The organism is Sphingobacterium daejeonense (assembly GCF_901472535.1).
Taxonomy (GTDB): domain Bacteria; phylum Bacteroidota; class Bacteroidia; order Sphingobacteriales; family Sphingobacteriaceae; genus Sphingobacterium; species Sphingobacterium daejeonense.
Map to the genome: position 1 here is coordinate 1,783,992 of NZ_LR590470.1, position 230,686 is coordinate 2,014,677.

263 protein-coding genes, 1 tRNA gene, 8 pseudogenes and 1 riboswitch (1 of these 273 running past the window's edge) are annotated in these 230,686 nt (G+C 36.0%); of the genes and pseudogenes, 158 read left to right on the forward strand and 114 right to left on the reverse strand.

Features of this window, described 5'->3' with window-relative positions:
* The 15 genes and pseudogenes from FGL31_RS08555 to FGL31_RS08600 form a co-directional block, all read left to right on the forward strand.
* Positions 1–379, forward strand: the final stretch of a protein-coding gene (locus tag FGL31_RS08555; protein WP_138090571.1) for an amidohydrolase family protein. 452 nt of this gene lie to the left of the window's left edge; the window shows 379 of its 831 coding nt (coding positions 453–831); its start codon lies off the left edge, out of view; the stop codon is at positions 377–379.
* A 5-nt stretch (positions 380–384) separates the two neighbouring features.
* Positions 385–1,174: pseudogene (locus tag FGL31_RS08560) on the forward strand (L-fucose dehydrogenase).
* 416 nt (positions 1,175–1,590) lie between these two features.
* Positions 1,591–2,757 carry a glycoside hydrolase family 172 protein gene (locus FGL31_RS08565; RefSeq protein WP_138090573.1) on the forward strand — a complete coding sequence of 389 codons (1,167 nt, stop codon included), beginning with the start codon at positions 1,591–1,593 and terminating at the stop codon, positions 2,755–2,757.
* Positions 2,758–2,763: 6 nt separating this feature from the next.
* On the forward strand, positions 2,764–3,156 hold the full coding sequence (locus tag FGL31_RS23285; protein ID WP_197734145.1) for a DUF6786 family protein: 393 nt from the start codon (positions 2,764–2,766) through the stop codon (positions 3,154–3,156).
* A 13-nt stretch (positions 3,157–3,169) separates the two neighbouring features.
* Positions 3,170–4,009, forward strand: coding sequence for a DUF6786 family protein (locus tag FGL31_RS08570; RefSeq protein WP_197734146.1), 840 nt, complete (start codon positions 3,170–3,172; stop codon positions 4,007–4,009).
* Positions 4,010–4,022: 13 nt separating this feature from the next.
* Positions 4,023–5,786: an L-fucose isomerase gene (locus FGL31_RS08575; protein WP_138090575.1), complete on the forward strand. Its 1,764-nt coding sequence runs from the start codon at positions 4,023–4,025 to the stop codon at positions 5,784–5,786.
* Between the two features lie 6 nt (positions 5,787–5,792).
* Complete coding sequence (fucP, locus tag FGL31_RS08580; RefSeq protein ID WP_138090577.1) at positions 5,793–7,127, forward strand: L-fucose:H+ symporter permease; 1,335 nt, start codon at positions 5,793–5,795, stop codon at positions 7,125–7,127.
* Between the two features lie 11 nt (positions 7,128–7,138).
* Entirely contained in the window at positions 7,139–7,312 is a 174-nt protein-coding gene (locus FGL31_RS25055; RefSeq protein WP_232046427.1) for a hypothetical protein, read from the forward strand.
* Positions 7,313–7,358: 46 nt separating this feature from the next.
* Positions 7,359–7,658 (forward strand): hypothetical protein, encoded by a 300-nt coding sequence (locus FGL31_RS25060; RefSeq protein ID WP_232046429.1) that lies wholly within the window; start codon positions 7,359–7,361, stop codon positions 7,656–7,658.
* Between the two features lie 83 nt (positions 7,659–7,741).
* Positions 7,742–8,323 carry an FGGY-family carbohydrate kinase gene (locus tag FGL31_RS27670; RefSeq protein ID WP_262709066.1) on the forward strand — a complete coding sequence of 194 codons (582 nt, stop codon included), beginning with the start codon at positions 7,742–7,744 and terminating at the stop codon, positions 8,321–8,323.
* A complete protein-coding gene (locus tag FGL31_RS25065) occupies positions 8,283–8,807 on the forward strand; it encodes an FGGY-family carbohydrate kinase (protein ID WP_262709067.1) in 525 nt (174 codons plus the stop codon). Before FGL31_RS27670 ends, FGL31_RS25065 begins: the two co-directional genes overlap by 41 nt.
* A 7-nt stretch (positions 8,808–8,814) precedes the next feature.
* Positions 8,815–9,744, forward strand: coding sequence for a hypothetical protein (locus FGL31_RS23290; RefSeq protein WP_197734147.1), 930 nt, complete (start codon positions 8,815–8,817; stop codon positions 9,742–9,744).
* 80 nt (positions 9,745–9,824) lie between these two features.
* Positions 9,825–10,892, forward strand: a complete 1,068-nt coding sequence (locus FGL31_RS23295; protein WP_197734148.1) for a hypothetical protein — start codon at positions 9,825–9,827, stop codon at positions 10,890–10,892.
* 40 nt (positions 10,893–10,932) lie between these two features.
* The gene (locus tag FGL31_RS08595) at positions 10,933–11,922 is read left to right on the forward strand and encodes a LacI family DNA-binding transcriptional regulator (protein WP_138090579.1); all 990 of its coding nucleotides are present in this window, start codon (positions 10,933–10,935) and stop codon (positions 11,920–11,922) included.
* 131 nt (positions 11,923–12,053) lie between these two features.
* Entirely contained in the window at positions 12,054–12,947 is an 894-nt protein-coding gene (locus tag FGL31_RS08600; RefSeq protein WP_171017590.1) for an AraC family transcriptional regulator, read from the forward strand.
* A gap of 461 nt (positions 12,948–13,408) precedes the next feature.
* On the opposite strand, the gene FGL31_RS08605 is transcribed toward FGL31_RS08600, so the two are convergent.
* Positions 13,409–13,915, reverse strand: a complete 507-nt coding sequence (locus FGL31_RS08605; protein ID WP_138090583.1) for a DUF6702 family protein — start codon at positions 13,913–13,915, stop codon at positions 13,409–13,411.
* 112 nt (positions 13,916–14,027) lie between these two features.
* Between FGL31_RS08605 and FGL31_RS08610 the strand changes: the two genes are divergently transcribed.
* A complete protein-coding gene (locus FGL31_RS08610; RefSeq protein WP_138090585.1) occupies positions 14,028–14,603 on the forward strand; it encodes a HupE/UreJ family protein in 576 nt (191 codons plus the stop codon).
* Positions 14,604–14,631: 28 nt separating this feature from the next.
* Complete coding sequence (locus FGL31_RS08615; RefSeq protein ID WP_232046430.1) at positions 14,632–16,965, forward strand: M1 family metallopeptidase; 2,334 nt, start codon at positions 14,632–14,634, stop codon at positions 16,963–16,965.
* Between the two features lie 55 nt (positions 16,966–17,020).
* Here the strand turns inward: FGL31_RS08615 and FGL31_RS08620 are convergent, their stop codons facing one another.
* From FGL31_RS08620 to FGL31_RS08630, 3 genes are read right to left on the reverse strand one after another with little or no spacing between them, the layout of a single operon-like run.
* Positions 17,021–17,569, reverse strand: a complete 549-nt coding sequence (locus FGL31_RS08620) for a GNAT family N-acetyltransferase (RefSeq protein WP_138090589.1) — start codon at positions 17,567–17,569, stop codon at positions 17,021–17,023.
* Positions 17,566–18,219: a TetR/AcrR family transcriptional regulator gene (locus FGL31_RS08625; RefSeq protein WP_138090591.1), complete on the reverse strand. Its 654-nt coding sequence runs from the start codon at positions 18,217–18,219 to the stop codon at positions 17,566–17,568. Before FGL31_RS08625 ends, FGL31_RS08620 begins: the two co-directional genes overlap by 4 nt.
* A gap of 55 nt (positions 18,220–18,274) precedes the next feature.
* Complete coding sequence (locus FGL31_RS08630) at positions 18,275–19,342, reverse strand: helix-turn-helix transcriptional regulator (protein WP_138090593.1); 1,068 nt, start codon at positions 19,340–19,342, stop codon at positions 18,275–18,277.
* A gap of 800 nt (positions 19,343–20,142) precedes the next feature.
* On the opposite strand from FGL31_RS08630, the gene FGL31_RS08635 reads away from it, so the two are divergent.
* The 5 genes from FGL31_RS08635 (at position 20,143) to FGL31_RS08655 (ending at position 28,214) form a co-directional block, all read left to right on the forward strand.
* The gene (locus FGL31_RS08635) at positions 20,143–21,240 is read left to right on the forward strand and encodes a slipin family protein (protein ID WP_099371410.1); all 1,098 of its coding nucleotides are present in this window, start codon (positions 20,143–20,145) and stop codon (positions 21,238–21,240) included.
* Between the two features lie 386 nt (positions 21,241–21,626).
* Positions 21,627–22,730, forward strand: a complete 1,104-nt coding sequence (locus FGL31_RS08640) for an RtcB family protein (RefSeq protein WP_232046432.1) — start codon at positions 21,627–21,629, stop codon at positions 22,728–22,730.
* Between the two features lie 185 nt (positions 22,731–22,915).
* On the forward strand, positions 22,916–26,029 hold the full coding sequence (locus FGL31_RS08645; protein WP_138090595.1) for a SusC/RagA family TonB-linked outer membrane protein: 3,114 nt from the start codon (positions 22,916–22,918) through the stop codon (positions 26,027–26,029).
* Positions 26,030–26,040: 11 nt separating this feature from the next.
* Positions 26,041–27,789, forward strand: a complete 1,749-nt coding sequence (locus FGL31_RS08650; RefSeq protein WP_138090597.1) for a RagB/SusD family nutrient uptake outer membrane protein — start codon at positions 26,041–26,043, stop codon at positions 27,787–27,789.
* Between the two features lie 11 nt (positions 27,790–27,800).
* A complete protein-coding gene (locus FGL31_RS08655) occupies positions 27,801–28,214 on the forward strand; it encodes a DUF4945 domain-containing protein (RefSeq protein WP_138090599.1) in 414 nt (137 codons plus the stop codon).
* A 101-nt stretch (positions 28,215–28,315) separates the two neighbouring features.
* Here FGL31_RS08655 and FGL31_RS08660 read toward each other — a convergent pair whose 3' ends face one another.
* The 8 genes from FGL31_RS08660 to FGL31_RS08695 all read right to left on the reverse strand — a co-directional run bounded on the left by FGL31_RS08660 (position 28,316) and on the right by FGL31_RS08695 (position 35,156).
* On the reverse strand, positions 28,316–29,020 hold the full coding sequence (locus FGL31_RS08660) for a HesA/MoeB/ThiF family protein (protein ID WP_138090601.1): 705 nt from the start codon (positions 29,018–29,020) through the stop codon (positions 28,316–28,318).
* A gap of 7 nt (positions 29,021–29,027) precedes the next feature.
* On the reverse strand, positions 29,028–30,146 hold the full coding sequence (thiH, locus tag FGL31_RS08665) for a 2-iminoacetate synthase ThiH (protein WP_138090603.1): 1,119 nt from the start codon (positions 30,144–30,146) through the stop codon (positions 29,028–29,030).
* A 2-nt stretch (positions 30,147–30,148) separates the two neighbouring features.
* The gene (locus FGL31_RS08670; protein ID WP_138090605.1) at positions 30,149–30,922 is read right to left on the reverse strand and encodes a thiazole synthase; all 774 of its coding nucleotides are present in this window, start codon (positions 30,920–30,922) and stop codon (positions 30,149–30,151) included.
* A complete protein-coding gene (locus FGL31_RS08675; protein WP_232046435.1) occupies positions 30,894–31,553 on the reverse strand; it encodes a thiamine phosphate synthase in 660 nt (219 codons plus the stop codon). The genes FGL31_RS08670 and FGL31_RS08675 overlap by 29 nt, the downstream gene beginning before the upstream one ends.
* Entirely contained in the window at positions 31,528–32,142 is a 615-nt protein-coding gene (locus FGL31_RS08680) for a thiamine phosphate synthase (RefSeq protein ID WP_138090607.1), read from the reverse strand. Before FGL31_RS08680 ends, FGL31_RS08675 begins: the two co-directional genes overlap by 26 nt.
* The gene (gene thiC, locus FGL31_RS08685; protein ID WP_138090609.1) at positions 32,139–33,950 is read right to left on the reverse strand and encodes a phosphomethylpyrimidine synthase ThiC; all 1,812 of its coding nucleotides are present in this window, start codon (positions 33,948–33,950) and stop codon (positions 32,139–32,141) included. Before thiC ends, FGL31_RS08680 begins: the two co-directional genes overlap by 4 nt.
* A 17-nt stretch (positions 33,951–33,967) precedes the next feature.
* Positions 33,968–34,174, reverse strand: coding sequence for a sulfur carrier protein ThiS (thiS, locus tag FGL31_RS08690; protein WP_099371400.1), 207 nt, complete (start codon positions 34,172–34,174; stop codon positions 33,968–33,970).
* Between the two features lie 65 nt (positions 34,175–34,239).
* Positions 34,240–34,338, reverse strand: a riboswitch (TPP riboswitch).
* A gap of 77 nt (positions 34,339–34,415) precedes the next feature.
* Entirely contained in the window at positions 34,416–35,156 is a 741-nt protein-coding gene (locus tag FGL31_RS08695; protein WP_138090611.1) for a hypothetical protein, read from the reverse strand.
* A gap of 141 nt (positions 35,157–35,297) precedes the next feature.
* Between FGL31_RS08695 and FGL31_RS08700 the strand changes: the two genes are divergently transcribed.
* Positions 35,298–36,170 carry an EamA family transporter gene (locus FGL31_RS08700; protein WP_138090613.1) on the forward strand — a complete coding sequence of 291 codons (873 nt, stop codon included), beginning with the start codon at positions 35,298–35,300 and terminating at the stop codon, positions 36,168–36,170.
* A 54-nt stretch (positions 36,171–36,224) separates the two neighbouring features.
* Positions 36,225–36,419 (forward strand): DUF7218 family protein, encoded by a 195-nt coding sequence (locus FGL31_RS08705; RefSeq protein WP_232046446.1) that lies wholly within the window; start codon positions 36,225–36,227, stop codon positions 36,417–36,419.
* 69 nt (positions 36,420–36,488) lie between these two features.
* On the opposite strand, the gene FGL31_RS08710 is transcribed toward FGL31_RS08705, so the two are convergent.
* Positions 36,489–37,238, reverse strand: a complete 750-nt coding sequence (locus FGL31_RS08710; protein WP_138090615.1) for a DUF6882 domain-containing protein — start codon at positions 37,236–37,238, stop codon at positions 36,489–36,491.
* A gap of 480 nt (positions 37,239–37,718) precedes the next feature.
* Here FGL31_RS08710 and FGL31_RS08715 point away from each other — a divergent pair, with 480 nt between their 5' ends.
* Both FGL31_RS08715 and FGL31_RS08720 read left to right on the forward strand, forming a co-directional pair.
* Complete coding sequence (locus FGL31_RS08715) at positions 37,719–39,407, forward strand: sensor histidine kinase (protein ID WP_138090617.1); 1,689 nt, start codon at positions 37,719–37,721, stop codon at positions 39,405–39,407.
* Between the two features lie 6 nt (positions 39,408–39,413).
* Positions 39,414–40,001 (forward strand): response regulator, encoded by a 588-nt coding sequence (locus FGL31_RS08720; RefSeq protein ID WP_232046448.1) that lies wholly within the window; start codon positions 39,414–39,416, stop codon positions 39,999–40,001.
* 332 nt (positions 40,002–40,333) lie between these two features.
* Here the strand turns inward: FGL31_RS08720 and FGL31_RS29785 are convergent, their stop codons facing one another.
* From FGL31_RS29785 to FGL31_RS22600, 4 genes are all read right to left on the reverse strand, one after another.
* Positions 40,334–40,519 (reverse strand): response regulator transcription factor, encoded by a 186-nt coding sequence (locus FGL31_RS29785; RefSeq protein WP_138090619.1) that lies wholly within the window; start codon positions 40,517–40,519, stop codon positions 40,334–40,336.
* A 230-nt stretch (positions 40,520–40,749) separates the two neighbouring features.
* Complete coding sequence (locus tag FGL31_RS08730) at positions 40,750–41,028, reverse strand: hypothetical protein (protein WP_138090621.1); 279 nt, start codon at positions 41,026–41,028, stop codon at positions 40,750–40,752.
* Positions 41,029–41,139: 111 nt separating this feature from the next.
* Positions 41,140–41,550 (reverse strand): hypothetical protein, encoded by a 411-nt coding sequence (locus FGL31_RS08735; RefSeq protein ID WP_138090623.1) that lies wholly within the window; start codon positions 41,548–41,550, stop codon positions 41,140–41,142.
* A 163-nt stretch (positions 41,551–41,713) separates the two neighbouring features.
* Positions 41,714–41,884 (reverse strand): hypothetical protein, encoded by a 171-nt coding sequence (locus tag FGL31_RS22600; RefSeq protein WP_171017591.1) that lies wholly within the window; start codon positions 41,882–41,884, stop codon positions 41,714–41,716.
* Positions 41,885–42,421: 537 nt separating this feature from the next.
* On the opposite strand from FGL31_RS22600, the gene FGL31_RS08740 reads away from it, so the two are divergent.
* From FGL31_RS08740 to FGL31_RS08765, 6 genes are all read left to right on the forward strand, one after another.
* The gene (locus FGL31_RS08740) at positions 42,422–42,697 is read left to right on the forward strand and encodes a hypothetical protein (RefSeq protein WP_138090625.1); all 276 of its coding nucleotides are present in this window, start codon (positions 42,422–42,424) and stop codon (positions 42,695–42,697) included.
* Positions 42,698–42,760: 63 nt separating this feature from the next.
* On the forward strand, positions 42,761–42,967 hold the full coding sequence (locus FGL31_RS08745; RefSeq protein ID WP_138090627.1) for a hypothetical protein: 207 nt from the start codon (positions 42,761–42,763) through the stop codon (positions 42,965–42,967).
* 331 nt (positions 42,968–43,298) lie between these two features.
* A complete protein-coding gene (locus FGL31_RS08750) occupies positions 43,299–44,690 on the forward strand; it encodes an RtcB family protein (RefSeq protein ID WP_138090628.1) in 1,392 nt (463 codons plus the stop codon).
* A 6-nt stretch (positions 44,691–44,696) separates the two neighbouring features.
* Positions 44,697–45,320 carry a peptide chain release factor H gene (prfH, locus tag FGL31_RS08755; protein ID WP_138090630.1) on the forward strand — a complete coding sequence of 208 codons (624 nt, stop codon included), beginning with the start codon at positions 44,697–44,699 and terminating at the stop codon, positions 45,318–45,320.
* A gap of 135 nt (positions 45,321–45,455) precedes the next feature.
* Positions 45,456–46,205 carry an HpcH/HpaI aldolase family protein gene (locus FGL31_RS08760; RefSeq protein ID WP_138090632.1) on the forward strand — a complete coding sequence of 250 codons (750 nt, stop codon included), beginning with the start codon at positions 45,456–45,458 and terminating at the stop codon, positions 46,203–46,205.
* A gap of 134 nt (positions 46,206–46,339) precedes the next feature.
* Positions 46,340–46,768: a cold-shock protein gene (locus tag FGL31_RS08765; RefSeq protein WP_232046451.1), complete on the forward strand. Its 429-nt coding sequence runs from the start codon at positions 46,340–46,342 to the stop codon at positions 46,766–46,768.
* A gap of 53 nt (positions 46,769–46,821) precedes the next feature.
* Here FGL31_RS08765 and FGL31_RS27675 read toward each other — a convergent pair whose 3' ends face one another.
* The 3 genes from FGL31_RS27675 to FGL31_RS08775 form a co-directional block, all read right to left on the reverse strand.
* Positions 46,822–47,070, reverse strand: coding sequence for a fatty acid desaturase family protein (locus FGL31_RS27675; RefSeq protein WP_262709069.1), 249 nt, complete (start codon positions 47,068–47,070; stop codon positions 46,822–46,824).
* A 10-nt stretch (positions 47,071–47,080) separates the two neighbouring features.
* The gene (locus FGL31_RS08770) at positions 47,081–47,890 is read right to left on the reverse strand and encodes a fatty acid desaturase family protein (protein WP_262709070.1); all 810 of its coding nucleotides are present in this window, start codon (positions 47,888–47,890) and stop codon (positions 47,081–47,083) included.
* 125 nt (positions 47,891–48,015) lie between these two features.
* Positions 48,016–49,410, reverse strand: a complete 1,395-nt coding sequence (locus tag FGL31_RS08775; RefSeq protein WP_138090634.1) for an aminopeptidase P family protein — start codon at positions 49,408–49,410, stop codon at positions 48,016–48,018.
* A gap of 162 nt (positions 49,411–49,572) precedes the next feature.
* Here FGL31_RS08775 and FGL31_RS08780 point away from each other — a divergent pair, with 162 nt between their 5' ends.
* Entirely contained in the window at positions 49,573–49,917 is a 345-nt protein-coding gene (locus FGL31_RS08780; RefSeq protein ID WP_138090636.1) for a TFIIB-type zinc ribbon-containing protein, read from the forward strand.
* A 122-nt stretch (positions 49,918–50,039) separates the two neighbouring features.
* Here the strand turns inward: FGL31_RS08780 and FGL31_RS08785 are convergent, their stop codons facing one another.
* From FGL31_RS08785 to FGL31_RS08795, 3 genes are all read right to left on the reverse strand, one after another.
* A complete protein-coding gene (locus FGL31_RS08785) occupies positions 50,040–50,327 on the reverse strand; it encodes a hypothetical protein (protein ID WP_138090638.1) in 288 nt (95 codons plus the stop codon).
* A 156-nt stretch (positions 50,328–50,483) separates the two neighbouring features.
* The gene (locus tag FGL31_RS08790; protein WP_232046453.1) at positions 50,484–51,851 is read right to left on the reverse strand and encodes a hybrid sensor histidine kinase/response regulator transcription factor; all 1,368 of its coding nucleotides are present in this window, start codon (positions 51,849–51,851) and stop codon (positions 50,484–50,486) included.
* A complete protein-coding gene (locus FGL31_RS08795) occupies positions 51,796–54,483 on the reverse strand; it encodes a ligand-binding sensor domain-containing protein (RefSeq protein WP_138090642.1) in 2,688 nt (895 codons plus the stop codon). The genes FGL31_RS08790 and FGL31_RS08795 overlap by 56 nt, the downstream gene beginning before the upstream one ends.
* Before the next feature lie 293 nt (positions 54,484–54,776).
* Here FGL31_RS08795 and FGL31_RS08800 point away from each other — a divergent pair, with 293 nt between their 5' ends.
* From FGL31_RS08800 to FGL31_RS08825, 8 genes are all read left to right on the forward strand, one after another.
* Positions 54,777–57,767, forward strand: coding sequence for a SusC/RagA family TonB-linked outer membrane protein (locus tag FGL31_RS08800; protein WP_138090644.1), 2,991 nt, complete (start codon positions 54,777–54,779; stop codon positions 57,765–57,767).
* A gap of 17 nt (positions 57,768–57,784) precedes the next feature.
* Entirely contained in the window at positions 57,785–58,243 is a 459-nt protein-coding gene (locus FGL31_RS25070; RefSeq protein WP_232046464.1) for a hypothetical protein, read from the forward strand.
* Positions 58,158–59,351: a RagB/SusD family nutrient uptake outer membrane protein gene (locus tag FGL31_RS08805; protein ID WP_232046466.1), complete on the forward strand. Its 1,194-nt coding sequence runs from the start codon at positions 58,158–58,160 to the stop codon at positions 59,349–59,351. The genes FGL31_RS25070 and FGL31_RS08805 overlap by 86 nt, the downstream gene beginning before the upstream one ends.
* A 90-nt stretch (positions 59,352–59,441) precedes the next feature.
* Positions 59,442–60,356, forward strand: coding sequence for a glycoside hydrolase family 43 protein (locus FGL31_RS08810; protein ID WP_232046469.1), 915 nt, complete (start codon positions 59,442–59,444; stop codon positions 60,354–60,356).
* A 7-nt stretch (positions 60,357–60,363) separates the two neighbouring features.
* On the forward strand, positions 60,364–61,893 hold the full coding sequence (locus tag FGL31_RS08815) for a sialidase family protein (RefSeq protein ID WP_138090648.1): 1,530 nt from the start codon (positions 60,364–60,366) through the stop codon (positions 61,891–61,893).
* 12 nt (positions 61,894–61,905) lie between these two features.
* The gene (locus tag FGL31_RS23300; protein WP_197734149.1) at positions 61,906–62,106 is read left to right on the forward strand and encodes a hypothetical protein; all 201 of its coding nucleotides are present in this window, start codon (positions 61,906–61,908) and stop codon (positions 62,104–62,106) included.
* Positions 62,093–63,901 (forward strand): hypothetical protein, encoded by a 1,809-nt coding sequence (locus tag FGL31_RS08820; protein ID WP_197734150.1) that lies wholly within the window; start codon positions 62,093–62,095, stop codon positions 63,899–63,901. The genes FGL31_RS23300 and FGL31_RS08820 overlap by 14 nt, the downstream gene beginning before the upstream one ends.
* 77 nt (positions 63,902–63,978) lie before the next feature.
* A complete protein-coding gene (locus FGL31_RS08825; protein WP_138090650.1) occupies positions 63,979–65,994 on the forward strand; it encodes a BCCT family transporter in 2,016 nt (671 codons plus the stop codon).
* Between the two features lie 117 nt (positions 65,995–66,111).
* Here FGL31_RS08825 and FGL31_RS08830 read toward each other — a convergent pair whose 3' ends face one another.
* The 6 genes from FGL31_RS08830 to FGL31_RS08855 all read right to left on the reverse strand — a co-directional run bounded on the left by FGL31_RS08830 (position 66,112) and on the right by FGL31_RS08855 (position 74,519).
* Positions 66,112–67,017 (reverse strand): hypothetical protein, encoded by a 906-nt coding sequence (locus FGL31_RS08830; RefSeq protein ID WP_138090652.1) that lies wholly within the window; start codon positions 67,015–67,017, stop codon positions 66,112–66,114.
* Positions 67,018–67,162: 145 nt separating this feature from the next.
* The gene (locus FGL31_RS08835; protein WP_138090654.1) at positions 67,163–67,657 is read right to left on the reverse strand and encodes a DinB family protein; all 495 of its coding nucleotides are present in this window, start codon (positions 67,655–67,657) and stop codon (positions 67,163–67,165) included.
* Between the two features lie 69 nt (positions 67,658–67,726).
* Positions 67,727–69,745 (reverse strand): FUSC family protein, encoded by a 2,019-nt coding sequence (locus FGL31_RS08840; protein ID WP_138090656.1) that lies wholly within the window; start codon positions 69,743–69,745, stop codon positions 67,727–67,729.
* A gap of 142 nt (positions 69,746–69,887) precedes the next feature.
* Positions 69,888–72,578: a TonB-dependent receptor gene (locus tag FGL31_RS08845; RefSeq protein WP_138090658.1), complete on the reverse strand. Its 2,691-nt coding sequence runs from the start codon at positions 72,576–72,578 to the stop codon at positions 69,888–69,890.
* Between the two features lie 309 nt (positions 72,579–72,887).
* Positions 72,888–74,081 carry a formaldehyde dehydrogenase, glutathione-independent gene (gene fdhA / locus FGL31_RS08850; RefSeq protein WP_099371374.1) on the reverse strand — a complete coding sequence of 398 codons (1,194 nt, stop codon included), beginning with the start codon at positions 74,079–74,081 and terminating at the stop codon, positions 72,888–72,890.
* 36 nt (positions 74,082–74,117) lie between these two features.
* Entirely contained in the window at positions 74,118–74,519 is a 402-nt protein-coding gene (locus FGL31_RS08855) for a GlcG/HbpS family heme-binding protein (protein ID WP_099371373.1), read from the reverse strand.
* Positions 74,520–74,655: 136 nt separating this feature from the next.
* On the opposite strand from FGL31_RS08855, the gene FGL31_RS08860 reads away from it, so the two are divergent.
* Entirely contained in the window at positions 74,656–75,555 is a 900-nt protein-coding gene (locus FGL31_RS08860) for a helix-turn-helix domain-containing protein (protein WP_099371372.1), read from the forward strand.
* A 74-nt stretch (positions 75,556–75,629) separates the two neighbouring features.
* Here the strand turns inward: FGL31_RS08860 and FGL31_RS08865 are convergent, their stop codons facing one another.
* The gene (locus FGL31_RS08865; protein WP_197734151.1) at positions 75,630–76,496 is read right to left on the reverse strand and encodes a mechanosensitive ion channel family protein; all 867 of its coding nucleotides are present in this window, start codon (positions 76,494–76,496) and stop codon (positions 75,630–75,632) included.
* Between the two features lie 402 nt (positions 76,497–76,898).
* Here FGL31_RS08865 and FGL31_RS08870 point away from each other — a divergent pair, with 402 nt between their 5' ends.
* From FGL31_RS08870 to FGL31_RS08935, 16 genes and pseudogenes are all read left to right on the forward strand, one after another.
* On the forward strand, positions 76,899–78,221 hold the full coding sequence (locus FGL31_RS08870) for a MutS-related protein (RefSeq protein ID WP_138090660.1): 1,323 nt from the start codon (positions 76,899–76,901) through the stop codon (positions 78,219–78,221).
* A 132-nt stretch (positions 78,222–78,353) separates the two neighbouring features.
* Entirely contained in the window at positions 78,354–79,199 is an 846-nt protein-coding gene (locus FGL31_RS08875; protein WP_138090662.1) for a sugar phosphate isomerase/epimerase family protein, read from the forward strand.
* A gap of 8 nt (positions 79,200–79,207) precedes the next feature.
* Entirely contained in the window at positions 79,208–79,537 is a 330-nt protein-coding gene (locus FGL31_RS27680) for an SMP-30/gluconolactonase/LRE family protein (RefSeq protein ID WP_138090664.1), read from the forward strand.
* 35 nt (positions 79,538–79,572) lie between these two features.
* Positions 79,573–80,096 (forward strand): annotated as a pseudogene (locus FGL31_RS27685) (SMP-30/gluconolactonase/LRE family protein).
* 10 nt (positions 80,097–80,106) lie between these two features.
* Positions 80,107–81,321 (forward strand): dihydroxy-acid dehydratase, encoded by a 1,215-nt coding sequence (locus tag FGL31_RS08895; RefSeq protein ID WP_262709071.1) that lies wholly within the window; start codon positions 80,107–80,109, stop codon positions 81,319–81,321.
* Entirely contained in the window at positions 81,290–81,814 is a 525-nt protein-coding gene (locus FGL31_RS27690; protein ID WP_262709072.1) for an IlvD/Edd family dehydratase, read from the forward strand. Before FGL31_RS08895 ends, FGL31_RS27690 begins: the two co-directional genes overlap by 32 nt.
* A 13-nt stretch (positions 81,815–81,827) precedes the next feature.
* Positions 81,828–82,592, forward strand: coding sequence for an SDR family NAD(P)-dependent oxidoreductase (locus tag FGL31_RS08900; RefSeq protein WP_099371367.1), 765 nt, complete (start codon positions 81,828–81,830; stop codon positions 82,590–82,592).
* A 45-nt stretch (positions 82,593–82,637) separates the two neighbouring features.
* Positions 82,638–83,108 (forward strand): Gfo/Idh/MocA family protein, encoded by a 471-nt coding sequence (locus tag FGL31_RS25080; RefSeq protein ID WP_232046472.1) that lies wholly within the window; start codon positions 82,638–82,640, stop codon positions 83,106–83,108.
* 22 nt (positions 83,109–83,130) lie between these two features.
* On the forward strand, positions 83,131–83,397 hold the full coding sequence (locus FGL31_RS25085) for a Gfo/Idh/MocA family protein (RefSeq protein WP_232046475.1): 267 nt from the start codon (positions 83,131–83,133) through the stop codon (positions 83,395–83,397).
* A complete protein-coding gene (locus FGL31_RS29790; RefSeq protein WP_394366135.1) occupies positions 83,304–83,507 on the forward strand; it encodes a Gfo/Idh/MocA family protein in 204 nt (67 codons plus the stop codon). The genes FGL31_RS25085 and FGL31_RS29790 overlap by 94 nt, the downstream gene beginning before the upstream one ends.
* An 882-nt stretch (positions 83,508–84,389) precedes the next feature.
* Complete coding sequence (locus tag FGL31_RS08910; RefSeq protein WP_138090670.1) at positions 84,390–84,821, forward strand: hypothetical protein; 432 nt, start codon at positions 84,390–84,392, stop codon at positions 84,819–84,821.
* Positions 84,822–84,823: 2 nt separating this feature from the next.
* The gene (locus FGL31_RS08915) at positions 84,824–85,462 is read left to right on the forward strand and encodes a hypothetical protein (RefSeq protein ID WP_138090672.1); all 639 of its coding nucleotides are present in this window, start codon (positions 84,824–84,826) and stop codon (positions 85,460–85,462) included.
* 29 nt (positions 85,463–85,491) lie between these two features.
* Complete coding sequence (locus FGL31_RS08920; protein WP_171017592.1) at positions 85,492–86,211, forward strand: sensor histidine kinase; 720 nt, start codon at positions 85,492–85,494, stop codon at positions 86,209–86,211.
* Positions 86,204–86,872, forward strand: a complete 669-nt coding sequence (locus tag FGL31_RS08925; protein ID WP_197734152.1) for a response regulator transcription factor — start codon at positions 86,204–86,206, stop codon at positions 86,870–86,872. Before FGL31_RS08920 ends, FGL31_RS08925 begins: the two co-directional genes overlap by 8 nt.
* Positions 86,873–87,002: 130 nt before the next feature.
* The gene (locus FGL31_RS08930; RefSeq protein ID WP_099371361.1) at positions 87,003–87,329 is read left to right on the forward strand and encodes a hypothetical protein; all 327 of its coding nucleotides are present in this window, start codon (positions 87,003–87,005) and stop codon (positions 87,327–87,329) included.
* Between the two features lie 322 nt (positions 87,330–87,651).
* Positions 87,652–89,100: an IS1182 family transposase gene (locus FGL31_RS08935; protein WP_138090679.1), complete on the forward strand. Its 1,449-nt coding sequence runs from the start codon at positions 87,652–87,654 to the stop codon at positions 89,098–89,100.
* Between the two features lie 224 nt (positions 89,101–89,324).
* On the opposite strand, the gene FGL31_RS23305 is transcribed toward FGL31_RS08935, so the two are convergent.
* From FGL31_RS23305 to FGL31_RS08985, 14 genes and pseudogenes are all read right to left on the reverse strand, one after another.
* Positions 89,325–89,786: an NAD(P)H-dependent flavin oxidoreductase gene (locus FGL31_RS23305; RefSeq protein ID WP_197734393.1), complete on the reverse strand. Its 462-nt coding sequence runs from the start codon at positions 89,784–89,786 to the stop codon at positions 89,325–89,327.
* Between the two features lie 179 nt (positions 89,787–89,965).
* Positions 89,966–90,394 carry a nitronate monooxygenase gene (locus FGL31_RS23310; RefSeq protein ID WP_197734153.1) on the reverse strand — a complete coding sequence of 143 codons (429 nt, stop codon included), beginning with the start codon at positions 90,392–90,394 and terminating at the stop codon, positions 89,966–89,968.
* 227 nt (positions 90,395–90,621) lie between these two features.
* Positions 90,622–91,305, reverse strand: a complete 684-nt coding sequence (locus FGL31_RS08945; RefSeq protein ID WP_138090682.1) for a lycopene cyclase domain-containing protein — start codon at positions 91,303–91,305, stop codon at positions 90,622–90,624.
* Positions 91,302–91,769, reverse strand: coding sequence for a sterol desaturase family protein (locus FGL31_RS08950; protein ID WP_138090685.1), 468 nt, complete (start codon positions 91,767–91,769; stop codon positions 91,302–91,304). The genes FGL31_RS08945 and FGL31_RS08950 overlap by 4 nt, the downstream gene beginning before the upstream one ends.
* A 14-nt stretch (positions 91,770–91,783) precedes the next feature.
* A complete protein-coding gene (locus tag FGL31_RS08955; RefSeq protein ID WP_138090688.1) occupies positions 91,784–92,236 on the reverse strand; it encodes a hypothetical protein in 453 nt (150 codons plus the stop codon).
* Between the two features lie 234 nt (positions 92,237–92,470).
* The gene (locus FGL31_RS08960) at positions 92,471–93,073 is read right to left on the reverse strand and encodes a phytoene/squalene synthase family protein (RefSeq protein ID WP_317130979.1); all 603 of its coding nucleotides are present in this window, start codon (positions 93,071–93,073) and stop codon (positions 92,471–92,473) included.
* Positions 93,074–93,092: 19 nt separating this feature from the next.
* A complete protein-coding gene (locus FGL31_RS25090) occupies positions 93,093–93,371 on the reverse strand; it encodes a hypothetical protein (protein WP_232046477.1) in 279 nt (92 codons plus the stop codon).
* Positions 93,372–93,475: 104 nt separating this feature from the next.
* Positions 93,476–93,700: a hypothetical protein gene (locus FGL31_RS25095; RefSeq protein ID WP_232046479.1), complete on the reverse strand. Its 225-nt coding sequence runs from the start codon at positions 93,698–93,700 to the stop codon at positions 93,476–93,478.
* A 99-nt stretch (positions 93,701–93,799) separates the two neighbouring features.
* Positions 93,800–93,997 (reverse strand): hypothetical protein, encoded by a 198-nt coding sequence (locus tag FGL31_RS25100; protein WP_232046480.1) that lies wholly within the window; start codon positions 93,995–93,997, stop codon positions 93,800–93,802.
* Positions 93,998–94,151: 154 nt separating this feature from the next.
* Positions 94,152–94,568, reverse strand: coding sequence for a phytoene desaturase family protein (locus tag FGL31_RS25105; RefSeq protein ID WP_232046482.1), 417 nt, complete (start codon positions 94,566–94,568; stop codon positions 94,152–94,154).
* Positions 94,558–95,256 carry a MarR family winged helix-turn-helix transcriptional regulator gene (locus FGL31_RS08970; protein WP_138090690.1) on the reverse strand — a complete coding sequence of 233 codons (699 nt, stop codon included), beginning with the start codon at positions 95,254–95,256 and terminating at the stop codon, positions 94,558–94,560. Before FGL31_RS08970 ends, FGL31_RS25105 begins: the two co-directional genes overlap by 11 nt.
* Before the next feature lie 167 nt (positions 95,257–95,423).
* Positions 95,424–96,529: pseudogene (locus FGL31_RS25110) on the reverse strand (chloride channel protein).
* 283 nt (positions 96,530–96,812) lie between these two features.
* Entirely contained in the window at positions 96,813–97,412 is a 600-nt protein-coding gene (locus FGL31_RS08980; protein WP_138090693.1) for a tetratricopeptide repeat protein, read from the reverse strand.
* A 49-nt stretch (positions 97,413–97,461) separates the two neighbouring features.
* A complete protein-coding gene (locus tag FGL31_RS08985) occupies positions 97,462–97,818 on the reverse strand; it encodes a hypothetical protein (protein ID WP_138090696.1) in 357 nt (118 codons plus the stop codon).
* Positions 97,819–97,969: 151 nt separating this feature from the next.
* Between FGL31_RS08985 and FGL31_RS08990 the strand changes: the two genes are divergently transcribed.
* Together FGL31_RS08990 and FGL31_RS23315 are read left to right on the forward strand one after the other, a co-directional pair.
* The gene (locus FGL31_RS08990) at positions 97,970–98,491 is read left to right on the forward strand and encodes a hypothetical protein (RefSeq protein WP_197734154.1); all 522 of its coding nucleotides are present in this window, start codon (positions 97,970–97,972) and stop codon (positions 98,489–98,491) included.
* 126 nt (positions 98,492–98,617) lie between these two features.
* Positions 98,618–98,773 carry a hypothetical protein gene (locus FGL31_RS23315; protein ID WP_197734155.1) on the forward strand — a complete coding sequence of 52 codons (156 nt, stop codon included), beginning with the start codon at positions 98,618–98,620 and terminating at the stop codon, positions 98,771–98,773.
* 212 nt (positions 98,774–98,985) lie between these two features.
* On the opposite strand, the pseudogene FGL31_RS08995 reads toward FGL31_RS23315, so the two are convergent.
* From FGL31_RS08995 to FGL31_RS09005, 3 genes and pseudogenes are all read right to left on the reverse strand, one after another.
* A pseudogene (locus tag FGL31_RS08995) lies at positions 98,986–100,435 on the reverse strand (IS1182 family transposase).
* Between the two features lie 146 nt (positions 100,436–100,581).
* Positions 100,582–101,391: an NAD(P)/FAD-dependent oxidoreductase gene (locus FGL31_RS09000; RefSeq protein ID WP_317131134.1), complete on the reverse strand. Its 810-nt coding sequence runs from the start codon at positions 101,389–101,391 to the stop codon at positions 100,582–100,584.
* A gap of 229 nt (positions 101,392–101,620) precedes the next feature.
* On the reverse strand, positions 101,621–102,058 hold the full coding sequence (locus FGL31_RS09005) for a carboxymuconolactone decarboxylase family protein (RefSeq protein ID WP_138090699.1): 438 nt from the start codon (positions 102,056–102,058) through the stop codon (positions 101,621–101,623).
* Positions 102,059–102,918: 860 nt separating this feature from the next.
* On the opposite strand from FGL31_RS09005, the gene FGL31_RS09015 reads away from it, so the two are divergent.
* The gene (locus tag FGL31_RS09015) at positions 102,919–103,449 is read left to right on the forward strand and encodes a hypothetical protein (protein ID WP_138090702.1); all 531 of its coding nucleotides are present in this window, start codon (positions 102,919–102,921) and stop codon (positions 103,447–103,449) included.
* A gap of 71 nt (positions 103,450–103,520) precedes the next feature.
* On the opposite strand, the gene FGL31_RS30340 is transcribed toward FGL31_RS09015, so the two are convergent.
* Positions 103,521–104,171: an aldo/keto reductase gene (locus tag FGL31_RS30340; RefSeq protein ID WP_317130980.1), complete on the reverse strand. Its 651-nt coding sequence runs from the start codon at positions 104,169–104,171 to the stop codon at positions 103,521–103,523.
* 5 nt (positions 104,172–104,176) lie between these two features.
* Positions 104,177–104,548 (reverse strand): aldo/keto reductase, encoded by a 372-nt coding sequence (locus FGL31_RS30345; protein ID WP_317130981.1) that lies wholly within the window; start codon positions 104,546–104,548, stop codon positions 104,177–104,179.
* A 171-nt stretch (positions 104,549–104,719) separates the two neighbouring features.
* Between FGL31_RS30345 and FGL31_RS25120 the strand changes: the two genes are divergently transcribed.
* From FGL31_RS25120 to FGL31_RS09030, 3 genes are read left to right on the forward strand one after another with little or no spacing between them, the layout of a single operon-like run.
* Positions 104,720–104,905 (forward strand): hypothetical protein, encoded by a 186-nt coding sequence (locus FGL31_RS25120; protein ID WP_232046488.1) that lies wholly within the window; start codon positions 104,720–104,722, stop codon positions 104,903–104,905.
* Positions 104,906–105,322, forward strand: a complete 417-nt coding sequence (locus FGL31_RS09025; protein WP_232046491.1) for a DUF2306 domain-containing protein — start codon at positions 104,906–104,908, stop codon at positions 105,320–105,322.
* A 31-nt stretch (positions 105,323–105,353) separates the two neighbouring features.
* Positions 105,354–106,082, forward strand: a complete 729-nt coding sequence (locus tag FGL31_RS09030) for a hypothetical protein (protein ID WP_138090705.1) — start codon at positions 105,354–105,356, stop codon at positions 106,080–106,082.
* A gap of 160 nt (positions 106,083–106,242) precedes the next feature.
* Here the strand turns inward: FGL31_RS09030 and FGL31_RS09035 are convergent, their stop codons facing one another.
* Together FGL31_RS09035 and FGL31_RS09040 are read right to left on the reverse strand one after the other, a co-directional pair.
* Positions 106,243–107,817: a RagB/SusD family nutrient uptake outer membrane protein gene (locus tag FGL31_RS09035; protein ID WP_138090708.1), complete on the reverse strand. Its 1,575-nt coding sequence runs from the start codon at positions 107,815–107,817 to the stop codon at positions 106,243–106,245.
* 43 nt (positions 107,818–107,860) lie between these two features.
* A complete protein-coding gene (locus FGL31_RS09040) occupies positions 107,861–110,845 on the reverse strand; it encodes a SusC/RagA family TonB-linked outer membrane protein (RefSeq protein ID WP_138090711.1) in 2,985 nt (994 codons plus the stop codon).
* A 378-nt stretch (positions 110,846–111,223) separates the two neighbouring features.
* Here FGL31_RS09040 and FGL31_RS09045 point away from each other — a divergent pair, with 378 nt between their 5' ends.
* A complete protein-coding gene (locus tag FGL31_RS09045) occupies positions 111,224–112,066 on the forward strand; it encodes a response regulator transcription factor (protein ID WP_138090714.1) in 843 nt (280 codons plus the stop codon).
* Between the two features lie 14 nt (positions 112,067–112,080).
* Here FGL31_RS09045 and FGL31_RS09050 read toward each other — a convergent pair.
* The 23 genes and pseudogenes from FGL31_RS09050 to FGL31_RS09160 form a co-directional block, all read right to left on the reverse strand.
* Positions 112,081–112,441, reverse strand: a pseudogene (locus FGL31_RS09050) (DUF2200 domain-containing protein).
* Positions 112,442–112,562: 121 nt separating this feature from the next.
* On the reverse strand, positions 112,563–113,477 hold the full coding sequence (locus FGL31_RS09055) for an NADP-dependent oxidoreductase (RefSeq protein ID WP_138090717.1): 915 nt from the start codon (positions 113,475–113,477) through the stop codon (positions 112,563–112,565).
* Between the two features lie 76 nt (positions 113,478–113,553).
* On the reverse strand, positions 113,554–114,297 hold the full coding sequence (locus FGL31_RS09060) for a CPBP family intramembrane glutamic endopeptidase (RefSeq protein ID WP_171017593.1): 744 nt from the start codon (positions 114,295–114,297) through the stop codon (positions 113,554–113,556).
* Positions 114,298–114,469: 172 nt separating this feature from the next.
* Entirely contained in the window at positions 114,470–115,351 is an 882-nt protein-coding gene (locus FGL31_RS09065) for a macrolide 2'-phosphotransferase (RefSeq protein WP_138090723.1), read from the reverse strand.
* Positions 115,352–115,584: 233 nt separating this feature from the next.
* Complete coding sequence (locus FGL31_RS09070; RefSeq protein ID WP_138090725.1) at positions 115,585–116,436, reverse strand: alpha/beta hydrolase family protein; 852 nt, start codon at positions 116,434–116,436, stop codon at positions 115,585–115,587.
* A 269-nt stretch (positions 116,437–116,705) separates the two neighbouring features.
* The gene (locus tag FGL31_RS09075; RefSeq protein WP_138090728.1) at positions 116,706–117,536 is read right to left on the reverse strand and encodes an RteC domain-containing protein; all 831 of its coding nucleotides are present in this window, start codon (positions 117,534–117,536) and stop codon (positions 116,706–116,708) included.
* A gap of 205 nt (positions 117,537–117,741) precedes the next feature.
* Complete coding sequence (locus FGL31_RS09080; RefSeq protein ID WP_138090731.1) at positions 117,742–118,098, reverse strand: nuclear transport factor 2 family protein; 357 nt, start codon at positions 118,096–118,098, stop codon at positions 117,742–117,744.
* Positions 118,099–118,100: 2 nt separating this feature from the next.
* Positions 118,101–118,685: an FMN-dependent NADH-azoreductase gene (locus FGL31_RS09085; protein ID WP_138090734.1), complete on the reverse strand. Its 585-nt coding sequence runs from the start codon at positions 118,683–118,685 to the stop codon at positions 118,101–118,103.
* Between the two features lie 35 nt (positions 118,686–118,720).
* On the reverse strand, positions 118,721–119,569 hold the full coding sequence (locus tag FGL31_RS09090) for a sigma-70 family RNA polymerase sigma factor (protein ID WP_138090737.1): 849 nt from the start codon (positions 119,567–119,569) through the stop codon (positions 118,721–118,723).
* A 38-nt stretch (positions 119,570–119,607) separates the two neighbouring features.
* Complete coding sequence (locus FGL31_RS09095) at positions 119,608–120,630, reverse strand: alpha/beta fold hydrolase (RefSeq protein WP_171017594.1); 1,023 nt, start codon at positions 120,628–120,630, stop codon at positions 119,608–119,610.
* A 90-nt stretch (positions 120,631–120,720) separates the two neighbouring features.
* Positions 120,721–121,086, reverse strand: a complete 366-nt coding sequence (locus FGL31_RS09100) for a nuclear transport factor 2 family protein (RefSeq protein ID WP_138090743.1) — start codon at positions 121,084–121,086, stop codon at positions 120,721–120,723.
* A gap of 102 nt (positions 121,087–121,188) precedes the next feature.
* Entirely contained in the window at positions 121,189–121,626 is a 438-nt protein-coding gene (locus FGL31_RS09105) for an antibiotic biosynthesis monooxygenase family protein (RefSeq protein WP_138090746.1), read from the reverse strand.
* A gap of 11 nt (positions 121,627–121,637) precedes the next feature.
* A complete protein-coding gene (locus tag FGL31_RS09110) occupies positions 121,638–122,234 on the reverse strand; it encodes a hypothetical protein (protein ID WP_138090749.1) in 597 nt (198 codons plus the stop codon).
* A 32-nt stretch (positions 122,235–122,266) separates the two neighbouring features.
* The gene (locus FGL31_RS09115) at positions 122,267–122,704 is read right to left on the reverse strand and encodes a carboxymuconolactone decarboxylase family protein (RefSeq protein ID WP_138090752.1); all 438 of its coding nucleotides are present in this window, start codon (positions 122,702–122,704) and stop codon (positions 122,267–122,269) included.
* Positions 122,705–122,723: 19 nt separating this feature from the next.
* Positions 122,724–123,359, reverse strand: coding sequence for a LysE family translocator (locus tag FGL31_RS09120; protein WP_138090755.1), 636 nt, complete (start codon positions 123,357–123,359; stop codon positions 122,724–122,726).
* Positions 123,360–123,371: 12 nt separating this feature from the next.
* Positions 123,372–123,827: a DoxX family protein gene (locus FGL31_RS09125; protein WP_232046494.1), complete on the reverse strand. Its 456-nt coding sequence runs from the start codon at positions 123,825–123,827 to the stop codon at positions 123,372–123,374.
* 70 nt (positions 123,828–123,897) lie between these two features.
* Complete coding sequence (locus FGL31_RS09130; RefSeq protein ID WP_138090758.1) at positions 123,898–124,800, reverse strand: NAD(P)-dependent oxidoreductase; 903 nt, start codon at positions 124,798–124,800, stop codon at positions 123,898–123,900.
* 25 nt (positions 124,801–124,825) lie between these two features.
* A complete protein-coding gene (locus FGL31_RS09135) occupies positions 124,826–125,440 on the reverse strand; it encodes a hypothetical protein (protein ID WP_138090761.1) in 615 nt (204 codons plus the stop codon).
* A gap of 331 nt (positions 125,441–125,771) precedes the next feature.
* Positions 125,772–126,635 carry a helix-turn-helix domain-containing protein gene (locus tag FGL31_RS09140; protein WP_138090764.1) on the reverse strand — a complete coding sequence of 288 codons (864 nt, stop codon included), beginning with the start codon at positions 126,633–126,635 and terminating at the stop codon, positions 125,772–125,774.
* Between the two features lie 246 nt (positions 126,636–126,881).
* The gene (locus FGL31_RS09145) at positions 126,882–127,289 is read right to left on the reverse strand and encodes a RidA family protein (RefSeq protein ID WP_138090766.1); all 408 of its coding nucleotides are present in this window, start codon (positions 127,287–127,289) and stop codon (positions 126,882–126,884) included.
* A 117-nt stretch (positions 127,290–127,406) separates the two neighbouring features.
* Complete coding sequence (locus FGL31_RS09150) at positions 127,407–128,522, reverse strand: oxidoreductase (RefSeq protein WP_138090768.1); 1,116 nt, start codon at positions 128,520–128,522, stop codon at positions 127,407–127,409.
* 61 nt (positions 128,523–128,583) lie between these two features.
* Positions 128,584–129,168, reverse strand: coding sequence for a Crp/Fnr family transcriptional regulator (locus tag FGL31_RS09155; RefSeq protein ID WP_138090771.1), 585 nt, complete (start codon positions 129,166–129,168; stop codon positions 128,584–128,586).
* A 33-nt stretch (positions 129,169–129,201) separates the two neighbouring features.
* Positions 129,202–129,507 (reverse strand): DUF1348 family protein, encoded by a 306-nt coding sequence (locus FGL31_RS09160; RefSeq protein WP_232046497.1) that lies wholly within the window; start codon positions 129,505–129,507, stop codon positions 129,202–129,204.
* A 260-nt stretch (positions 129,508–129,767) separates the two neighbouring features.
* On the opposite strand from FGL31_RS09160, the gene FGL31_RS25125 reads away from it, so the two are divergent.
* The 6 genes from FGL31_RS25125 (at position 129,768) to FGL31_RS09175 (ending at position 133,204) form a co-directional block, all read left to right on the forward strand.
* A complete protein-coding gene (locus FGL31_RS25125) occupies positions 129,768–130,001 on the forward strand; it encodes a hypothetical protein (protein ID WP_232046499.1) in 234 nt (77 codons plus the stop codon).
* A 14-nt stretch (positions 130,002–130,015) separates the two neighbouring features.
* Positions 130,016–130,420 carry a recombinase family protein gene (locus FGL31_RS25130; protein WP_232046501.1) on the forward strand — a complete coding sequence of 135 codons (405 nt, stop codon included), beginning with the start codon at positions 130,016–130,018 and terminating at the stop codon, positions 130,418–130,420.
* Positions 130,377–130,748, forward strand: coding sequence for a hypothetical protein (locus tag FGL31_RS23325; protein WP_197734156.1), 372 nt, complete (start codon positions 130,377–130,379; stop codon positions 130,746–130,748). Before FGL31_RS25130 ends, FGL31_RS23325 begins: the two co-directional genes overlap by 44 nt.
* Positions 130,749–130,832: 84 nt before the next feature.
* Positions 130,833–131,087, forward strand: a complete 255-nt coding sequence (locus FGL31_RS23330) for a hypothetical protein (protein WP_197734157.1) — start codon at positions 130,833–130,835, stop codon at positions 131,085–131,087.
* A 185-nt stretch (positions 131,088–131,272) separates the two neighbouring features.
* Entirely contained in the window at positions 131,273–132,400 is a 1,128-nt protein-coding gene (locus FGL31_RS09170) for an IS4 family transposase (RefSeq protein WP_138090774.1), read from the forward strand.
* 483 nt (positions 132,401–132,883) lie between these two features.
* A complete protein-coding gene (locus tag FGL31_RS09175; protein WP_138090777.1) occupies positions 132,884–133,204 on the forward strand; it encodes a hypothetical protein in 321 nt (106 codons plus the stop codon).
* 1,161 nt (positions 133,205–134,365) lie between these two features.
* On the opposite strand, the gene FGL31_RS09180 is transcribed toward FGL31_RS09175, so the two are convergent.
* From FGL31_RS09180 to FGL31_RS23340, 3 genes are read right to left on the reverse strand one after another with little or no spacing between them, the layout of a single operon-like run.
* Positions 134,366–134,959, reverse strand: coding sequence for a TaqI-like C-terminal specificity domain-containing protein (locus FGL31_RS09180; RefSeq protein WP_171017596.1), 594 nt, complete (start codon positions 134,957–134,959; stop codon positions 134,366–134,368).
* Between the two features lie 7 nt (positions 134,960–134,966).
* Entirely contained in the window at positions 134,967–136,301 is a 1,335-nt protein-coding gene (locus tag FGL31_RS23335) for an Eco57I restriction-modification methylase domain-containing protein (protein ID WP_197734158.1), read from the reverse strand.
* A 47-nt stretch (positions 136,302–136,348) separates the two neighbouring features.
* The gene (locus FGL31_RS23340; RefSeq protein WP_197734159.1) at positions 136,349–137,974 is read right to left on the reverse strand and encodes a DUF7149 domain-containing protein; all 1,626 of its coding nucleotides are present in this window, start codon (positions 137,972–137,974) and stop codon (positions 136,349–136,351) included.
* A gap of 465 nt (positions 137,975–138,439) precedes the next feature.
* Here FGL31_RS23340 and drt3a point away from each other — a divergent pair, with 465 nt between their 5' ends.
* From drt3a to FGL31_RS09215, 6 genes are all read left to right on the forward strand, one after another.
* Positions 138,440–139,894 carry an antiviral reverse transcriptase Drt3a gene (drt3a, locus tag FGL31_RS09190; protein WP_138090783.1) on the forward strand — a complete coding sequence of 485 codons (1,455 nt, stop codon included), beginning with the start codon at positions 138,440–138,442 and terminating at the stop codon, positions 139,892–139,894.
* Complete coding sequence (locus FGL31_RS09195) at positions 139,894–140,805, forward strand: hypothetical protein (protein ID WP_138090786.1); 912 nt, start codon at positions 139,894–139,896, stop codon at positions 140,803–140,805. Before drt3a ends, FGL31_RS09195 begins: the two co-directional genes overlap by 1 nt.
* Positions 140,789–141,964, forward strand: a complete 1,176-nt coding sequence (drt3b, locus tag FGL31_RS09200; protein WP_138090787.1) for an antiviral reverse transcriptase Drt3b — start codon at positions 140,789–140,791, stop codon at positions 141,962–141,964. Before FGL31_RS09195 ends, drt3b begins: the two co-directional genes overlap by 17 nt.
* A gap of 31 nt (positions 141,965–141,995) precedes the next feature.
* Entirely contained in the window at positions 141,996–142,454 is a 459-nt protein-coding gene (locus FGL31_RS09205) for a hypothetical protein (protein ID WP_138090790.1), read from the forward strand.
* Positions 142,455–143,190: 736 nt separating this feature from the next.
* The gene (locus FGL31_RS09210; protein WP_138090793.1) at positions 143,191–143,610 is read left to right on the forward strand and encodes a hypothetical protein; all 420 of its coding nucleotides are present in this window, start codon (positions 143,191–143,193) and stop codon (positions 143,608–143,610) included.
* A 9-nt stretch (positions 143,611–143,619) separates the two neighbouring features.
* Positions 143,620–144,606 (forward strand): DUF5712 family protein, encoded by a 987-nt coding sequence (locus FGL31_RS09215; protein WP_138090796.1) that lies wholly within the window; start codon positions 143,620–143,622, stop codon positions 144,604–144,606.
* Positions 144,607–144,638: 32 nt separating this feature from the next.
* Here FGL31_RS09215 and FGL31_RS09220 read toward each other — a convergent pair whose 3' ends face one another.
* Positions 144,639–146,588, reverse strand: a complete 1,950-nt coding sequence (locus tag FGL31_RS09220; protein WP_138090799.1) for a HEPN domain-containing protein — start codon at positions 146,586–146,588, stop codon at positions 144,639–144,641.
* 272 nt (positions 146,589–146,860) lie between these two features.
* Between FGL31_RS09220 and relB the strand changes: the two genes are divergently transcribed.
* The 4 genes from relB (at position 146,861) to FGL31_RS09240 (ending at position 150,776) form a co-directional block, all read left to right on the forward strand.
* A complete protein-coding gene (gene relB, locus FGL31_RS09225) occupies positions 146,861–147,277 on the forward strand; it encodes a type II toxin-antitoxin system RelB family anti-toxin (protein ID WP_138090802.1) in 417 nt (138 codons plus the stop codon).
* A 119-nt stretch (positions 147,278–147,396) separates the two neighbouring features.
* Complete coding sequence (locus FGL31_RS09230) at positions 147,397–147,693, forward strand: helix-turn-helix domain-containing protein (protein WP_138090805.1); 297 nt, start codon at positions 147,397–147,399, stop codon at positions 147,691–147,693.
* Positions 147,687–147,893: a hypothetical protein gene (locus FGL31_RS09235; protein ID WP_138090808.1), complete on the forward strand. Its 207-nt coding sequence runs from the start codon at positions 147,687–147,689 to the stop codon at positions 147,891–147,893. Before FGL31_RS09230 ends, FGL31_RS09235 begins: the two co-directional genes overlap by 7 nt.
* Before the next feature lie 483 nt (positions 147,894–148,376).
* On the forward strand, positions 148,377–150,776 hold the full coding sequence (locus FGL31_RS09240) for an ABC transporter permease (RefSeq protein ID WP_138090810.1): 2,400 nt from the start codon (positions 148,377–148,379) through the stop codon (positions 150,774–150,776).
* 313 nt (positions 150,777–151,089) lie between these two features.
* Here the strand turns inward: FGL31_RS09240 and FGL31_RS09245 are convergent, their stop codons facing one another.
* The 3 genes from FGL31_RS09245 to prmC all read right to left on the reverse strand — a co-directional run bounded on the left by FGL31_RS09245 (position 151,090) and on the right by prmC (position 154,354).
* Positions 151,090–152,382, reverse strand: coding sequence for a site-specific integrase (locus tag FGL31_RS09245; protein ID WP_138090814.1), 1,293 nt, complete (start codon positions 152,380–152,382; stop codon positions 151,090–151,092).
* 222 nt (positions 152,383–152,604) lie between these two features.
* Positions 152,605–152,677: transfer RNA gene (locus FGL31_RS09250), tRNA-Lys, on the reverse strand.
* Positions 152,678–153,451: 774 nt separating this feature from the next.
* Positions 153,452–154,354 (reverse strand): peptide chain release factor N(5)-glutamine methyltransferase, encoded by a 903-nt coding sequence (gene prmC / locus FGL31_RS09255; RefSeq protein WP_232046503.1) that lies wholly within the window; start codon positions 154,352–154,354, stop codon positions 153,452–153,454.
* A gap of 56 nt (positions 154,355–154,410) precedes the next feature.
* Here prmC and ribD point away from each other — a divergent pair, with 56 nt between their 5' ends.
* Both ribD and FGL31_RS09265 read left to right on the forward strand, forming a co-directional pair.
* Positions 154,411–155,451, forward strand: a complete 1,041-nt coding sequence (gene ribD / locus FGL31_RS09260; protein WP_232046506.1) for a bifunctional diaminohydroxyphosphoribosylaminopyrimidine deaminase/5-amino-6-(5-phosphoribosylamino)uracil reductase RibD — start codon at positions 154,411–154,413, stop codon at positions 155,449–155,451.
* Positions 155,452–156,277: 826 nt separating this feature from the next.
* Positions 156,278–157,462, forward strand: coding sequence for a DUF2851 family protein (locus tag FGL31_RS09265; protein ID WP_138090820.1), 1,185 nt, complete (start codon positions 156,278–156,280; stop codon positions 157,460–157,462).
* A gap of 100 nt (positions 157,463–157,562) precedes the next feature.
* On the opposite strand, the gene FGL31_RS25135 is transcribed toward FGL31_RS09265, so the two are convergent.
* Positions 157,563–157,859: an ankyrin repeat domain-containing protein gene (locus FGL31_RS25135; RefSeq protein ID WP_394366186.1), complete on the reverse strand. Its 297-nt coding sequence runs from the start codon at positions 157,857–157,859 to the stop codon at positions 157,563–157,565.
* Between the two features lie 34 nt (positions 157,860–157,893).
* A pseudogene (locus tag FGL31_RS28880) lies at positions 157,894–158,214 on the reverse strand (ankyrin repeat domain-containing protein); the annotation flags it as partial.
* 353 nt (positions 158,215–158,567) lie between these two features.
* On the opposite strand from FGL31_RS28880, the gene FGL31_RS09275 reads away from it, so the two are divergent.
* The 10 genes from FGL31_RS09275 to FGL31_RS09315 all read left to right on the forward strand — a co-directional run bounded on the left by FGL31_RS09275 (position 158,568) and on the right by FGL31_RS09315 (position 165,324).
* A complete protein-coding gene (locus FGL31_RS09275; RefSeq protein WP_138090823.1) occupies positions 158,568–159,131 on the forward strand; it encodes a UbiX family flavin prenyltransferase in 564 nt (187 codons plus the stop codon).
* 286 nt (positions 159,132–159,417) lie between these two features.
* Complete coding sequence (locus FGL31_RS28885) at positions 159,418–159,753, forward strand: amidohydrolase family protein (RefSeq protein WP_317130983.1); 336 nt, start codon at positions 159,418–159,420, stop codon at positions 159,751–159,753.
* A gap of 19 nt (positions 159,754–159,772) precedes the next feature.
* On the forward strand, positions 159,773–159,982 hold the full coding sequence (locus tag FGL31_RS28890) for a hypothetical protein (protein WP_317130984.1): 210 nt from the start codon (positions 159,773–159,775) through the stop codon (positions 159,980–159,982).
* Complete coding sequence (locus FGL31_RS28895; RefSeq protein WP_317130985.1) at positions 159,957–160,610, forward strand: dihydroorotase; 654 nt, start codon at positions 159,957–159,959, stop codon at positions 160,608–160,610. Before FGL31_RS28890 ends, FGL31_RS28895 begins: the two co-directional genes overlap by 26 nt.
* Positions 160,611–160,616: 6 nt before the next feature.
* Positions 160,617–161,285 (forward strand): hypothetical protein, encoded by a 669-nt coding sequence (locus tag FGL31_RS09285; RefSeq protein ID WP_138090826.1) that lies wholly within the window; start codon positions 160,617–160,619, stop codon positions 161,283–161,285.
* Between the two features lie 3 nt (positions 161,286–161,288).
* Positions 161,289–161,870, forward strand: a complete 582-nt coding sequence (locus FGL31_RS09290) for a DUF4199 domain-containing protein (RefSeq protein ID WP_138090829.1) — start codon at positions 161,289–161,291, stop codon at positions 161,868–161,870.
* A 158-nt stretch (positions 161,871–162,028) separates the two neighbouring features.
* On the forward strand, positions 162,029–162,979 hold the full coding sequence (locus FGL31_RS09295; RefSeq protein ID WP_099371297.1) for a glycosyltransferase family 2 protein: 951 nt from the start codon (positions 162,029–162,031) through the stop codon (positions 162,977–162,979).
* 1 nt (position 162,980) lies between these two features.
* Positions 162,981–163,982 (forward strand): glycosyltransferase, encoded by a 1,002-nt coding sequence (locus FGL31_RS09300; protein ID WP_138090832.1) that lies wholly within the window; start codon positions 162,981–162,983, stop codon positions 163,980–163,982.
* A gap of 319 nt (positions 163,983–164,301) precedes the next feature.
* Positions 164,302–165,066: an MBL fold metallo-hydrolase gene (locus tag FGL31_RS09310; RefSeq protein WP_099371294.1), complete on the forward strand. Its 765-nt coding sequence runs from the start codon at positions 164,302–164,304 to the stop codon at positions 165,064–165,066.
* Between the two features lie 105 nt (positions 165,067–165,171).
* The gene (locus FGL31_RS09315) at positions 165,172–165,324 is read left to right on the forward strand and encodes a lmo0937 family membrane protein (RefSeq protein WP_138090834.1); all 153 of its coding nucleotides are present in this window, start codon (positions 165,172–165,174) and stop codon (positions 165,322–165,324) included.
* Here the strand turns inward: FGL31_RS09315 and FGL31_RS09320 are convergent.
* On the reverse strand, positions 165,308–166,012 hold the full coding sequence (locus tag FGL31_RS09320) for a 2-C-methyl-D-erythritol 4-phosphate cytidylyltransferase (RefSeq protein WP_138090836.1): 705 nt from the start codon (positions 166,010–166,012) through the stop codon (positions 165,308–165,310). The genes FGL31_RS09315 and FGL31_RS09320 overlap by 17 nt on opposite strands.
* A 94-nt stretch (positions 166,013–166,106) precedes the next feature.
* Positions 166,107–167,156: a tRNA preQ1(34) S-adenosylmethionine ribosyltransferase-isomerase QueA gene (gene queA / locus FGL31_RS09325; RefSeq protein WP_099371292.1), complete on the reverse strand. Its 1,050-nt coding sequence runs from the start codon at positions 167,154–167,156 to the stop codon at positions 166,107–166,109.
* Between the two features lie 270 nt (positions 167,157–167,426).
* On the opposite strand from queA, the gene FGL31_RS09330 reads away from it, so the two are divergent.
* The 5 genes from FGL31_RS09330 to FGL31_RS28905 are packed head-to-tail and all read left to right on the forward strand — an operon-like array spanning position 167,427 to position 174,512.
* A complete protein-coding gene (locus tag FGL31_RS09330; RefSeq protein WP_138090839.1) occupies positions 167,427–169,886 on the forward strand; it encodes a glycoside hydrolase family 31 protein in 2,460 nt (819 codons plus the stop codon).
* 21 nt (positions 169,887–169,907) lie between these two features.
* On the forward strand, positions 169,908–171,827 hold the full coding sequence (gene glgB / locus FGL31_RS09335) for a 1,4-alpha-glucan branching protein GlgB (protein WP_138090842.1): 1,920 nt from the start codon (positions 169,908–169,910) through the stop codon (positions 171,825–171,827).
* Positions 171,824–173,236 carry a glycogen synthase gene (locus FGL31_RS09340; protein WP_138090845.1) on the forward strand — a complete coding sequence of 471 codons (1,413 nt, stop codon included), beginning with the start codon at positions 171,824–171,826 and terminating at the stop codon, positions 173,234–173,236. The genes glgB and FGL31_RS09340 overlap by 4 nt, the downstream gene beginning before the upstream one ends.
* Positions 173,237–173,240: 4 nt before the next feature.
* Positions 173,241–174,029: a sugar phosphate nucleotidyltransferase gene (locus tag FGL31_RS28900; protein ID WP_317130986.1), complete on the forward strand. Its 789-nt coding sequence runs from the start codon at positions 173,241–173,243 to the stop codon at positions 174,027–174,029.
* 12 nt (positions 174,030–174,041) lie between these two features.
* A complete protein-coding gene (locus FGL31_RS28905; RefSeq protein WP_317130987.1) occupies positions 174,042–174,512 on the forward strand; it encodes a glucose-1-phosphate adenylyltransferase in 471 nt (156 codons plus the stop codon).
* A 91-nt stretch (positions 174,513–174,603) separates the two neighbouring features.
* On the opposite strand, the gene FGL31_RS09350 is transcribed toward FGL31_RS28905, so the two are convergent.
* The 7 genes from FGL31_RS09350 to FGL31_RS09375 form a co-directional block, all read right to left on the reverse strand.
* Positions 174,604–174,804 (reverse strand): hypothetical protein, encoded by a 201-nt coding sequence (locus FGL31_RS09350; RefSeq protein WP_099371287.1) that lies wholly within the window; start codon positions 174,802–174,804, stop codon positions 174,604–174,606.
* A gap of 109 nt (positions 174,805–174,913) precedes the next feature.
* On the reverse strand, positions 174,914–175,177 hold the full coding sequence (locus FGL31_RS25145) for a LuxR C-terminal-related transcriptional regulator (RefSeq protein WP_232046511.1): 264 nt from the start codon (positions 175,175–175,177) through the stop codon (positions 174,914–174,916).
* On the reverse strand, positions 175,156–175,512 hold the full coding sequence (locus FGL31_RS25150) for a response regulator (protein ID WP_232046512.1): 357 nt from the start codon (positions 175,510–175,512) through the stop codon (positions 175,156–175,158). The genes FGL31_RS25145 and FGL31_RS25150 overlap by 22 nt, the downstream gene beginning before the upstream one ends.
* On the reverse strand, positions 175,505–176,371 hold the full coding sequence (locus tag FGL31_RS09360; RefSeq protein ID WP_138090848.1) for a sensor histidine kinase: 867 nt from the start codon (positions 176,369–176,371) through the stop codon (positions 175,505–175,507). Before FGL31_RS09360 ends, FGL31_RS25150 begins: the two co-directional genes overlap by 8 nt.
* Positions 176,368–176,799 carry a hypothetical protein gene (locus FGL31_RS09365; protein ID WP_138090851.1) on the reverse strand — a complete coding sequence of 144 codons (432 nt, stop codon included), beginning with the start codon at positions 176,797–176,799 and terminating at the stop codon, positions 176,368–176,370. The genes FGL31_RS09360 and FGL31_RS09365 overlap by 4 nt, the downstream gene beginning before the upstream one ends.
* The gene (locus FGL31_RS09370; RefSeq protein WP_138090855.1) at positions 176,783–177,769 is read right to left on the reverse strand and encodes a hypothetical protein; all 987 of its coding nucleotides are present in this window, start codon (positions 177,767–177,769) and stop codon (positions 176,783–176,785) included. Before FGL31_RS09370 ends, FGL31_RS09365 begins: the two co-directional genes overlap by 17 nt.
* Before the next feature lie 89 nt (positions 177,770–177,858).
* Positions 177,859–179,163: a GLPGLI family protein gene (locus tag FGL31_RS09375; protein ID WP_138090858.1), complete on the reverse strand. Its 1,305-nt coding sequence runs from the start codon at positions 179,161–179,163 to the stop codon at positions 177,859–177,861.
* A gap of 512 nt (positions 179,164–179,675) precedes the next feature.
* Here FGL31_RS09375 and FGL31_RS27695 point away from each other — a divergent pair.
* From FGL31_RS27695 to FGL31_RS23350, 19 genes are all read left to right on the forward strand, one after another.
* A complete protein-coding gene (locus FGL31_RS27695; RefSeq protein ID WP_138090861.1) occupies positions 179,676–180,992 on the forward strand; it encodes a SusC/RagA family TonB-linked outer membrane protein in 1,317 nt (438 codons plus the stop codon).
* Positions 180,922–182,775 (forward strand): SusC/RagA family TonB-linked outer membrane protein, encoded by a 1,854-nt coding sequence (locus FGL31_RS27700; RefSeq protein WP_138090864.1) that lies wholly within the window; start codon positions 180,922–180,924, stop codon positions 182,773–182,775. The genes FGL31_RS27695 and FGL31_RS27700 overlap by 71 nt, the downstream gene beginning before the upstream one ends.
* 8 nt (positions 182,776–182,783) lie before the next feature.
* Positions 182,784–184,196 carry a RagB/SusD family nutrient uptake outer membrane protein gene (locus FGL31_RS09390; RefSeq protein ID WP_262709073.1) on the forward strand — a complete coding sequence of 471 codons (1,413 nt, stop codon included), beginning with the start codon at positions 182,784–182,786 and terminating at the stop codon, positions 184,194–184,196.
* On the forward strand, positions 184,168–184,461 hold the full coding sequence (locus FGL31_RS27705; RefSeq protein ID WP_262709074.1) for a RagB/SusD family nutrient uptake outer membrane protein: 294 nt from the start codon (positions 184,168–184,170) through the stop codon (positions 184,459–184,461). The genes FGL31_RS09390 and FGL31_RS27705 overlap by 29 nt, the downstream gene beginning before the upstream one ends.
* A gap of 632 nt (positions 184,462–185,093) precedes the next feature.
* Positions 185,094–185,246, forward strand: coding sequence for a hypothetical protein (locus FGL31_RS25160; RefSeq protein ID WP_232046514.1), 153 nt, complete (start codon positions 185,094–185,096; stop codon positions 185,244–185,246).
* 113 nt (positions 185,247–185,359) lie between these two features.
* Complete coding sequence (locus FGL31_RS25165) at positions 185,360–185,518, forward strand: TonB-dependent receptor plug domain-containing protein (protein ID WP_232046516.1); 159 nt, start codon at positions 185,360–185,362, stop codon at positions 185,516–185,518.
* The gene (locus tag FGL31_RS25170) at positions 185,487–185,696 is read left to right on the forward strand and encodes a hypothetical protein (RefSeq protein WP_232046519.1); all 210 of its coding nucleotides are present in this window, start codon (positions 185,487–185,489) and stop codon (positions 185,694–185,696) included. The genes FGL31_RS25165 and FGL31_RS25170 overlap by 32 nt, the downstream gene beginning before the upstream one ends.
* A gap of 105 nt (positions 185,697–185,801) precedes the next feature.
* The gene (locus FGL31_RS25175) at positions 185,802–186,083 is read left to right on the forward strand and encodes a hypothetical protein (protein WP_232046525.1); all 282 of its coding nucleotides are present in this window, start codon (positions 185,802–185,804) and stop codon (positions 186,081–186,083) included.
* Positions 186,038–188,077 (forward strand): SusC/RagA family TonB-linked outer membrane protein, encoded by a 2,040-nt coding sequence (locus FGL31_RS25180; RefSeq protein ID WP_317131135.1) that lies wholly within the window; start codon positions 186,038–186,040, stop codon positions 188,075–188,077. Before FGL31_RS25175 ends, FGL31_RS25180 begins: the two co-directional genes overlap by 46 nt.
* Positions 188,078–188,080: 3 nt before the next feature.
* Entirely contained in the window at positions 188,081–188,530 is a 450-nt protein-coding gene (locus FGL31_RS25185; protein WP_232046527.1) for a hypothetical protein, read from the forward strand.
* Complete coding sequence (locus FGL31_RS25190; RefSeq protein ID WP_232046529.1) at positions 188,472–189,191, forward strand: RagB/SusD family nutrient uptake outer membrane protein; 720 nt, start codon at positions 188,472–188,474, stop codon at positions 189,189–189,191. The genes FGL31_RS25185 and FGL31_RS25190 overlap by 59 nt, the downstream gene beginning before the upstream one ends.
* Positions 189,192–189,228: 37 nt before the next feature.
* The gene (locus FGL31_RS25195) at positions 189,229–189,882 is read left to right on the forward strand and encodes a RagB/SusD family nutrient uptake outer membrane protein (protein WP_512745611.1); all 654 of its coding nucleotides are present in this window, start codon (positions 189,229–189,231) and stop codon (positions 189,880–189,882) included.
* A gap of 121 nt (positions 189,883–190,003) precedes the next feature.
* On the forward strand, positions 190,004–190,234 hold the full coding sequence (locus FGL31_RS09405) for a WGR domain-containing protein (RefSeq protein WP_138090868.1): 231 nt from the start codon (positions 190,004–190,006) through the stop codon (positions 190,232–190,234).
* Positions 190,235–190,262: 28 nt separating this feature from the next.
* The gene (locus FGL31_RS09410; RefSeq protein ID WP_138090871.1) at positions 190,263–192,395 is read left to right on the forward strand and encodes a DUF6493 family protein; all 2,133 of its coding nucleotides are present in this window, start codon (positions 190,263–190,265) and stop codon (positions 192,393–192,395) included.
* Positions 192,346–192,846 (forward strand): DUF7825 domain-containing protein, encoded by a 501-nt coding sequence (locus FGL31_RS27710; RefSeq protein ID WP_138090875.1) that lies wholly within the window; start codon positions 192,346–192,348, stop codon positions 192,844–192,846. Before FGL31_RS09410 ends, FGL31_RS27710 begins: the two co-directional genes overlap by 50 nt.
* Position 192,847: 1 nt before the next feature.
* Complete coding sequence (locus FGL31_RS27715) at positions 192,848–193,000, forward strand: DUF7825 domain-containing protein (protein ID WP_171017597.1); 153 nt, start codon at positions 192,848–192,850, stop codon at positions 192,998–193,000.
* Positions 192,984–193,175: a DUF7825 domain-containing protein gene (locus FGL31_RS27720; RefSeq protein WP_138090878.1), complete on the forward strand. Its 192-nt coding sequence runs from the start codon at positions 192,984–192,986 to the stop codon at positions 193,173–193,175. Before FGL31_RS27715 ends, FGL31_RS27720 begins: the two co-directional genes overlap by 17 nt.
* Before the next feature lie 2 nt (positions 193,176–193,177).
* Positions 193,178–193,426 carry a hypothetical protein gene (locus FGL31_RS23345; protein WP_197734160.1) on the forward strand — a complete coding sequence of 83 codons (249 nt, stop codon included), beginning with the start codon at positions 193,178–193,180 and terminating at the stop codon, positions 193,424–193,426.
* A gap of 177 nt (positions 193,427–193,603) precedes the next feature.
* Positions 193,604–193,855 (forward strand): hypothetical protein, encoded by a 252-nt coding sequence (locus tag FGL31_RS23350; protein ID WP_197734161.1) that lies wholly within the window; start codon positions 193,604–193,606, stop codon positions 193,853–193,855.
* A gap of 24 nt (positions 193,856–193,879) precedes the next feature.
* Here FGL31_RS23350 and FGL31_RS23355 read toward each other — a convergent pair whose 3' ends face one another.
* On the reverse strand, positions 193,880–194,206 hold the full coding sequence (locus tag FGL31_RS23355) for a hypothetical protein (RefSeq protein WP_197734162.1): 327 nt from the start codon (positions 194,204–194,206) through the stop codon (positions 193,880–193,882).
* A gap of 62 nt (positions 194,207–194,268) precedes the next feature.
* Here FGL31_RS23355 and FGL31_RS23360 point away from each other — a divergent pair, with 62 nt between their 5' ends.
* Positions 194,269–194,535 carry an SWIM zinc finger family protein gene (locus FGL31_RS23360; protein WP_197734163.1) on the forward strand — a complete coding sequence of 89 codons (267 nt, stop codon included), beginning with the start codon at positions 194,269–194,271 and terminating at the stop codon, positions 194,533–194,535.
* Here FGL31_RS23360 and FGL31_RS25200 read toward each other — a convergent pair.
* The 4 genes from FGL31_RS25200 to FGL31_RS09440 all read right to left on the reverse strand — a co-directional run bounded on the left by FGL31_RS25200 (position 194,518) and on the right by FGL31_RS09440 (position 197,272).
* A complete protein-coding gene (locus FGL31_RS25200) occupies positions 194,518–194,631 on the reverse strand; it encodes an amino acid permease C-terminal domain-containing protein (RefSeq protein ID WP_317130988.1) in 114 nt (37 codons plus the stop codon). The genes FGL31_RS23360 and FGL31_RS25200 overlap by 18 nt on opposite strands.
* A 252-nt stretch (positions 194,632–194,883) precedes the next feature.
* The gene (locus tag FGL31_RS27725; RefSeq protein ID WP_317131136.1) at positions 194,884–195,411 is read right to left on the reverse strand and encodes an APC family permease; all 528 of its coding nucleotides are present in this window, start codon (positions 195,409–195,411) and stop codon (positions 194,884–194,886) included.
* Complete coding sequence (locus FGL31_RS27730) at positions 195,401–196,090, reverse strand: amino acid permease (protein ID WP_262709075.1); 690 nt, start codon at positions 196,088–196,090, stop codon at positions 195,401–195,403. Before FGL31_RS27730 ends, FGL31_RS27725 begins: the two co-directional genes overlap by 11 nt.
* A 243-nt stretch (positions 196,091–196,333) precedes the next feature.
* A complete protein-coding gene (locus FGL31_RS09440; protein ID WP_138090884.1) occupies positions 196,334–197,272 on the reverse strand; it encodes a Dyp-type peroxidase in 939 nt (312 codons plus the stop codon).
* 466 nt (positions 197,273–197,738) lie between these two features.
* On the opposite strand from FGL31_RS09440, the gene FGL31_RS27735 reads away from it, so the two are divergent.
* From FGL31_RS27735 to FGL31_RS09500, 14 genes are all read left to right on the forward strand, one after another.
* Entirely contained in the window at positions 197,739–197,861 is a 123-nt protein-coding gene (locus tag FGL31_RS27735; protein ID WP_262709076.1) for a hypothetical protein, read from the forward strand.
* A 58-nt stretch (positions 197,862–197,919) separates the two neighbouring features.
* Positions 197,920–198,204 carry a carboxypeptidase-like regulatory domain-containing protein gene (locus tag FGL31_RS09445; RefSeq protein WP_171017598.1) on the forward strand — a complete coding sequence of 95 codons (285 nt, stop codon included), beginning with the start codon at positions 197,920–197,922 and terminating at the stop codon, positions 198,202–198,204.
* A 19-nt stretch (positions 198,205–198,223) separates the two neighbouring features.
* Complete coding sequence (locus FGL31_RS09450; protein ID WP_138090890.1) at positions 198,224–198,766, forward strand: TonB-dependent receptor plug domain-containing protein; 543 nt, start codon at positions 198,224–198,226, stop codon at positions 198,764–198,766.
* On the forward strand, positions 198,750–198,947 hold the full coding sequence (locus FGL31_RS09455; RefSeq protein WP_138090893.1) for a hypothetical protein: 198 nt from the start codon (positions 198,750–198,752) through the stop codon (positions 198,945–198,947). The genes FGL31_RS09450 and FGL31_RS09455 overlap by 17 nt, the downstream gene beginning before the upstream one ends.
* A 287-nt stretch (positions 198,948–199,234) precedes the next feature.
* On the forward strand, positions 199,235–199,456 hold the full coding sequence (locus tag FGL31_RS09460; RefSeq protein WP_138090896.1) for a hypothetical protein: 222 nt from the start codon (positions 199,235–199,237) through the stop codon (positions 199,454–199,456).
* A 351-nt stretch (positions 199,457–199,807) separates the two neighbouring features.
* Positions 199,808–200,884: a SusC/RagA family TonB-linked outer membrane protein gene (locus FGL31_RS09465; protein ID WP_138090899.1), complete on the forward strand. Its 1,077-nt coding sequence runs from the start codon at positions 199,808–199,810 to the stop codon at positions 200,882–200,884.
* A gap of 52 nt (positions 200,885–200,936) precedes the next feature.
* Positions 200,937–201,239, forward strand: coding sequence for a hypothetical protein (locus tag FGL31_RS09470; RefSeq protein WP_138090902.1), 303 nt, complete (start codon positions 200,937–200,939; stop codon positions 201,237–201,239).
* A 44-nt stretch (positions 201,240–201,283) separates the two neighbouring features.
* Entirely contained in the window at positions 201,284–201,487 is a 204-nt protein-coding gene (locus tag FGL31_RS09475; protein ID WP_138090905.1) for a RagB/SusD family nutrient uptake outer membrane protein, read from the forward strand.
* On the forward strand, positions 201,447–201,905 hold the full coding sequence (locus FGL31_RS22610) for a RagB/SusD family nutrient uptake outer membrane protein (RefSeq protein WP_171017600.1): 459 nt from the start codon (positions 201,447–201,449) through the stop codon (positions 201,903–201,905). Before FGL31_RS09475 ends, FGL31_RS22610 begins: the two co-directional genes overlap by 41 nt.
* Positions 201,847–202,332: a RagB/SusD family nutrient uptake outer membrane protein gene (locus tag FGL31_RS27740; RefSeq protein WP_171017601.1), complete on the forward strand. Its 486-nt coding sequence runs from the start codon at positions 201,847–201,849 to the stop codon at positions 202,330–202,332. Before FGL31_RS22610 ends, FGL31_RS27740 begins: the two co-directional genes overlap by 59 nt.
* Positions 202,313–202,756 (forward strand): RagB/SusD family nutrient uptake outer membrane protein, encoded by a 444-nt coding sequence (locus FGL31_RS27745; protein WP_171017602.1) that lies wholly within the window; start codon positions 202,313–202,315, stop codon positions 202,754–202,756. The genes FGL31_RS27740 and FGL31_RS27745 overlap by 20 nt, the downstream gene beginning before the upstream one ends.
* A 13-nt stretch (positions 202,757–202,769) precedes the next feature.
* On the forward strand, positions 202,770–203,180 hold the full coding sequence (locus FGL31_RS09490) for a hypothetical protein (RefSeq protein ID WP_138090914.1): 411 nt from the start codon (positions 202,770–202,772) through the stop codon (positions 203,178–203,180).
* Positions 203,181–203,197: 17 nt separating this feature from the next.
* Positions 203,198–203,470 carry a discoidin/SUN/FTP domain-containing protein gene (locus FGL31_RS09495; protein WP_138090917.1) on the forward strand — a complete coding sequence of 91 codons (273 nt, stop codon included), beginning with the start codon at positions 203,198–203,200 and terminating at the stop codon, positions 203,468–203,470.
* Between the two features lie 27 nt (positions 203,471–203,497).
* Positions 203,498–203,740 (forward strand): discoidin domain-containing protein, encoded by a 243-nt coding sequence (locus FGL31_RS09500; protein WP_262709237.1) that lies wholly within the window; start codon positions 203,498–203,500, stop codon positions 203,738–203,740.
* Positions 203,741–203,988: 248 nt separating this feature from the next.
* Here the strand turns inward: FGL31_RS09500 and FGL31_RS23365 are convergent, their stop codons facing one another.
* The 3 genes from FGL31_RS23365 to FGL31_RS23375 all read right to left on the reverse strand — a co-directional run bounded on the left by FGL31_RS23365 (position 203,989) and on the right by FGL31_RS23375 (position 205,146).
* Positions 203,989–204,135 (reverse strand): hypothetical protein, encoded by a 147-nt coding sequence (locus FGL31_RS23365; protein ID WP_197734164.1) that lies wholly within the window; start codon positions 204,133–204,135, stop codon positions 203,989–203,991.
* Between the two features lie 271 nt (positions 204,136–204,406).
* Complete coding sequence (locus FGL31_RS23370; RefSeq protein ID WP_197734165.1) at positions 204,407–204,679, reverse strand: hypothetical protein; 273 nt, start codon at positions 204,677–204,679, stop codon at positions 204,407–204,409.
* Positions 204,676–205,146: a hypothetical protein gene (locus tag FGL31_RS23375; RefSeq protein ID WP_197734166.1), complete on the reverse strand. Its 471-nt coding sequence runs from the start codon at positions 205,144–205,146 to the stop codon at positions 204,676–204,678. Before FGL31_RS23375 ends, FGL31_RS23370 begins: the two co-directional genes overlap by 4 nt.
* A 531-nt stretch (positions 205,147–205,677) precedes the next feature.
* On the opposite strand from FGL31_RS23375, the gene FGL31_RS27750 reads away from it, so the two are divergent.
* From FGL31_RS27750 to FGL31_RS09555, 14 genes are all read left to right on the forward strand, one after another.
* Entirely contained in the window at positions 205,678–205,863 is a 186-nt protein-coding gene (locus FGL31_RS27750) for a DUF808 family protein (RefSeq protein ID WP_262709077.1), read from the forward strand.
* Entirely contained in the window at positions 205,799–205,987 is a 189-nt protein-coding gene (locus tag FGL31_RS27755) for a DUF808 family protein (protein WP_262709078.1), read from the forward strand. Before FGL31_RS27750 ends, FGL31_RS27755 begins: the two co-directional genes overlap by 65 nt.
* Positions 205,953–206,552: a DUF808 family protein gene (locus FGL31_RS09510; RefSeq protein ID WP_262709079.1), complete on the forward strand. Its 600-nt coding sequence runs from the start codon at positions 205,953–205,955 to the stop codon at positions 206,550–206,552. Before FGL31_RS27755 ends, FGL31_RS09510 begins: the two co-directional genes overlap by 35 nt.
* An 81-nt stretch (positions 206,553–206,633) precedes the next feature.
* A complete protein-coding gene (locus tag FGL31_RS09515) occupies positions 206,634–207,152 on the forward strand; it encodes a hypothetical protein (protein ID WP_138090922.1) in 519 nt (172 codons plus the stop codon).
* A gap of 117 nt (positions 207,153–207,269) precedes the next feature.
* Positions 207,270–207,695: a hypothetical protein gene (locus tag FGL31_RS09520; RefSeq protein WP_138090925.1), complete on the forward strand. Its 426-nt coding sequence runs from the start codon at positions 207,270–207,272 to the stop codon at positions 207,693–207,695.
* Positions 207,696–207,834: 139 nt separating this feature from the next.
* On the forward strand, positions 207,835–208,587 hold the full coding sequence (locus tag FGL31_RS09525) for a sulfite exporter TauE/SafE family protein (protein WP_099371274.1): 753 nt from the start codon (positions 207,835–207,837) through the stop codon (positions 208,585–208,587).
* 2 nt (positions 208,588–208,589) lie between these two features.
* A complete protein-coding gene (locus tag FGL31_RS09530) occupies positions 208,590–208,832 on the forward strand; it encodes a MoaD/ThiS family protein (protein WP_138090928.1) in 243 nt (80 codons plus the stop codon).
* A gap of 2 nt (positions 208,833–208,834) precedes the next feature.
* On the forward strand, positions 208,835–209,251 hold the full coding sequence (locus tag FGL31_RS09535; protein WP_138090931.1) for a molybdenum cofactor biosynthesis protein MoaE: 417 nt from the start codon (positions 208,835–208,837) through the stop codon (positions 209,249–209,251).
* 65 nt (positions 209,252–209,316) lie between these two features.
* Positions 209,317–210,186 (forward strand): formate dehydrogenase accessory sulfurtransferase FdhD, encoded by an 870-nt coding sequence (gene fdhD / locus FGL31_RS09540; RefSeq protein WP_171017603.1) that lies wholly within the window; start codon positions 209,317–209,319, stop codon positions 210,184–210,186.
* Positions 210,183–210,314 (forward strand): DUF7009 family protein, encoded by a 132-nt coding sequence (locus FGL31_RS29805; protein ID WP_394366137.1) that lies wholly within the window; start codon positions 210,183–210,185, stop codon positions 210,312–210,314. The genes fdhD and FGL31_RS29805 overlap by 4 nt, the downstream gene beginning before the upstream one ends.
* Positions 210,256–210,534, forward strand: coding sequence for a DUF7009 family protein (locus tag FGL31_RS09545; protein ID WP_197734167.1), 279 nt, complete (start codon positions 210,256–210,258; stop codon positions 210,532–210,534). Before FGL31_RS29805 ends, FGL31_RS09545 begins: the two co-directional genes overlap by 59 nt.
* 17 nt (positions 210,535–210,551) lie before the next feature.
* A complete protein-coding gene (locus FGL31_RS23380; RefSeq protein WP_197734168.1) occupies positions 210,552–210,920 on the forward strand; it encodes a hypothetical protein in 369 nt (122 codons plus the stop codon).
* A 5-nt stretch (positions 210,921–210,925) separates the two neighbouring features.
* Entirely contained in the window at positions 210,926–212,950 is a 2,025-nt protein-coding gene (locus FGL31_RS09550) for an FdhF/YdeP family oxidoreductase (protein WP_197734169.1), read from the forward strand.
* 116 nt (positions 212,951–213,066) lie between these two features.
* The gene (locus FGL31_RS09555; RefSeq protein WP_138090937.1) at positions 213,067–213,984 is read left to right on the forward strand and encodes a bestrophin family protein; all 918 of its coding nucleotides are present in this window, start codon (positions 213,067–213,069) and stop codon (positions 213,982–213,984) included.
* Positions 213,985–214,264: 280 nt separating this feature from the next.
* On the opposite strand, the gene FGL31_RS23385 is transcribed toward FGL31_RS09555, so the two are convergent.
* The 8 genes from FGL31_RS23385 to FGL31_RS09590 all read right to left on the reverse strand — a co-directional run bounded on the left by FGL31_RS23385 (position 214,265) and on the right by FGL31_RS09590 (position 219,575).
* Positions 214,265–214,615, reverse strand: coding sequence for an NTP transferase domain-containing protein (locus FGL31_RS23385; RefSeq protein ID WP_197734171.1), 351 nt, complete (start codon positions 214,613–214,615; stop codon positions 214,265–214,267).
* Complete coding sequence (moaC, locus tag FGL31_RS09565) at positions 214,596–215,117, reverse strand: cyclic pyranopterin monophosphate synthase MoaC (RefSeq protein ID WP_232046533.1); 522 nt, start codon at positions 215,115–215,117, stop codon at positions 214,596–214,598. The genes FGL31_RS23385 and moaC overlap by 20 nt, the downstream gene beginning before the upstream one ends.
* Positions 215,086–216,279 (reverse strand): molybdopterin molybdotransferase MoeA, encoded by a 1,194-nt coding sequence (locus tag FGL31_RS09570; protein WP_197734172.1) that lies wholly within the window; start codon positions 216,277–216,279, stop codon positions 215,086–215,088. Before FGL31_RS09570 ends, moaC begins: the two co-directional genes overlap by 32 nt.
* Before the next feature lie 2 nt (positions 216,280–216,281).
* Positions 216,282–216,788 (reverse strand): GTP 3',8-cyclase MoaA family protein, encoded by a 507-nt coding sequence (locus tag FGL31_RS23390; RefSeq protein WP_197734173.1) that lies wholly within the window; start codon positions 216,786–216,788, stop codon positions 216,282–216,284.
* A 76-nt stretch (positions 216,789–216,864) separates the two neighbouring features.
* Positions 216,865–217,272, reverse strand: a complete 408-nt coding sequence (locus FGL31_RS23395; RefSeq protein WP_197734174.1) for a radical SAM protein — start codon at positions 217,270–217,272, stop codon at positions 216,865–216,867.
* Between the two features lie 78 nt (positions 217,273–217,350).
* Positions 217,351–217,803, reverse strand: a complete 453-nt coding sequence (locus FGL31_RS09580) for a GNAT family N-acetyltransferase (RefSeq protein WP_138090943.1) — start codon at positions 217,801–217,803, stop codon at positions 217,351–217,353.
* 83 nt (positions 217,804–217,886) lie between these two features.
* A complete protein-coding gene (locus tag FGL31_RS09585; RefSeq protein WP_232046534.1) occupies positions 217,887–218,609 on the reverse strand; it encodes a metallophosphoesterase family protein in 723 nt (240 codons plus the stop codon).
* A gap of 18 nt (positions 218,610–218,627) precedes the next feature.
* The gene (locus FGL31_RS09590) at positions 218,628–219,575 is read right to left on the reverse strand and encodes an aldo/keto reductase (protein ID WP_138090949.1); all 948 of its coding nucleotides are present in this window, start codon (positions 219,573–219,575) and stop codon (positions 218,628–218,630) included.
* A 305-nt stretch (positions 219,576–219,880) separates the two neighbouring features.
* On the opposite strand from FGL31_RS09590, the gene FGL31_RS09595 reads away from it, so the two are divergent.
* Entirely contained in the window at positions 219,881–220,099 is a 219-nt protein-coding gene (locus FGL31_RS09595) for a hypothetical protein (protein ID WP_099371261.1), read from the forward strand.
* A 119-nt stretch (positions 220,100–220,218) separates the two neighbouring features.
* Here the strand turns inward: FGL31_RS09595 and FGL31_RS09600 are convergent, their stop codons facing one another.
* A complete protein-coding gene (locus FGL31_RS09600; RefSeq protein ID WP_138090952.1) occupies positions 220,219–220,713 on the reverse strand; it encodes an RNA polymerase sigma factor in 495 nt (164 codons plus the stop codon).
* Positions 220,714–221,409: 696 nt separating this feature from the next.
* On the opposite strand from FGL31_RS09600, the gene FGL31_RS09605 reads away from it, so the two are divergent.
* The 9 genes and pseudogenes from FGL31_RS09605 (at position 221,410) to ligD (FGL31_RS25240) (ending at position 225,434) form a co-directional block, all read left to right on the forward strand.
* Positions 221,410–222,255 carry a sensor histidine kinase gene (locus FGL31_RS09605; RefSeq protein ID WP_138090955.1) on the forward strand — a complete coding sequence of 282 codons (846 nt, stop codon included), beginning with the start codon at positions 221,410–221,412 and terminating at the stop codon, positions 222,253–222,255.
* Complete coding sequence (locus FGL31_RS25210; protein WP_232046536.1) at positions 222,255–222,458, forward strand: response regulator; 204 nt, start codon at positions 222,255–222,257, stop codon at positions 222,456–222,458. Before FGL31_RS09605 ends, FGL31_RS25210 begins: the two co-directional genes overlap by 1 nt.
* Before the next feature lie 51 nt (positions 222,459–222,509).
* Positions 222,510–222,932 (forward strand): LuxR C-terminal-related transcriptional regulator, encoded by a 423-nt coding sequence (locus FGL31_RS25215; RefSeq protein ID WP_232046538.1) that lies wholly within the window; start codon positions 222,510–222,512, stop codon positions 222,930–222,932.
* 177 nt (positions 222,933–223,109) lie between these two features.
* Complete coding sequence (locus FGL31_RS25220; protein ID WP_232047147.1) at positions 223,110–223,313, forward strand: DNA polymerase ligase N-terminal domain-containing protein; 204 nt, start codon at positions 223,110–223,112, stop codon at positions 223,311–223,313.
* Between the two features lie 7 nt (positions 223,314–223,320).
* Positions 223,321–223,560, forward strand: coding sequence for a hypothetical protein (locus tag FGL31_RS25225; protein WP_232046540.1), 240 nt, complete (start codon positions 223,321–223,323; stop codon positions 223,558–223,560).
* A 40-nt stretch (positions 223,561–223,600) separates the two neighbouring features.
* Positions 223,601–224,252: pseudogene (locus FGL31_RS25230) on the forward strand (ATP-dependent DNA ligase).
* Complete coding sequence (ligD, locus tag FGL31_RS25235) at positions 224,218–225,219, forward strand: non-homologous end-joining DNA ligase LigD (RefSeq protein WP_138090964.1); 1,002 nt, start codon at positions 224,218–224,220, stop codon at positions 225,217–225,219. The pseudogene FGL31_RS25230 and the gene ligD (FGL31_RS25235) overlap by 35 nt, the downstream one beginning before the upstream one ends.
* Positions 225,200–225,301: a hypothetical protein gene (locus FGL31_RS29810; protein ID WP_394366138.1), complete on the forward strand. Its 102-nt coding sequence runs from the start codon at positions 225,200–225,202 to the stop codon at positions 225,299–225,301. Before ligD (FGL31_RS25235) ends, FGL31_RS29810 begins: the two co-directional genes overlap by 20 nt.
* A complete protein-coding gene (gene ligD, locus FGL31_RS25240) occupies positions 225,267–225,434 on the forward strand; it encodes a non-homologous end-joining DNA ligase LigD (protein WP_171017604.1) in 168 nt (55 codons plus the stop codon). The genes FGL31_RS29810 and ligD (FGL31_RS25240) overlap by 35 nt, the downstream gene beginning before the upstream one ends.
* On the opposite strand, the pseudogene ku reads toward ligD (FGL31_RS25240), so the two are convergent.
* Positions 225,431–226,189 (reverse strand): annotated as a pseudogene (ku, locus tag FGL31_RS29815) (non-homologous end joining protein Ku). The gene ligD (FGL31_RS25240) and the pseudogene ku overlap by 4 nt on opposite strands.
* A 306-nt stretch (positions 226,190–226,495) precedes the next feature.
* Here ku and FGL31_RS09640 point away from each other — a divergent pair.
* The gene (locus tag FGL31_RS09640; protein WP_138090967.1) at positions 226,496–226,804 is read left to right on the forward strand and encodes a CinA family protein; all 309 of its coding nucleotides are present in this window, start codon (positions 226,496–226,498) and stop codon (positions 226,802–226,804) included.
* Here the strand turns inward: FGL31_RS09640 and FGL31_RS09645 are convergent.
* Positions 226,797–227,687, reverse strand: a complete 891-nt coding sequence (locus FGL31_RS09645; protein ID WP_138090970.1) for an SDR family oxidoreductase — start codon at positions 227,685–227,687, stop codon at positions 226,797–226,799. The two genes, FGL31_RS09640 and FGL31_RS09645, sit on opposite strands and share 8 nt — an antisense overlap.
* A gap of 140 nt (positions 227,688–227,827) precedes the next feature.
* Between FGL31_RS09645 and FGL31_RS09650 the strand changes: the two genes are divergently transcribed.
* Positions 227,828–228,460, forward strand: coding sequence for a DUF421 domain-containing protein (locus FGL31_RS09650; protein ID WP_232046542.1), 633 nt, complete (start codon positions 227,828–227,830; stop codon positions 228,458–228,460).
* Here the strand turns inward: FGL31_RS09650 and FGL31_RS09655 are convergent.
* The 3 genes from FGL31_RS09655 to FGL31_RS09665 form a co-directional block, all read right to left on the reverse strand.
* Entirely contained in the window at positions 228,438–229,028 is a 591-nt protein-coding gene (locus FGL31_RS09655) for a sensor histidine kinase (RefSeq protein ID WP_138090976.1), read from the reverse strand. The two genes, FGL31_RS09650 and FGL31_RS09655, sit on opposite strands and share 23 nt — an antisense overlap.
* A gap of 61 nt (positions 229,029–229,089) precedes the next feature.
* Positions 229,090–229,557 (reverse strand): PAS domain-containing protein, encoded by a 468-nt coding sequence (locus FGL31_RS09660; RefSeq protein ID WP_138090979.1) that lies wholly within the window; start codon positions 229,555–229,557, stop codon positions 229,090–229,092.
* A gap of 597 nt (positions 229,558–230,154) precedes the next feature.
* On the reverse strand, positions 230,155–230,364 hold the full coding sequence (locus FGL31_RS09665) for a ferritin family protein (RefSeq protein ID WP_138090982.1): 210 nt from the start codon (positions 230,362–230,364) through the stop codon (positions 230,155–230,157).
* Positions 230,365–230,686 lie beyond the last annotated feature (322 nt).

Consider the following 230,686-nt stretch of genomic DNA (forward strand, 5'->3'; position numbering starts at 1 on the left):
TGAAGCAAATCCAAACCAAGCTTTTGTTTTGGATCATATTGCGAAGCCACCAATTAAATCTCAGGAATTCGATGAATGGGCAGAATTTATTGTGGCATTATCTTCATTTTCAAATGTTCATTGTAAAATTTCGGGGCTGGCTACAGAAGCAGATTGGAAACATTGGAAGCTAGACCATTTTGCCGAATATTTAGACCATGTTATTGCAAGTTTTGGCAAGGGTAGAATCATGTTTGGTTCTGATTGGCCAGTTTGTTTGTTAGCTGGAGATTACGAAGATTCATTACATATCGTAGAGCATCGCTTAGATAAATTTACGGAAGAGGAATTAAAGGGATTTTGGGGTGATAATGCTGTGAAATTCTACGGTTTAAGTTAGTTTTTATGAATTTAAATTTAAAAGATAAGGTCTTTTTGGTGACCGGAGGTGCGAAAGGAATTGGGAAAGGTATTGTTGAGCTTTTAGCTTCAGAAGGTGCAATTCCTGTTATTATTGGAAGAAAACAAAAAGACAATGAGGAAGTAGCAAAAGAACTTGAGGATAAAGGATTTAAGTCTTTGCCTGTTCAAGCAGAGCTTACACTTCCTGAGGACTGTAAAAGAGCTGTGGAAGAGGTAGTTTCCAAATTGGGTCGAATTGACGGTTTAGTTAATAATGCGGGATTGAACGATGGTGTTAGTTTTGGAGAGCGGTGATTATGATTCCTTTGTTAAGTCTTTGCACAACAGTTTGGTTCATTATTTTCTAATGGCACATTATTGTTTGCCAGAGCTAAAAAAGAGCAAAGGCAATATTTTGAATATTTCCTCTAAAACTGCAGAAACTGGTCAAGGAGGAACTTCTGGATATGCTGCTTCCAATGGTGGTCGTAATGCATTAACCCGGGAATGGGCGGTTGAACTGTTGCCTTATCACATTCGTGTCAACGCGATCGTCGTTGCAGAATCGATGACTCCACAGTATGAAAGTTGGATTAAGACCATACCTAATCCTGAAGAAACATTAAATAAAATTACAAGTCGGATACCCCTAGAAAATAGGATGACGACTGTTGAAGAGATAGCCAATATGGCTGTATTCTTGTTGTCTGACCGATCAAGCCACACTACAGGCCAATTGGTTCATGTAGATGGTGGATATGTACATTTAGATCGATCATTGATCAATGACTAAAATACTTATAATCAACCTTTAGTAAAACTCAATTGAGCTGCTTTGAAAGAGCAGCTCTTTTTTTTGATTAAAAATTGTTACAAGTACGAAACTTTATGTTCTTGGCGTTGTTTCTATGAAGTGAAGCAACGATAGCCTGTATTTATTACCTGAATTTTCTCTTATCTTTAATGATTATCGAATAAAAAATTTTACAATTTATTTTGATATTAAACGATTAAGCATTAACATTGTGTAATTATAAACTGAAAATGCAATAGAACTTATTTTAATTTAATTGTACAGGAGCCAATGTTCAAAGCGCTGTGCTTAATCGTTAAACTAAAGTTTTCAATTCAATCTAGATTAATAAGGATAGCATTTTAAAAGATATGTATATCAATTAAATATTAGAATAATCAACTAATACGTAAATCATGAAAATAAAATTATTAATTGCATCTCTATTGCTATGTGGTACGACCTATGCCCAGCAACAACAACAATTTAACGGTATTGATATGAATATGGGGACCTTGTCGAAGCTTTCCAATGCCAAGACGAGGTCAATAAGTCCGGAGAACTTTACAGGCGAAAAGGGCAAGGGTGGAATGGCCGATCCAGCGAAGCAAAAAGGACAAAGAAATATTGCGAATGCACATCATGCTTCACGTGAGCTTGGTGTAGGTTGGAAGGTAAATCCTTATGTCACTATTGAGCCTGGAGAAACTTTTACAATGGCCGAGATTAACGAATCAGGAGTAATCCAACATATGTGGATGACGCCGACTGGAAACTGGAATCATACGATTTTCAGGATTTATTGGGACGGTGAATCTACTCCATCTGTTGAATCACCTGTTGGTCCATTTTTCGGGATGGCATGGCATAGATTTGCGCCATTGAATTCTATTGCAATGACCGTAAATCCAGGAAGTGCATTTAATTCTTATTGGAAGATGCCCTTTCGTAAGAGCTGTAAAATTACGATGGAAAACATTTCTGGCGAGCCGATGAATCTATATTATCAGATTGATTACGCTGTTACAGAGGTTCCTGAAGATGAGGCTTATTTCCATGCGCAATATCGCCGTTCAAATCCTACTCAAGGTTCTTTGCATACGATTATAGATGGTATTAAAGGAAAAGGTCAATATGTGGGTACCTATTTAGCTGTTGGAGTGAACAATATAGGATGGTGGGGCGAAGGTGAAATCAAGTTTTTTATGGATGGAGACAAGGATTATGCGACTATAGTTGGGACTGGTCTTGAGGATTATTTTTGCGGTTCTTATAATTTCGAAAATAAGTCCACAAGACAATATCAAGAATATTCTACCCCATATGCTGGTTTGCATCAGGTAATCAGGCCCGATGGTGTATATGAATCTCAGCAAAGATTTGGTATGTACCGTTGGCATGTAATGGATCCCGTTAGATTTGATGGAGACCTGAAAGTTACGATTCAAGATTTAGGTTGGCGTTCCGAGGGGAGATACCTTCCTCAAAAATCAGATATGATTTCAGTAGCCTATTGGTATCAAGCAGAGCCACACGGCAAATTTCCTAATTTACCTGCCAAAAATGATTTAGAAGTAAACTAATATTCTATGAAAAAACAACTTGCATATGCATTGATAGGTTTGTCGTCGGGTATTCTACTGACGGCTTGTCAACAAAATAAGAAAGGTGAAACTTCAAAACAAGATACAGTGAACACAACATACAAAGAAGGGCAGTTTGGATATGATCTAGAATTCCTTCAAAAATACGATAGTGTTTTGATTCTCAGTAATGAAAGTGGTCTAGGTCAAATTCTTGTATCGCCTAAATATCAGGGTAAAGTTTTTACATCGACTGCAGATGGGCCAGATGGGAAGAGTTTTGGCTGGGTTAACTATAAGGCATTTTCGGCGCCAGTTGACCCACATATGAATGCTTATGGCGGTGAGGATCGTTTATGGTTGGGTCCCAGAAGGAGGGCCATTTTCCTTGTATTTTGAAAATGGAAAGGAGATGGTCTACGAAAATTGGAAGACGCCAACATCCATTGACACTGAATCTTGGAAGTTAATATCTGCTGATGGCAGTTCTGCCAAGATGGAGAAGGATACGGAGCTCAAGAATTATGCTGGAACTGTATTAACAATGAAATTGAATCGTGATATCAAGATGTTGAGCAATTCTCAGATTGAGTCTGATTTAGGGATTCAATTAAGCGACAAGATAAAGTCAGTTGGTTTCAGTACACTGAACAGCATTACCAATACTGGCAAAGAAGCATGGACTAAAGAAACTGGTGCGCCATGTTTATGGAGTTTAGACATGTTTATGCCTACCGATAGTACTGTTATTTTGGTTCCTTATGAGGAAACTGCTCAGGGTAAGATTGCGACTACCGATTATTTTGGAGAAATTGATAAAGACCGTATTTCCTACAAGGATGGTGTTTTATATTTTAAGGCTGATGGTAAATCGAGGGGCAAACTTGGGTTATCTCCACAAAGGGCGAAGACCATTGCAGGGAGTTATGATTTAGCTAATGGTATTTTAACAGTTACTAAATTCACCATAGATTCAGGCAAGACCTACCTTAACCAAGAATGGACTACTAAGAAGGATCCTTTTATTGGCGATGCCGTCAATGCCTATAATGATGGGCCTTTGGAAGATGGTGGTCAAATGGGTCCATTTTATGAAATAGAGAGTGTATCTCCTGCTGCATTTCTAAAGCCTTCTGAAAAGTTAGACCACAGCCATAATGTTTATCATTTTATGGGTGATAAAGAGCAGGTTTCTATTTTGTTAACCAAGTTATTTAATATTTCAGTTCAAGACATTCAGTCTGCATTCTAAACCTAAAAAGAAAATGAGTACATATCCAAAAATTGGGATTAGACCTATTATTGATGGTCGCTGGGGCGGCATTAGGGAGTCCTTGGAAGATACAACAATGAACATGGCGAAAGCTGTGGCGAAATTATATGAGTCCGAATTAAAATATCCGGACGGAAGTCCTGTACAATGCGTTATTGCAGACAGTTGTATTGGTGGGGTGAAGGAAGCTGCGGATTGCCAGGAGAAGTTTGATTTGGACCATGTTGGTGTTTCGTTATCCGTAACTCCATGTTGGTGTTATGGTTCTGAGACGATGGATATGGATCCTATTCGTCCAAAAGCCATTTGGGGCTTCAATGGGACAGAGCGTCCTGGAGCTGTTTATTTGGCAGCTACAGTTGCAGCACACAACCAGAAAGGCTTGCCAGTATTCAGTATATACGGTCATGATGTTCAAGATATGGGTGACTCTGTTATTCCGGAGGATGTCAGAGGCAAATTATTGTCTTTTGCCAAATCGGGTCTTGCGGTTGCCTTATTGCGTGGAAAGAGTTACTTGGCAATTGGATCAGTTTCGATGGGTATTGTAGGTTCCATTGTAAATGCAGAGTTTTTCCAGGAATATTTAGGGATGCGCAATGAATATGTGGACTCCTCAGAGGTATTGAGAAGGGTACAATTAGGGATTTATGATGAGGAAGAATTTGGCCGAGCATTGGAATGGACCAAAAAACACTGTAAAGAAGGAGCAGATTATAATCAGAAGCATAAGGTCAAAAATCGAAAGGAAAAGGATGAGGATTGGGAATTTGTGGTAAAAATGACCTTGATCATTAGGGATCTCATGTTGGGTAATCCTAAGCTCAAAGAAATGGGTCATGCTGAAGAAGCCATGGGTCACAATGCATTTATTTCTGGATTTCAGGGGCAGCGTCAATGGACAGATTTTTTGCCGAATGGGGATTTCTCAGAGGCTATCCTCAACTCTTCATTTGATTGGAATGGTGTTAGAAATCCGTATATGGTAGCAACCGAGAACGACTCTTTGAATGGTGTTTCGATGGCTTTTAATTATCTATTGACAAATACGGCTCAGATTTTTGCTGATGTACGGACTTATTGGTCGCCAGAAGCTGTGAAGCGTGTGAGCGGATGGAAACCTACAGGTGATGCAAAGAATGGTTTTATTCATTTGATAAATTCTGGATCGGCAACATTAGATGGTACAGGGCAACAAAGTGAAGGTGGAAAGCCAGTTATGAAGCCATTTTGGGAGATTACAGACAAGGAGGTTAAATCTTGTCTGAAAGCTACAACTTGGTATCCTGCGAATCGTGATTATTTCAGAGGAGGAGGGTATTCTTCCAACTTCTTGACTAGAGGGGGGATGCCTGTCACTATGTGCAGGATTAATTTAATCAAAGGTATAGGTCCGGTAATGCAAATTGCTGAAGGACATACTATTGATATTCCAGAAAAAGTTCATAAAGTTCTGGATGAACGTACAGATAAAACATGGCCAACCACATGGTTTGTACCTGAATTAACTGGAGAAGGAGCATTTAAAGATGTATACTCAGTTATGGCAAATTGGGGGTCAAATCACGGTGCGATCAGTTATGGTCATATTGGTCATGATTTGATTACGATGGCATCGATGCTACGTATCCCTGTTTGTATGCATAATGTACCATCTGATCGTTTGTTCAGGCCAGCAACTTGGGCTGCGTTTGGCATGGATTCAGAAGGATCAGATTATAGAGCTTGTGAGGTTTTTGGAGCACTTTATAAATAAATGATTATGGCAAACCAAAAGAAATCATTGTTTCGGGATGATGAAGGGAATTATCTATTAGTTCCGTTTCTGTTTATCTGTAGTTTATTTTTGTTGTGGGGATTTGCCCATGGATTTTTGGATGTTTTAGACAAACATTTCCAGGATTTATTGCATGTTTCAAAGGCTCAGTCTGGTTTTGTACAATTTTCATTGTATATAGGATATTTAGCTATGGCCATTCCGGCAGGATTGTTCATTAAGAAGTATGGATATCAAAAAGGGATTATTTTCGGGTTGGTGTTGTTTGCTATAGGTGCTTTTATGTTTTATCCTGCGGCCAAATTAGCGGCCTTTATTCCATTTTTGACGGCTTTATTTGTAATTGCCTGTGGTTTGGCATTTCTAGAGACTGCTGCAAATCCCTATTCCATTGTATTAGGTTCTAAAGATGGGGCTGCCAGAAGGATTAATATTTCTCAATCATTCAATGGTTTGGGATGGATTCTAGGTCCTTTAATCGGTGGTCTTATGATTTTCGGTACAGAATCCGAAGGCGAACATGATAAATTTGACTCTTTGGTACAACCATATATCGGTATCGGTTGTGTCGTAGTACTAGTTGCCATTGTATTTCTGATAATCAAATTGCCTGAAATCAAAGAAAAGAAAGAGGCTGGAGAATATGAAGAAAATCCTCCAATGCGGAATTTATTGAAACATCCTGTTTTTATTTTTGCAGTGGTTGCACAATTTCTGTACGTAGCGGCACAAACAGGAACCAATTCATTTTTTATTAACTATGTCATAGATGCCATCCATGATCTTAAGACTCCAATTTCCGATATAATGAGTCATTTAGGGGCATTTGGTGATTTCTTTATGCCAAAGAATGATGAGCAGGCTGCTTCTTTGATTTTAGCAATTGGAGGTATGGGTGCTTTTTGGATTGGTCGATTAACGGGTTCATATTTAATGAAGTTTATTGCTCCGCATAAACTATTGGGATTTTATGCTATTATGAATGTCATCTTGAATATTCTGGTATTTATGAATTTGGGGTGGGTTTCAGTATTTGCGTTGTTTTTAAGTTATTTCTTTATGTCCATAATGTTTCCAACAATTTTTGCTTTAGGCATCAACAACCTTGGGACATTGACAAAGAAAGGTTCTTCCTTTTTAGTAATGGCAGTTGCAGGAGGGGCATTCTGTCCTCCGTTGATGGGTTTGATCGCTGATCATAGCACTATGGCAACAGGATTTATAATTCCTGTACTTTGCTATGTAGTCATTGCGATTTTTGCGATATGGGGAGTTGGAAAAGTTGAAGGAAAGCTGGATATGTCAAACCCAGTACATTAAAAAAGAGTTTCATGAAACAGACATATGTTATAGGGGTAGATTTTGGGACTGATTCGAGCAGGGCACTCTTAGTGGATACGTCCAATGGTGAGGTATTGGGGTCGGCAGTTTCACCGTTCAAAAGATGGAAAGAAGGAAAATACTGTGATCCTAAATTAAGTCCAGTTCAGACAACATCCTCTTGATTATATTGAAAGTATTGAAGAATGCCTAAAAAGTTGCTTAAGTCAAGTGAGTTTTGAGGTTAAATCTCAAGTAGTTGCTATTTCAATTGATGCTACCGGATCGACTCCTGTAGCAATAGATCAGAAAGGGCAGCCTTTAGCTTTATCCTCCAAGTTTTCAGAAAATCCTAACGCTATGTTTTTTCTTTGGAAAGACCATAGTTCTATTAAAGAAGTTGAAGAGATCAATAGCAAGGCTAAGGACTTTGATGTGAATTATCTAAGTTATTGTGGTGGGGCATATTCATCAGAGTGGTTTTGGTCGAAATTGTTGCATTTGGCAAGAACGGACCAAGAGGTTTTTTGATGCAACTTATTCATGGGTAGAACAGAGTGATTGGCTTCCATTTTTATTGACGGGGCATCAGGATGCGAATCTGATTAAGAGAAATGTTTGCGCTGCAGGTCATAAAGCATTATGGGCTGAGGAGCCTAGGAGGATATCCTCCAGAAGCGTTCTTTGAATATTTGGATCCGAAATTAAATCGGATTTATAAATCTATTGATCAGAAAGTATATACGGCTGATGAGGTTGTTGGGAATCTTTCCTCGGAATGGGCAGAGAAATTGGGTCTTAGCGAAGATGTTTTGATTACAGTAGGTGCGATTGATGCGCATGTGGGTGCAATTGGAGCTCAAATTGAGCCGGGTTTTATGTGTAAGGTGATGGGTACCTCTACCTGTGATATGATGGTAATTGAGAAAGAAGATTTAAAGGACAAGTTGGTTCAGGGGATCTGTGGTCAGGTTCAGGGATCTATTGTTCCACAATATATTGGATTGGAGGCTGGTCAGTCTGCATTTGGTGATGTTTACAATTGGCTCAAGAATTTGCTGTTGTGGCCAATGCGGAATAGTTTGAAGAGTAGTGCATCATCGGGTAGTCAGGCTGTTCTTGATTTTAAAGAAGAGCTAGAGCATAATTTACTAATTGAGCTTTCCGAATTGGCAAAAACAACAGCCTGTTACTGAGAATTCTGAATTGGCTTTAGACTGGTTTAACGGCCGTCGAACACCTAATGTTGACCCTTCCTTGACTGCTGCCATTGTGAATTTGGATTTAGGGAGTAGTCCAGTCAATATTTTTCAGGCTTTAGTTGAAGCAACTTGTTTTGGATCTCGGGCTATTGTGGAGCATGTAGAGCAGCAAGGTGTGCCAATCAAAGGGGTTATAGGCATCGGTGGTATTGCAAAGAAATCAGATTATGTTATGCAAACCTTGGCAGATGTTTTACAAAGACCTATTAAAGTTCATAAATCTGAGGAAACTTGTGCTTTAGGTGCCTGTATGCTTGCAGCAACTGCAGCTGGATTATATCCAACTTTATCAGATGCGATGAAAGGGATGGGTTCAGGTTTTGAAAAAGAATATTTTCCGAATCCTGAAATGAAAAACCTATACGATAAAAGGTATATGAAATATAATACTTTAGGATCGGCAATCAATAAATTATAGGAGAAATATGAAGTTATTTGGTCAATATATTTTAATTATTGTTTGTTGTTTTCTTCATCTAAATAGTAAAATATTACTGGGGAATGAGATGCCTCAGGAGTTAAAAAAATATATTTCTCATCTAGAATATTCTAAAATTGATGGTAAAGGTCCAAAATTAAATTTCAATAAAGTTGATTCTCATATTTATAAAGTTGATGTGAGTTGGGATTTACAAAATGATATTAATTTAAGCAATTTGTATTTGAATATTTATCCCAGTTTTAATCCAACATTTCATTGGGCACCTCATCTTACACCTACAGACAATCATATCATTGCACAACATGTATTTCGATCACCGGCAATGATTGTACAGGATAAGAGAAAGAGTATAAGTATTATTCCTGATGTAACTTTATTAGAAAAAAAACCTGTTGTACCATGGTATCTTGATTTAAATGCAAGAGAAAATGTAATGACAATAGGTCAAGCGAATTCCAAAATAACAGACCATGTACTTTATGAAAAAGAGGATAAAACTCATTTTTCCAAAGGGATTTATACGCTTTCTTTTTATGTTTTGGTTTCGTCGGATCAAAGGAACATAGAGAACCCATTTGCTAGTGTAAATTCTTTTATGTGGCAAAAATGGGGTTCGCCATTATATGCTAAAGGTGAGCCATTTTCAAAAAACAATTTGGATTCTTATGTTGATTATACTTATCAATGGGCTTTTGATCATTGGCGAGATGCGGTTTGGCAGGAATTTGACTTAAACGGTAGGAGAGTTGGTGCACCTACATTTATTGTGAATGTAACTCAAAGCCCAAATTACCCTGAAGAAATAAATGAAAGGGAATTCAGATCAATTTGGAACCAGGCCTGGTTCAACTCCTTAAGATCTGCTTCTGTCTTTTTAGGTATGCTAAAAGAAAAGGAGTCGATTCACTGCTAAGGTATGCCAATCAAACCAAAGAATTAGCCCTTTCATTTCCTCAAATTAATGGTTTTTTTCCCGGTTTAATTGGGACAGAAATGGTTGATGTTGATATAAATGGTAAAATACACAGGCGTTCTGCAGGTTGGGACACCCATTATTTTGGCAACTCAAATCGTAATCCATTTACGTGGGATCCTAAAACTTCACCTTATCACATTCTTGACATGAGTTATACTGCGATGTTAATGTTAGATTGGTATACTGAATTGGAAAAGGATGAGCGATTATTAAATTATTCTAAAAGTTATGCTGAGTCATTATTAAGGATTCAGCGGCCGGATGGATATTTTCCTTCCTGGTTAAGCTTAGGAGATCAAAAGGATATGGAGATTTTGAGCAAATCTCCTGAATCAGCAATGTCGGTTTCATTCCTTTTAAAGTTATATCAGGTTTTGCCTGATGAAAAGTATAAGAATGCGGCTTTAAAGGCATTGTCGGTGATTGAAGATGAAATTGTACCTATTGGGAAATGGGAGGATTTTGAGACCTATTGGTCCTGCAGTCGTTATGGTCATGATAGTTTGGTCGATAAAAAGTTTGTCCGGAATAATATGTTTAAACAAAATACCTTAAGTATCTATTACGTTGCTCATGCATTCATGGAAGCTTATCGTGTGACGAATGAACAAGCATATTTGATGAAAGGACAGCGGGTAATGGATGAGTTGTTGATGTGGCAAGCTGTATGGCAACCTTCATTTATTTATATCCATGCATTGGGTGGGTTTGGCGTTATGAATGCAGATGCTGAATGGAATGATTCGAGGCAAAGTTTATTTGCTGAATTGATAATGGAATATGGCAAAGAACTGGATCGCAAAGATTATATGGAACGTGGGATTTCTGCGCTGAAAGCGTCATTTGTAATGATGTATAGCCCTGAGAATATCGATACTAAGGAACAATGGCAGCGACGCTGGCCATTTTTTGGGGAGAAGGATTACGGTTTTATGATGGAAAATTACGGTCATGATGGGCGGACTGATGCAAATGGTATTGGTATCGGTGAATTTACCATTTATGATTGGGGGAATGGGGCTGCTGCTGAGGCTGTAAATCGCGTGATTGACCATTGGGGTCCTGACTTTATGGATAAGTGGTAAGCTAATCTTAATTATGAATTAATAATAATATATTTACAAAATGGTAAAAAAGGTTTCATTAAAGGATATAGCGCAGAAGATAGGTGTTTCAACGGCCTTGGTTTCTTATGTGCTGAGCGGTAATGAGGAAAAAGGGAGAGTTGGTAAAGAAACTGCCGAAAAAATAAGGCAAGCTGCGAAAGAATTGAACTACCAGCCGAACCATATTGCCAAAAGTTTAAAGACCGGAAAAACCAATACCATTGGACTTATCGTTGCCGATATATCGAATCCATTTTTTGCATCTATTGCAAGAGGTGTGGAAGATGAATCAGGACAGTTCGGTCTAACAACCATTATTGGCAGTTCAGATGAGAGTCCAGAAAAACTAAAGAATCTGGTGGATGTTTTCATCAAAAGACAGGTCGATGGTTTTATTATTTCGCCGCCAGACCACTCTGAGGAGACCATCGATTACATTATTTCTTTAGGTATCCCCATTTGCCTGATCGATAGGCACTTTGAACATGTCAATTCCAGTTATGTAGTTACTGACAATAAGGAGTCAATGGGAAAAGCGGTTAGTTACTTAATTGAATTAGGATATAAGAATTTAGCTTTCATAGGTTATGATAGCAGCCTACAACATATGAAAGATCGTGAACAGGGATTTTTGGACGCTACTGCCTCGATTGATTCGAAAGTTTATAAGATTAATTTCAACAAACAGCAGGCTGAACTCGGCAAGAACATTCAATATATCCTAAAAACCCAAAAAGCTGATGCCATTGTCTTTGCGACCAATACGTTGTCTATTGCTGGTTTGAAATACCTTACTCAACAAGGAGTTCAAATTCCAGATGACCTTAATGTCATGTGTTTTGACTCCAGTGAAGTATATGATTTCTTTTATCACCCTATAATTCATGTAAAACAACCGATAGAAAACCTTGCTAAAGAAAGTGTTACAATATTAACTAGTCAAATGAAAGAAAATACCATTCAAAAGAAGGTATTAAGTTCAGAATTAGTGGCTAAAACCAGGGTATAAAAAAATATTTTAATATAATTCCAAATCATAGGGCAGGATTACAAAAAAATGATATTTTTGTTGTAACTAAATTATGAATATCAAACCTTTGTTGCCGACAGCCAACGGTACCAAGGAAAAAAATGGATTGTATGGAAGCTATTAAGACAATGGAAGCGAGGTATCCTATTGAGTTTACTGTGCCTGCCTTTGGTGCCGGTTCGTTTTATGTCCAAGAGGACCTTAGAGATGATTTTTATAGCCACTACCACAGACATAGAGAAATACAGATTTCTTATATATTGAAGGGGAGAGGTTCGGTAGTGATAGGAAACTTGATACAACCATTCTTTGAAAATGAAATCTATATATTGAAAGCAAATGATCCTCATGTTTTTATTAAAGAAGGGTCAGATGACGAGCAGATCCATGTTGTTCACATCTTCGTTGCTTTTGATAAAATGCAAGCATTCTTCAATATGCAAGAACTTCATAGAATTCGAGACATTTTTAATTCACTAGACTCAAGCAAAAAGTTCCTGCCAAAGACCAGTATACCAGTTAGGTTAAAATTTCAATCCTTAATGCGTGAAGAAGGCTTGTCCAAATTAATGCGTGTTTTGGAAATCTTTGATTATTTGATTGCAAATGAAAAAGAGATGATTTCCCTTTATTCGGGATTGCCGGAATCCAATTTCAACGATAAAGTAGGTGTAAGGATCAATGAGGTATTGAGATTCTCCCTGGAAAATTATAATAAAGAGATCAGCATCGATGAAGTTGCCAAGCTTATCCATATGACGCCATCTGCCTTCTGTAAGTACTTTAAAAAGCATACAATGAAAACGTATGTGACCTTTTTGAATGAAATCAGAATTGAAAAAGCCTGTCAATTATTAATCAACAAATCCACAGAAAACATCTCTGAAGTTGCCTATCAATGTGGATTCAATACAGTGGTTCATTTTAACAGAGTATTCAAACACATCTTGCATAGCTCCCCCTCAGAATTTATTCATCGACATGCGGTGGATGTGAGGAATTAATGAGTAGATATGAGATGTGAGATGTGAGATATGAAATTAAGATTTGTAATCCCTAAATAGATTTGTTTATAAATTTTAGAGGATCTATTTTGCATGGAATCTGTTGCGTCATATTTGGCTCTCCTCCCATATCTCTCCTCTCATATCTCACATCTAATTTGTTTTTTGGCTCAAAATTTGTTATATTACCTGCATACCAAAAAGAAAGGTGATATATATGATTAAAAAAGAAAGAAGTAAAAAAGAAAAATTGATTCAGAACCCATTATCATTTTATGTAACGAATGTCGGGTTTATCGGAAACCAACCAAGACCAAAACAAAGAAGTGTTAACAAGAAAAGTTAACTCTTCTAAAAAACAAAACAAATTAAATTTAGATGTGCTTTTTGAGAAAAAAGCATTTTGTGTTTCTAAGGGGTGTGTCATTCCCAAATCCCCGTTTCCCTGTAAAATATTCTTATTAAAAACTAAATGATGCGGTCCTTTTAGGATTGTCTAGTTTGGTGCTTTTCTTCATATTATTCACTTTGAGGTGCATAATATTAGATTGGGATTTAAAATCTCGATATAAAAGTTGGTTGACAATTTCTATTTTGTTGACATCATTTATGTTTTGGACTTCCAAATAGCACCAAGCAACATCTTCTTCGATTTCATAACCAACAAATTTCAAGTTTTTGTTTTGATTGTTAATAGCTAATTTCAGATTGTGTTGTATATATCTTGAAATAGCAGAGTCGGCTACTGCTTTGTTCTTAGGATTTATGACATCAATTTTCTTTCCTGTTTGATTTTTCAGCGCGACTTCCAGATCATCGTAAAACAGCCTACAGGATACTTCAATTCTTTTATTTTTTGCATTGTAATCTATGGATGTGATGCTTACGTAAAACGGATGTGCAAATGCAATAAGAGCGGTACTCAAACCTACAATTGTTAATAATATTCTGTTTTTTAACGAATTCATTCCTTCTAGTTTTGCAACAATTATGTGCTAAATTATTTAAAAATTGCAAATGCATTTGTCAATATTAAAATAATATTAATTTTGTTATGTTTTTATTACAATAACCTAATTAATGAGTGATTTTTCCATTTATTTTCAACTCGGTTGGCAGCATATCCTAGACCTTACTGGATATGATCATATTTTATTTGTACTGGTTTTGTGTTGCAGCTATACTCTTAAAGATTGGAAACGATTACTTTGGTTGGTGACTGCATTCACGGTTGGTCATTCAATCACATTAGCTCTTGCAGCCTTTAAGATTGTTAAAGTTGATACAGGATGGGTTGAATTTTTAATTCCAGTTACCATTTTGATAACCGCTTTATATAATCTTCCCAAAAGAAGGAAACAGCGCAATCCTTATATTTTATATGCAATGACACTGTTTTTTGGTTTGATTCACGGACTGGGTTTTTCAAATTACCTTCAATCTTTATTGGGTCAAGAGGCGAATATTGTATTGCCCCTATTGTCATTCAATATTGGGTTAGAATTTGGACAGCTTATTATCGTATTTTTCGTTATTCTTTTATCTGAATTGATGTTAAAGATTTTCTCTGTGTCAAATAGGGATTGGAGTTTCTTTTTGTCTTCTGCGGTAATAGGGATTTCATTTATCATGGCACTTGAACGTATTCCACTATGAAATTAAATAATCAACTAATCAGAGGCTTTTGTTTGGCGTTGGTGGGGTATCAACATTTCAAACAGCATTCTCCCAAATGCAAAATAATCCAGGTTCCAACCATGGGAATAAATTTGAACAACTTGGCAGTTTGCTTTCTGACCCTAATATTTTCAGGACTGCCTCTGGAGCTCCTGGTTCGATGTATTGGCAACAGAAAGCTGATTATGTAATCGATGTAGAGGTTGATGAGGTAAATCAGCTGTTGAAAGGATCGGAAACAATTACTTATACCAATAATTCTCCGGATCCATTGAGTTATCTATGGCTACAATTGGATGAAAATGAGCATGCTGATAATGCTGAGAGCAAAAGATTTGACCAGAGCAGTTTGCGTGAAAGAATGTCTTTAGAGTCTTTGAAGTCTATCGTACCTGAACAAAAGGGTTATGGAGTTAATATTCGAAAATTGACAGATGCATCGGGCAAAGCTATGGATTATGTCATAAACTATACGATGATGCGTGTTGACCTTCCAACTCCATTGAAACCTGGTGCGAAGATTTCATTAAAAATAGATTGGGATTATAAAATTACTGACCGGATGGTCGAAAATGGTCGTGGAGGTTATGAACATTTTGCTAAAGATGACAATTACTTATATACGATAGCACAATGGTTTCCGCGGATGGCGGTTTACTCAGATTTCCAAGGATGGCAGAATAAGCAATTTACGGGACGTGGGGAATTTGCTTTGGTCTTTGGTGATTATAAAGTAAACATCACCGTTCCTTCTGACCATATTGTTGGAGCTACAGGTGAGTGTCAAAATTATGCACAAGTATTAAATTCTACACAACTAGCACGCTGGAAACAAGCACAGCAAACAAAGGAACCGGTAGAGATTGTTACCTTGGAGGATGCTAATAAGGCTATTCAACAAAAGTCTTCTGCTAAAAAGACTTGGGTTTATGAGGCTAAAAATGTTCGTGATTTTGCATTTGTTACTTCACGAAGGTTAATTTGGGATGCGATGAAGGTGAACGACGGTGTACCTGGCAACCAACCGATGGCTATGTCTTATTATGGTCCTGAAGCTTATCCACTTTACCGTAAATACTCTACTAAAGTAGTTGCGCATACCCTAAAGACCTATTCAAAATTTTCCATTCCTTATCCTTATCCAGTTGCCATTTCTGTTGAAGCAGTAAACGGTATGGAATATCCAATGATCTGTTTCAATTATGGTCGTGCTGATGAGGATGGGACTTACACAGAAGCTGTGAAGTATGGAATGATTGGTGTTATCATTCATGAGGTTGGTCATAATTTCTTTCCAATGATCGTAAATTCTGACGAGCGACAATGGACATGGATGGATGAAGGGTTAAATACATTCCTTCAATACCTTACCGAGCAGGAATGGGATAAAGATTTTCCTTCGCGTCGTGGCCCGGCTCACAAAATTGTAGACTACATGAAGTTGCCAAAAGATCAGCTGGAGCCTATCATGACCAATTCTGAGAACATAGTCCAATTTGGTCCAAATGCTTATGCAAAACCGGCAACTGCATTGAATATTCTTCGTGAAACCATCATGGGAAGGGAGTTATTCGACTATGCCTTTAAGGAATATGCGAAAAGATGGGAATTTAAACACCCGACTCCTGCGGATTTCTTCCGAACGATGGAAGATGCGTCAGCAGTAGATTTGGACTGGTTCTGGAGAGGTTGGTTCTTCACTACTGATCCAGTTGAAATATCCTTGGAAAATGTTACCCAATATAGAATGAGTGGGGGTGATCCAAAAATCACACAACAACAAAGAAAAGAAGCTTTCGAAAAGGACCTAAACAGTATTACCCGCCAACGGAATATGGAAGAGAATATGGCTTTTTTGGTAGATAAAGATACTTCCTTATTAGATTTCTACAATAAATGGGATCGATTTGCAGTGAAACCTTCTGATGAAGCTGCCTATCAAAAATTTTATGATAATTTGACCGATCAGGAGAAGGATATTTTCAATGGTAAAACCTCTTTTTATGAGTTGAATTTTAAAAATAATGGCGGATTGGTTATGCCCTTAATAATTGAGTGGACCTTTACTGATGGTTCCAAAGAAATCGATAATGTACCGGCATATATTTGGAGGATGGATGAAAATGAAGCTACTAAAGTTTTTGCGAAAACAAAGCAGGTTGCTTCTGTAAAATTAGATCCATTCCGTGAGACTGCAGACATAGATGAGTCAAATAATTCGTGGCCACGAACTTCCCAACCGTCAAGATTCGAGCTTTATCAACAAAATGGTAGGTCGGCGCGAGGTCAGTCAGCAGAATCAAACCCCATGAAAGAAGCGAAAAAAGAAAATAATAATTAGGTAATTGCCAAACCAAAAAATTAAGCCGGAGCGTAAACTGTTCCGGCTTTAATATTTATTGTTCTTCGTCGGATTTTAATTTTGAGAATACCAGTAAGTCCCTGAATTGATAATTTCCGATCCATTCTCCATTTCTTTTTGTTCCTTCGAGTTTAAACCCCAAACGCTTTGGAATATTTATACTTTTTTCATTACCTATGGCACAACAAATTTGAACGCGTTCAATATTTAAATCATCGAAAAGGGTTTTTATTAAGGCACTAACTGATTTTGTCATAATTCCCTGGTTTTGGAATTCTTCGGAGAGCCAATATCCAATTTCGGTATTTCTGTTGATCATGTCGGTTTCTTTTGTTCCGATTAATCCAATCATCCTGTCATTGAGACAAATCTTGTAAACATAATCTTTCTTCAATTTCCTGCTCAACATTGCCATTTCAACAAATCCTTTGCTGTCATCAACCTTTTTGGTGAACTGTACAAATGGGAGCCAATCTCCTAAATACTCTCGTTCCTTATTGATAATGTTAAACATACGGATGGCGTCACTTTCTACCAGAGCTTTTAAAGTAATATTAATATCTATGGGTATAGTTCTCTTCATGTAGGCGTTTTATTTAGTATCATTTTCAAAGCATTGATTATTCTTTCTCGATCTACATCCAAATTAAGGTCCAATCCGCAAAATGTGCTGCCATTAGTTTGAGCGTGCATCGCCAGATAATACAAACCTGCAGTCTGTAGGGCTAAAACAGCGCGGATATCTAAACTGCTTTCAATAAATGATTTTTCATATCTCTGAATCAATTGTTCCCCAATTTCTTCTCTACTGTTGGCAAGTTTTCTGAGAATATCCTTGTCTTCTGATAACTCCCATTGTAAAATACGTTGAAGGATTTCATCCTTCATCACGGTGTCAAATTGTCCAATTAATAAGTTTTGCATTTCATTTTGACTTATTACATCTTGGTTCAATAGTGTTGAAATGGTAGATTTTGCTTTAGTTTTCCAATAATCTCTTTTTTGAATGAAAGTTTCTACAAGGTTGTCCAGGTTTTCAAAATAAGTATAGATAAGTTTTCGGTCAACTTTTGCTTCAGTTGCAATATTGGCAATCGATAGACCAGGATAGCCGTGTTTTTTCAATACTTTTCCAACAGCATTCACGATTTTATTCATCGTTCTTGCTTTTTCACGAACGGGACCAGATGTTACTTTTCTCGTCTTTTGATCCGTCTTTGGAATTTTTTTCATGAATATTATTTTAATATAACCTTAAATGTACATATAAAACATATCTCTTTGCGAATTATCCATTTTCTGAGGTATTCAATTTATCTTGTATTGGTTTCTCCGGTGGAGTTAATTCATATCTTCTATATGCCCGATTCAATCTATATTTAATTCTTTTTTCCAATGATTTAGGTGCTAAAACTTTTATACACTCTCCAAAACCTAGAATCTCACGTTCTAATTCCAAATTTAAAACCACATCAATTCTGATTATAATCGATCCATCTTCCGATCTATTAATTATTTGTTGAGAAGAATGAATGGGTTTAGTTTCGATATACGGGGCATTTGATTTGTCTATTTGTAACAATACTTTTTGGCCTCGATCTTTTTCCGATTTAGTTACTCCAATCACATCACTATAATATCTGTCAAAATTTACGCCTTCATAGTGTTTGAATCCTGCTTTTGCCATCTCATCTAAATCGACGATTCGGTCTAATGCTAATGTGATTATGTTATCGATGTTTTTTTGCTTGCAGATCAAAAACCAACGATTTCTGAATTCTTTTAATAAATAGGGATAATATATCTTTTCAATAGGCTGTTGTGATCGGAATGACTTGTATTTTATCAGTAAAGGAATTTCTTCTTTAATAGCTTTATATAGCGGTGTTATCCATTTGATTCCCTTTAATAGGGGATTTCCTTCCATTTGCACAATGGATTTCCCATCCGTATTATTAGAGTATATATGACTTTCCAATCGGACAATCATGTCGCTCATTTCTTCAAAAAAATTAAATCCATTCAAATGTTTGAGAAGGTCAACAGCTTCTTTCATTTTCTCCATATCAACAGATGAAAGGGGCGAATTGCTGATACTATAATTCGGATCTTCATAACTATAGTATTTGCGGTCTTTGACAATTATTGGGGCATTGTACCCTAGTTTGTTGCTTCGCATTAATTGTAAATCACTTTGTATTGTCCGTTTACTAACGCCATTATTAATACCTTCTAATTCGTATAGAGCATCAGACACTTTCTCTATTAGATCCTCAAGGGTCCATTTCCTATGTTTTTGTTGTAAACATTGGTCAATGATTTTATAACGGATTAATGCTAGTTTGTTTGTTGACATCTTATTTTTCTTTTCAAAGCAATGATTTAATTTAAGTAAAAAGTTTTGTCTACGCAATGTATTTGCGTAGTATTCTTTTTAAAAAGGAATCTAGATGTTTTGTATAAAAATTATATTACTGAATATTAATATCTTACAGATATTTTCATCTTTTTATAATCATAAATTTTTATTGCGCATAAAGGCTGCGCACTGGTGTTAGCATCTTTGTAATGTCAGGTATGACATTGTTCTTTGATCAAACAAGCGGTAAGCTTTTTTTAACGATATATATCCGTTTGGATATATGTTCTGTAATCTCAAATTGAGATCCTAGTCATCTGTTTCTGTATAGCAGATTAGTGCTTAGCCAATAGGTTAAAGTATACTGGTCGATAGGAGAGGTTATAGTTCATACTTTGTGTGTTGCAGGTTCGACTCCTGCACCTGATTCGTCAGGTTAATTCAATTGGTAGAATAACAAACCCCGGCGAATGCCACATTGACATCTTTGATGTCCTTTTAACGCTTTTTGCGTTCCTGAGAGTTATGGTTTTCTCACGAAAAAGACCTAAAGCTCATCGTTTATTTTTCGGCCAAAACATAATTGTTATTGGCAATTAGTAAGAGTCTTAGCAATTTTTTGCTAGTCTTAAAACAAAAGATTTATAAGTTGATAGAATCCTGATCCATCGGGAATATAAAGATCTATAATTCGTTAAGTTTTAAAACTACCTCTAGATTCCGGCTTGAACTGATGAAAGATGAACGATGGCTTTATTAAAATGATTAATAGAGTATAAATAATAAATTATAATGCAATGAAAAGGATAGTAATTAACAAAAATGAAGTAGGTATGGTTATCAAAAATAATGCTGTAAAACGCATATTAACTGAAGGAACCTATTGGTTAGGGTTTGGTGAATCAGTTGATCGATACAATATGGCAGATTATTTCCATGTAAATCATAATACGGATGTGCTTTTGACTGTACCTGGATTTGCAGAATTGGTTGAAATCGTAGATGTACTTGACAATGAGATCTGTTTAGTTTTTATCAACAATTTATTTACAAATGTGTTGGGTCCTGGTCGATATTTCTTTTGGAAGGGTTTGTTAACCTATAATTTTCAAATAGAAAATATGAACCATTGGGAAGTTCCTGATTCAATAAATAGAGCATATATGGAATCTCCAGCTTTGATGTATTATATCAATAGATATATTGTTAGAGATTATGAAGGAGCGATTTTAATGGTCAATGGTAAATTCGAAAGAGAACTTATTCCAGGGGAATATAACTATTGGAAAAGCTTTAATAGAATTGAAGTTCTCAAAGTGGATTTCAGGACAGTTCAGATGGATATTCATGGACAAGAAATATTGACCAAGGACAAAGTTCAAATCAGACTGAATCTCAACATTCAATATCAAGTGAGTGATATGAAAGTTGCCTTGTTGGAAAACCATTCCTATATCGATCAATTATATAATTTGATGCAGATGGAGGTGAGATTGATGGTTGGAAATCAAAATTTGGATCAGCTTTTAGAAAACAAGGAAGTTATTGCCGAGACAATCTTGATGAAGAATGTTGTAGGAGTGAATAGGCTAGGATTAAAATTGATTTCGGCGGGTATTAAGGACATCATTCTTCCTGGGGAAGTTCGAGATATTATGAACCAGGTATTGGTTGCCGAGAAAAAAGCACAGGCCAATATCATCACTAGGAGAGAAGAAACAGCATCTACAAGAAGCCTGCTGAATACGGCAAAATTGCTTGAAGAAAATGCCATGCTCTTCAGATTGAAAGAAATGGAATACGTTGAGAAAATTGCTGATAAAATCAATTCGATTTCAGTTTCTGGCAATGGACAAATCGTGGATCAATTGAAACAATTGTTCTTAAATAAATAGGAAGCCCAGCAGGACAATTTGGTCCTGCTGTTTAAAAACAGTATTAAAATTGATAAATTAAGATATTATGGAAAATATGAGAATAAATGGCAATGATTTAATTGCTTTAGGATATAAAGAAAATGAAGCATTGGGCGTAGCCTTAAAAATAAACCGATTACGTTTAGGTTATAAGCGAGATGAGATGTTGGAGAAATTCAAAGAAGTTTTGGATAATCCGGAGGCATTTTTAGGGGATCAAGTTTTTGCTCCACTCTCGAACATGCTATTGAATGTGGATAAACTTGAAAAAGAATATATTAAGTTGAAATCTGAGGTTGATTCTTATGAGGTTTATGGTGGGGATCAAATTGAGGCAGGAGCGAAAAAAACAGATGAACACTGCCATGAAATTACCGATTACAGTTGCTGGTGCATTGATGCCAGATGCTCATCAAGGTTATGGTTTGCCAATAGGAGGTGTTTTGGCGGCAAACAATGCCGTTATTCCTTATGGAGTCGGAGTGGATATCGGATGCCGAATGGCCTTGTCCATATTTGATTTGCCAGCAACATATCTAGAAAGCCATCATGATGATCTTAAGAAAATCTTGATGAAAACCACAAGATTTGGTGCAGGAAATGGATTTCTAAAACATGAGCGATTGGATCATGAAGTATTGGAGAATGAATTGTTCAATGAAAACCCTTTTATTCAGAATCTGAAGGACAAGGCTTGGACCCAATTAGGGTCATCTGGTGGAGGAAACCATTTTGTGGAATTTGGAATTATGGAATTTCAGGCAGAAGATAAGGAGCTTGGAATTCATGAAGGCACCTACTTGGCTTTACTAACTCATTCCGGATCAAGAGGTTTAGGGGCTATGATTGCCAACCATTATACGAAGTTGGCCATGGAATTATGCAAGCTTCCCTATGAAGCCAAGCATTTGGCTTACTTTGACTTAGAATCTGCTGAAGGGCAAGAATATTGGATGGCGATGAATTTAGCTGGTGATTATGCTTCAGCCTGTCATGAAGTGATTCATGAAAAAGTATTGTCAGAACTAGGGGCAGAAAGGTTGGCGAAAATTGAAAACCACCACAATTTTGCATGGAAAGAGAAATGGAAAGGAGAGGATGTCATTGTACACCGCAAAGGTGCTACACCAGCTGGAGAAGGGGTGATGGGAATTATACCTGGATCCATGGCAGCGCCAGGATTCTTGGTTCGTGGAAAAGGTGAAGAACAATCCATCAACTCTGCTTCGCATGGCGCAGGTCGATTAATGAGCAGAACCCAAGCCATCAAAACTTTATCTAGGTCTGAAGTTTCCAAAAAACTAGAGGATTTAGGTATAACTTTGATTGGGGCAGACTTGGATGAGGCTCCAATGGCCTATAAAAATATACATGAAGTCATGGCAGCACAGACAGATTTAGTAAATGTTGTTGCAAGCTTTCACCCGAAAGTTGTAAGAATGGCTGATGATGGTTCAAAAGAAGACTGATTTAAGGCATATTAAGCTAGTTCCAAATTAATTGTAAGATAAAAATTATAATTTAATTTGGAACTTAATCGGTTAAGCATTAAACTTGTATTAATTATAAACTGAATTACTAATTAAATTTTCGTTCCGATAAGTAGCATTTGTGCTATTGTTGTCGAAATGCTTAATCGATTAACTTAACAATTATGTCTAATTTACCTATGAAGAATTACCGATTTTCAGGACTCATTGTTCTGTTTATTTGGTTCCAATTAATGGGCATGAACAGTGTTTTAGCTCAGCAAGGGGCGGTCACTGGGAAAGTAGTGGATAAAGAAGGAGCTGCGGTGGTTGGAGCCACAGTTGCTGCACTTCCGAATGGCAAGAAAACCGCTACAGGTGAAAACGGGGAATTTACCTTAGAGTCTGGCAGCAGTACTCAAATTAGGGTAACAGCCTTAGGTTATAAACGTATTGATATTCCGATTGCACAGGCATCCAATATTGTATTGGAGAAGGATGAATTAGGTGTTGAGGAGGTATTGGTCACTGGTTATATGACTCAGCGTAAGGCGGATTTGACGGGTGCTGTTTCTGTTGTTAAACGGGAAGATTTTGTAAATAACCCAAGTGCAAATGTTATGCGTTCATTGCAGGGTAAGGTCCCTGGTGTCCGTGTTACAACTGATGGTAACCCAGCTGAAAATGTGGGCATCCAGTTTCGTGGAATTACCTCTTTTAATTCGTCGCCTCCATTAATTGTTTTGGATGGTCAACCTGTTTCCATTAACCTTCGAGATATCAATCCAAATGACATTGAAAATATTCAGTTCCTAAAGGATGCGTCTTCGGCATCAATTTATGGTTCTAGGGCAGCTGGGGGTGTTATTTTAGTGACCACCCGTAAAGGTGTAAAAGGAAAAGCTCGGGTCACTTATGAAGGTTATGTAGCTGCAAATAATCCTGGGAATGTACCACAAATGCTAAATGCCGAAGAATATGGGAGGGCGTTATGGCAAGCTACTGTCAATGATGGAGACGATCCAAAAGGTATCAGGTATTATGAATACGATTGGGATTTGAATGCTCAAGGAATACCCGTTCTTAATAGCGTTAAGCCTCTTGAATGGTTAAATGAGGCTAAGACTATGCCTTCAGCGAATACAAATTGGTTTAATGAAGGTATGAGAACTGGAATCCAACAAAACCATCAAGTTTCCATTACCTCAGGTACAGAAAATTCCACGAGTTTTTTCTCAGTGAATTATTATAACAATGAAGGTACCCAGATTACATCATTTTTTAGGCGTTTGGCCGCAAGGATGAATAATGAATATGAACTGTTGGATGGGAGGATCAAGATAGGGGAGAATTTGACTTTAACGAATTTGAGAATGCGTGATATCAATAAGACTTATGATCTTCTAGTAATGCCTCCGAATATTCCTGTTTATGCCAATGACGGTGAATGGGGTGGAGTTGCCATGCCATTGGGCATGGATGATTTTGCGAATCCTATCCGTGACATGAAATTGAACCAAGACAATACGGGCAACTTTATGAAAGTTTTGGGTTCAGCTTACTTGACGGCAGAAATCATCAACAATTTAACTTTCAGGTCACAATATGGTGTGGATTATAGTATGTGGTACGACCGAAAGATAGATAAAAAGTGGAATGAAGCAGGAGGGAAGGCTGGTACGATCAATGGTGTGAGTCAAAATAATTGGCATGATTTGGGTCAAACCTGGACGAATACTTTGTTATATAATCTTTCGACGGGACAGCATCAACTCGATTTCATGGTTGGTATGGAAGCCTATAAATTTTTGAATGAGACCTTAAATGGATATCGATCTGATATCTTACTTGAAGAACGTGACTATGCATATTTATCAACTGCTACTGGTGAGCAACGTACATTCAACGGGGGTGGAAATGAAAGAACTATGCTTTCTTACTTTGCGAAAGCCAATTATGTATTTGCTGATAAATATCTTGCTTCGGCTACATTTCGTCGTGATGGTTCTTCTTCATTTGGTAAGAACAATAGGTACGGAAATTTTCCTTCCTTTTCTGTTGGATGGAGAATCAAGAACGAGGAATTTATGAAAGAGGTGGATTGGATTGATGATTTGAAATTTAGGGCGAGTTGGGGTCAGAATGGAAATGCCTCACCTTTGAACTCAGGCAAACTGGTAAATATTTATGTTACAGATGTTAATGGAACCTCATATGCAATTGGGGGTAATGAAAGTGGAAGTATACCAACAGGTTTTAGGCGTGCAAGCTTAGGTAATCCTGATTTAAAATGGGAGACCACCACACAATTCAATATTGGTGCTGATTTCACTTTGTTACAGAACAGATTATATGGTTCATTGGACTGGTTCAATAAGAAAACGACTGATATGTTGTTTGAGCCGCCATACATAGCCGCACTCGGTGAGGGGGGCTATCGTTGGGTCAATGCTGCTAACATGACCAACAAAGGGATAGAGGCACAGTTGACCTGGGCGGTTGCCAAGGAAGATTTCAGGTATTCCATTTCAGGGAATATATCAACGTACAAGCATCAAGTAAATTCATTGCCAGAGAATGTAAGGTTTGGATATGGTGGAAATGGACTTTTGGATGATATTATTGGTCGTCCGTTGAATTCATTATATGGTTTGGTTGCTGATGGTATTTATAGAACTCAAGAGGAGGTTGATAATGGGCCAAACCAACCAGGTAAAGGAATTGGCCGTATAAGATATAAAGATTTGGATGGTGATGGAGTAATCAATGAGATATTCGATCGTACTTGGATTGGCGTTACGGATCCCAAATTGGCAGCGGGGTTGAATTTCGAAGGAGCCTATAAAAACTTTGATTTCACTCTTTTTATGCAAGGGATATTTGGGAATTCTGTACGTAATACCTGGAAGGAGCTAAGTGATTTTTGGAACATAGGTGTTCAAAATGACCGTAACCACCCTAGTAGGATCTTAGATGCATGGTCTCCTTTGAATCCTGACTCTGATATTCCGGCACTATCCAGACGAGACGCCAATGCTGAAAAAAGATTCTCTACATATTTCGTAGAGGACGGTTCCTATGTCAAATTAAGGAATGTGACGATTGGATATTCACTTCCACTTTCCACCATTGAAAGAATTAAACTGAGCAAACTACGAGTTTATGTAACTGGTCAAAATATTTTTGCTCTGAAGAAATCTTGGGGCGAGGACAAGTTTACTGGAATGGATCCAGAAAATCCAGGAACTGGTTATCCAATGCCATTCTCATTTTATTTCGGTGTGAATGTTTCATTTTAATCTTAGCTATCATGAAAAATTTAAAATCTATAATATATATCTTCTTATCATTTTCATTGATTGGATGTTCCAAATTTTTAGATGTAAATCCAAAAGGAGTATTGTCGGAGGAGCAGGTTTCCAAGCCTGAATTAATTGACAATTTTGTTGTGGCTGCTTATGCGGCTATGCCTGGTTTAGGTTTTGGTACCACTCATGCACCATGGATTCAGAGTGTAAGATCTGATGATGCCTATAAAGGTGGTGGAGGTCTCAGTGACCAAACTCCTTGGTATGAGATGGAAATTTATACGGCCGTAACCCCCAATATTGGCAACAATGATGGCCCTTGGTATTTAGGGTATGTAGGAATCAGTCGGTGCAACACGGCTATCCGTCTATTGAATGAGATGGATGCGGCAGAATATGAACTTAAGGAAGAGCGGATTGCTGAGATGAAATTTCTCCGCAGTTGGATCTATTTGGGGATGAAATTGCGATGGAAATATATTCCATTTATCGATGATACGGTTCCTAATGATGCAGTGATTGTTGAAGGGATTTCCAATAGACCTGATGATATGAAAAATGATTTGCCAATATGGGATAGAATCATCCAGGATTTTGAAGATGCAGCTAAAGTTTTGCCAGATATTCAGACAGAGAAAGGTAGACCTACAAAATATGCTGCGCATGCATTTGCTGCAAAAGCTTTGCTTTTCAGGGCATACGAGCAAAATGACCAACATAAAGTAGTCAATATCAATAAAGAGACTTTGCAAAAATCATTGGTGCATATCAATGAAATTATGACTAAGGACAAAAGTCAATTTGACTTAGAAGAAGATTTTGCAAACAATTTCCTGCCTGAATTTGACAACAAGACGAAGGAATCACTATGGGAAATTCAATATTCCATTGATGATGGAACGACAGATGGGCGTATAAATCGTGGGGATGAGTTAAATGCGCCATGGTGGACTCCTTTTTTCAGTTGCTGTGATTTCCATAAGGTTTCTTACACAATGATTAATGCCTTTAAAACAGATAATACTGGTTTGCCTGATTTTGAAAACTATAATAACACAGAATTTATGGGTGACAAGTATAAAGAATATTTCAAATCTCATTCTTTTGACCCTCGTTTAGGGCATACTGCTGCAATCCCAGGTTATCCTTGGAAATATAATAATGCAATTATCTATCAGGAATCAGGCTCGAGAGCACCTTTTCAATATGGTTATTTCAATTCTATGAAAGAACAAGTTGATCCAAATTGTAATTGTTTATTCAAGCCATTCTACATCTATAATTCCATGAATAAAAAGGAAATTAGGTATTCTGAAGTTTTACTTTGGAAGGCTGAGATTTTGATGGAGCAGGGACAGTTGCAGGAGTCGTTGAACTTGGTGAATAGGGTGAGGAGCAGAGCAGCTACAAGCTTGGCACATTTGAAAAAAGCTGATGGTACGCTATGGATGAATTATAAAATTGAACTATACAAGCCAGGGGTGAATTTTACTTTGAACAAAGAGAATTTAAAGAAAGCAATAATCTGGGAGAACAGGTTAGAGTTTGCTAATGAGGGAAGGCGATATTTTGATTTATTGAGATGGGGGCTTCTTTCAGAAACCATGAATGAATATTTGAACAAAGAAAAAAGAAGGTTTGATTGGTACAATCAAGGAAGGTTTGTAGCTGGGCGAGATGAGTATTTGCCCATTCCACAACCACAAATGAATTGGTCTAAGGGATCATACAAACAAAATCCGGGATATTAAAAAGATATATTATGAAAAGATATATAATAGCGTTGATTGTTATGGTAATAATTTCTGCGTGTCGTAAAGATGAGTTTGATGTAAAAGAAGGAGTCAGTTTGCCAACTGTTGAGAATTTGAAATCTGAGGCTGTGGGAACAAGTCAAGTTAAATTGAGTTGGCAAATTCCGCAACAAATTCCTTCAGAAATTGAAAGGCCACTGAAGGTATTTTTAGAGGTGAATAAAATTATTGGTCCAACTAAGCATATTTCAGTATTCAGTCATACAATTGAGGAAGAGGCGACCTCCTTTCTTTTTGATATCCCTACGGATCCTGGAGAATATCATGTGGTTGTAAAGTTAAATGGTACCACGGTCAAAAAAGATAAAAACTATTCGCAGAATATTTTTTCATTAGGTCAAACCATTGTTTTAAAGAAATAGTTATTGGTGTTTTATATTAGATTTATTAGTTTGTTACAGGATTGGCAGGGATTACCCTGCCATCCTGGTTTTTAAGAATTAGGGTCACACTAATTACTATCTTAATATTTTATTTGCCTAAAGGACCAGTTATAACAATCGACTAGAGTTAGCTGGTTTGGTTGAATTGGCAATCCAATGATTATTTTCAATGTTAGCATGGCCATCATACTTCCAATTATCCCTGGCAGTGCACCTAGTACTCCAAATTGGTCACAATTCTGAATATCTTCAGCATTTGGAGGAGTAGGGAATAAGTCTCTCATCTGCTTGCTGCCTTGGTAATTGAAGACTGCAACTTGACCTTCAAAAGAGAATATGCTTCCATAAACGAGAGGTTTGTCCAATTTGATACAATAGTCGTTTACTAAATATCGAGTTTCAAAATTATCAGATCCGTCAACCACTATGTCAAAATCTGCCAAGATGGAGATAATATTATCTTCAGACAGCATTGAGTTTATGGGAATAAATTCTATACTTGAATTGAATTGTTTGACAAATGATTCAGCGCTTTCAACTTTGGGTTTTCCGATAAATTTTTCCTGATGTATCACTTGTCTGTTAAGGTTGTGGATTTCCAGAATGTCAAAATCAACTACGGCGAGTTTTCCAACACCTGCGGCAGATAGATATTGAATTACAGGAGAGCCCAACCCGCCTGCACCGACTACTAATACTTTGGAATTCTTCAATTTCCGTTGTCCTTCGACCGAGACTTCTTCCATAAAAATCTGTCTACTATATCGACTGAATTCTTGATCCATAGTTTACCTAATTGATTGCAGAGAAGCAGTTGTCCCAATCCTTCATGATTGGATCATAACCGACTTCTTTTATTTTATTTTTTATCTCCTGCATGCTTCTTTCATCGGAGATTTCAAATTGTTCTAATGATTGCGGATCTACCGTATATCCTCCTGGATTCGTCTTTGAAGCTGCACTCATTGTTGTAGCGCCTAATTTAATAATATGATCTCTGAATTTTTCACTTTCCCGAGTAGAAATGGAAATCTCCAAATCTGGATTCCATAATCGATAAGCACAGATTAGTTGGAGCAGATGTTTGTCTTCCATAATAAAATTAGGTTCTACAAAACCTTCGGCTGGTCTGAGTCTGGGAAATGATACGGAACACTTGGTTTGCCAGTATTTTTTTTGAAGGTATTCCAAATGCATAGCATTATAAAAGCTATCAATTCTCCAATCTTCAAGACCCAAAAGCACACCCAATCCAATTTTATGGATTCCAGCTGAACCTATACGGTCTGGTGTATCGATACGATAATTGAAGTTAGACTTTTTTCCCTTTGGGTGATAAGTTTTATAAACTTCTTCATGATAGGTTTCTTGATATACCAAGACAGAGTGAACTCCAGCTTGATGAAGTCTTTCATATTCGGATTGAGATAGAGGTTGGACCTCGATTGAAATATTTGAAAAGTAGGGTTTTAAAAGACGGATTGCATTCAGAAAATATTCTATTTCAACAATTTTATTGGATTCACCAGAAACTAATAAGACATGGTTTACGCCCATGTCCTTCAGGGCAAGTGCTTCTAGAACAATTTCTGTATTGCTCAGTGTCTTTCTTTTAATTTTGTTGTCCATACTGAAACCGCAATAGGTACAAATATTTTGACATTCGTTGCTCAAATACATAGGAGCATATAGCTGAATTGTTTTACCAAATCTTTGTTGGGTAATCTGATTGCTCATGATTGCCATTTTTTCCAATAGTGGTTCTGCTGCCGGACTGATCAGGTTGAGGAAATCCAAAATGTTTTTTTTTGGTCGATTTAAAGATGCTTGAGCTTCAATTTCAGTACATCTCATTATTCTATTTCCAACGTCAGACCAACTGAATTGATTTAAATAATCTTTTATTTCCATTATTAGTCCATTAAAAAAGAGGTGAGTGGGGAGGATGCATTAGCTTTATTATTCTCTGATGCGAGACCTGATTCGTAAGCTATTCTTCCAGCTATGATTGCCAATTTAAATGCTTCGGCCATTTTGACCGGGTTTGATGCGGTTGCAATTGCTGTATTTACTAAAACTGCATCTGCACCAATTTCCATAGCTTTGGCTGCATCGGAGGGTGTCCCAATTCCTGCGTCAACAACAACTGGTACTTGACTTTGTTCAATAATTATTTCAAGAAAATCAACAGTTTTTAGTCCTTTGTTACTACCTATTGGAGCGCCCAAAGGCATGACGACTGCGGTTCCAGCGTATTCCAGTTTTTTACATAGTACGGGGTCTGCATGGATATATGGCATGACTATAAAGCCCAATTTTGCCAGTTCTTCTGTAGCTTTCAACGTTTCTATAGGGTCAGGCATTAAATAGCGAGGGTCAGGGTGTATTTCAAGCTTTACCCAATTTGTCTGCAATGCTTCCCGAGCCAACTGAGCAGCCAACACAGCTTCTTTGGCATTTCTTGCTCCGGAGGTATTAGGTAGTAAACTAACTTGTGGCAGGACTAAAGATTCCAACAGGTTATTTTCTTGGGATTTGGAATCAATTCGTTTTAATGCTAATGTAACTAATTCTGTCTGTGATGCTAACACAGATTCCGACATCTGTGTTAAATCGCCAAATTTACCCGTGCCAAGGAACAGTCTGGAATTAAATACTTTATCTGCAATTATTAATTTGTTCTTCATAGTTTGTTTTCAATTTTGTAATCAATTCAGGATTTCTTTTTATCAAACTGGATACTGCTATTCCATATATACCGATGTGGATGAGCTTTTGGATATCATTTTCTTCTAAACCTCCAATAGCAAAAATTGGAGGAGTAACAATTTTTCCAGCTTTAATTTTATTACAGATGTTTTTATAACCTTCCAATCCTAGGATAGGGCTTAACTTCTTTTTTGTAGGCGTGAACCTCATTGGTCCTAAGCCAATGTAATCGCAGCCTTCCCTTTGACGTCGAATAACATCTTCATAAGTATTTGCGGTTCCACCAAATATTTTAGATTCTCCTAATATGTTCTTTGCTGAGTCAATTGACTCATCGTTTAATCCCAAGTGGATGCCATCAGCATCCATCTCCTTCGCAAGAGATACATGGTCGTTGATTATATAGGTTGCTTTATATTCTTGACATAGTTTTTTGATATTGTAGGCAAGGTTGTGAAGCTCATTAGTTGCAGGGTAAGTTTTCCACCTTAACTGAACCCATTGTATTCCGTTGTCTAAAGCATTTTTGACGTTTTCAATTTGATCGTTATAATCAAATCCATCAGATATATACTGGATTCTTTCAAGATTGTTCATTTTCAATTTCATTCCAAATCCTTTCTTTTTGTATGCATGCTTTTATATATGCTGCTGGTTTATTTTGATTCCATATTGATCCCATTAGCGCTATTCCATCTGCTCCATTTTGTAAGACTTGGTCCATGTTCTGATAATTTATGCCTCCTAAACCAATTAGTTTCATTTCTTGGTTATTTCTGAATTTAATGTCTTTCAATACTGTCTTTAGCTTACCATAACCGGGTTTGGAGATACTTTTAAAAGTTGGACTTAAAAAAGCATAAGTCCATGTTTGATTTAAAGCATTGAATTCATCAATTGAATGAGTAGATGTGGATAGTTGTTGCCCAATAGCTATTAAATCTGGGTGTAAACTAATTCTATCCTCTGTATTAAAATGCAAGCGATTAATTCCAAGTTCGTGTGATAGGTGTTTATGCGAATGAAGCACTATTTTCATCCTATCAATAGGATTTACTTTATTCAAATATTCCAATACTGTTTCATCTTGTAAACCATATTTCCTGAAATGGAAAAGATCCATTCCATTTTCAAACATCTCATTTACATGATTTATTTCATTGGATATGATGCTCAATGGAGAAATTACAATGATCATAGATATATTTCCTTACCCTTTTCGATAAATTCTTGGGATTTCGCGAGCAAACCTTCTTCGGTTGCTTCCCTGATTTCTTGAGTGATTTTCATTGAACAAAATTTTGGGCCGCACATTGAGCAGAAATGAGCAACTTTTGCTGCATCTGCTGGCAGTGTTTCATCATGAAATTCTCTAGCAGTATCAGGGTCTAAGGATAAGTTGAACTGGTCTTCCCATCTAAATTCAAATCTCGCTTTGCTGAGGGCATTGTCTCTATATTGTGCTCCTGGATGGCCTTTTGCTAAATCAGCTGCATGTGCAGCAAGTTTATAGGTGATAACTCCATCCTTTACATCTTTTTTGTTTGGCAGGCCTAAGTGTTCCTTTGGAGTGACATAACACAACATGGCACAGCCATACCATCCAATCATTGCAGCTCCAATTGCAGAGGTGATATGGTCATATCCTGGAGCTATATCTGTCGTCAATGGTCCTAAAGTGTAAAATGGTGCTTCATCGCATTCTTTTAACTGTTTTTCCATGTTTTCCTTTATCATATGCATTGGGACATGACCGGGACCTTCAATCATTACTTGAACATCGTGTTTCCAAGCTATTTTCGTTAGTTCTCCCAACGTTTCCAATTCGGCAAATTGTGCAGCATCATTGGCATCAGCAATAGATCCTGGTCTCAGGCCATCTCCTAAAGAAAAAGCAACATCATATTGCTTCATAATCTTACATATCTCTTCAAAGTGGGTATATAAAAAATTCTCTTTGTGGTGAAATAGGCACCATTTTGCCATAATGGAACCTCCTCTAGAAACAATTCCAGTTACCCTTTTGGCGGTAAGATGAATATATCGCAATAATACACCAGCATGAATGGTAAAATAGGAAACTCCCTGTTCAGCTTGTTCGATCAATGTATCTTTAAAAATTTCCCATGTAAGGTCCTCAGGTACTCCTTTTACTTTTTCCAATGCTTGATAGATTGGTACTGTTCCAATTGGAACTGGAGAGTTTCGAATTATCCATTCTCTAGTTTCATGAATGTTCTTTCCTGTTGAAAGGTCCATTATGGTATCAGCGCCCCATCGACAGGCCCATACAGCCTTTTCAACTTCTTCTTCGATGCTCGAACTGACTGCACTATTACCTATATTGGCATTGATTTTCACTAAGAAATTCCTGCCGATGATCATTGGTTCACTTTCGGGGTGATTAATATTGTTTGGAATGATAGCTCTACCTGCAGCAATCTCATCTCTTACAAATTCAGCTGTAATGTAAGTTGGTGTTTTTGCTCCGAAATTTTGACCAGGATGTTGTTCTGCCATTCCTTTTGTAGCAGCTTCCAGTTGTTCTATCTTTTGATTCTCTCTTATAGCAACATATTCCATTTCTGGTGTAATGATTCCTTTTCTAGCATAATGTAGCTGAGTTACATTTGCCCCCTCGATTGCCCTTTTCGGTTTGTGGTTATATGAAAATCTCAGCTCATCCAATGTGGAGTCGTTCAATCTTAGGATGCCATATTCAGAACTTATATTGTCCAGGACTTCTACATCATTACGATTTAATATCCACTCTTCTCGGAGTCTATTTATTCCTTTTCGGATATCAATTGTGACGTTTTCATCTGTATAAGGACCGGAGGTGTCATAAATAGTTATTGGAGGATTAATTTCCACGGAGCCATTGGAAAGTTTTGTTGGAGTTAGCGATATTTCTCTCATCGCAACCTGTATGGGATGGATCTTTCCAGGGATAAATACTTTTTTCGAATTTGAAAATGGGTTCGTTGTTATTTCTTGTTCTTTCATGATTTTTTGTTTTAGGATTATCCACCTTGGGTTGCGGTAATGATTAGAATTGAATCGTTGTCTGCCAATGGAGTAACAGACCAGGAGTTTCTTGGAATAACTTGATTGTTAAGAGCTATAGCTACGCCATTTGTCTTGCCTTTGAGTTCCAAATGCATTAATTCTTCCAAATTGTTAATTGGAAAAGCAAAGTTTGTTAATTGATGATTGATGATTAATACCATTCCCTTAAAGTTTATAAGCAATAAATATGCTTTAGGAATGGCTACATTGGATACAGGCGACCCATGAAAGACATTTTACTTTTCCCTCCGCTAGTATGATCTAGATCAGGTTGTAAGGGTAAAATCTCAGCCTGCAACAAGTGCAGACACCCCTAAAGCTTGGGCAAGTTAACTAAATGAATTAACTAAAAGAAATAATTTGTTATTTAAACTACACGTAAAAGCCTGTATATAGTGCTGTTTACTTTAGGTTTATATGGTTTTGCGAATTCTTTTCTTTAAATTCTTTGTAGGAATTTTTTACATATACATGTAAGTCATAAGTCGTCCAATATTGAGCAGTTTCAAGGTCTGGTCTATATTCTACCATAAATTTTTCGAGTTCATCATTCTCCATTGGAATAATTTCATAAATGGAAACCTTATTGAATATTTGGTCGACCTCCATATTTTCGATTTCTTGATTCATGAACTTTTCAAATCTTCGAGCATTTTTCCCTGCAGCACTGAATTTTTCATAAAAGAAAGTTATGGGTGAGCCTCCAATAGGAGAAAGGAGGTACCATGGTGGTTTGCCTGAATAATGTAATCCGCCCTTAACATTGTAATCATGTTTCATGGCATGCAATTCCTTAAATCTTGCAGCTTTTGTATTTCCCATTACGACTATTTCCTCGAGTACAATAGGTTTCTTCTGCAGGTATACTAACTCTGGCAAATCGTAAGCTTCTATAGTGAGTGTGTTCCAATGAGGATGGACAAACATGATACTGTCATATGGATTCGCGTCAATGTGAAATGATCCGTCAGCACCAGAATATAAGGTTTGTTTTGTTCTATTATTTATTACTTTGATGTTTTTTAATAAAAGAGTACTATCACTAGAGAAGATAGTTCCCGGATAGCTGTACTGAATCTGAGCATATAGACCTGATGTGAATAGGAAATTAAATATGATGAAAATAATTAGTTTGAATTTCATGATATGATTTTTGGTTCCTAAAACTTAGTCTAATTTAAGATTTATCGTTCAAAGATAATTGTGTGATAACTTAATTTAACAAATCCTGCGGAGAAATTATATAGTTGCCTTATATTTACGGCAATAACCTAGGTGAAATACATGATCCGAAACACAAAATTTGCCGTTACTGCTGCCATTTTATCTATGATCTGTGTACAGGGCGGGGCTTCCTTTGCGAAGCAATTATTTCCGGCTATAGGTCCAATTGCCACCACAGCATTGCGGATTGGACTTTCGGCAATAATTTTATATCTCATTACTAGGCCGAAACTCCATACTTTTACGAAGCAACAATGGTTGTATTGTTCTGCTTATGGGCTTGGGATTGCTGTTATGAATTTGATTTTTTATATGGCTATCCAAAGAATTCCCTTGGGCTTGGGTGTTACTATTGAGTTTGTAGGGCCATTGTTTTTGGCATTTGCTCTTTCTAGGAAATTGCTGGATGTTGTTTGGGCTGCTTTAGCTTGCGCGGGGATTCTGTTGATTGTTCCATGGCAAAGTAATGGTGTTGATCCTTTAGGTTTGTTATTTGCTTTGCTGGCAGGTACATTTTGGGCTGTATATATTATGATGGGGAGCAAAGTTTCAAGGATTATGGAAGGAAGACAAGCTGTTTCCGCAGGAATGATCATAGCAACCCTTTTTATTTTGCCTTTTGCATTATGGGACGGAGCAATTTTGCATTTAAACCTGAGTCTATTTGGAAAAGGTCTTTTGGTTGCCATTTTATCGTCAGCTTTGCCCTTTTCCTTAGATATGATGGCATTAGGTAAATTGCCTACCAAAACATTCAGTATTCTGACTAGTTTGCAACCAGCTTTTGCAGCACTTTCGGGGCTTGTATTTTTACATGAGGTTTTGACCGTTACACAATGGTTATCTGTAGCCTGTGTAGTTTTGGCGAGTATAGGTACAACTGTTTTCTCCAAGCGAGATGGCCAAACTCCAAAAAATCAAGAAGTTCAATAAGATTCAACTATTATTAATTCTGGTTGTTCTATAGGTATATTAAAATTTAAAGTTATGCCTAGAGATAAAGCTCCACAAATCAAAAAGCCTGATACCTATGATGCATTGGTAGATAAAGGTATGAGCAAAGAAAAAGCTGCACGAATTTCCAATGCCCAAGCTGCTGGTACCATCGATCACAGATCTAAAAAATTAGACGAAAGGACCAAAGTAGACCTCTTGGCAGAGGCCAAAAGAAATTGGAATTAAAAATAGGCATAATATGACGAAAGATGAATTAATAAAAGCAATCAGAGGTCATTAAGGTCTTTGAAAATATTATCCTTCCAGGTTAGTGATTCTATGCGATTGATCAAGTATTGCTACACATCTATCGGAACCTTTAGTTCCTATTATTTGATTTTCTTTTTCTTCTATTTGATATCCTTTTGCTTTTAGATAGGCTATGAAAGCATTTTTGTGGTCTAGATTGAAGTTTGAAATGACTTGCGGGAATGTTGTAAATATCCTATAGTGTCCGATTTTCCTGTTTTTTCTAATTACCGCAGACGTTACTGTCATGAGCATTATTCCACTTCCATAGTCAGCGAAATAATATCCATCAGCATTAAACATTCCGACAGCTATTAATCCTAATCTATGTAAGTCATCTTGTTTAATAGAATATTCTGGTGTTCTCAGTTGGTCAATTTTATGTTGGACGCCGTATGCCTTTAATTTCTTTGCGTCTACCATTAAATTTTCAGGTAGGTTAGACTGGCTATTTGCCCACGCCCATAACCAGGTGTTCACAGAATAGGAAAAACTTCCTATAATTTGAATTGGAAACTCCATGTCTTCTCCAAAAGTAATGGTGCCGCGAGTTAAATCCGCATCCCAGCTTCTCCCTTCAATTAGTTCCGAAAAATCTATCTGTTTTTCAAATCCCATGGCAACATATCTTTCTAATAATTCTAATTCTGTTTTTATAGGCTCGAATGTAGGAGTATTTTCTGTGGTTTGTTTTTCTGGTTTTTCGGTTTCTTTTTTCGATGAAGATTTTCCAAATAATCTATTTAAAAATCCCATAATGTATGTATTTGCTGTTGTTTGTTGAGTTTTGCTGTTGAAGTTAATAAAGGCAAGTGAATTTATGGTATAACATATGCGTAATCACAAAGGAAATTCTTTTTTCGTAGTGTTATATCTACTGTTTATAAGCGAAAAACATTCTCGATTAAAATCGATGAATATTAATTACGCATAAATTATCTGGTATTTTTATTGTGAAACGGGATGTTAGTGTCATTCTCGTTAAACTGTCAAATTAAATTTTTCAAAAATCATCCTTTGTAACTTTAGTTATATTAAAGTTTTTGTTACTGGTTTAATTTTTGTAAATATTTGATTTTTAGTTTACTATATGTGGTTGTTGTAATTATTATTCAAAGTATTTCTAATGAACTTGGCTTTCTTTCAGTGAAAAATTGTTTCATATCTGTAATTATTAGTGTGGGGGGATTAAACATAATGCATAAATTATTATTTTAGTGCTTTAACAATTTACCATTGAAACCATTATTAGCGATTGCAGGGATATTACTGTTTGTATCCTGCAATAAAAAAGTGAATCCGGACCAAGCTCATGAAAAAAATCATTTCTATGAGCAGGCTTATGAATTTTTGGATAAGAATGAATCTGATAGTGCTTTTGTATATTTTGAAAAAGCTAGGCTACTTTATTTGGAAAACAAAGACAGCCTAGGGGTTGCGAGCAGTTTGGTAAACATGGCAATAAATCAAGCAGAATTGGGTGATTACTATGGTTCTCAAGAAACGTCAATTCAAGCCCTGACTTATTTAGATTCCAATGACAGTAGTGAGTTTAATGTGCTTAGTAGTATTTATGGCAATTTGAGTAATGTTGCAGAATATTTAAAAGAGCCTGAAAAGTCGAACGAATATATTGAATTAGCCATTAAATATTCTTTAGATTCAACAAGTCGTAAGGTTTTTAGAAACAATATGGCAACGAATTATATGCATATAAAGGATTACAAAAAAGCTATTGATATTTTTCAAGAAATCATTCCTAAAACAGATTCTAATTCTACAGATTATGCACGATTTATTACGAATTATTCAAGAGCTAAATTTTTATTAGATTCATCCAATAATCCAATCCCAGAAATGCTGACGGCATTACAAATAAGAGCTAATCGGAATGATTTATGGGGTCTGAATTCTAGTTATTCCAACTTAGCAAATTATTATCTTGATAGAAACCAGGATTCTGCACTTTATTATACTCAAAAACAAATAGAAATTGCCAATAAAATTAAAAATTCAGATGCTAGATTAGCTTCCATGAAAAGATATTTATTATTGACAATGGATGAATTTGATAAATCAAATTTTGAAAAATACCAGGAAATAGTAGATAGCGTAGAGTTGGCTCGTCTTACTGCGAAAAATCAATTTGCTCTGGTACGATATGAAGTTGAAAAGAGTAAAGCTCATAACCTTAAACTCCAGCATGAAATCGATAAAAAACAATATAGGATAAATTTGCAATCAGCAATTTTTTGTATGGTTTTAATCATTATTGGTTTGACAAGTTATTATATCTGGACATTATACAAACGAAGAAAAGTTACCTTAGAGCTTGCAGCCGAAAACCGGATTAAAGAAAGTCAGCTGAAAACTTCGAGGAAAGTACACGACGTGGTTGCGAATGGAATATATAGGGTTATGGCTGAACTAGAAAACAAAGATAAAATTGATAGGGAAGAGTTATTGGATCGCCTGGAAATCATGTATGATAAATCGAGAGATATATCTTATGAGGTTGAGGATGAGGCAGAACAAGAAATAGCTTTCCATCTGGTTGTTTCAGATCTCCTAAAGTCATTTTCAAATGAATATAGAACAGTGTTAATTGCTGGTAATGATCAAGCCGTTTGGGATTTGTGCAGTTCAAATCTAAAAATCAACATTGAAGAAATTTTACAGGAATTAATGGTAAACATGCAAAAGCATAGTAGGGCGGATGAGGTGATCATTCGATTTGATTATGATGGTTCCAATCTATTGATTTTTTACAAAGATAATGGGATAGGAATGCCTGAGGATAAAAAATTCGGAAATGGTTTGAGTAATACGGAAAACCGTATAAATAATTTAAAAGGTAAAATTACTTTTGAGAAACAATTTGAAAATGGATTAGGGATTAATATTGAAATCCCTATTAATAAATAGGCATTTATGTTTAAAAAAGTACTGATTGCGGAAGATCATGAAGTTGCAAACTTATCTGTTCACCGTACTGTTCAAGAATATGGTGTTGCTGAAACAAAGTATGTTTACTATTGCGATGATGCACTAACCTGGATCAGAAATGCGATCCGCGAAGGCGAACCTTATGATTTATTGATTACAGATCTTGTTTTTGAGGATGATATTGTACCTCAAAAAATTACACATGGAAAAGATTTAATCAAAGCAGCAAAAGAATTACAGCCAGAGCTCAAAGTTATTGTATTTTCTTCCATAGAAAGAATCAGTTTAATTGAGGACTTGTTCAGAAATTATCAGATTGATGGTTATGTAAGAAAAGCTAGGCATGATGGCCAACATTTTAAGGATGCCCTTAAAGCAGTCGATAGCAATAAAATCTACCAATCACCTGATATAAGGTTGGCATTGCGTTCAAAAAATTCACATGAATTTACGGCCATGGATATACAGATCATTTCCTCATTGTCCAATGGAATTCTTCAAAAAAATATTCCACAGATCCTCCAAGATAAAAACATCAAACCTTCGGGATTGAGTAGTATCGAAAGAGGTTGAATCTGATGAAGGAAGTTTTGGGATTCACAAAAAATGAGCAGTTGGTAGTATATTGCAAGGATAGAGGATTGATTTAGAAATTTTACCAAACTATATTAACCAAATTAATGAGTAAGGCCTTTGGGATTCCCAGAGGCCATTTGTTTTGTATAATAGTTTTATATCCTTGTTAAAAAATGTTAACTATACATGTATAAAATACTTTAGGCATAGGCTTTGCGTTTATTATTGTACAAACAGAGTAAAAGAGTAATGAGTAAATAATTTCATAATTTAGGTTAATAATTGGTTAGTTAAAAAAAACCTGAGCTTCCCCGGCTCAGGTTTTTTATTTATGTCAAATCAAATGTGACTGCGAATTTCAATAATTCTGCAAATGATCTACTTTCAATCTTTTTACAGATATTTTTCCGATGAGTTGCTACCGTATGAGAGGAAATAAAAAGTTGATCTGATATTTCAGGGGTTGACAGGCCATTAGAAAGCAATCGGATAATCTCTTTTTCTCGATTTGTCAATTGTGCAAATTTCTTATAATTTGCCCTTAGATATTCATCGAGGGTCTAATGTTTTGTTGACTCTTTTGATTAAATAATCCATTCCATCAATTGGAGTCGACAATACAACTAAATTATTGGTTGATTCAATTTCCAGGATTTTGCATGTGGTAAAACACCATATCATTGATTGAGAGGAATAATGTTTTACTCTTTGGAAAAAATTATAGGTTTTATCAAATTCAGCATTTTTAAATATACTGTTGTAACCCTCCAAAGAAAGAATGTATTTCTTCTTTTATAAAGAATTTCTCATAATACAAAGGTCCAAGTTCAACAATTTCTTCAGGACATACTCCTAAAAAATTGGTGCCCCAATTGTTCATGTAGCTACATTCTACAGGTTCATTGTTTGAGGTTTCTTGCATCATTAAGGCCGCAGGAACAATCTGACCCAAATCCGGAACATTCAATTCTCCAAATTTGACTCCCTTGGAAATCTCGTATAAATGCGCGTCAAGAGCATTCATAATAATTAATAATTAGTTCGGTGGTTCAATAATTAACCCTAATTTAAATAAAAATGTTCAAACATGGAAATTTAATTGAATAAATATTAATTCAATAAACAATAATTTAACCTAATTGTAGTCGATTATGGATTTTGATTCTTCCTGAAAAAGAAGATTTCCATTGTTTGGATTCAGGATCACAGTTTTCTTATAAACCCCAATTGGTCTTGATCTATTATCTTTTTCAACTGTGTAGGTAGATGCATCATTCCAATCCAAATTTGGATCCGAATTATTATCTTGGACTAAAATTGCGATATCTTTTTCTGGTAAATGCTCAGGAATTACTTCATAAATTGTAATAGGGTTAAAGCCTATTTGATCGTAAATATTTTTAAGATAATGTTTTGTATTTCCATTCTTGTAGAAAACTTTAATATCAATATACATTAAGTGATAAGGATTCAGGAGGGGAATATTAATGTCCTCCATCAAGCATTCTGAAATATCATCACCCTGATATTTATAAGCGATACTCATAAATTTTGAAAACTTAGAGTCTGAAAAGGAAAGACGATCACGATAATAAATTCTTGATGGTTTTTTTCTGTTGAATTGGTATTCAAATTTAGCTATTAACAGGCTGTTGCTGATCTCACCATCCTCAGTAGTGAATTCAATACTTTGGTTAGCACTTGAGACTTTAACTTCCTTTCAATCTGCCGAGTTGATCCCATTCAAAGATTTCTTCGTAAGGAAAATTAGGATCCTGATTAATAAATACTTTCTTTTCAACTCTACCGTTTGCTCCATAAATGAATTTAAACAAACCAATTTCTAACAATTTGTTTTCTTTATCATATTTTAAATCCATTTCACTTTCAGTAGCTTCATTATTGACTCCATTAAAATAGTTGTCACCAAGAGAAGTTCTTGGAGCTTGTTGTGAGTTTTTTTATTTGGTCTGTTTCATCTGGTTTGTGATTATCCTTTTGACATCCAAGGATAAATATAAAAAGTAAACAGGTTATGTAGATTACTAGAAGCCTATTAGTTTTCATAATATTGGTTTGAATAGCTAAAGATACAAAAGTTGAATCCAGAAAAAATGGATAGCGGTTAAAATGTAATTTGTGATTTGAAACAAAACTGTTATGATGTTATATTTTTCCGAATTAAAATGTTTGTGAAATTAATAGTTTAGACCAATTGAAGAAAATATTTTTTATATGCATTAATCTTTTTTAAATAAATTTACTCCAACTGAAAAGTTTTGATATGAAAAAATTACTAATCTTACTTATTACCACATTTTTTATGTATTCATGTATATGCTCAAAGGGGTTCCTACGGGAATGATTTTTTTGGACATCTTGAATTCAACTCGATTGATGGGAGATATAAAGCCACCATGGTGAAGAATATTTTTAACGGATTAGAATTCTCGGATAATGCGAATAATTCTGTTGAATTCGATGAGAAATATCTTGGTAGGCATTATCCAGGAATAATGAGTGATAATCCAGGAAAATCAGCATTATTCAGGAAGCTTGTTCGTAGGATGTATCGTGAAACAGGTTATAAGGTTAAACATTCGGTCGATATTTTCAATAAAGAAATTGTTGAAGATAACAGGGGGTATAAATCGGAATCTGGCAGAGACATATTTGGCCCACGATTATTTTGAAGAGCAGGGTAGGGATGGTGCGCTTTCAATAAAAAGGAATGTTCATGGAGACCTTGAGTATAAATGGAACAATTATTCAGCAAGTATTGGAAAAGATGTTTTGGGAAATGGAATTTTTCAGATAATGAAGGTAATGAAATACAGTTCAATGCAAATTCCTGGAATAAAATGATTCAACGATTTGGTTCTGAAAGGGATATCTTATGGTTTTTAATTGATAAAATCATTGATAACAATGATCAGGAATATCAAGATAATTATGACTTTTAAATAGAAAATCGATTTTAAGATTTTTTTTTGTGAAATAAATTTTAATAACTTTGTTGGCGATAAATATTTTTTAACCCAATAATAGAGACGAAGATATGTTTGTGATTCAATCTACTTTTCAAGCTTCAACAGGCAAATGGTTTTGCTGTAGCTTTTCTTCGTGCTTTTTCAATCGTATAGTTTTTAAACAATATATAAGAAAGCCTCGAAGACATTCGGGCTTTTTTGTTGGCTGTTAGATTTATTATTCTATTTGATTCTTCAAAAAATTCCCGGATTATCCATTTTAACACCTGTTTTTAGCAGGATTTTATAAGATAATAAGATAATAATGGGAAGTAAACTTTCTGGGAAAGACCTCATTAAATTGGGTTTTCCAAAAACTAATGCGATTAACATTGCATTGGGGCAAATTACGCGATATAGGAAACGCGAAAAAAAAGAACAAATATTATTAGAGGCAAAATCTGTGTTATTAAATCCCGATCAATTTCTAGGACATGGAACATGGGGGAAGGTCGCTGAAGGATTGATAAAACCTGTTGAAGTGCGCTTGCAACAATTAAGAACTCAAAGAGTGCCATTTTCTGTATTTGGAGAGAATGAGATCGATGAAGTTGCAAAGAGACAGTTATACGATGCCTTAAAGCTTCCAGTTTCAGTTCAGGGTGCTCTTATGCCAGATGCACATTCTGGATATGGATTGCCAATAGGTGGGGTACTAGCAACAGACAATGCTGTAATTCCATTTGGTGTAGGGGTAGATATTGGTTGCAGGATGAGTCTTTCTATCTTTGATATTCCAGCATCTTACATTAAAGGTAAAGAATTTCAATTAAGAAATATCTTGAAAGATAATACTGCCTTTGGGTTAACAGAAACTCAAAAGACTAGGACTGATCATGAGTTATTTTCAAGACTGGAATTTCAGGAAATTCCAATACTAAAATCACTGAAGGACAAAGCTTACAAACAGTTAGGCTCCTCAGGAAGTGGAAATCATTTTGTGGAGTTTGGAATTGTAGAACTCGTTGATCCTAAACCAAACTGGGAGTTAGGAAAGGGTTCTTATCTCGCTATTCTGTCACATTCTGGATCACGTGGGCTTGGTGCTAATATTGCCAAACATTATAGTTATTTGGCTACTAAGCAATGTCCTTTGCCAAAACATGTTCAACACTTAGCTTGGTTAGATCTTGACACGCATGATGGTCAAGAATATTGGCTTTCTATGAATCTTGCTGGCGATTATGCCAAAGCCTGCCATGACAACATCCACCAACGGTTGGCTAAGGCCATTGGTAAACGTCCAAGGCTTACTATTGAAAATCACCATAATTTTGCTTGGAAAGAAGTAGTAGGTGATAAAGAATGTATTGTCCATAGGAAAGGAGCAACCCCAGCTTCAGTAGGAATGTTGGGTATTATTCCAGGCTCTATGACAGCCAAAGGATTTATTGTTGAAGGTAAAGGGAACATAGAAAGTATTAATTCAGCTTCGCATGGAGCAGGAAGACAGATGTCTAGAGGTGCTTGTAAGAATTCCATCAGCAAAAGTGAAATGTCCAAGATTTTAGATAGCTATCAGGTAGAATTGATTGGTGGTTCCGTTGATGAAGCTCCAATGGCTTACAAGGATATTGAAAAAGTAATCAGCCTGCAACAGGAATTGGTAAACGTCTTAGGCACATTTACACCTAAGATAGTTAGAATGGACAAATAACTTGATATGGAAAAAATCATAGAAATAAGTTCTGGACGAGGTCCCAAAGAATGTTGTTTAGCTGTTCAGCATGTTTTCCAGAAAATTCAAAAAGAAGCCGAGGTTTTAGATTTGAAGATTATAATAAATGAGAAGGATGTTCAAGACCCATTTCCATCATCTGTGAAATTCAAAATCGTAGGTAAAAACTGCCCTCAATTGATTAGCAGATGGCTTGGAGTAGTTCTTTGGATCTGTCGTAGTCCTTTTAGGCCAAATCATCCTAGAAAAAACTGGTTTGTTGAAGTGCTAGAATTGGATCCATTGGAAGAAAATGTAGGTCTATCTGAAAAGGATGTTCAATTCCAGACTATGAGAAGCAGTGGAGCTGGAGGGCAACACGTGAATAAAGTGAGTTCAGCTGTTAGGGCTATCCATTTACCAAGTGGCCATTCCGTACAAGTGATGGACAGTAGGTCTCAACTGCAGAATAAGCAACTTGCTCTAAAGAGATTAAGGGATTTGCTTGAAAGTGATAACAAACAAGGAGAGGCTCTTTATAATAGAGAACGTTGGAATGATCAGGTTAATATAGATCGAGGAAATCCAGTTTTAATTTTTGAAGGCGACAAGTTTAAAGAAAGAAAATAATGTTCTGAAAGTGCCCGAAAGGGCACTTTTTATTTAATAATCTTTTACTCAAGAGGATATTACAATAAATAAGTAAATTTATTACAGAATTTCAATCACGTTCTAAAAATTATTCACCTATTCCTATTGATTGACATGAGATTTATTAACAAACTAGACAAAGGGCAGAGTGTAATCGGACCATTTTCAAAAACATCAGATCCATCCATGATAGAAGCGATGGGTTTTGCGGGCTTTGATTTTATCATTATTGATCTAGAACATGGACCTAATAGTATTCTAAATGCGCAGAATTTAATCCGAGCTGCACAACTGACTGGAACTTTCCCTATAATTAGAGTGCCTGAAAATGGAGCAATTCATATAGGAAAAGCTTTAGACATCGGTGCAATGGGAGTGCAAGTGCCGCAAATCACCAATGCTGAAGATGCTATGCTAGCAGTAAAAGCTGCTAAGTTTGGACCAATTGGTATGAGGGGAGTATGCAGGTTTGTAAGAGCGGCAGAGTATTCCAACAAGAATCGATTTGAGTATTTCTCCCAATCCAATGAAACTTATGTAATTCTGCAGTTGGAAGGGGCAGAAGCAATTGTAAATATCGAGGAAATCATCAATGTTGAGCATGTCAACATTATTTTCCTGGGGCCTTATGATCTTTCACAGGCAATGGGTGTTCCAGGCCAAATCAATCATCCTCTCGTATTGGAAAAAATTGAATTTATTATATCCAAATGTAAATCAAAAGGTAAAAAAACCGGAATTTTTACAGATAATGTGGAAGATGCGCTGAGATGGAAACAATTTGGAATAGATTATATTTCATATTCTGTTGATGTAGGGATCATTCAGGAGGCTTGTAAGAATATAATTTCGAAATTAATGTAGCAATCATCTCATTAGCAATTCTCTTTAATTTTTCGTACCTTTGTATACATTCATAAAAGGCACCTATCTTATTTCCTCAGCCATTCTAGCTCACTTAAGATTTATCCTTTCATTTTTTAACTTAATTCATTTTAATGCCGAGAAATCAACTTACATTCAAGAAAAAAGAACTAGCAAAAAGAAAACAACAGAAACTGCAAGAAAAGCAGGAGAAGAGAGAACAAAACCGTGCTAACAACAATAAAGGTAAAGCACTGGAAGAAATGTATGCTTACGTAGATGAGTTTGGTAACATTTCTGACACTCCTCCGACTGAAAAGTACAAGTTTAAACCAGAAGATTTAGAGAGACCGAAAGAAGCTGAAGATGAGTTTTTAATCGGACGAGTTTCTTATTACAATGAAGCTGGACACTACGGATTTATTCGTGATAGTGAAACTAGAGAAACTGTTTATTTTAACGACACTCTAGCAGGAAAACCTTTATCACTTAATCAAAACGTAAAATATAAAGCAGTACGTACTAGACAAGGAAACCAGATTTCTGAAGTGGAATTAATCTAGTTTGAATTTCATAGATATAAAAAAAACAGCAATTTAATTGCTGTTTTTTTTGTTTATACTGACATCTGCTTAATTACCCTAACGTGGGAATGTAAGGCTTGCCAAAAGGTTCCAAATTCGTTGTATTTTATATTATGCTTTTCACAAGTTTCCCTTACTATTCTATTCAAGGCTGGATAGTGTACATGACTGATTTTTGGAAATAGGTGATGTTCTACCTGAAAGTTCAATCCGCCCAATAACCATGTCAACACACTATTTTTCGTGGAGAAATTTGAAGTAGTTTGGATTTGATGTATCATCCACTCTTCTTCAATTTTTGGTTGATCTCCAGACTTGAATTCCGTTCCAACAACAACATGTTGCAAGTTGAAAAACTACTGCTAGACAGATTCCACAAACTGCTCCAATTATAAGAATTCCAATTAATGTTGGAAGCCAGCCTACGTAGATAATTGGAATGACAATAAATATACAGGCATGCATTAATTTACTGATCCAAAAAATTACTTTTTCCTTAATGGGGAAGTCAAAATCAAATTTATCTTTTAATCCGCTCTTTTTCTGGCGGAAGTATTTTTCATAATCTTGATAAAATATCCATGCCAAATATGACAGGCCATATAAGAAGATAAAATAAATAGGTTGGTATTTATGATGTTTTTTTAGCTTCTGTTCATGATGAATACGCATAAAGCTTACCTCAATATCAGGATCTTCACCATCGATATTAGTATAGGTATGATGTGCAATGTTATGCTTTTGTTTCCAAAAGTATATATTTCCCCCCAGCAAGTTTAAAGAGTATGACATGATACTATTCACTTTCTTGTTCTCTGAGAAGGAATTATGACCTGCATCATGCATAATATTAAAACCAATTGCAGCTAGGTTTACTCCAAAAATAATGCAAAGCAGAATACTGATAGCCCAATGAGGCTGTACAAATACCAAAACAGAATATAAGGTGATAAAGCTTATTATCAAGATAGTTGCTTTTAGAAATAATTTTCTATTTCCGGTTTTTTTCTGTACTGTGCTATTAAAATAATCGTTGATATTTTTCTTAAGAGACTTTGAAAATAAGGTGTTTATGTTGTTGAACTTAATGGTCGACTTCATTGTATAAATAAAAAATATTGCCTATTTGAGTTATTGATTTTTATGAAAATAAGCAAGTGCAAAATTACATTTTATTCAGCGGAACTTTGTTTAAAGAAAGTTAAAAAATCAGATTTATTTTTAATTTATATTCTGTTCGTAGAACAATATTGTTCAATATCTTCTGCGGTCCTGATGAGGTCAGGTCCAAGCAATCGATATCCATTTTCTTCAATCAAGAAATTATCTTCAATCCTAATTCCAGAAAAATTTCTGAACTCTTCCAAGACATCGTAGTTAATAAATTCCTGGTTCTTCTTTTCAGCTTTCCATATATCAATAAGGTCAGGAATGATATATATTCCAGGTTCTACGGTAAGGACATTTCCAGTCTGCAATTCTTTGCCCAAGCGGAGGGATTTTAAACCAAATGTAATCTGGTCCTTAGGTTCAGCTTCTGTGTATCCGACGTATTGCTCTCCTAAATCTTCCATATCATGTACATCTAGTCCCATCATATGTCCTAGTCCACATTGAAAGAACATGGTATGAGCATGGTTAGCAACTGCGTCCTCTACATTTCCGCACATTAGCCCTACATTACGCAATCCTTCAACCAATGTTTTTGCAGCTTGAAGATGAATATCCTTGAACTTTATTCCAGGTTTCAACAATTCACGAGCCTTCATATAAGCGTCGAGGACAATATTATATAATTCCTTTTGTCGATCATTAAATTTTCCTGATACAGGGAATGTTCTTGTAAGATCTCCAGCATATCCCATAGGAGATTCTGCACCGGAATCGTTTAAAACTAGGTCTCCATTTTTAAGCGAGTTCTCTTGAAATTGATTATGGAGTATGTCTCCATGAATAGTAACTATTGGTGGGTAAGCAAATGTGAAGTTTTGGTCTGCTGCAAATTTCTGCATCGCATTTACGATCTCGTATTCTTTGATTCCTGGCTTCGCCATCCTCATTGCCAATAAGTGCATTTCTGTAGAAACGCGCAGGGACTCCTCGATTTCAACGATTTCTTGTGGCTCTTTTATGCTGCGTTGTTTCACAACAGCTTTAATTAAGTCGACTGAAGGATTCAACTCATCTAAATGTCGATCCAAAACCCGACTTAGTAAGATTTTATTGGATGATTGATAGGGAGGTAAGAAATGAATAGTTCGGTGTGCAAATTTTGCATTGGTCAAATATTTCTCAAGGAAATTAAAAGGTAGTGTTTCTTGAACTCCTGATTTAATGCTTTTTTCTTTTAATGTTTCTTGTCTTCCAGTCCACACAAGAGCATCCATGTCTAATTCATCTCCGAAAATAATCTCCTTATTTTCATCAATGTCAATGATTGCAGCAATAGATGGGCTTTTAATCCCAAAATAATATAGAAATGTACTGTCTTGTCTGAAAGGATAGGTGTTATGTTCGAAATTAATAGGATTCTCAATATTTCCAAGTAATAATATAACGCCATTGGATACTTCCTTGGCTAATTGAATCCTTCTTTCTTGATAAGTGCGAGTCGAAAACATAGTTTGTAATTAGATTGACTAATTTACAGATTTAGTAACGAATGACGATAGAAAAGGAGAATCAAAAATAATTGCATGTTAAAAAATGTCAAAAAAACCTTTATAATTCAGGTATAACAAAAATTTAGGTTAAATTATCTCTTTAATTAAAAAAGATATCTTATGAAATGTCCAAATTGTAATGAAATATTATTAATGACTGAACGTCATCAAATAGAGATAGATTATTGTCCAAATTGCCGTGGGGTCTGGTTGGACAAAGGTGAATTGGATAAGTTGATGGAATATGCTTCTAGCCAAATGATCTCCAGAGAAGATAGGCCTGAACAAAATAGGCCTTCAAGAGGCTATGATAACAGTGATTCCTCACACATGAAAAATTATCAAGAAAATTATAGAGATGACCGGTATTATGATCAACGAGATGATCGTGATTACAGAAATCCTAATCAGAAATACCCTCGAAAGAAAAAATCTTTTCTTTCAGATCTCTTCGATTTTGATTAGATAATATTTTGAAAAAGAATATTGAAATATTTTGATAATCTGGTTGGTGAGTTACCAACCAGATTTTTCTATCTAAGTCTAGTCTAAAATTAATTTTTATTTATTTAATTAATAACCATCCTTCAACTCCAATCTTTGTTCAATTCCTTGGCGGTATCAATTCCCCCTTGATACAGAAAAGGATATTCTAAGGTGTGCAAGAATCTGTTTTTGGATTCATTATCTTGAATAATTAACGTTTCTTGAGTTTTGGCACATTTTACCAAGAGCCTATTTTCGTCCCTAAGAATGGAATAGGAATAAAATTCATTGCTTTCAGACCTTACGGCATGGTACAGCGTCCAAACCTGATTGATGTTAGAAAGCTTAACATTATGGTCTAGCCATATGTTAAAGTCAGTAGTTTCCATGTGTGGTTAGTGTGATTGTGATAGTCGAATGTAATGAATTACATTCTCTATTCTTTACGGTTTACCGGATTTCAATACACTTTTTACAATTATTACCGAATATAGATACTAGTTTTCGGGAATTTATTGAATTACGATTATGTTGTAAAATCATATTTACACGTCTTGAGCTTTAAAATTGTTTACAAATTCTTTTGGCGTCATATCATAAGCTTTAATAAAAGCCTTTGTAAAATAGGATGGTGAACTAAATCCTACCATGTAGCAGACCTCATTTATTCGATAATTTCCTTCCAAGAGCAAGTTGCAGGCTTTTTTGAGTCTATAGGTTCTAACATAATCTCCTGGAGAATAACCTGATACGGCTTTGAGCTTCCTTTGAAAATTAGATCTGCTGAAACCTAGAATATGTACCAATGATTCTACATTAAATTGATCATCTGATAGATTTTTCTCAATCTCATCGTTCAAGTTTTTTAAGAACGAATCATCACTTTTATTAGTCGCCAAGGTAGAGTAGGATGCTAGAGGATTTTTGTTGAAAATCTCTAGTAAACTGTTTCTATTTCTCAATAAACTGCTTATTTGGGCTTTCAGGTAGGTAATAGAAAAGGGTTTTTCAACAAATACATCAGCACCTGTCATCAAGCCTTTGATTTTTGTTGAATTTTCAATTTTTGCTGAAAGTAAAATTATAGGTATATGTGAATAATTAACATTGTTTTTGATAATCTCTGACAAGCTAATTCCATCGATCTCCGGCATCATAATATCGGAGATAATTAAGTTATAGCTTTCCACCTCAAGTTTTTCCAAGGCTAATTTTCCATTTTCAACGATGTCTATTTTATAATCCTCTTGAAGGGATTGCCCAATAAAAGAAGTAATGTCAGGATTGTCATCGATTAATAGGATTTTTTGCAGTCCGGAAGTTTCAAAATGCTCATTTTCTAAGTCATATAAGTCAGAGCTATTTAATGTTATTTCTGGTAATTTTGGATAATTAGTAAAGCTAAAAATAAAGCTTGTTCCTTTTGGTGTTATATCCTTTATATCAATTTTTCCTCCCAATTGATTACTGAAATGTTTGACTAAAGAAAGTCCAATTCCTGTTCCTGAATGACTTTTATTGGAGCTAATCTGATAGAACGGGTCAAAAATGAGATTCTTGTATTCATTAGGAATCCCTTTTCCATCATCACTGACACTTATGTAATAGGTTTCATCCTCATTTATTCCGAGTTCAAGAACAATTAATCTATCTGCAAATTTAATTGCATTGCTCAAAAGGTTGCTGATAATTTTTGTAATTGCTTCTAAGTCGGACTCTACAATTACCTCTGCTTTGGATGGCAAAACTAAATCCAATTTTAATTTTTTGCTATGAGCTGATTTTTTAAATCTTTCATAAATTTCGGTCAGAAAAGCTTTCAGATCGATGTTCTCAGGATGAATCTGTAATCGTCCTTCATCCATTTTTCTGAAGTCTAATAATTGGTTGATCAAAATATGCAACCTCTCCACAGTTTCTTTCGATTATATGTAAGTTGTTTTTTACCTCTGTGCTTATGTTTTTCTTTTCAAGAATTTCTTCCAAAGGGGCACTGATTAAACTTACCGGAGTTCTTATTTCATGGGCAACATTTGTGAAAAATTCAATTTTTGAAGCGTAAGATTTCTGTTCCTGCTCTATTTTGAAATTTGCTAATTGTCTTTGATGTTTTTCTTTATTTGATTTCTCATAATATCTGATAATTAGATATATAATAGTTAGTACAAGTAGAGTGTAAAATATTTTTGCAGGAATTGACAACCAAAATGGTGGTAAGATTTCTATTTGTATACTAGTTCCTTCTTCGTTCCATAAATTATCATTGTTGCTAGCTTTTACCTTAAATGTATATTTTCCTGCTGGTAAGTTTACATAGGAAACTGATTGTCGATTTGCTGCATTTGTCCAATTATCATCTGCTCCTTCCAGCATATAGGAATATTGATTTTGACTAGGAGAAAGGTAACTCAAGCTGACGAATGAAATGGTAAATGATGATTGACCATGTTTTAATATAATGGGTTGATCGGTGTTCAACTTCTCCTGTATATCTTTTGACAGTTGACTGTTTTCATTATTCAAAAGTTCAAGACCCGTAATTTCAATATTAGGTTTTACTTTGTTCTTTATATCAGAGAAAGTTTGTGGGTAGAAGCTAGTGAACCCATTTATTCCGCCAAAATAAAACTTTCCGTCTCTTGATTTATAGGAGGACTTATAATTGAACTGATTACTTTGAAAACCGTTGTCAATGGTATATAATTCATGTTTTTTGGGATTGTCTGGGTGGAAGTGAATTATCCCTTTATTACTGCTTAACCATAAATTTCCATCAGGATCATCTAAAACCCCATAAATTACATTGTTGGGCAAGCCGTTGGCTTGGGAAATATTTTTAAAACTATCGTTTGTTCTATCATAGATAAATATGCCTTTCCCTTCACTTGTAAATATCATCCTATTTTGGCTGTCTTGATATATACTTGTTAATTTACTCGAGGCAATTGGATCGTTTGGTTTTATTTGATCATAATGAATCCATGTTCTTTTTTTAATATCCCATTTAACAGGGCCTGATTCATAAGTTGCTAACCATATATTACCTTCATTATCTTCTTTGATGTCGTAAATAAACTTATGTATACCCTCAATCCTTTCAAAGGTATCAGTCTCTTTATTGAATTTATTGATTCCAACTGGTGTGCCTATATATATGTCACCGGATTTAGTTTTATATAGCGAAAAAATACAATCATCATTTATGGTTTGTTCATTTGATGCATGATGTCTATAGTTTTTTAAAGTCTTTGTTTTAAGATCATACACATCCAATCCCCTAGAAAAAGTACCGACCCATAACTTATCTTTTTCAAGCAATAACGCATGAGTATTGTGGTAGGAAGTCTGAATTGGTTGACTGATGGTTCCATTTATTTTATCTAGGTAGTTTAAGCCTCCATCTTCAGTCGCAATCCACATATTTCCTTTTGGGTCTTCAACGAATTGACTAACTGCTTTTCCAGATAAAAAACCTTTCAGGACATCAGAATAAAAAGTTTCAATCGGCAGCAAGGAAGTGTTCAGATAGTTGATTCCACCAAAATATGTACCTATCCAAATACTATTTTCCCTGTCACGAGCGATAGAATATACATTTTGATCACTAAGGCTGTGCTTGAAGTGGGGGATATCAACTCTTTTAATTTGTTTTCCATATAAGTCAAATAGATATAAGCCATCATCTGATCCGATCAAAAATTCATTTTCACTGTATTCAAAAATTGATCGGATATGAGATACAAAAGGATTGGCACTTTTGTTCATATATGACCCAATTATACCATTTTGTTTATTGAACCATAAAAGTCCTTTTCTCCACGTTCCTAACCACAGATCGCCTTTTTTATCCTCCTTCATTGATAATATTTCAAACTCAGGGTTGTCTGATGGATTAAAGACATTAGGAATGGCTTGGAATTTTTGTATTGAAGAGTTAAATTTTATCAACCCTAATCTTGTTCCTGCCCAAACAGTTCCAGATTTGTCTTCCAAAATCGACCAAGTGGCATTTTGTCCCAAATCGATACCTTCAATCTCCAGATGTTCTAACTTCTGTTGCTTCGGGTTATACCGAAATATCCCCTGATTCATTGTTCCTATCCAAAGTTTTCCATCTTTGGTAATCACCAATGAATTTACGGCTGAAGTTATCCTTGTGTTATTAGAAGTTTTTAAGGCTACATTTTGGAAAACTTCTTTGTCCTTATCCATGATAAATAAACCATGGTCTGTACCTATATATAATGTATTCTGATCTTTTTCGGCAATAGACCTTACAAAATTATTCCCTAAACTATTTTTATCATGATCTTCTTTTTGAAAAATTTTGAATGTATTACCATCATATCTATTTAAGCCATCTTTAGTTCCAAACCACATAAAGCCAGATTGGTCTTGTAGTATACAGTATATACTGTTTTCAGATAGTCCATCTGACACTTGTAACTTTTTGAAGTGAATGTTTGAGGATTTCTGACCCAAGGAGAGGAGTGGGATCAAAAGTACTAAAATGCAGGTTGAAATATAATTGATGTAATTTTTCACGGTAATTTGTTTAATCGCTTAAGCACGCTTATAACGCAGGTTTACTTTTAAAAATAGTAATAATTAGTAAAAAGTTGTAAAAATTAACCAATGATAGGAATTGATAATTTTTTGACTTTCTTTTATTTAAAATTTAGAACCACGAACCAAGGGTTTTAAAGGATTGGGAGTTTACACTTTCAAATTTATGTTTACCGATTTTGATGAAAATAATAGATTCCTAGTAAGCAGCTTATTTGGAATAAAAGATAAACCATATAAATCAATAACCATTTAATAAACCAAAATCAAAAATGCAGAAAAGTATAATTATCCTTTTCTCTATTTTATTTTCTGTATGTGCATTTGCGCAGACCAGAATAATTCAGGGAAAGGTTTCGAACGAAGCTGGCGAGCCGTTAGCTAATGTGACGGTGGCCGTAAAGGGGACAAACACTGTAAGTATGACCAATGAAAATGGAGATTTCGAAATTTCTGTACAAAATGGTCAGGAACTGCAATTTACCTCTGTGGGGATGGCTTCCCAATCTGTCGTGATCTCAAATCAACCTTCATTACAAATCACGATGTTATCTGACGACGAGGAGGTTGATGAAGTTGTCGTGATTGGCTATCAAACTGTAAAGAAATCTGATTTGACAGGTGCTGTTTCAGTTTTCAATCCTAGCCAAATGAAGAATGCAACAGTCAGTGGATCTGTTGGTGATGCTTTAGGTACTCTACCCGGTTTGAATGTGAGGACTGCCGGTAATCCAGGTTCTGAAGGTAAAGTAGAAATTAGAGGAACCGGAACTTTTGGCTCCAGCAATCCCCTATATGTTGTGGATGGAATTGTTCAAGGGGCAAATAGAGATTTTAACTTCAATGATATTGAAAGTATACAAGTCTTGAAGGATGCTTCTGCAGCTGCCATTTATGGTTCTAGAGCAGGTAATGGCGTAATTATCATTACAACAAAACAGGGTAAGGCTGGAAAGATGAAAATTGATGTTTCTTCCAGAGGAACAGCGCAATGGTTGCCAAGATACGATTTGGCAGATCGAGATCTGTGGATCAGCTTGAATGACCTTGCATTCAGCAACGCCAATAGACAGCCTGCAAATCACTTTGAAGCAAATACCGATTGGCAAGAGGAAGTTTTCAAAACTGGATGGTTACAAGATCATAATGTTTCGTTTTCAGGAGGTAGCGAACAAAGCAGATATTTCATTTCAGGAAATTACCAAGGGAATGATGCTACGACTATTGGAAGTAGCAGTAAACGATATACCCTTAGGTCCAACCTTTCGACTTCCAGAGATTTTGGAGATCATGTCAAATTAAGTATCGGTGAAAATATTGTATTAAGCAACTATAGCATAGATGCACTAAATACAAACCCCATAATTGATGTATATCGAATGTTGCCAACCATTCCAGTATTTGACCCTAATAATGCCGCAAAAGGAGGCTATGGATTTGGTGATGGCAGTAGAGATGTAACTTTTGGAACAAACCCGTTTGCTATTGAAGATTTTTTGGTGACTGAAAATGGAAATTTAAGGACCAGGGGAAATGTTTTCACAGAGTTAGAATTTTTCAAATCATTAAAATATAGGTTGAACTTTGGTTTTGATTTAAGCAATGACAAACATCTTCAACTTCGCAAAGAAGGTTTTTGGACTTATAACCAACCTTACGTACCGTCTTCATTAAATAAAAATCAAGCTCAATACCGCGGATACGTGTATGACAACACAATTGAGTATGCCAAAATATTTGGTAAACATGATGTTTCAGCTGTTGTGGGAACAAGTTATCAAACATCAAACTATGAACAAATCTGGGGAACGAAAAACGATGTCTTAATGACTGGGAATGATTATTTTACCAATTTGGATGCTGCATTAAATAATCCTAAAACCGGAAATTATCAAGATATTGAAAAATTATTTTCCGTTTTTGGACGTGTAAACTATACTTATGATGAGAAGTACCTGTTGAGTTTAACAATGCGTAGGGACGAATCCTCGAAATTCAATCCAAAATTCAGGGTAGGTTATTTTCCATCTGTTGCTGCAGGTTGGCGTATCAGTAAAGAAGAGTTCTTTAATGTTCCTTGGATCAATGATTTAAAGCTTAGAGCCAATTACGGGGTATTGGGAACTTCCAATATAGGAGTATGGGATTGGGTTTCTTTTATTACGGTGTTTCCTCAGGTTGCTTTTGGCACGGACCAAGCGGTATATACGGGCATGACCCAGATCCAATTAGCCAACGAAGACCTGAAATGGGAAAAGGTTGCCCAAATGAATGCAGGTTTTGATGCCGTGTTCTTGGATAACAGGCTGAACCTATCCATCGATTATTTCGATAAACAAACAAAAGATGTGTTGACTCCAATGCAGATTTTAATGGTAACTGGTAATAATGGTGGTAATCCTGTTGTGAATGCAGCATCCCTTCAGAATAGGGGTGTTGAGTTGGCAGCGGAGTGGAGAGATCGTGTAGGCGAATTTGGCTATCAGATTGGATTTAACGGCTCATATATTAAGAATAAAATCCTTGAATTAGGTTACGACCGAGATGAATTCACACAATGGAATACAAAATCAAAAGTCGGAGAATCTATAGGTGATTGGTATCTGATTAAAACTGATGGACTTTTTCGTACAGATGCAGAAGTGCAGGATCATAAAAATAGTAAAGGGGAACTCATCCAACCGAATGCTAAGCCCGGGGATGTAAAATTTATCGATTTCAATGATGATGGTCAGATAACCGAAGCTGATAGACAGTATATCGGAAGGAGTATGCCAAGATATCAAATAGGTGGAAATATAGGATTTGACTACAAAGGATTTGATTTGCAGTTTCAGTTTACAGGTGCTTTTGGATTCCTTTCATTCAATGGTCCTAGGAGTGGTTATGACAGGTTTGATGATAACTCCAATTATCGCGTAGATTATGACCCTTGGACACCTGAGAATCCCAATGCTAAAGATCCTCGGCCAATTTATGCCGACTCAAGGAATGTTCGTGGTGATCAGGACCGCTGGTTGGAAAATGGAAATTATGTTCGCATCCGTCAAATGGCATTGGGATATAACTTTCCAAAGTCAATAACCGGCGATTTGTTCAGTCAGATCAGATTATATGTAAACGCTCAGAACTTAGTCACCTTTACGAAATATAGAGGTTTAGATCCCGAATTCTTGAACCGCAGTATCTGGGAACGAAGCTATGATGGTGGAGCATTTCCAAATCCTAAAGGATTTACTTTCGGAGCACAAATAACTTTTTAACCTAGATTGATCGAACAATGAAAAAATTAGTATATATATTAATTGCAGCTGGGTTATTATCAAGCTGTGATGTGGATGTTCAAAATCCAAATACAATTACGACCACTACCTTTTGGAAGACTGAGAAAGATGCTCAATACGGTGTCAATGCTGTTTATAATATGTTCTATAAGCCAGGGACTTTTAGCCGGTGGGTATGGTTCCGCTTAGACCTCACCTCTGATGAAGGCTTCAGCCAAAGTCCTTGGGCAGAATTAAAGGAATGGACTCAGTTCAGATATAACAATTATAATTTTTGGGAAGGCAATGCATGGACTTATCGTGATTTTTATGAAGCTATTTTTCGGGCAAATCAGGTTTTGCATTATGTTCCAGAAATAGAGTTTGAAGATGCAAAAACAGAAGGAATATGTCTTAGGGCAAGCGCATTTCCTGAGAGGGATGTATTATTATTACCTTGCCTTATTGTGGGGTAGTGAAAATACAAGTCTTCCAATTGTTTTAGAGCCCTCGACACCAGGGATGCAGCCCGAGGGGCATACTGAAACTGAGATCTTTGCTCAAGCTATAGCTGATTTGACAAAAGCCTCAGAATTATTACCTGAAGAATGGGACAACCCCAATAAAGGGCGAGCAACCAAGGGTGCTGCATTTGCTTTCCGTGCGAAATGCCATATGCAACAACATAAATGGACGGATGCTAAAAATGATTTAGAATGGTTGGTAAACGGCGCTGGAAAGAAATATTATGACCTCACGGCAAATTATTTTGATAATTTCAGTAAGGATAAAGAAAACAATCAAGAGTCAGTTTTTGAGATTCAATATTCAGACGCTAACCCAGCACCAGCAGGTGACGGAGATTTCGCGGTAGAACCAAACTTAGGACTTAACCGTGGTCAATTCTTTGCTCCTCCAGGAATTGGCTGGACCGATGGAGAATTGAGACCATGGTTGATTACTGAATTCAAGAAAGAAAAAGATGTCAATAATGAAAATGACATTCGACTCCGATATACTGCATTCTATAGCGATATGCACCTAGATTTTCCTAACAACACTAAAATCTATAGTCTGACCAGCAATCCTGAGCAATGGAACAAAGACAATTATAGAGGTCGAGTTTTCTTTAGAAAATATAGTTCAGAATATTATCGTAACTACGATGATTATTATAACCCTACAAATGTACGGTTGATTAGATATTCAGACATTTTATTGATGTATGCAGAATGTGTAGCGCAGTCCAATGGTTCATTAGCAGAAGCTGTAGCGTTGGTAGATCGAGTTCGAGCACGAGTAAATATGCCAAAAATGGCGGTTAACCAAACTGCGGCTACTACTAATCGAACAACGTTTTTAAAACGTTTACAAATGGAAAGGCTCTTAGAGCTTGCTACTGAGGGTCATAGATGGGCGGATATAAAAAGATGGGGTCTATTGGACAACCAAGAAGGTGTCAATGAATTGAAAAGTCGAGACCCTGATTTTGAAAATTTCGTTGTTAAGAAACACAGGGTATTGCCAATTCCATCAGATGAGGTAAACAATAACCCTAATGTAAAACAAAATCCGAATTATTAGTTAGTTTGTTATTTGCTGGGCAGAGGATTCCTGTCCGGCAAATCTTTTAAATTTTATGATATGAAAAGATTGTGTTATTTAATTATGCTTATGCTGGTTTCATTAAACAGCTGTGCGAAGTCCGAAAAACCTGAATTTGTTTTCAAAAATCCCGTTCCGCTTGGTGATCCGTTTATCATGCTTCATGATGGAAAATATTATGCTTATGGAACTAATGGAGACAAAGGAATTGAAGTTTATACTTCTGATGATTTGAAAGAGTGGACAAAAGAATCGGATTTGGCATTAAAATCCGAAGATTCTTGGGGTGGAAAATGGTTTTGGGCGCCGGAAGTATATTATATAAAGGCAAAAAACAAATTCTTTATGTATTACTCTGCCAATGAACATATTTGTGTAGCGACTTCTGATTCTCCAAATGGTCCTTTTGTACAAGATGTGAAGGAGCCAATGTTGCCTAATGAAAAAGCAATTGACAATTCACTTTATATCGATTCAGATGGGAAGCCATATTTATTTTTTGACAGATTTAATGATGGATTGAATATTTGGGTCGCAAAACTACAGGACGATCTAAAAACTATTGATACCGAAAGTATGAAACCTTGTATTCATGTTTCTCAAGAATGGGAAAAGGTGTGGCCAAGGGTTAATGAGGGTGCTTTCGTTGTGAAGCATCATGATTTATATTATTTGACCTATTCAGCTAATAGTTATGAAAGCCAATCCTACGGAGTAGGTTTTGCTACTTCAAAATCTGTAGAAGGACCGTGGGTAAAGTATGATAAAAACCCAATTTTACAAATGCCTGAAGACTTGGTAGGCGTAGGACATAGCGCTATGTTTATTGATAAAGAAGGTAAAATGAAAATTGTCTTTCATGCTCATCATTCAAAAGAAAGCATCCATCCTAGAGCGATGTATATTGCAGATGTTAGTTTTACAGATGATGCGGTACCTGTAATGACGATTTCCAAAGAAATCATTCGACCTAAATTAAAATAAAATTGTTATGGTCTTTAGATTGTGTCAATTTGTATTATGGATAATCAGTGTTTGTTGTGCTATCGATTTCGTTAATGCACAAGACCTCGATCACTCCTCTGATGTAAGGATAGCTTGGGATTATTCTTCTATGCAACAACTTGCCGATGAGGGTGGTTACCCTAGATTGATAAGGCTGCGTAACGGAAATCTGTTTGCCATCTATGAAAATCGTAAAGGAGATATCCATCTTAAAAAAAGTTTTGATCAAGGTATAAATTGGTCTAATCCTGAGGTGATTTTTTCTTCCTATCCTTATCATGTAGATGGTTCGTCTGAAACAGTCCGTATAAATGCAGCTAATCCTGAAATAATTGAACTTGATAATGGTGATATTCTATTTGCATGCAATTATAGACCAAGAAAGGATGATGTTGCTCCATTTTCTATAGGATTGAAAAAAATGGATATTGAAACAGGTCAATTGTCAGAAGTGAAAATATTATACGAGGCAGGAAAAAAGTTTATTGATGGGTGTTGGGAGCCATCATTTTTACAACTACCAAATGGAGAAGTTCATATTTATTTTGCAAACGAAGAACCGTATCAAAAATCTAATGAGCAGGAAATTTCTGTCATAAAATCCAATGATCGAGGAGAAAACTGGTCTACTCCCCAAACAGTTTCTTTTAGGAAAGGGAGAAGGGATGGTATGCCTGTTGCTGTTCATGCAGACCAAGAAATCTATTTAACAGTGGAGGACAATAAAATTGACCAATTCAAACCTTACATAATTAAAAGTGACTTTCCTAATAGTTGGACTGAACCTGTTCTTTCTGACTCTAAAAATCGGTGGTATGCATTGGAAAAAGCAGTTGATGATTCAATTTATATGGGTGCTCCATATCTTATTAAATTGTCAAATGGTCAGTTTTTACTTTCATATCAAACCAATAGAAATAGAAACCATAATTGGGAACTGTCAACAATGGAAGTGGCAATTGGAAATACTGAAGCAAAATCATTTAAAAATATTACTCAACCTTTTCCTGTTGCTTTAAACAAGGAAGCCAAATGGAATTCTCTTGCTAATTGGGACAAAAATACGGTCGTGGCATTAAGCTCAACCAATTTTAAGTCTGAAAAAATATCACCATGGCTAATAAAAGGGTATTTAATTCCAAATACATTGATTTTGAGTTCAGATACAGCAGATATATTTATTGGGAGCAACTCTTTATTGAACCTGAAGGTAAGGGCTTTTAAGGTCGATAATAGTCTCAAAATTACTTTTGAGAGTACCAAGTCCGATACTGAAAAGAATTATCAGATGAAGGAATACCTCTTATATATTAATGGAAATAATACTGAGAAAATTGTTAATCCAGTCTCCAAAGAGAAAGTTCAGGAGAAAAGTGTTTCATTGGCTTCTTTGCCAAGTAATTTTCATTTGGGTCTAGCCTTTCGTTATGTCGACAATAATGGCAATATAAGAATTGAAAAACTTGCTAACATGACTGAGGAAAATCCTGAAACATGGATAAAAATTGAAAAATAAAATCAACAAAATATGAAAATAAACCTATCATTAACCGTACTTGCCGTTGCATTATTTTTAAGTGCACAGGGCCAAGAAATGACCCAAGCCATTACTCTGAAATCACCTGGAAACCATTCGAAGAAATTTGATTTGAAGGTGGATGGAACAAACTTGACATCATCTGATAATCTTCCAGTTGATATACAACAAAAAAATTGTGGATGGAAATAATGGTACTACTATAGAGGTAACTATTACAGCAAAAGATCTAGTCTACTATAATTTTGAAAAAACTTATAAAATCTCAGATTATAAGCATGATGAGAGCGAATTTATAATGCCTGGATTTTGGTATCATAAAAATCTAAGGTCACCTAAAGAAGCTCCATCTTTTGCGACCAGCGATAGTTGGCAGGTAAGAGAGGATAGATTAAGCACTCCATTGACAGGAATTTTCAGTGCCCAAAATAAATCTTATTATTCAGTAATTCGACGCGATGAATTGAAACAAGATGCTATAGCACAACATCAATCGGGTGAGGTGATTTTAAGTTCGAAAACGGATTTAGGCTTTACTGGCTTTAAAAATGAAGACGGATCGTCGGCTCTAGTGTTTGGGTTTCCTTATCATGAAGCTCCTAAAACCTATATCCGTAAGTTAACTCTTGTTCCTGAAATAATTGCTTTTGAAAAATTAGAAAAAGGAGAGACAAGAAAATTAACTTGGGAAGTTTCTAAAGGGAAAGCAAATGATTACAGTGATTTTGTTTCTAAAATTTGGGCTTATGCCTATGACACACAAAAGCCTGCATCTTTGAAGCCTGATTATAGCAATGAGGATGCAAAAAAAATCTTAACCAATTTCTTTAAGGAAAGTTATGTTGATAAATATGACCTAAAGTATTATTCTGGCGTCCATATGCGTACAGGTGATTGTGCTAGTACAGGGTCTGCAGAAATTGGATTTGTAGGGCGCGTATTGCTAAATGCCTATAATTCTTTGGAATACGCTGAACAACACGGCGATCAAAAATTAAAGGATGACGCCAATGCAATATTCGCCAGCTATTTAGAACATGGGTTTACAAAAAACGGATTCTTTAGGGAATTTGTAGATTATACCCATAATAATGAGACGGATGTTTACAGTATAAGAAGACAATCCGAAGGGGTTTTCGCCATTCTGAACTATCTTCATTATGAGAAATCAAAAGGAAGAAATCATGCCGAATGGGAAAAGAAAATGGAAAAAATCCTTGCAAATTTTGCCAAATTGCAATTAGCAGACGGTAGTTTTCCTCGAAAATTCGACGATAATTTTGTAGTTAAGGATGAAAGTGGAGGAAGTACTCCCTCTGCAACATTGCCTTTGACCATGGCCTATAAATATTTTAAAAAGAAATCTTACTTAGATCAAGCAAAAAAATCTGCAGATTACTTAGAGAACGAAATTATCAATAAGTCAGATTATTTCTCCTCGACATTAGATGCAAACTGCGAAGATAAAGAAGCATCATTATATGCATCCACTGCTATGTATTATATGGCGATGGTTAGCAAGGGCAAGGAAAAACAGCATTATATTGATCAATGCATGCGAGCTGCTTATTTCTGTCTTACATGGTATTATACCTGGGATGTTCCTTTTGCGCAAGGACAGATGCTTGGTGATGTAGGCTTCCAATCTAGGGGATGGGGAAATGTTTCAGTAGAAAATAACCATATCGATGTATTTATTTTTGAATTTGCAACCGTATTGGATTGGTTGGCAAATGAGCGTAAGGAAGCTAGGTTTTCAGAATTCTCAAATGTAATCAAATCTTCAATGTTGCAGTTGATGCCAGTTCCTGACCATATGTTCAATATTGCTAAAGTAGGATATTACCCAGAGGTAGTTCAACATACTAATTGGGATTATGGGAAAAACGGAAAAGGATTTTACAATGATATTTTTGCCCCAGGATGGACAGTAGCATCTTTATGGCAGATGCTTTCTCCAAATAGGGTAGAAGAGTTTTTTAAATAAAAAATAATAAAATCAATTTTGCTTTAAAAGAGTTTATATGTTAAGTTATGCCTTTACATATAAACTCTTTTTAATTAATGTCAAAACCAAGAAAAATAAAATCAACGCTCAATTCAGGAGTTATTGTTCCCAGTTTAATATTTATTGTTGGGATATGCCTAGCTTCTGCTATCTTTCCTGCAGCCGTTAATGAAGGATTGAATATCGTCAAGAATTTCATATTCGTTAACTTAAACTGGGTCTACGTTTGGTCGGTAACTATCTTTGTTTTATTTCTGATCTTTTTGATGTTCAGTAAATACGGTGATATTAAATTGGGTCGAAATGATAGTTCACCAGATTATTCCTTTTTCTCATGGATATCTATGCTATTTGCGGCAGGTATGGGAATTGGGTTGATGTATTTTAGTGTCGCAGAACCTATGCAACATTATTCAAATGAGATTTTCTCAAAAAATACCTATGTCAACAGTGCCAAAAATGCACAGCTGTACACGTTTTTTCATTGGGGCATCCATGCTTGGGCAATCTACGGTATGGTAGGACTTGCCTTGTCTTACTTTGCTTATAGATATAAGCTGCCTTTGTCCCTACGTAGTTGTTTATATCCATTGCTTAAAAACAAGATCCAAGGGCGATGGGGCAATGCTATTGATGTATTTGCCCTATGTAGTACTTTTTTCGGTATAACTACAACTTTGGGCTTCGGGGTCGTCCAAATTAATTCGGGACTGGAGATTTTAAATATTGTTCCAAGTACCAGCTTCACCTACCAAATATTGATTGTGGTCACCCTTGTGACTATTTCCGTTATTTCAGCAACAACAGGAGTGGACAAAGGAGTTAGGATATTAAGCAATATCAACATTATGATAGTGATTCTTTTAATGCTATTTGTTTTGTTTTTGGGCCCTACAGTGTACCTTATTGGTAGTTTTACTGAAGGAATTGGAAATTATATCAATAATTTTTTCAGTTTAACATTCAATACTCATGTTTATGAGGAAGCATCATTGCCATGGTTTTACAATTGGACAATTTTATATTGGGCATGGTGGATTTCATGGTCTCCTTTTGTTGGGCTGTTTATTGCCAAAATATCCAAAGGACGATCTATTAGGGAATTTATTGCAGCCGTATTGATTTTGCCAACAGTTTTCAATTTTATGTGGATGTCCGTTTTTGGAAACAGTGCTATTTGGCTTGACAATCATGTTGCCGAAGGTGCATTAAGTGCATTGGCAAATAATCCGGATGCTTTGATGTTCAGGTTTTTGGAATACCTTCCTCTGACCAAGATTATCAGCTTTATGGTAATTGCCATTATCATGATTTTTTTCGTAACCTCTGCAGATTCAGGAATGTTTGTTATGAATAGTATCGCTACTAAAAACGCTAAGATTTCTCCAAAATGGCAAATTGCCGGGTGGGGAATATTATTGGCGGTTTTGGCATTATTTCTTTTAAATGCCGGTGGGTTGGATGCATTGCAAAGTATGACCTTAATTACAGCATTACCTTTTTCAATAATCATAATTATTATGATTGCCTGTTTATTGAAAGCTCTATCAATCGACAAAAAATATTATGAGCAAGAATTCTCCGTGTCAACAGTGCCTTGGTCAGGTAAATTTTGGAAAGATCGATTGAAGCAAATTGTAACCGTGGATTCGCAAAGTGATATCGATAAATATATTGATGATATCGCAAAACCTGCAATCATGGAACTCCAAAATGAATTCAATCAAAATAATGTGGAAGCCAAAATTAATGAAGGAGCTGATCCTAAATTTATAGAGATTGAAATTCAATATGATCTATTGAACAATTTTATTTACGGAGTTAGAAACGAATCTAAAGAAGTACCTGAATATTTTCAAACAGAAGAAAATTTGTCAAATATTGAGGAAGGAAAAGCATTCTTCCCTTTAGCCTATTTCGGCGATGCACGACAAGGTTATGATGTGAAATTCTTCACAAAAGATGAGCTAATAGCTGATATACTTAAGCATTATGAGCGATTTGTGACCATAATATCGGAGGAGAAAAACGAAATGTTTATTAGTAGCAACGCCAATCGCCGAATGAGATAAAAGTGAAATTGATTCGCTTTGACTCCGATATCTGACCGGGAGTTGGTTTTCGCATCCGGCTCCTCAGCGACCGGAGGCCGATCCTAATTTCGGCTTCAAAATTAATTGATTAACCATTTAATCTTTTAAGAAGACATAAATTCTTCTAGGTTTATGCCGGTTTGTTAAATCGTTTTCCTTATTAACACTTTCCTGTATAAATTCAATGAGTTGATTTGCAAGCTTTCTATCACCTTTTAATATCCGTGGCTCCTCTAATGTATTTCTAGCAAAGACATAAGACAATAATATATTGACATCAGAAGTGTCTGGTTTATTATAATTTTCAATGTAAACAGGTTGTTCTTTAAATAGACTATCCAAAATATCAAAACTGTATAGCTCTGCTTCTACTTTTCCTTCATTTAAGTATTTTTCTTTATTTATCGGGTCTGTTTTAAAAAATTGATTAATTGGAACACCCATGTAAATAGCTGGTTGCCATTTTTTAAACTTATGTATGTCAATTATTTCTGCAAAATTATTGTCTTCTAAAAATTGTACAGACCCATCTTTTCTTACTATAAAACTAATTGGTTTATTCCAGTTGTATTGGTCTATTTTATTTTTATCAATTTTACCATTTAAATCCTCTAAAAAGATTTTCAGAAATGCATTTATTCCTCCTGGATAGCTTGCAGGTACTTCGTAATTTATAAATCCAAATTCTTCATAGAAAAATGAGGAGAATAATTTATCACTAACTCCATCTTTAAAAAAATAGTAACTATATAAATAGTTCTCTTTTAATGAGCTCTTGATTCTCTCGAAGATTTTAATAATCCTGAATTGGTCATTTTTATTGTACGCAATCAGGTTTTTGTTTGAATCAAGCTTTACTACTATTGAAAATGTGCTGTTATTCTCGAGTCTCGGTTCAACAATTCTCTCAAGATCATCGATTATGGAAATTAGTACAGAATCACTCTGAGCTAAAGAATTTTTGCCAAATAAAATTAGGATAATAATGGTTAGTGTTCTCATACATTAATGATTCAAAAAGGATGAGAATTGCATAAAATTGATTGGAGAAATAAAAAACGTTTCCTAATGTTGGCTCAGCGACCGGGAATTGGTTCTCGCTTCGACTCCGCTAAGCGACTGGGAGTTAGATTTCCCTCAATTTTAGCTAGCTGCCGGATATGTTTTCAATTTGATGGTTATGTCTTTGGACATGAACATTGATAAAACTAAGCCATTCATATCTTGTCAGGTATCCGATTTGTGGAAATTCCATATCCTTGCATAAAAGGGTTAAATCTTTGTCATTAATATCAACAAGAAGATTGGTTTTGCAATTCTTAAGTTTTTTGATCAGATCCTCTTTTTCGTAAACATCTTTTCTAGGTAGCAGGCTTGGGTCCGCTTGGTATTTTGTTTTAAAGTCAAGGAATATCTTGTCTATCACTGGAACTAGTTCATCGAAAGGACGGTTGATTTCTTCTGTTTGGGAATCAGGGATACCGGAACTACTTATAAGGATATGGTCAACGATCTGACCTACAGTCCAACCTTGGTCTTCTGGCTTTTCGTTTATACTTTCTTCTGAAAGTCCGGAAATTAATTTGATGCTGTGGTCAAATGTGTCGTTAAGTACCTTTGATATTTGTTGATTGATTTGCATAGCTATAGTGATTTTTACCTAATTTCCGAAATAATCAGGGAAGAACCACTTGTCCTATGGCAAGATTTATTATGAGGTCTTTAATTTAACAGAGAGATTTTTCTTTTCTTTCTTAGTTGCTAGTTGTTGGGAAAGCATTTCAGATTCATCAATCAGCGAATTAATGAAGTTTATCTTTTCTGACATAATTTCCTGTTCCAATGAGATTCCAAGTTTTGTGAGGTTGACAGAAAGCCCAACTAAAAGTGCATTTATTCGATATGCCAGTGTTTGGAAATGAAGAATATCTTCTTTGAGAAATTTGCCTTTCAATGGTTCTTTGGCAAGCTGATCCAAGGAATCGTAAGTTTGTGCCAATGATGCTTGTGTAAACCTTCTAAACAATCTAAGGTCGTAGTAATTAAGGTTGTGGGAATTGAAACTTTCTTGAATTTTTTCAGAATACGACCGAAAATGCTGGATTAGTGATTTCGTACTGTGTTCAACACTTCGGTAATGATTTATTGGAATTGCCAAACATCCCAACACAGCAAATATTGATCCCAACAAAGTAAAAGCAAATCTGCTTCCTAGAATGTCGTGAATTTCACCTTCGTGAATATGTTGACCTACAAGAATGGTAATTGTAATAAAAATACAACATACTAAATAATTCGGCTTGTTGAATAGTAAGAAAAGATAAAGGCAAAATGCAGCAATAATAACCAATATCAATAGATTTTTGATCAACAGTAATAGAGTCAAGCTTATTGCAATGCCAATTACTGAACCGATAATACGCTGATAATTTCTTTTCTGAGTAATATGATAACTGGGTCTAGCAACTAAAATAATGGTCAATAAAATCCAAGATGCATATCGATACTCTGGTAGAAAATAACCTATAAGTCCTCCTGCCATTAATAAAATCGCCATACGTACAGCATAAGAAAAGATTGGGGACTTAAAAGAAAGATTCTTTTGAATTGTTTTTATGTTACTTTGTGGTGCGACAAAATCAATGTAGTTTTTGCTGTCCACCAATGTATTATCCTGATAAACCTGTTTTACTTGGATGTTTTGCAAAATATCTGAAATATGTCTTAATTGAGTGCTTATAGAGCATATCAGGTTCCATTTAGCAGGGGAACCTTCTGCTTCTTCCATTTCCAATTGGAGTAACAGCTCCTCTAATTTTAATCTCCTCGAAGGATTGCTCTTCCTGACTTTGGATGAAATACGCAAAGACTTTGTTTCTTTTGAAAGCAAGGATAGAGACTTTCGGATTAATTTAAGCGTATTTCCGCCTTTTAATGTTTCTCGGATTTGCTCATAATCATTGTCGATTGCCATGAGCAATTCATATAAATCGATCAATTGGTATAGTTTCGCAAGCCAAATTTTTGTTTCTTGGTCTTTTTCCGAATGCAATTTTTTGTCCCTTAAAAGAATAGTTCTTATAGTTTCTAATTGGTCACTGACTTTGATATGTAAAGCGCTTAATTCTTTGTAGGCTTTAGTTAAAGGGACTTTCTCATCATAACAGTCTACTTTAAGACTGATGAGCTTAGCCATAGTTTTGATGCCACTCTCTACCGCAAAACGGAGTGATCTGTATGGGCTAAGGTAAACTTGAATAATACAGACGACGAAGAAAAAAAGTGCCCCTGCTGTTAAAGACAAACTGAATTGCATGGGATCAACTGGACGCAGACCAATTGTGAAACTTGCAACGATCAATCCTAGGTTCCCGACAACATTTATCCTGAATCCAAGTAATGCTATAATGGTATAAATAAAGCCAAAGATGCCAAGCATTAAAATTATTGTCCAAGAATGAAAATGGAGTGCAAAGGAAATACTGAGGGCAGTAATAAAGAATATGGGTAAGCAATAGGCAGCTGTAGAAAGTTTATCATTTTTATTTCCAGGAACATCTGTCAATGCCGCCAATAGTGCGCCAACAGCGAAGGCGATAGCAATATGACCATCTATGAAATAAAAGATGAGGGTACTTGGAATTATAACGACCAAAATGTTCCGCAGTGCATCCAGACTTGATTCTGTCCTTAAAAATGATGCAAGCTGTGAAAAAGCAGCTTTTATCAATATTTTATAATTGAATTAATATATTTTGGCGCAAAAATACAAAATTTTAATAGTTTTTAAAATATGATATTGATTATTTATTTTTAACCAATATTAAATTCTGTTTTATAATAGAATTAGTGTTATTTGTTCTGTTCCTAATTTATTTTTTATTGTCGGTAGTTAAGAATTTATAGACCAATCCAAGCATAAAATATTGTCGAAGTGTCGAGGTCCTAAAGAAATATGTTCTATTCCCGCCTGACCCGTAATAATTGGAAACATTTTGATTCAGGATATCAAACGCTGATAATTTCAACTCTCCTTTTCCGAAAACTGGGTAATAAATTGATGCATTGACTAAATGAAGATTTTGTCTTTGATCATTAACCCCAGCAACCTGATTTTTGATGGTGTATGAACTTTCTAATCTGAACTTTTTGACATTGTTCAACAATAAAGTAGCACCGATACTATGAGAATCATTATTTACATTTCTAAAGTTTTCAGAGCTAAATTTGAATTTTGTGCTGTTAAGTCCATAAGCATACATTGGAGTGAAAGTAAAAGCTTTCTTATAACTAAAAGTGATCGTATTATTCCATGAACCATAGGTCATGTCAGATTTATTTTCCTCTCCATTAACTATAGCATAATTATTAAATATGCTAGCATAGACATAAGTACGATAGCTGAGGTTCCAATCTTTATTTTGTAAAAATGTTTTGGATAAAGAAAGATTGAAATTTCTATTTTTAGTTGGCCCGGATTGATATGCGCCGTTTGTAGAAAAACTGTTTTCAATATTGTATGTTGAAATATTTCCAATACTGTTTGACTCATTATTTTGCGAAATGTAAGTGGAAAAATTGATTTTTGATTTGGTGAAGGTTTTTTGATAGCGTACAGAAAATTTATTGTGAATAGAATTTTCAAAATAAGGGCTTGCTAAAGTTGTATAGGTTGGTGACAGGTCAGAATTGACTGTGATTATTCTATTAAAAAATTGGTTTTCAACAGAACGTTCATATTGGAAAACAAATCCTTTAAACGATAATCTTAAATCAGGTAGCCAATAAGTATTCTTATCTTTAATATTTTCTAGTTTTTGATAATAATCAAAATAATTTGATACATAATGCCATTTGATGCCTAAGGTTATTGGTAGGTCCTTTACTGCGGTGATATTCCATCTTGTCCCTATCTGATAGGTGTTGATCTTTAGACCTTTATTGTTAGCTATATCGTTTCTGTCCTGGAAAATGTCCGAATTAACATTATTCTGTATATCCTCGACGGATTTTTGATTATTTATTATTTGTCTTCCATAAAAATCAATATTTGCTTTTTTCTTTATTGGAATCTGAATATTTACTCTGTTTTCTAAATTTAAATATCCTGTCGTAGAGTTCAATATTTGATGTTGGTTAATAAGACTGTCATTAAATAAATAGTACCGTTCGTTGGTTATATTATCGCGATTTACCTTGCCATCACGGCTACTTATTGAATTGTTAATGCTTAAAAACCATTTGTTCTTGAATTTCTTTTCGTAATTAAAATTATGATTAAAGTTGTTGCTGTGGTTGTTGGAGACGGAATTGTTGTTGCCTTCCAGTATTGGAATATTTTCTCCTCTCCATCTATTTGACGAACCCGAATAATTAGAAGTATGTTTATTATTGTTTAGGTTCGTAGAATAGGATATTTGCGAGGTCGTGTCGATATGGTACCTTATCAAAGCTCTGAGTTCATGATTGGAATTTTGATTTTCGTTATTTGATTTCCCAGTAGAATTTTCTTGAATGTCATTCAAGAAAATTTCAGAATTATTTTCACTGTCATCGTAAAAGTCATTCTGACGAAAATTGTACATGAGATTGGTCTTTAATTTTTTCTTAATATCATAGTTCACGTTAATACCGGCTGATATTTGATTCATTAGACCATTGTTTCCATAACTGACATAATTATGGTTTTCGGCTCTACCCATTCCACCATGTTCACTTAATTCTGAATAATCAAATCCCTGTCTGTTGATGTTGTTCGCAAATCCTATAAAACTTACCTGAAGCGTATCTCTGAAGGTATTCACCAAAGCTCCTGATTCGTATCGGTCACGGGTGGCAGCACCTCCGTAAAATTTTCCGAAATTAGCTTTGAGAAACTCCTTTTTCATTTTTAGGTTTAAGACGATAGGAAGCTCTGAATCATCTATAATTTCTCTCTTAGATTCTCCTTTATCCTTAATAACTTGGACAATATCGATTAAGGACGCATCAAGATTCTTGGTTGCAATCTTCAAATCTTGAGCAAAAAAATCTTTATTGTTAACCCGAATTCCAGTCACTTCTCTCCCTTGATAAATAATAGAACCATCAGCATTTACTTGAAGTCCTGGTAAAATGCTCAAAAGTTCCTCAACAGTTGCGTTTGGGCGAGTTTTAAAATATTCAGCCTTATATTCTAATGTATCTCCATTCATTCGGATAGGAGGTGAAACAGTGATTTGAATCTCCTCAATGGAATTACCTCCTAAAACTATACTATCAAGATTTAATTTTTCATTGGGTTTTAGATTCAATCGCCTGCTAAATGGTAAACTATTAACATGAGATATAAAGAATACTAGATTTTTATTAGTTGGAATTCTGACTAGATCGAATTCTCCCTTTGAGTTTGTAAGGCCGTATGTCAATACTATGGAATCTTGTTCTGAGACTATGCTAACAGTTGCTTTTTCTAAAGGTTTTCTCTCAAAATCAAAAACAGCGCCTTTAATCGTTGCATTGTTTTGGGCATAAGAAAGTGAAAGTATAATACTCAGTAAAAAGGTCAGGTAGAATTTCGGCATAAAGGCTAGATTTGGTTACCCTAAATTAATACTTAAAAATGAAATTTAATTCAGAGGAAATTGATTTAACATTATTTAGCATTTATCTCAAATCTGAGAATTGTTTTTTTCAATTGTAATTAATTTAAAAACCTCAACTATTGTTGAGGTTTTGTTTTCATGTGTAAATGTAGATGTAGTCCTAAACTATTATTAAAGATAATAGTCTTCGGAAAGGTCAAAAATTTTTATGTGTTATTGCATAGTTTTAAAAAAAGGCAAGGAAAAAATCTGCGAGCTCCTTGCCTTAGATTGGTACTATGCAAACAATTATGCTCTAATCATTCCGTGCGGATCGATCACGTATTTCCTAGCTGCTCCTTTGTCGAAGTCAGCATATCCTTGTGGTGCATCATTCAATGATATCACCTGTACATTAACCGCATCTGCAATCTTAATTTTATCATATAGTATGGCATTCATCAATTGACGGTGATATTTCATCACCGGACATTGGCCAGTGTGGAAGCAGTGAGATTTCGCCCACCCTAAACCAAACCTTATTTTTAGGTTTCCTTGTTTTGCAGCTCCGTCTACGGCTCCGGGATCTTCAGTCACATAAAGACCTGGAATTCCTATTGCACCACCTGCGCGCGTGATTTCCATAGCTTGGTTTAATACTACTGCAGGTTGCTCTTCAGAACTGCCGCCATGGGAATGCGCTCTAGCTTCAAAACCGACACAATCAACAAAACAGTCTACCTCTGGTACTCCAACAATAGCTGCTATTTGATCTGCAAGTTCTACATCGGTGTTAAGGTTTACGGTTTCACAGCCAAAACTTCTAGCTTGTTCCAATCTTTCCTCATTAAGGTCACCAACTATGACAACTGCTGCCCCCAGCAAATGGCAACTTGCAGCACATGCCAATCCTACTGGGCCAGCACCCGCAACATATACAACCGAACCTGGACCAACACCTGCTGAAACTGCTCCGTGAAATCCAGTAGGGAAGATGTCGGAAAGCATAGTCAGGTCCTTGATGTAAGCTAATGCTTGGTCGTTGTCTGGAAATTTCAACAGGTTGAAATCCGCGTACGGAACCATTACATATTCAGCTTGTCCTCCGACCCATCCGCCCATGTCCACATAGCCGTAAGCCGCGCCAGGACGCGAAGGATTTACATTCAAACAAATTCCTGTCTTGCCTTCCTTACAGTTCCTACATCTTCCGCAAGCAATGTTGAAAGGTACTGAAACAATATCTCCAACTTTTATAAATTCCACATCTCTACCTACCTCCACAACTTGACCCGTAATCTCATGCCCTAAGACAAGGCCTGCGGAAGCAGTTGTTCTGCCTCGAACCATATGCTGATCCGAACCACAGATATTCGTGGAAACAATTTTTAGTATAACCCCGTGTTCACATTTTCGATCTCCTAATGCCAATTTAGGATAATCTATTTCTTGTACTTGAACCTCGCCTGGACCCATGTACACAACTCCATGATTTTGACACATAACTTTTGAGTTTAAGTGTTTAAAAATTGATTTAAATTACAGTGCAGAAGCTCCAGCTGACGCTACAGCATGGTCATCCTCAACCGTACTTCCACTGACACCTACGGCTCCGATGATATTGCCACTTCCATCTTTGATTACAACGCCACCAGGAAATGTAATCAACCCATTGTTGGAATGTTCGATGTTGTATAGTGAACCCCCGGGTTGAGAAAGTTTGCCAATCTCGCCAGTGTCCATATTGAAATACCTAGCTGTACGAGCTTTCTTTTGGGAAATATCAATTGAACCCAACCAAGCATCGTCCATTTTGTTGAAAGCAACTAGATTGGTCCCAGCATCTACAACAGCAATATTCATTTTTACGCCTAATTCTTCTGATTTTTTAATAGCAGCATCCACAACTTTTCGTGCTTGCTCTAATGTGATGTTACTCATAGTTTTTAAATTTTAAGTTTATATCCATAAAGTTATTCTATGTGCAAGAAGGATTGTGTAAGTATAGTTTCATTAAGTATTACTATAGTCCCAAAATAAAATTTTAACTTTATGTTACCGTTAATCAATAGTTGTTATGAGTAATACCATCGACCTATTGTCCATTCAAACTCCCGAACATCTACGAAGTGGACAAGAGCATCAAACACGTTTCGATTGTGGCGAGTTTGAGGTCAATATTTTTGAAACGTTCCAGTCATCTACCAAAGTGAAAATCACCTATGAAGGCCTGTCCATTTCAAGTATGATCCGGGGGCATAAAACAGTTTACACCAAAGAAGGGGAAACCTTTAAATTCTTGCCTGGTTCTTCACTAATATTGCCTGAAGGAGAGACAATTTTCGCTGATTTTCCAGAGGCTGATCTTAAAAACCCAGTACAGTGTGCAACCATCCTGATCTCAAAGGACTCCCTTGAAAGTCAATTGAAATTCTTGAATATTAATTATCCAGAAGGCCAAGACTGGACTTTGGATTTTTCGAACTTTCACTTCAACAATAATTCAGGCTTGGTCCGTGCATTCAACGAACTGTTACATGTCGCTACTCAAGACGAACCTAACCTTCCTTTGAGTGACTTATTGTTGAAGTCTTTGCTGATTCGCATAATTGAATCCCAAAAGGAACACTTAAAAGAACAGAATAGCATTACTGCAAAGAGCCAGTTGCATGTTATCAAGAATTATATTAAGGAAAATTTAGGACAGACATTGAGCTCAGAAATTTTGATGAAGGTTGGCAACTGTAGCAAAAGTACCTTGCACAGAATGTTTGAAACCTATTGTGGAAAAACACCTGGAGCATATATCCTACAAGAAAGAATGGTGAATGCCCGGAATTTATTGTTGCAGGCAGATTCAAATATATCTGACGTAGCCTATCAGACAGGATTCAGTTCCTTAAGCTATTTTGTAAAACAATTCAAGGCTTTTCATAATTGTACTCCCGGGGATTTTATTAAAAAATTTGGCAAGTAAAATCTAAGATTTTATAAAATAAGAAACCCCAACAATAGTCGGGGTAACTTGGATATAAATATATGTAGTTTAGTCTAATTGTTTGATCTGTTGACAATGACATTATGAGGGATTGGTCCTTCAATATTATTACTGTCAAAAGCTTTTTTTACTAATTCTTGAACTTCAAAATAAACAGTCCAATAATTGTCTTGGGTAGTGTAGGGTCTGATTGCCAATGTAGTCATGCCATCGGCAACTTCTAAAACGCTTACTTCAGGAGTAGGTTCTGCCAATACCATAGCATGTTGCTTCATAGCCCCAATAGCAACTTCTCTGGCCTGATCGATATTTTGATTAACTGAAATAGCCATTTTCAAATCTACCCTTAGATTACCATGGGTATTGTAATTTGTAATTACACCTGTTGAAAGAGCTCCGTTTGGAAGAATAACTGTTTTATTTTCAGGAGAAAGGATGGTTGTATTAAAAATTCCAATTTCAGTGACAAGACCCAAGCTGTCTTGAGCTTCAATTAAATCGCCTACTTTGAAAGGTTTAAAAACCATTAACATAACACCACCTGCCAAATTTCCCAGTGATCCATTCAATGCTGCGCCGATAGCAAGGCCTGCTCCAGCCAATAATGCAGCAAAACTTGTAATATTTACTCCCAACATCCCAATTATAGCAAGGAACATCAGAATAGTTAATGTAACCTTGACAATTGATACCAAGAATTTTTGAAGAGAAACATCGAAATTCTTGTTCGATAGCATCTTTTTGATAATTGCGCCGATACGACCAATAAGCCATTGTCCAATTAAGTAGACTAAAATAGCACCTAGCACTTTCGGAGCGTAGGCAAGAGCCATGTCTTTAATCTTCACCATCCATATGCTACCTTGGTCAAGAAGGCCGCTTGCTACGGGAAGGGTAGTGTCAATTTGTAATAATTTCATAATAAAACTTTTTAATTCTCTAAAAGAAAAATTCATGCCATTTTAATGAATTTATGTAGTAAAATATCTACTAATAATTTAATTAATAAGTTAAACAAAGAGTAATAGTTTAAAATTTAAATAGTTAAGTGCTGTGTTTTTTAAAATTTATTAGAAAATAAAGGTGAAAACTGAACTATTACTTCTATAAAAACATAAGATTGTACATTTTTTAAATTTTACCTGTGCATTTTTTAATCCGTTTGCATCATTTATAAAAAATGGATGGCTGATTTTTTTTGGGTACAAATAATAATAAAACAATATTATCACCATTTCCTAATTTGAAAATTGTATTTTTAATTATACATCAAAAAATTGTTTGAATACCTTATAAAACCTGCATCTGTCAAATCACATATTATGAGCGATAAATTTTTAATTGATGAACAAACTCTAAAAGACATTCAACTCCGGGATAGACATAGCCGTACCATTTTAGAATTTTTTGACAATACCATCACTGATGGAGGTATGTTCTACCTAATGGATATCTTTTACAACCCCGTGCTAGATGTCAATATTATTAAGGATAGGCAGATCAAAATCCGCCGATTGGAACCTGTTGCAGATGAAGACTTCCTTTTTTATCGGGTGATAGTAAAGGATTTAGAGAAATATGTGAAATCATCACATTCTGGACGTGCGGCCTCATTAACGCTTATGGATTTTATAGGCGTCAGAACTCCAGCATATTATTATAAAAAGAGATCCATACAAGAAGCCTGTGATTTTATGATAAAATGTCAGAATTATTATAAGAAAATCAATCAAGATGTAGCCTATCCAGATGTTGAAAATATAATTCAGTTGATTGAAGATTGTCTTTCCATGATCTTTAAGAAAAAGAAATATGATGCTGATAAATTAAGGATCAATATATTTAATATTGAGAATTTTGATAAAATGATCCGATACACATTGGCTCCTAAAATCAAGAAGATAATTGAATTCTTTTATGAAATCGATGCTTTCCTTTCTGTTGCCAAAGTCTCTAAAGCTCATAATTTCTGCTATCCAGAGGTGTTTCCAAAAAACGAAACTGGTGTTATAGAAATGAATGGTGTATATCATATCTTTCATAAAAATCCAGTGGTAAACGATGTCAGAATGGAGAGGGACAAAAAGATTTGGTTTTTGACAGGGGCAAATATGGCCGGAAAATCTTCTATTATAAAAACCATTTCAACGGCTCTTTATCTTACGCATATTGGATTTCCTGTTCCTGCGGAATCTATAAAAACGGATTTAATCGATGGAGTATTTACAAGTATTAATTTACAGGACAATCTAGAACTTGGCTATAGTCACTTTTATGTAGAGGCCATGCGTCTGAAAACCATAGTTGACCAATTGCCCAAAGATTCAAATGCCGTCATCATCCTAGATGAGCTCTTTAAGGGGACTAACCACAGCGATGCCTCAAACGCAATCTTGAGAGTGCTTGAAAATCTTGCCTCTGTAGACGGACCTTATGTAATTGTTTCATCCCATATAACTGAACTTTCAAAAGAATTGGAACATATTCCATCCATAGGGTTTTTCAAAATGAATATTGAAAGTGACCCAGAAGGACTCCCTATTTTTACTTATAAAATCAAAGAAGGAGTAGCTGAGGAAAAATTGGGAATGTGGCTGTTGAAAAAAAGCGGCGCATTTGAATCTATTGATAAACTGAAGACTTAAATAATTTATAAGTATCTAAATTATTTCATAAAAACACCTTTAAACTTTATAAAGGTGTTTTTTTATTATGTATTTTTAATGATATACAATTATTGCTCGCAATTTTTTGCAGCAGCCTAAACCACAAATGTCATGAAAATTAATAGCTTAAAATATATTACCTTTAATCTGTTATTAATATGTATTTCAATATTCACCGTCAGTTGTTTTGAGATAAAAAAGGAAACTCCTTCAAACATCAAAATTGGAGTTGCTTTATACTCTTTCAATAAATTTTCATTTGTTGATGCCGTGGAAAAGGCTAAGTCAGCAGATGTTAATTTAGTGGAGGGATTTTCATTCCATGAACTGGGAGGACAATTTGGAACAAAAAGATTGTTGGACCTATCTGATGAAGAAGTTGGACAACTTAAGAAAACCTTAGATTCAACCAAGATGACCATGCCGTCTATCTATGCTGATGCCAAGACTCTAGAAGAATGGAAGCATCTATTTGATCAAGCAAAAAAAATTGGATTAAAATTTATGGTTGGTGAACCTGACCCTCAATTTCTAGATGATATCAACAGAATGGCTGGTCAATATCAAATGAAGTTCGCCATACATGAGCATGCCAAAGGATTAAGTAAATATTGGCATCCAGATTCTGCATTGGCAGCTATTAAAGATAGAGAAAATCTGAAAATCTGTGCTGACATAGGGCATTGGGTACGTAGTGGATTGGACCCTGTAGAATGTTTGAAAAAAGTAGAAGGAAATGTAATTAGCGTCCATGTAAAGGATTTAGACTCATTTGGAAACCTAAATGCAACAGATGTCAATATCAGCACTGGAGTTATAGATTATCCCAAAATCTTTGAAGAACTTAAACGGCAACAATTCGATGGTTATGTTTTCATAGAATGTGAACATGATTGGGAAGATAATTTAAAAGATGTAAAAGAATCCGTAAATTATATCACCCAAGTATCAAAATAAACTAAACTATGTATACACAAAAAACGATTGAAACCCTGCATTCTCCCATTAACCAACATGGTGAGGGACCTATTTGGCATATGGGGCGTCAATCAGTTTTTTGGGTTGATATTCTTTCTGATCAAATCCTGGAATATAATTGGAATCAAAAACAAGTTTTTACTTATCCTAATGCAAAAATGGTTTCTGCCATATTTGAAATTGAAGGACAAAATGATTTTTTGATGGCAACTATACAAGGAGGTCTTGCAGAATATGATCTAAATAAAAATTCCTGTATAGTATTTAATGATCTGGATATAGACTGGAAAGAAACTCGCTGCAATGATGAGCAGTAGATCCAGATGGAAATATATGGTTCAGTACAACTCATATTGATCATGAAGAAGGAGCAGGAGATTTATTTTGTTTAAAACCCAACGGCGAGATTATTAAAATTTTGGAGAAGGTGAGCATTTCAAATGGTCCCTGTTGGACTCCTATTGGGAATAATATGTATCATACTGATAGTGGGAGTCGCATTATTAAAGAGTACAATCAATACAATAATGAATGGAGGGCTACATCTAGGCAGATTCAGATTTCTGAAAACCTTGGATTTCCGGATGGGATGGCAATGGATTTAAATGGGTATTATGGGTAGCCATTTGGGGAGGATTTGCTGTTGTAGGTTATGATACTGATACTGGTAAAATGGTTGCAAAAATCGATCTGCCTGTTCCCCATGTATCATCATGTACATTTGTAGGTCCAAATTTAGACACCTTATTTATAACAAGTTCAAGAAAAGGACTGACAGATACTGAATTGGAAAAATATCCTGATAGTGGAAAAGTATTTATGGTTCAGATGGACTCCAAAGGAATGGAGATGAAAACATTTAATAAGAAATTTTAAACACCTAATTATGAAACTCAGAAGTAAAGAATGGTTTGGTAGAAAAGGAAAGGACGGATTTATTTATCGTGCCTGGATGAAGAATCAGGGGATTCCTGCAGATATGTTTGAAGGAAAGCCGGTTATTGGGATCTGTAATACTTGGTCTGAACTAACCCCATGTAATGCTCATTTCCGTGATCTGGCGGAGGCCGTAAAAAAGGGAGTTTTAGAAGCAGGGGGATTTCCTGTTGAGTTCCCCGTGATGTCACTTGGGGAAACATTGATGAAACCAACGGCCATGCTTTTCAGGAATTTGGCGAGCATGGATGTTGAAGAGTCTATCCGGGCAAATCCAATTGATGGTGTGGTATTGTTATGTGGTTGTGATAAGACAACTCCATCTTTGGTGATGGGGGCCTGCAGTGTTGACCTCCCTACATTGGTAGTTTCTGGAGGAGCAATGTTAACTGGTAAATTTCAAGGAAAGGATATAGGTACTAGTGATGTATGGCGTTTTGCTGATGCTTCCAAACAAGGCACAATAACAGAAGAGGAAATGAATCAAGCAGAGGCAGGAATGTGTCGGAGTGCGGGTCATTGTGCTGTAATGGGTACGGCATCATCTATGGCAAGTATGGTGGAAGCATTAGGATTGACATTGCCAGGAAATGCTGCAATCCCTGCAGTCGATGCGAATAGAAAAGTATTGGCAAGAATGTCAGGAAGAAGAATTGTTGAAATGATTAAGGAGGATTTAAAAATGTCCAAAATCTTGAAACGCGAGGCTTTTGAAAATGCAATCATGGTAAATGCTGCTATTGGTGGGTCTACCAACTTTGCTATTCATTTGATGGCTATCGCCGGTAGGATAGGAGTCGAGCTTGATCTTGAAGATTTTGACAAATATTCTAAGGGGGTTCCATTAGTTGCTAATCTACAGCCTTCAGGAAAATTCTTTATGGAGGATCTTTATTATGCGGGTGGGATTCCTGCGGTCATGAATAGCATCCAAAAATTCCTGAATACAGATGCACTGACAGTTAATGGGAAAACGATTGCAGATAATTGCTCAAACCAGAAGAGCCTTAATGAAACAGTGATATCAACAGTGGAAAATCCTTTCAATCCATTGTCCGGCATTGTAGTATTGAAAGGGAATTTATGTGAAAATGGCGCTGTGATTAAAACCTTCTGCTGCAACTCCAGCACTCATGAAACATACTGGAAAAGCAGTTGTTTTTGAAGATATAGAGGATTATAAAATTAAAATAGACTCTTTAGACCTGGATGTTGATGAAAACAGTGTTTTGGTCCTAAAAAATGTAGGACCTAAAGGTTATCCCGGAATGCCCGAGGTGGGTAACATGGGAATCCCTAAAAAACTATTGGATAAAGGTGTTGTCGATATGGTAAGGATTTCAGATGGTCGAATGAGCGGGACTGGGTTTGGAACCGTTGTTCTACATATCTCACCAGAATCAGCAGTAGGTGGGATGTTAGCCTTTGTGCAGAATGGTGATATGATTGAACTTGATGTAGAAGCTAGACAATTGAATCTTTTAGTAGAAGATGAGGAATTGGCAAAAAGAAAACAAAATTTAAAGTTAGACCTTAATAAATATACAAGAGGATATTGCAAATTATATGTGGATCATGTTGAACAATCGCATTTAGGAGCTGACCTAGACTTTTTAAAAGGGGGATCTGGCAGTGAAGTGTTAAGAGATTCACATTAATAATTAAATAAGAATGGATAAAAAAAGATTTGCTAATAAAACAGCAATAGTTACTGGTGCGGGCAAGGGTATTGGCTATGAAATAGCCAAATGTTTAGTTCTTGAAGGTGCTACGGTAATCTTAAATGACGTGGACCTGGAACTAAGCGAGAAAGCAGCCAATGAAATTTCTCAGTTAGGCACCTGTATACCTTTTTCTGGTGATGTAGCTGAAGCTGATTTTAATAAGGAACTTGTGGAATTTGCTATCGCTCGGACGAATTCACTGGACATTGTAATGGCAAATGCTGGAATTACATTATTCGGTGGTTTCTTGGACTATAAGCCGGAGGATCTATATAAAGTTTTACAAGTAAATATTGGTGGAGCGTTTTTCTTGGCTCAAGCTGCAGGCAAATATTTGATCGATAATAAAAAGAAAGGATCGATTTTGTTCACTTCTTCAGTTACAGGACATCAGGCGCATAAAGATCTTGCTGCTTATGGGATGACTAAAGCAGCCATTGAGTTGTTGGCTAAGCATTTGGTCCTTGAATTATCACCTTATGGAATTAATGTGAATGCAATAGCACCAGGAGCCACATTGACCGAAAGAACATTGGAAGATCCTGATTATGTTCGAACCTGGGCTAATTTAACCCCAATTGGCTCTGCTGCAAGTCCTAATGATATAGCACAGGCAGCTTTGTTTTTGGTGAGTGATGAAGCCCGACATATTACTGGACAGACCTTAGTGGTGGATGGTGGATGGACATCAGTTAGTCCTTCACCTTTTTAAAAAACAATTTTGAATTTCGATAAATACTGGTTTAAATGTTTGATTATGGAAAATAGAAAATTGAGAATGGGAATGATTGGTGGCGGACAAGGTTCTTTTATTGGAGCAGTACATCGATCTGCTGCTCTGTTAGATGGAAAAATTGATTTGGTTTGTGGAGCTTTCAGTTCTCGGCCAGATGTTGCAATTGATTCTGGGAAAGATCTTGCACTACCTTCTGATCGAGTTTACTCCTCTTTTCAGGAAATGATAGAGAAAGAAAAGGAATTGCCAGAAGATATCAGAATGGATTTTGTGTCGATCGTTACTCCAAACAACGTTCATTTTGAACCCGCAGTCCTTGCGTTGAAAAATGGCTTTCATGTTGTTATAGATAAGCCAGTTACATTTACACTCCAAGAAGCAGAGGAATTGGCAAAGGTTGTGGAAGAAACAGGCATGATGCTTTGTCTGACACATACCTATGTAGGATATCCAATGGTGAAGCAAGCAAAAGAACTTGTTCAAGGAAAATAAGATCGGTAAAATTCGTAAGATCATGGTGGAATATCCACAAGGATGGTTGAGCAAAGGAATTGAAAATACAGGCAGTGTACAGGCAGCATGGAGAACAGATCCTCAAAGAAGTGGTAAAAGTGGTTGTATGGCAGATATAGGTACGCATGCTGCACACCTTGCTGAACATGTTTCAGGATTGAAAATTACACATCTATGCGCAAACCTCAATATTTATGGCGAGGAAGGCTATTGGATGATGACGGCGATGTATTGCTTAAGTTTGAAGACGGGGCAACTGGTGTTTTAAGTGCCTCCCAAGTAGCAACCGGTGAAGAAAATGCCCTAAAATTAAGGATATATGGAGAAAAAGCTGGATTGGAATGGAGGACAGGAAGAACCAAATACACTCCCTGGTGAAATGGGTGGATCAACCAATACAGATTTATAGAACCGGTGGAAACCAAGGCTATCCCTTAGCAAAATATACTTCAGCATTTACGCGAACACCAACCGGTCATCCAGGAAGGGATATCTGGAAGCATTTGCAAACATCTATCAGTCTTTTGCAGTAAGACTCTTGAAGGAAAATTAACGGAGATAAACAAGAGGTGGATTTCCCTGAATATCCAGGAATAGAAGAAGGAATCCGAGGAATGAAATTTATTGATAAAATTATCGAATCCAATGACTCAGATGAAAAATGGACAAGATTTTAAATTAAAACTTTAAAATTGATTTTTTGGTGAGGATAGAGTTTCATATTAAATTTTTTTCCATTACGAGATATAAACGAATTTTAATAGTTAATCCATTGGATTAACTATTAAAATTAATTATAAAATATTATGATATCAAAATCTATAAATTGAATAATTATAATTCTATAAATTATTAATAATCAATATGTTGTAATTTAAATAATAGGATGGGTTGATTGCTTGACAGGGTATAGATTATGTATATTTATACAATTAAACTAATCAATCATGCTAACTAGAAAAGACTGTCAGAAAGCACTCAAAAAAGTGGCAATCTTCTAAAAAAAATTTAAATGAAGTTTTACGGCTTTTTCCATCTAATAATGTTTTCGTAATTACAAGGGAAGATATTCAATGGATTAAGAAAAACAACCAAGCAGATTACTTTCATATTTTTATCGGAGTACATGAACGCAAGGCTGTTTTAATTTATTCTCCTATTGATGCCTCAGGTGCAGATGTCAAACTCCAAGAATATCCATTTTCATACTTAACAGAGCTTGATAGGGAACTGAGATTTGTAGAAAAAGAAGTCACTACATTGACTAAAATTGCAATCCTTTCGAAAGATTTAAAAGTTATTTCTAAAATTAACAAAGAAAAATTACCTCTTCCATCACATGATATTGAATGTCAAGATCATATTTTAAAAGAAATTGAAGATTGGAGAAATAATGCTGCTGACTGGTTCTTTAAACAGGTTAGTGAGTCAAAAGGAGCAGGGATTTTCAATATGTTTACCGTTCCGATTGAAGATATCGGTGCCGGAGAATGTGATGTAATCGCATTATTTGCATTTAAATATTCCAAAGTTTATAATCAATTCCTTCCGACCATCATTTTTGTACAGGATGAAAGTGAACTATTTGAAAATTCTAACTTGTTATCTGTTCAAAGTAATGTTTTCAACTGGTCACAGCCATGCCCGCCATTCTGTCGAGATAAGGATAAATTAACGATTCAAGAAGATTAATTATGTTGTTTTTATACGTGACCATAGGGATTTCTAACGTCATGTTATTCTTGGCAAGTATATGGAATATTAAAGACCATTTTAAATATTCTGACCCAGGAAGAAATCTAAGGATGTTCTTGATGTTTTTGTTGGCAATTGAAATCATCTCGAAACTTTTTATCTACCTTCTGTATGCTACAGATATGAAATTCCTATTTAATATTTTTGTAGCTGGTGAACTCTTACTATTAACAAATTTCACCAACAGTCTTGCACCTCATAAAAATCAATTCTCAAAATTATATTTGGGAATATTCCTTTTATTGATTGCCGCTTCAGTGTTCAATGAATTCCAACCCATTTTATGGATGAAATGGATCAAACCAATATCGAATATTATTATTGTGCTTGAACTCGGAAGATGTCTGCTCTTTTCTTTAAAAGCAGGTTATCAAAACCACTCTAAGAAATTGTTTTATGTGCAATTTGCCCTCTTTCTTTATTATTTTGTATCAACGATATTATTTCTTGTATTAAATCAATTGCAATCTCTGAACATAGAATATGCTGGATATTTATGGTCCATCAATAATATATTGTCTTGTAGTTTATATGCCGTATGCCTTTATTATTTCTACTCTACGCGAAAATCTATATAGAGATATATGAAATTTCTATATTGTTGATATTGGCAATTATTATTGTCGTATTTGTTTTCTTATTGTATAATCAATATTATAAGAGAATACAAGAGGAGAATAATTTGAGACATCAACAGGAATTGCAATTTGAGGTAGATTCGAAGGCATTGGCAATCAATACGCAAGAAGAAGAAAGAAAAAGAATTGCTAGGACACTGCATGATGAACTAGGTAATAAATTGCAAGTGCTTAAGCTTAATTTAAACAGTTTTCAGGAACAATTGGATTCTGATCATTTTTTGATTTTTAGAGAAAAACTGGACGCATTAATAGATACTACGCGTGAGATATCCCATAGAATGTATCCTGTGAACCTAGAATATTTTGGATTGGTACTCACTTTAGAAGAAATGGAAAGTAATCTTATCGGATATGATTATAAGTTATTCTTATTGCGGCCATATACTGAAAGACCTTTAAGCTTTGAAGTTCAAGTCTATAGAATAATCCTGGAGTTTGTAAATAATACTATTAAGCACGCCCATGCAAACAAATTGCTAATTTATATCAGAGATACAGATAAGCACATATCCTTTTTATTGAAAGATAATGGGAGGGGTTTTTCCATGGATAATAAAAAAGGAATGGGGCTTTCGAATATGAATACAAGGGTAGAATTACTGAATGGTAAATCTAAGCTGAGCTCGGCAGTTGGAAAGGGAACAAGGTTAATTATGGTTTTCTCTAAGCATGAAGGTTATGAGTGAGATTAAAATTGCATTAATGGATGATGAATCATTGTTTATTGAAGGATTGAGTCTGCTTATTGAAAGAATTCCAAATTGTAAGGTTGTTTATAAAAACAGTGATTCATCCACATTAATTGATGATTTCTACAGCTTGCCTGAAATTGACATTCCAGATATTCTACTTTTGGATATTCAGATGGAACCAATCTCAGGGCTTGAGTTGGTAGAGAAAATTTTACCAAATTTTCCTAAGGTTAAGATCCTGATCCTTTCTTCTCATTATAAATCTAATATGATTGGTCATATGTTGAAGCTTGGAGTCTCTGGTTTTCTTCCTAAAGTAATTGATACCGAAACATTAAAAAATGCAATTCAAACTGTATATCAAACTGGAGTATATGTCTCAGCCTCAGATTATCAATTACTGCATCAATATCTAAACAATCCAAATAAAAAAGTATCATTTGACCTAAAAGATCAATTGACAGAACGAGAAATTGAAGTGATCCGTTTGATCTGTGAAGAATATACCAATATAGAAATTGCTGAACAATTGTTTCTCAGTAAGCGTACTGTGGAAAGTCACAGACAGCGGATATTAGATAAATTAGGATTGAAAAACACTGTTGGGTTAGTAATATATGCCTTAGCCAATGAAATATTCGTCCCCAAAAAATAAGTGATTGCGTATAAATACTGAATCCTAAATTTCAGTTTTTTCGCTCTAGCTACTGAATGATTGAGTCCTTAAATTTGATATATCAAGAGAGTAATAGCTTGAATATTATTTTAACCTCAAGAATCCGATTATGTCAACCTTACAAAATAATACTTTCAGCAATCAACAACTGTTGAACAATAATGTAGATTCTTACGACCCAACCATGTCGAATTATATTAATACGATTGTTGCCTATAATTTTTTGCAAGAAAAATATCTCGAAGATCTGAGTTCTCCTTCTGAAAAAATAAAAGAACAATCAGAACAGAAATGGAATAATATTAAGGTTCAGCTTGAGAACAACATTAGAACCATTTATAATAGGTTGGATCAAGAAAACAGTCGTTTTTTAGAAGATGCAAAGCAAATTCTCGAAAAGACAATAGGATTAAAAAACCAATCTTCAATTGCTTAATATGTAAACATTCAATATGGAATAGAGCGTAATTTAAAACCAATCAATCATAGTTTTTATTTATCTAAAATCACACTAATTGTTAAACCCTATATTCTTCTCTCCACATTCAAGGGGGAAAACCTTGAAAATTTGGAATGTTTGGGTATTTCAAATAAGCATCACAGATGTTTATTGATTAAGTTTAGTTAATAAAGTCTTCGGCCGCTCGACGAGGGCACTGAAAAAGTCCTCTTTTAGAATGGGCTAAAAAAAGGAGTGGAAAACAACAGTTTTCTGCTCCTTTTTTCGTATCTTAAAGTAGGCTTTAACGGACATCAGGATGCTTTCTACCCAACAAAAAATTCAGTTCAGTTCCTATTCGGGATTGTACGATATCATTGTTCCAAAAGACAATCTACTTCGCAAAATCAACGATCTTATCGATTTCAGTTTTATACATGAGGAACTTTTGGAGAAGTATTGCCAGACCAATGGGCGTACAGCAGAGAGCCCCATCAAGATGTTCAAGTACCTTCTGTTAAAGACGATCTACACCGTTTCGGATGTTGATGTCGTTGATCGTTCCAGATATGACATGTCCTTTAAATACTTTCTGGAAATGGCCCCTGAGGAGGATGTGATCAATCCAAGTTCGCTCACCAAATTCCGTAAGCTACGGTTAAAGGACATGGACCTATTGAACCTGTTGATCAATAAGACCGTAACGATCGCTCTTGAAAAGGGTATTATAAAATCAAGGTCCATCATCGTAGATGCCACACATACCCATTGCAGATCGAACCCATACACAGCACTGGAAGTGCTCAAGGAACGATCCAAGCTGTTGAGGAAAGCAATATATCAGATCGATGAGGACTACAAAGGGCGCCTACCACAAAAGAACGAGTCCAACGACCTGGACCAAGAGCTTGCCTATTGCAGGGAATTACAGAGAGTGCTGGATCAGGATCAATCTATCAGTGAAATACCGGCTGTAAAAGAGAAGTTGAACCTGTTGAAGGAAACCATCGAGGACACAAAGGAATACTATCTGCTCTCAAAAGATGGTGAAGCCAGGCTTGGACATAAATCAATGGACAGTAGTTTCTTTGGCTATAAAACACATCTGGCAATGACCGAGGAACGCATCATCACAGCAGCGGTCGTTACTACAGGCGAGAAAGGTGATGGTCCGGAACTGCCCCGATTATTGGAGATCAGCCAGCAGAATGGAATGGAAGTGGACACGATTATAGGCGATGCCGCATATTCTGGAAAGGACAATCTACGGCTGGCAAAAGAACAGAACATTGATATCATCGCTAAATTGAAACCGGCAGTCAGCCAGGGATCCAGGAAAGAAAGCGATCACTTTCACTACAATAAAGATGCGGGGATGTTTGTCTGTCCGGCTGGCCATCTAGCAATCCGGAAGGCCCGTCAGGGCAAAAAGAACATAGGTAAAAATCAAGCAGACACGTATTACTTCGATGTGGATAGATGTAAGGTTTGCCCTCTCAGGGAAGGATGTTATAAGGATGGGTCAAAAACAAAGACCTATTCGATAACCATTAAATCCGAACTCCATAAAGAGCAGATGGCTTTCCAGCAAACCTATCATTACCGGAGCAAGTCTAAGGAAAGGTATAAGATCGAGGCAAAGAACAGTGAGCTCAAGAATGTCCATGGTTATGGAAGAGCAGATTCCTATGGCATCCAAAATATGGAAATGCAGGGTGCAATGGCCATCTTCACGGTAAACTTGAAAAGAATCCTGAAATTGATCTAAAAAGGAGGAATATTACCTCAAAATCAATGGATTTGAGATTCTGAAAGCCTAAATAGCCACTCATGGTCGATTAAACCTTCAATAAAACCATTAAAAAACAAATTTTCAGAAATCCCTAGAACAAAAATGACCGAGTAAGATAAATCCTGTACTCAGTCATTTCTTTAAATCTCATTAAAAAGTTGAGACTTTTTCAGTGCCCTCCGCTCGACTGAAGGCTTTTTTTATTTGTCCATTTCATTGACAATGTTTTCAATAACTTCATTGACATGATGATATTTTAATAGGGGAGCAGCTTGACTAGCCCAAAAGGACTTAAAATCTGGATTTGATTCTGTATTTGCAGGATATGCTCCAAGTTTACCAACAATCTTCCCCTGCAATGGATAAGGAGCAACTGAATTCTGATAATCTTTTAGTTCTTCTGTTAATCGATTTCTGAGTCCTCGAGATAATCTACCTGTAAACAATTTAGTTAAAGTTGTATATCGTGCGTCAGTTGAAAACAATTTTTTTCGATGGATATTACTTGTGCCTGATTCCTCAGTAGCCAGAAATGCCGTACCTATCTGTACAGCATCTGCCCCCAAAGTAAAAGCTGCCTTAACTCCTCGAGCATCAACTATTCCTCCAGCAGCTATGATAGGGATTTTTACATGGTCAGCACCTGTGGAATCAAGGAAAATGTCCCTACCAAAGAATTTTCTGGCTTATCCAAGAATGAAACTCTATGACCTCCAGCATCAATACCAGTAGGCTACAACAGCATCTATACCAGCGTTTTCAATCGCTATCGCCTCATCTAATGTGGTTGCAGCACCAATTGTCTTAATGTTCAATTGCCTACATTTTTTCCAAAATGTCTTCAGAGGGAATCCCAAACACAAAACTGAAAAACGGCGGGCTTTACTTCAAAAATTGCCTCTATTTGATTCTCAAAAGTCGGGCTTTCAGGTAAAGGATATGTAGGTGGTTCGGCGCCAACTTCATCAAAGTATGGTTGGAATATCTTGATGATATCAACTAAGCTTTGTTCATTGAAATTCGTAGTCTCTGGGTCCACATCATTAACCCACAAATTCAGGTTGAAAGGCTTTGAAGTTTCCTTTCTAATATCGTTTGATATCTCTATGATCTCATGGGCATAAAAGGGTTGACACCCATATGAACCCAATGCTCCTGCATTTGAAACAGCTGTTGTTAAAGCTATTGAAGAAATTCTTCCCCCAAATGGTCCTTGAACTATTGGAAGATCAATATTTAAAAGATCGGTAAGCTTCGTGTCTTTCCACATAGCAATTAGTTTTACATTAAATTTAACAGGATTAGAAGAAATACAAAAATCCTTAAGGTCAAAATTACAAAGAGCTGATTAAGAGAGAGAAATATATTCATTTGGTCCACATGAGTATTTTCCTAGTTATAAAGGGGGAATGAATATATTTTTAAATAATCTATAATTTTCACAGAATGTATTTTTATCTCGAAAATTGAATTTTTGTAATTTTTTATATTAACGCATCAATCTTTAATTTCAAATTTTTTGAAGAAAAATAGAACCAACAAAAACTGACTATATCCATAAACAGCATCTTCTATCGGAATTGTTAACATTCGAATTCCTAGAAAATCATTTGGGTTATAATTTACGATAGGTGATTCAAGCCCTGTACCAGTTAAAACTCCATTCACAGGGAAAAATCCTAACATTAATATCGTGAATACTAAGGAAGCTTGTCCTATCCATTTTACTCGAACTATAAAATGCAAGTATATTAATGTGAAGATAGTTACAATAACTGTTACTAGGGTATATATTTTATCGTAATGAAGCAGTGCTATCAAACAACAAACAATGATACTTACAAAAACAATAATATTGTTAAATGCTGAGGTCCATTCTAATTTGAAGAATTTGTCAATGCAGAAATAAGTGAAAATGCAGGAGAAAGGAATAAAGATAAAAAACAAACATTCTTCTAAGGGCAATGGGCCAATGTTTAATCCGATTGTATAATTTTCATTGAACCACCAAACTCCATGGTTTGTAAACCATATATCCCATGCAATAAATGGAATAGCTACAATTATAGCTGCTTTCAAAAAGGGTATAAATTGTCTGTTGAATTTTATTCTTTTATCAAAAGATGCTATAAAACAAATGATGACCGTGAAAAATAATATTAAAAAATAAGTGTATTTCATGAGTTATCAGTTTTGTTCTTATACATTTGGAAATACTTTATTGGTACATATAAAAACCCGAAGCATTCTCCATCTTCTTTTCCAAGATGCTTATGGTGCTGTTTATGAGCTCTTCTTAAAGCCAAAAAATATGGGTTTTTGGTATGGCTGAAAATTTTAAACCGTTGGTGGATAAAGATATCATGAACAAAAAAATAGGCAATACCGTATAGCATAATACCTAGTCCAATAAAGAATAAGTAATTGTAATTATCCAATGATCCAAAATACATCAATGCGATAGTCGGTAAAGCAAATATGACAAAGAAATAATCATTTTTTTCCATAACCGTTGTATTGCTATGGTCATGATGATCTCTATGTAGATACCATAAAAATCCGTGCATAATATATTTATGAATGATCCATGTCGCACCTTCCATCAAAATAAAGGTCAAAATCAATATGAATATTTTTAAAATCATGGTATTACAATTTATTAATCACTGACTGCAAATAACTCGTTGATATTATTTCGGACTATTGCTGAACTGATTGTCTTCTGATTGGATTTTATAAACTCCTTATCTGAATTAATGTTCGAATTATACCCTAAAAATAAAGGGGCATTTTTTTGAATCGATAATCGAATAAACCTGAGTTCAACATTCTCGGGATCTAATTTAATCGCCTTTTCAATATTATTTTTTCCCTCCTTAAAAGTCTTGAGCTTATTTATTGGATTAAAAACATGATTTGCCCAAATAGTTTGCAACCCGCCTAAATAACCCAAATTGATCGGACGATCATTTTTTTTCTTCAATTCGGAAATCATTCTTGAACATAATTGCTTGTCTTTAATCGAAGCAGTATAATTTGTCCTGACAAAATCAATATCAACACCATTAATATTAAAACTGATCAAGAATAACAGTATCGAGATCATTTTCATTATAAAAAGGCTGTTTTATATCTCAAATAACTCTTTAAAGCAACATAAGCTTTTTGGGTATTCGGAATCCGAGTTCTACTCTGGAGGATTTCTTGAGATGATTTACTCTTAATCTTCTCAAACAAAGAAAGGTAGTATTTGTAGGCAAGATATACTCCAAAAATCGATGAACTTGGCAACTTCTTGATGCCAATAAAAGCTTCTTTAAATTCCAGTTCAATTTCTTTTTCAATCTTACTTTTTTATATCGTTGTCAAAAATGCTCATATCTATATTTGGGAAATAACTCCTTCCCAATATTTGATAATCGTCCTTAAGATCTCTAAGAAAATTTACTTTTTGAAATGCTGAACCCAATTTCATGGCATAAGGTTTTAACTCTTCATAGCGTACTTTATCACCTTCTGTAAAAACCTGTAAACACATTAGACCCACTACCTCAGCAGAACCATAAATATATTCATCATAGAGCTCCGAATCATAAGTGATTTTTTGAAGATCCATTTCCATGCTGTGTAAAAAGCGTTCGATTAAATATTGGTCGATTTTATAATGATTGACAGTTTCTTGGAAGGATTGTAAAATAGGATTCAAAGAGATTCCTTCTTGAAGAGCATGGTCGGTCTCAATCCTTAATCTTCTTAATAGCTTCTCTTTGTCATAGCCATGAAAACTATCTACTATCTCATCGGCTAAGCGAACATAACCATAAATAGCATAGACAGCCTTACGAATTGATGGACTTAAGGCCAATATTCCTAAAGAAAAACTAGTGCTATATTTTTCTGTTGTTTTTTTGCTAACCTCATAGGCCAACTCATCAAATAGTTTTTTCATAGTTTTTTATCTAAGATTATTAACTTCTTTTGCTACAATATTTCCAGAAATAATAGATGGAGGAACACCGGGACCTGGAACTGTCAACTGACCTGTGTAAAATAAGTTCTGGACTTTCTTGTTTCTTGATTTTTGGTTTTAAAACAGCAGTTTGACTCAAGGTATTTGCCAAACCATAAGCATTTCCGCCAAATGCATTATAATCATGAATAAAATCACTGACACAATAACTTCTCTTATAGATTATTTTGGAGGCCAAATCTTCGACTCCAGCATGACTTTCAAGCCTTGATATCATTTCAAATAAAATTTTTTTCTCGAGTTTCCTCAGAGTCTTCGATATGAATCGCCAATGGCATCAACAGAAATATGTTTTCACATCCCTCAGGCGCTACATTAGGGTCAGTCTTTGAAGGACAACAACAATAAAACAAAGGATTTTTCTGGCCACTTTTTCTCACCATAAATGGTTTCAATATGCTCATCCAGATCATGTTCAAAAAATAACGTATGATGTTTTAAGGTCGGGATTCTTTCCTTAATTCCGAGATAATAAATCAAACAGGAGGGAGCAAAGGTTTTACCTTTCCAGTAATCTTCTCTGTAGTTCCGAAATTCCTGTGGCAATAAAGATTCTGTATGATGGTAATCTGATGAAGAGATGATGTAATCAAAATTGTGCCTTACACCATTTATGGTTAAATAGGAGACATTGTTTCTTGTACATCAATTTTTTCTACCGTTTGGCTGAAGTGAAATTTGGCCCCCTTGATGTTCTGCCACTGTCTTCATAGCTAAAACTAACTGATAAAAACCGCCCATCGGATAATGAGTGCCAAGAGCATAACCCCCATAGTTCATTAAACTATAGAGAGCAGGTATATTTTTTGGAGATGCTCCTAAAAAGATCACCGGAAATTCCATGATAGTCCTTAGGTTGTGGTTGGTAAAATATTTGGACACATACTTCCTGAAGTTTGTTAGAAGATCTAATTTTATAGCAGAGCTGGCTATTTCAGGACTTACAAATTCGAGCCAATTGTGACACGGTTTCCTAATAAAATCCCTCATTCCAACTTCATATTTGAATTTCGCAGATTCCATGAACTTGTCCAGCTGAGCACCGGAAACCAACTTCTTGTTCTTCAAATAATTCTTTCAATTCCTCGTACTTTTCTGGAATACAAATGCTTTGACTGTCAAACTTGATTTCAAATTGTGGATTTAAGGATACTAAATCTAGAAAATCAGTGGTCTTATACCCAAAATCAGAAAAGAAATCATCAATAATGTCCGGCATCCAATACCAACTAGGTCCCATATCAAAAACAAAACCTTCGTCAGTGGTAAACTGCCTTGCACGTCCTCCTGGCTGATTATGTTTCTCGAAAACATGAACTTCATGACCATCTTGAGCAGTATAGGCAGCTGCCGATAAGCCCGAAAAACCAGAACCAATTATTGCAATCCTCTTTTTTGATTTATTATTCAACATTTCGATCTTGTATATCTGGATTTATGAATCCGCTTGTTTTTTTCAAACCTTCACTGAGCAAATCTTCTCCTTCGATGTTTTTATCATATAGCTCTTTATGGAATACACTCAGTTTATTTAGTAACCGAATCAATGTCATTTTTTCTGAAAGGGTGAGGTCACCAGAAACAATTTTAGTAGCCTCTCTAATCTTTCCCATATGTTTCTCTAATTCATCTTTCCCAGCTTTTGTAATAAATATCAACTTGCTCCTTTTGTCCTTTTCAGATTCTACCTGATCTACCCATCCATGTTTGATTAACCTATTTATAATTTGATTACCCACAGGCTTTTCATGAACATTTTTACGTATGAGGTCCATTTTCGACATGGGACCAAAAGAATTTAGATTGATCAGATAAATAAAATCCTCCTGTCCTGAAAAATCAGACCCTTGAATAGCTGCTTTTGAATATGATTTGCCATATCTATTCATATGAACAATAAAAGTACTTATTACACTATCCGCACTTCTTCCATTTATCTTACCTTCCCAATCCGGTTCTGATTCTTCAGTTGATCTCCTTTGAGTATCTGCAATCCAATCTTTAAATCCTTGGATATCATTTTGATAAAGAGCTGATTCTTTGCTTTCTTCTTCAAATTCTGCAATTAGCTCGACTAAATCTTTTAGAAAGTTGATTTCCATAAATATTTAATATAGTACAAATATAAACTAAAAATGTTTTAAATAATTTAAAAATAGTATAAAAATATACTAAATAAGCCCTGATTAATATTTGAATAAGTATAAACCATAAAAAAAGGGGAAATACTTAAATAACCCCTTTTATTTCTTAAATGAGAAACTGTCCATTACAAATCACTTATTCTTTTACCTTCTAGGCTAGTAAATCTGGGATTTTTGGCTTGTCCGATCTGTTGATTTTTATAAATGCTTGTATTCCCAGATAACAAGTAGGATACTACGCATGCTATTGCCACATATACTCCACACTCTACGCCAAACAGTTCGATTGCCATTATCGTACAAGCAATTGGAGTATTTGTTGCGCCAGCGAATACGGCTACAAATCCCATTCCTGCCAGTAAAGCCAAAGGTAGAGGAATGAATAAGGCTAAAGCATTTCCTAAGGTTGCTCCAATAAAGAACAAAGGAGTGACCTCTCCACCTTTAAATCCTGCGGATAGAGTGATGATGGTGAAAATCATTTTTAAAGCAAAATCATAGGATGGCAGTTGATTGGAAAATGCCTCCTCAATAACTGGTATTCCTAATCCTATATATTTTGTACTCCCCATCAAGAATACTGCAGCAGCAACGATAATACCGCCAACCACAGGACGCAATGGCGGATAAGTGATTTTCGTCCTGAAGATATCAGATGTTTTATGCATTAATTTACTGAATGTTGCTGCACAAATTCCGAAGATTATTCCAGCAATAATTGCATAGAGTAGGTTTGGAAGAGATAATTCAGGTACGAAATCAATATGGTAATGGGTATGCTTTGCCTGCCATAATTTGGTGATCCAATCTGCAAATGCTGCGGTTAGGAATGCTGGAAAGATTGCATTATATCTTATTCTGCCCAGTAAAAAGAATTCCATTCCAAAAATTGCCCCTGCCAACGGAGTACCAAAGACAGAACCAAATCCTCCCGCGACGCAGCAATCAATAAAATCTTTCTATCCGATGAACTTAGCCTGAAAGGCTTTGAAAATTGATCCGCTATTGATCCCGCCATTTGAATAGCAGTACCCTCTCGTCCTGCAGATCCTCCAAATAAATGAGTAACAATTGTGCCTAAGTATACAAAAGGTGCCATCCTCAACGGAATAATTTCCTTAGGATTATGGATATTGTCAATAAGAAGATTGTTTCCAGCTTCTACATTTCTTCCATAATAGTGATAAAGTAGACCAATCAATAAACCCGCAACAGGTAAAAATGCAATCATCCAGATAATGATCTTCCCGAAAATTTGTGACCCAATCCAAGGAGATCAAAAAACCAGCTGATGCAGAACCAATAAATGATCCAATGATCAGACTGAAGAGTGTCCATTTAAGGATATAAATCAATCCCGGATAATGTCGAAAGAAAAATCGTAAAGAAAGTTTAGATTTCTTAAAAGCTGATTTTTGCACGTTTGTTGAAATAGAATACCTGATAAATTTATAAAAATTTATCAATTAAGACCCTATCGACAATCTTATTTCGTCCTTTTGGCCAAGATTTCTTCAATCAATTTTTTTGGCATCTTTTGAGACCTTTTGATAAGAATAATCATTTGTATATTCAATTCCTGAATTATATCTAGAAGTTACAGAATAAGTAGCACATAAATAATACAACATTTCACCATTTTCAGCAAAAGGAGAGTATTCAGACTGTACTCTAAAATCAAGTGTGCCATCAGGTTTTAAAATATAAAAACAATGCTTATTGTATATTTTAGAACTTTTCCCATCTTCATATCTTTCAAATGCTAAGATTTTCTTTCCAGCAATATTAAATTGCTCAACACAAAACATGTCCTCTTGTTCAGTTCCTACGAGTAAACTGTCTGCATAAGCCTTGTAAATATTCTTTTTTAAGGGTTCTGCTTTCTCATATTCCTTCAGATGGTAATAACTTTGAATCAATTTGGATTGAGCAATATAATCTTTCGGATTCATTTGAATTACATATTCGAAATAAGGAATTGATTTTTCAAAATTACCTTGTAATGATTCAAAAAGTCCCAAATTATAATTGTACATTAAATCCTCGTCAGAACCTTTTTCAACATGTTTTAAGGCTTCTTGAGCTATATTTACCGCAAAGTCAAACTTCTCCATATCTACGTAAATCTGGCTAATTTCATTATATGCATAGAGGTCATTCGGGTCAAGTTCTATTGATTTTTTGAAAGGAGGTAATTGCTTCCGATGGTCTATGAATGCCCTTTAAAATAGTCCCTTTTAGAAAATGACTGGCTGAATTATCCTCCTTCTCTAATGCTAAATTTACGAGGCTTAAAGCTTTCTCATAATTTTCTTTTATCGAATGGGCGTATGCTATATAAAATAAAGGACCAGCTTGTAGGTTCTCAAAATCATTTGAGTATTTAGCAATTATATCATCGTATTTTTCACCAATAAAAAGCTTCTCTAATTCCTCAGTTCTTGAATCAGTTTCTTGAGCAATCAATAAATTAGAATGTACAAAGAAAAATAAGAGGAAAACATAAATTAATTTTCTCATAATCAGGGTTATTAATAATCAGATTGGTTCTTTACGTTAAAGATAATAAAAATAAATTGCTGGATTTTATAAATTTCCATAACATTGTAAGTGAAACCTTTGGAATAAAAGACATTTATCTTAAATTCCATTAAACCTAAAATCAAAGTATATGTTTAAAATTTATAATACTCCATTAAGAATATTGATTCTTTTCTTGTTCTTTTTCTGCGTTTCTACCTCTTATTCTATATCAAAATCAGCTTACTTTCAACTTAAAGTATATCATTTTAAAAGTTTGGACCAAGAGCAGTCCATTGATCAATATTTAGAAAAGGCATATTTACCTGCAATGCATAAATTGGGATTTAAGCATATTGCTGTTTTTAAACCCATTGAAAATAAAAATAATGAGGACAAAATAATCTATGTATTTACCTCAGCCAATGACCTTGAAAAGTTTGTCCATTTAGAGAAAAACCTATTAAAGGACAAACAATATCTGGAAGCAGGAAAATCGTACTTAGATGCATCTCATAGTAATCCTCCTTTTACGCGAGTCGAAACTATATGGATGCAAGCTTTTGAGGGCATGCCATTTATGGATATTCCAAAGCTAAAATCAAATAAAAATGAACGTGTATATGAATTAAGAAGCTATGAAGGACCAACCGAAAAATTTATCCTTGAATAAAATATCAATGTTCAACGATGGTGAAATAGATATTTTCAAAAAATTGAACTTCAATGCAGTTTTTTATGGAAGGTGATAGCAGGTAGTACAATGCCAAATCTTATTTATTTGACAACCTTTGAAAACATGAAAGATAGAGATGAACATTGGAAAGCTTTTGGCCCTCTATATAAACCTATGGCAGAGATGCCTAAGTATCAAAATAATGTTTCAAAAAATGTAACAATCCTCTGTACCCCGCAGACTATTCAGATATTTAAAATAAGTAAAAAGGCTGATTAAATAATTAGAGGGCACTGAAAAAGTCTCAACTTTTTAATGAGATTTAAAGAAATGACTGAGTACAGGATTTATCTTACTCGGTCATTTTTGTTCTAGGGATTTCTGAAAATTTGTTTTTTAATGGTTTTATTGAAGGTTTAATCGACCATGAGTGGCTATTTAGGCTTTCAGAATCTCAAATCCATTGATTTTGAGGTAATATTCCTCCTTTTTTAGATCAATTTCAGGATTCTTTTCAAGTTTACCGTGAAGATGGCCATTGCACCCTGCATTTCCATATTTTGGATGCCATAGGAATCTGCTCTTCCATAACCATGGACATTCTTGAGCTCACTGTTCTTTGCCTCGATCTTATACCTTTCCTTAGACTTGCTCCGGTAATGATAGGTTTGCTGGAAAGCCATCTGCTCTTTATGGAGTTCGGATTTAATGGTTATCGAATAGGTCTTTGTTTTTGACCCATCCTTATAACATCCTTCCCTGAGAGGGCAAACCTTACATCTATCCACATCGAAGTAATACGTGTCTGCTTGATTTTTACCTATGTTCTTTTTGCCCTGACGGGCCTTCCGGATTGCTAGATGGCCAGCCGGACAGACAAACATCCCCGCATCTTTATTGTAGTGAAAGTGATCGCTTTCTTTCCTGGATCCCTGGCTGACTGCCGGTTTCAATTTAGCGATGATATCAATGTTCTGTTCTTTTGCCAGCCGTAGATTGTCCTTTCCAGAATATGCGGCATCGCCTATAATCGTGTCCACTTCCATTCCATTCTGCTGGCTGATCTCCAATAATCGGGGCAGTTCCGGACCATCACCTTTCTCGCCTGTAGTAACGACCGCTGCTGTGATGATGCGTTCCTCGGTCATTGCCAGATGTGTTTTATAGCCAAAGAAACTACTGTCCATTGATTTATGTCCAAGCCTGGCTTCACCATCTTTTGAGAGCAGATAGTATTCCTTTGTGTCCTCGATGGTTTCCTTCAACAGGTTCAACTTCTCTTTTACAGCCGGTATTTCACTGATAGATTGATCCTGATCCAGCACTCTCTGTAATTCCCTGCAATAGGCAAGCTCTTGGTCCAGGTCGTTGGACTCGTTCTTTTGTGGTAGGCGCCCTTTGTAGTCCTCATCGATCTGATATATTGCTTTCCTCAACAGCTTGGATCGTTCCTTGAGCACTTCCAGTGCTGTGTATGGTTTCGATCTGGAATGGGTATGTGTGGCATCTACGATGATGGACCTTGATTTTATAATACCCTTTTCAAGAAGCGATCGTTACGGTCTTATTGATCAACAGGTTCAATAGGTCCATGTCCTTTAACCGTAGCTTACGGAATTTGGTGAGCGAACTTGGATTGATCACATCCTCCTCAGGGGCCATTTCCAGAAAGTATTTAAAGGACATGTCATATCTGGAACGATCAACGACATCAACATCCGAAACGGTGTAGATCGTCTTTAACAGAAGGTACTTGAACATCTTGATGGGGCTCTCTGCTGTACGCCCATTGGTCTGGCAATACTTCTCCAAAAGTTCCTCATGTATAAAACTGAAATCGATAAGATCGTTGATTTTGCGAAGTAGATTGTCTTTTGGAACAATGATATCGTACAATCCCGAATAGGAACTGAACTGAATTTTTTGTTGGGTAGAAAGCATCCTGATGTCCGTTAAAGCCTACTTTAAGATACGAAAAAAGGAGCAGAAAACTGTTGTTTTCCACTCCTTTTTTTAGCCCATTCTAAAAGAGGACTTTTTCAGTGCCCTCAATAATTAAATCGGCCTTTTATATTTTAGTTCCATTTTTAAAACCTTTCAGCTGTCAACTCCATATTGACTATAGCGCCGGCAAAATTTCCTGTTGCTACAGCATTGGCTACAGATCTCATAGGACTTGAATTATCACCGATAGCAAATATGCCTTCAACTGTTGTTTTATGGAAACTATCTACTTGAAGATACCCCAGGTCAGTCAATGCACAACCTAGTTGGTTAGGTATATTTGAATTTTGTTCAAATGGTACTGAAGAATAGATAACATCGAAAGCAATTTTACTTCCATCACTGAAAACTACATTTTTAATAATTCCCTCGGTTTGTTCCATTTCAACAACTTCTTTGTCGATTATTGAGATGTTGTGTTTTTTTAATTTTTTTAATTGTTCCGGGTTTAAAAATTTCTTCCCACCTGTAATAATGCTGATTTTATCAGTCAAATTGTTTACAAGTTGAGCAATATGAAACGCTTTTTCATTATCGATCATAATTCCTGTCTTTTTATCTCGGAACTCATATCCATGACAATAAGGGCAATGAATAACTGTCTTTCCCCAACATTCTGAAAAACCTTTGATGGAGGGAAGCAAATCTTTAATACCGGTTGCAAAAATCAATTTATTAGCATTATAAACTTCACCTGTGTCGGTAATGATTTCAAAATAATCATTAACTTTTCCACCTTCGGTCGCTAAAGAATTTTTTAAGTCAACCGTTTTGTATTTTAAAACCTGCTCCCTGGCTTTATCAGCAATTTCTTTTGGAACTATACCGTCCTGTGTTATGAAATTATGAGAATAGGGTGTATAGCGATTGCAAGGTAAACCACCGTCAAGTATTAAAACATTTTTCTGGAACGTCCTAGGGACATAGCGGCTGAAAGTCCAGCATAACTTCCTCCAACTATAATGACATCATATTTATTATCCGTTTTCATATTGTGATTATAAATTAGTAATCAGACTAATGAGCTAAAACTTAACAAATATAGATATACAAATGTAAATGCTACTAAGTTGCGTTTAATAATATTGTCATAAAATAAAGCCTCATTATTGAAGCATTACTTTATTCAGGTAATTTCTGGGTGCTAATGGCTATTCTATTCCAACCGTTTATGGTAACCACTGCCATTATGATTTGCGCTATATAATTATCATCAAAGATTTTTTTTGCTTCATCATATGTTTTATCTGATAAACCATGTTTGTGGATAAAAGTAACCTCCTCAGTAATCGCTAGAATTATTCTTTCTTCTGATGAATAACTTTCTGTATCTCGCCATGCATCCAATAAAAATAATCTTGCAGCTGTTTCACCATCTTTCAATGCATCCTGTGTATGCATATTGATGCAATAAGCGCAACCATTCATTTGAGACGCTCTAATTTTAATTAGGTGTAAATGTGTTTTGGAAAGCCCACAGCTATTTAAAAAGCTTTCTAAGGCAAGCATGCCTCTATAGGCTTTAGGTTCAAGATCCTGGATGTTTATTCTTTTGTTCATTGGATATTTTATTAAGTTCTTTTGTTTGATAAGTCAAAATTACAGGTAAATTAACAAAGAAAACTTAAGCCAGTTTAAGAATCCAGGCTAATTACTTTTTCCTTTTTTTAGCTTTGATTTCACTTAAATATTCTGGAGTCATATTTAAAAACGTCGCTAATAAATTCTGAGGAATTCTATTCGTGAATTCAGGGAAATTATCATTAAAATGATGATAGATATCTTCCCGGGAATAATTGAAAAGGTATTTAATCCGAAATTGTGAAGCTGCATAGGCTTTTTTGATACAGTAATCTAAAGTATCGTTCTAATTTTGGAAATTTCAATAATAACTCTTCTTGATCCTTGTGGTCAAGAATTATTACCTCTGTTTTTTCGACAGCTTGAATAGAAAAATTTGCATTAGATTGATGTGAAAATGCATTGTAATCAGTAAGCCACCAATCCTCAATAGCAAACTGAATAGTCTGATCAATTCCCTTCTCATTGATATAGTATATCTTAAACAGCCTGTCAAGACAAAATAATGATATTTACAGCGACTTCCTTCCAGTAATAAATGCTCTTTCTTGGAGAAAATTTTTGATTTGAAAAATTTATCCAACTCTTTTTCATCCTGTGAACTTAGTTCAATAAATTTTCTGAAATGACTAATAATTTTACTGGAATTCATGTAATCAAAAATGGATTTAATATGCAAATTAAGATAAAATAATGTGATGGTAGATAATTAGTAGATACATGTTTCGCTCTAGTAAACAGTATGTAATGAAAAGATGTTGTTAAATTAGACTGTTGTTAGGCATATTTGAAAATAACAAACCAGTAATTCCCATAAAGAAACATTAAAAATATTTAATATGGAAAACAGTAAAATTACAGAAGCAGAATTACATGAATGGATTCAAAAATTGGATCTTCCACCAATTATATTAGAAATTTATAATGAGAAGATTAGTGATCCTGTTTTTAGGGAAGAATTAGGATATGATTATAGTAAACCTTATTCTATTCTGGACCTATCTCCCAATGAACAAGAACATTACGAATTAGATAGATATAAACCAATATTGGAAATAAGAGGGTCGACAATTCTCGCATTTGATACTCATCGTAACGGTTTTATATTATATTCATTGGAAGAAAACATTGAAGAACCTAATTGCTTTACTTGGGATGGCGCTTTTTTGGATGAAGTATCTTTTTGGTTTGAAAATGAGATGTCTGAAGAGGATATTTTTCACTTAGGAAATTTACTCAACTTAAAATACACAGAGGAAATTATCGAAAGCTTGTCGGAAGCTGAAGAAAATGATGAACTTAGCACTTTTGAGGAAAAGGATGAATGGATGGAAAAAGTAATTAAAGAATTGAAATTAAGAATCGATTAATTGATAAAATTATTTATTGAGTAAAACATAAGTCGTATGCATTGTATACGACTTATGTTTTTTTAGAATTTTTACAGTTCAGCTGATTGTTGCCAAATATTGATGCCAGCATCTTTTGCATATTGGTCAATCTGATGAAGCTCCTGCTCAGAAAATTCCAAATTCTTCAAGGCTCCAACGCAATCAACAACTTGTTCTGACCTACTTGCTCCAATCAATGCGGAGGTTACACTTTTATTTTTTAAAACCCAAGATATGGCCATTTGTGCCAATGTTTGCCCTCTTGAGGAGGCAATTTCATTTAAAGACCAAATATTCTTGAGATTCTCTTCAGAGAGAAATTCTTTATTCAATGATTTGTCCTGACTGGCACGGCTATCCACAGGTACTTTATTCAAATATTTATTGGTTAGCATTCCCTGAGCAAGGGGAGAAAATACAATTGAACCTAATCCCAAATTATCCAAAGTATCCAATAGGCCATCAGGTTCTACCCAACGATTCAACATGGAATAGCTCGGTTGATGGATGATAAAAGGAGTTCCCAAAGACTTTAAAATATCATAAGCCTCCTTAGTTCTTTGAGAGTTGTAAGAAGATATACCAACATATAAAGCCTTGCCAGATCGTACAATTTGATCCAATGCCATCATAGTTTCTTCCAAAGGTGTATTGGGGTCGAATCGGTGCGAATAAAAAATATCAACATAGTCAACACCCATCCTCTTTAGAGACTGATCACAGCTTGCGATAACATATTTTCGGCTTCCCATTCGCCGTAAGGTCCTGGCCACATGAGGTATCCTGCTTTTGAAGAAATAATAAGTTCGTCACGCAAGCCTGCAAACTGTTCTTTCAAAATCCGGCCAAAGGCAAGCTCCGCACTGCCAGGAGGAGGACCGTAATTATTTGCCAAATCAAAATGATTAATCCCCAAATCAAATGCAGTTGTACAGATGTCCACTTTTTTTGAATGTGCTGTGTCATCCCCAAAGTTGTGCCACAACCCCAAAGAAATAGCAGGCAAACTTAATCCACTCTTGCCACAGCGATTATAGAGCATATGATCGTAACGGTCACTCTTAGCTTTCCAGTCCATATAGTTTAAATTGATTGAATTTAAAACCTGAAAATAATCATTATTGTTTTAGTTTCAGCGATGCCAATATCATTTTATAATCTGCGAAAGGATTTTTAATCTAAATCTATTTATTAATGCTTAATTTTAAGTGAGTTATAAAATAATCGTGATCTTATTGTTTTCTGAAAAATGTCTAGAAAAGTACTGTTTGTTCCCATTGCCATCATGGCAATTTTGATCGGTTTATATCCATTAATGTATGTATTTGTACCGCATCAATATACTTTTCTTGGAACAAAAATCCCTGAATTGTTAAAAGACAAACTATGGATGTCAGCATTCTATTTTCACATTATTTTTGGTGGGTTGGCTTAATTGGTCGGATGGATTCAATTCCTTCCAAAAATTCGACTTAATAAACCTTTTATTCATCGAAAAATCGGTTTGTTATATATACTTTCTGTTTTTACAAGTTCAATTGCAGGTATATATATGGGATTCTTTGCAAATGAAGGTGCTGTCGCATCATTAGGCTTTGTCATTTTGGGAATAATTTGGCTAACAAGTACGCTACAGGCATTCAACCAAATTAAAAAAGGCAGAATTAATTCTCATCAAAAATGGATGATTTTTAGTTATGCTGCATGTTTTTCCGCTGTTACACTTAGAATCTATCTTCCATTATTGAATATTTCATTTGAACCTTCATCAGCTTATAAAATTGTGGCATGGTTATGTTGGGTTCCAAATATAATGGTTGCAGCTTTAATTAGCAGGAAATTGAAGCTGTAATAATAGGTTAAATCCCAAAAACTGATTTTTTATGGTAAAATTAATTCAACAGAGCATATTCTTATTTTTAATTCCTTTGATTTTTCATTCTTGTGATTCAAATTCACAAAGGAGATCGGATAATACAGGGAAAGATTCAATAAAGGAGGAAGAAATAGTTTCTGATACTTTAAATTCTATCAATAAAGATATTATTAAATATAATCTTACTGATAAAAGTGTTAGGGTACTTTGGCGTGAAACAAAATACAGTGAAGAATATAAGACTGATATCAATACGATTGTTTTGGATGAAAACTACCTAAGTACCATTTCTGAACCTGAAAAAGCTGTTCTCGGATTAGCATCCACATTTATAGGCAATGAATGTCAATGGGATGGGAAAGCGGATGAAAATAGAAGCAATTTAAAATGCAAGGTTTTATTGGCCTTGAATTTAGGTTATCAATGTTCGCCAAGCCACTTGGATTTTTTAAGGAAGTGGTTTCGCGGAGATAAAGAAATAATTGAAAGCCTGGAAGCGTGTCCGACTACGCCCGATGGGGCAACTATACAAGATACTTTTGATGAAATAAACATGGATGTCAAAGGCAGTCAGATTATTATTTCATTTAAAGCGAGTGGATTTAATCTTAGAGAGGCTAGGGGATGGGACTGGACAGAAAAACATACTTATAAACTGGAAGGTGCCCAATTGTTGTTGGTAGATAAAGAAATAACCCCTAAAGTTCAAAAAACAATTGAAGTAGGAGAAGGCTAGCTTAATTCTTCAAAACTAGAGTATCATAAAAAAGGGTCGACATTTTTGTCGACCCTTTGATTGCATTTCCATCAATAGAAATTATCTAATTTTATTGTCTTTGTCCACTGTCTTATGTCTCTTGTCTTGTGTCTTATGTCTCTTATCTAAATTTCTAACCTTAATACCCTTCATTTTGGGTTAAATTAGGGTTAACAGCGATTTGTTGACTAGGTATTGCGAAAACAAGGACTTTAGGATCATTTGTGACTTGTTTTTCTTGCCAAGGCTGCAAGAATTTTCCGAAACGGATTAAGTCTTGACGTCTCCATCCTTCCCAATAAAGTTCTCTTGCACGCTCATCCAAAAGATTGTCCAGCGTTAATGATGTAAATGCCGGTACGTTTCTATTTGTTCGGATAGAGTTCACAAGTGTTAATGCTTCTGCAGGAGATCCTGTTCCCCCACGTAGTATGGCTTCAGCCTGCATCAATAATACATCAGCATATCTGAAAACTACCCAATCATTATTCCGTTGACCTGTTACAGCATAGTCAAAGGCATACTTCATAGGACGAATCCCTGCAGTTTCAAGTGTTGCTCCAGAAGTTCTGATGGTAACTGCTGCTGTAAATGAGAGCGGTGCTGACGACGGGTTACGAGCCATTAACGGTTGGTTGGTAGTCCAATTATATTGCTGACCTGCAAAGAAACCAACGTTTTGTCTGTGAAAGTTTTTCTTTCGATTTGATGTTGTATCTGCTGGATAATCATAATAAATACCTCTGCGCTCGTCAGTGGCACTGAATTTATCATAATAATCCGAGAGAGTGCACCATCCGTTCCAGCCGCCTGGCCTCATATTATAATGAGCAATCGTGTTCCAGGTACGATCCACATTACCGCCTCGTTCGCCATTTTTATTGAATAGGGTGAATATGTTTTCTGTGGATTTTGCATCGTTGTCAGGCGCAAAATTATCGAAATACTTGCCTTTTGCAGCAACACTGTATTTTCCAGATGCTGTAATCTCCTTGGCCAAAGAAATTACTTTGTTCATGTCCTCAGCCGGATAAGTAGGAGCCTGTCTGTTTAAAAAGGTTCCTTTGTTCAGGTATACTTTCATCAACAAGGTTTTTGCAGCATTTTTATTCGCAATATAAGCTGCATTCGGACCATTGTCGGGGAGACTGGCTATAATTTCTTCCAAGTCTTTGATAATATAATCCATTGCAGCCTGAGGTTGCAAAACTTCTGGTGCTATACGGAAATCTTCAAATGATTCTCCTTCCCTCAAAGGCACAACACCCCATAAATCTAACATGTCAAACATGGTCAATGCTCTCAAAAATCGAGCTTCAGCCGCCTGTTGTGCACTAGGATTGAATTGCAGAACATTGGTAGCATTGAAAATCGCACTCCCTAAACTAACAAAGGTGTTGTTCATATAACCGTTGTCGGCATTCCAAGTGTGTAGATGTATAGCACGGTGCATACCGTTATCATCCCAGTCACCACCTCTGGTAGGTGCCATCGCTGCATCAGTGGAAATCTCCTGCAATACCCAACGCTGCTCTTGTTGGTATGGTGTATTCAATGAATTATAGGCCGTGATCAATAATCCCGTAGCATCTACATTCGAAGCATCTCCTTCCTCCAACTCGCTATTAAATTCCTCATTAAGCTTTGTACAGGAAATTGTACCTCCCATTAGGGTTCCCGCTAAAGCTAAATATAATATTGATTTTAATTTCATCTGTCTAAATTTTTTAATGATCAAATACGTTGATATCTACGGATTAAAGTGAAAAATTCACACCCAACAGAATGTTCCTTGATGGTGGGTAAGGTAAATACTCAATACCTAAAGATGGAATTCCATTGGTTGCTCCATCTGTATTCACTTCAGGATCGAAACCGGTATATTTTGTTATAATAAACAAGTTCTGACCTGTCAATGAAACATTGAAGTTTTTGAATGTTTTCCCGATATCTCCAACACGATAACTTAATGTTAAGTTTGCCAATTTCAGGTAATCACCTTTTTCTAAGAACCTTGTGGATGGTGCCGCAGAATTGGAAGTGGATTCTTTAACTGACGTGTCAAAAAACTGACCTCCAATATTTCGCGAAGACAGGTTACTGATACCTAAAACGGTCGCTGCCGTATTATTGAATAAATAATGACCCATAGCACCGTTCATATTAGCAGATAGCGTAAAGTCTTTATAACTTACGTTAGTTGATAATCCCAATAATGTGGTTGGGTTAGGGCTATTGGCATAAAATTTATTGATGGCAGGGTCATTTTCCGTGCTAGAACTACCGTCTAGACCTCGGTACATACTCATACCGGTCGTAGGGTCAATACCTGTATATTCTGCCAAATACCATACATTCAACGGTTGACCATTAACCATACGTTGACCTAATACTCCTGAAAACCCTTGACCTCTTAAGGCACCTGTTTCATAGTAGCCTATCAAACCACTTACATTGTTTTTTAAGAAAGTCGCATTTGCTGTTAAATCCCAAGTCCAATCTGTATTGTTGATGATAGTTCCGGTCAACGCAATTTCAACACCTTTGTTTTCAATCTCTCCATCCAAATTCACCCAAATACGTCCGCCTGGCGCTGGTTGTGCCAATGTTTGTTCAAACAAAGCATCCGTTGTTTTCTTGTTGAAATAATCAATGGATCCATATAAACGGCTCTTAAGAATGGCAAAATCAATACCCGCATTGATAGTAGATGAGGTTTCCCATTTCAAGTCATCATTACCGTAATTGACCTGGCTAACACTTTGATTTCCAAATACCAACCTGTTCAATGAAGCGCCTGATGGGAATTCTTGGTTACCAGTCATACCCCAACCTAAACGGATTTTTAATTGATCAAAAATTTCATTCGATTCCATGAAATCTTCCTCGGCAATATTCCATGCCAACGCTAGAGAAGGGAAGATGGCGTATTTGTTGTTCTTACCAAATTTAGTTGAACCGTCTCTACGAACTGTGGCTGTCAATAAATATCGGTCTTTATAGTTGAATCCTCCACGTAAAAACATGGATTGAAGTTCATTCTTTGGACTTCGGTAAGATGAAATATCACGCGTCGAAACTGGAGAATATTGCAAATAATCAAAATAATCTAATCCCAAATATTTAAATCCACCTCCAAAGGTCATGTTGTTCCTATAATTGAAATTCAAATATTCATAACCTATTAATGCATTAACGTTCCAATCTTCATTGATTTGTTTATTATAAGATAGGGTATGCGTCATTTGCAAATTCGTCTCATTATTGTTGGAAATAAATGCTTGTTCATTTTCCGCCGCTGATGGGTCGATCAATCCTGAACGATACATACCTTCACGACTACCTATTTGGCGCATTGCACTATAGATAAAGCGATATTCCAAATCATCAGTGATCTTATAGTATGGAGCAACATTGATAACGAAAGTGTTGGTCGTTGCTTGATCTTTGAATGCATCAATACTTGTCAATGGGTTTCTTGTTGTCGTACTCACAAAAGTATTATTGCCTTGATCGTCCTTTAATGGACGGGTTGGATTCCATTGCATTGCTTGAGAGATTACGTTACCTTCTGATCCTACCATTGCATTGATAGGTGCATATCGGTTATCTAATTGTGTTAAGAACAATGAAAAATCCAAGCCTAACCTTTTGTTTTCCAAAAAGTTAAAGTTACCGGTGAAGTTTCCTGTATACTTTTTCAACTGAGAGCCAATGATGACACCATTTTGATTTAAATAACCACCTGAAAGTCTATATTTTCCGTGATCTGTACCTCCAGAAACATCTCCATAATAGTTTTGGGTAAGGGCTTGACGGGTGATTGCTTTAAATGCATCCTCATTACCTCCAAAATCTGCCTCTGCGATTTCGCCTGGTGTGTAATATTCCAATGCCTCCCTGAATCTTGCGGCATCTAGAACATCAGGATATTCACGCATTCCTGAAATACCAGCCGAAGCACCAATTTGAATAACAGGTGATCCTGCATTTCCTTTTTTAGTTGAAATAATTACAACCCCATTGGCACCACGTGAACCATAAATTGCAGTTGCAGAGGCGTCTTTTAAGATGTCCATGCTCGCAATGTCACTAGGGTTCAAATATGTCAATGGATTGCCTCGGTCAGAAGAAAATCCGCCACGACCTTCAGGTAGAGGGGAGTTTCCTGCCATTGGGACACCATCTAATACGAACAAAGGGTTGTTACTCGCTCGGATTGACGAGTTACCCCGGATGCGAACTGTGGCCGCGCCACCTGGTTGACCAGTATTATTGATCACCATAACACCTGGCGTTTTACCCTGAATCAATTGATCTGGTGCTGTCATCAATCCTTTGTTAAAGTTTTTTGCCTGAATGGTTACCATGGATCCTGTCAGGTCTTTCTTCCTGGCAGTACCATAACCGATAACAACTACCTCATCAAGACCTTGGTCATCTGAAGCTGCAAGTTGTACATTGATATTTCCATCGGTAATCGCAACATCCTTGGTCTGGTAACCTATGAAGGAAACTTCTAAGGTTGTTGCGGTTTCAGGCACTACCAATGTAAATGATCCATCGGTAGCTGTTGTGGTTGCAACGTTCGTACCCTTAACCTTGACTGTAGCACCTGTTAATGGGCTGCCGGTGTCATCCTGAACCGATCCATTAAGAGTTTTCTGCTGAGCAAAAACTGGCATGGAAACGATTAGGGCCATAAGAGTAAGGACGTACATTTTAAGTAATGTCTTTTTCATACAATTAGAATCTAATGTTATAAATGAATGGTTTATAGAATTGGGTAGGATTATGAAATCCTGAAAATTTTGCTTTTAATTAAAGCACTTTCGTAATGCGGATCTCCATGAAGTGAAGCTCCAAACATGGTCGAACTGGGTAGTCTTTTTCATATTTGTTTAGTTTTTGGTTATTTATATATATAAAAATCAACAAATATGTTACAATCAAGAAATCAAATGGTCTCAATCTTATATCAAATCGTATCATTGGGAACGGTGTCGGTAAAAATCTACTTAATTAGTATTTTTTATTACGTGGTTAAACATCTTTACTAAAGGTTTTAGAATTAATTTGTATTTTACAGTAACCTTATAAGCATACATTAAACTTACGTTATGGATTCAGCTCTTCATTCAAATTTTATATACCTATCCAACCAAAACTTAGAAAAAAATAAAGCGCAGTTCCCGGCAATTTGTTCCAACTTGGATGCCTCAAATCCTACCATACTTTTAGTAGAAAATGATAAGGAGTTATTGGCATATTTGAATAAGGAATTAAAGGTGGATTATGCTATTTTGAGAGCTAGTAACAGAGAAGAGGCGCTCGAAATTCTTAATCAACAAGAAGTTCATTTGGTTCTGTCTGAAATCAAGATTCCAGATTTGGATGGGATACTTCTGTGTAGGCAAATCAAAAGCGACCCCCAGTTAAGTCATATACCCGTTATCTTTATGTCATCACAGTATGGAATTGAATTGAAAATTTTAGGACTCAATAACGGTGCTGATATTTATATTGAAAAACCATTCTCCCTGGAATTCTTAAAAGCTCAGATCCAGAATATCCTCCTTAACAGACAGAAAATAAAAAATTATTTCACAAACACCAGGAATAACAAATCCAAAAAGAACGACCAAATTTCAACAGACCACTTTATGGATAAATTGAATTTATTGATAGAGGAGAATATTTCAATGATGGATATAACGGTAAACCTTCTGGCAAGACTGATGAATGTTAGCAGACCAACCTTATATAGAAAGGTTGAGAAATATTCAAGCCTTAAACCTAATGAATTGATCAGGCATGCAAAATTAAAAAAGGCAGCCGAATTACTTCAAACAAAGAAATATACCGTGACCCAAGTTTCTTCCATGGTTGGTTATTCGGTTCAATCTAATTTTTCCAGAGATTTCAATAAATACTTTGGTGTAAGGCCAAGTGTTTACCTTTAAGCCTAGCTGAAGAATTATTTTCTCAAAATCTTTTCCATAGACTTGCCTTTAGCCAACTCGTCAATAAGTTTGTCTAAATATCTTAACTTTTGCATGAGTGGTTCTTCGATGTTTTCAACTCGGTATCCACAAATTACCCCAGTTATAAGTGAGGCATTCGGATTGAAATGGGGAGCATTATTATAGAAATCTTCGAAATTGGTCTTATCTTCCAATATTCTCTTGAGATCATTTTCATTGTATCCAGTTAACCAAAAAATGATTTCATCAACTTCTTCCTTTGTCCGGCCTTTTTTTTTCAGCCTTAGCAATATAATGGGGATAGACCCCCGCAAAGGACATTTTATAAACTCTTTCGTTAGCGCCTGCTTTCATAGTATGATTTTTTTAACGAATAAAAATACAAAAAGGTTGATGTCTCCACCAACCTTCATATGCTATATTTTCTCTTTATTTTATCAGATTTTATCTTTTTGAACTACATTCATATTCCTGTCTAGAATGATAGCACTGTTTTTCCTTTGGTGTGACCTTCCAAGACTTTGCTATATGCGTCACTTGCATTTTCAAATGGAAATACGCTATCAATTTCCCAATTGAAAGTGCCACCTTCAATACCATCAACTACATGTTGAAGGTTTTTAGGATTGCGTTTCACCCAAATCGGAATAACCCTATCCGAAGAAGTTTTCTTTCCAGCGATTGTACTGATTATACCATCTTTTTTAACGGTCGCCAATGAAGCTTGCGTAGCTTCTTCAGTTCCCGCCATATCTACCGCGGCATCAATTGGTTCTGGATGGGCAGCTTGGATTCTATCGATCAATCCCTCACCGTATTCGATAGCTATTGCTCCAAGGCCTTGAACATATTCTAAGTTTCTTTTTGAAGAAGTTCCTATAACTTCAATTCCTCTTTCTTTGGCTAGTTGGACCGTAATTGAACCAACACCACCTGAAGCACCATGTATTAACAGGGATTTAACAGGACCAATCTCATCCAAAATCGTCATCGCAGTCTGTGCAACCCCAGGAATTGAACCTGCCACTTCCCAAGAAATATTCTCAGGCTTACGGATTAAATCGCCAATAGGCACATCGATGATCGAGGCATGGGTGAAACTTCCGCCAGAACCTAATACAGCATCACCAATTTTAAAACCCTCAGCATTCTGACCGACAGCTATTATTTCACCGCTGAACTCAGTCCCAAATGTTTGTGGTAATCCTGCATGTTTGAATTCACCAGTCATTCTGCGTGCATCAATAGGGTTGATACCGGCAGCCTTCGTCCGTATCCTCGCAAAACCTGCCGGTAAAGACTCTAATTTATATTCTTGAATTTCCAAAACTTCAGATGGACCGTAGGATTTTGCCAATAGAATTTTTGTAGTATGATTGTTAGTTTCCATATTGCTTTTTTTTTGTTGAGACAAAACTAAAGATACTATTAAGAAAGATTACTATGACTTACTTTTTGGTTACCGGTTACTTCAAGGTAACCTTATCTATAATCGTAAATTCTTCTTCCATTATTTTCAGAAAATCATCTTTATGAATTCCAGCCTCTGATTTTAATTGAATATTCAGGAACTGATCATTTACATGATATATTCCTTTTCCATAGATACTATCAACTATGACCTGCAAAGGGTATTGTTTGATATCCATATTATAGATGGTGTCCTGTCGTTTTTCAATGTCAAATTTATCAATATATCGATCTCTAAATGGAGTAGAATCAACTTTTAATTCAATATTGTTTTTTTTATACTCTATAACTGGGTTCATTAAATAAGTGCCTGTAACTACAAATGTTAAAATTGAAAGATTCCATAGAGCATGATAAAAGATTGAATATCGGAATCCCAATCTAACTCGAATATATGCTAATATAAACCCAATGGTTATTTGAGGTAGTACGATAATTAAGGCAAACAAATAGAAGATCCAGCTGTCGTTCATATAGTTCTCTAAATGAATAAGTCCAAATATCAAAGTACTGCTGTAGACTATCCATCTGAATCTCTTTCTCCAATTATTTCTAGAAATGAAATTGTCATAAAACCTTTTGTAGGTAAGAAAATATCTAAAAATAAATTCTTCAATTAGTGGTGCCAGTATTCCAATAGTTATTATAACACTGACTGGCGATTCAAATAATAAATCCGGATGATTTATCAATGGTAATAAAAAATCAATGAAATATAATAAAGGAAGAATAAGAACCATTATAGCTATATTAAACAGAAATAAGCTAAAAAATATTTTAGAGACTGTATTTTTTGTTAATGGTCTTAATTTATGATCCGATGGGTTTTTAATGAATTGTAAAAAGTGGTAAATAATCCTTAGCATATAATTGGTTTGTGATGGAAGATATGAAATAAATTTGAAATCAAATTTATACTCCCAACATTTCTTTTGCTCCTTTTATATGAAAATCATTTTTTGTTTCCACAGCGAAAAATCCATAAGCTAGGGCCGTGGCCGCGGATCTTTCGACCGATTGTTCATAGAGATGTTCCCAAGTTTGACCGCCAAGTTTCTTGTATTCTTCAATCAACAGTTTTAAGCTCTCTTCCCCAAAAACCTTTAAATGACCAGAAAAATCCATTGCTATATCACCCATATGTGCAGTAGTCCAATCAATAATGCCGGAAACTTCATTTTTTTCATTGGTTAGGATATGGCCCGCATAGAGATCAGCATGGATAAATTTTGAGAATGCTGGCCAAAGACGTTCATTGTCAAGCCAATTCTTATACCGTGTTTCCAACTCATTGGAAATACCGATTTCAGCTTTTACAAGCTTAAGTTGATCTTCGATTTCTTTTCTGATTTCTGAGCTAGATTTTATCTTTAATTCCTTTTCTTTCACTTCAGATTCAGGAATGCTATGAAGTTCTATAAGTACCTTTGCTAGAGAAGGAACATAATTGGGACTTTCTTTGTCCATATTCCAAGTCACTTCATAAGTATTGGCATCGAAAGTTAAAGCAGGTTTATCTGTAAGAAGGCGGTATGCTATCAATTCATGGTTTGCAATCTCCCAATCAGGTACCTCAACTGATAGATGTTTTTTTACTAGATCCAAAATATGTTTTTCTTCCTCAATTTGAACAGACATATCCTCCCGTCTAGGAATCCGGAGGATCCATTTTTGACCGTTAATATCTGTAACTATTCCAACCCTGAAGTCGATCCCCATATCATTGAAGTTTATATCATCTGTAATTACAAGACCATGTTTTTCAGTAAGGTTTTGAATTTCTTGTGTAGTCATAATTTTTTAATAGTTGTTATATTATATCTTTCGATTTTAGATAAATCCTACAATTTATCTTAGTTTATTAAGAATAATACAGTATAATACGATAAAAATAAATTTATCTTTTAAGAGTTTGTGATTTTTTTCTCTTTTTGGCAAATAAATTTCTCCTCAATTAGCATTAACATTAAAACCTCAAATGTGAATTTTGTCATACCAATAATTATTAACTTATTTATGCATGAATTCTATAACCTATTGATCCAATTCAATGCTTCTTTTATAGTTTCTTGATTTTCTGAAGCTGCAGTATTATGACCAAGGTCGGGATAAAGTTTATGTTGAAATTGTTTTCCTTTCTTATTAAGTTCTTCTAAAATTTCTATTGAAAGATTTACAGGTACTTGAATATCCTTTCCGCCAAAAATCCATAATCCTGGAATAGATAATTTATTCAATGTATAAACTGGATCCGTATTGATAAATTCATAGCGGTCGGTGTCGTTTTTAATATGTTCTCTTGCATCTTTTTCGGTATGTTTTTTCCAGAAATCTGTATCTCCATTTGTATAAAATTGAAACCTTAATTGCTCCTTCGTGGAAATTAATGCTCCACTGAATATGACCATAAAATCTACTTTTTTATTTTTATTTGCTGCAATAGGAATTATCCAGCCAGCTTGACTAAAGCCCATCAAACCAATCTTTGTTTTTTTATTTCTAATTTTTTGAGAGAGGACATTAACAGCGGCATTTACATCCTCTGCCAAAAGATCAAGATTCGTAGAGTCGATATTATTAGTGCCAACTTCAGGTCCCGCATAGACTCCTTCTGATTCTCCAACTCCACGCTTATCATAAGTCAAAACGGTATAACCACTTTTCGCAAGGGTAGTTGCAAATTCTTTCATTCGCAACTCTTGCCCTGACCCATGAACTAGTAATATTCCGGCCTTGGGAGATTTTACATCATAAACCGTCCCTGATAAGGTAATTCCCTTACTTTTAAATCTTAAATTTTTAGAAGAGTATGAAATTTCTTGGGCATTTAAGTTGAACAATGGAGTAATAGAAATTATTGCTGTAAAGATTTTAAACATAGTTTTTAAACCTATCCAATGAGTGGATTCTAAAATTATTTTGCAGAGCATATAGAGTAATTAATAATTGTCCTAATTTGCGCAAATGCATCAATATTATAATCGATGATTCCGTATATAACTCTTATTCCTCGGTAAAACCATGATTTGATACGGTAAAAACTATTATTTAATTATTTCTTCCCTTTTTTAACATCACTTTTTTATCATTTATAAAGTAATAGAATTATCTTGGGGGGTTAAAATGCAGGCGGTGGCACGCCCAAACCCTACTTTTCGTCCTGCTCGTCCATTCTTCTTATAAGTTCCTCCCGAAGCGCATCAAGGAATTTTGTACGGTTCATCTGCCGGTTTCTCAACTCCAAATAGGTCTGATAGAAATTGCCCAAATCAATGCCAAAGGCACTTTCAAAATATTGGGCTACTTCTCTTATGTCGTTGCTCCCGTTGTCAAACACAATTTGATGATAATGCAGGGCATAAATCAGTTCTATCAATGCCACTTTGCTACCTGTCCATTTCAGATTTTTCGGGGCTTTCGATTTGTCTTTTTGGAATTTGTTATATAACTGGTCTTCGATGTAAACCTGTATCAAATCGTTGGCTATTATCTTGGCGACCTTGTAATCATGTGAAGTTGAAAAGCTGTGGTCAGACTGGAAATAATAAGTGTCCAACCATAGCTTAATATCGTGGTTGTCCCGTAAAAACATTTTCTCGTCAAGGAACGAGTTATTGCTACGGTAGTACTTATAGAAATCGAGGTTGTTGTCAAAGAACCTTTTTAGCTTTTTCAGTTCTTTGTTGAGGTATTTCCTTATGGGCTTTGCTCCGTACGGCTTTTTTGTCTCGATTTTGTAAATGGCATTGTAGTAGATGAGTTTAGCTACAATGGCAGGTTTCTGATATTTGAAAAAGCGGATTTCTTCATCTGTATTCTTAAACCCTCTTTTCAGGACATACCCTTTCATTTCGGACAGGCATTCAAGAATATGGTGTATAACGGTTTCTATCCGTTGTATGGAACAATCGGCTTCAATCTCGAAGTCATTGATGACTGTTTCCAGTTTGTGTAACTTATCATTGTAAAATTTATCCATTTACTCGCATTTATTCTCCTATTGAGGTCCGACCGGAGCGTGCCGATCCGCTCTTACGTTAGTATTTGTTAACCCATTAGCATAATTTTAGACGGTTCCCTATTGGTTGGAGAATAATTGTTTAGAATGCAGAAATAAGGCATTAAAAAAATTATTCTTCAAGATGATTTAAGATGGCTGAATTTTATTCAGCCATCATTGAAAACTACTTCACATGGATTGTGGGTGTGTTATTTATTATTTTCCAATGCTCATTATCCCGAATACATATTATCAATGAATGAAAGATAAGAAACTCACTTTCCAAGGTCACGTGTGCAATAGCCATATGGTCTGATTGCTTTATGCTGTTTATCACCAAGCTCCTTGGGCTTCCTCCGAATCGCTTGGTACGGATGAGTTCGATATAGTCAGATTTCGAGAATACAAAAATCCCGTTCTCATCGAAAAACCCGTCCTGTATATTCTGAAAGCCGGGATGTAAGATTCTTTCCAATGCTGCTACATCACGATTGTCGCCAGCTTTTACAAATGCTTCGATTGCTTTTTCTGCCTGTTCCATTTTTATTTGTTTAAAATGTTCGTAAATAATTCTTTTTGATGGTTTAGTTGTTGTTTGACAGAGTCTTTATCATCCGTTCCGTCCAATGAATAATAGTAAATTTCCCTAATGCCAATAAAGTTCAATATCTGCTGCAGATGCATTTCCACTAGATTGGGCAAAGCTGAATCCAGTTCCCCCATAGCGGAGAGAATGTATGCTTTTTTATTCTGAAGCAATCCGATTGCTTTGTCTTCGTCGTATCTGAAAGTTTTACCTGTCCGCAGCACAAGGTCGAAATATGCTTTCAGCGAAGAGGATATGCCAAAATTATACATAGGCACTGTGATAAGGATTTCATCACACCCTAATAGTTCTGCTATCAATTGATTAGACAATTTTATGCGGTCTGAAGTATCCCCGGCAGTATAAAATTTCTCAAGTACTTCCTGCTCAAGATGAGGAATGTGGGAGGTGCCTACTTCCCGTATACTGATGCTCCCTTCCGGATTCAGTTCTTTCCATGCCCGTACGAAATTGTCTCCCGCATTCCGGGAATAGGAGTTTTTTAAACGTAAGCTACTGTCAATTCTCAATAATGTCTTCATCTTTTTTACTATTTCTATGGAAGACCATTTGAGTGCTAAATATGTGACAGCTTGGTAATATTTTTTAGCTTATCCGGGTCTACAATGGAATATATTTCCTGGATCAATCCATCTTCACTTAATTGGAGTATATGACAGTTATGGAGCTTTTCATGCTCCCAAAAGCAGATAGCAGGTTGATGATTGAAAAATTGAAAGGTAAATGTTTTTCCCATCAGAAAATGCTGCTGTACATAAACCAATAAAGTGGCCGTAGCTGTTTTCCCTATTTCCGAACCGCTCACTACCTGCACCTTCGTACCTCCGTCGGCACTGAGTTGTATGTCGTCTACCAATAAGTTCTGCAATTCCACGATGTCAGCCTGAGCCAACGCTTTCTGATACCTGCCTACAGTCTCAAATGAGTGACCCAAATGTGGGCTATAACTTGAGTATTTACTGTCTTTCAATTGTTTGTTGGCCCTGCTCAATAGCTGACGTGAATTTTCGGTGCTTATTTCAAGCAGTTCAGCTATCTCAGCATGTGAATAATTGAAGCCCTCTTTCAATATGAAAGCCGCTCTTTCTTTTGGGTTCAGGTACTCGAACAGCACGAGCATGGTATAGCTTGCCGTTTCGTCCCTAATAAGTTTTGCATCGGCATTATCAAATGAAACAGGTTCGGGGAGCCATTCGCCGAAAACTTCTTTTTTGCTTTGGCGGGTTTTAAAATTTATGGCATGATTAATCGTGCTTTTAATAAGAAAGTTGGATTCGTGGCGGATGCTCGATTTATCCAATGTAATGTATTTTTCCAGTACATCCTGTACCAGATCTTTCGCATCTTCATAAGAACCGACAATATTGTAGGCATAGGTCAATAACTTATTATAATGTTTCTCCATCTTTTTATTCTATTTTTGATATTAGCAAATTTCAGGCTTTATGTTCCTTTATCGGCCAGAACTTCCTGCACCATAATCCTATTAAATTTTTCCGGTTCTACAAAAGCTGCATAATGCCCTGAGTTTTCAAACCAGATGAATTGTTTTTGAGGCGCTTTTAGTTTCCTGAAAAATTTATAAGCAAGTGTGGACGGGGTATTATAGTCACACCGCCCTGCGATAAAGTAAACGGGGACTTTTACTTCCCGAACCGTTTTAAATAAATCTACCTGCATTACTTCATCCCACATGGCATTCATTGTGAAGACTTGTCCCTTAGCTATCAGGCTATCTTTATAATATTGCCTGGCAAAGGAATCCATATTTTTATAGAGTTGGCCAACATTGGTACCTTCACAAAAATCACCATGAAAGTGCCGGAGCCATTTTCTTGATAAATACAGGTCTGATAATTCATTTTTTGAGCGGGACGGGTAATGCTTACGGAGTTTTTGCAATTGAGCCATTGCTACGCTGTCTTTTTTTAACCTAGCCTGTTGAATTGAATAATCGAGCGAAACCTTTTCATTCAAATACATACTGGTAACCTGTCCCACGCCAATATAAGCCTGAAATAGCGATGGATGCTTTTGAATCAGATGCATGCCCATAATAGAACCAAAAGAATAACCAACCAAATATATTTTCTCTTTCTTAAAACGCTCTTTAAGAATATGTATTAAACTTAGCGCATCATCTTCCAGCTGTTCAATAGTGATGCTTCCGGGAGGCAGGGTATCGTTGTAGGATAAGCCCGTTCCCCTTTGGTCGTAAGTAACCACCGTGAAGTGCTGTTCCAATTCCTTATTGTGTGTTTGCCAAAAATAAAAATCAGAAAACCCAGGACCACCGTGCAATATTAGCAAAACAGGATTTAAGGCATTATTACTTTTAATAAATACGCCGTGTTTGACACCATTTAATTCGATACGGTTGTATTCTTTGATAGAATTAATCTGGGCTGTACAAAACTGCCAGCTGATTGAGATCATTATCAAAATGATGAGGAATTTTTCTTTCATCTTATTCATCTAAAGTGCAAATAGAAACATAAACGTATATAAATTCACTATTTTGCCGATTCCAGTCCTAACTGTTTTATCGGCTTTTAATTAAATAGCCATTCCGCTTCCACCAACTACTTTTATACCTTCAGGAAACTTTTTCCAAAAACGGATATATTTATAATTAGCTTCAAAAGGTTCATTCTTATAATTTCCTTTTAATTCCATCTGCAAAGTAATGACAGCCAGATCAGCTATGATATTCAGTTCTTCTACTTTGGGAATGAGTTCCTCGACTTTTAAATTCCCTTCACGATAGGTCTGCAGATCCATTTCTTTGGTTATCGTCTGACCATTGGGAATTATAAAAAGCAAATCAGCATGCAATAGGTTGTCGAGTACTTCCGTATCCCTATTTTTGATGGCTTCGTAAAGTGTGTTCTCTAGATTTAAAATTTCGTCCTTTGTTATCATTTCTTAGTCATTATTAATATGCATTAAACTTCTGTTTGTGCTGATTTCCTGTCCTGTTTTATACTTTCTATAATTTTCAAGTCTGCTATAAATCTATAAGACTTACTCCTCGACCATCTGATAAATACCCCTTTCCATCGTAATACCATGTTGTTTTAAAAAGGCGGGCATTTTAATCCCCGCTTTTTGCATTGCCTCCCGTATGACCACTCTGGCATCGTCCATCCGCTGTCGGTCCGCCCAGGTAGCAATCGTAATGACCCGCAGGTCTCCACTATCGCCTGTCTGTTGAAAGATTTCATATTTTACAAAGCCGGGCTGTTGCCGAAGTGTATTCCTGATGAAAATCGATTTTTCGGAATACGCGGCGATAGCTTTTTGGGGAATGCTGATTTTATCGATGACGGCGACATGTTCCGTAACAGTACGCTCTTCTCCGTTATTTTGTTCCATTTCGACTTGATTTTGTTGTTGACCAAAAGTATTCACCGCCATAAGGATGGGTATGATAAGGATCATGGTTTTTAATGTTTGTTTCATAAGACTTGAGTTTATTGTTTCCAGTTCAGTTTACCGTCTTTGTCAAACATTTCGATGGACGGGTTGCCCACACTATCAACCTTTAAAATAATTCTCGGTATTTCATTGTTATCCTTCATTACCAAAGCCGCATTCCCGTTTTCTGTTATCAGGTTGATACGATTGATATTATGTCCGGGTTTCCCCGTCAGGTCTTTGTCATTTATCACCAGCCCGGCCCTGAAATAATTGTCGCTTTTGTTATCCTGTGCGAGAATTCCAATGGCATCTGCATTCTGGTAATCGAATGATAGGGCATTTAAGTTAGTCTGCTCATTATCGGTAATAGCAAGACCGCCTCTTTCGTCGCCGTTCTTATCATAGAATATAAGACCTGCTGGGGCGTAAGCTCTTTTATACGTTTTTCCATCAATAATGGGCTCGGGAATATGGTCTGTGTTTGCAATAACGACACGATTTTTTCCCGAAGCATCATTGATATTTATTCTTTCTGCATTATAGTTTGACCTGTTATTTAAATATAGGTAGACGATACAAATCATCAACACGACATTGGAAACTACAAGGACGGATACTAGGATTTTGAATGGTTTAGGGATTGTTTGCATAATTGAGTATCATTTTTAGTTCATTATTCTTTTCATACTACCGTTTTCTTGGTGCAGATTACAATCCTATTCCATGCATTTATCGTAACAACCGCCATTATGATCTGTGCAATTTGATTTCCATCAAAAAGTTGTTCGGCCTGTCTGTACGTTTCATCGCTTAACCCGTTTTGGCTGATTAAGGTTACTTCCTCGGTTATGGCTAAAATTGTTTTCTCTTCCTTGGTAAATAATCCGGTTTCTTTCCAGGCGTTGAGCAGGAAAATTCGCTGTGCGGTTTCACCCTGCTTTAATGCATCCGTAGTGTGCATGTTGATACAAAAAGCGCAACCGTTGATTTGCGAAGCACGAATTTTAATCAGATAGAAATACGCTTTAGAAAGTCCTGAATTGTGCAGGTAATTTTCCAGAGCGAACATTGCCTTGAATGCATCCGGCTCAAGCTGCTGTATATCTATTCTGTTTTCCATATTTATTTTTTGTTTGTCATTATTTAGCTTTTGAAAGCACCATTTTTATTGCTAAAAAAGTCAATACACTGGCCATAAACCATTTTTGCGCCCTTACCCAAAGTGGATTTCTTGTAAGGAAAGAAGCCATTTTTGCAGCGGTCATTACAATAATAAAATTGATAGTGAAGCTGATAGAAATCTGTGTAATACCCAATGCCATACTCTGACCTAATATATATCCATATTCCGGTTTGATAAATTGAGGGAAAAAAGACAGATAAAATACAGCCATTTTAGGATTCAACAGATTGGTTAAAAAGCCCATCAGGAACAGTTTTCGAGGCTTGTCTTTGGCAATATGCTCATTCACTTCAAAAAATGTTTTGCCATTGGGTTTAATGGCCTGATACGCCAAATACAACAAGTAAATAGCGCCCGAAATTTTCAGTATTCCGTAAGCAAACGGAACAGCCAGTAATATAGCCGTCAATCCAAATCCCGCCAGGACGATATGAAATAAAAAACCACAGATAACGCCAACTAGTGAAACAAGCCCGGCTGTTTTACCCTGCGTAATGCTTCTTGAAATAAGATAAATCATATTCGGCCCCGGGCTGATAACCATCAGGAAGGCAGCCAAAGCAAACCACAAAAGTTCATGAATTGGGATCATCGTTGTTTAAATTTAAGCTGTGAGTTTTTTGGATATCAAATTGTCCAGTGAATATTTTCCACTTCCCTGAATGAACAGTGCCAGACATAAGCCGAGCATCAGCAAATGATATTCGAATCCTTCACCTTCCTTATCGCCAAACCAGTTCATGAAAAAGCCATGCTCGAGATGTCCGCCAAATAAAATTATTCCGATAAAAAGTCCACCCAATGCAATTGCCCAAAAACGGGAGGCAAAGCCCATTATTATAAAAATGGGTGCAAAGAACTCTATTACAATAACCAATAGTCCCACCAGCCACGGCTGTCCCATCTGTTGCAGCCCCTCCAAAGTTTGGGTAAACCCATAGCCATCAAACCAGCCCAACATAGCCCTCGCTCCGTGTGGAAACATAACGATAACGATTGTCAGGCGAATGATCAGACCTGTATAATCATTGTGTGTACTAAAAAATTTCTGTTTCATCATTTTCTTTTTTTATTCTAGTTCATATCTTGTTTACATTCCCTTCAAATATTGTGGTTAATGCAGGTAATTGCTATTGTTTCCCTAGTAGTTCGAATAAACTCGAAAATCCCTGCGCTCCATGCCCATCAGCTATTCTACGGTCCATGAGGTTTTTGATTTCTTGCATGCGCAGAGTTTCCACATTTTTTGATTTTCGATGATTTATGAGGTCATCAAACATAGCGGCTTGAACCTGAAGCGGCCCCAAGTCGGGCTGATATGTACCCAACTGAATTTCATTGACCATTAAGGACAGCAGTGGGCCATAGCCCTGTAGGGTGCCCTCAACCCGTTGTGCAAAAGCGGTTAAATCCACACCTTCTGTATGCACCAATTGAAGGGTATACAAAAAGCCGATTAAAAATTCATAGCCAATTGCTACCTGAGCTAAAAAATCTACAGCCGCGGCTCCTGCGTCCTCTCCGTAGTAAGTAATGGCACCTAGCTTTTCCAACAGCGGATACTGCGCATCAAAAACGGTTGGCTTACCACTGAATAATAACTGTGCTTTTGCGGTTCCGATGTCTATCGGGTCTGCCAATATTTTGCCATCGATATAGGAAGCGTTCTCTCTTTCAGCCCACTCAGCAAAATCACGAGCCTGAGCAGGCGTGCCGCTCGTTAAATTGATGAATACTTTTCCTGCAACCGCACCAGCTACCTGTTTGAGCACTTCATACACAGCCGTATTGTTTAACAGGCAGATCACAACCTGGTTACTGGCAGCAACTGCCTCACTAAGTATTTCTATACCAGCTGCACCTGCTTCAACTAGTGGTTTACATTTTTCCGCATTACGGTTCCACACAACCGTATCATAACCTCGATTGATAAATGTATGGGCTATCGCGGCACCCATATTACCCAATCCAAGTACCGTTACGCTCTTCCTTTTGTTGTGAGGTATTTCAGTTTTGATGTTATCTATATTCATATTTAATTGTATTTTAAAAGTTCTGTTAGAATACTCTTCGCACAAAAATTCCAAAGTTGCTGTAGTGTTCCGTATTTGGCCCGTATTGGTCAAAGTTTACACCCAAACCATATTGTACACCTTTATTGTCCACTCCTAATCTTGCATATTGCACGCTCTTTAAGTGCCCGTTCCAATGCATTGAAGTAATATATTGAAGCTGCAAACGCGCATAAAGATTGAAATCCTGATTTTTGCTACCTTGATATTCCACAGAACCGAACAGCTCAAGACTGGGGTTAGACCAAACATCCATTCTCGTAAAAATGAGATACGATAAGTCATTTTTTTTATTGAAATACCAAACAAAAGCCGAAGGCACAAACCGATTTCCTGGTGCATAGATAGAACCCAAACCGGTTGCCCAGCGTTTATTTATTTCGTAAGTAAGATACGACTGGCTCATCACTTCAATCCCCCGCTTTTTGTCGTAAGGAAGCAAAATAGAAGACGTGTTAAAAAATCCTAACGGCTTTTCCGCAATGATTTTGCCGGAAAACATATGCTGATAATAGTAACTCGAATGCCCTGCAGTGATTTCCACAGGGACTTGCGCCTCGCTGTGCAAGCACCACATGCAGAAAAACAGGCAGGCCAGCAAGTGTTTTATTATCGTTGTTTTCTTTCATCGTTCCCTTCAAATTTCTTTTTGTTAGGCTGTGGTCGGATAATTATTACAGTCAACCACTGTTTAAAATATGGACACATGAAGTGCAGAAAACGTGACAACCTATTCAGGATATCTTCTTCCGTTGGTGATTTGTCTTGTCTTTTCGTAACGAAAGAAATGCATCTTATCTAAACTTCATTGTACGTTTTCTGTAATACCATACGAAGATATGAAGGAGCCTAGCCGTCAATACTGTAAGTATGACGGCAAAAAATGTAGTTTTTTCTGTTTTTGATGTAGAACCCGCGATTATGCAGGAATTTCAATTGTTATTTTTGAACTCAGTGGGGAGCTGACCTTCGTAGCTTCTGAATGCCCGGGAAAAATGAGAAGAGTCTGTGTAGCCAAGTTGAAACGACACCTCTTTGACAGACATATTCCAAAAGCTCAACAGGTACTTGGCCTCCTGCATGATATGAAACTCAATCCATTTTTTCGCCGACAGCCCGGTGTATTCTACTAATATTTCGCTCAGGTATTTTGGTGATATATGCAACTGTTCTGCATAAAAAGCGACATCTTTATATTGCGAGAAATTCTTTGAAACTAATTCTCTAAACTTTACAACGGTATGTTCTTTACCGTTGAGTTCCTTTTTATTGCCCCGATACAGGTTCCAGAAATATTTCTGTGAAATAATCAGGATTGAATATAGTATTCCCGATACCGCTTCGGGCTTATCAGCGATTGCCCGAAGCGTACTGAAAAGCTGTTGCATTTCTTCAAATTGACTGTCGGAGAGTTGGATTACACTCTTTTCATCGGGGCAAAAAAATTCAAGGGAATAGAAAAATGACCTACTGAAATTATTCACGAAAATATCATCATAAAAAAACAGGGTGTCATTTGATGGGAAACTGGTATTGAGCCATTGGCAGGTCATTCCAGGGCCAATCATCAACAAGCTTCCTCGTGTTAAATCATAATCGGTAGTGCCTATCCTGATGCGAGCTCCTTCACCATAATACAACCCGATAGTATAAAAGTAGTTTTTAAAGGGATTGGTGATTTTCAAGTCTTCAAGACACGTTTTTGATGCCAGATAATAAGGCGCTATATGGCCATCATTTTTTTGAGACCTTAAATATCTGAGTAGATCAAAGTTATCTGAATGTTTTTGTATCATAAGGAAGATGTCTAAAAATTAGTATAATCCTGGGAATGCTTTTCCGTCCAAATTGAAAAATGATAATTATGAAATGTGAAGTTTATTCTCATGTCAAACTTAGTATATCAGAAAATACTAAAATACGCAATTATTATCATTTGATAATGTATGGTTATTTATACTTCGTTGTATATAAATGTCCAGAATAAACAAGGAGTAGATACTACTTATCCACTCCTTACTGTGACTGGTTTTATTTTCGTATTACTTTTCCCAATCTGCCAGCGCATCAGCCACAGCAATGGCTTCAATCTCAATCAATGCATCCGGCGAAAACAATGACGATACTTCAAAAATAGTATCTGCCGGATAAGGGGGGGTAAAGTATTTGCCTCTCAATTCGACAATCTTCTCAAAGTTCTTCATGTCACGGAGCATGATAGTGACCTTAACCACGTTTTTCAGACTTGAACCTCCAGCTCTCAATACCTTGTCCAGATTTTCAAAAGCCATTTTTGCCTGTGCATCAAAGTCACCTATGCCTATAAGCTTTCCATCCTTGCCAATAGCGGTCTGTCCCGAAATAAACAACAGATCGCCTACACGGTGTCCCTGTGCCAGACGGAAAGGTTCATAAGCGTCCGGCGTAATTTTAATTTGTGAAATTTTCATTTTTTATTTATTTGAAGTTATAGATGTGTTCCTTTGTGCGAACGTTTTTCCTGTGATGCTTATACTGAAAGTAAAGTGCCGATTATCAAGAATCTGTTCATTTTCATTGTTCTCTTTCTAACTATTTTCAAGATTTAATTCTTTGACGATTTTCCGGGTATGGCTAAGGGTTGCCTCCGGCCATAACATTTCACGTTGAAAAGGAATCAAGGGTAACCCGTTCATCGTTTTCATCACCCAATGGGGATCTGCTAAGGCTGCTTTTCCGATAGCAACCAGCGTTGCATGGTTGTCCTTCAAGGCAACTTCCGCCTTTTCAAGATTATGGAAACCACCGTTGGCGATTACAGGAATGCCCGTTGCCTTCCGGATAACCGATGCCAATGATATTCCTTCACCAAAAAAGCTGTCCCGTTCCCATTCGCCCGTCTGCACCGCTACGTGAACAAAATCGGGTTTGCTCACCTTTATTTCTTCTGCCAGTTCTTTAGCTGTTTCAATACCATGTTCCCAACGATAGGTAAGGTCATTTACTTTCCCCTCTGAAACCCGTAAACCGACAATGAAACTCTGTGGCACGGATGTCTTTATGCCAGCGATAATTTCAGCAATAACACGGAAACGGTTCTGCATATTGCCACCATAATGGTCGTTTCTGTGGTTCAGTTCCGGTGTGAGGAACTGGTCTAACAAATAGCCATTTGCCCCGTGAATTTCTACGCCGTCAAAGCCTGCTTTATAAGCGTTTACAGCTCCATTGATAAAGCCCTGTTTCATTCTTTCAATATCCGTCAAGTCCATTTCTTTAGGGGTAGGAAATGCCCCCTGGCCACCGTAGGAGGACATCTTTGTACCAATAGGTTTTAGGGCAGACGGAGCTAAGGTGTTCTCACTATATTGCGATAAAGCACCTGCGTGCATCAACTGGGCGAAAATAAGGGAGGGAGATTGATGGACAGCACGGGTTACCTTTTCCCATGAAGCGCTTTGCGCATCGTTTACAAGTGCAGGTTGGTTGTTATAACTCTGGCTACCGTATACATCAGTGTAGATACCCTCGGTAATGATAACTGCAAATCCTCCAATTGCAAATGCGGAATAATAGTCCTTCATTTCGTGCGTAGCCAAGCCGTCCGCCGTAGCGCTCACGCGTGACATGGGGGCAACTACCGTCCGGTTGATCAATTCTCTTTGCCATGTAATGGCGTTCTGAAAAATAGGATGATGTTTCATTTGCTTCTTAATATTATGAAGCAAAGTTGACGGTAATTGATGGAGAAAAAATTGATCTAGGTCAAGACGGTTTATTTTTTTTCTTAATGCGGCTTATAAATTCAGCTGATACACCCAAATACGATGCAATCAGATATTGGGGTACTTTGGATGCTATGTTTGGGTAGTTTTCCAAAAAGGCATAATATCTGCTTTCGGCATCCTGAACATTGTTATAGATAATTCTTTTTTGCAATGCGCCCAGATAACTTTCTAATATTATCCGAAAGTACCGCTCCAAACGGGGAAGTTCAGCCAGTAACTGCTGAAAAGAGTAGTGGCTAATCTGTAAAACGGTCGTTCTTTCTATGGCTTGGATGTTGTATATTGAGGGCTTCTGTTTGGAAAAGCTATCTAAGTCAGAAGCCCACCAGTCGTCGATAGCGAAAAACAAGATTTCCTCATTGCCATTGTCAGCGTTGATGTAAAATGCTTTCAAGGCTCCCGAAACGACATAACTATCATAACGACAGGTATCGCCATTACGCAAAAGATAGTCCCCCTTTTCCAATGTTTTCTCTGTCCAAAAACGCTCGAAAGCTGAAATTTCATCCTGGGTAAGATCTATATATTTCGAGATGTTTTTTAATAAAGTATTTTCGACCATATAAGTATTTCATTTTCGTTTACAATTTAGTAATTATAAATACCTGTCAGTCTCTTTTATTTCGAGGTCATTGATACTTGCGTATCGTTTTTTCATTAAGCCATTTTCATCAAACTCCCAATTCTCGTTTCCGTAGGCTCTAAACCATTTGCCATCTTTATTTCTGTACTCATATTCAAACCTAACGGCAATTTTATTGTCGCTATGAGCCAAATACTCTTTTTTGAGCTTGTAATCCAATTCTTTTTCCCATTTTTCGGTCAAAAATCTTACAATTTCTTCCCGACCATTGATAAACAGGTTTCGATTTCGCCATTCACTATCAATGGTATAAGCCATTGATACCTTTTCGGGATTTTTTGCTTTGCTGTCTCCAAAGTAAATGGAGGTAAGGGATGTTTCTGTTCCATTGTCTTAAATTAAATTGTTTACGAATTGCCTATCAGATGATTAACCAGTTACGGACACATGGCGTTGAGCCTGTTGCGATAGAACAGGCCTTAGACCTTACCATTCCCGAAAATAAAATCATGCTTGCATTCTATCTCGCTTGACCGGAAGTTGAGAACGACAGGCGTGCATTAAATGTCTTTCACGGAATGCGTAGGGCGAAAAAAGAGGGGCGGTATATGGGTACTGCTCCTTTGAAATATGTCAATAAGATAACAGAGGGCAAAAAGAAATTCATTGCCCCACATGACTTTGAAGCCACCCTTTTGAAATGGACATTTGAACAAATCGTTTCCAATAACTTCAATACGGAACAGATATGGAAAATGGTTCGGGAGAAAGCCGATGAAAAGGTCGTTTCAGCAAAAATAACTTTTGGGTAGCCGTCCGAAACCCCTTGTACTGTGGCAAAATATTCATTCCTCCCTACAAAGAGGAAAAAGGATATTTTGTCAAAGGACAGCATGAGCCATTAATCAGCGAAAAGACGTTTGCGGATGTACAGGATATTCTCGATGGGAGAAAGAGGGTTGTAAAGCTTAAAATCGTGGCTATGGACAATCTACCGCTTAGAGGCTTTATTAAATGCCCTAACCCTAACTGTAATAGGATGCTCACAGGGAGTGCCTCAAAGGGCAAGATGGGCAATTACTATTACTACTATCATTGCACTTCCTCCTGCGGAGTACGGTTCAAAGCCGAAACCGCCAATGAGGCTTTCCTAAAGCAATTAAGGTATATGTCGCCAAAAAGAGGGCATGGTCGATGTTTTTATCGAAGCCTTTATAAAAGACTTCAATAACAAAACCAAAGCCCAAAACACGGAACGGGCAAATATCATAGGTGAGATTGATGCGTTGAACAAACGCTATCAAAATGCGCTTTTAAAAAATGCCGATGGGGAGATGGCAGATGACGATTTCCAAGAAGTAAAGAAATTGACCAAAGGAAAGATTGAGGTTTTGGAAAGAAGATTAAACGACTTGGCAGTAGTGGGAACGGAAATAAAAGATTTGGCAGCATCCACCTTAAAAAAGGTCGCAAACATTGACAGACGCTATGAAAACGGCGATATTGAGGAAAAAAGGCTTATAGTGAGTTCGATGTTCCCCGATTTTTTTGGAATTTGACGGAACACAACATCGAACTCCGAGACTAAATTCTGCGATTGCTCTTATTTGTCAGAATAACAGTAAGTTATAGAGCAAAAAAAAATGGGACAAGTCTTTTCTTTTTTAGACTTGTCCCAAGAAGTGGTCCCGCTGGGAGTGGTTCAGCCCCACAAACCCCAAGCTCTAGCCCTGAACCTTCTCCGAATCGAACCCAATATGGGTGCCTTCGGAACAATATTCGAATCCCAGCGGGCACAAAAAAAAGCAACTCTTTTGGAGTTGCTTTTTTTTGTGATCCCGCTGGGCAATGTCATTAAGTTAAGAAAAAAAGAAGGCCATAAATCACGTAAATGTTAATTTTGAATTCACTACTAAACAAATCTAAACAACCGCGTTTATGGCCGATGTAAAAATAGCACTTAAAATCGTTTCAGACCTAAAAAATTTTATTTCTATCTGTTTAACAGATCCTCTGCTGCTCAATCTTTTCAGGAATTCCAAAACCCATTTCACCCGGGACCGGAAGCTCAATTTCGAGGAGATTGGTCTTGCTGATCGCCAAGATGTGCAAGCGGACCCTCTCTGTCGAACTGGAAGGTTTCTTTGGTGAGCTGGGCAAGAAGATCAGTTGCTCGGTGAGTGCCTTTTCCCAGCAGAGGAGCAAGCTGAGCCCCCTTTTCTTCCTGGTCTGGAACCGGGTGCTCTGCGAGAGCTTCCTGCGCCATGCACCGGGGGATACCAGGAGATGGATGGGCTATCGCCTGATCGCAGTTGACGGCTCCAACCTTGCCCTGGTGAACACGCCTTCCCTGCAGGCCAACTTTGGCGGCCAGAGCAACCAGAACTCGAGCTTCGTGCAGGCAAAGACCTTCTATCACTACGATGTGCTGAACGACCTGGTGACCCATGCCTGCATAGCCCCATACCGGACCAGCGAGCTGACCCTGGCCTCCCATTGGATCGAGGAACTGCCCGTGGACTCCATTGCCATCTATGACAGGTACTATTCAACGTTCAAGATGTTCGCGCTCCATAGCTGGCAGGAGAGCGAGCGCAAGTTCGTGATCAGGGCGAAGGATTCGCTAGAGTTTGTCAAGAGGTTCCTGAAGACGGGAAAGGTTTCCCAGGTCATCGAGCTTGCCCCAACCCAGGCCTCCATCAGCGGCCTGCGCCAGAGCGGGTTCGCCACGGACAGCTCAACAAGGATCCGCATACGCTTGGTCAGGGTAGAACTGCAGTCGACCACGGAGGTGATCGCGACCAACCTATGGCAGGAAGAGGGGTTTGAGAACGATATGTTCGGGGACCTGTACTTCAGGCGCTGGGGAGTGGAGACGAACATCTCCAAACTGAAGAATACCATGCAGATGGAATCCTTCAGCGGGCTGACGGTGGAATCCGTCGAGCAGGATTTCTATGCAACGGTGATGATGTCAAACCTGCATTCGATACTGATCAGGGATGCCCAGGTCCAGCTCGACCGCGATACGTCCACGAAAAAAGTACCCCCAAAAGGTCAACGGGAACAAATCCTTCGGAAAATTAAAGGAAAACCTGATAGCCATCTTTTTCAAAAACAGGGAAAGGGAAATCCTCAGGGAGCTCACGGCCTATTTCCTCAAGGACACATTGCCCATTCGAAAGGGAAGATCATTCCCAAGGCAGCTTAAGACCTCGAATAAAAAGTGCAAGCACAGGACCTACACAAACTACAAACCGGCATGATAAAATCCTTAACTTAATGACATTGCCCGCTGGGATAATATTTATTAAATTCACATCCTGATTTTCATTTTGTTAATTATTTTGTTTTTCTAAAGGCACCAGTTAAGGCAGTAGTTTAAAAAATTTGTATAAGAACTTAGAAATCAAAATTACAGAAAATAAAATGAGTTTTAATCAATTTAAAATCATAAAGTTCAAAGGTTCGAATCCTGCCAATCTCTCAATTACTTATGACGTATTTTGAAATTTTCAACTTATTCCATATGTAGATGTGGATTTGCGAAATAGTTTGTACATTGGTTTCGCAAATACGATTGTTAGCGGAAATTTTATGACCGATAGTAACCAAAAAAATAAGTTTAAAGAAATTTTGAATCCATTAAAGAATGGAAGTAAATTGCTTTGGATTGGTATTCCAATAGTTTTGATTGCTCCAATTCTTTTTACAAGAGATTTTTCAATTATTAGACTTTACCCAAACAGGTAATATTGGTGATACTATTGGTGGAATTACTGCACCGATTATTGGTTTGATCGGTGCTATTCTTGTTTTTTTAGCACTTAAGGCACAAACTCAAGCTAATATTCTTGTTCAACAACAAATCGAAAATCAAGCAACAGAAAAAAGAATAGAGAATGAAAGCCTACAACTTAACAAACTTTATGAAAATTTAAAAAGTAGTATAGATAATTTCAGTTTTACAACTTTAGATACTTGGGAATTTGCTAATGCAGATAATATGAGTTAAGAGGTTCCGAAGCATTTTATAAATTATTCCAAGACTTTTATTGTGATTCGCATTTGGATGAAGAAGATTTGAAAACTAATCCTAAAATCACCGAGGTAATGAGTATCTTACAAATTTGTGATACCTTACTGGATAAAATATTAGAATCTAAAGTTTATGATAGAGAAACTTTATACTTATTGACAATGCATCAATTTTTATATAGAGTTTTCCCTCGAATTATCTCTGAGTATCCTAATAATATTGAAATTTATTATTGTGATAGTTGTGTGAAGAATCACGGTTTCCCTTCAAAAATTTCAACATTGTTTAAAAGTATAATGGCAAAATGCGATAGTAAAGTTTGTTAAAAAAGCTTCTGCTAACATGGGTAGCTGTTGCACAACCTCCAATTTTATGAAAATGTTAAAGATTTTTGACCAGCTTTAAACCTTTTAAGCGAGGTTCTTTTTTCGCAAATGCTCTTCTTATTTAGAATTTGGGATAGATTAGAACGGCTCTCTTTAACGCTATAATGGTCATCAAAATCGACAAAGGAATTTACTTCTTCAAGGTTATACTTTGGGCTTTGACATTTGGATTTTTGCGGTTGAATTTCAGTAGTTTTTTTAGATTATAGCAGATTGCAGCCGTCAAAAAATGTTTATTCGCGCGTGCCATTCCTCGACTATTAACCCGTCGCATATTGTGATACACACCAAAAGAACGCACATTTTCAACGTTCTGATCAACAGCAACAACATGCATTCGGGAACCAATATCAATCCCTGCGAATGTGGATTGACAATCTGTAGTGAAACACTGTTTTTTTCCATGATAAGTCTGATTAAGAAACTTCCTGGATACATGTTCCAAATCAAAATTTTTCTGTACGGGATTCCTTTTGGATCACCAAGTAATTCGTCAAATGTCTATCTCAAATAATAGACCTATGTATCCGAACCAGATTTTAGGAAGGACTCAAAAAATAGTGCCATTAAGTTTTCCGGTTTCTTGAAAAAGTTTCAATACTAATCTACAAACTAGATTTGACAGTTGTCACAGCTCTTCGATTGCGTAGCGAAATATTGTGATTTTAGGACGAGACATTTATTTCATTTGTTTTCATTATTGTATAAAGAGCTTAAAATGAAGATATTAATTTTGTTTAGATTTATACTATTAATCTTCATTAATACCCTCAATGATTCTAATTTCCTCTTCCGTTAATTCGTACAATTGATAAACCAATTGATCGATTTGATCTTGTAAAACTAATATTTGATTATCATTTTCATCTAATTCTAAAATTAAAGATACATAATTGATGATTTCCTCTTTAACTTCAATTTTGTCAAGTATTATAGGAATTGAATTTAAACTATTAATCGTCACTTGGGGAAACGTAGTTTTAAAATCATGGAAAACAATTTTCCAAAAATACTTGATGAATTTTGAATTAATCACTCCTAACAAATATTTTAAGAAACGTAGATCGTCATGTAAAACTGTAAAGATATTACCTGTTACTGCGTATGGTTGTTGAACTATTGTAGCAGTCGGTTCACTTCCAATTTGTCTTATGCAAATTTTAAAAGGGGCAAGATGCATTTCTCTATCCCAACAACCTCCTGCCGATTTAGGTTTTTCAAATAAGACATATTCATTAGGTTCTAAATTTCCATATTTAAGAATGTCACTGCCTGTTAATATCTTGATATATTTTTCATTTTGTTTAGTTTTTGAGAAAAATGAATCTCTATCACCAGTTATCAAACCGCGATTAATTTTTGAAAATATTACCTAAAATTGGAAGATGTTTTAATTTATTGAATATTGAAAAATTGGTTGAATCTATGAGTAAATTCCAATTGATCCCTATTTCACTTTTAAAATCATTTTGTGAGATTACTCTAAAATTACTTTTCTTTAATATGACATTTTCAAGCTCTGTAGTAAGTTTAATACTTTTAGCAGAATCAGGAAAATGAGATTTTTCAAAATGGAAAATACCAGTATGTACATCTGCTTCATCAAATATTTTATTATGAGTAACTGCAATTATTCTTATGTTAAAATGTTTATTAATAAAATTTCTCAAGTTAATTGCATAGACATTATTTAGAATAGAACTAGGAGTAATAAAACATATATCTCCTCCATTTTTTAATATAAATGTTCCTAATTGATAAAACAAATGAAATAAATCTATTTTAAAGTCTGCTATTGGATATGATTTTCTGAAATATTCTAAATCATTAATAGAGGTATTATTTGGTTGAACCATTTTATAAGGTGGATTTCCAATAATAACATCAAAACCTATAAATTCACCTTCATCATTGAGTACCTCTGGAAATTCAAAACGCCATTCAAAAGCATTTTCATAGATTTTATTTGCTTTTATCTGTTCAATTTTATCCTTTAATAGATCAATTTTACTAGATAATTGCTTTTTATCTTTTAGTTGGCTTTTAGTTAATCTTTCCTCAAAGAGATGGGTAGTTTCATATTTGAGATAATAATCTCGTTCAAGCTTGATCAAGTCAGTGACCTCCTTACTGTTTTTAGAAATTTCAGTTTTGAAATCTGATTTAATATCAGAAATCAATTTTTCCATCTCTCTTTTTTGCTCTTTGTTTTCAGCATTTCTATAAGTCGATACAGCTTGTTTATAACTATCTATTGTCCATTTACTTTTTCTCAAAGCCTGTCTAAGATCTGCTTCTATTGCAAAGCGACTAACTAAAGAATTACCACATTTGATATTAATATCAATATTCGGAAGTGTTTCTAACTCTGTAGAATTCTTGTAATATGCATTTTTGAGCAACTCAATCCATAAACGCAAACGACATATTTTGACCGAATTGGGATTGATATCTACACCGAAAAGACAGTTTTCAATAATGTTTTCCTTTTCGAGAAATAGGGTTTCTTGTACACGTTGGCTCTCTTTGACTAGTGGATTATATTTAAACAGTTGTCCGTCCTCATCTGTGATCATCAGCTCATCATTGACAACCTCTACATGATATTCTTTTAGCCTTTTGCCCTCACGATCCAGAAGTATTTTCAAATCGTTTTTAATAGTAATTATTTCATTAAGTGCAGACACTAGAAAGTGTCCAGATCCAACTGCAGGATCACATATTTTTATACTATTTACAATTGATTCGCTTCTTTTCTATCTTCTATTTTATCATACAGGTCATAGATAGTCTCACAATTCCAATTCTTTACTTCATTAAATTTTTGAATGACAGCTTTACGAATGGTTTCTCTACACATGTACATCGTGATGAAACCAGGTGTAAAGAAAGATCCGTCTTTGTAACCGTTTATTTTTTCGAAGATCAGACCAAGTACGGAAGCATTGATCAATGATTTATTTTCCTCTTGTATTTCCTCGCTTCCTTCTGCTCCAAAATCATAAGCATCTAAAAATTGAAATAAATATTGAAGTCCTGAAAGGTTCCCTATGAATTTCCTTCCTTTTTTATCCTTCAATACTGTCTGAGAATAAACTGGAATAGTCTTATCATCTTTCAGATTGCTGATAAACAAAGTTTGCTGTTCAATATCAGTAGGCTCGAATAAGGATGAATTAAGATAAGGCACTTTTTCAAAAGCTTTTTTTACATCTTGATTTCTTTCGTCATGCTTACGTGCTAATACTTGAAAAAACAAACTGTTTAGATCATCATAAGTTTTTATCCTGCTTAATTTGAGAAAGGAATACGAATTATCACCTTTGTGATAAGAAATAAGTTGAGCTTCTAATAGTTTTAGAAACAACACCCTATTAATCCATGTAATATTAAGCTCTAACGCAATATTAAAAAGTCGATCAGGCAATGTGTTGCCAAATTGATTAGGTTTCTCTAATCGGCTAATTTTATCTAAACTGTCTAATTGAATGATAGTATCCTCTAAAAGCGTCCCTGTAAATCGATTTTCTTCTTTATTACGCTGTATTAGTTTTTTACTTCCTTCCTTAATTTCAGTCAACCCAATGATATGCAACAATTCACCATAGAATCTTTTATCTAGACTATTGCTGTCATTGACAAATGACAATTTTAACAAGTGTTCTGGTGATAATAATTTAAATAAAGCAATTAATTTACTATCGTCATCCTTACTTTCATTACGAAGTGGTTTTTCATAATCTTTTAGAGTAAAATATGTAAATTCAATTTCGGTAGCTAACTGAGAAATAAAAGGTTCCGCAATTAGTTTATAAAAGAAATCAGTTTTTGAATCAGCTAAACGTCCTTCTTCAAAATCTTCAAATTGCTTAACAAAAGTTTTATTTTGTGCAAATAATCGATCAAATATGGTCGCATCAAAAATAAACCATTCATAGATATTTGTAATTATCAAATATCTTATCTCAAGATTTTTATGTGTGATGCGTTCTCTTAGATAATATAATACTAATTCATGAAAAGACTTAACATTAAGCTTTTCTGTTGAGACCATTTCACCTTTATTTGTGGGCTTTTTAGTCTCTATAATAACGCCTACCGAACTATTGGAGTTTTGACCATTATGAATTACTAAATCGTTTCGTCCTTTGGTATTGATATAATGATTTTTCTTAAAATATGTATCTTTTAAAAAATCAGATATTAAATTTTTATGAAATTCTTCACTTTCTACATCATTTGTTCGATCTAATAGGGTTTTTAGATTTGTTTTGAAAATTTCAATATCCGATCTATTTGGTTTTACTTTTAAAAAAGCTTTGTTTAAAGCTTTTCTTGGTTTAGTTAATTTCAGAATCATATAATAAGCTAAATCTTCAAAATTGATTTTATCTCACTTAATAAAGATGAAAAATATAAAAATCAATAACAAATAATTGATATAAAACATGACTTTTGCTGATTATAAAACTGACTGCAAAAGGAAAAAAAATTAACTTTATTGATTGTCAAAATATTTTATTTTTAGTGAAAATCCTACTTGAATTTGAAAATATATCAAGTACACGGCGTTGAATGTAGTTTCATAAATGAATAGCTATAAATATACCATCAATACATGATTTGACAAATATATTATTGTTTTAGCAGTTCTTTCAAAATATTCATTATATAAGAAATATTTTTTTGTATTTTGCTAATTACAAAAAGTCTCCGTTTAATAATTGTTTAGAATTAATTCTAAACAATTATTAAATTACCTATAATACATGTAGAATTTTGTACAACCAATTATGAATATTTCTAATTATTTATTTAATATATTATGTTAGATCAATCATTTTCTTTTCAAAATTTCAGAACAATATTTGAAATCGAAAATCGTAAAGGAGGCATTGTTGAAGGCTTTTTCTCGGATGAATATTTAACCAAAAGTGAAGAAGTGTCATTTAAAAGATTGGAAATGAGGAGTTTTATTCCAACAGAAGAAGAAGATCCCATTTTAGATGAACTCCAACTTGAATTGGAGAATTTGCTAAAACAGAAAGAATCAATTTTGGAAAATGAGCTTTTCACCATTAGTAAAGAAGTAAATCAAGCAAATTTTAATTTTTGTCTAAATCATTTCAAAGGCAAAAATGGAAAATTTATATACACCATCCAGAAAAGCAATGCTTCCTATTTTGCTATGAAACAATTGCAACATAATATTTATAGGAGTTTTAAGGTTAAACAATCTGATAGATTCCAAATTGTTAAACAAGTAAAGAAACTTCTACAGGATAATTTTGAAAAATATATTGTAAGAACAGATATCGAAAGTTTTTACGAAAGCGTACCTCAGGCTTCTTTGATGCAAGTTATAAATGGTAATCAGTTACTCTCACCAAAGTCGAAAAAATTGATTGCAGGATTACTGCATAATTTCAATGAGATTAGTGGTCAACTTACTATACCTATTTCTGATCGGAAGGGTGTACCACGTGGCGTTGGAATAAGTGCATATCTGGCAGAGTTATATATGAGATCAATAGATAATCAAATAAGACAACTTCCGGATTTGACATTTTATGGACGTTATGTAGATGACATAATTGCTATTTTTTCTCCTTTAAAGAAAATGAAGCCAAACACTTACCTTGATAAAATTGAATTTATTGTGAATCAAGAAGGACTTAAAGTAAATAAGGTAGGAATACCGATTAAAACTTATGAGATTGATGCATTCACTAGTAATAAGGAAAATTCAATTGAATTTTTAGGTTATTGTTTCAAGCTTAACGGAAAAAATTATGAAGGAATTTATCTTTCATCAAATAAAATAAAAAAATACACTACAAGATTGACGGCAACCTTTGACTCCTTTATTAAAGATAGCACATATAACTATAAGAGTGCAAAAAAATTACTTATCCATCGTCTAAACTTTCTAACAAAAAACACGCACTTACAACGTCCCAAAAAAGGAATAATAGGAATATATTATTCAAATAGTTTGCTGGAAAACGACAGCAGCTGTCTAAACTTACTTAATAAAATAATGCATGACCTAATTGACAATAAGTTGCCATTAAGTATCTATGCAAATCTAAACCCGAAATTGAAACGTTTTTGCTTCAGGAAGGGTTTTGTAGATAAACAATTCTTTCATATTTCATCTAAACGCACAACCGCTAGAGGTACAAGAGGCAAGAATATTCCTGATACAAGATCAACAATTATGAGACTTAAGAGACCGACTGTTAATAATTTTGAAAAAATCGTTTTGGCCTGGAAATAATGAAGAAAAAAAAATCTAAGACACATAATTATAGTAGACATAGGTCGATACTGTCCGATACATTAGCCTACGAAACCCCTCTCACTTTTTCTAATCGTTATTTCTACAGATTTTTGAGGAATAATAATATTGATTTAATAACGTCTAATGATAAAAATTCTCATCAAACAATCATTTTCAATGGAAAAGGAGATGCTATATTAGAAACCGTTATTAGAGTTCTTTTTCAAGTTGAAAATTCCCTAGCATTAAAAGAAATTAAATTTACAAATTATTCTAATTGTCTACATACAATTAATAACTTACTGGCATTTAATTCTTTAACTTCTTTTTTGTTGACATTAAATGGATTGCTTGAACTTAGGATTACTAACCGTAGATCATTTTTAAAACTTTTGTCTAGTATCGATGGATTAAAAGGAGAAGCTGAGTACATTTCTAAAAGTCAAAAACGCATTTATAAAGGAGATGACCTAAAATTTTCGGTTGAAAAAGTCATTTCTTTAATTTTGCAGAGATACTGTGATGTAACTATAGACCTAAAAAAGCTAACTATAAAGTGTTCCGCGAACCATCCATTACTCCCTAATTTCCTTGGGTATGAAATAATTAAGGAAAATATATTGAAACTAAATGAAAAAAAACTTCGGAGAACATCATTTAATTATAAGATATCTCACAAAGATAACGATTACAGGGAGTTGTCAATTCCACATCCCAAAACTCAGACTGAAATCATTAATTTTTATGAAGAATACAAAGAACTTATTATCTATTACTGTGGGGTTAGTCCTTATTCAATCCGAAAACCTGATTCAATTGCAAACTTCATTTTCTTTAATGATAGATTCCATTTGGAGCACAAAGGAGATAAATATGATAATGTAGAGGAAAGTGGAAAAGGAATATGAATCATTGAAAACTTTTTTCACTTACCGGAAATATCCTAACATCCATCAATTTTATGAGGATTACCGTTACCACAGAGCTGAGAAAAAATACAATTCAATGTTCAAATTTGATATATCGAAATGTTTTGATAGTGTTTATACTCATTCAGTAGCTTGGGCTATTTATGGAAAGACCGTTGTTAAAGAGAGATTAAAAGGTGCAGATATTACTTTCCCTGGTAAATTTGACGCATTTATGCAGAATGGAAACTTTGGAGAAACTAATGGTATATTGATTGGCCCTGAATTCTCAAGAATCTTCGCAGAAATAATCTTGCAAAGCATCGATAAAGAGATAGAATGTTATCTACGGGAAGAGAAATCTTTAATTTTTAAAAGGGATTATGAGATTTACCGTTACGTTGATGATTATTTTATATTCTATAATGATGATGAAACCCGTGACGAAATACTTTCTAAATATAAAGTAGTAATGAAAACCTACAAGATGTCTTTATCTGAGGTAAAAAACAAAGAGTACGGAAGACCACTAATAACAGAGCTCACAATAGCTAAAAATAAAATTATCTCCTTAATAGACAGTGAAATATGTTACATCATTAAAGAAAAAGAAAATTCTGAATTTTCGGATCTAAATTTCCGTTGTAATGCTAAAAACTTGATTACTAAATTTAAGATAATTATTAGTGAGTCTGGTGTAGCATACAAGGATATTATGAATTTTACATTAGCAATTCTTAACAAAAGAATAGACGATGTAATTGAAAAATTTGACAAGTATTACGGACATCTGGTAAGATTTGAGTTTAAAAACGAAGGGAAACCAGAGAGTTTTTCAGTTGATGATGTAACTCGAAAATTTAAACATGAAAATACTTTTACTAATTTTCTGATCGAATTATTGGATTTCACTTTTTTCATTTATACTGTAGACCCAAGGGTCAATTTCACCATTAAGCTCTGCCGTATTTTGTCACGAATGATAACGCTATACACTGAAAAAATAAAATTTTTTACAGGTACTTTTAATGATCCTATTTCTAGAACCGGACCAATTTATACTTCTATTAGAACAAAATATTCGTTAGAAAATAAAGATAGAATGTTCAAGAAGATTTCAGATGAAATTAGGCTAGTCTTAGAAAAAAAACAAGGTTAAAAAGTATGCGCAAATTGAATCTCTTTATTTATTGATTGCTGTGCAACAACTAGGTAGAGACTACAGTCTATCACCAGAACTACTCATAAAATATTTTGGTTTAAAACGTTCGAATAATAATATTCTTGAGTTCGATTTTATACCCAACTATTTTGTAATTACAGTTTTGTTATTCTATATTAGAGATGCGAAAGCTTATGTAGAAATTACTGACCTAATCAAATCTTGTATTATTAATAAGATTGAAAATATTGACGGTGAAAAAGGATTGGATACTGAAGTGGTATTGCTTTTATTTGATGTTTTAGTGTGTCCATATCTTGATTCGAAATTCAAAAGGAAAGCACTAAATGCATTTGGAGTGACAAATCAACAACAGCAAGATCATTTGATAAGTTTTAAAAAGAAACAAAAATATTGGTTTACTAAATGGGATAATTTCAATTTTCTTGATGAAATTGAAGCGAAGATTGCCCATGAACCTTATTAAAATATTGGGAGAGCACCAGTACCTACAGGTAAGTCGAATGAATTATTTGACCCCACACACCAGCTTTCCCACTTCACCCAAAAGGTGCCCCCAATTGGGGTTAAAATAGCCATATTACTGGTAGGCTATTTTATTTTTCTATAAAATTATTATCAAAAAAACAGCATTATTGTAAACACATTTCAGGGAAGAGAAGAAGCTGTAAAGCTATTTCAGGACAAAGATTAAATTTTAAAAGAAATGTGTAAACTTATTCCAGGATGAGTCATCTGAGCGAGTCATCTGAGCAAGCGGAAGTTGGGCATAGCCCTACTTTTTGCCCCTATTGCCCTGCATTCGGGGTTTTGAGTATCCTCCGGGGATACTCTTGTGGTTTATGGATAATATTAAGGTGTAAAAGGGTATACTTTGCAGTATGTTCAGATGAAATTAGATTCGAGCTGATTGATTTTCTTCGTAAATTAAATAATATTTTTCACATAATTGATTCATTGTCAACATCATCTTTAAACAAAATTTCTACTCTATTTTAGGCAAAACCTTGTCAATCTAAAATATTCAATTCAATTTTTATGGTTTCAATATCTATCTTAATTATTCAAATAATTAGGACCATTGTATGAGTAGAATAATAAATTCAGATACTAAATCCATTAGGTTCCAAGTCAAAGTTGATGAAAAGCTCCCTTTCCTATCCCTAAAGTTATGAAGAACCAAAAAGGATTTATTCGTTCAGATGGTTGACTATTTCTACAGAACAAAAAATGACCCCATAGATCTGAACGATGAAATATTGAAAAAGGAAATTACTTCAGGAATTTCAAAGATCCTTTCTTTTTATAGGCAGCAGGAGAAAGACCTGATTTTACCTCAGTTTGAAATCTTGGGCAATATGGAAAACTCCATAATTAAACTCCTGGATAACATGGAAAGCGCAACCAACAAATTAAATCAGCTTTCCATAGAACAACAATCATTAAGCAATAGGCAGCGTAATATGCAGGCAAGCTTTGAAGATGCTAAACTATTGAAAACTCGATTTAGAAAAATCTTTGAAAACTATGTGGCTGCCAGAGAGTCCTTGGGTTGGAATCCATCTTCCAGAATTAAGGATGAATTAATAAAGCTAGCTCTAAACCAATTATCAGACCTTTAATTTAATTCCATGTTTATAAACATTACAAAGACTGAGAGCGGAAATAATACAGGCAGCTGTGGTCAGCTGGTGAACTACCTAGAAAAAGAAAACAGGCTGGAGCCCAAACTAAGGGAGCTCTGGTTCAATAATGACTCTAGAAATATACTTCCCTATCAAGTCAGGACATCGATCGATGCCAATATTGCAAAACTTTGTAAATCAGATGGCAAATTCTACCTGATCAATATCAGCCCGAGCCAAAAGGAACTTGCTTTCCTTCAGAAGCAATATGGAGAGGCTGATATCCCCAATATGCTCAAGCAATATGCAGAAAAAGTCATGGACGAATACGCCCGGAATTTCAAGCGAGCCGGGATTTCCAGCGGAAGAGATCTCTTGTGGTTTGGAAAGGTCGAGAAGTATCGCCATTATGGATTTCGGGACAAAGAGGTTAAAGATGGTAAAAGAAAGAAAGGTGAACGTAAAGAAGGGTTACAGTTTCATATCCAGATCATTGTTAGCCGTAAAGATATCACCAACAAGATCAAGCTCAGCCCACAGAATACCTCAAGAGGAAAGAACGTCGAACATTCCAAGAAATTGGGACAGTTCGACCGAGTCGCATTCAAAGAATCAGGCGAAAAAATATTTGATGAACACTTTGAGTTCAATCGATCATTTTCCCAGCGCATGAGCTACGCTAATACCATGAAAAATGGAAATGCTTTGGAGAAACTTAAGGTTCAAAAAATCCAAAAACTAATTAACATTTTCCCCGATCTGTTGCCCATCGCTGGAAAACTGATCCAAGAAATTGATAAGAATATCAATCCAGGGGGACGAATGACGGATCAGCTCAGTATGTTCACAGATATCGTCTCGGAGATTGTTTGGGAATTAAAGCAGGATGCCTATGCAGTACATCGCGGCTCCAATGATGGGATCCGCGAACTGATTAAGGAATATTACAAGAGCAAAAGGAAAGATCGAAAAGTCATTAGGTATCGCTATTAATCCGTAAATTTCATTTGATCCTAACCGGTAATTTAGGATATCCTTCTCTTATGATAGTACAGCTGGTAACTTGAAAGGACTGAATCGACCGTCTTTCTACAGATTGTCCTTATCAAGTCTGATTTTTTGAGCAACTGGTCAAAATCCGTCCAACTGATATTGAAATTGTTCTCATAACGTACTGCACTATATGCACAATCAATAAGATCAATCAATCTCATTTCACTTTCCATATTTATATCAAAAACAGTATTGAATTCATCTATATAATTTGTGATTAATTTTTGATGGCTACGTAAGGAATGAGTTATCTTTTCCTTTCCCAATATTAATAACTCACAGGTTCTATAGCTCAATTCAAAGGCCTGGTGAAGTAGAAACGTCGCATTCTTTAATTTTCCTAAACTCAGATAAAACTGAACTCCCTGGAAGAAGCTGTCAACCTTTTCCAACTCATATTCAACTTGAATATTGCCGCGCTGTAGTATCTTGGAAGGTTCCAATAGGATTTTAGGAGCTTGGTAATTACTCTTTGGATTGATATACAGAAGATTCTCAGGATCTGTCACATAAAGAAAAGCCATTCCTCCATTTTTAATAGCTTCCCTTACTTCAGTGGTATGATAAACCCGAATTGAATATTGTGGAAATTCAGCTAGAATCCATTTTGAAGATGCTATAGCTTCATTCAGATCCTGCTTATGGCATGATGGAATTACAAGAATGATTTCTGGTTTTGAATTCTCTTTTATTAGAGGGATACAAATGTATATCCGGTCTATTAGTAGGTAATGAGTAATTTTTGAAACAATCCAGTTGAGTTCTTCTGAATTTTTTTTATAATCTTTCATAACATGGTTTATTTTGCATGATCTATTTTTTCTTTCCCAAGAGATATAGCTTTCGATTTCTGTGAGGTAAATAAGATTTCTAATAAAACTAATGGTCTGAAGGAAATATTTTTGTTTTTTGATGTTACATTTCCTATTGCTTAATACGGTCTCTAGACATTCATCTAAAAGTTTCCTCCAATTTTCAACAGGTCGGTATTTAAACTGAGATTGTAAATAGTGCCAAGGGTCCAATATCCATTGATTCTTCGAAATATCGAGACCTATTAACATATCATTAGGAAATTGCCAAGGAATTGAAAGGTCTACATCGGAAACTTTCGCGATAAGAAAGGTAATCCAAAATTCATCGAGTACATACAGGTAATCGTGAAAATAATGAACTAGGTTTCCAGGACTTCCATTCCCTCTCCAAAAATCCGCTGTAGGAAGGATTTCCAAAACCAGCTTAATTCCGTTCAATAACTCGTTCTTAGGGGTTTGGTCAAAAACTTCATTTAAACTACAATTATAATCATAAACCGTTTCTCGGTTTCTGAATGCTTCCAATTCTGAAAATAAGATCTTTTCGCTAAGTACCGATTTGTGCCGATAATTCCCGGAAATGCATAGTTCATAAGATAATTCGATCAATTGATAGAGAGCCTGAAGAACACTTAGATCATGATCTTCATTATATGGATAATCGGTACAATTTGGATTCAGACCGATAAAAAAATAATCATAAACTTCAGCCTTTAGAAAGCATAATGAAAATTGTGAAAATACGTCTTTAAGATTGTAATAATTAGCCTGACCAAAACGCCGTTTGGATTGAATTATGTAATCTGTCTCTATATTTAAGTCATCGATCTGTCCCTCACTTTCAACCGATTGAGTCAAGCTAATGAGCCAAGAAGCTTCCAAAAATCTGATTATTTTTTTATATTTTTCATAGAGAACAAGCGGCGAATTATAATTCTTCCAATATCTTATTCTTAAAGAAGAAACAAAAATCTCGGTTACTTCATCTACAATTTTTTCTGCATTGACCTGATTTTTGAAGAGTTCTTCTATAATTGATATCGGCTTGAGAATTTCCTGTTCGTTCAATAACGTGATGTAGTTGCCTAAATGATGTACGTGGTGCATAATGAAACTTATTAGATTTTATCAATAAACCATAGTCTCGCAAATCCGCCCAATCTTTTTCCATGCAGCGATCGTTGATCTAATTTTCTGCAAACAATGTTCAAAGCGGTTAAAGGATTCCCAATACAAAATAAGATACTTCCACTCGTGTAGCGAACCAAATCATTTGGTAAATAACTAGGTTCAGGGAGTAGCTTACAACCTAGACCTGGTATTACCAGTTTGCGATATATTTTGTAAATTGGTTGGGAGATAATGTTAACTTTGAAATTATGAATACTTCAAATAAAATAAACCATATAGGTAGAAAAATAGGAAGGATCCGTGAACTTCGCGGAATGAAACAGGAAGCTTTGGCCATTGAGCTCGGTGTCAGCCAGCAGACCGTTTCGGCAATGGAAAACAAGGAAAATATTGAGACTGAGCTCCTATCTCAAGTAGCGAAAATATTAGGAGTTACGCCTGAGGCCATAGAAAACTTTAGCGAAGAAGCTGTGTTTAATATTATGAACAATACATTCACTAGTAATGATACATCAACGTTAAATGCAATCAATATACAGCCAAACTTTAATCCCCTAGATAAATTGGTGGAAGCTTTTGAAGAAAATAAAAAACTTTATGAAAGATTGGTACAGGCCGAAAAAGATAAAGTTTCTTATCTAGAACACCTTCTTAAAAACAAGTAGTCCACTATATTTTAGAATTCTTTAAATCGAGATACCCTATATCGATTTTTAACAGGGTGGTGTTCTTTTCATATTTTCAATTTAAATTAATCTCTCATTATCAAACTAAATGTATCAATATGAGAGATTTAAGAAAAAATCAGATCGTCACGGTCGAAGACCTAGAGGTCATGAAAAAAGAAATCTTGGATAGCATCCAAAGGATCGGCAAAGAAAGTAACCTCAGATCACCTGTTCGCAGGTGGATGAAATCGGCTGAAGTCAGGGCACTGTTGGGATTTTCTCTCGGAAAGCTCCAGGCAGTGAGGGAAAGCGGACTTCTAGCCTATACCAAAATAGGCGGAAATATCTATTATGATCCCGAAGATCTTAAGAAGCTGTTCAGTGAAAATAGAATCCTAGAGCAAAAATGCTGACTGGTGTGGAAGGAACAGGGAAATCCGTGCCTCCCAAAATTGAACATGTCAGAATTTATTTTCTGCAGAAAGATCAATCTGCTGCCTTTGCACAAGAATTCTTTGATCATTATCAATCTAGAAACTGGAAAAACCGTCAAGGCACAAGGCTTTCAAACTGGAAATCCACCGCTTGGGAGTGGATATTAAAAGTAATTTAAAAAAGTAAAACTAAATTGGAACAGAAAAATGTCTCCTAACGTCCAAAAATGGAATTAAGGGGACATTTTTTAATTTCTCTTGTGAAAGAAAGAAAATATCGTCAATCTAAAAAGCAGTGAATGGCTGGCACATAGATTTTTAAAATTCGATTGTGTAAATAATCCTGATTTTAAATTTTCACAAGTCAAGTTTGTTTAATTTCTATGTCATATTTTAAATATAGCTGTTCAGTTACGAACAAAATATGTTCGTAACTGAACACTTTATAATTGACAATAATATCTAATTATCTGAAAAATAGCATTTTAAGAAAATGGCAAAATCATTGAATAGAATGTTGGAGTTAAATATATTTTTAACCATTTTGATCAAAAAATATTTCAAAACAGTTTTTATCAATAAGAAGCTGAATTTTAAATACTTGTTATAGTGCTTTCAAAAAAAATGATTGTATTTAAAAATTAACTCAGAAAATCTTTAACATGAAAAAACTAACTCAAATTATTAGGCATCTTTTGCGGAATAGACTTTTTACCGGATTGAATATATCTGGATTAGCGATTGGGATTTCAGTATGCTGGGTTATTTTTCGACTGGTAAATTATGAATTCAGTTTTGATAGAGATCTTCCGGAAAGGGAGCATATATATAGAGTTGCAATAAGTCACTCTTCTGATGGAAATGATTCTTTTTCTGATTATGTTCCATTGGGTTTACCACCATTTATTCAGGATTACGTATCTAGCAGTGAATTAACTGTTCCGATCTACGGCAAATATATAACCGAGGTGATCACAGCTAGTGAAAATGGAAAGTCCTCAGTCCATAATGCTCCAAATAATATAGTTGCTGTGAACACAAATTATTTTGAGCTGGTAAATTATAATTGGATAGCTGGAAGTAAATATAAAATTTTTAGTAGCCCTTTTGAGATTATTTTAACGTCATCAAGAGCAAAATTGTACTTTCCGGAATTAAAAACCGGTGAGATCATCGGGAAATCTATAATGTATGATACAGTTCAATATACCGTCACCGGAATTGTGGAGGATCTTAAAACAGCAAGCAATTTTTCAGGAAAAGAGTTCATTGAAATTAGTAAGAGTGATTGGAACGATTCAAATTTTTTAGGAGGATCTTCTCAAAATCAAATGTATGTGAAAGTCAGTTCAGAAAAAAACAAATCAAACCTTCTAAAAATTATCAACAATAAATTTGAATCCGAATATGCTATTGGAGGTTATACTGAAAAAGCAAGATTTCTTTTTGTTCCACTATCGGAAGTTCATTTCTCCACCTTTATGGACAATTCTGTCGATAAAAAGACTATCTATGGAATAATTGGCATTGGTTTTTTTCTATTAACATTATCCGTCATCAATTTTATAAATATTTCAACCTCCCAAATACCTGAGAGAGCAAAGAATATAGGGATACGAAAAACAATGGGAGAAAGTATGAGGCATTTAGCATTAAGTTTTGTGTTAGAGACTATAATTATTTGTTTGGTTTCCTTCTTCTTAGCATATTTTTTAAAGGATCTACTCGTTTCTCAAATTCAAGAATATATTCCTGAAAATTTCCATTTTGTAAATGATACAAAAGAAGTTATTTTATTTCTTATTATTTTACTAATTGTACTCGTCATCAGTACGAGTATCTATCCGATATATCTATCGAATAAGGTTCAGGTTGTAGAAGTATTAAAACATAAATCCATAACCCATATTAAATTTGGAAACTTATCATTAAAAAAACTATTGATCGTCTTGCAATTTGTTGTTGCCCAATTTTTTGTTGTTACATCTTTACTAATTGGATTACAGTTGAAATTTATGATGAATAAAGACTTAGGGTTTGATCATAATGCTATTGTAAACATACCGCTCCCAAATACAATCCGATCTGGATTAAATAAAGATCCCAATGTACTCGTCAATACCTTAAAGTCAGATACTAAAATTCAGGATGTAGCATTGGGTAGAATGCCATTAAGCAAATATTATTCAGCTTTATCTTTAAAGCATGCTGAAGGGTCAGCAATTCAAACATCTATGAAAAGTGTAGGTGACAGATATGGAAGATTATTTAACCTTAAATTACTAGCTGGTAGAGATTTACTAATTAAAGACTCAATAAGTGGTATCGCAATTACAAGGCGCACTTCAGAAATGCTTGGTTTTGATAAACCGGCCCTAGCAATTGGCAAACGGATTCAAACAAATGAAAGTAATATTGAGTCAAGAGAAATAGTTGGGGTTTATAACGATTTCAATAGTCGAACTTTACATGCAGAAATAGAGCCCATTTCGTTCATAACAACTAATAACCAATTATCATTAGATTATATGAATATTAAACTGAGTCAGAATACTAAGGATTGGTCAGCTTCTATATCAACCATAGAAAAAGAATGGAAAGCATTTTATAAGGATGGTTCTTTTAATCTTCAATTTTATGATGATAACATTAAAAAGCTTTATGATAACGATAGAAAGTTTGCTAAAATCATTAATTCATCAGCAATAATTACAATATTTTTAAGCTGCCTAGGCTTAATTGGCTTGATTACGATTACCACCTCTCAAAGGACCAAGGAAATTGGTATTAGAAAAGTCTTGGGAAGTTCTATCAACAGAATTATTCGATTGCTCTCTATGGATTACATTATATTAATAATAGTTTCAATTCTTATCGCGACACCGATTGCTTGGTGGTTTATTAAACATTGGCTTTCTGATTTTTCATATAAAATAGCAGTAAGTTGGTGGATGTTTTCTATTCCAGCACTTGGAACTTTGTCAATTGCATTTTTAACTATGTTCTACCATTCCTTAAAAGCTGCAAAAGCCAATCCTGTAGACAGCCTTAGAGATGAGTAAAGAATTCCTGAGTTCTGATTCTCAGGAATATCCTTGTCTTTTATACACTCAGGAGTACAACGTCGTCGTGTACTGCGTGGACTATTGTTGTTGCCAAATGGAAATAAATATGAGCTGAATTCATTTATATTTATTCCTGTTTATTTGGATTAATAGTTGACATATATGGTATAGCTAGTTTTATTCCATAAATGTCAACGTTTTAGATTTAGTAAATCAATACTAATGATTCAAGACAGGGAATTACGAATTTGATTGAAGTTTGATAAAGCAAATCAATATGAGTTCCCCTATCCTTAAGGATGCCTATCCTTTATCCTATTTGTTTGAGCTGTCCATCTTCAGCAAAGACGTTCGAGCGTACCTTCTCCCAAGTTTGACTGATTTTGTTCTTTTTCACTTTAGCATATCTCTGGGTTGTCCTTATGGTCTTGTGTCCGAGCATCTTGCTTACCTCCTCCAAGGAGAACCCAAATACATTTAGCATCATATCGGCAAAAGTATGCCTTGCCAAATGGGTATTGAGCTCCCTGTCCAATCCACACAGTACAGCAATTTCTTTAAGATAACCATTGTATCTGGCATTGCTGTTGACCGGTAATAAACGTCCCAAAATAATCCGGCATTCATGATGACTATATTTTTCTATCAGCTCTTCGATGATCGGCATAACGGGGACCATTTCAGGAACTCCTGTTTTTCCTCTTTCCTTGATGAGCCATTTTTCTCCTTTGAGCCCGACCTTGATCAAATGGGAATCTGTTAAACCGTGGACATCCTGGAAAGCAAATCCTGTAAAACATTGGAATATGAAAACGTCTCTTACTTCTTCCAATCGTTTGATCGGGATAACTTTCTGCCAGAGCAGGCATACCTGATAAAATTCTAAGGGCTGGATATCGGTTTCATCTCCGCCACAACGGAATTTCTGAATGGGGTTCTTGGTAATATTGCCACTGGACTCTGCAATGAAAAGAATTTGTTTGGTATTCTTGATCTGTTTCTTGGCAGCTGCTTCCTGCAAGACCTTTTCCCTCTCAACAGTTAGGTAACGATAGAACCGCGTTGCAAAGGAATAGTCAATATCTTGAAGATCCAGGTCTTTCTTTCCAAATGCATACTGAATGAATTCAGAGATCTTGTTCCTAGTTGATTTCCATTGCCTTAGTGTCTCGGCAGACCGGATCCCCTTATCTACCATTTCTTCAAAATTCTTTACAAAGCCGTCAGTTATGGTAAGGATGGTAGCGGACTGTGGAACGACTTTTTTAATACTTCCTTTTCTGTGACTGGCTGGAAGACCGTTAAATACATTTCTGAGCATAATGGGGGTAATATGGGAATGTTCCATCTGCAGGATAGTGAAATGCCTCTCAAGATCGGATGAGATCTGGATGATCCGTTTATTGATGCTTCTCGCTTCTGCACCACCCTTTGCTTTTTTGGCTTCAGTATCCCATTGCTGGGCTCTTACTTTCCTGCCAATGGAGAATTCTGCTTCTGCGCCGTCAATACTAACGCGACAAATAATGGGCGCCATTCCGCTGGCATCGGCTTTCGATTTGCGGTGCCAGAACAGCACCGTTAATTTCTGGTTACTTTTCATCTTTTTAAAGCTTTAAAATGTGTTCAAAAAAATGTTCTTTACATACTAGATTTCAACTACTTGAAGGTAAAACTGGTGCCCTAATCTACGAACTTAAAAAAGGCACCAGTTTGGGCACCAGTTCGATTGGTTCGAAAAGGATAAGTTTGATACAAAAATCTGTCCTGAGCGCGGTTTTTCGGTTATTTTAACGAGAAAAGGCGCTATCTCTAGCGCCTTTTGTGATCCCGCTGGGATTCGAACCCAGGACCCATACATTAAAAGTGTATTGCTCTACCAGCTGAGCTACGGAATCGTTGTTCTTTTTTCGAGAACCCTTCGTTGTTTGAAGTGATGCAAAGGTAGAAAAATCCTCAATATGTGCCAAATGTTTTGTCCTTAAATTTGTATTTGACCGAATAAGTCGCTGTTTTTCAGTTTGAAAAATTTAATAAAAATATTGCCTTGGCATTGTAGGAAGGGCATTTTGATTATAAATAGGTGCATTTACCTCGCTTTATAGATCCGATAATCAATTTCTCCGTCCTGATCCTAAAATAATTTGATTCAGAAAACCCTGTGCTAGTTAAATTTTGCTGGTCCCAGACTAGTCTTGTTCCACTCTCGTTCCACTCTCAGTCTTCTTTCGTTCGGACCTTGTTCGGACCTTGTTCGGGTATATTCCGAAGCAGCTCCGAACGAGGTCCGAAGGAAGTCCGAACAAGAGACGAACGAGAGTGGAAGGAGACAGGAAGGAGAGTGGAAGGAGGTTGTAAAAGACAGTAGACATAAGACATAAGACATAAGAATTTGAAAGGGGCCATTGCATGGTTGGTGGAGACACCAACCATGGCGTTCGTTGAGTCAGCAAACTGGTTTCAAAGCACAGTCAATCCAGCGCAAGGGGCAATGCGGTCGATGGCTAGCGGAGCCTAAGTCAAACCAGCGCAAAGGTCACTGCGCAAGCATTAGCCGAAGCTGGTCCATAGCGGAGGCGAAGCCTAGGTTAGCATATGTTATAGAGAGGATGGGGAGGATTAGAGGAGCAGCACGAAAGTCAAAGCAGCATGGTGCCGGAGCCGAGGCCTAGCTAGCGACTATTGAATTTGCTTGCTTTGATCATTCTCGGTACTCCATTGATATCATTTAGCACCTTAACCTCTGAAAAACCTTTCTTGAACAGGAGTTCTTGGGTTTCTTTTGCGAGGTACTGATTGATTTCGAAATAAAGAGCTCCTTCTTTTTTGAGGTGTTTCAGGGCGAATGAGGCAATGTGATCATAAAACAACAGTGGAGCCGAATCTTCTACAAATAAGGCCGTGTGTGGCTCGAATTGCAGTACGTTGCGGTGCATATCATTCTTTTCCTGTTGTGTGATGTAGGGAGGGTTGCTGACGATAATGTCAAATAATTCAGTGTCGGCAAAGACCAAGTTCCATTCCAGGATATCGAGGCAACGGAAATTTACTGGACTTTCGTTGTTGTTTGAGTTTTGTCTAGCGATAGCAATTGCTTCAGGGGAGATATCTACGGCCGAAACCTCTGCTTGGTTGAGGTTCTTCTTTAGGCTGATGGCAATACAGCCGGTTCCTGTGCCGATATCGATTATCTGAAGCTCCGGAGATGTATTATTTTCCTTGATGATAAGATCGACCAATTCTTCAGTTTCTGGTCTTGGAATCAGCGTGTCCTCAGAAACAATAAATTCAAGGCCATAGAACGGTGCTTTCCCGATGATGTGCTGAACAGGCCTCCCGGATTTCAGCTGCTGCAGGAATTTCTCGAAATCTGCTGTTGTGTCATCATTGATGTCCGTCTGCAGATTCATGCTGACCTGCGTCCTTGAATATCCCAGAAGATGTTCAGTTACAATATTGAACAAGCTCAGGGTTTCATCCTGATCATAAATTGTTGCTAATTCTGAAAGATACTGCTGTCTTAGGGTGCCAAGGGTCTTCATGGGGTAAAAGTAAAAAACAATTAGCTCAAACATTGAAAATTCTTTTTTCTTATTTCTGTTGTGTTGGGTGTAAGACCTATCTTTGTAGCATGCATGAAGGATATATGAAGCGTTGTTTGGAATTGGCTGTCTTGGGCGCAGGCAAGACCAGTCCTAACCCGATGGTTGGAGCGGTGATCGTCCGTGATGACGAGATAATCGGTGAAGGATATACATCGCCTTATGGCGGTCCGCATGCTGAAGTCAATGCCGTACGGTCAGTGATCGATAAGTATGGAGAGGAGAGGGCAAGAGAGCTCTTTGAACAGAGCACGATCTATGTTAGCCTGGAACCTTGTGCACATTTTGGGAAAACACCTCCATGTGCAGACATGATCGTCGATATGGGCTTTAAAAAAGCTGTGATCGCTTGCTTGGACCCCTTTGCCAAGGTCAATGGTATGGGATTGCAGAAGTTGCAAGATGCAGGAATTGAAACTGAAGTAGGAGTTTTGGAAGAGGATGCTAAGTGGTTGAACCGTAGGTTTTTTACCAAGTTAAAAGAATTCCGGCCTTATGTAATTCTGAAATGGGCCGAGACATCGGATGGCTACTTTGCACCACTTGAGGGGCAACGATGGATCAGTAATAATGCCAGCAAGCAACTTGTGCATAAATGGCGTTCCGAAGAAGATGCCATATTGGTAGGCAAGAGAACCGCCCAATTGGACAACCCAAGCCTTACCGTGCGCGAATGGGTAGGCAGGAACCCCAAGAGAATCTTGATCGACAAGAACCTAGAACTGCCAGAAAACTTGGCTATTTTCAACGATGATGCCGAAACGATTATTTTCAATGCCAAGAAAACAGATTGGAAAGGCAACCGGAAATATATTGAGCTCGAGAACTTTGATCTTTATTTGCCACAGCAGATTCTATATCAATTGTATCTGATGGATATTCAGTCGATTATCGTTGAGGGGGGCAAGAAAACGTTGGATCTTTTTATTGCTGCCGGTCTTTGGGATGAGGCGAGGATTTTTATTGGAGCTGATTCCTGGGGCGAAGGTATCAAAGCACCAGAAATCGAAGGAGAGCTGGTCGAAGGAACAATGGTAGGCAATGACAGGTTGATGATCATTAGACGGTAGGTCTTAGAACAAGCTAAAACAAGTATGCCACACCTACGGCGTTGGTGTTTGAAGCGATTTTCATTTCTATAGATATTTCATGCCGATGGCATTTAAGAGATATTTCATGCCTCCGGCATTTCACCCCGATAGGGTTTTCCCGCCGTGGCAGGTGTCTCCACCTGCCGCTGAAAAATATGCCTATGGCCTTTTCTATAATAGTTGCACCCCTACAGGGTTGCATGGTGTGATGATAGTTCGGGCCCTTCGGCTCCGCTCAGGGACCGAACGTCCCGGTGGCTGGGTGCATTCGAAACCAGGAGCCTGGTTGCTGGTTGGTGGAGACACCAACCAGGGCATCTAGTTTGCCAGGGACACCGACCAGTGCCTAATAATTTCCTCAAGATTAGAAAACTTTGCCTGATTGCTGGGGCCCAAGTCAGGCCATTGCCCTAGCGGGGTTGTTGATGGGTTGATGATAGTTCGGGCCCTTCAGCTCCGCTCAGGGACCGAACGTCTTGGTGGCTGAGAGCATTTGGAACCAAGGGATTGGATGTCTGGTCGATGATAGTTCGGGCCCTTCGGCTCCGCTCAGGGACCGAACGTCCAGGTGGTTGAGTGCATTCGAAACCAGGAGCCTGGTTGCTGGTTGGTGGAGACACCAACCAGGGCGTCTAGCTTGGTGAAGTCACTAACCAGGGAGTCTAGTTTGGTGCTTGCACCAACCAGGACATAGTCTAATGTCTTGTGTCTTATGTCTAATGTCTAAACCTATTCCCTATCTCACATCTCACATCTCACATCTCACATCTATTTTTTCCTATAAAGAAAATAACTATCTTTAAACATGCAAATTTCTGAGCATGTTTTACATTTTATCTGGCGATTCCGGTTGTTTCGTCAGTTTGGTTTGGTCTGTAGGAATGGGGAACGTGTGGAGGTTGTTCATCCGGGGAATTACAATACCGATGCAGGTCCGGATTTTCTGTTTGCCCATCTGCGGATCAATGGTCAGGATTGGTATGGACATATTGAAATTCATGTTCAGTCCAGCGACTGGGAGTTGCATGGGCATGATAAGAACAAGTCTTATAATGCGGTGATATTGCATGTTGTTTGGGAGGGGGATAGGGATTGTTATTTGGAGGATGGGGCTTTGCTGATGAGTTTGGGGATGAAGGACTTGGTGGAAAAATCGGTATTGAACAAAATAGATCGTTTATTGCAGAATAATCATTGGTTACCATGTAGTTATGGATTGAATAATGTTGCTGAATATCAAAAGATCCATGTGCTGAATAGGATGGGTATTGAACGATTGGAGGCGAGGTATGAGACGATCTTAGGCTTGTTGAAATTATACAGGGGAGACTGGGAAAGAGTCTGCTTGAGCTTAATGGCGGGAGCATTTGGGATGAAGGTGAATAGGCAGGTTTTTATGGATTTGAGCGAAATACTGTCCTTGAAGCTGATTCAGAAGATGAAGGGCAATTCAGGATCTGTTCAGGCGATTTTCTTTGGTCAGGCGGGTTTCTTAAAAACATATCGGGGAGAGGATCCTTATTTGCTGAAGCTTGTCGACCGCTACAGATACCTGCAAAGAATACATTCTTTGAATGAGATTTCGGGATTTCAATGGAAATTCATGCGAATGCGGCCATTCAATTTCCCTACGCTGAAACTTGCCCAATTGGCGGCTATGTATTGTAAGTTTTCATCATGGTTTTCCTTGGTTGTGGGGGCATTGAGCCTTGATGAGCTGAAAGCATGTCTTCGGGAGCTAGAGGTTCCAGAATTTTGGGAAACACATTTTCATTTTGAAAAGGAAACGAGTTCGCATTCTACGGCGATTACTGAGCAATCATTTCATTTATTGGCGATCAATAGTTTTTATTCCGCTTCTATTTGCTTATGGGAAATATGTAGGCGACCAGAATTATATGGACCGTGCGATTTCATGGTTAGAGAGCCTGAAGGCAGAAAACAATTCCGTGAGCAGGCGCTACAAGAGGTATGGGCTGACGCTATGTAATGCCTTGGAGACCCAGGCAGTTTTTGCACATGCGTTCAACCTATTGCGATCCTAAGCTGTGCCTAGAATGTGGAATAGCCTTGGCTATTATAAAAAGAGATTAAGCTTTCAGAATTTCAGCGATTTCGTTGTATCCTTTTTCAGCAGCCAGATCTGAGGCTGTCTGTCCGAAATCATTTTTGATGGCTATGTTGGCTCCATGTTCCAAGAGGATAATAATGAGGTCGACATTCCCTTGTTGTGCAGCGAGGTGCAGGGGACTTATCCTTGAGGATTGCAATACATTTACTTCGGCACCGGCTTCGATGAGCATTTTTGCGATATTGTCCTGTCCATTGCTGAGTGCAGAATGAATAGGGAATACCTGGTAGCCATTTTGGGATGAGGAGTTTCGGATTTGCGCGGTTCCTTAACAGGATGCGGACGATTTCTTCCTTGCCGAAATGTGCTGCAATTCCAAGCGGGTAGAAGCCATGGGAGGAGAGTTCGTTGATGACATCAGGTTTTTGATCGACCATAAACTGCACCTGTTCTGTCAGTCCGGCGGCACAGGCTTCATGGATGGTGATGCTCTTGATATATTTTAGGATAACCTGGATGATTTGGTTTTTGTGGTAATAGCAGGCCAATAGCAAAGGAGAAATATCATGGCTTGTATTTTCCTTTACAAGGTCGGGGTTTTGGCTAAGCAATAAATCTAAATCTTGGTGGTTTCCGGTCTCAATATATTCTTCCAGTACTGTCAAACTCATAATCCTAATTTTGCGTTACGAAATAAATAAAAAAAAGTTAAAATAAGGTTACCTCTGCCCAAAAAATCTGCTGTTTCCTATAAAATTTTTTATGTTAATAAATGTAATCTATACAATTTTTTTTGTTCGGGAACGAACATCATTTAATTTTTGTAGCTACTTGTCTACAAAATCATAATTGAGAGTAGTAGTTTTATAACTTTTCTGATGATTTTTTTTACTTTTGTAATGCCCTCCCCAAGGGCATGTTTTTCATAGGTAGATGTAGGGTCGAATTAATCTAATTCGACCCTTTTTTTATAAAATGGTTTTTTGGCGGTCTGTATTCGATAAGGTTTCATAGTTTTTGTAACATGAGGAAGAAAAAAGTTGTCGTAGCAATAACCGGTGCGTCGGGTTCCATTTATGCAAAAGTATTGTTGGATAAATTGGTTGGTTTGTCGGATCAGATTGAGTCGGTCGGCTTGGTGATGTCAGACAACGCGAAGGATGTTTGGCAATTTGAGCTAGATGACAAGAGCTATGAGCAATATGATTTTCCTACCTATCAGAAGAATGATTTTATGGCACCCTTTGCTTCGGGTTCTGCGAAGTATGACACGATGTTTGTGGTTCCATGTTCGATGGGTACCATGGCAAGGATCGCTCATGGAATATCTTCAGACCTTACGACACGTGCAGCCGATGTCATCCTTAAGGAGCGCCGCAAGCTGATATTATTGACCCGGGAGACGCCGCTCAGCAGCATACATATCCAAAATATGGCCTTGATTACCCAGGCAGGTGGTATTATCTGCCCTGCTTCACCATCATTTTACAGCCGTCCGCAGACCTTTGAGGAGCTTGCCTCGACAGTAATCGACCGAGCATTGGACATTGCAGGCTTTGACTTGGATACATTTCGCTGGGGAAAATAGCTTTTTCTGTTTTTTTATCCTTGTATTCCCGTGAATTTTGTACTTTTGTTTTTTAATGAAACAGCTGTTATTATCTTCGATTAAGGGGTATTTATACTTGAAGAAGGTTTTTTGAAAATGCTCATTGGAAAAAGACCTTTGGATCAATAGCTGGTTTCTACGACTTAAACACGCGCATTCAGCACAATTTTTTGATTTTCAATTCAATTCATGGCTACAATATTAATTAATTCTGCGACTTTGGTTTCGGCAGGACATCCACTGCATTTGTCTACTGTTGACCTTCTTGTTAAAAAACGGGAAGATCGAACAGATAGGGAAGAAGATTAAGTCTGATGACAAGAAGATTCAGGTAATCGATGGTAAGGATGCTTTCTTATCCGTAGGTTTTTTCGACATGAACGTCAATTTCGGAGAACCGGGATATGAAACAAAAGAAGATATTCAAACGGGTACTGCAGCATCTGCAGCCGGAGGTTTTACTGCTGTTGCAGTTCAACCGAATACCAATCCTCCAATCCACAGCCGTTCTGAGGTTGCATTGATCGTCAATTCTGCAAAGGGGAATCTGGTCGATGTACTTCCAATAGGCACAGTGGAGCAAGAAGAGGGAAGGCAATGAATTAGCGGAGCTTTATGATATGAAAATTACAGGTGCTGTCGCTTATAGCGATGGTACACATAGCATTCAACAAGCAGGACTGATGTCCCGTGCTTTGCTTTATGCAAAAGGATTCGATGGTCTGATCATGGCTTTTCCGGAGGATGATTCCATTGCTGCCGATAGCAAGATGAATGAAGGGGGAAGTCAGTACATACCTAGGTATGAAAGGAATTCCAAACCTTGCTGAATCTGTCATGATCTCAAGGGATCTGTTCCTTGCAGAATATAATGAATCTCCAATCCATTTTTCTACGATTTCTACAGAAGAAGGGGTTGATCTAATCAAGAAAGCAAAAGCAAAAGGAATCAAGGTAACCTGTGACGTGGCTGCTCATAACTTGGTATTTACCGATGAAGACGTCAAAGGATTTGATTCGAATTATAAAGTGAGTCCTCCATTGCGTACCAAGAAAGATGTGAAAGCCTTGATCAAGGGATTGAAGGATGGTGTGATAGATGCTGTTGTATCACAACATACTCCGCAAGAGATTGAATTCAAGCAGGTTGAGTTTCAGATTGCCAAGAATGGTATAATCGCAGCGCAGACAGTTCTTCCATTGTTACTTAAGGCAGGGTTAACTGTTGAGACGATCGTGGAAAAATTAGCTATAAACCCAAGAAAGGTGCTAGGATTGGACATTCCAGTGATTGCTGAGGGTGAAGAAGCTAATTTGGTGTTGTTTAGTCCATCTAAAAAATGGATATTTGATAATAAGACCAATAAATCCAAATCTGCTAACAGTCCATTATTTGGTCAGGAATTGACAGGTCAAGTGATAGCAGTCATAAACAACAATAAATTGCACATCAATTAATAAAATATGGATATCAAAGTAAAAAAAGCATTAGAGGCCGCAGTAAACAACTACGCTTCTGTAGAACAAATTGATGGACAGGCGATCCTTCCTGGATTGGCTGAGGCCTTTGAGCTTGAAAAGCCATTTATGGAGAAGGTTGAAGCCATGGATGCTGTATTCGATGATAATCAGCGCTTTGAAGAATTGCGCGAGTATACATTTGATCTCTTGATGATCAATTTCTTTGCTGAGGATGTTCAGAAATTGGAGGAAGATTATCTGGACTCTGAAGAATGGGAATCTATCGAGGAAGAAACATTGGATCGTGGATCAGAGCTTTTGAATATCTTACTTTACTTAAGGGAATGTGCTGATGATGATGTTGAACCATCGTTGGATGACTTTCTGAAAGAGTTCTTATTGGTTGAAGAAGATGAATTTCAGGATGAATACCGGATTTATGAAAAAGTAATCGCGAATCAAATTTTGGTCGATAGTGAATATTCTGAGATTGCGAAGGTTTCTGCAACCATTTCTGAAGATGACGAACTTGTTGATTTGTTCTATCCTTTGGTTTCATTTTTCAACGAACAAAACCCTAACCAAGCGCAATTGGAATCTTATGCTGAGGCAGGTTCTAACAAGGCCTTGGACATTGCATTGTTGCAACTAATCATAAATTATAACTCATAAATCATGGATTCTACTTATTCACCTGAAGTTAATGTAAAGAAAAAGGCCATTATCTATGGCGTCATCTTAGGGGTAATCTCTTTGGTTCTTTCCATTATTTCACTTTATTTTTCCAAGACAGCAACATCGATTGTTTTTTCATCGGTCATCAATATTCTAATCAGTTATGTGTTGTTTTTAGCTGCTGCAGTATTTTTTACGCTTCAATTGCGAAAAGCTGTTGGCGGTTATTGGGACTTTTCGACAGCATTGAAAAATATTTTCATTATGCTTGCCATCACTACTGTGGTTGGGACAATCGGTATTAATTTATTCAATGTTGCTTATCCGAATCTACAATTTGAGGCTATTGAAAATACCCAGAACCTGACGATAGAAATGATGGAATCGAACAACATTCCTGATGAGCAGATAGACACTACCTTGGAGATGTTGGACCAACAAAAAGAAGCATTAGGTTCTTTGTCGATTGGTCAGATATTGAAAGGTATGGCGATATCAATTTTGCTGTATTTTATTTTGGCTTTGATTTTTGCTGCTATCTTCAAGAGAGAGAGGCCAATGTTCAGAAAAAGCTGGATCTGAAGAAGCGCACCCTTGGCAAGATAATGCCAACAACGCAAACCCTGGTCTTGAGGATCAGAACCGTAACATCAACAATCCAGATAACAACGCATAATAAACGCTTAAGTTTAAATGATAAGGGTATCATCCAAAAATGATACCTTTGTTCTTTATTAATTATGGATATTTCAGTAGTAGTACCATTATATAACGAGGAAGAGTCACTTCCAGAGTTGACCGCTTGGATCAAGCGTGTCATGGATGCCCACAATTTCAGTTATGAGATCGTTTTGGTTGACGATGGCAGTAAGGATAAGTCATGGCAAGTCATTCAATCTTTGAAGGAGGGGGATGAGAATATCATTGGAATTCGTTTTCGCCGGAACTACGGCAAGTCAGCGGCGTTGAACGTTGGTTTTGCTGCGGCAGAAGGGGATGTGGTGATCACAATGGATGCCGACCTGCAAGACAGCCCAGACGAGATTCCTGAGCTCTACGACCGTATCAAGAACCAAGGGGCAGACCTTGTTTCAGGATGGAAGAAAAAACGTTATGATCCATTGACAAAGACCATTCCTACCAAACTGTTCAATTCGGTTACCAGGAGCATGTCAGGGATCGACAATTTACATGATTTTAATTGTGGCCTGAAAGCATACAAAAAAGATGTTGTAAAAAGTATCGAAGTGTATGGCGAGATGCACCGTTATATTCCGGTATTGGCTAAATGGGCAGGTTTCAGCAATATCCAAGAGCAGGTAGTACAGCACTATCCCCGCAAATATGGCACAACGAAATTTGGTCCTGGAAGATTTGTTAAAGGGTTTTTGGACCTGATGTCCATTTTCTTTGTGGGCAAATTTGCCAAAAGACCGATGCACTTCTTTGGCCCATTGGGAGTCATCAGCTTCTTACTGGGATTTATCATTACCATTTGGTTAATATGCGAGAAATTGATGAGCATTGCCAACGGTACCGTATATAGAAATGTGACTGATCAACCATTGTTCTTTTTAGCTTTGGTAGCCATAATCATCGGTTCTCAAATGTTTTTGACAGGATTTGTTGCAGAATTAGTTTCTAGAAACGGTACTGACCGAAACAAATATCACGTAGATCAGGTAATTTAATATGTTTTTTTCCGTAATCGTACCGCTCTATAACAGGCCAGTCGAGATCAAGGAAATGTTGACTTCGCTTTTGGATCAAACCTACAAAGATTTTGAGGTGATTATCGTAGAAGATGGATCCAAAAATAAAGCGGAACATATTGTAGATAAGTTTAAAGATAAACTTGATGTAAAGTATTACTTCAAGGAAAATGAAGGTCAAGGCTTCGCGAGGAATTACGGTTTTGAAAGAGCAAAAGGTGATTATTTCATAGTTTTTGATTCTGATATTATCGTTCCCAAGGATTATTTCTTAAAAGTAATCGACGGCATAAAGGAACATGGGTATGACGCCTTTGGAGGTCCTGATGCTGCACATGACTCTTTTACTGCTATTCAGAAAGCAATTAGCTATTCGATGACCAGTCCGTTTACGACGGGAGGAATTCGAGGAAACAAAAAGCATGTTGGTCAATTTCATCCCAGGAGTTTCAATCTTGGGATATCGAGGGAAGTCTGGGAAAAAACAGGTGGCTTTAAGCTTTCCCGTAGGTCTGAGGATATTGAGTTCAGTATCCGTATGATCAATTCAGGATTTAAGGTTGGATTGATCCCTGATGCCTTTGTATATCATAAACGCAGAACCAGTTTCGGACAATTTTACAAACAGACCCATAATTTTGGGAAAGGCAGAATCGATATTTATTGCTTGTATCCCAAGGAATTAAAGCCTGTTCATGCTTTGCCGGCTGTTTTTGTGCTAGGTCTGATACTTTTATTGATGATCGATGTCATTAACCTGTTGACCATGGATGAAATTTATTTCTTACATATATTAGGTCTGATAGGCAATACATTTTTGGTATTCTATACTATCCTGTTGTTTTTACATGCGTTGGTGACAACAAAGAGTTTAAAGGTTGGGCTTTTGTCGGTTGTTGCAGCGTTTACTCAATTAATAGCTTATGGATCAGGATTTTTGAGCCAATATGCACAAAGGTTCATCACGAACAAAAGAGGATAAAGAATTGATAAAGTCGACCTGCTTTATTAAATTGTGAAGATAAGATTATATGATTTCATTAACACAGGGAAGTTTAGATAAATTAGAGGCGCTATTTGGCGATTTAGGATACAAGCTGAAGATATGAAAAAGGATCATTTCGTACTGGTGCTTGTGTATTACAGAATTCGAAGGTCGTTGTTGTAAACAAATTCTCCACCGTCGATATGAAAGTCGTATCACTTCTTCAGATCTTGGAAACCATGGAGGTTGACGAGGACTTGATTCAAGAGAAACTGAAGCCATTTTATCAAAACATTAAAAAAACGAAGATTTCGATTTGAGAGTTACATTTTTAGGTACAGGAACTTCACAAGGTGTTCCGGTTATAGCCTGTCCTTGTCCGGTTTGTCATTCAGAAGATAAACGTGATAAACGTTTACGGTCTTCTATAATGATAGATTACAACGATCGTACGATTGTTGTGGACACAGGTCCTGACTTTCGGTACCAAATGCTGCGTCAAGATGTGAAGCGTCTGGATGCGGTTTTGATGACACACTCTCATAAAGATCATATCGCTGGATTGGATGATGTAAGAGCATTCAATTATCAACAGCAACAATCTATTCCTATCTATTCAAACAAAGCTACACATGATGCATTAAGGAAGGAATTCTATTATGCATTTTCTGACTATAAATATCCTGGAGTTCCACAATTGGAGCTGGAGGAGATATTTGCGGGAGAACCCTTTGAGCTTTATGGCAAATCCATCCTTCCTATTGAGGTTATGCATTATAAGATGCCTGTACTTGGATTTCGAATAGATAATTTTGCGTACATCACTGATGCCAAAACTATATCCGAGGAGTCCTTTAAATTGCTGGAGGGTGTTGAGGTTTTGATTTTGAATGCGCTGCAGCGGGAACCTCATATTTCACATCTTACTTTGGAGGAAGCGATTGAGGTTTCCAACAGAATTTCTCCCAAAAAGACCTTTCTAACACATATTTCTCATCGCTTTGGCAAGCATATAGATATCGAAAAGATGCTGCCAGAGGGAATTTTTGTCTCTCACGATCAATTAGTTATTGAAATTTGATAAAAAAAATTGTCTGTTCAAAACAATTTGTTCTCATAGTGTGTTTAACATATTGAAATCAAATTATTGAATAAACTATTTAAACAAAACACAAATTTTATTACTATGGGAAATATTTTGTATTTAATCGCAGTTATTCTTGTTATCATTTGGGCAATTAGCTTCTTTGGAGGTTATGCAACAGGAGGTATTATCCACATTTTATTGGTAATCGCCATCATTGTGGTATTATTGAGAATAATCAGAGGGAACGCTTAGATTTATTAAATAACAGTTGAGCAATGGCTAAATCTTCCTCATAGGTAATCTTCAGGTTCTGTTGGTCACCAGGAAGGAGATAAAGGTTGTTGCTCAACTTTTCTACTACTGAGGCGTCATCTGTGAAATAACTTTCCTCTGTTTGCATATAAGCCTCAACCAACAGATTCCCCATAAACAATTGTGGAGTCTGTACCAACCATACGGACTGTCTGTCTACAGCATTACTATTTTCTGATGTGCCGATACGTACTGAGTTTGTACTTTGGACCGCAGGTATGACTGCTGGTTTTTCCACTGTACAGGTGTTAAATAGCTCATCTATCAAAACTGTGCTGATCAAAGGTCTTGCCCCATCATGTACTGCCACTTTCACATCCTTCAAGTTTAGATTTTCTTTTTTGATTAACTCGAGGCCATTTTTTACGCTCTGAAATCTTGTTGTGCCCCCAATAGCGATATAATGATGGATTTCAAAATTGTATTCAGTACATAACTCTTTCCAGTATTGGAGCATGGATTCTGAGAGTACAAGAATTATTTGAGGATTACTTGATGAATGGGCAAATTTCTCAATTGTGTGCATAAGGATAGGTTTGCTATCCAGCAATAAAAATTGTTTGGGGAGATTACCTCCGATTCTGGATCCCGTTCCTGCAGCAACGATTATAGTGAAATTCGTAGACATTCCTGTATTTTGTGATTAGAAGGACAAAGTAAATAAAATATAACAAAAAAACGCAGGCGTTTGGCCTGCGTTCAATATTTTAGATGTAATCAAATTAGATGATCAACATGGCATCACCATAGCTATAGAAGCGGTATTTTTCTTTTACGGCTACTTCATAAGCATTCATTACATTTTCATATCCTGCAAACGCAGCGATCATCACCAATAGTGTAGATTGCGGCGTGTGGAAATTTGTGATCATCGAATTAGCGATGCTGAAATCGTAAGGAGGGTAGATGAATTTTGAAGTCCAGTCATTAGCTGCTTTCAAGTGATGGTCAGCAGATACTGAAGATTCGATCGCGCGCATAGATGTTGTTCCTACAGCACAGATTTTACGTTTGTTATCGATTCCTTTATTTACGATGCGAGCTGCTTCTTCAGAAATGATGAATTGTTCAGAATCCATTTTATGTTTGGTCAAGTCTTCCACTTCCACTGTACGGAAAGTTCCTAGACCAACGTGAAGGGTTACTTCTGCAAAATCTACACCTTTAAGTTCCAGGCGTTTCATCAATTCACGAGAGAAGTGAAGGCCAGCAGTTGGAGCTGCTACGGCACCTTCGTTTTTAGCATAGATTGTTTGGTAACGGAATTTATCTTCTGGAGTTGCTTTTCTCTTGATATATTTAGGTAGAGGAGTTTCTCCTAAGATTTCAATGTTCTTGCGGAATTCTTCGTCCGTACCATCAAAAAGGAAACGGATTGTACGGCCACGAGAAGTCGTATTGTCAACTACTTCAGCTACCAATAAATCGTCATCTCCAAAATATAATTTATTTCCTACACGGATTTTACGTGCTGGATCAACCAATACATCCCAAAGACGTAATTCTTTGTTAAGTTCTCTTAACAAGAATACTTCGATAGTAGCACCTGTTTTCTCCTTGTTACCATACATTCTGGCAGGGAATACTTTGGTGTTGTTTAAGATCATTACATCTTTATCATCAAAATAATCTAGAACATCCTTGAAGATCTTGTGTTCGATTTTTCCGCTGTCGCGGTGTAAAACCATTAGACGAGATTCATCCCTTTGTTCTGAAGGTTCAGATGCTAGTAATGATTCAGGAAGATTAAAGTTGAATTGAGATAATTTCATGTTATTCTACTGATGTATTATATGCCCTCTAGCCTTACTGGGGCTAGATTTTAAAAAGGCTCACAAAATTACGAATTTTTAAGGTAATAATTGTGATTTTCTTGTTTTACAACATTATAATGATATTGGACGCTAATTTCTTGTAGCTCTAAGGGTACAATTTCTGTTATCCGGTAGTGAATTTATTTATTAACATTGGTTTTTATAAAATATATTGTAATTTAAAACAGACATTTACACTGTCTATTACCTATTTAGATTATTATTTTTATGGCAGATACAACAAAGAAGGAAGATTTCGCGAACGACTTATTACCTAACCCTGATACCTTAGAAGAAGGAATCCACCACGTAAACAACCCCGTTCTCGATTTACCAGATATAGAAAAACTTTATTTAACGGAAGTTAAAGGCTATACCCAAGACCTAAATGCGTTTTATTTTTCCGATGGACGCTCCAAAGTTGAGGTAAAAGTATATTCAGAAGATATTATTCGAGTTAGATTAGCACCAGAAGGATCTTTCTTGGTTGACTTTTCCTACGCAATCAGTTTTAAAGAAGACAATTATGTAAGCTACGAGCTGATAGAAGATGATGAATATTACAAATTAAAGACTAGCTCTGTTGTTTGTATGATTCGTAAATCAGATTTCAATATTGCTTTTGCGGATGCGGACGAAAAAGTCCTGAACAGGGATCATTCGCCCATGCACTGGGAGGAGAATGTAGATTTCGGAGGTTATTATGTTTATTGTACGAAACAAGCAGCTGCTGACGAAGCATTTTTCGGTTTAGGCGATAAAGCTACCAATTTGAACTTAAGAGGAAAAAGAGTAAAGAATTGGAATTCAGACACCTATTCATACGCTTTCAACCAAGACCCACTTTATAAGACGGTTCCGTTTTATATTGGAGTGACCGAAGGTCAGGCTTATGGGATTTTCTTTGACAATACCTTCAAAACTTATTTTGATTTTGCGGCCGAGCATCAGGATCAAACCAGTTTTTGGTCTGAGGGAGGTGAATTGCAATATTATTACATCCATGGTCCAAAGATGATGGATGTCGTAAAGCGCTATCATAAATTGACGGGTACACATTATATGCCACCGATGTGGGGGCTAGGCTATCATCAATGTCGCTGGAGTTATTATCCAGAGAATAAAGTCAGGGAAGTGGCTTATGAGTTCAGGAAGCGTGAGATTCCATGTGATGCGATCTATCTGGATATTGATTATATGGATGGTTACCGTTGTTTTACTTGGAACAAGCGTTATTTTCCAGATCCTAAGAAGATGATCTCTGATTTGAATGCCAATGGTTTCAAAACTGTTGTTATGATCGATCCGGGGATTAAGGTTGATGATAGTTATTGGGTTTTTAAGCAAGGCCAAGAGAACAATTATTTCTGCCGTAGGGGGGATGATTATTTCATGGAGGGTTTTGTTTGGCCAGGAAGATGTCAATTTCCAGATTTCACTAATCCTGAGGTTAGGTCATGGTGGGGTACTTTGTATAAAGGTTTGGTTGATGATGGTGTTGCAGGGTTTTGGAATGATATGAATGAGCCGGCAGTATTTGGTCGTGGTACTTTTCCAAATGATGTAAGGCATCAATTCGATGGTCACCGCGGATCGCACCGTAAAGCTCACAACATCTATGGTATGCAAATGGTTCGTGCAACCTATGATGGTCTTAAGAAATTATATAAAAACAAACGTCCATTTACGATTACTCGTGCTGCGTATTCTGGTACCCAGCGATATTCGTCGGTTTGGACTGGAGATAATATTGCTACCTGGGAGCACCTACGTATAGGTACGCTACAATTGCAGCGGCTTTCTGTATCGGGTTTATCTTTCTGTGGTACCGACATTGGAGGATTTACTGGTGAACCGGATGGCGAGCTATATACTCGTTGGATGCAATTTGGGGTATTTTCTCCATTTATGCGTGTTCACTCAGCCGGAGATACCCGCGATCGTGAACCATGGAGCTTTGGCCCAGAATGGGAAGCGATATGTAAGAAATTTATTGAGCTGAGATATAAATTGCTGCCCTATATTTATTCTACCTTCTGGTTACAGCATAAATATGGTGAACCTATTTTGAGACCAATTGCTTTGATGGAGCAAGACAAGGAAAAGAATATGGTAAGGGAAGAAGAATTCGGTTTTGGAAATCAATTATTGGTTTCACCAGTTCTTCATCCTGGCCAACAAAATAAAATAGTGTATTTACCTGAAGGAAGTTGGTATTACTACTTTGACAATACATATTATGAAGGAGGTCAAGAGTATACCATTGATACGCCATTGGATGAGATGCCGTTTTTCGTACGCGGGGGGTCTATTATTCCTGAATATCCAATTATGCAATTTACAGGTGAGCGTAGAGTTGAATCCTTAAAGCTAAACTTGTACTATGCTGAAGGTGAGCACGAATCAAACCTGTATTCAGATCACGGTGAAACATTTGCTTATGAGCAAGGTGTTTATGTAGAGAAACATTTCATTGCTAATTGCGATTCAAGTCAGGTCAGCATTATGCAAGGTGAAGATGGTATTTACACTCCATATTATAATGACTTCAACCTTTATTTAATCGGTCTTCCGTTTGAGCCTAAGCAAATTACGGTTGATGGAGTAAAAGTTCAACTTCAAAAGGATGAAGAAGGTCAAAATTACATTAAACTAGAACGCGATTTCAAGAAAGTTAACATTCAATAAAACGCTAAAAACATATTATTTATGCCTCAACCAGTTGAAGTACACTCCTTATTGTCCGAATTTGACGTTTCATTATTCAAGTCTGGACGGCATTATAAGCTTTATGAGAAATTTGGTTCTCATGAGCTTCTTGTCAATGGGGTCAAAGGAGTATATTTTGCGGTTTGGGCACCAAACGCCCAGACGGTTTCTGTTGTAGGAAACTTCAATGGATGGAATCCACATTCCCACCATCTGCATGTCCGTTGGGATAGCAGTGGGATTTGGGAAGGGTTTATCCCAGGAATAGAGAATGGTGAAGTCTATAAATACCATATCCATTCTAACACTGGTGAGCATCTTGAGAAATCTGATCCTTTTGCACTTCATACGGAGGTTCCACCGCGGACGGCATCAATTGTTGCTACTACTTGGTTTGCTTGGAATGATTCCGAGTGGATGTACAGTCGCAGAGAACACAATGCATTGGACAGACCCATGTCGGTTTATGAGATGCATTTAGGTTCTTGGATGCGTGATCCCAAGGATCCAGATCGATTTTTGAGCTATGAAGAGATTGCCGCTAAATTGATACCTTATATCCACGAAACTGGGTTTACCCATGTTGAGTTTATGCCCATCATGGAACATCCGTATTATCCATCATGGGGATACCAGATTACGGGGTATTATGCTGCAAGCTCAAGGTTTGGAGGTCCGCAGGATTTTATGAAATTGGTTGAATTGCTGCATGAGAATCATATTGGTGTGATCTTGGATTGGGTTCCATCTCATTTCCCTGGGGATGCCCATGGTCTCTATAAATTTGATGGGACACATTTATATGAGCATGCAGACCCTAAAAAAGGCTTTCATCCCGATTGGCAGTCCTATATTTTTAATTATGGTCGAAATGAAGTTAAGTCCTTTCTGATCAGTAATGCGTTTTTTTGGTTAGACCGTTATCATATCGACGGATTAAGGGTTGATGCTGTTGCGTCCATGCTTTATCTGGATTATTCACGGAAGTTTGGCGAGTGGGAACCCAATGAACTCGGTGGGAATGAAAATCTGGAAGCGGTGGCATTCTTAAAAGAATTTAATGAAGCGGTTTCGAAATATTTTCCTAATGTCCAAAGTATCGCTGAAGAATCTACCTCATGGTCAGGTGTTAGTCGTGCTACTTTCCATGGCGGATTGGGGTTTTCGGAAAAGTGGATGATGGGTTGGATGCATGACACGCTGTCCTATTTTAAGGAGGATCCTATCAATAGAGGATATCATCATGATAAGATGACTTTTGCTACGGTCTATGGATTTACGGAGAACTTTATGCTTCCCTTATCACATGATGAGGTTGTATATGGCAAACAGTCTTTGATATACAAGATGCCGGGTGACGAATGGCAGAAATTTGCCAATTTGAGATCCTTGTATTTATATATGTTCACTTTCATAGGTACTAAGCTTTTGTTTATGGGAGGTGAATTTGGTCAGACTTCTGAATGGAATGTCAATCAATCATTGGATTGGCATTTATTGCAGTATAAGCCACATTCAAGCATGAAGGATTTTGTGGGTGAACTGAATAAAGTTTATAAATCATATCCAGCATTATATGAGAAAGCTTTCAGTCCTGAGGGGTTCTTTTGGATTGAGCTTGGGGACCGCGACAACAGTATTTTTGCTTATTGCCGTAGAGGCCATGATTTGGAAAATGATTTGGTGGTGGTTTTGAATCTTACCCCAATAGTTCGTCATGGATTTAAGTTAGGTGTTCCGCATAATGGTCAATGGGAGTTGTTATTGAATTCCGATGATCCCAAATTCAATGGCAGTGGTGTAAAAGTGAAGAAAGTTGTTAAGTCAGAGAAAGAGCCATGGATGGGGCAGGAGCAGTCAATTGTGATAGATCTGCCACCATTGAGCGGTTTAATATTTAAAAGAAAACTAGGAAAATGAAAGTCATACATTTAAGCGTAGAATGTTTTCCTGTCGCTAAGGTTGGTGGATTGGCGGATGTTGTAGGAGCATTGCCAAAGTATCAAAGGGAATTAGGTGTCGATGCCTCGGTTATCATGCCTTTTTTTAACAGGAAATTCACTCAGGAAAATGAATTTGATGTTGTGGCCGTTGGAGAATTCTACCAAGGTTCTGCATTGCTGTCCTATGAACTGTTGAAAGAGCGGAATGATGTTTTGGGATTTCCATTGTACCTTGTTAAGATTCCTAATCTTCTGGATCGGGAGGAAATTTACAGTTACCAAGACGAAGCAGATCAATGGATCGCATTTCAACATGCGGTTTTACATTATATACAAAACAACGAAATTTCCCCAGATGTCCTTCATTGCCATGATCACCATGTTGGGTTAATTCCATTTTTAACGAAATGGAGCAATGATTTTCAATCATTGAAAAACGTAAAGACGGTTTTCACTGTTCATAATGGTCAGTACCAAGGATGGATGTCATGGAGCAAGGGTATTATTATTCCAGCCTTTGATACTTGGAAATGGGGTCTATTGGATTGGGATGGATTAATAAATCCAATAGCAACGGCCATCAAATGCTGCGATGCATATACAACGGTGTCTGAAGGATATTTAAAAGAATTATATGTTGAAGCGAATGGATTGCAAAATCTATTTTTTGACGAACGTGATAAATCAGTTGGTATTGTAAATGGAATTGATACTTCCTATTGGGATCCTGCTATTGATTCCCTTATAGATCATCATTATACCATTTTGACCGTGGATGATGGTAAAGCAGATAATAAATTAAAATTCTGCAAGGAATTTGGTTTAGACCCTACGCTGCCATTATTGAGTTACATAGGTCGTTTTGCGACAGAAAAAGGGGCTGATATTTTGCCAGAATTAATAGAAAATCTTTTGAAGCAAAGCTCAGGTAAAATAAGTATATTTATACTAGGCTCTGGAGATGCGGAGATTCAGCAAAGGATTCAAGCGGTAGCAAGCAGTTACAATAAGGATTTAGCTGTTTTCTTTGGATATAATGAGCAATTGGCGCATCGTGTTTATGCGTCTTCAGATTTATTGATTATGCCTTCAAGGGTTGAGCCATGTGGGCTGAATCAATTGTACGCACTAAAATATGGTACCATTCCTGTTGTTCGTAAGATAGGTGGTTTGAAAGATACAGTTATTGATGTTGAGGAGGGAGGTTATGGATTCCTTTTCGACGATGTAGATGCCGAAGAAGCTGCTGGGACCGTTTCACGAGCCGTCAAATATTTAAGTTATGCTGACAATCTAACAAAAACTAGAGATACAGCAATGGCACTTGATTATTCATGGAACAAATCAGCAAAGAAATATATAGAGTTATATAACCAATTAGTTTAAAGATATGTCGCATAAAGTTGTTTCTATTGTATTAGGTGGGGGTCGAGGAACCCGCTTATTTCCGTTGACTGACCAACGTTCTAAGCCCGCAGTTCCAATTGCCGGGAAATACCGTTTGGTGGATATTCCGATATCAAATTGTCTTAACTCTGGCTACAATAAGATATTTGTACTGACACAATACAACTCTGCATCTTTGAACAAACACATCAAGAACTCTTACAACTTCAGTATTTTCAGTAAGGGTTTTGTGGATATTTTAGCTGCTGAGCAGACCAATGAGGGTGATCGTTGGTTTGAGGGTACTGCGGATGCTGTAAGAAGGACGCAAAAGAATTTGGTAAATGTGGATTATGACTATGTTCTAATCCTTTCTGGCGACCAGTTATATCAAATGGATTACTCTGCCATGGTTGATTTCCATGTCAAAAATGGTGGTGAGATCACGATTGGAACAATACCAGTGACCGCAAAAGAAGCCCCTGGTTTTGGTATTCTAAAGTCTGACGAGAACAATAATGTGGTTTCATTTATTGAAAAACCTACCAAGGATTTATTGGCAGATTGGACCTCAGAAGTTCCTGAGGACCTAGAAAAACAAGGGCGAAATTACTTGGCATCGATGGGTATTTATGTATTCTCAAAAGGTGTCATGGCAAAGATGTTGGAAGAGAATAATGGAATGGACTTCGGTAAGGAAATTATTCCTGACGCTATTGGTTCTTCGAAGGTTTTAAGCTTTCCATTCGATAGTTATTGGACAGATATCGGTACTATTTCTTTCTTTCTTTGAGCAAATATTGGATTGACGGATGACATTCCCGAATTCAACTTGTTTGGAGAGACTGTGTATACACGTGCTCGGATGCTTCCGCCGTCCAAGGTTTCAGGTACAACATTGAACAATGCCATTATCTCCGATGGCTGTATCATTTTGGCGGAGAAAATTCAACGTTCAGTGATTGGGATTCGTTCCAGGATTGGGGAGGGAACAGTGATCAAGATGACTTATATGATGGGTTCTGATTATTATGAGGATCTCAATGAGGTTGTAGAACTGACTTCCTCACAAACTCCGCCACCAATTGGAGTCGGGGAAAGATGCTATATCGAGAATGCCATCTTGGACAAAAATTGCCGAATAGGCAATGATGTCAGAATCAAAGGTGGCAAACAGCTGAAAGATGGTGATTTTCCGGAGTATACGATTTGCGATGGGATTATTGTCATCAAGAAAAATGCTGTGATCGAACATGGAAGAACAATTGGTTTCTAAGAAATAAAATACAATAAAGGCCACTCATAAATTGGGTGGCCTTTTTTATTGCAAGAATGTTTTCCTGAATACCTTTGTAAAAATCAACACTTTATGATTGACCTTTTAATACAAATTCGTAAATCATATAAAAGATCGCCATAATAATAATGGCTATAATAATTACTCTAGGGATGTTGATTGCTGCTGGTTCATCATCCTTTTCTTTAATTACTGTTTCAGGTACTTTTGTTGGGTCAACATCCTCTGCATTATTGATTTTGTTTCCTTTTTCGTCTTCCTTTTCTTGCATTTTATACCTCCATTGTTACTTTTAATAAAACACTTTGGGAATAATAAAAGTTTGGTTTGGAGTTTTTAGCTTGTTATTTCTCGAATCAAGCCCATAATCATAGGCCATTTTAATAGCAGAGCTCAAGTTGGAGGTTCCTGAATTTTTCAATCAGATTTTTCCTATGAACTTTCCACTGTGTGCGGGCTAATAAATATAGTTTTTCTGCAATCTGATTGGTTGTTAATCCCATTGCTGCAACAGCTAGAATTTCTTTTTCCCTTCGAGTTAGTTTAGGAACACTTTTGAGTTCGATAGAATTCTTTTTATCAACGATCAGTTGGGTCTGCTTACATCTGAATTTATTGCCTTTTAGAATTTCTTGTATTCCCAATAATATTTCTGTAACCGATGCATTTTTTGAATATATCCATGAGCACCCTCTTGAAATGCACTGTTTATTACTGCATATTCATTGTGTACACTTAAAATAATAATCTTTAGTTCGGGATTATTTTTAAGTAAAGGAGCAATCAATTCAAGGCCATTGGCGTCGGATAAATTTATATCGAGGAGCAAAACGTCAATTTTAGTGTTATTCAAAGCATTTCTCAATGCTTCCGCCGTAGGATAGCAACCAACAATATTCAAGAAAGTTTCTTGGGCCAGAATGTTTTTTAAACCTTCTGAAAGAAGGGGATGGTCATCAGTTATTGCTATGTTAATCATGGTTGATTGATTTTGGGATAAATATGTCAAAGCTACTTCCTTGCCCCAATTCTGATTGTACTTGAAGGTTGCCTTTAAGGAAGTCCACTCTAGATTGAATATTGAAAAGTCCTGCTGTTTTGTTGTTTTTTATCATACTGTTATCAAAGCCTATTCCATCATCTTCCACTGTGATATGGTATTGTTTTTCCTCTTCTACTATTTGAATTATGATTTGGGAAGGATTTGCGTGCTTTATGGCATTGTTAACCAACTCTTGTATTATTCTATAAATGATAAGTTGCTGTTCGCTGCTAAGTTTGTTTTCATAGTGTAGGAACTGAACATCCACTTCAAGTTCTTGGTTTGACATTCTAGCAGCGTAGTCCTTCAGTGCTTCCAAGAGTCCATATTTTTCAAGAAGGTCAGGAGTAAGGTTATGGGCCACTCGTCTCAATTCGTCCACTGCCATGTCGAGGTGTTTGATACCTTTATCCATTTTAAGTTGAAAGTCTTTGTTTTCCGGTTCTCCTGCAAGTGAGAGTTGGAGCTTGGTTCCGGACAATAATCCTCCCAAACCATCATGCAGGTCACGTGCTATTCTTGATCTTTCCTGTTCTTGGCCATCAAGGAGAGCCGTTAGCATATTGATTTTGGTGTTTTGTCTTTCTTGTTCTAGAGCTAGTTGGTGTAAGTTTTCTCGTTGAAGCATATGCTTTGACCTTTGACGATAGGCATATAAAAGCAATGCGAACAATAACCCTACAGCTAAAATTAGCGCAATATAATATTTGTTAATTTTATCCTTAAATAGGATTTCTTTTTGATAGGTACTGATTTGTTGAGCTTTATTTTGATCTTCGAGTTTTGACAATTTCAATTCTTGTCTTTTTTTTCTGAGGTTAGTTTGGACAGTGTTAGTTCTTGTGCTTGGTTTTCCTGTGCCAATCTTAGGTTTTCCAAGTCCTGTTTTTGTTGGATACCCAATGCCTGCATGAGTTTGATCTGTTGCTCTTTTTGTTCTGCCTCAATCTGAAGGTTATTCAGCTGTTGATCCTGTTTGCCTTTTTCATATTGAGCTTCTAAGCGTTTACTCGTACTGAGTTTTTCCTGATCATAAATGCTGGTAAAAATATTTGCATATTCTTTGTAGAATTTTAATGCTTCCTCATTATTACCTTCTTGCTCGCTGATATGAGAAAGGCTGAGGTAAATATTCATCAACACCTGTTGATCTTGAACTTGGCTTTTATTTATTTCAAATAATGATGAAAGGAGATGTTCTTTTGCTTTATTCGTTTTTTCCATCTTCCAAAGCAATTTCAGACAGGATGCCATGAGATGATGCCACCAGATTAAATTGTTTTGTTTCCGTTGCTTTTAATCGAGCCATCTCAGCATATTTAATGGCCTTGTCCCTGTATTCTTTTGGATAGAATTTATAATAAAGATGGGCAAGGTTATTGGCAACATACGCCAAATTGGATGGGATTGGCATAGACCCCATATTATCTTGATAAATTTTCAGTGCTTTCAAATAGGAATTCTCCGCCAGATTTCTGTATTTAGTATCTTCCGGTGAGTCCAAGAATTTTTGTTCATACATATAACCTAAAGACATGTAAGAATCAAAAATGGTCATTGGGTCGTCCTGTTTGATTGCTAAATTCAAGGCCAATTTGCTGTACTTTTCCTGCAGCTCAAATTCGTTCCAATTGGCATAAATGGATGTTAATTCTTTGTAGACATTGGCTTTTCTGCTTATCAATGTATTGGATTGTTTGGCTTGGTCAAGGTAGCTCAATGCTATCATAAATTGCTTTACAGCTTCACTTTCCTGTTGTTCACGTGCTAATATCCAGCCATAGCCGTAATAAACATAACCTTTAGTTTCAATGTCCTTGCTGCGGTCGACTAATGCTTTTGCTTTTAAAATAGATAACCTTGAATTCAATTTATCATCAGCAATCAATTGATTGATTGCGAGAATTGTGTTCAGGTAAGCTCCATATTTTGTTTCTGAAAGTTTGTTGGTAAATACTAGGTCCTTTTTGAGCAGTTCAAACGCTTCGTTTTCTCGTTGATTGAAAAACAGTGCTTGAGCAAGTTTTCCAGTAATAAATACTTTTTCAGGATCGCCGGGTTTGAATTGTCGATATTCTTCTTCGAGTTTTGAAAGAAGATCTTGTGCGTAAATGTCCGAATGATTTAGGGTCAACAAGAAAAACGAGAATAATAAGGACCAGAGATATTTTTGTTTTTCTATTATTTTTATCATTCTTAAATCATTTATTTAACCCCCAAAATTAAGCAAACAGAGCCTAAATTAATAGGCACTGTTTTTAAATTCAAGGGTAGTTGCTCATATTATTCGATATCTACTTTTTCACCTTTGATATTGATGAAAATCATTTCACCATCTTTGGTTTCTACGGATGCGTGTCCATCATCAAAATTAGTGGCAGCCGTGAATTGTATAGGAATCACTACTTTTCCAAAATTGTCAATAAATCCATAATTATCTCCCTTTTGAACCAAATGGACAGGGTCGGTTTCAGAAAGGGCAATTAGGTCGTAATCGTCGCTAACCGGTTTATTGGTTTTGATATTATATAGGTTATAATGATCCTCATCTGTGGTCACAAACACTTCATCGTTAAATTCCATAATTAAGGGGTAGGTGATAGGGACGATCAATTTTCCATTTTTATCTACAATACCATATTTTTCATCTTTATTTACTGAAACATAGCCTTTGTTCATATGACTGACCATATCATATTCTGCGTTAATTATTGGCTGGTCAGTTGCAGAGAGGATTCCATATTTTTCTCCTATACCATAAATATATTGTTGATTGATCTCATCATAAGAAAGGAAGTCATATTTAAATGGGATTTTTATGTTTCCATTCTTATCCATTGATCCAAAATTTCCTTCTGCATCAATTACCGTTGTAATTCCACCCTTAAAATAATCAAAGTAACCATACTCCGCTTTCGTTATCTGCTTATCGTTTTCATCTTTTAGGCCAAGGTAGTTTTCAGATTCGTCATAATACAAAAACCTGTCCTCATCAATCTGCGTATCTGCACCAATGGCGGAATCTTCTGTCTCCTCATCTTCTGTTTCCATTTCAAATTCAGTATAGGTTTCAGGTATTTCAAAGAAGTTCGTTGGAACATTTTCTTGATTGATATCAACTGCCTTAAATCCATTTTTGCCAATCATAACTTCTAAAGCTGCACCGGGAATATTTTTCAAGAATGAAAATTGGCCCCAATAAAGAACAGGGATTTTATCGGTATACCAGATTTTGATCAAATTATCTTCATCATCTAATTCCGGATCTATCTTCACAATTGCTAATTTGCAAGGGTATCCTGCTATATTCTTGGTTTCACTCGAAAGTTCAAATGGTAAATTTTCATTTTCTGAATTATATGCATCATTGTTTTCCTCTTCTAAAATGTGATATTCTTCAGAAGGAGCAAAGAGGAGGAAAGATTTATTATTTGTTTTATTTAGGATCTGAGCGCCGTTATCTTCTTCATTGGTCACGACCTTATTGAAAGAATCGTTTACCCATGCTCTGAGATTAAAATTGCTGGAATTTTTATCCAACGTTTGACCTTCTGCAATTGATAAATAATCAATTTTAAATACTTTCAATGATTGTGCTTGTGAGGTTAGGGTGGCATCCCGCTAATAATAATATCGTATTCAATATTCTTTTCATCCTTGTAATAATTATTACACAAAAATCGAAAGATTTCTGATTGAAAACATCCCTGATAACAGCTAATTTTTACGTCGAAGGTTCCTGCTTAAAAAGAAAGGTTTTTTAAGCAAATAGGAGGAGGGATAAAAAGAGAACGCTTTCAAATAAATTAATAGTTGTGACATGTTGATTGATTGTAACAGTTTTGATTTAATTGATGTTTTTTATCCAATTAATCTATTTAGTTGGGATTTATAAGATATTATAAGTCAATTGTATAAATTACATTAATATAAAACATACAATTACTTAACATTAAATTAATATAGAGTTCCTGTTTAAAAACCTTTATAAACATAAAATTCTATTATTTTTGGCCGATAACTTTTTAGAAATTATTATACGTTACTAAACTTTTTACATCTAATTTTTCCTACTCTATCAGGAGAAAAAACAATCAATCATGAAGAAGAATTACGCTTTTCTATCCATTTTGATGGGATTGAGTTTATGTTCATGGGCAGATTCAAGGCCGGCTTTTTTATCAGAGAATTTAGGTCTCAAGCATTCTGTCTATAAGCAAGAAACTATCCGAGGATTAGTCCAAAGCTCTACTGGTGAGTCTATCGCTGGAGCATCTATTAGAAATCTCAGTACCGGCAGTACAGTTCAATCTGATGCCGAAGGAAGGTTTGAAATTGCGGGTCAGGTTGGCCAACAATTGCGGATTTCCATTATTGGTTATGAAACTCAAACGTTATCGATCAGTTCGTCTACGATGAATGTTCAACTGGCTGCGAGCGATGAGGCCTTGGAAGAGGTTGTTGTTGTCGGTTATGGCACCCAGAAGAAGGTGAATTTGACGGGAGCAGTTGCTACGTTAGGGGGCGAGGAGCTTGAAAGCAGGCCAATTGCGAATATTGGTCAGGGATTGCAAGGTCAATTGCCAGGATTGACAATCAAGAACAATAATACAGGTCCGGGGGACTCCGCGCCTCAAATCCGTATACGCGGTATTGGTACATGGGGAGATGCTAATCCATTGATCGTAATCGATGGGATTCCTGGTGGAAATATGAACATCCTGAATCCGGATGATATCGAGAACATTTCTGTTCTGAAGGATGCTGCTTCATCTTCTATTTATGGTGTCCGTGGTGCTAACGGAGTTATTTTAGTAACTACCAAAAAAGGAAAATCTGGAGCACCAAGCCTGAATTTCAGCAGCTATTATGGATGGCAAACTCCTACAGCGCTGCCTAAATTCCTGGGTTCTGTTGATTACATGATTCTGCAGAATGAAGCAAATGAGAATGCAGGCCAGGGTCCGACTTATTCTGAGGAACAAATTGAGATTGCCAGAAATGGATCTGATCCTAATTATTTTGCCAATACCAATTGGATCGATGAGGTTTATAAGAAAAGTGCTCCTCAACAGAACTACAACCTGAGTTTGCAGGGTGGATCTGACAAAACTAGTTATTACGCATCCTATGGATACTTGGGAGAAGGTGGTTTGGTTATCGGTGATAACTTTAAAGCAGGCCGTCACAATGCAAGGCTAAGAATGAGTACTGAGATTTTGGACCGTGTTCAATTAGATGGTAATCTGGGTTATGTTGACCGCGGAACTTATGGTTCTGCATCCGGTAATGATCCATTATCTATGGCTACTTCCATACGTCCTTTGGTACCTGTTCATTTCACGAATGGAAGTTGGGGGCTATCATGGTGGGCAGAGCAATCCAGTAGCTATTGCAACCGATGGTGGTACGAATAACTTTACTTCACAAGAAATCACTGCGAACATTTCTGCTACCATCAATCTGATGAAAGGATTGGACTTGCGTGGACAATATGGCTTGGTGAAATATAATTCGAAGAGAAATAGGTTGTTGAAGACCATTAATTATTATAGTCCTGATGATGATAAATTAATTTATCAATCGAACTTCCCGAACAGTATCCGCATGGACCACTATTCACAGACTTATCAGACATTTGTTGGAACGGCAACTTATAGGACTTCTATTTTAGATAAACATAATATCACAGGTCTATTAGGGTATTCATTGGAGGAAACTGTAGGAGCAGATTTTTGGGCATCTCGCCAGAATCTACCTGTTCAAGATCTTGAATCATTGGCAGTAGGTACAGAAAATCAATTAAACAATAGTTCAAGTACACAGAATGCATTGATGTCCTTCTTTGGGCGTTTGAATTATGATTATCAGAGTAAGTATCTTCTTGAAGGAAACTTCCGTTATGATGGGTCATCCCGATTCCATCCTGATGTTCGTTGGAACTGGTTTGGTTCATTTTCTGCTGGTTGGGTTTTCTCAGAGGAAGCATTTTTCCAAGACTTGAAGAGTTTCTGGAATTTTGCAAAACTTAGAGGTTCATTCGGTACGCAAGGTAATGATAAAGTAGGCCGTGATTTCCCTTATATGGCAACTCTTGCATCTGTTCAGATTACTAGCAACAACCCTATAGGAGATGAAGGTCAAGTTGGATTTAGGCAGACCTTTATTCCTAATAGATTTATTACTTGGGAATCGTCCGAAAAAACGAATATCGGTTTAGATTTAGCTTTCCTGAACAGCAGATTGAGCGTAACAGGAGAGTACTTTATCAATAACACCAAATCAATTATCCTTAATCCGCCTTTGCCAGATGTAATCGGGGTTGGTACTGGTTATCCAGCGCAAAACTCAGGTGAAGTTCAGAACAAGGGTTGGGAAGTTGTTGTAGGGTGGAAAGATAAAGTTGGTGAATTAAGCTATTCAGCAAACTTCAACCTATCGGATGTCAAGAACAAGATTACAAAACTGGAGAATTATGCTACCAATCTCGGCGATAAGGTTCGTCTAGAAGGATATCCATTGGATGCTTTTTATGGCTTTGAGGCAGATAGGATTGCACAAGAGAGTGATTTTACCGTTGTGGACGGTAAGTATGTTCCAAATTTCCCATTTCAGAAGGGTGATTTAGTTGCTCCTGGAGATTTGATTTATGTACCACAAGATCCTGATGCAACAGCTATCACAGCATTGAATGACCGTGTTATTTTAGGGAGTGATATCCCACGTTATACTTATGGTTTTAGGGGAGATCTAGCCTACAAAGGTTTTGATTTCAGTTTCTTTCTACAGGGGGTAGGCAAGGCAGATGGATACTTAGGTGGTTCAGCACGTCATCCATTTATAAACAACAGTGCTATGCCACAAGAGATCCACTTGGATCGTTGGACTCCAGAAAACACTGATGCTTCGTACCCAAGATTGGTTTACATGCGTACGCACAATACACGTTTGTCTTCCCAATGGATTGAAGACGCATCTTACCTAAGATTGAAGAATATCCAATTGGGTTACACTTTCCCGACCGACTGGATGGAAAAAGTAAGGGTTTCTAAAATGAGAATTTTTGTTTCTGCGGACAACTTATTCACGAAAACGAATTTCTTTTACGGTTATGATCCGGAAATCCCATCAGGAAATACAGGGAACTTCTATCCACAAGTTAAGACCTATGTTGTAGGTATCAATTTTAACCTTAAATAGTTTTAGACATGAAATTATCATTCAATAAAATAAGTAAGATCAAGATTGCCATCTTCATGATGGGCATTGGTACTTTGAGCAGCTGCAGTGATTTCTTGGATCGCGTTCCCGAGGATGAGATCGTTGATGAAACTTACTGGCAGACTCAGGAACAGCTAGAAATGGCAGTTACTGGGATTTACTCCAGAGTAAAGGCTAAGAATATCGTCGATATGGAAAACATGGGTGAGAATACCATGTGGCCAACGACAACCGAATACAAGGATATTGGATCTGGGGTTTTTCCAGTTACCCAACCCACAGTTGACAATGAATGGCGCAATATGTACCGTGATATCCGGGAGTCGAATGCCTTCTTGGCGAATTATGAGCGTGCTCAAGAAACCGAACCAGGTGCAAATGCACGATTAGCCGCAGAAGTCAGGGTAATCCGTGCGCTAGGGTACAGCTTTTTGACTTCCTTTTACGGAGATATTCCTTTGGTATTGGTTCCTTTGGATCCCGATGATCCTCAATTATATGAGGGTAGAAATTCTCAAAAAGAAGTTGTTGATTTTCTTTTAAAGGAGTTGGATGAGGCTGCGGCAATTTTGCCTGAGAAAATTCCTTCGGGCAAGGATTTGGGTCGTGTAAGCAAGGGGACAGCCTTGGCTCTGAAAGCTAGAATTGCTTTGGCTTATGGCCGTTATGATGTGGCTGAAAAGGCTGCTAAGGACGTAATGGATATGGGCGTATATAAATTGTACAGCAACGGCGATCCAAAAACAGCATATTACGATTTATTTACCCGCAATGGCAAATTGGCATTAGGAAACAATAAGGAAACATTGTTTGCCCGTTTACACAAAATGGATGTCATTATGCACAACTTGAGCAGGGAGATTCAAGTTCCAGATCAATTTGCTCGTTTCGTTCCTACAAAATCTCTAGTAGATTCTTATCTATGTATTGATGGGTTACCGATTGAGAAGTCTCCATTGTATAAAGATGCTACTTATGAGGATGTTTTCAAGAACAGGGATCCAAGGATGACTCAGACGATCCTTACGCCAGGTGATAAATGGGGTGGCCGTTATGATGGCAGACCAGTTTCTGAGAATGCCGATCCAAGTATTTTTATGGTTCCGAAATTCACTCAGGATGGTCGAGGTTCTGTTACTACAACGGGATATTATTACAAGAAATATGTAGACCTTTCTGCTGTTCCAAATTACAATCGTGATGATAATGATATCCATCATATCCGTTATGCTGAAGTGTTGTTGACTTATGCAGAAGCAAGGATGGAACAAGGGAAATTAACGCAAGATGATTTAGATAAAACTATTAACCTATTGCGTGACCGTGTTTGGGATGAAACACATGGAGTTAAGTTTCTTGGCCCAAAATGGCATGGATGTACGCACGGAAATCCGTCGTGAGCGAAGGGTAGAGTTGGTTTTGGAAGGACAGCGTTATTTTGATGTTAGAAGATGGAAAGAAGGAGATCGCCTTGGTAAGGATATCGAAGGAGTTAAAGCTTCTTGGTTTCCTTCATTGGCAGGTTCTGCTTACAGGAAAAATGCTCAGGGCTTTTTGGTGGTTCAATGGAACCGCGCATTCGAAAGTCCTAAGAATTATTTGTGGCCAGTTCCACAAACCCAAATTGACAGAAATCCAAACTTAGGACAAAATCCAGGCTGGTAATTTTTTGAAGGATTTTTTGGAAAGGGCTGTTCATTTGTGACAGCCCTTTTTTTGAAAAATTTTTGAAAAAATTTTTAGAAAAAATCCGATGATTTTTAGGAGTGTCACTTAGGTTAATTAAAAATATTTTATGTATTAATATTATTACAAAATAGAAAATAATTAATTATATAGTATAATTCAACTGATTTACATTTGTTTAAATACTATATAATCGAATGTTTAAATTTGTTATTTTTGTATTATGTTTATCTGATCAATAACAAATTTTTAACAACTTAATTATTTGGTAACAAATAATTAATCGTAAACCAATATTGTAAAACCTTTCTTTGCACGCAAGGAAACTTATACTTTAAACCATGAAAGAAACTCTGCCTTTGTGCCCATTTTAGTGGGCCTTTCACTGCTTTCGTGGTCTGCCGCTCATGCTACTTACAGGCATGTTGACTTAGACCGGGCTTATGTGATCAATCAAAACGTTATTAGAGGAAAAATTACTTCAGAAACTGGGGAAGTTTGTTGTTGGAGCATCTATCAGCAATATTTTCTTTTAGGTTCCAGTACCCAGACTGGATGAGAATGGGAATTTTGAGATATCTGGATCTGTTGGTAATGAACTTAGGATTTCGATGGTTGGATTTACTACCAAAACTGTTACAGTAACAGGTAGCCAAATGAATGTTACCATTGTTGCATCAGATCAGAACCTTGATGAAGTAGTCGTTGTAGGTTATGGAAAGCAAAAAAAAAGTAAATTTAACGGGTGCTGTAGCACAAATTGATTCGAAAGTTTTACAAGATCGACCGGTGGCAAATGCAACACAGGCCTTACAAGGAGCTGTACCAAATCTGAATATAAATTTTTACAAACGGTAGGCCAGGAGGTGAAGGAAAAGTGAATATCCGTGGGTTTGCTTCAATTAACTCTGCAAACGCTGCTCCTTTGGTATTGATAGATGGAGTTCCGGTAATATTAATACTATCCAATCCAAAGGATATCGAATCTATTTCAGTTTTGAAAGATGCTTTCTGCTGCTGCAATTTATGGTGCTAGGGGAGCATTTGGAGTAATGCTAGTTACTACTAAAAAAGGACAAGCAGGGAAAATGACCATTGGTTACAGCAATAATTTTGGAACCTCAGATCTAACCGTCAATACAGATTTTATAACTTCCGGTTATGACGCTGCAAGACTAAATGATGAAGCATTCTTGAGAGCAACGGGGGAATAGTTATACAAACTATACTGAGGATGATTATGCTGAATTATTAAACGAAAAAATGATCCCTCATTACCTTCCGTAGTTATCCAAAATAGAAATGGAAAAGATCAATATGTGTATTATGCAAATACAGATTGGTGGAACGAATTTTATCGTGATAAGATGAATTCAATGGAGCATGCCTTGACCTTCTCCGGTGGTTCAGAAAAAATGGACTATTATATTTCTGGTAGGATGTATCAAAAAAGGAGGATTGATGAAATCCAACAAGACAAATTTGAAGGGTACAATTTAAGAGCTAGACTTAATGGTCAAGTAACTGATTGGTTGAAAGTCAGCAATAATTCGCAATCAATTATCAAAATTATACATTTCCTGGATGGAATAGTGGTGTAGATGCAAATAATAACTTTATATCTACAACTGTTCATGCTTTACCTTCTTATGTCCCCAAAAACCCTGATGGTACAGCCACCTATAGGACGGAATTGAATAATTATAATATAGGAGACGGCATTATGGCAGATTTACTATATGGTAAATCAAAAGGTGGAGAGAAAGAATATGAATTTATCAATTTATTTGAAGCTGTTGCTCAAATAATGCCAGGCTTGACAATCACCGGAAATTATACATTTACTTATAATCCAATTGATAAATTCCAGAGAAGGGTTCAAGCTCCTTGGTCAATTTACCCTGGAGAGATTAGTTATTTAGGGAATGATCAATTGGTAGAGAACCTTGAGCACTATAGAAAGCATTCGTTAAATATCTTTGCGAATTTTAATAAAAGATTTGGTGATCATAATATCGGAGCTACTGCTGGATATAACCAAGAATTAAGTTTATGGCGTAATGTTGGAGGTACGCAAACTAACCTTTTATCGGAGGATCTTAATGATTTCAATTTAGGTACTGGTGTACCTTTATTAAGAGGAGGTGAGGAATCTTGGGCATTGCAGGGATTTTTCGGTAGGATCAATTATGATTTCAAAGGGCGATATCTATTGGAAGTAAATGGACGTTATGATGGTACTTCCAAATTCCCGAGTGGTCAACGATATGGTTTTTTCCCTTCATTTTCTGCAGGATGGAGAATTATGGAAGAGCCATTTTTAGAGTCGGCCAAACAATTTGTTAATGAAGCTAAATTAAGGGTTTCCTATGGCTCTTTGGGTAATGCTCAAGAAGCATCACCTTATGGTTATATTCCATTGTTAGGAGCTGGAAATGCAGCATATATTATGAACGGTGGTCGGGTGCAATACTTAAGTTCTCCTTCACCTATCTCTCAAGACTTAACCTGGGAAAGAACAAGTACACTGAATTTTGGAGCTGATTTTGAATTTGCACAAAACAGATTAACCGCCTCATTCGATTATTTCATCCGTGAGACATTAGATATGTTGATTCCAGGAAAAACTCTTCCGGCAGTTTTTGGAGCTTCATCACCGAAAACGAACGCGGGCGATTTAAGAAATGTGGGATGGGAGTTATCAATGGCTTGGAGAGACCAGTTTGAGTTATCTGATAAGCCCTTTGGATATAGTTTTGGTTTAGGATTGTCTGATTCAAAAGCTGAGATTACGAGATTCGACAACCAAGAATATCTATTGAACAATTATTATGTAGGTCAAACATTGGGTGATATTTGGGGATATCGAATCGATGGTTTATTTCAATCCAATGAAGAGGCTGCTAATTGGGGAGTGAATCAAGACCGTGTTGATGCCCGTCGCTTGTCAGCTCCTGGTGACTGGTCAAAACTGCAAGCTGGAGATATTAGATTTGTTGATCTCAACGGCGATAAAGCAATTAATGAAGGGAAAAACACTTTGTTTGATCCTGGAGATCAGGTTATTATCGGAAATAGCAGAGCAAGATATACCTTTGGAGTTAATCTAGGAGCCAACTGGCAAGGTTTTGATGTGTCGGCATTTTTCCAAGGAATTGGTAAGCAAAATTGGTGGCCAGGTTCAAATGCAGATAAGTTCTGGGGACCATATTCTAGACCATACTACTCATTTGTGCCTCAAGATTTTGAAGAAGATGTATGGACCCCTGAAAATCCAGATGCTTACTTCCCGTTATTAAGAGGATATATCGCATTAGACGGTAACAGTTCATTAAATGTTAAATCAGATCGTTATCTACAGGATCTAGCTTATATAAGGTTGAAGAACTTGACCATTGGTTATTCACTTCCTATATCAGTGATGAGCAAATTAAAATTGAGCAATGCACGGATTTACCTTTCTGGTGAAAATCTATGGACAGCAACTAAACTTCGTTCGAAATATATCGATCCGGAGCAAGCTGCCCAAGAATCAAATGGTAGGGCATATCCATACTCTAGAACTTTTTCATTCGGACTTGACTTTACATTCTAAATCATGAAAAATACATTCATTTTATATATACTTATGGCCGTTTTAATAAGTGGCTGTAATAAGGATTATTTGGACAGGCAGCCTGGAGCAAATATCTCACCTGACGTTTCATTTAAGAGCGTGAAGGACTTGGAATTATTCACAAATTCGTTTTATAATGCAGCATTACCTTCTGCAGAAGGAGTTTATAATGAGGCGATTGATAATATTGTAAAAAACACTTTGCAGGATGAGTTGACAGGTAAGCGAATTGTACCGGTATCGGGAGGTGGATGGTCATGGTCTGATCTACGAAATATAAATTTTTTCCTTGAAAACTGTTATAATAATTTGTCTTTTCAAGAAGCAGCTCCATATGCCGGTATAGCTAAATTTTTCAGAGCATACTTTTATTATGAAAAAGTTAGAAGATTTGGAGACGTACCATTGGTATGGCAAAGTATTAAGCCCTGATGACTCTGTAGCATTGAAAAAAGCACGAGATCCTAGGGTTCTCATTGTTGATTCAATTATGGCTGATCTAGATTTTGCTATTGCAAATATGTCAGATGCAAAATCTGACGAGAAAGTCACTAAATGGACTGCATTAGCATTAAAATCAAGGGTAGCTTTATTTGAAGGTACGTTCAGAAAGTATCATAAGGATCTAAACCTCCCAAATGCAAATAAATATTTTGAATTAGCTGCATCAGCATCGAAAGAGCTGATAGAGTCAGGTCAATACAGTCTATTTACAGGAGCCGGCGCAGATTCTTACGGTAGACTATTCAACTCAGTCAACAGTATCTCACAGGAAGTTATTCTTTCGAGAAAATTCTCTGATGCACTTCAGATTTGGCATAACGTAAATTATTATACCATAACTGCATCTTATGGAAAACCTGGTTTAGAAAAAAGTTTGGTTAATTCTTATCTCATGAAAGACGGTAGTCGTTTTACAGATAAGCCGAATTACGATAAAATGGTGTTTTTGGACGAAATTAAGGACAGGGATCCAAGACTTAAACAAACAATCAGAACACCTGGTTACACCAGAATTGGAGGTGCTGCTCCAATTGCTCCAAACTTTGGACATTCAGTAACTGGTTATCAATTGATCAAGTTTTGTGGGTGACGTCAAGTATGATAATTATAATCGGTCAGAAAATGATATGCCAGTATTTAGATATGCTGAAATATTGTTGAATTATGCAGAAGCTAAGGCTGAGTTAGGAACTTTAACGCAAACTGATTTAGATCAAACTATTAATTTGTTACGCGAAAGAGTTGAAATGCCAGCTATGCAATTAGCTACTGCTAATGCCAACCCAGACCCTTATATTGCTAAGGATTATCCTTTGGTTACAGGTTCAATGAAAGGGGCAATTCTAGAGGTACGCAGAGAACGTAGAATAGAATTGGTTATGGAATCATTTCGTTGGGATGATATCCTGAGATGGAAAAGTGGGCAATTGTTGACACGTCAATTTAAAGGAATGTATTTCCCAAGCATTGGCAAATTTGACCTTGATGGAGATAATAAGGAAGATTTGTGGATATATGAAGGAACAAAACCAAACGCCTCCGGTATTCAACTTTTAAAACTTGGTTCTGAAATTCTTTTGGAAAATGGGAATAGTGGTAATGTGATTATTAATTCGCATATCAAAAAAGTTTTTGATGAGAAACGGGATTACTTTTACCCTCTTCCTATTCAAGAGTTACAACTAAATAAAAATCTTAATCAAAATCCAGGCTTGGTAATTTTTGTAGGATTTTTTGGAAAGGGCTGTTCATTCGGACAGCCCTTTTTTTTGATTGTATGACTCATATTTCTATCGGAATTTTATAATTCGACCATATAACTTTTGATTTTTTCTTATTTAACTTCTAAGGATTAAATTCAATATTCTTTAATTTTAGGTATGTATTATTAAACGGAAAGTTATGTTTACACACCTTGAATATATTGACGGTAGTTCAGATAAGTTTTGGGAAATCAGTACGAATGGTAAAAGTCATACAGTCTCCTATGGTAAAAACGGAACCTCTGGTCAAAGTAAAACAAAGGAGTTTGATTCAGAGGAGGAATGTGAAAAGGATGCCAAGAAATTAATCAATGAGAAAATAAAGAAAGGTTATTCCGAGGATGGAACATCTGGTTCAAAAAGAATCTGATAGTAGAATTTCGAAATCTGGGAAGGCTATGTCCAAGAAGGAAGAAGAAGCGGAGGTTTCCAGAAGAGTTAAAGAACTGATCTATTCTCAGAAACGAGAGTTGGTCATTCCGTTTTTAAAAGAGTTTTCAGATGACCATGAACTATTAATCCGTAAAGAAGTTAAGGTTGCTGCAAAATATTGGTTACCAATTATAGATTTGAGCAATGATCCTGAATATGGTTCCGATAATCCATATGCACAGTATGGCAGGAGAGGAAATAAAAACCATCAAATGATCATTAACTTATTATCATTAGCAACTTTCAATCTTACTGAAGCTACAAGAGCGCCCGACCTTTGGATGTTATTCAATGAACGTGATTTGGATTTTGATAATTTCAAGCCATTGATTTGGGAGATAATTCAGCTGAAAAAACCTAATTGGTTATTGGAATATTTCAGGAATGAAATACGGATACATCAACCCATTGGCTTAGGATATTGGAGTCTCAGAGAAATGGAAGACTTAGGTTACATCAGGTATGATGCCGAAATCATTACTCATAGTCTACCTGATTATAGTTATACCAAGGACAAGTCGGAAAAAAACTCGCTAATAAAAAAATTTATAGATGATAAAATTGCAATAGAAAGAGATTTAATTGGAGTGTTTGAATACGAAACTCCTCTTCACACGAATTATTATATTCTTGACTCCCAAACAGCACCTAAAGTAGAATATTTCTGGCTTGAAATGTTTAAGGAGCTCAAAGCTCATAATAAGATCGATATCGATCAAATTCTCGACTTAGCATTAGAAACTCAGACTAAGAATTGGAATAATAATTTAAAAGCATTGTTCAGGACCATTATCGATGATATGGATTTGAAAACTGACCAAATTCTTAAGCATCAAGAATCATTCTTTCCCTTATTGCATTCAGAAAATTCCACGCCTATAAATTATGCAATTAAATATTTGAAAGTTATCATTCATGAAAAGGATTTTAAGCTAGAGGAATTTCTGAATTGGGTAGAGCCGGTTTTTATGCGTAATGATCTGAAGACAGGGATCAAGACCCTCATTTCACAGTTTGAAAAATTGTTGAAAACAGATACTAAATTAAAAGGTAGGATTATTCATTTAGTTTCAGATATTTTTATGATACAGGATTTGCAGTTGCAGGAAAAAGCGGCAAAATTTATCTTGAAATATGGTGACTTAAATGATGATGAACTCTCGAATAAGCTAGAGCTGTATAGCTCTTCAATGCTAGGGACAATTTCTAAAGAATTGAAGGGATTTCTTCCTGAAAAATCTGAGGAAATAAATATTAGTTTAGATGATGGAACAGAAGTGACAGAAACTGGATATGAATATTCTCCGATGTATCCGGACTTTCTTACAGATCCAATTGAAATGCCTGAAAATTGGAATGATGTGCTTTTTCATATTGGCAAGGTGCTTAAATCTGATGATCCGCTGGAAATGGAAATCCTGTATAGCGCCTGGCTACAGCATATGGATTCATTTCCGGATGATCATAAAAAGCAAATCGCACCTTATGTCAAGCAGGCTAATGCGAGATATGTAGAAACATATTGTGTAAATAATTTTAGGATTTTCCTTTCTTTTTTAGAATCTCAGGTTCAAGTATATAACAAGTTTATCACTGAAACCAAGTATTTTCTAGCGAAAAGTAATTATGCAGATATCACTGGTAAATTAAGCATGATCACCCAAAGTTATATTTTAGGTGCTGTCGGCTTACCGCTGTTATCTTTACCTACCCACTATCCTCATTGGATAGATCCACAAGTTTTGGTTGAAAGAATATTGAAATATGAAAAGCAAAAGGCAACGATTTACCAAACAGATTTGGCTATAGCACTAAATAGAGTAGTTCCTGAGAATCTGGAAGGAATTGAGGAAAAAATCGAATTAATTAGTAGCAAATTCTATAGGGACCTGCTAAAATATGCTATTGGCTTAACGGATAACAAAGAATTAAAAAACAAACCATGGCTTGAAAAGGATACAACTGCTGACAAAAATTTTGAGCTCTATCATCTTTCTCTTTGGGCAAATATTGCACGTTCGAGATTTCCAGATGCTGAGTTTAAAGAGTTTGAAAATCGCTCCATTTCAAAAAATTCCATTTTTTACAAAACCATTTAGGCCAGAATTTAAATTGGAACCCAAAATTGAAAAAATATATAACTACTACACTCAAAGCACAGTACCTCAACAGATTGGAACTGATATAAAAGCCAAATTTCCATCTGAACAGCCTAATTCTGATAATTTTATCTATGGATTAGACGTATTTCAGACCAAACAAAATAATGTATATTGGACTTCATTTATAGATGCAAGCGATATAAAATTCATCCATTCTATTATGCCATTAAATACTGAACCTTTAGAATTGGTTCTCTTGATTAATGTGAATGGAGTGTCTAATTGGAATAATTCTGCCACTGCTAAATTCACTGAGAGAATGCTTAGCCCTCACTATAGGATGAGTTATAATTCTGCGATTTTCATTGCGACATGTATGTACGATAAATCTAAACCGGGTAGGGCAATGATGGTGGAACTTTTTATCCAGGCGATTTTAGAAAAATAGAATGCCAGTTAAGGAAATCGGGGAATGGTTGGGTTTCCTGATCAGCAATAATTATGGCCCTCTCAATAGAGTAACTGATATATTTGGACAGGTGAAAGATGTGAGTTCTAAGCATAATCAAGCACTGATCCAGCTATTTGACCACTTTAATTAATAAGGTCGATTTTGCTGATAAAATGCCAAATGGATTTAAAAAAATCTTGGAAATACTTTTTGACCTTCAGCAAAAAGAAGGTTACCATTTAAATTCAACTGAAATAGAAGCACTTTCAAAGTTGAATAGTATAAAATCTTTACAGCCTATTATCAATAAAATTTTAAAACCATAATTATGTCTGATGTAGATGTTTTATATAAGAGCAGTTCACAGTTAACTCAAAAGTCAGGAATTCAGCAGTTGGTACTTTCCCATGGTTCAGAATTAGAAGAAATTTCGAACATTCCATGTTTTTTTTGGGGTAGCATTACGGATTCATTATTAACGGCAAAATGCCTTATGACTATTTCAAAAGTTGTTAGAGCAAATTATGGACCTGTTGATTTAACGATGTTTGATCCTATAGTTTTCTGCAGGTACTGAACAGCTTCGTTTCGAGGGATTTTCATCGTGCAATGGAGTATATGCTAGATTGGACTTGTTGGAAGACGCTATTGATGGAGAATTTATTGCTAGTGGCACCCACGAATGTCGATTTTAATGAGCCCATGTTGCATGCCTTAAATTCAATAAAAAAAAGGTGAAAAAATGGTAATGGGAGTGGGAAGTAAGGAAGTTTCGGTGAGCACAGCAAAATCAAAGGTTGTCGAGCGTAAAGTCAGTTTGCCGACACGCTGGATCAAAGGTTTGACTTCGGTACAGCTTTTCCTAGCAGGAATGGAGGAAAGGTTTAGGTTAAATAAAATTCAAATCATTCCACTTTTTCAGTCTATTCCTAAAACTGCTGTGAAATCAAACTTTTATCTAAGTAAAAGGGCGAATAAATTTGTGTTTTCACCAAATCCAAACTAAAGATTCAGTTTTTATAGGTGGGATTCATCGTTTACGGTTATTGGAAGGTCTTTTGCCATAATTGTGATCATTTGGTTGTATATCAAGAAAAAGATGCTGAAACTGTTTGTTTTGTAATGGATTTTGGAAAGATGCGACTAAGTCTTGCTTTATCACCGTCTGCATATCGAGGTTTTTTCTGGTGAAGGCAATGTTTTGGAGAATATGATACAAACTGTTCCTGATGAATGGGTCCAAGCTGTCAATTCTTTGCTCAAATCGAATGAAATGGTTTGATCCAACGTTGCTGTCGATTGAACATGATGTCAATTTTGATACAATGGATGCGCTTACAGCATCTCTTTCATCCATAGGGACTGTTGGGATATGATTTGAATGAAAGTCAGCATTATTACAGAAGATTACCTTTTAAAATGTCTAGGATATTGGCCTTGAACCCGAGATTGAAAAATGCACGAAAGTTAGTATCTGATGAATCAGTGGAATTTAAGGTGAATACCCCGCTATATATCGAAGCAAAAGTCAAAGGAACGGATGTTGAACATACTGTAATTATCAATGGTGATCAATTCAGATGTACTTGTAATTGGTTTACCAATCACCAAGGACAAAGAGGGTTATGTAAACATATCCTTGCTGTTAAAATGCTTACGAAAAGATGGTTAACTTTCAGATGCTGAGTTGTTTAGTTTAGAGTGTTTATATCCGTAGAAGAAGTAAACTATCAAACCTATTCCCAACCAAATTAGGAATATTACCCAGTTGCTTGTTGCCAAGTTCAGTCATTAAATAAAGGTTGATCAAAATCCCAATTACTGGAAGTAAAGAGAAATTATATTTAAAGCCCATAAACAGATAATACTAACCATACGAGCCAAAAGATTATGATGAGGGATTTATGTTCAACGATGTACATGAAATCAAGGTTTTTCCATTCTAATAGGGCTTCCTGATTAAACTTCCAGATCAATATCCAAGCAGTTAATAGGGCCATTCCGATCAGATATTTCCCATTGATATATGGAACTCTAAATTTTGACTGTTTTCGACAATCCTGAATAATCCATATAAAGTACACCTGCACATACTAAGATAAAGGCAAAGAATGTTCCCACGGAGGTCAGATCTACGAAGAAGTCCATTTTAAAGAACATGGATGGAATTGCTACCACAAAGCCAGTTACAATGGTAGCAAAGGAGGGTGTTTTATATTTAGGATGAATAGTTGAGAATTTCTTCCACAGAAGACCATCGCGGCTCATGGTCATCCAAATCCTTGGTTGCGCCAATTGATAAACCAATAGGGCACTTGTGATAGCAATCACTGAGGTAACCGAAATAATACCCGCTAAATAATCAACTCCAATATATTTGAAAACAAATGCCAAAGGGTCTTTTACATTTAATTCAGTATAATTGACCATTCCTGTCAAAACGAGTGTGATGGCTACATAAAGTATTGTACAGATCAGTAAAGTAATGATCATCGCACGCGGTAAATCTCGTTGCGGGTTTTTGCATTCTTCAGCAGTAGTTGAAATGGAGTCAAATCCAATAAAAGCAAAGAAAAACTGCTGCTACCGAACCCATAACTCCTGTTAAACCGTTTGGAGCAAATGGCACCCAATTTTCAGGATTTACAAAAAATGCACCACCCACGATAATGGCAAGAATTACTCCGATTTTTACCAAGACCATGATATTGCTGGCGCGCCTTGATTCTTTGATGCCTCTGTAAACCAACCATGTTATTAATGCGATTATTATACCTGAGGGGAGATCAAAAATGATAGGTATATCACCGATTCTTGGGGCTGTTTCATAAGCTCTAAGACCAAGGTTGTCTGCGATGGTCATTGCTTCAGGTCCTTGTTGGGTGAGTTTCTGTTGGGCTTCAATTGCATGTTGTGGAGCCATTGATAGCCAGGCAGGTATATGGATTCCAAATCCTTCAAGCATCGTAACAAAATACTGAGACCATGAAATGGAAACCACTATATTGGATACAGCGTACTCCAGCACAAGAGCCCAGCCAATAATCCAAGCGAAAAGCTCTCCAAAAGCAACATACGCATACGTATATGCACTTCCTGAAACAGGGATGGTACTGGCGAATTGGGCATAGGATAATTGCAGTGAAAACACATGCAAAGGCAACAAATACAAATAATAGAGAAATTGCAGGACCACCTTCATAACTTGCAAGTCCGATCGTGCTGAAAATTCCCGCTCCAACTATGGCTGCAATTCCCAAGGATACCAAGTCTCGAACGCCAAGGACTTTGTTTAAACTTTCGGATTCACCTTTCTCCTTGATGATCAGATCTAGACTCTTCCTTTTGAAAAGCTTATTTCTCATTTGTTTGCCTATTGATTTAATGCTCGCAAAAATAGATAAAAAATAAAACCCTAGGTTGATTTTTATCCGAATTGTCAAGCTAGGGTTTTGGATTTTTCTTTAAAGGATCTATTTTCCTGTTATGTTGCAGAATAATTGTCCAACATTTCTTGTGTCGGCACAAAGAATAAAGTTCCTGTTTCAGGAGTGCTAAAATCCAAGATACGGTCATAATTTCCTATTGGATTTCCTAGGTACATATTCTCCAACATTTTGTGTGTTGTTGAGAACTTGTTTGCATAAGAAATGAAATAAGTGCCAAATTCTCCTTTAGAAGGATTTGAAAATGGCAGGTTGTCCCTTACGATTTTGAGGTCGTTTCCATCTGCATCAGTAATGCTTGTTAAAGCACTGTGGGAATTCTTAGGCTTAACCTCATCAGTCATTTCAATATCTGATTGTTTATATCTTCCAAATACTTTTTCCTGTTCGGATGTAGGTATGCTTTCCCAAGCTTTTAGATTGTGTGAATATTTCTGGACAAACAGATAACTACCGCCTTTATATTGAGGATCTTCGTCTCCAACCATTGCAAATTGTGCCCTTTCATCACCAATAGGATTTTCGGTACCATCCACAAAACCCAGAATAGATCGTCCATCCCAATATCTAAATCCATGCACTTCAACTAAGTTGTCAGCTACCGGGTTGATAATATCATAGATATCTTTTGCCATTTCATAACAAACGCCAGCATTGATTGCTCTCAAATGAAAATGGATGTCTCCTTCAGTCGATATAGCGGTGTATTTTCCACCAACGATTGGTTCGAAAGTTTTTAATTCTTTCGGTAGTGGGGTAGGCATTCCTAATTTTATCCATGCATCGTGCGCAATTCCCATAATACAACTGGTCCTTCCATCTGGAAGTCTCACGACGAAAGAATGATTTAAATTAGAAACCAAGGCACATAGCCTTTCAAAGACAGGTTTAAAATCTGATCCTTCTTTAAATTTCCAAACAGAAAAAATAGTGTTGTTATTTGGATAGTCCGTAACGTTTTGAGATCTATGAGCCATTTCCGAGATAGTGTTTTATAAATAGTTGTATCTAAAATAATGAAAATGAATTGTGATTTCCACAATAAATACAATTCAGAATAAATCTTGTTTAGAAAGAAAGTATCTGAATTACCTTTATAATGTCCCACATAAAATCCCATCATATTTTTCAAAAGACACTTAAAATTATTTGTCTCAAAAGAACTTATATTGCTAATTTTATTCAAATGAGTCAATTGACAAAATACGTATAAATAGAGGGATAATTTACTTAAAATTTTAATTATTGAAATTTTTTAGCTAAATGGTCTTTGCAATACTAATATCGGCGTTTAAACGAAGTTAAGAGTGATTCTTCATGTATGCTAATTTTTCGTGTGGGATAAAAAAAGTGAAAATTGCGCCAATCGGATTGATACTTTTATTTGCAAAACATAGTGGTTATTATTACGAAAATAATCAAGTCTAACCACTAAAAATTACGATGAAAAAACAAATTACCAATTACGACCTTACGGGGTATTTCTTTGCGTACACCGCACAGTTGGAAAAGGAGTTCAATCGTAGCATTTATTACTCTGCCAATTGTATCCGATCGGAGAAGTAAATGCTAGTAATTCTAAGATTCCAAAATTAGTTCAATTTCAAATTATCAACAGGATCATTTGATCACTGGAACAATCCAAGATGAACAGGGTAACAATTTGCAAGGAGTTACCATTTCAGTGAAAGATCAATCTAAAAGAGCCACGACTACGGATGTAAACGGGAGGTTTGTGCTTGAAATTCCAAACAATGCTACTCTTGTAATTTCACTAGTAGGTTTTGTAACGCAAGAAGTGCCTACTACAGGAGATCAAAAGGAAATTTCAGTTGTTTTAGTCGAAGACCTCTCAGGAATTGACGAAGTAGTTGTTGTAGGATTCGGTACTCAGAAAAAAGAGGAGTAACGTTGGATCGCAAGCTACTATAAAGAGAGCAGAATTAAAGGTTCCCGTAGCAAATTTATCCACTGCGATAGCGGGTAGGTTAGCGGGTGTGGTTGCTACACAACGTAGTGGTGGACCTGGAAGCACAGGGGCAAATTTATTTGTTCGGGGAGTTTCTACTTTTGCTAGTTCACCTCAAACTCCATTGTTGATTGTAGATGGTGTACCTGACCGAGATATAAACAACATTGATCCAGAAGATATCGAATCATTCACTATTTTGAAGGATGCAACAGCTACAGCAGTCTATGGTACACGTGGGGCAAACGGTGTAATCATCATTAACACCAGAAAAGGTAAAGCTGGAAAACCTTCCATCTCTGCTGAAATACAACAAGGTATTACAGGATTCACTTATCTTCCAAAGTTTGTAGATGGTCCAACTTTCATGGAACTATTCAATGAAGGACAAGTGTTGAGAGGAAAAGAAGCAGCTTATTCAACAGATATCATTGAAAAACATAGAAGTGGAGTTGACCCTGATCTTTATCCAAATGTTAACTGGTATGGAAGAATTATTTAAAGATAATGCCACAAATAGCCGTGCAAACCTCAATATTACTGGTGGTGCAGATATCGCTCAATACTACATATCATTAGGATATTATAACGAGACTGGACAGTTTAAAACAGAAGATATTGAAAGTTATAATTCTTCGTTGAAATATGATCGATTCAATTTTACGAGTAATTTGGACCGTTAATATTTCTCCAAGAACAAAGTTAGATTTCGGCTTGAATGGTTTCTTGTCAAATTTTAATGAACCAGCAAGAGGGAGAGATCAAATCTTTGCATTAGCAACTCAATATTCACCACATATTACTCCCATCCAATATTCAAATGGATTATGGCCATTCGTTAAGGGTACAACTGAAAACCCTTATAAAGCAATGACTCAATCGGGAATTAATAACAAATATAATAATGTAGTCCGTTCTAATTTACGTTTAACACAAGATTTAGATTTTATTACTGAGGGGTTGAAAGTGAATGGGACTATTTGCATTCGATGTTACTCTGGACAACATCTTAAAAAGAAGCAGAAATCTTCCATCTTATTTTGCAGAGGGCAGAAATGAAGATGGAGAATTGATTATGACATTAACAGATCCAGGTTCTCCGGATCTATCTTATGAGTTGCAACGTTTTTCTACTAGAAGAATGTATTTGGAAACTTCTCTGAATTATAATAGAACTTTTTGGTGCACATGATGTAAGTGGGTTGCTATTATTCAATCAGTCAGATTTTGCTGACGGAGCAGAGAGAGTTCAGTCTTACCAAGCAGCAATTCCTTATAGACAAAGAAATTTAGTTGGTCGTGCTACTTACGCCTATGATAGAAAAATATTTGTTTGAATCAAATTTTTCTTATTCAGGATCAGACAATTTTACACCAGATAATCGATATGGATTGTTTGCATCAGTTGGAGCTGGATGGGTCGTGTCAAATGAAAGTTTCTTTGAACCTATTAAATCTGTGATTCCACACTTTAAATTGAGATATTCTTTATGGTAGTTCAGGGAATGCAAGTTTAAATAACCCAGATTTACGATTTTTATATTTGACACAGTACCAACAAGAAGAAGATGGATATACTTATAGTTTTGGCATCCCAGGATCTCAGCGTACCTATAGAGGTTACTACGAAAAGCTACTAAGAGGAGAGGTGACATGGGAAACCTCCTATCGCCATAATATTGGTATAGAATTAAATTTCTTCAACAACGATCTACAGTTAATAGCCGAGTTATTTAAGGAGGACAGAAAAGGTATTCTGATGCGTGGGTTGGATATTCCTTACATTTCTGGTTATAACTCTAACAATGTGCCTTTTTTAAACATTGGAGAAACCGCTAATAAGGGTATTGATCTGACTTTGGAATATAACAAACAAATGGTCAATGGATTCTTTATGGCAAGAGGGACAATGAATTACAATTCAAATAGAGCAGTTCGTGACAATTTACCACCTTGGGCATATCCTTATTTAGATCGTGAGGGCCACCGAATTTCTCAACGATTTGGTTATATAGCTGAAGGATTGTTTAAATCTGATGATCAAATTGCCAATTCACCCACTCAGTCTGGAGATGTAAGGGTAGGTGATATTCAATATAAGGATCTAAATGGTGATGGAATTATTAATTCTATGGATCAAACAGCGATTGGGTATGGTGACACCCCTTTGTTAACTTATGGACTTACCCTAGGGGGAGGATACAAAGGATTTGAATTGAGTTTGTTTTTCCAAGGTGTAGGTATGGTTGACATGAACTATGCTTCAGGATATGCAGTCACTCCTTTCTCACAAGGAGCTACATATGGTAATATGTATGAATATGTATTGGATAGGTGGGATCCTGAAAACCCAGATAAGGAAACCTTATATCCTAGGTTATCCACAAATGAAACAATTACTACCAATTATTACCAAAGTACTTGGTGGATTAAGCGAGCTGATTTCTTAAGGTTGAAACAAGCCGAGCTTGGCTACAATTTTCAAGATAAACCTTTCTTAGACAGACTCAGCATTAATAATTTGAGATTATATGTAAATGGAACGAATCTATTTACGGTATCGCCATGGAAATTCTGGGATCCAGAACTTGGTGATGGAAGAGGAACAGTAATATCCTAATACAAGAGTATTCAACTTAGGACTAAGAATTAACTTTAAATAATAGACTAAAATGAAATTTCGATATAATAAATTAAAGTTTTTAGCATTATTTGCAGGAATGAGTTTATTTACTCAAAGCTGTAATGATGATTTTTTTGATGCACAACCTGATAATTTGCTGAACATTGAGAGTATTTTCTCAAATCGTAGTCAAACTGAAAACTACTGGGGATCTTTATATAATGAGATTCCAGACATTTGGAATCAACCCTATTCTTTTTATTATTCAGCAATAACGGATGAAATTGATGCTTCAAATTGGGTTGATGGTACATTGAATAATTTCAATTCAGGGGGCTATTTCTTCAGATAATGTACCTACACCATATGTTAGAATTTATAGAAAAATCAGACAGTGTGGGATATTCATTAATAATGTGGATAAAATGTCAGGAATTAAGAGATGCTGAAAATGGTGAAACCTTAATTAAACAATATAAAGCGGAGGCAAAGTATTTACGTGCATATTATTATTGGTTGATGATGAAATCATTTGGACCAGTAGTTATTTTACCTGTCAATGAAGAGGAAGCTGCTGGCGATAATTATCAAAATACCTAGAAGTAGCTGGGACGAGTGTGTAGCTTTTATCATCAAAGAAATGGACGAAGCTGCTGCCGATATGCCTGATGAACATACTGATACTCAACTTGGTCGGATTGGTAAAATAGTTGTTGAAGCGGTAAAATCAGAGATAACCTTATTTACAGCCAGTCCACTTTACAATGGGAATTCAGACTTAGCTAATTGGAGAAACCCTGACGGTAAACAACTAATTAGTTCAACATTCGATGCTTCCAAATGGCAAAAAGCAGCGACAGCTGCAAAATCAGCAATAGATTTTGCGGAGAAAAATGGAAAATCACTTTTTGTTAAAAATGGAAAAGATGATTTTGAAACTGCATTCTTATCAACTCGTAATGTTTATTGGGAAGGATATCAAACGGAAGGAGTTTGGATCAGACCATCCACCAAATAGATACCAGTGGGAAACTCATGCTGCCCCAAGAGCGGTAACCGGAACACCATATAACGGATTGGCGTTGGTTCAAGAATTAGTTGATGACTTCAGGATGGCTAATGGCCAATCAATTCATCAAAGTTCTTCTTACAATGAAAATACATATGTTCAAGAAAGTACACCTTATTATGTTGAAGGAACGAATAACATGTATGTTAATAGAGAACCTAGATTCTATTCATCAGTAACTTTTAATGGATCTATTATTCCTGGCGCAGCAAAAGCTGGGATGACAAGAGTAGAATTTTACCCATCAGGTAATTCTGGAAGAAATGGTGCTCCTCGTGATTGGCCAAAAACAGGATATACAGCTAGAAAAAACATTCACCCTACCTATAGCTTAAATCCTTCAGTGGCAGTTAACCGTGCTGCAATGTTTAATTAGACTTTCTGAACTTTACCTAAACTACGCTGAAGCTCTAAATGAATATCAGCCAAACCATCCAGATATTACGACTTATTTGAATAAAGTCAGAAATAGAGCTGGTTTACCTAACATTGCAACTGGACTTTCCCAAGCCAGAATGCGTGAAGAAATTCGTTTAGAGAGAAGAATAGAGCTTGCATTTGAAGGCAAAAGATATTTCGATGTAAGAAGGTGGAAAGTAGCAGATTCAGAAGGTTATAAACAAGGAGGAAACTATTATGGAATGGATATGACTAAAGGGTCTTCATTAAGCGATCCAAACTTCCATAAAAGAGTAGTTGCAGTAAGACGTGCGGAGTGGAATGATAGATTCTATTTTATGCCTTGGCACCAAATGGAAATCGATAGAAACAAACAATTAGTTCAAGTACCTGGCTATTAAAATTGTTTAAAACATGAAATTTATAAAAAAATCAACTATAGTATTGGCGTTAAGTGCATTCGCATTTATAAGTTGTCAAAAAGAAGAAGCCTCATATGAGGAGTTGACAGATACAAAAGACGGGGTATTTTTGAGTGTTCAAAAAGCAGTAAATGGTTATCAAGATTTGCAATTATTTCCCCAAATTGCAGAAAGAAAGACTTGTTTAGCGTTAATTATGGAGGTTTGGGATTACCATCCTCAGATATACAAGTTGTTTTCGAAGAAGACAAGGCGGCTATGGATAGTGTCAATTTGGCTCGGAAAAATAGAGGTGAAGAAGAATATTTGTCTTTTCCTGCGGGCAGTTATTGCCATTGATAAAAATTCAGCTACCATTAAATCAGGGCAGCTATCATCTGAATTTTTGACTTTTGACTTATAATCCTGAGAAATTTGATCTTGAGAAGAAATATCTTTTTGGCCTTAAAAGCCTCTAATTCTCAAGGATTCCAATTCAAAAACAATGGTTCCACTATCTTTTATGTTGCCGAAGTAGTCGAAAAATCACATTTAAAATCTGAGTGGACAGCCACAGCATCGTCTATTCAAGAATCTGGAGAAGGTGAAGGAAATGGTATAGCCAGAGCATTAATAGATGGAAATACTTCGACATTTTGGCACTCGATGTGGTCACCAAGTAGTCCGCCATTTCCCTCATTGGATTCAGATTGATTTTAAGAACGAAATATATGTACTCAAATTGGACTTACAAGAAGACAAAATAATTCTAATGGATTCAAAACTTTTGATATCGAAGGATCGAAAGATGGAAAAACATGGGTTACACTTCTTAAAGATCAAGAAATGGATAGAGAGGAACTGGAAAGTCAGATATTTCCAATCCAACCGCAATATCTAAAGCAAATTAAAATTACCATGAAAGATAATTTCAATAATCAAGCTTCAACCCATTTAGCGGAAATAGATGTTTTTGGATATTAAGAAAGAAGTAACAAGTTATCATATTTTTAAAAAGTAAAAATTTATAAGGCCGCTTTTTAGCGGCCTTACTTATTAGTAGTTTATTACTTTATCTAAATCTTTTTCCATCCATTGTAACCTCCTCGTTGAGGTATCTTTCCAGGCTATCATCCATCTCTTTCATCCAAGGAGTATGATGCGGTTCGGCACTGGTTCCGTCCATGACGGATTTATAAACTTGGTCACGATAATTGAGAATATTAATTTCTTTATCGTTTCAACCAGCATTTGAACATATCCGCTACTTTGTCCAAATTGAAAGTAGGGTAGTCTGTATAGCTTACCAAATCTTTTATATAATCTGTTTGGAAATCTACGTGATCAGGTCCAGTTACTGTCTTTGCTTCGTAATCCATCCATTTTTGGATATCAGCGTCTCTCAGTGATTTTATTGGATGTTTTTATTCTGCCTAACATATAGTCTCTTGCATACCAAGCTTGAGGTAATCAAACATATTGAAAGTATAATATTGATCTTGCATACCAAGGAATATCAATCTTTCATTGTCATTAAAAATAACACCTTTATACAGATTATCTGGGTAGAGGCAATTCTTGGTCTTCAGTCTCAATTCGTCAGGTAGGAATGGAAATTTATGTTGATAACCGGTACATAGGATAACTGCGTCATACTCTTCGGTTGTTCCATCTTTTAAAAAATGCGGTATTTCCTTCGAAATGAGTAACCAAAGGTTTCTCTTTAATGCCGTTTGGCCATTTTGTTCCGATAGGATTGGTTCTGTACGAAATCGTTACTGATTTACTACCATGTTTAAAACATTGCACGGCAATATCTTCAGCTGAGTAACTGCTTCCAATCAGTAATAATTTTTGGTCTACAAACTGATCAGCGCCGCGGAAGTCATGCGCATGCATTACGGCTCCCGGGGAAGTTATCAATCCCTTTGAAATAGGGCATATTTGGTGTTGAGAAATGTCCGGTTCCTACTACTAGGGTAATCAAAAAATTCTTCGAAAGTTTCATTTTTTTGAAGGTCATCGAATACTACCCTGAATTGTTCTTTATCTTCCAAATAATCTACCCAACGGGCTACCGTATTGAATTTAATAAAGTCTCGGGCATTACTTTTCTTGATTCGGCCTTGGATATAGTCAAACAATACCTCACGTGGGGGATACGAAGAAATTGGTTGTCCAAAATGTTCAGAGAACGTGTAATCTGCAAATTCTAGACACTCTTTTGGTCCATTGGACCATAGATATTTGTACATACTTCCATGCAAGGGTTCGCCATATTTTCCTACGCCTGTCCTCCAAGTATAGTTCCACATACCGCCCCAATTATCTTGTTTTTCATAACATTTAATTTCTGGGATGGGATTACCTTTTTTTCTGCTCTGATTCAAATGCTCTTAACATTGCCAAACCGCTAGGGCCAGCACCAATAATTCCAACTTTAAAATCTGTCATATATTATATTTTAATTTATTAATCCTTAAATCAATATTTCAAATAGCCATAAAAAATGCTGATTGTTCCAACAAGGCTTTGAGATTCCCATCAATGGGAAAAATAGAATGCGTTAAAAAATTAATGCCTAGAGGCAAGAATAGTTAATCGCGAAATAATAGGTGAATGTGGTGCAAAGATAACAAAAATAACATTAATTAAAAAATTTAATAAAGATATAGTATGTGTTAATCAATGGTTTTGTGCTGAAATTATTGATTAAATTTAGTCATTGCTAAAGTTTTCTATTTTGATAACCTTTTGGAATATTTAAACAATATCCTACAAATGAGAGTTTTAATTGGTATGTGAATTGCTTGACTGAGCATGTTTTATTTGTCAAGTGAACAAATATTATCATTTTGGATAGAACATATCTTGAAAATGACCAAATTCTAATTATTTTAGTGAACTATTAAACAAAATATATGGCATCAGGAATATTCGCGGTTTTGGATGATATCGCCGCTCTAATGGACGACGTTGCAGTAGCCAGTAAGATTGCTACTCGAAAAACTGCAGGTATCTTAGGTGATGATTTAGCTGTAAATGCAGAAAAAGCAACAGGCTTTTCTTGCTTCTCGGGAACTCCCTGTATTATGGGCTATCACTAAAGGGTCATTTGTCAACAAGCTTATCATTGTCCCAATTGCATTATTGTTGAATGCCTTTCTTCCCATGTTAATAAAATATATTTTGATTCTTGGGGGGAGCCTATCTGGCTTACGAGGGGGCTGAAAAAGTAATTCACTATTTATTTCACAGGAAAAAAGAAGGACATGAAGTTATAGAGGAACAGGCTTTGGAGGGTGAGGAAGCTGAAAAGGTAAAAATTAGATCAGCAATTACGACTGATTTTATTCTTTCTGTGGAAATCGTGATTATTGCTCTTGGTACTGTACTTGAGGAAACTTTAGCACTTCAAATTTTAACGGTTTCAGTAGTTGCCATTTTAGCAACGGTTGGAGTTTATGGCATTGTTGCTTTAATCGTTAGGATGGACGATGCTGGTCATTCATTGATAAAACGTTCAGGAGACAAAGGTTTCGCTTCTACAATAGGGCATTTATTGGTTAAATCTTTGCCAATTGTTATTAAAGCTTTGGGTATAATCGGAACTATTGCATTATTGTTGGTTGCAGGAGGTATTTTTGTGCACAATATTGATTATTTGCATCATTTGTTGCCGAATATACCATCGATTGTAAAAGAATTTGCAATTGGGCTTATTGCTGGGATGTTAGTTTTAGGGATAGTTCTTTTAGTGAAAAAGGTTTTTGGATTGGGAAAGGATAAACACTAATAATTTGTAATACGATCAAAAATTTAGCAAATTGTGCCAAATGAATTTGCGAGAGTACTTAATGATTTTTAAATGATACTTATGAGTAAAATAAAAAATACGCTTTATATTTTGGTTTTAGCAATTGGTATTTCATCTTGTACAAAGGATGATGTTGAAGTTGTAAGAAATCCATTGGATACGACAGAACTCATTGGAAAATGGGCAAAAATTGAAAGAAATATCACTGCTGAGACGGTTGTTGATGAAACAACAAATTTAGATAGTATTAAATTATTGGAGTTTACTGCTGAAAATAGTTTAACGGTTACACGAGGAATTTTTTGTAATCTCAGTTCTGTTCATAATGACCCTAAAAGTGGCTCATTTGAATATTATTCTACCAGCACAAATGTTAACGGTACCATGGACAGGATTAAATTTGAGCACTGTGGCAATGGGATGCCCGTAACTTTGCAGGGTGATATTCTCACATTGGGATTTGGCGGAGATGCTTCTGAACGTTACAAGCGAGTTTCCGTAACACCACCAGTTGATCCTGAAGTACCAGAAGAACCTGAGAACCCTGAAGAGCCAACGGATCCTGGCACTGGAGGTTAATTATATAGAAGAAATTATTAGAGCCTGATTCATTGGAGTCAGGCTTTTATTATTATTGTAGCTTTTTCACAATGCTACTCGTTTAAGTAAATTATAACCTTTTAAAAAGCAAATCCTATGAAACAGATTCTAAATTCCGTAATCATCCTTGTGTTGTCAGTCTTTATTATTTCATGTGATAAAGATGAAGATAATGAAAAAGTCATGCTTGATAATAAAGATTTAATTGGTTATTGGGTACTTAATTTTAAGGATGACTCGAATGAGCAGAAGGCCAAAATAATGCACTTTACGGAGGATGGAAAAGTGACAATAGAAAATGGGGAACTCTGTTCGAATAATAATAAATTAGGAAATACTGAATCTTCCTCATACGAATATTACACCTATCGCGGTTCTCCATCTGAACTGATGCCTGTAAATCTCAAATTTGCTAGTTGTGGCAAGGAATACTCCGTTGGTGTGAAAGATTTAAAATTATTCTTGAAACGACCAGGTCTTGAAGAAGAGGTTTTTGAAAAATCAGAATTTACAACAGATTAATTTTCTATTCTCTATATATTTATAAGTTTGGGCCTCAATTTAAATTGGGGCTTTTTTATAGAATAAGACTTAGAAACTTCCTTGCTTATGCCTTAACTATTCCTTACCTTACTCTACATAATCATTTACCTCTGCATATATGATCTGGGAAATCATGTTCTTCTTTCTAGTAATTTCATTTGTTTATTCTTCAGTAGGATTTGGTGGAGGTTCCAGTTATTTAGCCTTATTGGCCGTCTATGGTTTACCTTTCCAAGAATTACGGTTAATTGCTCTACTATGTAATGTTATTGTGGTTACAGGAGGAGTTGTTGTTTATGTAAGAAATAAGCAGTTGAATTGGGAAAAAACAATACCCTTAGTTTTGGTAAGCGTTCCTATGGCTTTCTTAGGGGCGATTCTCAAAATCAGTCAATCAACCTTTTTTGTTATTTTAGGGATAAGCTTGATTGTTGCTTCTGTACTTTTATGGATTGAGAAGACGAGAAAGAATAATTTCAAAAACTCTGAGCATCAATCGATTTTAAAAGATGCTGGTATTGGCGCTGGCATTGGTTTTCTATCTGGATTAGTAGGAATAGGAGGTGGTATTTTTCTTTCACCGATTCTGAACTTGATGCGTTGGGATTCTGCAAAGAAAATTGCAGCCACTGCGAGTTTGTTTATTTTGTTGAACTCTATTTCTGGGATATTGGGACAAGTGAAAACCATAAATTCTGATATAGACTATCAAAGATTGATATTACTATGTTTGGCAGTTTTTATTGGGGGGCAAATAGGTTCGAGAGTCTCCATAAAATGGAGTCCAGTTATTATAAAGAGGATCACTGCTGTATTGGTCTTTATAGCAGGAGTAAATGTATTGATTAAATATGTACCACAATTATTTTAAGTATGAGAATTAAGCTATTGGCATTTGGTATAGTGAAGGAAATTTTTTCTTCTTCAGAACTTGAGCTAGAAGTTGTGGATGGGATTAAACTTGAAGAATTAAAATCTAGAATTGAGCAACTTTATCCAGAATTGGCTAGGTTGAAGTCATATTTTATTGCTATAAATGAAGAATATGGGCAATGCGATCAAGTGATAGAGAGTGATGATGAAATAGCGGTTATTCCGCCTGTTAGTGGAGGTTAAATATGATTGATATCAAGATTTCAAATTTTCATTTAGATCCGGAACTATGTTTGGATATTCAAGCAGATGATAGCTGTGGAGGGACAGTAAGTTTTGTTGGAACCGTTCGAAATGAGACAAAAGGGAAAAAGGTGCTTCGATTAGAGTTCGAATGCTATGAATCTATGGCGGTTAAAGAGATGAAAAAAATTGCTGAGCATTGTGTGAATAATTTAGGAGTAAAGCATGCTGTGCTCCATCATCGGGTTGGGATACTAAGTCCAGGGGAGGCTGCCGTTGTTATTGTTGTTTCATCTCCTCATAGAGACGCTGCATTCAAAGCTTGTGAATATGCCATAAATACATTGAAAGAAACTGTTCCGATTTGGAAAAAAGAAGTCTTTGAGGATGGCGAACAATGGGTTTCAGCTCATCCTTAGTTATTTAAGGCGAGATTTACATTTTTAATGAGTATATTTAATAGTATTACCGAAGAAAACATATCATGACCCAATTAATTGATTCTTCCATCCAAAAAGTCCAAATTCAGCGTTTCTCAGACTTGGATTCTGATTCACGTGAGGATTTACTCGCTGTAGAGGAGCCATTAGAAATTAGGATTTCTTTTTCTTATGCAAATCAAGTGGGAATGAAAAGCATTTCAGTTACCATGCGTACGCCAGGAAATGATAAAGACCTGGCATTGGGTTTTTTGTTTACTGAAGGGATAATTGATTCTTTTGATCAGGTCAAATCTGTTTCATATTTAAAGGTTGACTGTTCCAATAATAAAGAAAACATTGTTGTTGTTGAGCTTAATGAGGGTGTTGAGCCTAATCTTGGTACGGCAGACCGGAATTTTTATACAACTTCGAGTTGTGGAGTATGCGGTAAAGGTTCGATCCAGTCGATAAAAACGGTTAGTAAATTTCAGGGGATGGTTCCTGAAATACAATCATTTGGAGCAAAAGTTCTTTTTGACCTACCTGAAAAATTGAGGTCAGCACAGGATAATTTTGAAGTTTCGGGAGGTATACACGCTTCGGGAATATTTACGAGTGATGGGGAATTGATGTTTTTGAGGGAAGATGTTGGTAGGCATAATGCTTTAGATAAGCTGATAGGTCATGCTTTGCAAGAAGGATTATTACCATTGAACCGATTTGTTTTATTGTTAAGTGGAAGAGCTAGTTTTGAACTGATTCAGAAAGCAGCTATGGCCGGTATTTCAATTGTTGCTGCTATTGGTGCTCCATCCAGTCTTGCCTTGGAACTGGCCAAAGAATTTAACATCACTTTGATAGGATTCTTAAAAAATAATCGTTTTAATATTTACAACCAGAATGAAAACATTCACATTGATGGTATGTTATGAAAATAAGAATTAAAGATAATACAGTAAGGATCAGATTGACAAAATCCGAAGTAGCATCGCTGTCGGAAAATGGTAGAATTATCAGCAAGACAGAGTTTTTTAAACAAGGATTTTGTCTATGGAATTGAAATACTTTACCAAGATGGTCTTTCTATAAGTTTTGAAGATGAGGAAATGATGGTTCAGATGCCGAAATCCTATGTTGAAGAGTGGGTAAATACTGATCGAGTAACTTTTGAAGAAACCCATAATAAAATTTTGATATTGCTAGAGAAGGATTTTGTTTGCATTGATCGTCCTGAAGAGGATCAAAGCGATAATTATCCAAATCCAAATTTAGTTTGCTAACATAAACCATTGCTGCCATGAAAGAGGAAAAGTCAATAGAGGAAATCAAATCAGAGATCAAGCATTTTCCTGATGCTGAAAACCCATATAAGTTATTGGATCTTAAGCTGACTCCTGTTGAAAAATGGGCAGCTGGAGTTCCGGCAGTTATAGCTGCTATTTCAGATCTATTTGAAGAAAAGACTGTGATCCGTGGTACACGTGCATTGTTTAAGATGAATCAATTTGGCGGTTTTGACTGTCCAAGTTGTGCTTGGCCGGATCCTGATGATGAGCGGTCACCTTTGGGTGAATATTGTGAAAATGGAGCAAAAGCACTTGCAGAAGAAGCAACTACAAAAAGAGTGACACCTGAATTTTTGCTAAAAACTCGGTTTATGATTTAGCAAAGATGAATGACTACCAAATTGGTAAGTTAGGGCGATTAACAGATCCCATGTATCTCCCAAAAGGAGGAACTCATTATCAAAAAATTTCTTGGGATGATGCTTTTAAAAAAATTGCTGAACACCTAAATAAGTTGGATTCGCCTAATGAGGCGGCTTTTTACACTTCTGGGCGTACTAGCAATGAGGCATCATTTGTATATCAACTTTTTGCAAAAGAATTTGGGACCAATAATATGCCTGATTGTTCTAATATGTGCCATGAAACGTCAGGGACAGCCCTTATTCCTGTGATAGGTATTGGTAAAGGAACGGTGAAGCTCGAGGATTTTGATGATGCGGATGTGGTGGTGATTATTGGTCAGAATCCAGGGACAAATGCTCCGAGGATGATGTCGGCATTAGAGAAAACCAAAAACAATGGCGGTAAAATTATTGCTATCAACCCTTTGCCGGAGGCAGGTCTTATGGGCTTTCATAATCCACAGCAATTAAATGGAGTGATAGGAAATGGTGTGAAACTAGCCGACCTTTATCTGCCAGTGAAAATAAATGGTGATATGGCTTTGCTGAAGGCTTTAGAAAGACTTTTATTAGAAATGGAAGCCAAATTTCCCGGTCAAGTTTTGGATATGGATTTTATTTCTGAAAAAACTATGGGTTTTGAGGCATTTGCTGAACAATTTGAAAACCCTTCATTCCATATCGATGCACTTGCACGTGAGTGCGGGGTTAGGAGAGAGGATTTGGATGAAGCTGCGTCGATGCTAGCTTTTAAGAAAAAAATAATTGTCTGTTGGGGAATGGGCTTGACCCAACAACCTAATGGTGTAGATATGATCCGTGAGATTGTCAATATCCTATTGTTAAAAGGAAGTATTGGTATAAAAGGTGGTGGTGTTTGCCCTGTCAGAGGGCATAGTAACGTCCAAGGTAATAGGACGATGCTTATCAATGAGAAGCCAACCGAAGCTCAATTGGACCGTCTCCAAGAGTATTTTGGTTTTCAGGTTCCTAGAGCACATGGATATGATGTAGTTCGTGCCATCAAAGCAATTCACGAAGGAAAAATTAAGTTCATGTTTTGTATGGGTGGAAATTTTCTGTCTGCTACACCTGATACTACGTATACCGCCAATGCCATGCGGAAATTGGAACTATTGGTATGTGTATCTACTAAATTGAATAGAGGACATCTAATTCATGGTAAGGAAGCGATTATCCTTCCAACATATGGACGAAGTGATAAGGATATCGTAAATGGAGAAGTTCAAATAGTGACAGCAGAGAATTCAATGGGTGTGGTTCAATATTCTAAAGGTATGTTGGACGCAGTTTCGGATAATTTGATCAATGAAACTCAGATCGCTTGTAGAATGGCTATGGAAACGCTTAAAGATAGGTCTGTGGTGGATTGGCAGCGGTATCATGATAGTTATGATGCGGTTAGGGACGATATTGAACAATGTATTCCAGGGTTTGAAAATTTCAATGTCCGGGTGAGAGAGAAAGGTGGGTTCTATCTTCCAAACAGAGCGAGAGATGAACAATATTTCGTTCCTCAATTGGATGGAAAAGCTCCTTTTACATTAACTGAACTACCGGTTAACTCACTTGAAGCTGATGAATTTATGATGGCCACAACTCGAACTCATGATCAATTCAATACGACCATATATGGTTTGGATGATCGATATCGTGGTATTAAAAATGAAAGAAGGGTTATCTTTATGAATCAGAAAGACATTGATTCTCTTGGATTCAAGGCTGGCGATAAAGTGGATCTCTATAACTTTGATGATGGTATTGAACGTGTTGCTCCATTATTTGTTATTGTTTCTTATCAAATACCAGAAAAAAATACCATGACATATTTTCCTGAAACCAATGTTTTGGTATCAGTAAATAATGTTGTAAAAGACAGTAATATGCCGGCATCTAAGTATGTCAAGATTCAAATAAAAAAGCATGATCCAGCTGTTTATAAGAAAGTGGATGAAATGTTGATTCAAGGAGAAATTGATAGTTGAAAATTTAAATTATAATAATCTGATTATAAGAGTCATTGGCATCGCTAATGACTTTTTTAATTAAATTAACCTTACTTTTGTTCAAAGTAGTTTCAATTACTCATATTATCTGATTTATGATTATTCGTAAGAAGGAAAACTGGTTCAGGATGCTATTTGTTTGGCATGGTTCGGTTTTGCCTCAAGTCCTTCCACGGCTGATGTTGTTAACCGTGCTTTCCATTGCAGTAGTATATTTTCATGGTACCTTATTGTCTTACAAAGTACCACTGAATCCTGCACCATTTACTTTATTTGGATTTGTGCTAGCATTGTTTCTTGGCTTTAGGAATAGTGCAAGTTATGATAGGTTTTGGGAGGGCAGGAAATTATGGGGATCATTATTGAACGTATCGAGGTCATTGACTCGACAAGTCCTAACATTAAATCGTAATATTGATCGAGAATCGATTAAAGAATTTATTAATTTATTGTCCGCTTTTGTCTATGCTTTAAATCATCAGTTACGAAAAACAGATTCTAGTGATGATTTAAAAGAAAAGTTGTCTAGTGCTGATTACCAATTAGTAATAAATTCTAAATATAAGCCTGCGCTTATTTTAAATCTGATAGGTGATTGGGTAGGAAAGCAAAAATTGAAAGGTAATTTAGATTCAATTCAACAAGCTAGTATAGATCAGAATTTGAATACTTTATCGGATGTCTTAGGTGGTTGTGAACGAATAGTTTCTACGCCAATTCCATATAGTTATCAGGTTTTGCTTCATAGGACTATTTACATTTATTGTTTTCTTTTACCATTCGGTTTGGTGGATAGCTTAAGTTGGTTCACTCCATTTATTGTCGCTTTTATTGCTTATACATTTGTTGCATTCGAGGCTATTGCTGATGAAATAGAAGAACCCTTTGGTCAAGAAGCAAATGACTTGGCATTAAATAGTATGAGCTTAATGATTGAAGAGTCAATTAAAGAATTGGCTGGTATGGAGATTGATACAGTTACAATTAGCAAGGGTCAAAAGATAGTAGATTAACGAGTTTTTTGATTTATTCTAAAGCATTTTTTTCGATAGATATTGTTTTGCTTCTTCAAGATCTTGAGGAGTGTTTACATTCATAAGCTTTTGAGGCTGTTCAGGCTCGAGGATAAGGCAGTCCGTATTGATCAGGACTTTTCTGGGACAAGTTTTTCCTTTGCCAAGATATTCTAAGAGTATCGGATAGCTATCAGGTTCCCAAATAGTAATTAATGGTTCTGGAAGACCATCAAAAGGACTTTTGTAAGTAGTTGCAATTTTTTCAGGATTTCGATTTTCAACTAGGTTTTTTTAAGATTGGTTCATCCACTAGCGGAAGATCACATGCAATCACTAACCAAGCTACTTCACGATCAGACCTCAATGCTGTCAATATTCCTCCAGTAGGTCCCATACCAATAAAATTATCGCTCAGACCCTTGTACCCCTCGGCAATATGCTGTAATTGGTCCTGGCGGCAGGAAATATAAACTTCAGAACAAAATTGAGATAACAAGTCCGCTGCATAATATTTCTGTTCTTTACCATGCCATGCTATCTGTTCTTTATTATGTCCCATACGGGAACTTTTACCGCCTGCTAGGATTAATCCTTTTAATTTTGGCACCTCATTTCCTTTCGAAATCATTCTTTCCTCCCGACTTTTGGATTAACTTGGTTTCTTTGATGATAATATCATGGCTCAAGGCTTTGCACATATCATAAATAGTGAGAGCCGCAATAGAGGCTCCGGTCAATGCTTCCATTTCAACTCCTGTTTTTGCTGTGACGGTTGCCGTGCAAAGGATGAGTAGTTCGTTCTCTGACGCCATTTCGATGCTCACATTGCAGTTTTCTAAAAAGAGGGGATGACATAAGGGAATCAGTTCAGAAGTTCGCTTAGAAGCCATTATGCCTGCTAAAATGGCCGTTTGAAATACAGATCCTTTCTTGCTGTTAAAATCAGACTTCTCTAATTGATCCATTACTTCTTGAGGTAAATAAACAATACTTTGAGCTGTTGCTGTTCTTTTAGTCACTTCTTTGCCACTTACATCAACAATGATTGGCTGTGACTTATCATTTAAATGTGAGAAACTTCCCATATTGATTTTCTGATTAATTATATCTCCATATCCTAAATGCTTCACCTTTCTTAAATGTATCCTGATTGGCTGGTAATTCTATAAACGCATTTGTTTCAGCAAGATGAGAGAAATCACCTGAACCATTTGTATTGTGGTATGAAGCAATTGTTTGTCCATCTTCATTTGTTTGGAGTTCTACTTGTGCAAATAACTGCAGTTCAATTGGGAATTCGAAATCATTCCCTAAAATGGCATATTCTTTAGTTTCTTTGAGTCCCATGCTTTTTCTAAGCCAAGGGACAAAATATCGATGTAAGCACATAAAAACAGATACTGGATTTCCGGGGAATGCAAAAACAAATTTGTTTTTAGCTTTTTTCCCAAACCAAAATAGCTTTCCAGGTCTTTGCTTCACTTTGTGGAACATTTTTTTCACTTTTAGCCTTTGTAGTACATCAGGAATAAAATCATATTTCCCCATTGATACTCCTCCGGTCAACAAAATGACATCGTATTCTTCAAAAGATTTTTTCAATGTTAATTCAATATTTTTCTTGTCATCCTTTAGATGGATTTTGTGGGCTCTGATCTTATATTTTTGGAGCGTAGCCAGAATTGTCAACCCATTAGACTGTCGGATTTGATAGGGGTTAGGTGTTTCATCTATTCTAACTAATTCGTCTCCGGTCGAGACTACCAGCACTCTTGGAAGCTTTCTTACTAAAAGATTGGTTTTACCAATCGATGCAGAAATTCCTATGATAGCGGGATTAATCACCTTGTTTTTCTCAACAAGAATTTCACCTTGCAGTTTATCTTTTCCACGTAAGTGAATATTCTGATATGGTTTGAATGTTCCTTGATTAATTGTTGCGCATGAATTTTCTATAGATAAGTCTTCGTACCTTATAACGGTGTTAAAGCATTCATGAATTGCTGCACCGGTCATAATTTCAATACAGGAGTTTTTATCTGTAACACTGATTGGGTTATCCCCAGCAGCTTGGGTTCCTTTGATCAAAAAGTTTCTATTTCCTGCGTGGTATGCTTCTATATTTATGGCTATTCCATCTACCGTTGCTCGATTAAAGGGTGGTAGATCACGGTCAGAAAATAGGTCTTCAGCCAATATTCTACCCAATGATTTTACTAATGGCACCATTTCAGTGCCGTAATCAAAAGATTCATTGAGAATGATTTTTTCCGCCTCTTCTACTGTAATCATGACTATCCTCCTATACTTGCCATTGATTGATGGGTTTCATCCATTGAAAAATATTGTTTTTCAGCTTCCCATCCATCTTTAGGTTTATGAATTAAGGCTAATTCAATAAATTCTTTAATCTCTTGGTCTGAATTACCTTGTCGCATTAGATCTCTAAGATTTATACCTTTTGACTGATATAAGCATGTCCTCAGTTCTCCAACGGAAGTCAATCTCAGTCGATTGCAAGAACCACAGAAATTACGTGTATATGCAGCAATAATTCCTATATTCCCTTGATATCCTGGAATATTAAAATTAACAGCCGTAGAATTTCTTTCATCTTCAATTTTATCTAGTTTAGGATAAGCTGATTGAATATGCTTTATGATATAATTGGCATCCCATTTTAATGATATTTCATGAGTTCCACCGTTAAAAGGCATTTCTTCAATAAAACGGACACTTATAGGTTTATTTTTGGTCAGTTCAACCAAGGGATAAATATCTGCTGTATTGACACCATCCATCACCACGGTATTGATCTTTACTTCGAATTGATTTTCAATTAATTGATCTAATGTGTCAAGTACTTTGCTAAGTTCATCACGCCTTGTTATTTGGAAAAACCTTTTCTCTATCCAAACTATCTAGGCTAAGGTTAATAGATTTTATTCCAAGATTTTTCAGTTTCTGAATGTTTTTAAAAGTATTTAGTCCATTTGTCGTTATGGCAATATTTTTTAATCCATTGAGTTGGGTTAAATCATTTAAAAAAGGCATAATTCCTTTCCTCAAGAAGGGTTCTCCACCGGTAATTCGGATTTTAGATACTCCCATTTCTGTGAAAATCCTGCAAATTCTGAGCATTTCCTCATTTGACATGAGCTCATTCTTACTTAACCAATTTAGGCCTTCTGCTGGCATACAATAGGTACAGCGTAAATTACAGCGGTCTATTACCGCAAGCCTCAGATAATCTATTTCTCTCCCAAACTTATCCTTCAACATCATAGGTGTTTTAATAATGTTTAAATTAAGGAAAAAATGGGATACTTTGGTGAGGATTTGAGTTTTAAAAAGTTAAGAATCTTATAAATGAAGCTTCATTCCTTCATGAGTTGAGTTAAAACCGAGTTTTTCATAAAATTTTAAGGCTTCGGGTCTCACTTTATCTGTTGTTAATTGCAATAAATGCGCTCCTCGGTCTTTTGCCCTTTGAATGGCATATTTGATCATTCTTTTCCCCAACCCTTTAGACCTTTCACTTTTATCAATTCTCACACCTTCCAGTTGTGCTCTAATACCACCTCTATAAGTTAAATATTGTATAAATGATAGTTGCATACAACCTAAAATTTTTCCGTTTCCATCATCCAATACAATCAATTCTTGGTTTTTATCTTCGCAGATTTTATTAAAAGCAGTGAAATATTCAGGTGGAAGTGGAATTCGGAAGGCTTCTCGCATTGTTCCCAATTTATCATCTGACAATAGTTCAATGATTCTTTCTAGGTCTTGAATTTCAGCTTTTCTAAACTTCATGATTTTGTTTATTATGTTGGCATAGTAAATATATGGAAAAATGTCCTAAGAATAAAGAGGGTTAGTGCTTAATAGAATAGAGTTTAATTTTCCCAGAATTTTGCATAAAAATCGGGAATACCACTGTTTGCAATTGCCTCGATGACTTTTTGTTTGTCAAATGGTATTTGGATGATTTCGGGTTTGATTTCCGTTTCATTTATTTCTAAGATTAAATAGGATGCCAATCTATTACTTTCTTTTGATCGTCCCACTGCACCTGGGTTTATAGCCCAGTTATTATTTATTCTTCTAATGTAAGAATAGTGTGTATGTCCCATGATGAGGCAATCAATCTGTTCTCTATTTATTAATCCTTCAACTACTGTTTCCTCCTCATCTTCAAATATGTACTGATCATTACTATCTGGGTGAGCATGAACTAAAAGAATGTTCCAATGTTTTTGACCTATTTTATAATTAAGTTTTAATGAAAATGGTAGGTTTTTTAAATAATTCCTATTGATCAAAGTAATATGTTTTTTAGAATGATTTATTGCAATTTCCCTAGCCACAGTTTCCTCGGGGGAGTGCTTTTTTTTACGATTTATTGGCTGGTCAAAAGCTACTCTTTCATCATGATTTCCCAAAAGGGTTGGGATTCTAGAAGATCGAAACAAGTCAATAATTTCGTTAGTCCAAGGAGCAAAATCTATCAGATCGCCGAGACAGTAAATCTGGTCAATATTCCTAGTGCTTATATCATTTAGCACAGAGTCTAATGCGGGTAAATTTCCATGTATATCACTTATGACTGCGATTTTCATTATCGGTTCATTTTCACATTAATATTGAGAGGCATTATTTAAAATAGAGATGTCTTCATCGTCTAATATTAAATTTGGTGCTTCAGCAATTGCTTTCAATTGATTTTCATTTGTAGCACTTGCAATCGGTGCAGTAATTAATGGATTGTTAATCAACCATGCCAATGCTATTGAAGCTTGGGTTGTATTATGTTTGTTGGCAACGATGTCCAATGCACCTAAAACCGCTGTTCCTTTTTCATTGAGATATTTTTCAGCGGCCCAACCACGTTGTGATTTTGAGAGATCATCTTTGGTTCTATATTTTCCAGTTAGAAATCCAGATGCCAACGACCAGTATGGAAATACGCTTAAGTTAAATTGGCTCACTAGTGGAGCATAGTTGGATTCGAAGTTTTCTCTTTCCATTAAATTATAATGCGGCTGTAGAGCAACATATTTGGGAAGGTTATTCTGTTCAGCTATATTAAAGCTCTGCATTAATCTTTCAGGTGTAAGATTAGATGCTGCTATGTGTTTTATTTTACCAGCCTCAATTAATTCTTGATAAGCTGCGAGTGTTTCTTCAATTGGTGTTCTATTGTCATCAAAATGGGTATAATATAGGTCTATCTGTTCTACACCCAATCTTTTTAATGATTCATCTGCTGATTTTAGGATATGATTTTTGCTAATATCGAATCCGTGTTCTTTGGTTTCAGAACCGACCTTTGTGGCAATTATTATTTTATCTCTACTATTTCTTGATTTGATCCATTTTCCGATAATTTCTTCAGACTGTCCTCCGGTTCCATTGACCCACCAAACATAAGTATCGGCCGTATCAATAAAATTAAATCCAAGGTCTATGTATTTGTCAAGTATATCAAATGATTGATTTTCATCCAAGGTCCATCCAAAAACATTTCCACCAAAACAAACCGGTGCTATTTCTAAATCTGTATTGTTGATTGTTATTTTTTTCATAGTGAATTTGCTTGTTTTTAAATTTAAGAAAAGGAGTGTATAGTTCAGGTCTTTACAATGTCAATAAGTTTTATATTTCTTAGATCATTTGCTAAATCTTTAATGCAAACTCATTTTAAATAATGAATATTTAGAGAAAAGTGTTTCCTACTAATAATTTCAAAAATCTGCTTGTTTGAAATGATATAATTTTGTAACTTGTTGAGAGCTAGCCGGTTGGTGGATAATAATTTATCCTTTCAATTCAGAATTATTAACAATTTAATTAACATTTTCGATAATAAAATAAAAATAGGAGGCATATCATGGACAGTTTAAAATTTGAAATTGGGAAAGTAACCTTGCATCAATTAAATAGAGTTAAAGATGCTATGAATGATATCGCGAATATCAATGACTGGCAAATTGCTCCCTATATCAATGGATATTTATTGTCAGTTGAGGGCATTAATATCGCGAGTTATTCCATTATTTCATCAATTACGGCATTAGGGATCAATGCTGAACAATTGTACGAAGAATAATGGCCAACATTAGGTTTTTCAATTATGATTTAGGTTTTGAAAAGCTTGATAAGAAATTAAATCTTTCCCATAGTGGTTGTACTTGACACAACCACTTTTTTTATAACCATATTTTGCTATTAATTAGGCATATAAGCTGTAAGTTTTTTGCGTAATATCTTGCGTATGGTATGTATTCTTGTTTTAATTGTTCCTTCTTTAATATTGGTATATTCTGCTATTTCATGATATTTAAATCCTTCCAAATACATGTTTATAATCGTATAGTTTTCTTCTGAAAGAGATTTAATAGAATTTTCAATGTCATTCAGGATAAACTTTGATTCGGCTTTATTCCTAGAGTTACTGTTTTGGCCATTTAGTGTTAACTCTTTTTCAGCAGTTCGGTGTAAAGCTTTCCTTCTATATTTGTTAAGATATACATTTTTCATGATGACATAGAGCCATGAGACTATTTTTGGATGATTAACGAACTTCTCAAGACTCTTGAGTGATCTAATAAAAGTTTCTTGCACAAGATCATCTTTCTCATTTGGGTCTGTTGTGAAATTATTTGCGAGCCGTTTTAAAATAGGTGAATTTTTTTCGATTGTGGCATTGATTAAATTTTTCATGGTTATGCGATTATATGTTAACAGTCTAAATATAACGCCTTGTTTATGAGTATGTTTTGAAATTTTATTGAATTGGATTAAAACGGGTATTAATACTTTTAACAGGTATTTTTTTCACAAAGTAACAAATAGGTGAATTATGTGTTTAATGATATAGTAATCATTTATTTAAAAATATCTATCAATTAAGTATAATTTGTTAAAATTTATAATAAATATATCAGGGTAATTTTGTAGCTGAATTGCGACAAATACGTGAATTGAATTATTTAATACTTAATTGTGTTTATTGATATTCATGAAAGAAGATAGAGCAATATTTTTTAACTAATTTTAATAGCTTCTTTAAAAAACCTAGAATCTAGTCGTTTGTTTAATGTTTTTCAAAAAGAAGTATAATACAACAATCACGCATAAAATAGGGGTACACTAATTAAAAAAATAGGAGATGGGATTAATTAGTCATGCTAGCTTCAAACAACAAATTATTTAAAATCAACCCTTATAAGAGGAGTTATACACTTTTGGAAGAAATCAACAAGAGCGATTTTTTATGCTTTGATGTTTTCTTCAATGAAGGTCCCTTTGCTATTGTTGTTTTGGACAAAAACTTCCACGTAAAGCGGTTAAATGGTCGTTTTGATTATATTTTGGACTTAAGGGGGGTGATCTGGTCGGTCGAGATATTTTTGAGTTTTGAATACCGAAGATGCCTATAGGTTACGTGGGATTTTTGAGAACCGCCAAACTTCTAAAAAGCCTTTATTGATTGAATTAGGTTTTAAGCATACAGATAAAAAATACTTGAAAATTGAAACCTTTGTTAAAAAATACATCAATCAATTCAAGGAGCAGCAGTACTGTTTGTTATTGTTTGACAAAGAGTTCTATCCGCATGAGCATTGGGTTGAACTGCAAAAGGAGGTGTTTCAGGCCATTGTTGATACCCAAGAACAGGAAAGACACCGGATTGGTACTCAATTGCATGATAGTGTTGCACAGATACTGTATGCTATAAAATTAAACATACATCATCTTGAGCAAAATCATACTTGTGATGAAGAGGTTCATTCAATCAAAAAATTGCTCAATGAAGCTATTTTGCAAATTAGGCATATTTCAACGGATTTAGTTCCTGCAGTTCTTCATGATTTCGGTTTGAAAGCTGCAATTCAATTTATGATCAATAGGATATCATTGCCTGATTTCCAAGTGAAAAGCAAGATTCCGGCTAAAGTTGAGGAATTAGATGAAAATTTAAAGCTGGTAATTTATCGCATTATTCAAGAATTGTTGAATAATTGCCTGAAACATTCGGATGCGACAAAGGTTCAAGTTAAAATTGTAAAAAACACAAGGTTATTGAAAATAGAGGTTATTGATAATGGTATTGGATTTAATGAGGATTTTATAATAAATAATAAGAAGGGTACAGGATTGAGAAGCATAAAAAATAGGATTGATTTATACCAAGGAGAGATAAAAGTTTTGAATTTGGACGAGGAAACTAAAGTGGAAGTAAAAACTAAACCTTTTAAATAATGAATGAGATAAGAATACTGTTGGCCGAAGATCATTTGGTAGTTAGAAATGGTATCAAACTTCTTTTGAACTCTCAATCTGATTTAAATGTTGTTGCAGATGTTAACAGTGGTAAGGAAGCTTTGGAGATTTTAAATTCCGGTCTTGAAGTTGATGTCGTGATTACGGATCTGGGATGCATAATATCGATGGTTTGCAATTAATTCAAGAAGTATCTGACCGTTTTCCTAAGTTGAAGGTTATTGTACTGACCAATGTTAGATTGTGAGCAGCATGTCATCAAGGCATTTGAGTATGGTGCGAAGGGTTATTTAGTTAAGAATGTTGGTTCTGATGAACTTATTTTCAGTATCAAGCATGTATCTAAGGGAGGACGATATCTGTGCGAAGATCTTACGATGTCTTTTATCCAAAGTGGAATTGAAAGGCTGAAGGGTAAAAATTTCGAGGTTGAACCCATAGAACTTGATTTGACTTCAAGAGAGCTAGAAGTGCTGGAATTGTTAGGCGAAGGCTATACCAATCTCGAGATTTCGAAGAAATTATTTTTGTCGAAACGGACTGTTGAAGGTCATCGTCAAAATTTAATTGATAAAACAAAATCCAAAAAATACGCCGGCATTGATCAAATTTGCGGTGTTGAATGGATTGATTCATTAAATAAAACTATTCTATGATTCGGTTTGTTCTCATGAAAAAGGACATGCCGAATCTAGAAACATATAATAAAAAACGTGATTTTACCCAGACTTCAGAACCGAAGGCTCAGGGTAAAGGTTTAAATAAGACTACCCATAGTTTTTGTTGTTCAACGACACCATGCCAGTAGGCTTCATTATGATTTCAGATTAGAAATTGATGGTGCATTAAAGAGTTGGGCCGTTCCAAAAGGCCCTTCCATGAATCCAAAAGATAAAAGATTAGCAGTTCAAGTAGAAGATCACCCTTTAAGTTACGGGTCATTTGAAGGTAGTATACCTCAGGGAAATTATGGAGCTGGTACTGTATCCATTTTTGATGAAGGTCAATATTCACCTCTTGAGGGTAAAGTCAGATAAGGAGTTTTTGAAAAGTTGGAAAGAAGGGTCCATAAAATTCAGGCTAGAGGGCAAGATTTTAAAAGGAGATTTTGCGTTAGTTCGAATGCAAGGAGATAGCTCGGAAAATTGGCTATTGATAAAGCATAAAGATGATTACTCGACAGACAAGCCTTATGACTCAGAAAAATTGGTCTCAGATGCTGTAAAAAAAGAAGGTAAGGAATTCAAAAAATCATCCTCAAAAAAAAAAAGTAAAAACACCTAGTTCAGGTAATAATGAAGATACCGAACTCGAAGGTGATGCTATGTTGGCCAAATTGAGTCAATCTGTCCCTGATTCTGACGATTGGATCTATGAAAAGAAATTCGATGGGTTTAGGGCAATTGCTAAAATAAAGAATACTGAAGCCGACCTTATATCTAGGAATGGTAATAAATTAAACAAAAAATTCCCCTCCATAGTCAATGAATTAAGTAGTATCAAAACCAATTGCATTCTTGATGGTGAAATCGTAATTGAGGATAAAAATGAAAAATCTTATTTTCAACTATTACAATCGGGAGAGCCAATTCCTAAAAACCTTAAAACTAAAATATTATGTTTTTGATATTATTCAGCTAGATGGTAATGATTTACGTTTATTTCCATTAACAGAAAGGAAGGAACTTTTAGAGTTATTAATAAAAAAATATAAGGTTCAGTCCATTGAATTTGTGCCCAATTTAAAGCAAGATCAAAATAAGGTTTTAGGTTTTGCTGAGGATAATAAATGGGAAGGGATAATTGCCAAATTAAAAAGAAAGCACCTACCAAGAAGGGAAGAGAAATGGAAATTGGTTAAAAATAAAACTACGAAATACTCAAGAAGCGATTATTTGTGGCTTCACGAAACCAGAAGGGGGGAGATCACATTTTGGAGCTTTGGTTTTAGGTTTAATGTCCAATGGCAAACTTAAATATATCGGTAACTGTGGAACAGGTTTCAACGAAAAGACATTAAAAGAATTATATGATGAGTTTGCACCTTTGATTCAAAAAACAAAACCATTTGATAGCGGCGAAGATGTTGCAAAAGAAAGAAATGTCACTTGGTTAAGGCCAGAATTGGTATGTGATGTGTATTATTCTGAATGGACAAGAGATGAGCATTTAAGGCATCCTGTATTTAAGGGATTGAGGGAGGACAAATCTGCTGAAGACACTAAAATTGAAGATAAGGAGGCACTTGCTATGGAAAATGATAAAGAATTGAAGTTTGGTAAAAAGACTGTTAATCTTACTAATTTAAATAAGATTTATTGGCCGAATGATAATATCACCAAAGGTGATTTGCTTGCCTATTATGAAAAAATGGGAGATTTTATATTACCCTATTTGAAGGATAAGCCCATTTCGATGAACCGTTTTCCAAATGGTATCGAAGGACAGAGTTTTTTTCAAAAAGATGTGGATCCTTCAAAGATACCAAGTTATTTAAAAACTACTGAAGTTTATTCCGAAAGCACTGGTAAAACTATTGACTATTTATTGTGCAATGATTTGCCGAGTTTATTATATATTGCCAATTTGGGATCAATTGAAATAAATCCTTGGCTGTCTACTTATAAAAAACCTGAGAAACCCGAATTTGTTGTTCTTGATCTAGATCCTAATGGTGCACAGTGGGAGGATGTAATTGCAGTGGCGCATACAGCAAAGGCGGTATTAGATCGAGGTGAGGTTGAAGCTTTTATAAAAACTTCAGGCTCTACGGGTTTACATATTGTTATCAATGTTGGAGCTAAGTATGATTATGAAATTGCAAGGAGCTTTGTGCAATTCATTGCAGAGTTGGTTCAACAAGAACATCCTGATACGACCAGTATGGTAAGGGGATCCAAAAAAGAGAAAGGGTTTAATATATTTGGATTATTTACAAAATAAAGAAGGCCAAACTATTGCAGCACCTTATTCTGCACGTCCCAAAGCCTATGGCAACAGTCAGTACCCCCATATCTTGGGATGAAGTTGATAATGATCTGTCTATTCAAGATTTTACAATATTCAATATCTATGACAGGGTTACAACCATCAATGATCCTTGGGAAAAAATATTCAGTAGCAAAGTAGATATCAAGAAAGCTCTAGCTAAATATTAAGCTAGAGATGCTTTCAGTTTTTCCAGTAAATCTGAGGCTTTCGTATTTTCCACATTGATTTTACGGATTGTAGCTCGTTTTCCTTTGCTTTTTTGATTAATAATTTTCATCAACTCTTTGGAATATTCATTCTTGAAGGCTGAGATGTCAAATTCCTTACTGTTTGCTTTGATAAGTTGTAATGCCATATCCATTTCTGCTTTAGATATTTTACTTGATTTAGGAATTTTCAAATCTTCGGTATCTCTGATTTCTTCTTCAAACCTAATTTTATTGAGGACTAAAATATTATTATATGGTTTGATGATTGCAAGATTTTCTACCACTTCGCATAACAAAAGTCCCTAAACCTGCAGTTTTGCTTTTTTCCAAGGCTTGCATAAGTAATTGATATGCTTTTTCTCCCGATTTTTGTGGTTCGAGATAATAAGGTGTGTCGAAATATATACTGTCTACTTCTTGAAGTTTTACGAAAGTCTGCAAATTGATCATTTTTATTCTTTTCAGGCATAGCATCTTCAAAGTCAGCATCTTCAAGAACAACATATTTATCTTTTAACATATAGCCTTTGACGATATTATCCCAACTTACTTCTTTCCCTGTATTTTTCGTTTACTCTTTTATATTTTATGTTGGCGTGATCTTTACGATCTAACATATCTAGGTCGAGGCTACTTGATTGTGTAGCCGAATAAATTTTTATAGGTATATTAACAAGTCCAAATCCTATTGCTCCAGTCCAAATTGCTCTCATAAATTAACTTTTCTCTAAAAACAATTTATGGTAGATATAGTTCGGTAAAATGAAATTTTAAACGTTTTATCAGATAAGTTGTTTTAGGATAAATGAATTTGAAGGATTTTGATTTATGAATATCAATGAAGAAAAATTAAATAGGTTAGGTGAATTCATGTCTGATCGAGGCTATAAACTTTCTTTGGCGGAAAAGTATGCCTGCTGGATTTTTTACAAGTATATGGAGTTTACAGACCGAGGCTGGTAATTATTTACAAGGTTCAATCGTCTGCTATGCTGAAGATGTAAAAATCAATGTTTTAAATGTTCCAAATTCTTTTGATAAAACAGTATTCAGCCGAATCTATTGAAGTAACTGAGTCTATGCTCGAAGGTTTGAAAATTCTTATTCCTGCAGAAATACACATAGCTGTAACAGGGAAAGCATTCTCAGGTTGTGAAGATAACAACAATACCTCGGCAGGAGATGTATTTCTATGCATCTCTTTTCAGAATGTATTAAAATCTCTTAAAATTCATTGTAATTCTAGGAATGCTGCTGAGGTATTTATTGAATCTTTTAATGCAAGTTTAGACTTGTTAGAATCTATATTAAAGGCTGACTCTAAATAGTTATTCTACCACCTGTTGCTGGAATTGTTGCTCCTGAGATGTATGATGCTGCATCAGAGGCAAGAAAGACATAGATTGGTGCTATTTCAGCAGGTTGTCCTGGCCTTCCAATTGGCGTATTGTCTCCAAATTTGTCATGATCAGGAATTGTGCTGGGGATTAATGGAGTCCATATTGGACCAGGTGCTACAGCATTTACGCGAATTCCAGTACCATCTTGGAGAAGTTTTTCTGCTAAACTTGCTGTAAAGTTTTGAATTGCAGCTTTACTTGCAGCGTAAGGTAGCAGCGTAGGATTTGGATCATATGCATTAACTGATGTCGTGTTAATGATGCTTCCACCAGCTGGAATATATTTTTTACCATATTTTACCAAATAAAACATGGCACTCAAGTTTACTTCAAAAGTTTTGTTCCATTCTTCCGCTGTGATGTCTTCGATTTCTTTGTAGGTCATTTGATATGCCGCATTATTGATGAGTACATCAATTTTTTCAAATTGAGTAACTGTCTCCTCGATTAATTTTTTACAGTTTAACTCATCACGTAAATCACCTTTAAATAAAATGACTTGACTACCAGCTTGTTTTACCCATTCGGCAGTATCATAAGCATCTTCATTTTCGATTTCATCTTTATAGGCAATGACGATGTTTGCTCCTTCGCGTGCCATGGCGATTGCAGTTGCTTTTCCAATACCAGAATCTCCACCCGTTATAATTACCGTCTTTCCTTCCAATAAATTATGCCCAACATAACTTTCTTCACCATGATCCGGCAGGGGATCCATTAATTTCGTTTCTCCTGGAGGAGATTGAGGTTGTTTTTTGAATGGAGGTTTAGGATATTTTGTTTCTGGGTTTTCTGAATTATTGTTGTTCATAAGAATATATTTAATTGAAACTCTATTTGTCTTCATATAGAACAAATTCGATGAATAATCGTTCAACTAAATAATAAATAGAAATAGAAATGGACAAAAGTTTATATGAAATATTATTCGATGGTGCTAGTCCTAGTTTATTGACAGAAATAGTATTAAGAACCCTCATAATGTTTTTGTTAATATTGGCGATTCTTAGGATTTCTGGTAGAAGAGGGGTCAGGCAATTGACGTTATTTGAAGTTGCTATTATTTTAGGCCTTGGTTCAGCTGCAGGCGACCCTATGTTTCAAGATGATATTCCTATTTTCCATGCACTCTTGGTTTTCCTTACTGTTATTTTGTTGTATAAATTAATCACTTGGTTAGTAGCCAGATTTGATACCGTAAACAAATTATTGGAAGGTGAGCCTTTAGTGGTCGTTAGGGATGGTGAATTTGCTGTAACGGATAACAATACGAGTAGTTTCAATAAAATGGAGTTTTTTTCTGAATTGAGGAATGTCTCCATTGAACATTTAGGTCAAGTTAGAATGGCTGTTTTGGAAACAGACGGAACCATGAGTGTATTAAAATATAAAAATGAAGATGTAAAATATGGCCTTCCATTATTTCCTGATCTCTATAAAGAAATAGCCCCCACAGAAAATGTTAAAGGACCATTTGCATGTATGTTTTGTGGAAATATAAAGGAATTTTTACCTCATAATATTGTTTGCCCAAAATGTAAGAAGGATAGGTGGACAATTGCTATAAATACTCCTTATCCATAGGTTTATAGTCCGGAAAATATATTTTCACTCTAGTTCCTTCGCCTAAATTACTTGCTATTTCAATTCGACCATCTAATCGATTTATTATTGATTTAACAATGTAAAGACCTATACCATTTCCTTGATGATCTAATGTGTTGGATCCCCTTTGAAGATTTGAAAAGATTTTATCAATTTCATCTTTAGGAATTCCAATGCCATTATCTTCAATTGTATAAACTATTTGATCGTTTTGTTTTTCGCTGAATACGGTTAATGTTGGATTAATATTTACTGAAGAATATTTAATTGCATTTCCAATTATATTAGCAAATATTTGATATACACCACTTCTTTCAGAATAAAGTGGAAGAAGTTCGCCAAAAATAACTTTTACGTTATCAACTTTATTTATAAGTTTTGACTCTTTAATCCAAAAGTGGATTTTTTCATCCATATAAATAGTTTCTTTTGAAATTTTAAAAGTTTTGGCTTCACTAATTTGAGTTGTCTTATCAATAATTTGATTAAGGCTTAAAATTGCTTCATCAATAATTGTAAGCCAATTATTTCTTTCGATTTGATTCATTTGCGCATTTGCCTTAATAGTTTCGATCCCAATTTTTGCTATGGAGAGTGGATTTTTAGCATCATGAGCTAAAGTATGAGTTAATTAGTTCCAATTCATTATTTAGGGATAGATTCTGTTCATGAGTTTTTATGGTTTGAAGGGCAAGATTCCTCTCTGTAACTTCGATTCCTGTATGAAGAATTGCATAGGTCTCATTATTTTCATTGAGGAGCGCCTTGTATTCAAAATCAAAAAAACGGCTGTGATTTAAATCTGTATTTAAAATTCTAGCTGGGCAATTTGTCGCTTTGTAGGTAATTCCTGTTCTCCAAACTTTTTCAAGGATTTTTGAAAACCCCTGTTCTTTTAATATTGGAAAGGATTCTCCGAAAGGTTTTCCAATGTAATTCTCATGGGTACCAAACACTTTCCTCATTTCATGATTGACAAAAGCGAACCGAATGTCAGGACCAACATAGATTGCTGTTGCTAAGGGTGAATGATAGAGTATGTCTATTAAAAACTTAATATTTTCAGAAGATGGCATAAATAGTTTGTGTGTTTAACCGGCCTCTAAAATTAATAATTTTGATAAAAAAAGGAAATGACTTTAATCAATAGTTATTGTTCATATTATTGTATTGGTTAATAATTTTATCCTTTCTGTATTTTAATTGTTCAATAATTAGCAGGAGAAACTTTCATATAAAAAGATATCCCCAAACGGATAGTTTGGGGATTTTTGGAAAATGAAGGTTTTATAAAAAAACGATTACAGATTATATATATACTTTAAATTTTACCCAATATAATTTGAATTACAGTGTTTTATATTTTTCGAATTATTTATTCTTTCTTTTTATTTTTTATTCTTTTCGTTCTTATCCCATAAACAGTAAATCCAATTACTAAAATGATAATTATGAAAAAAAGAATATTTAAAACGCTTGAATCCATTGTTTCGTTTCTTCAATAAATTTAATTTTTAATTAGATAAAAACCATATAGATATGATAAAAACCGTATATTTCTTCTCAAATTCCGTATATTTTTTAAAACTACTTAACTGTTTTAAGAATCCAGGCAAAAGATGTTTTGGGATACCTCTCGCCTGGCATATGGAAATGGGCTATTTGAAGCTTATTTATTGTAGATCCCTAAGCTCTTTAATTTTCTGATGTGCTTCCAATTGTTGCGATAATTGATCTTGTAAGAGATCAACTAAACTGGGATATTCATTTAAACTGTCGCTCAATATATTTTTATAGGTTTCTTTGAATTCATCTTCACCTTTTTCACAGCTCTCCAATAGTGCATTTGAAATAGATGGCGAGATAGCAGATTTAATATCCATCCAAATTCTGAAGATTTGCCTGAGAATTTTGTTCCTTCTTCTGGTTCCTCAGATGTTTGATTTACCAAAGGTTTTAATTCCGCTAGGAATTGTCTTGATTGATCGATATAACCATTGAAAAGGACCACCAATTCATTTAAATTAAGCATCTTTTGCTATTTCGATTGCTTTTTCATACCCTTTAATACGGTCATTGTTTATTTCGATTGCGTCATTGACTAAGTCAATTTGCTTATTTGTGTTTTCCATAATATTTTGTTTTTATGTAGTTAGAACTAACAGCAATATGTTTTAGTTGAATTAAAATGATAATTAAGTATAA

Bases quoted from the DNA above. Each gene is read 5' to 3' on its own strand.
- FGL31_RS09570 (WP_197734172.1), bottom strand. From the start codon at position 216,279: ATGATTACAGTAGAAGAGGCGGAAAAAATCATTCTCAATGAATCTTTT.
- FGL31_RS09090 (WP_138090737.1), bottom strand. From the start codon at position 119,569: ATGGAGAAACATTATAATAAGTTATTGACCTATGCCTACAATATTGTC.
- FGL31_RS08745 (WP_138090627.1), top strand. From the start codon at position 42,761: ATGGAACAATTATTCAGCAAGTATTGGAAAAGATGTTTTGGGAAATGG.
- FGL31_RS09550 (WP_197734169.1), top strand. From the start codon at position 210,926: ATGAATGACTACCAAATTGGTAAGTTAGGGCGATTAACAGATCCCATG.
- FGL31_RS09410 (WP_138090871.1), top strand. From the start codon at position 190,263: ATGTCCAAGAAGGAAGAAGAAGCGGAGGTTTCCAGAAGAGTTAAAGAA.
- FGL31_RS09155 (WP_138090771.1), bottom strand. From the start codon at position 129,168: ATGGTCGAAAATACTTTATTAAAAAACATCTCGAAATATATAGATCTT.
- FGL31_RS08595 (WP_138090579.1), top strand. From the start codon at position 10,933: ATGGTAAAAAAGGTTTCATTAAAGGATATAGCGCAGAAGATAGGTGTT.
- FGL31_RS25125 (WP_232046499.1), top strand. From the start codon at position 129,768: ATGCGTAGGGCGAAAAAAGAGGGGCGGTATATGGGTACTGCTCCTTTG.
- FGL31_RS09535 (WP_138090931.1), top strand. From the start codon at position 208,835: ATGATTGATATCAAGATTTCAAATTTTCATTTAGATCCGGAACTATGT.
- FGL31_RS23330 (WP_197734157.1), top strand. From the start codon at position 130,833: ATGGGACAAGTCTTTTCTTTTTTAGACTTGTCCCAAGAAGTGGTCCCG.
- FGL31_RS09595 (WP_099371261.1), top strand. From the start codon at position 219,881: ATGGACAGTTTAAAATTTGAAATTGGGAAAGTAACCTTGCATCAATTA.
- FGL31_RS08900 (WP_099371367.1), top strand. From the start codon at position 81,828: ATGGATAAAAAAAGATTTGCTAATAAAACAGCAATAGTTACTGGTGCG.
- prmC (WP_232046503.1), bottom strand. From the start codon at position 154,354: ATGTTTGAGCTAATTGTTTTTTACTTTTACCCCATGAAGACCCTTGGC.
- FGL31_RS09470 (WP_138090902.1), top strand. From the start codon at position 200,937: ATGAAATTTCGATATAATAAATTAAAGTTTTTAGCATTATTTGCAGGA.
- FGL31_RS09070 (WP_138090725.1), bottom strand. From the start codon at position 116,436: ATGTTTAAAATCTTTACAGCAATAATTTCTATTACTCCATTGTTCAAC.
- FGL31_RS09645 (WP_138090970.1), bottom strand. From the start codon at position 227,687: ATGAACAACAATAATTCAGAAAACCCAGAAACAAAATATCCTAAACCT.
- FGL31_RS08640 (WP_232046432.1), top strand. From the start codon at position 21,627: ATGAAATTACCGATTACAGTTGCTGGTGCATTGATGCCAGATGCTCAT.
- FGL31_RS27700 (WP_138090864.1), top strand. From the start codon at position 180,922: ATGGAAGTTGGGGGCTATCATGGTGGGCAGAGCAATCCAGTAGCTATT.
- FGL31_RS08735 (WP_138090623.1), bottom strand. From the start codon at position 41,550: ATGAGTATCGCTTATAAATATCAGGGTGATGATATTTCAGAATGCTTG.
- FGL31_RS09665 (WP_138090982.1), bottom strand. From the start codon at position 230,364: ATGGATATTAAATCTGCTATCTCGCCATCTATTTCAAATGCACTATTG.
- FGL31_RS08570 (WP_197734146.1), top strand. From the start codon at position 3,170: ATGGTCTACGAAAATTGGAAGACGCCAACATCCATTGACACTGAATCT.
- FGL31_RS09490 (WP_138090914.1), top strand. From the start codon at position 202,770: ATGAAATTTATAAAAAAATCAACTATAGTATTGGCGTTAAGTGCATTC.
- fdhA (WP_099371374.1), bottom strand. From the start codon at position 74,081: ATGTGTCAAAATCATGGAGTTGTGTACATGGGTCCAGGCGAGGTTCAA.
- FGL31_RS29790 (WP_394366135.1), top strand. From the start codon at position 83,304: ATGCGCAAACCTCAATATTTATGGCGAGGAAGGCTATTGGATGATGAC.
- FGL31_RS08835 (WP_138090654.1), bottom strand. From the start codon at position 67,657: ATGCAAATCAATCAACAAATATCAAAGGTACTTAACGACACATTTGAC.
- thiH (WP_138090603.1), bottom strand. From the start codon at position 30,146: ATGGAAATAAAAGATTATTTAAATCAATTCAGTTGGTCTGACGTTGGA.
- FGL31_RS09130 (WP_138090758.1), bottom strand. From the start codon at position 124,800: ATGAATATAGATAACATCAAAACTGAAATACCTCACAACAAAAGGAAG.
- FGL31_RS08645 (WP_138090595.1), top strand. From the start codon at position 22,916: ATGTCTAATTTACCTATGAAGAATTACCGATTTTCAGGACTCATTGTT.
- FGL31_RS27735 (WP_262709076.1), top strand. From the start codon at position 197,739: ATGAAAAAACAAATTACCAATTACGACCTTACGGGGTATTTCTTTGCG.
- FGL31_RS09295 (WP_099371297.1), top strand. From the start codon at position 162,029: ATGGATATTTCAGTAGTAGTACCATTATATAACGAGGAAGAGTCACTT.
- FGL31_RS08765 (WP_232046451.1), top strand. From the start codon at position 46,340: ATGCCGAGAAATCAACTTACATTCAAGAAAAAAGAACTAGCAAAAAGA.
- FGL31_RS09045 (WP_138090714.1), top strand. From the start codon at position 111,224: ATGGATTCAGCTCTTCATTCAAATTTTATATACCTATCCAACCAAAAC.
- FGL31_RS23380 (WP_197734168.1), top strand. From the start codon at position 210,552: ATGAAAGAGGAAAAGTCAATAGAGGAAATCAAATCAGAGATCAAGCAT.
- FGL31_RS09285 (WP_138090826.1), top strand. From the start codon at position 160,617: ATGGATATCAAAGTAAAAAAAGCATTAGAGGCCGCAGTAAACAACTAC.
- FGL31_RS09230 (WP_138090805.1), top strand. From the start codon at position 147,397: ATGAGAGATTTAAGAAAAAATCAGATCGTCACGGTCGAAGACCTAGAG.
- FGL31_RS08650 (WP_138090597.1), top strand. From the start codon at position 26,041: ATGAAAAATTTAAAATCTATAATATATATCTTCTTATCATTTTCATTG.
- FGL31_RS09005 (WP_138090699.1), bottom strand. From the start codon at position 102,058: ATGAACAAAAGAATAAACATCCAGGATCTTGAACCTAAAGCCTATAGA.
- FGL31_RS08600 (WP_171017590.1), top strand. From the start codon at position 12,054: ATGGAAGCTATTAAGACAATGGAAGCGAGGTATCCTATTGAGTTTACT.
- FGL31_RS08680 (WP_138090607.1), bottom strand. From the start codon at position 32,142: ATGATCATTGTAATTTCTCCATTGAGCATCATATCCAATGAAATAAAT.
- FGL31_RS08915 (WP_138090672.1), top strand. From the start codon at position 84,824: ATGTTGTTTTTATACGTGACCATAGGGATTTCTAACGTCATGTTATTC.
- FGL31_RS08785 (WP_138090638.1), bottom strand. From the start codon at position 50,327: ATGGAAACTACTGACTTTAACATATGGCTAGACCATAATGTTAAGCTT.
- FGL31_RS25210 (WP_232046536.1), top strand. From the start codon at position 222,255: ATGAATGAGATAAGAATACTGTTGGCCGAAGATCATTTGGTAGTTAGA.
- FGL31_RS09600 (WP_138090952.1), bottom strand. From the start codon at position 220,713: ATGAAAAATTTAATCAATGCCACAATCGAAAAAAATTCACCTATTTTA.
- FGL31_RS23360 (WP_197734163.1), top strand. From the start codon at position 194,269: ATGTCTAGGATATTGGCCTTGAACCCGAGATTGAAAAATGCACGAAAG.
- FGL31_RS08695 (WP_138090611.1), bottom strand. From the start codon at position 35,156: ATGAAATTCAAACTAATTATTTTCATCATATTTAATTTCCTATTCACA.
- FGL31_RS09655 (WP_138090976.1), bottom strand. From the start codon at position 229,028: ATGAATCAAATCGAAAGAAATAATTGGCTTACAATTATTGATGAAGCA.
- FGL31_RS08705 (WP_232046446.1), top strand. From the start codon at position 36,225: ATGCCTAGAGATAAAGCTCCACAAATCAAAAAGCCTGATACCTATGAT.
- FGL31_RS23355 (WP_197734162.1), bottom strand. From the start codon at position 194,206: ATGGATGAAAGAGATGCTGTAAGCGCATCCATTGTATCAAAATTGACA.
- FGL31_RS27715 (WP_171017597.1), top strand. From the start codon at position 192,848: ATGCCAGTTAAGGAAATCGGGGAATGGTTGGGTTTCCTGATCAGCAAT.
- FGL31_RS08750 (WP_138090628.1), top strand. From the start codon at position 43,299: ATGGGAAGTAAACTTTCTGGGAAAGACCTCATTAAATTGGGTTTTCCA.
- FGL31_RS09035 (WP_138090708.1), bottom strand. From the start codon at position 107,817: ATGAAATTAAAATCAATATTATATTTAGCTTTAGCGGGAACCCTAATG.
- FGL31_RS27695 (WP_138090861.1), top strand. From the start codon at position 179,676: ATGAAGAAGAATTACGCTTTTCTATCCATTTTGATGGGATTGAGTTTA.
- FGL31_RS09220 (WP_138090799.1), bottom strand. From the start codon at position 146,588: ATGCACCACGTACATCATTTAGGCAACTACATCACGTTATTGAACGAA.
- FGL31_RS23325 (WP_197734156.1), top strand. From the start codon at position 130,377: ATGGTCGATGTTTTTATCGAAGCCTTTATAAAAGACTTCAATAACAAA.
- FGL31_RS27680 (WP_138090664.1), top strand. From the start codon at position 79,208: ATGTATACACAAAAAACGATTGAAACCCTGCATTCTCCCATTAACCAA.
- ribD (WP_232046506.1), top strand. From the start codon at position 154,411: ATGCATGAAGGATATATGAAGCGTTGTTTGGAATTGGCTGTCTTGGGC.
- FGL31_RS08970 (WP_138090690.1), bottom strand. From the start codon at position 95,256: ATGGAAATCAACTTTCTAAAAGATTTAGTCGAGCTAATTGCAGAATTT.
- FGL31_RS08720 (WP_232046448.1), top strand. From the start codon at position 39,414: ATGTTTAAAAAAGTACTGATTGCGGAAGATCATGAAGTTGCAAACTTA.
- FGL31_RS25215 (WP_232046538.1), top strand. From the start codon at position 222,510: ATGTTAGATTGTGAGCAGCATGTCATCAAGGCATTTGAGTATGGTGCG.
- FGL31_RS22610 (WP_171017600.1), top strand. From the start codon at position 201,447: ATGAAGAGGAAGCTGCTGGCGATAATTATCAAAATACCTAGAAGTAGC.
- FGL31_RS08875 (WP_138090662.1), top strand. From the start codon at position 78,354: ATGAAAATTAATAGCTTAAAATATATTACCTTTAATCTGTTATTAATA.
- FGL31_RS27675 (WP_262709069.1), bottom strand. From the start codon at position 47,070: ATGATACATCAAATCCAAACTACTTCAAATTTCTCCACGAAAAATAGT.
- FGL31_RS29805 (WP_394366137.1), top strand. From the start codon at position 210,183: ATGAAAATAAGAATTAAAGATAATACAGTAAGGATCAGATTGACAAAA.
- fdhD (WP_171017603.1), top strand. From the start codon at position 209,317: ATGACCCAATTAATTGATTCTTCCATCCAAAAAGTCCAAATTCAGCGT.
- queA (WP_099371292.1), bottom strand. From the start codon at position 167,156: ATGAAATTATCTCAATTCAACTTTAATCTTCCTGAATCATTACTAGCA.
- FGL31_RS27670 (WP_262709066.1), top strand. From the start codon at position 7,742: ATGTTTGCGCTGCAGGTCATAAAGCATTATGGGCTGAGGAGCCTAGGA.
- FGL31_RS09145 (WP_138090766.1), bottom strand. From the start codon at position 127,289: ATGAAAATTTCACAAATTAAAATTACGCCGGACGCTTATGAACCTTTC.
- FGL31_RS09370 (WP_138090855.1), bottom strand. From the start codon at position 177,769: ATGATAAAAATAATAGAAAAACAAAAATATCTCTGGTCCTTATTATTC.
- FGL31_RS08700 (WP_138090613.1), top strand. From the start codon at position 35,298: ATGATCCGAAACACAAAATTTGCCGTTACTGCTGCCATTTTATCTATG.
- drt3a (WP_138090783.1), top strand. From the start codon at position 138,440: ATGTTAGATCAATCATTTTCTTTTCAAAATTTCAGAACAATATTTGAA.
- FGL31_RS30340 (WP_317130980.1), bottom strand. From the start codon at position 104,171: ATGGGTGTTGACTATGTTGATATTTTTTATTCGCACCGATTCGACCCC.
- FGL31_RS08895 (WP_262709071.1), top strand. From the start codon at position 80,107: ATGAAACTCAGAAGTAAAGAATGGTTTGGTAGAAAAGGAAAGGACGGA.
- FGL31_RS23390 (WP_197734173.1), bottom strand. From the start codon at position 216,788: ATGGATGGTGTCAATACAGCAGATATTTATCCCTTGGTTGAACTGACC.
- FGL31_RS09315 (WP_138090834.1), top strand. From the start codon at position 165,172: ATGGGAAATATTTTGTATTTAATCGCAGTTATTCTTGTTATCATTTGG.
- FGL31_RS09300 (WP_138090832.1), top strand. From the start codon at position 162,981: ATGTTTTTTTCCGTAATCGTACCGCTCTATAACAGGCCAGTCGAGATC.
- FGL31_RS09290 (WP_138090829.1), top strand. From the start codon at position 161,289: ATGGATTCTACTTATTCACCTGAAGTTAATGTAAAGAAAAAGGCCATT.
- FGL31_RS09320 (WP_138090836.1), bottom strand. From the start codon at position 166,012: ATGTCTACGAATTTCACTATAATCGTTGCTGCAGGAACGGGATCCAGA.
- FGL31_RS09555 (WP_138090937.1), top strand. From the start codon at position 213,067: ATGATTATTCGTAAGAAGGAAAACTGGTTCAGGATGCTATTTGTTTGG.
- FGL31_RS08845 (WP_138090658.1), bottom strand. From the start codon at position 72,578: ATGCCGAAATTCTACCTGACCTTTTTACTGAGTATTATACTTTCACTT.
- FGL31_RS08810 (WP_232046469.1), top strand. From the start codon at position 59,442: ATGCTGGTTTCATTAAACAGCTGTGCGAAGTCCGAAAAACCTGAATTT.
- relB (WP_138090802.1), top strand. From the start codon at position 146,861: ATGAATACTTCAAATAAAATAAACCATATAGGTAGAAAAATAGGAAGG.
- FGL31_RS08825 (WP_138090650.1), top strand. From the start codon at position 63,979: ATGTCAAAACCAAGAAAAATAAAATCAACGCTCAATTCAGGAGTTATT.
- FGL31_RS08575 (WP_138090575.1), top strand. From the start codon at position 4,023: ATGAGTACATATCCAAAAATTGGGATTAGACCTATTATTGATGGTCGC.
- FGL31_RS09105 (WP_138090746.1), bottom strand. From the start codon at position 121,626: ATGAAACAAACATTAAAAACCATGATCCTTATCATACCCATCCTTATG.
- FGL31_RS23290 (WP_197734147.1), top strand. From the start codon at position 8,815: ATGAAGTTATTTGGTCAATATATTTTAATTATTGTTTGTTGTTTTCTT.
- FGL31_RS28895 (WP_317130985.1), top strand. From the start codon at position 159,957: ATGAAAGGAATTCCAAACCTTGCTGAATCTGTCATGATCTCAAGGGAT.
- FGL31_RS08815 (WP_138090648.1), top strand. From the start codon at position 60,364: ATGGTCTTTAGATTGTGTCAATTTGTATTATGGATAATCAGTGTTTGT.
- FGL31_RS09060 (WP_171017593.1), bottom strand. From the start codon at position 114,297: ATGGTTCTTATTCTTCCTTTATTATATTTCATTGATTTTTTATTACCA.
- FGL31_RS08660 (WP_138090601.1), bottom strand. From the start codon at position 29,020: ATGGATCAAGAATTCAGTCGATATAGTAGACAGATTTTTATGGAAGAA.
- FGL31_RS09150 (WP_138090768.1), bottom strand. From the start codon at position 128,522: ATGAAACATCATCCTATTTTTCAGAACGCCATTACATGGCAAAGAGAA.
- FGL31_RS09015 (WP_138090702.1), top strand. From the start codon at position 102,919: ATGGAAAACAGTAAAATTACAGAAGCAGAATTACATGAATGGATTCAA.
- FGL31_RS09660 (WP_138090979.1), bottom strand. From the start codon at position 229,557: ATGCCATCTTCTGAAAATATTAAGTTTTTAATAGACATACTCTATCAT.
- FGL31_RS23285 (WP_197734145.1), top strand. From the start codon at position 2,764: ATGAAAAAACAACTTGCATATGCATTGATAGGTTTGTCGTCGGGTATT.
- FGL31_RS25080 (WP_232046472.1), top strand. From the start codon at position 82,638: ATGGAAAATAGAAAATTGAGAATGGGAATGATTGGTGGCGGACAAGGT.
- FGL31_RS08930 (WP_099371361.1), top strand. From the start codon at position 87,003: ATGTCAACCTTACAAAATAATACTTTCAGCAATCAACAACTGTTGAAC.
- FGL31_RS08950 (WP_138090685.1), bottom strand. From the start codon at position 91,769: ATGATTTTAAAAATATTCATATTGATTTTGACCTTTATTTTGATGGAA.
- FGL31_RS23365 (WP_197734164.1), bottom strand. From the start codon at position 204,135: ATGGATTACGAAGCAAAGACAGTAACTGGACCTGATCACGTAGATTTC.
- FGL31_RS25185 (WP_232046527.1), top strand. From the start codon at position 188,081: ATGAAAAATACATTCATTTTATATATACTTATGGCCGTTTTAATAAGT.
- FGL31_RS08655 (WP_138090599.1), top strand. From the start codon at position 27,801: ATGAAAAGATATATAATAGCGTTGATTGTTATGGTAATAATTTCTGCG.
- FGL31_RS09460 (WP_138090896.1), top strand. From the start codon at position 199,235: ATGGGACTATTTGCATTCGATGTTACTCTGGACAACATCTTAAAAAGA.
- fucP (WP_138090577.1), top strand. From the start codon at position 5,793: ATGGCAAACCAAAAGAAATCATTGTTTCGGGATGATGAAGGGAATTAT.
- FGL31_RS09095 (WP_171017594.1), bottom strand. From the start codon at position 120,630: ATGAAAGAAAAATTCCTCATCATTTTGATAATGATCTCAATCAGCTGG.
- FGL31_RS09140 (WP_138090764.1), bottom strand. From the start codon at position 126,635: ATGATACAAAAACATTCAGATAACTTTGATCTACTCAGATATTTAAGG.
- FGL31_RS22600 (WP_171017591.1), bottom strand. From the start codon at position 41,884: ATGGATTTAAAATATGATAAAGAAAACAAATTGTTAGAAATTGGTTTG.
- FGL31_RS23340 (WP_197734159.1), bottom strand. From the start codon at position 137,974: ATGATTCTGAAATTAACTAAACCAAGAAAAGCTTTAAACAAAGCTTTT.
- FGL31_RS09115 (WP_138090752.1), bottom strand. From the start codon at position 122,704: ATGGAAAACAGAATAGATATACAGCAGCTTGAGCCGGATGCATTCAAG.
- FGL31_RS08635 (WP_099371410.1), top strand. From the start codon at position 20,143: ATGAAAAGGATAGTAATTAACAAAAATGAAGTAGGTATGGTTATCAAA.
- ligD (WP_171017604.1), top strand. From the start codon at position 225,267: ATGGCAACAGTCAGTACCCCCATATCTTGGGATGAAGTTGATAATGAT.
- FGL31_RS08925 (WP_197734152.1), top strand. From the start codon at position 86,204: ATGAGTGAGATTAAAATTGCATTAATGGATGATGAATCATTGTTTATT.
- FGL31_RS28900 (WP_317130986.1), top strand. From the start codon at position 173,241: ATGTCGCATAAAGTTGTTTCTATTGTATTAGGTGGGGGTCGAGGAACC.
- FGL31_RS08770 (WP_262709070.1), bottom strand. From the start codon at position 47,890: ATGAAGTCGACCATTAAGTTCAACAACATAAACACCTTATTTTCAAAG.
- FGL31_RS25055 (WP_232046427.1), top strand. From the start codon at position 7,139: ATGAAACAGACATATGTTATAGGGGTAGATTTTGGGACTGATTCGAGC.
- FGL31_RS09055 (WP_138090717.1), bottom strand. From the start codon at position 113,477: ATGGAAACTAACAATCATACTACAAAAATTCTATTGGCAAAATCCTAC.
- FGL31_RS09580 (WP_138090943.1), bottom strand. From the start codon at position 217,803: ATGAAGTTTAGAAAAGCTGAAATTCAAGACCTAGAAAGAATCATTGAA.
- FGL31_RS09065 (WP_138090723.1), bottom strand. From the start codon at position 115,351: ATGACTACACAAGAAATTCAAAACCTTACTGAAAAACATGGTCTTGTA.
- FGL31_RS23300 (WP_197734149.1), top strand. From the start codon at position 61,906: ATGAAAATAAACCTATCATTAACCGTACTTGCCGTTGCATTATTTTTA.
- FGL31_RS09275 (WP_138090823.1), top strand. From the start codon at position 158,568: ATGAGGAAGAAAAAAGTTGTCGTAGCAATAACCGGTGCGTCGGGTTCC.
- FGL31_RS08935 (WP_138090679.1), top strand. From the start codon at position 87,652: ATGCTTTCTACCCAACAAAAAATTCAGTTCAGTTCCTATTCGGGATTG.
- FGL31_RS09075 (WP_138090728.1), bottom strand. From the start codon at position 117,536: ATGGATAAATTTTACAATGATAAGTTACACAAACTGGAAACAGTCATC.
- FGL31_RS09245 (WP_138090814.1), bottom strand. From the start codon at position 152,382: ATGAAAAGTAACCAGAAATTAACGGTGCTGTTCTGGCACCGCAAATCG.
- FGL31_RS28890 (WP_317130984.1), top strand. From the start codon at position 159,773: ATGAAAATTACAGGTGCTGTCGCTTATAGCGATGGTACACATAGCATT.
- FGL31_RS09515 (WP_138090922.1), top strand. From the start codon at position 206,634: ATGAGTAAAATAAAAAATACGCTTTATATTTTGGTTTTAGCAATTGGT.
- thiS (WP_099371400.1), bottom strand. From the start codon at position 34,174: ATGGTATTAATCATCAATCATCAATTAACAAACTTTGCTTTTCCAATT.
- FGL31_RS08710 (WP_138090615.1), bottom strand. From the start codon at position 37,238: ATGGGATTTTTAAATAGATTATTTGGAAAATCTTCATCGAAAAAAGAA.
- FGL31_RS09125 (WP_232046494.1), bottom strand. From the start codon at position 123,827: ATGATGAAACAGAAATTTTTTAGTACACACAATGATTATACAGGTCTG.
- FGL31_RS08980 (WP_138090693.1), bottom strand. From the start codon at position 97,412: ATGGAGAAGTTTGACTTTGCGGTAAATATAGCTCAAGAAGCCTTAAAA.
- FGL31_RS09590 (WP_138090949.1), bottom strand. From the start codon at position 219,575: ATGAAAAAAATAACAATCAACAATACAGATTTAGAAATAGCACCGGTT.
- FGL31_RS08775 (WP_138090634.1), bottom strand. From the start codon at position 49,410: ATGTTTTCGACTCGCACTTATCAAGAAAGAAGGATTCAATTAGCCAAG.
- FGL31_RS09340 (WP_138090845.1), top strand. From the start codon at position 171,824: ATGAAAGTCATACATTTAAGCGTAGAATGTTTTCCTGTCGCTAAGGTT.
- FGL31_RS23385 (WP_197734171.1), bottom strand. From the start codon at position 214,615: ATGATTTCGAAAGGAAATGAGGTGCCAAAATTAAAAGGATTAATCCTA.
- FGL31_RS25105 (WP_232046482.1), bottom strand. From the start codon at position 94,568: ATGTTGAATAATAAATCAAAAAAGAGGATTGCAATAATTGGTTCTGGT.
- FGL31_RS08730 (WP_138090621.1), bottom strand. From the start codon at position 41,028: ATGAATGCTCTTGACGCGCATTTATACGAGATTTCCAAGGGAGTCAAA.
- thiC (WP_138090609.1), bottom strand. From the start codon at position 33,950: ATGAAAGAACAAGAAATAACAACGAACCCATTTTCAAATTCGAAAAAA.
- FGL31_RS08800 (WP_138090644.1), top strand. From the start codon at position 54,777: ATGCAGAAAAGTATAATTATCCTTTTCTCTATTTTATTTTCTGTATGT.
- FGL31_RS09440 (WP_138090884.1), bottom strand. From the start codon at position 197,272: ATGGCTCATAGATCTCAAAACGTTACGGACTATCCAAATAACAACACT.
- FGL31_RS08830 (WP_138090652.1), bottom strand. From the start codon at position 67,017: ATGAGAACACTAACCATTATTATCCTAATTTTATTTGGCAAAAATTCT.
- FGL31_RS23310 (WP_197734153.1), bottom strand. From the start codon at position 90,394: ATGTGGAAAGACACGAAGCTTACCGATCTTTTAAATATTGATCTTCCA.
- FGL31_RS27755 (WP_262709078.1), top strand. From the start codon at position 205,799: ATGCAGAAAAAGCAACAGGCTTTTCTTGCTTCTCGGGAACTCCCTGTA.
- FGL31_RS09530 (WP_138090928.1), top strand. From the start codon at position 208,590: ATGAGAATTAAGCTATTGGCATTTGGTATAGTGAAGGAAATTTTTTCT.
- FGL31_RS08955 (WP_138090688.1), bottom strand. From the start codon at position 92,236: ATGAAAATGATCTCGATACTGTTATTCTTGATCAGTTTTAATATTAAT.
- FGL31_RS23295 (WP_197734148.1), top strand. From the start codon at position 9,825: ATGGTTGATGTTGATATAAATGGTAAAATACACAGGCGTTCTGCAGGT.
- FGL31_RS09240 (WP_138090810.1), top strand. From the start codon at position 148,377: ATGAAAAAACTAACTCAAATTATTAGGCATCTTTTGCGGAATAGACTT.
- FGL31_RS09640 (WP_138090967.1), top strand. From the start codon at position 226,496: ATGTTCCAAATTCTTTTGATAAAACAGTATTCAGCCGAATCTATTGAA.
- FGL31_RS09085 (WP_138090734.1), bottom strand. From the start codon at position 118,685: ATGAAGACATTATTGAGAATTGACAGTAGCTTACGTTTAAAAAACTCC.
- glgB (WP_138090842.1), top strand. From the start codon at position 169,908: ATGCCTCAACCAGTTGAAGTACACTCCTTATTGTCCGAATTTGACGTT.
- FGL31_RS08760 (WP_138090632.1), top strand. From the start codon at position 45,456: ATGAGATTTATTAACAAACTAGACAAAGGGCAGAGTGTAATCGGACCA.
- FGL31_RS25070 (WP_232046464.1), top strand. From the start codon at position 57,785: ATGAAAAAATTAGTATATATATTAATTGCAGCTGGGTTATTATCAAGC.
- FGL31_RS09405 (WP_138090868.1), top strand. From the start codon at position 190,004: ATGTTTACACACCTTGAATATATTGACGGTAGTTCAGATAAGTTTTGG.
- FGL31_RS09520 (WP_138090925.1), top strand. From the start codon at position 207,270: ATGAAACAGATTCTAAATTCCGTAATCATCCTTGTGTTGTCAGTCTTT.
- FGL31_RS25120 (WP_232046488.1), top strand. From the start codon at position 104,720: ATGTCTAGAAAAGTACTGTTTGTTCCCATTGCCATCATGGCAATTTTG.
- FGL31_RS09265 (WP_138090820.1), top strand. From the start codon at position 156,278: ATGCAAATTTCTGAGCATGTTTTACATTTTATCTGGCGATTCCGGTTG.
- FGL31_RS23315 (WP_197734155.1), top strand. From the start codon at position 98,618: ATGAAAGATAGAGATGAACATTGGAAAGCTTTTGGCCCTCTATATAAA.
- FGL31_RS08675 (WP_232046435.1), bottom strand. From the start codon at position 31,553: ATGAAATTGAAAATGAACAATCTTGAAAGAATCCAGTATATATCTGAT.
- FGL31_RS23395 (WP_197734174.1), bottom strand. From the start codon at position 217,272: ATGATGTTGAAGGATAAGTTTGGGAGAGAAATAGATTATCTGAGGCTT.
- FGL31_RS08620 (WP_138090589.1), bottom strand. From the start codon at position 17,569: ATGAAGAGAACTATACCCATAGATATTAATATTACTTTAAAAGCTCTG.
- FGL31_RS27690 (WP_262709072.1), top strand. From the start codon at position 81,290: ATGAAACATACTGGAAAAGCAGTTGTTTTTGAAGATATAGAGGATTAT.
- FGL31_RS08870 (WP_138090660.1), top strand. From the start codon at position 76,899: ATGAGCGATAAATTTTTAATTGATGAACAAACTCTAAAAGACATTCAA.
- FGL31_RS27740 (WP_171017601.1), top strand. From the start codon at position 201,847: ATGTTTATTGGGAAGGATATCAAACGGAAGGAGTTTGGATCAGACCAT.
- FGL31_RS25090 (WP_232046477.1), bottom strand. From the start codon at position 93,371: ATGATATCAAGGCTTGAAAGTCATGCTGGAGTCGAAGATTTGGCCTCC.
- FGL31_RS08985 (WP_138090696.1), bottom strand. From the start codon at position 97,818: ATGAGAAAATTAATTTATGTTTTCCTCTTATTTTTCTTTGTACATTCT.
- FGL31_RS08630 (WP_138090593.1), bottom strand. From the start codon at position 19,342: ATGTCAACAAACAAACTAGCATTAATCCGTTATAAAATCATTGACCAA.
- FGL31_RS09210 (WP_138090793.1), top strand. From the start codon at position 143,191: ATGGTTGACTATTTCTACAGAACAAAAAATGACCCCATAGATCTGAAC.
- FGL31_RS25190 (WP_232046529.1), top strand. From the start codon at position 188,472: ATGAAAAAGTTAGAAGATTTGGAGACGTACCATTGGTATGGCAAAGTA.
- FGL31_RS08670 (WP_138090605.1), bottom strand. From the start codon at position 30,922: ATGAAGAACAAATTAATAATTGCAGATAAAGTATTTAATTCCAGACTG.
- FGL31_RS08860 (WP_099371372.1), top strand. From the start codon at position 74,656: ATGAGTAATACCATCGACCTATTGTCCATTCAAACTCCCGAACATCTA.
- FGL31_RS08780 (WP_138090636.1), top strand. From the start codon at position 49,573: ATGAAATGTCCAAATTGTAATGAAATATTATTAATGACTGAACGTCAT.
- FGL31_RS08740 (WP_138090625.1), top strand. From the start codon at position 42,422: ATGGTGAAGAATATTTTTAACGGATTAGAATTCTCGGATAATGCGAAT.
- FGL31_RS08610 (WP_138090585.1), top strand. From the start codon at position 14,028: ATGAGTGATTTTTCCATTTATTTTCAACTCGGTTGGCAGCATATCCTA.
- FGL31_RS09195 (WP_138090786.1), top strand. From the start codon at position 139,894: ATGAAGAAAAAAAAATCTAAGACACATAATTATAGTAGACATAGGTCG.
- FGL31_RS09040 (WP_138090711.1), bottom strand. From the start codon at position 110,845: ATGAAAAAGACATTACTTAAAATGTACGTCCTTACTCTTATGGCCCTA.
- FGL31_RS08565 (WP_138090573.1), top strand. From the start codon at position 1,591: ATGAAAATAAAATTATTAATTGCATCTCTATTGCTATGTGGTACGACC.
- FGL31_RS09120 (WP_138090755.1), bottom strand. From the start codon at position 123,359: ATGATCCCAATTCATGAACTTTTGTGGTTTGCTTTGGCTGCCTTCCTG.
- FGL31_RS09455 (WP_138090893.1), top strand. From the start codon at position 198,750: ATGGAAGAATTATTTAAAGATAATGCCACAAATAGCCGTGCAAACCTC.
- FGL31_RS08605 (WP_138090583.1), bottom strand. From the start codon at position 13,915: ATGAATTCGTTAAAAAACAGAATATTATTAACAATTGTAGGTTTGAGT.
- FGL31_RS08990 (WP_197734154.1), top strand. From the start codon at position 97,970: ATGTTTAAAATTTATAATACTCCATTAAGAATATTGATTCTTTTCTTG.
- FGL31_RS08625 (WP_138090591.1), bottom strand. From the start codon at position 18,219: ATGAAAAAAATTCCAAAGACGGATCAAAAGACGAGAAAAGTAACATCT.
- FGL31_RS25160 (WP_232046514.1), top strand. From the start codon at position 185,094: ATGGTTGGATTTACTACCAAAACTGTTACAGTAACAGGTAGCCAAATG.
- FGL31_RS09365 (WP_138090851.1), bottom strand. From the start codon at position 176,799: ATGGAAAAAACGAATAAAGCAAAAGAACATCTCCTTTCATCATTATTT.
- FGL31_RS25195 (WP_512745611.1), top strand. From the start codon at position 189,229: ATGCCAGTATTTAGATATGCTGAAATATTGTTGAATTATGCAGAAGCT.
- FGL31_RS08865 (WP_197734151.1), bottom strand. From the start codon at position 76,496: ATGAAATTATTACAAATTGACACTACCCTTCCCGTAGCAAGCGGCCTT.
- FGL31_RS08945 (WP_138090682.1), bottom strand. From the start codon at position 91,305: ATGAAATACACTTATTTTTTAATATTATTTTTCACGGTCATCATTTGT.
- FGL31_RS09545 (WP_197734167.1), top strand. From the start codon at position 210,256: ATGGTAGAATTATCAGCAAGACAGAGTTTTTTAAACAAGGATTTTGTC.
- FGL31_RS09585 (WP_232046534.1), bottom strand. From the start codon at position 218,609: ATGAAAATCGCAGTCATAAGTGATATACATGGAAATTTACCCGCATTA.
- FGL31_RS09330 (WP_138090839.1), top strand. From the start codon at position 167,427: ATGGCAGATACAACAAAGAAGGAAGATTTCGCGAACGACTTATTACCT.
- FGL31_RS09235 (WP_138090808.1), top strand. From the start codon at position 147,687: ATGCTGACTGGTGTGGAAGGAACAGGGAAATCCGTGCCTCCCAAAATT.
- FGL31_RS09350 (WP_099371287.1), bottom strand. From the start codon at position 174,804: ATGCAAGAAAAGGAAGACGAAAAAGGAAACAAAATCAATAATGCAGAG.
- FGL31_RS08805 (WP_232046466.1), top strand. From the start codon at position 58,158: ATGCAAAAACAGAAGGAATATGTCTTAGGGCAAGCGCATTTCCTGAGA.
- FGL31_RS27750 (WP_262709077.1), top strand. From the start codon at position 205,678: ATGGCATCAGGAATATTCGCGGTTTTGGATGATATCGCCGCTCTAATG.
- FGL31_RS09030 (WP_138090705.1), top strand. From the start codon at position 105,354: ATGGTAAAATTAATTCAACAGAGCATATTCTTATTTTTAATTCCTTTG.
- FGL31_RS09215 (WP_138090796.1), top strand. From the start codon at position 143,620: ATGTTTATAAACATTACAAAGACTGAGAGCGGAAATAATACAGGCAGC.
- FGL31_RS25085 (WP_232046475.1), top strand. From the start codon at position 83,131: ATGGTGGAATATCCACAAGGATGGTTGAGCAAAGGAATTGAAAATACA.
- FGL31_RS09525 (WP_099371274.1), top strand. From the start codon at position 207,835: ATGATCTGGGAAATCATGTTCTTCTTTCTAGTAATTTCATTTGTTTAT.
- FGL31_RS09100 (WP_138090743.1), bottom strand. From the start codon at position 121,086: ATGATAACAAAGGACGAAATTTTAAATCTAGAGAACACACTTTACGAA.
- FGL31_RS25150 (WP_232046512.1), bottom strand. From the start codon at position 175,512: ATGATTAACATAGCAATAACTGATGACCATCCCCTTCTTTCAGAAGGT.
- FGL31_RS09110 (WP_138090749.1), bottom strand. From the start codon at position 122,234: ATGCAAACAATCCCTAAACCATTCAAAATCCTAGTATCCGTCCTTGTA.
- FGL31_RS30345 (WP_317130981.1), bottom strand. From the start codon at position 104,548: ATGGACTGGAAAGCTAAGAGTGACCGTTACGATCATATGCTCTATAAT.
- FGL31_RS09160 (WP_232046497.1), bottom strand. From the start codon at position 129,507: ATGGCTTATACCATTGATAGTGAATGGCGAAATCGAAACCTGTTTATC.
- FGL31_RS08960 (WP_317130979.1), bottom strand. From the start codon at position 93,073: ATGAAAAAACTATTTGATGAGTTGGCCTATGAGGTTAGCAAAAAAACA.
- prfH (WP_138090630.1), top strand. From the start codon at position 44,697: ATGGAAAAAATCATAGAAATAAGTTCTGGACGAGGTCCCAAAGAATGT.
- FGL31_RS08855 (WP_099371373.1), bottom strand. From the start codon at position 74,519: ATGAGTAACATCACATTAGAGCAAGCACGAAAAGTTGTGGATGCTGCT.
- FGL31_RS25100 (WP_232046480.1), bottom strand. From the start codon at position 93,997: ATGGAATTTCCGGTGATCTTTTTAGGAGCATCTCCAAAAAATATACCT.
- FGL31_RS23345 (WP_197734160.1), top strand. From the start codon at position 193,178: ATGTCTGATGTAGATGTTTTATATAAGAGCAGTTCACAGTTAACTCAA.
- FGL31_RS09390 (WP_262709073.1), top strand. From the start codon at position 182,784: ATGAAATTATCATTCAATAAAATAAGTAAGATCAAGATTGCCATCTTC.
- FGL31_RS25170 (WP_232046519.1), top strand. From the start codon at position 185,487: ATGCTTTCTGCTGCTGCAATTTATGGTGCTAGGGGAGCATTTGGAGTA.
- FGL31_RS09080 (WP_138090731.1), bottom strand. From the start codon at position 118,098: ATGGAACAGGCAGAAAAAGCAATCGAAGCATTTGTAAAAGCTGGCGAC.
- FGL31_RS27705 (WP_262709074.1), top strand. From the start codon at position 184,168: ATGGATGTACGCACGGAAATCCGTCGTGAGCGAAGGGTAGAGTTGGTT.